Source organism: Roseibium sp. SCP14 (assembly GCF_040329475.1).
GTDB lineage: Bacteria > Pseudomonadota > Alphaproteobacteria > Rhizobiales > Stappiaceae > Roseibium.
Genome location: NZ_JBDZYH010000006.1, coordinates 1 through 224,790 on the forward strand (window position 1 = coordinate 1; position 224,790 = coordinate 224,790).

The 224,790-nt window shown below is 57.0% G+C and carries 222 protein-coding genes, 2 tRNA genes and 1 pseudogene (1 of these 225 only partly in view); 114 read left to right on the top strand and 111 right to left on the bottom strand.

What is annotated here, in order from left to right:
* The first annotated feature begins 676 nt into the window (after positions 1-676).
* Positions 677-2,653, top strand: coding sequence for a M23 family metallopeptidase (locus ABLQ08_RS22845; RefSeq protein WP_352946881.1), 1,977 nt, complete (start codon positions 677-679; stop codon positions 2,651-2,653).
* Positions 2,654-2,739: 86 nt separating this feature from the next.
* On the opposite strand, the gene clpB is transcribed toward ABLQ08_RS22845, so the two are convergent.
* The 6 genes from clpB to ABLQ08_RS22875 form a co-directional block, all read right to left on the bottom strand.
* Positions 2,740-5,337, bottom strand: coding sequence for an ATP-dependent chaperone ClpB (gene clpB / locus ABLQ08_RS22850; protein ID WP_352946883.1), 2,598 nt, complete (start codon positions 5,335-5,337; stop codon positions 2,740-2,742).
* Positions 5,338-5,555: 218 nt separating this feature from the next.
* Positions 5,556-6,320, bottom strand: coding sequence for a DUF4167 domain-containing protein (locus tag ABLQ08_RS22855; RefSeq protein WP_352946886.1), 765 nt, complete (start codon positions 6,318-6,320; stop codon positions 5,556-5,558).
* Positions 6,321-6,682: 362 nt separating this feature from the next.
* The gene (gene prmC, locus ABLQ08_RS22860) at positions 6,683-7,549 is read right to left on the bottom strand and encodes a peptide chain release factor N(5)-glutamine methyltransferase (RefSeq protein WP_352946889.1); all 867 of its coding nucleotides are present in this window, start codon (positions 7,547-7,549) and stop codon (positions 6,683-6,685) included.
* 2 nt (positions 7,550-7,551) lie between these two features.
* Positions 7,552-8,625, bottom strand: a complete 1,074-nt coding sequence (prfA, locus tag ABLQ08_RS22865) for a peptide chain release factor 1 (protein WP_352946892.1) — start codon at positions 8,623-8,625, stop codon at positions 7,552-7,554.
* A gap of 50 nt (positions 8,626-8,675) precedes the next feature.
* Positions 8,676-10,943, bottom strand: coding sequence for a phosphoenolpyruvate--protein phosphotransferase (ptsP, locus tag ABLQ08_RS22870; protein ID WP_352946895.1), 2,268 nt, complete (start codon positions 10,941-10,943; stop codon positions 8,676-8,678).
* 72 nt (positions 10,944-11,015) lie between these two features.
* A complete protein-coding gene (locus tag ABLQ08_RS22875; protein WP_352946897.1) occupies positions 11,016-12,266 on the bottom strand; it encodes an aspartate kinase in 1,251 nt (416 codons plus the stop codon).
* A gap of 191 nt (positions 12,267-12,457) precedes the next feature.
* On the opposite strand from ABLQ08_RS22875, the gene ubiG reads away from it, so the two are divergent.
* The 3 genes from ubiG to ABLQ08_RS22890 all read left to right on the top strand — a co-directional run bounded on the left by ubiG (position 12,458) and on the right by ABLQ08_RS22890 (position 14,646).
* Positions 12,458-13,219, top strand: coding sequence for a bifunctional 2-polyprenyl-6-hydroxyphenol methylase/3-demethylubiquinol 3-O-methyltransferase UbiG (gene ubiG / locus ABLQ08_RS22880; protein ID WP_352946898.1), 762 nt, complete (start codon positions 12,458-12,460; stop codon positions 13,217-13,219).
* On the top strand, positions 13,219-13,914 hold the full coding sequence (locus ABLQ08_RS22885) for an alpha/beta fold hydrolase (RefSeq protein ID WP_352946900.1): 696 nt from the start codon (positions 13,219-13,221) through the stop codon (positions 13,912-13,914). Before ubiG ends, ABLQ08_RS22885 begins: the two co-directional genes overlap by 1 nt.
* Positions 13,915-14,139: 225 nt before the next feature.
* On the top strand, positions 14,140-14,646 hold the full coding sequence (locus tag ABLQ08_RS22890; RefSeq protein ID WP_352946903.1) for a hypothetical protein: 507 nt from the start codon (positions 14,140-14,142) through the stop codon (positions 14,644-14,646).
* Between the two features lie 80 nt (positions 14,647-14,726).
* Here the strand turns inward: ABLQ08_RS22890 and ABLQ08_RS22895 are convergent, their stop codons facing one another.
* The 4 genes from ABLQ08_RS22895 to ABLQ08_RS22910 form a co-directional block, all read right to left on the bottom strand.
* Complete coding sequence (locus tag ABLQ08_RS22895) at positions 14,727-15,254, bottom strand: DUF1178 family protein (RefSeq protein ID WP_352946904.1); 528 nt, start codon at positions 15,252-15,254, stop codon at positions 14,727-14,729.
* On the bottom strand, positions 15,251-16,105 hold the full coding sequence (locus ABLQ08_RS22900) for a carbon-nitrogen hydrolase family protein (RefSeq protein WP_352946906.1): 855 nt from the start codon (positions 16,103-16,105) through the stop codon (positions 15,251-15,253). Before ABLQ08_RS22900 ends, ABLQ08_RS22895 begins: the two co-directional genes overlap by 4 nt.
* A gap of 48 nt (positions 16,106-16,153) precedes the next feature.
* Positions 16,154-16,411 carry a glutaredoxin 3 gene (gene grxC, locus ABLQ08_RS22905; protein ID WP_352946908.1) on the bottom strand — a complete coding sequence of 86 codons (258 nt, stop codon included), beginning with the start codon at positions 16,409-16,411 and terminating at the stop codon, positions 16,154-16,156.
* Between the two features lie 110 nt (positions 16,412-16,521).
* Positions 16,522-17,289, bottom strand: a complete 768-nt coding sequence (locus tag ABLQ08_RS22910) for a ComF family protein (RefSeq protein ID WP_352946911.1) — start codon at positions 17,287-17,289, stop codon at positions 16,522-16,524.
* 184 nt (positions 17,290-17,473) lie between these two features.
* Between ABLQ08_RS22910 and ABLQ08_RS22915 the strand changes: the two genes are divergently transcribed.
* Entirely contained in the window at positions 17,474-18,361 is an 888-nt protein-coding gene (locus ABLQ08_RS22915) for a methyltransferase domain-containing protein (RefSeq protein WP_352946914.1), read from the top strand.
* 47 nt (positions 18,362-18,408) lie between these two features.
* Here ABLQ08_RS22915 and ABLQ08_RS22920 read toward each other — a convergent pair whose 3' ends face one another.
* The 3 genes from ABLQ08_RS22920 to argJ all read right to left on the bottom strand — a co-directional run bounded on the left by ABLQ08_RS22920 (position 18,409) and on the right by argJ (position 20,389).
* Positions 18,409-18,615, bottom strand: coding sequence for a Flp family type IVb pilin (locus ABLQ08_RS22920; protein ID WP_352946917.1), 207 nt, complete (start codon positions 18,613-18,615; stop codon positions 18,409-18,411).
* Between the two features lie 52 nt (positions 18,616-18,667).
* Positions 18,668-19,069 carry an 8-oxo-dGTP diphosphatase MutT gene (gene mutT / locus ABLQ08_RS22925; RefSeq protein ID WP_352946919.1) on the bottom strand — a complete coding sequence of 134 codons (402 nt, stop codon included), beginning with the start codon at positions 19,067-19,069 and terminating at the stop codon, positions 18,668-18,670.
* Between the two features lie 78 nt (positions 19,070-19,147).
* Positions 19,148-20,389, bottom strand: a complete 1,242-nt coding sequence (gene argJ / locus ABLQ08_RS22930) for a bifunctional glutamate N-acetyltransferase/amino-acid acetyltransferase ArgJ (RefSeq protein ID WP_352946922.1) — start codon at positions 20,387-20,389, stop codon at positions 19,148-19,150.
* 288 nt (positions 20,390-20,677) lie between these two features.
* Between argJ and ABLQ08_RS22935 the strand changes: the two are divergent.
* Positions 20,678-21,182, top strand: a pseudogene (locus ABLQ08_RS22935) (isochorismatase family protein).
* A 279-nt stretch (positions 21,183-21,461) separates the two neighbouring features.
* Here the strand turns inward: ABLQ08_RS22935 and ABLQ08_RS22940 are convergent.
* Positions 21,462-22,340: a peptidylprolyl isomerase gene (locus ABLQ08_RS22940; protein WP_352946923.1), complete on the bottom strand. Its 879-nt coding sequence runs from the start codon at positions 22,338-22,340 to the stop codon at positions 21,462-21,464.
* Between the two features lie 266 nt (positions 22,341-22,606).
* Here ABLQ08_RS22940 and secA point away from each other — a divergent pair, with 266 nt between their 5' ends.
* The 6 genes from secA to ABLQ08_RS22970 all read left to right on the top strand — a co-directional run bounded on the left by secA (position 22,607) and on the right by ABLQ08_RS22970 (position 30,614).
* On the top strand, positions 22,607-25,378 hold the full coding sequence (secA, locus tag ABLQ08_RS22945; protein ID WP_352946925.1) for a preprotein translocase subunit SecA: 2,772 nt from the start codon (positions 22,607-22,609) through the stop codon (positions 25,376-25,378).
* A gap of 107 nt (positions 25,379-25,485) precedes the next feature.
* Positions 25,486-26,520 carry a glycosyltransferase family 2 protein gene (locus ABLQ08_RS22950; protein ID WP_352946928.1) on the top strand — a complete coding sequence of 345 codons (1,035 nt, stop codon included), beginning with the start codon at positions 25,486-25,488 and terminating at the stop codon, positions 26,518-26,520.
* Positions 26,510-26,941, top strand: a complete 432-nt coding sequence (locus ABLQ08_RS22955; RefSeq protein WP_352946931.1) for a GtrA family protein — start codon at positions 26,510-26,512, stop codon at positions 26,939-26,941. The genes ABLQ08_RS22950 and ABLQ08_RS22955 overlap by 11 nt, the downstream gene beginning before the upstream one ends.
* Positions 26,942-26,988: 47 nt before the next feature.
* Positions 26,989-28,494, top strand: a complete 1,506-nt coding sequence (locus tag ABLQ08_RS22960) for a glycosyltransferase family 39 protein (RefSeq protein WP_352946932.1) — start codon at positions 26,989-26,991, stop codon at positions 28,492-28,494.
* Positions 28,495-28,560: 66 nt separating this feature from the next.
* A complete protein-coding gene (locus tag ABLQ08_RS22965; RefSeq protein WP_352946934.1) occupies positions 28,561-29,742 on the top strand; it encodes an adenylate/guanylate cyclase domain-containing protein in 1,182 nt (393 codons plus the stop codon).
* 74 nt (positions 29,743-29,816) lie between these two features.
* Positions 29,817-30,614: an alpha/beta fold hydrolase gene (locus ABLQ08_RS22970; protein ID WP_352946936.1), complete on the top strand. Its 798-nt coding sequence runs from the start codon at positions 29,817-29,819 to the stop codon at positions 30,612-30,614.
* A 71-nt stretch (positions 30,615-30,685) separates the two neighbouring features.
* On the opposite strand, the gene ABLQ08_RS22975 is transcribed toward ABLQ08_RS22970, so the two are convergent.
* Together ABLQ08_RS22975 and ABLQ08_RS22980 are read right to left on the bottom strand one after the other, a co-directional pair.
* Positions 30,686-31,870: an NAD(P)/FAD-dependent oxidoreductase gene (locus tag ABLQ08_RS22975; protein WP_352946938.1), complete on the bottom strand. Its 1,185-nt coding sequence runs from the start codon at positions 31,868-31,870 to the stop codon at positions 30,686-30,688.
* A gap of 128 nt (positions 31,871-31,998) precedes the next feature.
* Positions 31,999-33,930: a methyl-accepting chemotaxis protein gene (locus ABLQ08_RS22980; protein WP_352947644.1), complete on the bottom strand. Its 1,932-nt coding sequence runs from the start codon at positions 33,928-33,930 to the stop codon at positions 31,999-32,001.
* Positions 33,931-34,142: 212 nt separating this feature from the next.
* Here ABLQ08_RS22980 and ABLQ08_RS22985 point away from each other — a divergent pair, with 212 nt between their 5' ends.
* Positions 34,143-35,039, top strand: a complete 897-nt coding sequence (locus ABLQ08_RS22985; RefSeq protein WP_352946941.1) for a DMT family transporter — start codon at positions 34,143-34,145, stop codon at positions 35,037-35,039.
* Here ABLQ08_RS22985 and ABLQ08_RS22990 read toward each other — a convergent pair.
* Positions 35,030-35,920, bottom strand: a complete 891-nt coding sequence (locus ABLQ08_RS22990) for a YihY/virulence factor BrkB family protein (RefSeq protein ID WP_352946943.1) — start codon at positions 35,918-35,920, stop codon at positions 35,030-35,032. The two genes, ABLQ08_RS22985 and ABLQ08_RS22990, sit on opposite strands and share 10 nt — an antisense overlap.
* 163 nt (positions 35,921-36,083) lie before the next feature.
* Between ABLQ08_RS22990 and ABLQ08_RS22995 the strand changes: the two genes are divergently transcribed.
* Positions 36,084-37,772: an acyl-CoA dehydrogenase family protein gene (locus tag ABLQ08_RS22995; protein WP_352946945.1), complete on the top strand. Its 1,689-nt coding sequence runs from the start codon at positions 36,084-36,086 to the stop codon at positions 37,770-37,772.
* Between the two features lie 66 nt (positions 37,773-37,838).
* Here ABLQ08_RS22995 and ABLQ08_RS23000 read toward each other — a convergent pair whose 3' ends face one another.
* On the bottom strand, positions 37,839-38,267 hold the full coding sequence (locus ABLQ08_RS23000) for a DUF4399 domain-containing protein (protein WP_352946948.1): 429 nt from the start codon (positions 38,265-38,267) through the stop codon (positions 37,839-37,841).
* Positions 38,268-38,444: 177 nt separating this feature from the next.
* On the opposite strand from ABLQ08_RS23000, the gene ABLQ08_RS23005 reads away from it, so the two are divergent.
* A complete protein-coding gene (locus ABLQ08_RS23005) occupies positions 38,445-38,822 on the top strand; it encodes a YkvA family protein (protein WP_352946951.1) in 378 nt (125 codons plus the stop codon).
* Positions 38,823-38,837: 15 nt separating this feature from the next.
* On the opposite strand, the gene ABLQ08_RS23010 is transcribed toward ABLQ08_RS23005, so the two are convergent.
* Positions 38,838-39,287: a translation initiation factor IF-3 gene (locus ABLQ08_RS23010; protein WP_352946953.1), complete on the bottom strand. Its 450-nt coding sequence runs from the start codon at positions 39,285-39,287 to the stop codon at positions 38,838-38,840.
* Positions 39,288-39,603: 316 nt separating this feature from the next.
* On the opposite strand from ABLQ08_RS23010, the gene infC reads away from it, so the two are divergent.
* Positions 39,604-40,143, top strand: coding sequence for a translation initiation factor IF-3 (gene infC / locus ABLQ08_RS23015; RefSeq protein ID WP_352947647.1), 540 nt, complete (start codon positions 39,604-39,606; stop codon positions 40,141-40,143).
* Between the two features lie 124 nt (positions 40,144-40,267).
* Here infC and ABLQ08_RS23020 read toward each other — a convergent pair whose 3' ends face one another.
* Entirely contained in the window at positions 40,268-41,221 is a 954-nt protein-coding gene (locus ABLQ08_RS23020; RefSeq protein WP_352946955.1) for a dihydrodipicolinate synthase family protein, read from the bottom strand.
* Positions 41,222-41,387: 166 nt separating this feature from the next.
* Between ABLQ08_RS23020 and ABLQ08_RS23025 the strand changes: the two genes are divergently transcribed.
* Together ABLQ08_RS23025 and ABLQ08_RS23030 are read left to right on the top strand one after the other, a co-directional pair.
* Positions 41,388-42,182, top strand: a complete 795-nt coding sequence (locus ABLQ08_RS23025) for an aspartate dehydrogenase (protein WP_352946958.1) — start codon at positions 41,388-41,390, stop codon at positions 42,180-42,182.
* A 7-nt stretch (positions 42,183-42,189) separates the two neighbouring features.
* Positions 42,190-43,137, top strand: a complete 948-nt coding sequence (locus ABLQ08_RS23030; RefSeq protein WP_352946961.1) for a LysR substrate-binding domain-containing protein — start codon at positions 42,190-42,192, stop codon at positions 43,135-43,137.
* A gap of 4 nt (positions 43,138-43,141) precedes the next feature.
* On the opposite strand, the gene ABLQ08_RS23035 is transcribed toward ABLQ08_RS23030, so the two are convergent.
* From ABLQ08_RS23035 to ABLQ08_RS23060, 6 genes are all read right to left on the bottom strand, one after another.
* Positions 43,142-44,578, bottom strand: coding sequence for an NAD-dependent succinate-semialdehyde dehydrogenase (locus tag ABLQ08_RS23035; RefSeq protein WP_352946964.1), 1,437 nt, complete (start codon positions 44,576-44,578; stop codon positions 43,142-43,144).
* 215 nt (positions 44,579-44,793) lie between these two features.
* Complete coding sequence (locus tag ABLQ08_RS23040; protein ID WP_352946966.1) at positions 44,794-46,053, bottom strand: TRAP transporter large permease; 1,260 nt, start codon at positions 46,051-46,053, stop codon at positions 44,794-44,796.
* Positions 46,050-46,607 carry a TRAP transporter small permease gene (locus ABLQ08_RS23045; protein WP_352946969.1) on the bottom strand — a complete coding sequence of 186 codons (558 nt, stop codon included), beginning with the start codon at positions 46,605-46,607 and terminating at the stop codon, positions 46,050-46,052. The genes ABLQ08_RS23040 and ABLQ08_RS23045 overlap by 4 nt, the downstream gene beginning before the upstream one ends.
* 59 nt (positions 46,608-46,666) lie before the next feature.
* The gene (locus ABLQ08_RS23050) at positions 46,667-47,653 is read right to left on the bottom strand and encodes a TRAP transporter substrate-binding protein (protein ID WP_352946972.1); all 987 of its coding nucleotides are present in this window, start codon (positions 47,651-47,653) and stop codon (positions 46,667-46,669) included.
* A gap of 67 nt (positions 47,654-47,720) precedes the next feature.
* Complete coding sequence (locus ABLQ08_RS23055) at positions 47,721-48,263, bottom strand: 3-hydroxyanthranilate 3,4-dioxygenase (RefSeq protein ID WP_352946975.1); 543 nt, start codon at positions 48,261-48,263, stop codon at positions 47,721-47,723.
* Between the two features lie 200 nt (positions 48,264-48,463).
* The gene (locus ABLQ08_RS23060; RefSeq protein WP_352946977.1) at positions 48,464-48,751 is read right to left on the bottom strand and encodes a TetR/AcrR family transcriptional regulator C-terminal domain-containing protein; all 288 of its coding nucleotides are present in this window, start codon (positions 48,749-48,751) and stop codon (positions 48,464-48,466) included.
* Here ABLQ08_RS23060 and ABLQ08_RS23065 point away from each other — a divergent pair, their 5' ends adjacent.
* Together ABLQ08_RS23065 and ABLQ08_RS23070 are read left to right on the top strand one after the other, a co-directional pair.
* Positions 48,752-49,285, top strand: coding sequence for a DMT family transporter (locus ABLQ08_RS23065; RefSeq protein WP_352946980.1), 534 nt, complete (start codon positions 48,752-48,754; stop codon positions 49,283-49,285).
* An 11-nt stretch (positions 49,286-49,296) separates the two neighbouring features.
* Entirely contained in the window at positions 49,297-49,716 is a 420-nt protein-coding gene (locus ABLQ08_RS23070; RefSeq protein ID WP_352946983.1) for an SAM-dependent methyltransferase, read from the top strand.
* Between the two features lie 54 nt (positions 49,717-49,770).
* On the opposite strand, the gene ABLQ08_RS23075 is transcribed toward ABLQ08_RS23070, so the two are convergent.
* From ABLQ08_RS23075 to ABLQ08_RS23095, 5 genes are all read right to left on the bottom strand, one after another.
* Positions 49,771-50,709 carry an aminotransferase class IV gene (locus tag ABLQ08_RS23075; protein ID WP_352946986.1) on the bottom strand — a complete coding sequence of 313 codons (939 nt, stop codon included), beginning with the start codon at positions 50,707-50,709 and terminating at the stop codon, positions 49,771-49,773.
* A 48-nt stretch (positions 50,710-50,757) separates the two neighbouring features.
* Positions 50,758-51,504: an amino acid ABC transporter ATP-binding protein gene (locus ABLQ08_RS23080; RefSeq protein WP_352946989.1), complete on the bottom strand. Its 747-nt coding sequence runs from the start codon at positions 51,502-51,504 to the stop codon at positions 50,758-50,760.
* A 13-nt stretch (positions 51,505-51,517) separates the two neighbouring features.
* Complete coding sequence (locus ABLQ08_RS23085; RefSeq protein ID WP_352946992.1) at positions 51,518-52,588, bottom strand: amino acid ABC transporter permease; 1,071 nt, start codon at positions 52,586-52,588, stop codon at positions 51,518-51,520.
* Between the two features lie 10 nt (positions 52,589-52,598).
* Complete coding sequence (locus tag ABLQ08_RS23090; RefSeq protein WP_352946995.1) at positions 52,599-53,768, bottom strand: ABC transporter permease subunit; 1,170 nt, start codon at positions 53,766-53,768, stop codon at positions 52,599-52,601.
* Between the two features lie 91 nt (positions 53,769-53,859).
* Entirely contained in the window at positions 53,860-54,876 is a 1,017-nt protein-coding gene (locus ABLQ08_RS23095; RefSeq protein ID WP_352946998.1) for an amino acid ABC transporter substrate-binding protein, read from the bottom strand.
* A gap of 157 nt (positions 54,877-55,033) precedes the next feature.
* Here ABLQ08_RS23095 and ABLQ08_RS23100 point away from each other — a divergent pair, with 157 nt between their 5' ends.
* Entirely contained in the window at positions 55,034-55,774 is a 741-nt protein-coding gene (locus tag ABLQ08_RS23100; RefSeq protein WP_352947650.1) for a GntR family transcriptional regulator, read from the top strand.
* 52 nt (positions 55,775-55,826) lie between these two features.
* Here the strand turns inward: ABLQ08_RS23100 and ABLQ08_RS23105 are convergent, their stop codons facing one another.
* The gene (locus ABLQ08_RS23105) at positions 55,827-56,954 is read right to left on the bottom strand and encodes a phosphonoacetaldehyde reductase (protein WP_352947001.1); all 1,128 of its coding nucleotides are present in this window, start codon (positions 56,952-56,954) and stop codon (positions 55,827-55,829) included.
* Positions 56,955-57,062: 108 nt separating this feature from the next.
* Here ABLQ08_RS23105 and ABLQ08_RS23110 point away from each other — a divergent pair, with 108 nt between their 5' ends.
* Positions 57,063-57,929, top strand: coding sequence for a LysR substrate-binding domain-containing protein (locus ABLQ08_RS23110; protein WP_352947004.1), 867 nt, complete (start codon positions 57,063-57,065; stop codon positions 57,927-57,929).
* 39 nt (positions 57,930-57,968) lie between these two features.
* Positions 57,969-58,430 (top strand): GFA family protein, encoded by a 462-nt coding sequence (locus ABLQ08_RS23115; RefSeq protein ID WP_352947007.1) that lies wholly within the window; start codon positions 57,969-57,971, stop codon positions 58,428-58,430.
* A gap of 72 nt (positions 58,431-58,502) precedes the next feature.
* On the opposite strand, the gene ABLQ08_RS23120 is transcribed toward ABLQ08_RS23115, so the two are convergent.
* Together ABLQ08_RS23120 and ppk2 are read right to left on the bottom strand one after the other, a co-directional pair.
* Positions 58,503-59,510, bottom strand: a complete 1,008-nt coding sequence (locus ABLQ08_RS23120; RefSeq protein ID WP_352947009.1) for a Gfo/Idh/MocA family protein — start codon at positions 59,508-59,510, stop codon at positions 58,503-58,505.
* A gap of 103 nt (positions 59,511-59,613) precedes the next feature.
* Positions 59,614-60,522 carry a polyphosphate kinase 2 gene (gene ppk2, locus ABLQ08_RS23125; protein WP_352947012.1) on the bottom strand — a complete coding sequence of 303 codons (909 nt, stop codon included), beginning with the start codon at positions 60,520-60,522 and terminating at the stop codon, positions 59,614-59,616.
* 179 nt (positions 60,523-60,701) lie between these two features.
* Between ppk2 and ABLQ08_RS23130 the strand changes: the two genes are divergently transcribed.
* The 8 genes from ABLQ08_RS23130 to ABLQ08_RS23165 all read left to right on the top strand — a co-directional run bounded on the left by ABLQ08_RS23130 (position 60,702) and on the right by ABLQ08_RS23165 (position 69,534).
* Positions 60,702-61,331 carry a TetR/AcrR family transcriptional regulator gene (locus ABLQ08_RS23130; RefSeq protein WP_352947015.1) on the top strand — a complete coding sequence of 210 codons (630 nt, stop codon included), beginning with the start codon at positions 60,702-60,704 and terminating at the stop codon, positions 61,329-61,331.
* Position 61,332: 1 nt separating this feature from the next.
* The gene (locus ABLQ08_RS23135) at positions 61,333-62,940 is read left to right on the top strand and encodes a carboxyl transferase domain-containing protein (protein ID WP_352947018.1); all 1,608 of its coding nucleotides are present in this window, start codon (positions 61,333-61,335) and stop codon (positions 62,938-62,940) included.
* A gap of 4 nt (positions 62,941-62,944) precedes the next feature.
* Positions 62,945-63,373, top strand: a complete 429-nt coding sequence (locus ABLQ08_RS23140) for an ASCH domain-containing protein (protein WP_352947021.1) — start codon at positions 62,945-62,947, stop codon at positions 63,371-63,373.
* Between the two features lie 3 nt (positions 63,374-63,376).
* On the top strand, positions 63,377-63,892 hold the full coding sequence (locus ABLQ08_RS23145) for an O-acetyl-ADP-ribose deacetylase (protein ID WP_352947024.1): 516 nt from the start codon (positions 63,377-63,379) through the stop codon (positions 63,890-63,892).
* Entirely contained in the window at positions 63,892-65,883 is a 1,992-nt protein-coding gene (locus tag ABLQ08_RS23150) for an acetyl/propionyl/methylcrotonyl-CoA carboxylase subunit alpha (RefSeq protein WP_352947027.1), read from the top strand. The genes ABLQ08_RS23145 and ABLQ08_RS23150 overlap by 1 nt, the downstream gene beginning before the upstream one ends.
* Entirely contained in the window at positions 65,873-67,501 is a 1,629-nt protein-coding gene (locus ABLQ08_RS23155) for an acyl-CoA synthetase (protein ID WP_352947030.1), read from the top strand. Before ABLQ08_RS23150 ends, ABLQ08_RS23155 begins: the two co-directional genes overlap by 11 nt.
* A gap of 387 nt (positions 67,502-67,888) precedes the next feature.
* Entirely contained in the window at positions 67,889-68,749 is an 861-nt protein-coding gene (locus ABLQ08_RS23160) for a hydroxymethylglutaryl-CoA lyase (protein ID WP_352947033.1), read from the top strand.
* Positions 68,746-69,534, top strand: coding sequence for a crotonase/enoyl-CoA hydratase family protein (locus ABLQ08_RS23165; RefSeq protein ID WP_352947036.1), 789 nt, complete (start codon positions 68,746-68,748; stop codon positions 69,532-69,534). The genes ABLQ08_RS23160 and ABLQ08_RS23165 overlap by 4 nt, the downstream gene beginning before the upstream one ends.
* Before the next feature lie 21 nt (positions 69,535-69,555).
* Here ABLQ08_RS23165 and ABLQ08_RS23170 read toward each other — a convergent pair whose 3' ends face one another.
* The 4 genes from ABLQ08_RS23170 to ABLQ08_RS23185 all read right to left on the bottom strand — a co-directional run bounded on the left by ABLQ08_RS23170 (position 69,556) and on the right by ABLQ08_RS23185 (position 74,308).
* Positions 69,556-70,377: a hypothetical protein gene (locus ABLQ08_RS23170; protein WP_352947039.1), complete on the bottom strand. Its 822-nt coding sequence runs from the start codon at positions 70,375-70,377 to the stop codon at positions 69,556-69,558.
* Between the two features lie 300 nt (positions 70,378-70,677).
* Positions 70,678-70,753: transfer RNA gene (locus tag ABLQ08_RS23175), tRNA-Thr, on the bottom strand.
* Positions 70,754-70,951: 198 nt separating this feature from the next.
* Positions 70,952-72,874, bottom strand: a complete 1,923-nt coding sequence (locus ABLQ08_RS23180) for a heme biosynthesis protein HemY (protein WP_352947042.1) — start codon at positions 72,872-72,874, stop codon at positions 70,952-70,954.
* A 78-nt stretch (positions 72,875-72,952) separates the two neighbouring features.
* Positions 72,953-74,308: a COG4223 family protein gene (locus tag ABLQ08_RS23185; RefSeq protein WP_352947045.1), complete on the bottom strand. Its 1,356-nt coding sequence runs from the start codon at positions 74,306-74,308 to the stop codon at positions 72,953-72,955.
* A gap of 106 nt (positions 74,309-74,414) precedes the next feature.
* On the opposite strand from ABLQ08_RS23185, the gene ABLQ08_RS23190 reads away from it, so the two are divergent.
* The gene (locus tag ABLQ08_RS23190) at positions 74,415-74,897 is read left to right on the top strand and encodes a hypothetical protein (RefSeq protein WP_352947048.1); all 483 of its coding nucleotides are present in this window, start codon (positions 74,415-74,417) and stop codon (positions 74,895-74,897) included.
* A 99-nt stretch (positions 74,898-74,996) separates the two neighbouring features.
* On the opposite strand, the gene ABLQ08_RS23195 is transcribed toward ABLQ08_RS23190, so the two are convergent.
* Together ABLQ08_RS23195 and hemC are read right to left on the bottom strand one after the other, a co-directional pair.
* Positions 74,997-75,713, bottom strand: coding sequence for a uroporphyrinogen-III synthase (locus ABLQ08_RS23195; RefSeq protein WP_352947051.1), 717 nt, complete (start codon positions 75,711-75,713; stop codon positions 74,997-74,999).
* 3 nt (positions 75,714-75,716) lie between these two features.
* The gene (gene hemC, locus ABLQ08_RS23200; protein WP_352947053.1) at positions 75,717-76,643 is read right to left on the bottom strand and encodes a hydroxymethylbilane synthase; all 927 of its coding nucleotides are present in this window, start codon (positions 76,641-76,643) and stop codon (positions 75,717-75,719) included.
* A gap of 98 nt (positions 76,644-76,741) precedes the next feature.
* Between hemC and tsaD the strand changes: the two genes are divergently transcribed.
* From tsaD to ABLQ08_RS23265, 13 genes are all read left to right on the top strand, one after another.
* The gene (gene tsaD / locus ABLQ08_RS23205; RefSeq protein WP_352947056.1) at positions 76,742-77,848 is read left to right on the top strand and encodes a tRNA (adenosine(37)-N6)-threonylcarbamoyltransferase complex transferase subunit TsaD; all 1,107 of its coding nucleotides are present in this window, start codon (positions 76,742-76,744) and stop codon (positions 77,846-77,848) included.
* Between the two features lie 133 nt (positions 77,849-77,981).
* Positions 77,982-78,485: an NUDIX hydrolase gene (locus ABLQ08_RS23210; protein ID WP_352947059.1), complete on the top strand. Its 504-nt coding sequence runs from the start codon at positions 77,982-77,984 to the stop codon at positions 78,483-78,485.
* A 23-nt stretch (positions 78,486-78,508) separates the two neighbouring features.
* Positions 78,509-78,985, top strand: a complete 477-nt coding sequence (locus tag ABLQ08_RS23215) for an NUDIX hydrolase (protein WP_352947062.1) — start codon at positions 78,509-78,511, stop codon at positions 78,983-78,985.
* Positions 78,972-79,979, top strand: a complete 1,008-nt coding sequence (locus tag ABLQ08_RS23220) for an NAD(P)H-dependent glycerol-3-phosphate dehydrogenase (protein WP_352947065.1) — start codon at positions 78,972-78,974, stop codon at positions 79,977-79,979. Before ABLQ08_RS23215 ends, ABLQ08_RS23220 begins: the two co-directional genes overlap by 14 nt.
* A 78-nt stretch (positions 79,980-80,057) precedes the next feature.
* Positions 80,058-80,348, top strand: coding sequence for a YciI-like protein (locus tag ABLQ08_RS23225; protein ID WP_352947068.1), 291 nt, complete (start codon positions 80,058-80,060; stop codon positions 80,346-80,348).
* Positions 80,349-80,774, top strand: a complete 426-nt coding sequence (locus tag ABLQ08_RS23230; protein ID WP_352947071.1) for an EVE domain-containing protein — start codon at positions 80,349-80,351, stop codon at positions 80,772-80,774.
* Between the two features lie 40 nt (positions 80,775-80,814).
* Positions 80,815-81,474 carry a class I SAM-dependent methyltransferase gene (locus tag ABLQ08_RS23235; RefSeq protein ID WP_352947074.1) on the top strand — a complete coding sequence of 220 codons (660 nt, stop codon included), beginning with the start codon at positions 80,815-80,817 and terminating at the stop codon, positions 81,472-81,474.
* Between the two features lie 159 nt (positions 81,475-81,633).
* Positions 81,634-82,806 carry a M20 aminoacylase family protein gene (locus ABLQ08_RS23240; protein WP_352947077.1) on the top strand — a complete coding sequence of 391 codons (1,173 nt, stop codon included), beginning with the start codon at positions 81,634-81,636 and terminating at the stop codon, positions 82,804-82,806.
* Positions 82,807-82,864: 58 nt separating this feature from the next.
* Entirely contained in the window at positions 82,865-83,659 is a 795-nt protein-coding gene (locus tag ABLQ08_RS23245) for an AlbA family DNA-binding domain-containing protein (RefSeq protein WP_352947080.1), read from the top strand.
* Between the two features lie 3 nt (positions 83,660-83,662).
* Positions 83,663-84,433 (top strand): sulfite exporter TauE/SafE family protein, encoded by a 771-nt coding sequence (locus tag ABLQ08_RS23250; RefSeq protein ID WP_352947083.1) that lies wholly within the window; start codon positions 83,663-83,665, stop codon positions 84,431-84,433.
* Positions 84,434-84,568: 135 nt separating this feature from the next.
* Complete coding sequence (gene leuB / locus ABLQ08_RS23255) at positions 84,569-85,681, top strand: 3-isopropylmalate dehydrogenase (protein ID WP_352947086.1); 1,113 nt, start codon at positions 84,569-84,571, stop codon at positions 85,679-85,681.
* A 77-nt stretch (positions 85,682-85,758) separates the two neighbouring features.
* On the top strand, positions 85,759-86,178 hold the full coding sequence (locus ABLQ08_RS23260) for a hypothetical protein (protein WP_352947089.1): 420 nt from the start codon (positions 85,759-85,761) through the stop codon (positions 86,176-86,178).
* Positions 86,179-86,191: 13 nt separating this feature from the next.
* Complete coding sequence (locus tag ABLQ08_RS23265) at positions 86,192-86,581, top strand: VOC family protein (RefSeq protein WP_352947091.1); 390 nt, start codon at positions 86,192-86,194, stop codon at positions 86,579-86,581.
* Between the two features lie 30 nt (positions 86,582-86,611).
* On the opposite strand, the gene ABLQ08_RS23270 is transcribed toward ABLQ08_RS23265, so the two are convergent.
* Together ABLQ08_RS23270 and ABLQ08_RS23275 are read right to left on the bottom strand one after the other, a co-directional pair.
* Positions 86,612-87,502, bottom strand: coding sequence for a DMT family transporter (locus ABLQ08_RS23270; protein WP_352947094.1), 891 nt, complete (start codon positions 87,500-87,502; stop codon positions 86,612-86,614).
* Positions 87,503-87,555: 53 nt separating this feature from the next.
* Positions 87,556-87,996: a MarR family winged helix-turn-helix transcriptional regulator gene (locus ABLQ08_RS23275; RefSeq protein ID WP_352947097.1), complete on the bottom strand. Its 441-nt coding sequence runs from the start codon at positions 87,994-87,996 to the stop codon at positions 87,556-87,558.
* A gap of 73 nt (positions 87,997-88,069) precedes the next feature.
* Here ABLQ08_RS23275 and ABLQ08_RS23280 point away from each other — a divergent pair, with 73 nt between their 5' ends.
* Both ABLQ08_RS23280 and ABLQ08_RS23285 read left to right on the top strand, forming a co-directional pair.
* A complete protein-coding gene (locus ABLQ08_RS23280) occupies positions 88,070-88,468 on the top strand; it encodes an antibiotic biosynthesis monooxygenase family protein (RefSeq protein ID WP_352947100.1) in 399 nt (132 codons plus the stop codon).
* A 2-nt stretch (positions 88,469-88,470) separates the two neighbouring features.
* Complete coding sequence (locus ABLQ08_RS23285; protein ID WP_352947103.1) at positions 88,471-88,974, top strand: cytochrome b/b6 domain-containing protein; 504 nt, start codon at positions 88,471-88,473, stop codon at positions 88,972-88,974.
* Positions 88,975-89,049: 75 nt separating this feature from the next.
* On the opposite strand, the gene ABLQ08_RS23290 is transcribed toward ABLQ08_RS23285, so the two are convergent.
* Together ABLQ08_RS23290 and ABLQ08_RS23295 are read right to left on the bottom strand one after the other, a co-directional pair.
* Positions 89,050-90,945, bottom strand: coding sequence for a methyl-accepting chemotaxis protein (locus tag ABLQ08_RS23290; protein ID WP_352947106.1), 1,896 nt, complete (start codon positions 90,943-90,945; stop codon positions 89,050-89,052).
* A gap of 202 nt (positions 90,946-91,147) precedes the next feature.
* Positions 91,148-93,367: an esterase-like activity of phytase family protein gene (locus tag ABLQ08_RS23295; protein ID WP_352947109.1), complete on the bottom strand. Its 2,220-nt coding sequence runs from the start codon at positions 93,365-93,367 to the stop codon at positions 91,148-91,150.
* A gap of 225 nt (positions 93,368-93,592) precedes the next feature.
* On the opposite strand from ABLQ08_RS23295, the gene ABLQ08_RS23300 reads away from it, so the two are divergent.
* The 4 genes from ABLQ08_RS23300 (at position 93,593) to ABLQ08_RS23315 (ending at position 97,998) form a co-directional block, all read left to right on the top strand.
* On the top strand, positions 93,593-94,798 hold the full coding sequence (locus ABLQ08_RS23300) for a multidrug effflux MFS transporter (RefSeq protein WP_352947112.1): 1,206 nt from the start codon (positions 93,593-93,595) through the stop codon (positions 94,796-94,798).
* 358 nt (positions 94,799-95,156) lie between these two features.
* On the top strand, positions 95,157-96,305 hold the full coding sequence (locus tag ABLQ08_RS23305) for a M24 family metallopeptidase (protein WP_352947115.1): 1,149 nt from the start codon (positions 95,157-95,159) through the stop codon (positions 96,303-96,305).
* Positions 96,306-96,323: 18 nt separating this feature from the next.
* Positions 96,324-97,067 carry a maleate cis-trans isomerase family protein gene (locus ABLQ08_RS23310; RefSeq protein ID WP_352947118.1) on the top strand — a complete coding sequence of 248 codons (744 nt, stop codon included), beginning with the start codon at positions 96,324-96,326 and terminating at the stop codon, positions 97,065-97,067.
* A gap of 13 nt (positions 97,068-97,080) precedes the next feature.
* Entirely contained in the window at positions 97,081-97,998 is a 918-nt protein-coding gene (locus ABLQ08_RS23315) for a hypothetical protein (RefSeq protein WP_352947121.1), read from the top strand.
* Here the strand turns inward: ABLQ08_RS23315 and ABLQ08_RS23320 are convergent.
* Positions 97,966-98,475, bottom strand: a complete 510-nt coding sequence (locus ABLQ08_RS23320) for an arsenate reductase ArsC (protein WP_352947124.1) — start codon at positions 98,473-98,475, stop codon at positions 97,966-97,968. The genes ABLQ08_RS23315 and ABLQ08_RS23320 overlap by 33 nt on opposite strands.
* Positions 98,476-98,810: 335 nt before the next feature.
* Here ABLQ08_RS23320 and ABLQ08_RS23325 point away from each other — a divergent pair, with 335 nt between their 5' ends.
* From ABLQ08_RS23325 to ABLQ08_RS23340, 4 genes are all read left to right on the top strand, one after another.
* Positions 98,811-98,948, top strand: a complete 138-nt coding sequence (locus tag ABLQ08_RS23325; protein WP_352947127.1) for a hypothetical protein — start codon at positions 98,811-98,813, stop codon at positions 98,946-98,948.
* Between the two features lie 109 nt (positions 98,949-99,057).
* Entirely contained in the window at positions 99,058-100,092 is a 1,035-nt protein-coding gene (locus tag ABLQ08_RS23330; protein WP_352947130.1) for an aspartate-semialdehyde dehydrogenase, read from the top strand.
* 191 nt (positions 100,093-100,283) lie between these two features.
* Positions 100,284-101,177, top strand: a complete 894-nt coding sequence (locus ABLQ08_RS23335) for a DMT family transporter (RefSeq protein WP_352947133.1) — start codon at positions 100,284-100,286, stop codon at positions 101,175-101,177.
* Between the two features lie 214 nt (positions 101,178-101,391).
* Entirely contained in the window at positions 101,392-103,107 is a 1,716-nt protein-coding gene (locus tag ABLQ08_RS23340) for a methyl-accepting chemotaxis protein (RefSeq protein WP_352947136.1), read from the top strand.
* Positions 103,108-103,237: 130 nt separating this feature from the next.
* Here the strand turns inward: ABLQ08_RS23340 and ABLQ08_RS23345 are convergent, their stop codons facing one another.
* The 3 genes from ABLQ08_RS23345 to ABLQ08_RS23355 all read right to left on the bottom strand — a co-directional run bounded on the left by ABLQ08_RS23345 (position 103,238) and on the right by ABLQ08_RS23355 (position 107,246).
* A complete protein-coding gene (locus ABLQ08_RS23345; RefSeq protein ID WP_417714941.1) occupies positions 103,238-105,034 on the bottom strand; it encodes a TRAP transporter permease in 1,797 nt (598 codons plus the stop codon).
* Positions 105,035-105,171: 137 nt separating this feature from the next.
* A complete protein-coding gene (locus tag ABLQ08_RS23350) occupies positions 105,172-106,128 on the bottom strand; it encodes a TAXI family TRAP transporter solute-binding subunit (protein WP_352947139.1) in 957 nt (318 codons plus the stop codon).
* A 125-nt stretch (positions 106,129-106,253) separates the two neighbouring features.
* A complete protein-coding gene (locus ABLQ08_RS23355) occupies positions 106,254-107,246 on the bottom strand; it encodes an ROK family protein (RefSeq protein ID WP_352947142.1) in 993 nt (330 codons plus the stop codon).
* Positions 107,247-107,578: 332 nt separating this feature from the next.
* Here ABLQ08_RS23355 and ABLQ08_RS23360 point away from each other — a divergent pair, with 332 nt between their 5' ends.
* The 5 genes from ABLQ08_RS23360 to ABLQ08_RS23380 all read left to right on the top strand — a co-directional run bounded on the left by ABLQ08_RS23360 (position 107,579) and on the right by ABLQ08_RS23380 (position 112,403).
* On the top strand, positions 107,579-108,631 hold the full coding sequence (locus tag ABLQ08_RS23360; RefSeq protein ID WP_352947145.1) for an ABC transporter ATP-binding protein: 1,053 nt from the start codon (positions 107,579-107,581) through the stop codon (positions 108,629-108,631).
* On the top strand, positions 108,628-109,482 hold the full coding sequence (locus ABLQ08_RS23365; protein ID WP_352947148.1) for an ABC transporter permease: 855 nt from the start codon (positions 108,628-108,630) through the stop codon (positions 109,480-109,482). Before ABLQ08_RS23360 ends, ABLQ08_RS23365 begins: the two co-directional genes overlap by 4 nt.
* On the top strand, positions 109,479-110,306 hold the full coding sequence (locus tag ABLQ08_RS23370; RefSeq protein ID WP_352947151.1) for an ABC transporter permease: 828 nt from the start codon (positions 109,479-109,481) through the stop codon (positions 110,304-110,306). Before ABLQ08_RS23365 ends, ABLQ08_RS23370 begins: the two co-directional genes overlap by 4 nt.
* A gap of 34 nt (positions 110,307-110,340) precedes the next feature.
* Complete coding sequence (locus tag ABLQ08_RS23375) at positions 110,341-111,444, top strand: extracellular solute-binding protein (protein ID WP_352947154.1); 1,104 nt, start codon at positions 110,341-110,343, stop codon at positions 111,442-111,444.
* An 80-nt stretch (positions 111,445-111,524) separates the two neighbouring features.
* On the top strand, positions 111,525-112,403 hold the full coding sequence (locus ABLQ08_RS23380; RefSeq protein ID WP_352947157.1) for a glycerophosphodiester phosphodiesterase family protein: 879 nt from the start codon (positions 111,525-111,527) through the stop codon (positions 112,401-112,403).
* A gap of 125 nt (positions 112,404-112,528) precedes the next feature.
* Here ABLQ08_RS23380 and ABLQ08_RS23385 read toward each other — a convergent pair whose 3' ends face one another.
* Complete coding sequence (locus ABLQ08_RS23385) at positions 112,529-113,329, bottom strand: hydrolase (protein WP_352947160.1); 801 nt, start codon at positions 113,327-113,329, stop codon at positions 112,529-112,531.
* A 44-nt stretch (positions 113,330-113,373) separates the two neighbouring features.
* A complete protein-coding gene (locus ABLQ08_RS23390) occupies positions 113,374-113,811 on the bottom strand; it encodes a VOC family protein (protein WP_352947163.1) in 438 nt (145 codons plus the stop codon).
* Between the two features lie 47 nt (positions 113,812-113,858).
* On the opposite strand from ABLQ08_RS23390, the gene ABLQ08_RS23395 reads away from it, so the two are divergent.
* Positions 113,859-114,815 carry a LysR family transcriptional regulator gene (locus ABLQ08_RS23395; protein WP_352947166.1) on the top strand — a complete coding sequence of 319 codons (957 nt, stop codon included), beginning with the start codon at positions 113,859-113,861 and terminating at the stop codon, positions 114,813-114,815.
* Positions 114,816-114,890: 75 nt separating this feature from the next.
* Here ABLQ08_RS23395 and ABLQ08_RS23400 read toward each other — a convergent pair whose 3' ends face one another.
* The 4 genes from ABLQ08_RS23400 to ABLQ08_RS23415 all read right to left on the bottom strand — a co-directional run bounded on the left by ABLQ08_RS23400 (position 114,891) and on the right by ABLQ08_RS23415 (position 118,850).
* Complete coding sequence (locus ABLQ08_RS23400) at positions 114,891-115,409, bottom strand: DinB family protein (protein WP_352947169.1); 519 nt, start codon at positions 115,407-115,409, stop codon at positions 114,891-114,893.
* A 140-nt stretch (positions 115,410-115,549) separates the two neighbouring features.
* Positions 115,550-116,203 (bottom strand): carbonic anhydrase, encoded by a 654-nt coding sequence (locus ABLQ08_RS23405; RefSeq protein WP_352947172.1) that lies wholly within the window; start codon positions 116,201-116,203, stop codon positions 115,550-115,552.
* Positions 116,204-116,325: 122 nt separating this feature from the next.
* Positions 116,326-116,706, bottom strand: a complete 381-nt coding sequence (locus ABLQ08_RS23410) for a hypothetical protein (protein ID WP_352947175.1) — start codon at positions 116,704-116,706, stop codon at positions 116,326-116,328.
* Between the two features lie 146 nt (positions 116,707-116,852).
* A complete protein-coding gene (locus ABLQ08_RS23415) occupies positions 116,853-118,850 on the bottom strand; it encodes a protein meaA (protein WP_352947178.1) in 1,998 nt (665 codons plus the stop codon).
* Positions 118,851-119,133: 283 nt separating this feature from the next.
* On the opposite strand from ABLQ08_RS23415, the gene ccrA reads away from it, so the two are divergent.
* Both ccrA and ABLQ08_RS23425 read left to right on the top strand, forming a co-directional pair.
* Positions 119,134-120,429, top strand: a complete 1,296-nt coding sequence (gene ccrA / locus ABLQ08_RS23420; protein WP_352947181.1) for a crotonyl-CoA carboxylase/reductase — start codon at positions 119,134-119,136, stop codon at positions 120,427-120,429.
* 207 nt (positions 120,430-120,636) lie between these two features.
* Positions 120,637-121,173 carry a CAP domain-containing protein gene (locus tag ABLQ08_RS23425; RefSeq protein ID WP_352947184.1) on the top strand — a complete coding sequence of 179 codons (537 nt, stop codon included), beginning with the start codon at positions 120,637-120,639 and terminating at the stop codon, positions 121,171-121,173.
* Positions 121,174-121,180: 7 nt separating this feature from the next.
* Here the strand turns inward: ABLQ08_RS23425 and ABLQ08_RS23430 are convergent, their stop codons facing one another.
* Positions 121,181-121,585, bottom strand: coding sequence for an SH3 domain-containing protein (locus ABLQ08_RS23430; protein WP_352947187.1), 405 nt, complete (start codon positions 121,583-121,585; stop codon positions 121,181-121,183).
* A gap of 207 nt (positions 121,586-121,792) precedes the next feature.
* Between ABLQ08_RS23430 and ABLQ08_RS23435 the strand changes: the two genes are divergently transcribed.
* Complete coding sequence (locus ABLQ08_RS23435; RefSeq protein WP_352947190.1) at positions 121,793-122,284, top strand: hypothetical protein; 492 nt, start codon at positions 121,793-121,795, stop codon at positions 122,282-122,284.
* A 30-nt stretch (positions 122,285-122,314) separates the two neighbouring features.
* Here ABLQ08_RS23435 and ABLQ08_RS23440 read toward each other — a convergent pair whose 3' ends face one another.
* Positions 122,315-123,046 carry a glycoside hydrolase family 25 protein gene (locus ABLQ08_RS23440; RefSeq protein ID WP_352947193.1) on the bottom strand — a complete coding sequence of 244 codons (732 nt, stop codon included), beginning with the start codon at positions 123,044-123,046 and terminating at the stop codon, positions 122,315-122,317.
* Between the two features lie 300 nt (positions 123,047-123,346).
* Between ABLQ08_RS23440 and xth the strand changes: the two genes are divergently transcribed.
* The gene (gene xth / locus ABLQ08_RS23445) at positions 123,347-124,156 is read left to right on the top strand and encodes an exodeoxyribonuclease III (protein ID WP_352947196.1); all 810 of its coding nucleotides are present in this window, start codon (positions 123,347-123,349) and stop codon (positions 124,154-124,156) included.
* A gap of 15 nt (positions 124,157-124,171) precedes the next feature.
* On the opposite strand, the gene ABLQ08_RS23450 is transcribed toward xth, so the two are convergent.
* A complete protein-coding gene (locus ABLQ08_RS23450; RefSeq protein WP_352947199.1) occupies positions 124,172-125,113 on the bottom strand; it encodes an aminotransferase class IV in 942 nt (313 codons plus the stop codon).
* 45 nt (positions 125,114-125,158) lie between these two features.
* A complete protein-coding gene (locus ABLQ08_RS23455; protein ID WP_352947656.1) occupies positions 125,159-126,133 on the bottom strand; it encodes an NADPH:quinone oxidoreductase family protein in 975 nt (324 codons plus the stop codon).
* Positions 126,134-126,330: 197 nt separating this feature from the next.
* Here ABLQ08_RS23455 and ABLQ08_RS23460 point away from each other — a divergent pair, with 197 nt between their 5' ends.
* Positions 126,331-126,876, top strand: a complete 546-nt coding sequence (locus ABLQ08_RS23460) for an RNA methyltransferase (RefSeq protein WP_352947202.1) — start codon at positions 126,331-126,333, stop codon at positions 126,874-126,876.
* A 32-nt stretch (positions 126,877-126,908) separates the two neighbouring features.
* Here ABLQ08_RS23460 and ABLQ08_RS23465 read toward each other — a convergent pair whose 3' ends face one another.
* Positions 126,909-127,547, bottom strand: coding sequence for an MBL fold metallo-hydrolase (locus tag ABLQ08_RS23465; RefSeq protein ID WP_352947204.1), 639 nt, complete (start codon positions 127,545-127,547; stop codon positions 126,909-126,911).
* Complete coding sequence (locus ABLQ08_RS23470) at positions 127,544-128,974, bottom strand: MFS transporter (RefSeq protein ID WP_352947206.1); 1,431 nt, start codon at positions 128,972-128,974, stop codon at positions 127,544-127,546. Before ABLQ08_RS23470 ends, ABLQ08_RS23465 begins: the two co-directional genes overlap by 4 nt.
* Before the next feature lie 103 nt (positions 128,975-129,077).
* On the opposite strand from ABLQ08_RS23470, the gene soxR reads away from it, so the two are divergent.
* Together soxR and ABLQ08_RS23480 are read left to right on the top strand one after the other, a co-directional pair.
* Positions 129,078-129,542 (top strand): redox-sensitive transcriptional activator SoxR, encoded by a 465-nt coding sequence (gene soxR, locus ABLQ08_RS23475; RefSeq protein WP_352947209.1) that lies wholly within the window; start codon positions 129,078-129,080, stop codon positions 129,540-129,542.
* A 179-nt stretch (positions 129,543-129,721) separates the two neighbouring features.
* Positions 129,722-131,086 (top strand): NADase-type glycan-binding domain-containing protein, encoded by a 1,365-nt coding sequence (locus ABLQ08_RS23480; protein WP_352947212.1) that lies wholly within the window; start codon positions 129,722-129,724, stop codon positions 131,084-131,086.
* A gap of 33 nt (positions 131,087-131,119) precedes the next feature.
* Here ABLQ08_RS23480 and ABLQ08_RS23485 read toward each other — a convergent pair whose 3' ends face one another.
* Together ABLQ08_RS23485 and ABLQ08_RS23490 are read right to left on the bottom strand one after the other, a co-directional pair.
* A complete protein-coding gene (locus ABLQ08_RS23485) occupies positions 131,120-131,848 on the bottom strand; it encodes a M15 family metallopeptidase (protein ID WP_352947214.1) in 729 nt (242 codons plus the stop codon).
* Positions 131,838-132,404 carry a sigma-70 family RNA polymerase sigma factor gene (locus ABLQ08_RS23490; protein WP_352947217.1) on the bottom strand — a complete coding sequence of 189 codons (567 nt, stop codon included), beginning with the start codon at positions 132,402-132,404 and terminating at the stop codon, positions 131,838-131,840. Before ABLQ08_RS23490 ends, ABLQ08_RS23485 begins: the two co-directional genes overlap by 11 nt.
* A gap of 270 nt (positions 132,405-132,674) precedes the next feature.
* Here ABLQ08_RS23490 and ABLQ08_RS23495 point away from each other — a divergent pair, with 270 nt between their 5' ends.
* Both ABLQ08_RS23495 and rlmN read left to right on the top strand, forming a co-directional pair.
* Positions 132,675-133,184, top strand: a complete 510-nt coding sequence (locus ABLQ08_RS23495) for an invasion associated locus B family protein (RefSeq protein ID WP_352947219.1) — start codon at positions 132,675-132,677, stop codon at positions 133,182-133,184.
* Between the two features lie 251 nt (positions 133,185-133,435).
* Positions 133,436-134,659, top strand: coding sequence for a 23S rRNA (adenine(2503)-C(2))-methyltransferase RlmN (gene rlmN / locus ABLQ08_RS23500; RefSeq protein ID WP_352947659.1), 1,224 nt, complete (start codon positions 133,436-133,438; stop codon positions 134,657-134,659).
* Positions 134,660-134,765: 106 nt separating this feature from the next.
* On the opposite strand, the gene ABLQ08_RS23505 is transcribed toward rlmN, so the two are convergent.
* From ABLQ08_RS23505 to ABLQ08_RS23515, 3 genes are all read right to left on the bottom strand, one after another.
* A complete protein-coding gene (locus ABLQ08_RS23505) occupies positions 134,766-136,844 on the bottom strand; it encodes a methyl-accepting chemotaxis protein (RefSeq protein ID WP_352947221.1) in 2,079 nt (692 codons plus the stop codon).
* A gap of 510 nt (positions 136,845-137,354) precedes the next feature.
* A complete protein-coding gene (locus ABLQ08_RS23510; RefSeq protein WP_352947224.1) occupies positions 137,355-139,544 on the bottom strand; it encodes a xanthine dehydrogenase family protein molybdopterin-binding subunit in 2,190 nt (729 codons plus the stop codon).
* A 3-nt stretch (positions 139,545-139,547) separates the two neighbouring features.
* Positions 139,548-140,009 (bottom strand): (2Fe-2S)-binding protein, encoded by a 462-nt coding sequence (locus ABLQ08_RS23515; protein ID WP_352947227.1) that lies wholly within the window; start codon positions 140,007-140,009, stop codon positions 139,548-139,550.
* Between the two features lie 180 nt (positions 140,010-140,189).
* On the opposite strand from ABLQ08_RS23515, the gene ABLQ08_RS23520 reads away from it, so the two are divergent.
* The gene (locus tag ABLQ08_RS23520; protein WP_352947230.1) at positions 140,190-140,789 is read left to right on the top strand and encodes a TetR/AcrR family transcriptional regulator; all 600 of its coding nucleotides are present in this window, start codon (positions 140,190-140,192) and stop codon (positions 140,787-140,789) included.
* A gap of 62 nt (positions 140,790-140,851) precedes the next feature.
* Positions 140,852-141,505, top strand: a complete 654-nt coding sequence (locus ABLQ08_RS23525; protein ID WP_352947233.1) for a hypothetical protein — start codon at positions 140,852-140,854, stop codon at positions 141,503-141,505.
* Here the strand turns inward: ABLQ08_RS23525 and ABLQ08_RS23530 are convergent, their stop codons facing one another.
* The 3 genes from ABLQ08_RS23530 to ABLQ08_RS23540 are packed head-to-tail and all read right to left on the bottom strand — an operon-like array spanning position 141,506 to position 144,625.
* Entirely contained in the window at positions 141,506-143,059 is a 1,554-nt protein-coding gene (locus ABLQ08_RS23530) for an efflux transporter outer membrane subunit (RefSeq protein ID WP_352947236.1), read from the bottom strand.
* 16 nt (positions 143,060-143,075) lie between these two features.
* A complete protein-coding gene (locus ABLQ08_RS23535) occupies positions 143,076-144,227 on the bottom strand; it encodes an HlyD family secretion protein (protein WP_352947239.1) in 1,152 nt (383 codons plus the stop codon).
* Positions 144,227-144,625, bottom strand: coding sequence for a DUF3302 domain-containing protein (locus tag ABLQ08_RS23540; RefSeq protein ID WP_352947242.1), 399 nt, complete (start codon positions 144,623-144,625; stop codon positions 144,227-144,229). The genes ABLQ08_RS23535 and ABLQ08_RS23540 overlap by 1 nt, the downstream gene beginning before the upstream one ends.
* Before the next feature lie 249 nt (positions 144,626-144,874).
* On the opposite strand from ABLQ08_RS23540, the gene ABLQ08_RS23545 reads away from it, so the two are divergent.
* Positions 144,875-146,095 (top strand): argininosuccinate synthase, encoded by a 1,221-nt coding sequence (locus tag ABLQ08_RS23545; RefSeq protein WP_352947245.1) that lies wholly within the window; start codon positions 144,875-144,877, stop codon positions 146,093-146,095.
* Between the two features lie 11 nt (positions 146,096-146,106).
* Positions 146,107-146,790: a hypothetical protein gene (locus ABLQ08_RS23550; RefSeq protein ID WP_352947247.1), complete on the top strand. Its 684-nt coding sequence runs from the start codon at positions 146,107-146,109 to the stop codon at positions 146,788-146,790.
* Here the strand turns inward: ABLQ08_RS23550 and ABLQ08_RS23555 are convergent.
* From ABLQ08_RS23555 to ABLQ08_RS23575, 5 genes are all read right to left on the bottom strand, one after another.
* The gene (locus ABLQ08_RS23555; RefSeq protein WP_352947250.1) at positions 146,787-148,196 is read right to left on the bottom strand and encodes a sulfatase-like hydrolase/transferase; all 1,410 of its coding nucleotides are present in this window, start codon (positions 148,194-148,196) and stop codon (positions 146,787-146,789) included. The two genes, ABLQ08_RS23550 and ABLQ08_RS23555, sit on opposite strands and share 4 nt — an antisense overlap.
* 83 nt (positions 148,197-148,279) lie before the next feature.
* Positions 148,280-148,801: a 2-amino-4-hydroxy-6-hydroxymethyldihydropteridine diphosphokinase gene (gene folK / locus ABLQ08_RS23560; protein ID WP_352947253.1), complete on the bottom strand. Its 522-nt coding sequence runs from the start codon at positions 148,799-148,801 to the stop codon at positions 148,280-148,282.
* Between the two features lies 1 nt (position 148,802).
* A complete protein-coding gene (gene folP, locus ABLQ08_RS23565; RefSeq protein WP_352947255.1) occupies positions 148,803-149,621 on the bottom strand; it encodes a dihydropteroate synthase in 819 nt (272 codons plus the stop codon).
* A gap of 93 nt (positions 149,622-149,714) precedes the next feature.
* The gene (locus ABLQ08_RS23570; protein ID WP_352947258.1) at positions 149,715-150,926 is read right to left on the bottom strand and encodes a multidrug effflux MFS transporter; all 1,212 of its coding nucleotides are present in this window, start codon (positions 150,924-150,926) and stop codon (positions 149,715-149,717) included.
* Positions 150,923-151,384: a MarR family winged helix-turn-helix transcriptional regulator gene (locus ABLQ08_RS23575; protein ID WP_352947261.1), complete on the bottom strand. Its 462-nt coding sequence runs from the start codon at positions 151,382-151,384 to the stop codon at positions 150,923-150,925. The genes ABLQ08_RS23570 and ABLQ08_RS23575 overlap by 4 nt, the downstream gene beginning before the upstream one ends.
* Before the next feature lie 204 nt (positions 151,385-151,588).
* On the opposite strand from ABLQ08_RS23575, the gene typA reads away from it, so the two are divergent.
* Positions 151,589-153,412, top strand: coding sequence for a translational GTPase TypA (gene typA, locus ABLQ08_RS23580; protein ID WP_352947263.1), 1,824 nt, complete (start codon positions 151,589-151,591; stop codon positions 153,410-153,412).
* Positions 153,413-153,523: 111 nt separating this feature from the next.
* Here typA and ABLQ08_RS23585 read toward each other — a convergent pair whose 3' ends face one another.
* Positions 153,524-154,045 carry a DUF805 domain-containing protein gene (locus tag ABLQ08_RS23585; protein ID WP_352947266.1) on the bottom strand — a complete coding sequence of 174 codons (522 nt, stop codon included), beginning with the start codon at positions 154,043-154,045 and terminating at the stop codon, positions 153,524-153,526.
* Between the two features lie 198 nt (positions 154,046-154,243).
* On the opposite strand from ABLQ08_RS23585, the gene ABLQ08_RS23590 reads away from it, so the two are divergent.
* Together ABLQ08_RS23590 and ABLQ08_RS23595 are read left to right on the top strand one after the other, a co-directional pair.
* Positions 154,244-155,296, top strand: coding sequence for a MaoC family dehydratase (locus ABLQ08_RS23590; RefSeq protein ID WP_352947269.1), 1,053 nt, complete (start codon positions 154,244-154,246; stop codon positions 155,294-155,296).
* 90 nt (positions 155,297-155,386) lie between these two features.
* Positions 155,387-155,992: an HD domain-containing protein gene (locus tag ABLQ08_RS23595; protein WP_352947272.1), complete on the top strand. Its 606-nt coding sequence runs from the start codon at positions 155,387-155,389 to the stop codon at positions 155,990-155,992.
* Here the strand turns inward: ABLQ08_RS23595 and ABLQ08_RS23600 are convergent, their stop codons facing one another.
* From ABLQ08_RS23600 to ABLQ08_RS23610, 3 genes are all read right to left on the bottom strand, one after another.
* Positions 155,993-157,249, bottom strand: coding sequence for a murein L,D-transpeptidase family protein (locus ABLQ08_RS23600; protein WP_352947274.1), 1,257 nt, complete (start codon positions 157,247-157,249; stop codon positions 155,993-155,995). It lies immediately after the preceding gene.
* Between the two features lie 441 nt (positions 157,250-157,690).
* Positions 157,691-158,650, bottom strand: a complete 960-nt coding sequence (locus tag ABLQ08_RS23605; protein ID WP_352947662.1) for an acetyl-CoA carboxylase carboxyltransferase subunit alpha — start codon at positions 158,648-158,650, stop codon at positions 157,691-157,693.
* A gap of 223 nt (positions 158,651-158,873) precedes the next feature.
* Positions 158,874-159,704 carry a DUF3108 domain-containing protein gene (locus ABLQ08_RS23610; RefSeq protein WP_352947276.1) on the bottom strand — a complete coding sequence of 277 codons (831 nt, stop codon included), beginning with the start codon at positions 159,702-159,704 and terminating at the stop codon, positions 158,874-158,876.
* Between the two features lie 343 nt (positions 159,705-160,047).
* On the opposite strand from ABLQ08_RS23610, the gene rpmB reads away from it, so the two are divergent.
* Both rpmB and ABLQ08_RS23620 read left to right on the top strand, forming a co-directional pair.
* The gene (gene rpmB / locus ABLQ08_RS23615; protein WP_352947279.1) at positions 160,048-160,344 is read left to right on the top strand and encodes a 50S ribosomal protein L28; all 297 of its coding nucleotides are present in this window, start codon (positions 160,048-160,050) and stop codon (positions 160,342-160,344) included.
* Positions 160,345-160,361: 17 nt separating this feature from the next.
* Positions 160,362-161,048 (top strand): VUT family protein, encoded by a 687-nt coding sequence (locus ABLQ08_RS23620; protein ID WP_352947281.1) that lies wholly within the window; start codon positions 160,362-160,364, stop codon positions 161,046-161,048.
* Positions 161,049-161,105: 57 nt separating this feature from the next.
* Here ABLQ08_RS23620 and ABLQ08_RS23625 read toward each other — a convergent pair whose 3' ends face one another.
* The 4 genes from ABLQ08_RS23625 to ABLQ08_RS23640 form a co-directional block, all read right to left on the bottom strand.
* Entirely contained in the window at positions 161,106-162,140 is a 1,035-nt protein-coding gene (locus ABLQ08_RS23625; RefSeq protein WP_352947284.1) for an esterase-like activity of phytase family protein, read from the bottom strand.
* Between the two features lie 23 nt (positions 162,141-162,163).
* Positions 162,164-164,074: a cobaltochelatase subunit CobT gene (gene cobT / locus ABLQ08_RS23630; protein ID WP_352947286.1), complete on the bottom strand. Its 1,911-nt coding sequence runs from the start codon at positions 164,072-164,074 to the stop codon at positions 162,164-162,166.
* Positions 164,075-164,081: 7 nt separating this feature from the next.
* On the bottom strand, positions 164,082-165,068 hold the full coding sequence (cobS, locus tag ABLQ08_RS23635) for a cobaltochelatase subunit CobS (RefSeq protein ID WP_352947288.1): 987 nt from the start codon (positions 165,066-165,068) through the stop codon (positions 164,082-164,084).
* 66 nt (positions 165,069-165,134) lie between these two features.
* A complete protein-coding gene (locus ABLQ08_RS23640; RefSeq protein ID WP_352947291.1) occupies positions 165,135-165,725 on the bottom strand; it encodes a J domain-containing protein in 591 nt (196 codons plus the stop codon).
* A 178-nt stretch (positions 165,726-165,903) separates the two neighbouring features.
* Between ABLQ08_RS23640 and ABLQ08_RS23645 the strand changes: the two genes are divergently transcribed.
* The gene (locus ABLQ08_RS23645) at positions 165,904-166,200 is read left to right on the top strand and encodes a BolA family protein (protein ID WP_352947293.1); all 297 of its coding nucleotides are present in this window, start codon (positions 165,904-165,906) and stop codon (positions 166,198-166,200) included.
* A gap of 10 nt (positions 166,201-166,210) precedes the next feature.
* Here ABLQ08_RS23645 and ABLQ08_RS23650 read toward each other — a convergent pair whose 3' ends face one another.
* The 3 genes from ABLQ08_RS23650 to ABLQ08_RS23660 are packed head-to-tail and all read right to left on the bottom strand — an operon-like array spanning position 166,211 to position 169,345.
* Complete coding sequence (locus ABLQ08_RS23650; RefSeq protein ID WP_352947295.1) at positions 166,211-167,539, bottom strand: HlyC/CorC family transporter; 1,329 nt, start codon at positions 167,537-167,539, stop codon at positions 166,211-166,213.
* Positions 167,536-168,678 carry a 3-dehydroquinate synthase gene (gene aroB / locus ABLQ08_RS23655; RefSeq protein ID WP_352947665.1) on the bottom strand — a complete coding sequence of 381 codons (1,143 nt, stop codon included), beginning with the start codon at positions 168,676-168,678 and terminating at the stop codon, positions 167,536-167,538. The genes ABLQ08_RS23650 and aroB overlap by 4 nt, the downstream gene beginning before the upstream one ends.
* Positions 168,679-168,697: 19 nt before the next feature.
* A complete protein-coding gene (locus tag ABLQ08_RS23660; protein WP_352947297.1) occupies positions 168,698-169,345 on the bottom strand; it encodes a shikimate kinase in 648 nt (215 codons plus the stop codon).
* 130 nt (positions 169,346-169,475) lie between these two features.
* On the opposite strand from ABLQ08_RS23660, the gene ABLQ08_RS23665 reads away from it, so the two are divergent.
* The 3 genes from ABLQ08_RS23665 to ABLQ08_RS23675 all read left to right on the top strand — a co-directional run bounded on the left by ABLQ08_RS23665 (position 169,476) and on the right by ABLQ08_RS23675 (position 172,265).
* On the top strand, positions 169,476-169,619 hold the full coding sequence (locus ABLQ08_RS23665) for a hypothetical protein (protein ID WP_352947300.1): 144 nt from the start codon (positions 169,476-169,478) through the stop codon (positions 169,617-169,619).
* An 8-nt stretch (positions 169,620-169,627) separates the two neighbouring features.
* Positions 169,628-170,551, top strand: coding sequence for a site-specific tyrosine recombinase XerD (gene xerD, locus ABLQ08_RS23670; protein WP_352947303.1), 924 nt, complete (start codon positions 169,628-169,630; stop codon positions 170,549-170,551).
* Between the two features lie 76 nt (positions 170,552-170,627).
* Positions 170,628-172,265, top strand: a complete 1,638-nt coding sequence (locus ABLQ08_RS23675; protein ID WP_352947304.1) for an AMP-binding protein — start codon at positions 170,628-170,630, stop codon at positions 172,263-172,265.
* 19 nt (positions 172,266-172,284) lie between these two features.
* On the opposite strand, the gene ABLQ08_RS23680 is transcribed toward ABLQ08_RS23675, so the two are convergent.
* The 8 genes from ABLQ08_RS23680 to ABLQ08_RS23715 form a co-directional block, all read right to left on the bottom strand.
* The gene (locus tag ABLQ08_RS23680; protein ID WP_352947307.1) at positions 172,285-173,415 is read right to left on the bottom strand and encodes a GNAT family N-acetyltransferase; all 1,131 of its coding nucleotides are present in this window, start codon (positions 173,413-173,415) and stop codon (positions 172,285-172,287) included.
* Positions 173,405-174,799, bottom strand: coding sequence for a lipopolysaccharide biosynthesis protein (locus ABLQ08_RS23685; protein WP_352947309.1), 1,395 nt, complete (start codon positions 174,797-174,799; stop codon positions 173,405-173,407). The genes ABLQ08_RS23680 and ABLQ08_RS23685 overlap by 11 nt, the downstream gene beginning before the upstream one ends.
* 107 nt (positions 174,800-174,906) lie before the next feature.
* Positions 174,907-175,671 (bottom strand): ABC transporter ATP-binding protein, encoded by a 765-nt coding sequence (locus tag ABLQ08_RS23690; protein WP_352947311.1) that lies wholly within the window; start codon positions 175,669-175,671, stop codon positions 174,907-174,909.
* Positions 175,668-176,657, bottom strand: a complete 990-nt coding sequence (locus ABLQ08_RS23695; protein ID WP_352947313.1) for a FecCD family ABC transporter permease — start codon at positions 176,655-176,657, stop codon at positions 175,668-175,670. Before ABLQ08_RS23695 ends, ABLQ08_RS23690 begins: the two co-directional genes overlap by 4 nt.
* Positions 176,657-177,658 (bottom strand): FecCD family ABC transporter permease, encoded by a 1,002-nt coding sequence (locus ABLQ08_RS23700; protein WP_352947315.1) that lies wholly within the window; start codon positions 177,656-177,658, stop codon positions 176,657-176,659. Before ABLQ08_RS23700 ends, ABLQ08_RS23695 begins: the two co-directional genes overlap by 1 nt.
* Positions 177,655-178,587 (bottom strand): ABC transporter substrate-binding protein, encoded by a 933-nt coding sequence (locus tag ABLQ08_RS23705; protein WP_352947317.1) that lies wholly within the window; start codon positions 178,585-178,587, stop codon positions 177,655-177,657. The genes ABLQ08_RS23700 and ABLQ08_RS23705 overlap by 4 nt, the downstream gene beginning before the upstream one ends.
* 498 nt (positions 178,588-179,085) lie before the next feature.
* Complete coding sequence (locus ABLQ08_RS23710) at positions 179,086-179,235, bottom strand: hypothetical protein (protein WP_352947320.1); 150 nt, start codon at positions 179,233-179,235, stop codon at positions 179,086-179,088.
* 462 nt (positions 179,236-179,697) lie between these two features.
* Entirely contained in the window at positions 179,698-180,273 is a 576-nt protein-coding gene (locus ABLQ08_RS23715) for a TetR/AcrR family transcriptional regulator (RefSeq protein ID WP_352947323.1), read from the bottom strand.
* Between the two features lie 104 nt (positions 180,274-180,377).
* On the opposite strand from ABLQ08_RS23715, the gene ABLQ08_RS23720 reads away from it, so the two are divergent.
* Complete coding sequence (locus ABLQ08_RS23720) at positions 180,378-181,145, top strand: SDR family NAD(P)-dependent oxidoreductase (RefSeq protein WP_352947325.1); 768 nt, start codon at positions 180,378-180,380, stop codon at positions 181,143-181,145.
* A gap of 87 nt (positions 181,146-181,232) precedes the next feature.
* Here ABLQ08_RS23720 and ABLQ08_RS23725 read toward each other — a convergent pair whose 3' ends face one another.
* Positions 181,233-181,631: a YchJ family protein gene (locus ABLQ08_RS23725; protein WP_352947328.1), complete on the bottom strand. Its 399-nt coding sequence runs from the start codon at positions 181,629-181,631 to the stop codon at positions 181,233-181,235.
* A 96-nt stretch (positions 181,632-181,727) separates the two neighbouring features.
* Here ABLQ08_RS23725 and ABLQ08_RS23730 point away from each other — a divergent pair, with 96 nt between their 5' ends.
* Positions 181,728-182,699, top strand: coding sequence for an endonuclease/exonuclease/phosphatase family protein (locus ABLQ08_RS23730; RefSeq protein WP_352947330.1), 972 nt, complete (start codon positions 181,728-181,730; stop codon positions 182,697-182,699).
* Between the two features lie 20 nt (positions 182,700-182,719).
* On the opposite strand, the gene ABLQ08_RS23735 is transcribed toward ABLQ08_RS23730, so the two are convergent.
* The gene (locus tag ABLQ08_RS23735) at positions 182,720-183,085 is read right to left on the bottom strand and encodes a c-type cytochrome (protein WP_352947333.1); all 366 of its coding nucleotides are present in this window, start codon (positions 183,083-183,085) and stop codon (positions 182,720-182,722) included.
* Positions 183,086-183,264: 179 nt separating this feature from the next.
* Here ABLQ08_RS23735 and ggt point away from each other — a divergent pair, with 179 nt between their 5' ends.
* Entirely contained in the window at positions 183,265-185,010 is a 1,746-nt protein-coding gene (ggt, locus tag ABLQ08_RS23740) for a gamma-glutamyltransferase (RefSeq protein ID WP_352947336.1), read from the top strand.
* Here ggt and ABLQ08_RS23745 read toward each other — a convergent pair.
* The 3 genes from ABLQ08_RS23745 to ABLQ08_RS23755 all read right to left on the bottom strand — a co-directional run bounded on the left by ABLQ08_RS23745 (position 185,004) and on the right by ABLQ08_RS23755 (position 186,594).
* The gene (locus tag ABLQ08_RS23745; protein WP_352947338.1) at positions 185,004-185,513 is read right to left on the bottom strand and encodes a hypothetical protein; all 510 of its coding nucleotides are present in this window, start codon (positions 185,511-185,513) and stop codon (positions 185,004-185,006) included. The genes ggt and ABLQ08_RS23745 overlap by 7 nt on opposite strands.
* A 143-nt stretch (positions 185,514-185,656) precedes the next feature.
* Complete coding sequence (locus tag ABLQ08_RS23750; protein WP_352947341.1) at positions 185,657-186,226, bottom strand: TetR/AcrR family transcriptional regulator; 570 nt, start codon at positions 186,224-186,226, stop codon at positions 185,657-185,659.
* The gene (locus tag ABLQ08_RS23755; protein WP_352947344.1) at positions 186,223-186,594 is read right to left on the bottom strand and encodes a hypothetical protein; all 372 of its coding nucleotides are present in this window, start codon (positions 186,592-186,594) and stop codon (positions 186,223-186,225) included. Before ABLQ08_RS23755 ends, ABLQ08_RS23750 begins: the two co-directional genes overlap by 4 nt.
* Positions 186,595-186,814: 220 nt before the next feature.
* On the opposite strand from ABLQ08_RS23755, the gene ABLQ08_RS23760 reads away from it, so the two are divergent.
* Complete coding sequence (locus ABLQ08_RS23760) at positions 186,815-187,600, top strand: ThuA domain-containing protein (protein ID WP_352947347.1); 786 nt, start codon at positions 186,815-186,817, stop codon at positions 187,598-187,600.
* A 93-nt stretch (positions 187,601-187,693) separates the two neighbouring features.
* The gene (locus tag ABLQ08_RS23765; RefSeq protein WP_352947349.1) at positions 187,694-188,761 is read left to right on the top strand and encodes a Gfo/Idh/MocA family protein; all 1,068 of its coding nucleotides are present in this window, start codon (positions 187,694-187,696) and stop codon (positions 188,759-188,761) included.
* A gap of 319 nt (positions 188,762-189,080) precedes the next feature.
* Here ABLQ08_RS23765 and ABLQ08_RS23770 read toward each other — a convergent pair.
* Positions 189,081-189,155, bottom strand: a tRNA-Gly gene (locus ABLQ08_RS23770).
* A 16-nt stretch (positions 189,156-189,171) separates the two neighbouring features.
* Between ABLQ08_RS23770 and ABLQ08_RS23775 the strand changes: the two genes are divergently transcribed.
* The 5 genes from ABLQ08_RS23775 (at position 189,172) to ABLQ08_RS23795 (ending at position 192,076) form a co-directional block, all read left to right on the top strand.
* Complete coding sequence (locus ABLQ08_RS23775) at positions 189,172-189,363, top strand: hypothetical protein (protein WP_352947351.1); 192 nt, start codon at positions 189,172-189,174, stop codon at positions 189,361-189,363.
* 34 nt (positions 189,364-189,397) lie between these two features.
* Positions 189,398-189,919: a prolyl-tRNA synthetase associated domain-containing protein gene (locus tag ABLQ08_RS23780; protein WP_352947353.1), complete on the top strand. Its 522-nt coding sequence runs from the start codon at positions 189,398-189,400 to the stop codon at positions 189,917-189,919.
* Between the two features lie 162 nt (positions 189,920-190,081).
* Positions 190,082-191,089: a thioredoxin gene (trxA, locus tag ABLQ08_RS23785; RefSeq protein ID WP_352947356.1), complete on the top strand. Its 1,008-nt coding sequence runs from the start codon at positions 190,082-190,084 to the stop codon at positions 191,087-191,089.
* Between the two features lie 82 nt (positions 191,090-191,171).
* Positions 191,172-191,849 carry an LON peptidase substrate-binding domain-containing protein gene (locus ABLQ08_RS23790; RefSeq protein WP_352947359.1) on the top strand — a complete coding sequence of 226 codons (678 nt, stop codon included), beginning with the start codon at positions 191,172-191,174 and terminating at the stop codon, positions 191,847-191,849.
* A gap of 32 nt (positions 191,850-191,881) precedes the next feature.
* Complete coding sequence (locus tag ABLQ08_RS23795) at positions 191,882-192,076, top strand: Trm112 family protein (protein ID WP_352947361.1); 195 nt, start codon at positions 191,882-191,884, stop codon at positions 192,074-192,076.
* A gap of 81 nt (positions 192,077-192,157) precedes the next feature.
* On the opposite strand, the gene ABLQ08_RS23800 is transcribed toward ABLQ08_RS23795, so the two are convergent.
* Positions 192,158-192,454 carry a YggT family protein gene (locus ABLQ08_RS23800; RefSeq protein ID WP_352947362.1) on the bottom strand — a complete coding sequence of 99 codons (297 nt, stop codon included), beginning with the start codon at positions 192,452-192,454 and terminating at the stop codon, positions 192,158-192,160.
* Positions 192,455-192,697: 243 nt separating this feature from the next.
* On the opposite strand from ABLQ08_RS23800, the gene ABLQ08_RS23805 reads away from it, so the two are divergent.
* The gene (locus ABLQ08_RS23805; protein ID WP_352947364.1) at positions 192,698-193,501 is read left to right on the top strand and encodes a MipA/OmpV family protein; all 804 of its coding nucleotides are present in this window, start codon (positions 192,698-192,700) and stop codon (positions 193,499-193,501) included.
* A gap of 220 nt (positions 193,502-193,721) precedes the next feature.
* On the opposite strand, the gene ABLQ08_RS23810 is transcribed toward ABLQ08_RS23805, so the two are convergent.
* From ABLQ08_RS23810 to ABLQ08_RS23830, 5 genes are all read right to left on the bottom strand, one after another.
* Positions 193,722-194,552 (bottom strand): pentapeptide repeat-containing protein, encoded by an 831-nt coding sequence (locus tag ABLQ08_RS23810; RefSeq protein ID WP_352947365.1) that lies wholly within the window; start codon positions 194,550-194,552, stop codon positions 193,722-193,724.
* 478 nt (positions 194,553-195,030) lie between these two features.
* Positions 195,031-196,044, bottom strand: a complete 1,014-nt coding sequence (locus ABLQ08_RS23815) for a patatin-like phospholipase family protein (RefSeq protein ID WP_352947368.1) — start codon at positions 196,042-196,044, stop codon at positions 195,031-195,033.
* A gap of 40 nt (positions 196,045-196,084) precedes the next feature.
* A complete protein-coding gene (locus ABLQ08_RS23820; protein WP_352947370.1) occupies positions 196,085-196,867 on the bottom strand; it encodes a 3-hydroxybutyrate dehydrogenase in 783 nt (260 codons plus the stop codon).
* 119 nt (positions 196,868-196,986) lie between these two features.
* The gene (locus ABLQ08_RS23825) at positions 196,987-197,874 is read right to left on the bottom strand and encodes a 4-hydroxy-3-methylbut-2-en-1-yl diphosphate synthase (RefSeq protein ID WP_352947372.1); all 888 of its coding nucleotides are present in this window, start codon (positions 197,872-197,874) and stop codon (positions 196,987-196,989) included.
* 42 nt (positions 197,875-197,916) lie between these two features.
* Entirely contained in the window at positions 197,917-198,687 is a 771-nt protein-coding gene (locus tag ABLQ08_RS23830) for a hypothetical protein (protein ID WP_352947374.1), read from the bottom strand.
* Positions 198,688-198,910: 223 nt separating this feature from the next.
* Between ABLQ08_RS23830 and ispG the strand changes: the two genes are divergently transcribed.
* The 6 genes from ispG (at position 198,911) to ABLQ08_RS23860 (ending at position 203,571) form a co-directional block, all read left to right on the top strand.
* Complete coding sequence (gene ispG, locus ABLQ08_RS23835; RefSeq protein ID WP_352947376.1) at positions 198,911-200,173, top strand: flavodoxin-dependent (E)-4-hydroxy-3-methylbut-2-enyl-diphosphate synthase; 1,263 nt, start codon at positions 198,911-198,913, stop codon at positions 200,171-200,173.
* 21 nt (positions 200,174-200,194) lie between these two features.
* The gene (pdxY, locus tag ABLQ08_RS23840; protein WP_417714942.1) at positions 200,195-201,097 is read left to right on the top strand and encodes a pyridoxal kinase; all 903 of its coding nucleotides are present in this window, start codon (positions 200,195-200,197) and stop codon (positions 201,095-201,097) included.
* Positions 201,090-201,827 (top strand): DUF429 domain-containing protein, encoded by a 738-nt coding sequence (locus ABLQ08_RS23845; protein WP_352947379.1) that lies wholly within the window; start codon positions 201,090-201,092, stop codon positions 201,825-201,827. Before pdxY ends, ABLQ08_RS23845 begins: the two co-directional genes overlap by 8 nt.
* Positions 201,828-201,889: 62 nt before the next feature.
* On the top strand, positions 201,890-202,633 hold the full coding sequence (locus tag ABLQ08_RS23850) for a hypothetical protein (RefSeq protein ID WP_352947380.1): 744 nt from the start codon (positions 201,890-201,892) through the stop codon (positions 202,631-202,633).
* A gap of 198 nt (positions 202,634-202,831) precedes the next feature.
* The gene (locus ABLQ08_RS23855; RefSeq protein ID WP_352947382.1) at positions 202,832-203,131 is read left to right on the top strand and encodes a hypothetical protein; all 300 of its coding nucleotides are present in this window, start codon (positions 202,832-202,834) and stop codon (positions 203,129-203,131) included.
* A gap of 20 nt (positions 203,132-203,151) precedes the next feature.
* Positions 203,152-203,571, top strand: a complete 420-nt coding sequence (locus tag ABLQ08_RS23860; RefSeq protein ID WP_352947384.1) for a cysteine rich repeat-containing protein — start codon at positions 203,152-203,154, stop codon at positions 203,569-203,571.
* A gap of 672 nt (positions 203,572-204,243) precedes the next feature.
* Here ABLQ08_RS23860 and ABLQ08_RS23865 read toward each other — a convergent pair.
* From ABLQ08_RS23865 to ABLQ08_RS23875, 3 genes are all read right to left on the bottom strand, one after another.
* Complete coding sequence (locus ABLQ08_RS23865; RefSeq protein WP_352947670.1) at positions 204,244-204,561, bottom strand: transposase; 318 nt, start codon at positions 204,559-204,561, stop codon at positions 204,244-204,246.
* A complete protein-coding gene (locus ABLQ08_RS23870) occupies positions 204,519-204,755 on the bottom strand; it encodes a helix-turn-helix domain-containing protein (RefSeq protein ID WP_352947386.1) in 237 nt (78 codons plus the stop codon). The genes ABLQ08_RS23865 and ABLQ08_RS23870 overlap by 43 nt, the downstream gene beginning before the upstream one ends.
* Positions 204,756-204,884: 129 nt before the next feature.
* On the bottom strand, positions 204,885-205,067 hold the full coding sequence (locus ABLQ08_RS23875; RefSeq protein WP_352947389.1) for a hypothetical protein: 183 nt from the start codon (positions 205,065-205,067) through the stop codon (positions 204,885-204,887).
* 249 nt (positions 205,068-205,316) lie between these two features.
* Here ABLQ08_RS23875 and ABLQ08_RS23880 point away from each other — a divergent pair, with 249 nt between their 5' ends.
* The 6 genes from ABLQ08_RS23880 (at position 205,317) to queF (ending at position 209,171) form a co-directional block, all read left to right on the top strand.
* Positions 205,317-206,381 carry a class I SAM-dependent methyltransferase gene (locus ABLQ08_RS23880; protein WP_352947391.1) on the top strand — a complete coding sequence of 355 codons (1,065 nt, stop codon included), beginning with the start codon at positions 205,317-205,319 and terminating at the stop codon, positions 206,379-206,381.
* 183 nt (positions 206,382-206,564) lie between these two features.
* Positions 206,565-206,726, top strand: a complete 162-nt coding sequence (locus ABLQ08_RS23885) for a hypothetical protein (protein WP_352947394.1) — start codon at positions 206,565-206,567, stop codon at positions 206,724-206,726.
* Between the two features lie 179 nt (positions 206,727-206,905).
* Positions 206,906-207,595: a 7-cyano-7-deazaguanine synthase QueC gene (gene queC / locus ABLQ08_RS23890; protein WP_352947396.1), complete on the top strand. Its 690-nt coding sequence runs from the start codon at positions 206,906-206,908 to the stop codon at positions 207,593-207,595.
* Positions 207,588-207,974 carry a 6-pyruvoyl trahydropterin synthase family protein gene (locus ABLQ08_RS23895; RefSeq protein ID WP_352947398.1) on the top strand — a complete coding sequence of 129 codons (387 nt, stop codon included), beginning with the start codon at positions 207,588-207,590 and terminating at the stop codon, positions 207,972-207,974. The genes queC and ABLQ08_RS23895 overlap by 8 nt, the downstream gene beginning before the upstream one ends.
* Positions 207,971-208,699, top strand: coding sequence for a 7-carboxy-7-deazaguanine synthase QueE (queE, locus tag ABLQ08_RS23900; RefSeq protein WP_352947399.1), 729 nt, complete (start codon positions 207,971-207,973; stop codon positions 208,697-208,699). The genes ABLQ08_RS23895 and queE overlap by 4 nt, the downstream gene beginning before the upstream one ends.
* Positions 208,700-208,703: 4 nt before the next feature.
* Positions 208,704-209,171, top strand: coding sequence for a preQ(1) synthase (queF, locus tag ABLQ08_RS23905; RefSeq protein WP_352947401.1), 468 nt, complete (start codon positions 208,704-208,706; stop codon positions 209,169-209,171).
* Positions 209,172-209,273: 102 nt separating this feature from the next.
* Here queF and ABLQ08_RS23910 read toward each other — a convergent pair whose 3' ends face one another.
* Positions 209,274-210,275 (bottom strand): AraC family transcriptional regulator, encoded by a 1,002-nt coding sequence (locus tag ABLQ08_RS23910; protein ID WP_352947404.1) that lies wholly within the window; start codon positions 210,273-210,275, stop codon positions 209,274-209,276.
* A 96-nt stretch (positions 210,276-210,371) separates the two neighbouring features.
* On the opposite strand from ABLQ08_RS23910, the gene ABLQ08_RS23915 reads away from it, so the two are divergent.
* Together ABLQ08_RS23915 and ABLQ08_RS23920 are read left to right on the top strand one after the other, a co-directional pair.
* On the top strand, positions 210,372-211,895 hold the full coding sequence (locus ABLQ08_RS23915) for an amidohydrolase family protein (protein WP_352947407.1): 1,524 nt from the start codon (positions 210,372-210,374) through the stop codon (positions 211,893-211,895).
* Positions 211,896-212,214: 319 nt separating this feature from the next.
* On the top strand, positions 212,215-213,333 hold the full coding sequence (locus ABLQ08_RS23920; RefSeq protein WP_352947409.1) for a sirohydrochlorin chelatase: 1,119 nt from the start codon (positions 212,215-212,217) through the stop codon (positions 213,331-213,333).
* Positions 213,334-213,680: 347 nt separating this feature from the next.
* Here ABLQ08_RS23920 and ABLQ08_RS23925 read toward each other — a convergent pair whose 3' ends face one another.
* From ABLQ08_RS23925 to acnA, 3 genes are all read right to left on the bottom strand, one after another.
* Positions 213,681-214,070, bottom strand: coding sequence for a bleomycin resistance protein (locus tag ABLQ08_RS23925; RefSeq protein ID WP_352947412.1), 390 nt, complete (start codon positions 214,068-214,070; stop codon positions 213,681-213,683).
* Positions 214,071-214,514: 444 nt separating this feature from the next.
* Entirely contained in the window at positions 214,515-215,564 is a 1,050-nt protein-coding gene (locus ABLQ08_RS23930) for a peptidoglycan-binding domain-containing protein (RefSeq protein WP_352947415.1), read from the bottom strand.
* 122 nt (positions 215,565-215,686) lie between these two features.
* Entirely contained in the window at positions 215,687-218,362 is a 2,676-nt protein-coding gene (gene acnA, locus ABLQ08_RS23935; protein ID WP_352947417.1) for an aconitate hydratase AcnA, read from the bottom strand.
* A gap of 517 nt (positions 218,363-218,879) precedes the next feature.
* On the opposite strand from acnA, the gene ABLQ08_RS23940 reads away from it, so the two are divergent.
* The 6 genes in view from ABLQ08_RS23940 to ABLQ08_RS23965 are tightly spaced (at most 17 nt apart) and all read left to right on the top strand, a layout consistent with a single transcriptional unit that may run on beyond the window.
* A complete protein-coding gene (locus tag ABLQ08_RS23940; protein WP_352947420.1) occupies positions 218,880-219,575 on the top strand; it encodes a DUF4129 domain-containing protein in 696 nt (231 codons plus the stop codon).
* Entirely contained in the window at positions 219,572-220,894 is a 1,323-nt protein-coding gene (locus ABLQ08_RS23945; protein ID WP_352947422.1) for a hypothetical protein, read from the top strand. Before ABLQ08_RS23940 ends, ABLQ08_RS23945 begins: the two co-directional genes overlap by 4 nt.
* A complete protein-coding gene (locus tag ABLQ08_RS23950) occupies positions 220,884-221,840 on the top strand; it encodes an AAA family ATPase (RefSeq protein WP_352947425.1) in 957 nt (318 codons plus the stop codon). Before ABLQ08_RS23945 ends, ABLQ08_RS23950 begins: the two co-directional genes overlap by 11 nt.
* A 17-nt stretch (positions 221,841-221,857) precedes the next feature.
* A complete protein-coding gene (locus ABLQ08_RS23955) occupies positions 221,858-223,135 on the top strand; it encodes a DUF58 domain-containing protein (protein WP_352947427.1) in 1,278 nt (425 codons plus the stop codon).
* Positions 223,136-224,218, top strand: coding sequence for a stage II sporulation protein M (locus ABLQ08_RS23960; RefSeq protein ID WP_352947429.1), 1,083 nt, complete (start codon positions 223,136-223,138; stop codon positions 224,216-224,218).
* Positions 224,215-224,790: the 5' portion of an RDD family protein gene (locus tag ABLQ08_RS23965; RefSeq protein WP_352947432.1), read on the top strand. It continues 360 nt past the right edge of the window; 576 of the gene's 936 nt are visible here — the first part of the coding sequence; the start codon lies at positions 224,215-224,217; the stop codon falls past the right edge of the window. The genes ABLQ08_RS23960 and ABLQ08_RS23965 overlap by 4 nt, the downstream gene beginning before the upstream one ends.

Genomic DNA, 224,790 nt, shown 5'->3' on the forward strand with positions numbered 1-224,790 from the left:
GAAAGATCAGCGTACCTGCGTAACTCCTTAAAACCCTCAACTCACGCCGAGGATCGCAAGGCCAACGCCGCCTACGCTTCCCTTCCTTCATAACCAAATTGTCAAAGAACATGAGGAATTTACCTCATTTGGCTTAAAAGCCCTCACCCAAAGACGTCAAGTCGAGAACCCGTTACCAGGCCTTTATGACTGCGATGTCTGGAGCGACCAACAGCGAGAAGCGCCGTGTTGGCGGCGCCGCCGTCGATGGAGGCGGTTATACGCATGGCCTGAATGGGAGTCAACACAGTTTGTCAAAAAAGATTCACAGAACGTGCTTTTTTTGAAAAACTCGTGTGTTTTCAATGGTTTATTTTATGGATTTTCATTCAGGCCAGCCTTTTCACCTGAAAAAGCCCCTCTTTCCCCTCTCCATATATATGCGCCATAAAACAACAGTTCGAAAGTTGCCCTTGGGGCACGCAGAATGAAACCACAGAACCGTCAAAATGTGATATTAGGCAATGCGTCACATTCGCCGGAAGCAGGGCTGGCGGGTTGGAAACAATTGACCTTTTTATTCAAACGCTGCATGAAGCATGATCCATTTTGTTTGGCGCTGCCGAACTGAAAGCCCCGGCTTTGTGCAAACGGGTTGATCTGCTGAAGAGCTGTATGAAGGACCGGACGGGTATTTATGCATTTTGGGCCATTCCATAATACGCAGTCCAATCGCATCGAACTCGGCGAAGAACCGCCATTGCGTGCATATGAAGGCCGCAGTGGCATGGCCGACCGCAGGCAGGTCTCCCTGCGCTGGCTGGCCGGCACGGTTCTGACCGGCGTTACATCTCTTGTGCTGATGGGCGGCGCCCTGATGGCCGCGCTTGACGGTCAGTACAGTGTCGAAGCTGCTCCGTCCTCCGGTACCTTGCTGGATGGGCTCTCGGTTTCCAATGGTGGCGGCACCAAGGGCGACCGGGTGCTTCGAACGGCAACTGAATATTCAAGCAAGCATGTGATTGACGTCAATGTCGTCTCCCGTGTCGGTGACAGGGACAATATCAGGGTTCAGCCACACGTCTTCGTCAGCGCAACCCTAGCAACACGCAACGACCCGGAACTTTCTTCCCGGATTCCTGCATTCAATCCACTCAACATGTTTGCGGAAAATCTCGAAGACGATATTTCCGGCGCAGCGGCGGAAGCTGCGACATCTCTCCTCGCCGATTCCCTTTACGGCGCCAAACTCGAGAACGAAGTCAGCATCAGCCTGACCCCGTTCCCGTCTTCAAGCTCTGAAATTGACCTGGGCGAGACCCCGACCGAGGCCGAAGTCGAATTAAGTGTCCGTGAAACGGCACGGACCATGTCCATCGATGCTGTCGAGATGGCTGCGAAAACACTGGTCGATCCGGGCCGGTTCGATTTCAACCTTGCCCTGCAACCTGATTTGGAACGCTACGCAGTCCGGATCACACCCGAAAACGTCTCCTTCGTTTCCAAGCGCGATGAGGAGATCCGATTTGCAGGTATGGATGAAAGCATTGTCCCCGTTACAGCAGGACAGTCATTCGCAGATCTTCTCCTGAATTATGAGGCGTCGGAAACGGAAGCGACCTCGATCACGTCCGCTTTTGCAAATCTCTTCGGCATTTCCGAACTGGAGGAAGGCCAGAGGCTTCGCATTGCATACGCGCCGTCGCCCGATGATCTGGAACGGATGCGACCGGAACGTGTCAGTCTTTACACAGACACTGATCACGAGGCCACTGTGGCCCGTTCGGACAGCGGCGATTACATCAAGGCGGAAGAGCCAAGCACGTTCCTCGCGGATGCATTTGCCGAAGCGGACCGCGTTTCTTATGGCGGACCGACTCCGGCAATTTACGACAGTCTCTATCAAACGGCGCTTGAACAGGAGATGCCCGAGGAGATCATCAACGATCTCGTGCGCATGTTCTCCTTTGATGTCGACTTCAACGCCCGTGTCCAGCCCGGTGATGCACTGGAACTGTTTTATACCGAGGGCGACGACAATTCAGGACCCAAGATCCTTTACGCCGCATTGAACACCGGTGACACGACCCGGGAGTTTTATCGCTATCGAACCCCTGACGACGGCGTCACCGACTTCTATGATGCCTCGGGCCAGAGCGCCAAGAAGTTCCTGATCAGAAAACCTCTCAACGGCGGAAAGTTCCGCTCCGGTTTCGGCATGCGCCGCCACCCGATACACAAATACACCAAAATGCACCGCGGTGTTGACTGGTCCGCGCCGCGCGGGACCCCGATCATGGCAGCCGGAGACGGCGTCGTTATCAAGGCGGGGTGGAGCTCCGGGTACGGACGGCGCATCGAACTGCGCCACACCAACGGCTACACCACGACCTACAATCACCAGACCGGCTTCGCCAAGGGCGTCAAGGAAGGTGCTCGCGTCACCCAGGGTCAGATTATCGGCTATGTCGGTTCCACCGGCCTGTCGACCGGCCCTCACCTCCATTACGAAGTTCTGGTGAACGGCCGCTATATGGACCCGATGCGGATCAAGCTTCCCAAGGGCCGAACCCTGGAAGGCGAAATGCGCGCGACCTTCGAAACCGAGCGCCACCGGCTCGACACGCTGCTCGACCGTGCCCGCAAACCATCCCGGATCGCGGCACTGAACTAGGTCATACCTCTCTCGGACAGTTTAAATACAAGACGCCCGCGGAACGCAAATTCCGCGGGCGTCTTGTCTTACTGGTTGCTGTTTCTTCAGGCAGCAGCGCTGCTTGAACCTTCGACCTGAAACACCAATCTGTCGGCACCGGCTGAAACGTCAACCGTCTGGCCGTCCAGAACGTCGCCTGCCAGCAGTTTCTCTGCCAGGGGATCCTGAACGTCCTTCTGGATCACCCGCTTCAGCGGACGGGCACCATAGGCCGGGTCATATCCCTTCTGGGCAAGCCAGCCGAGAGCGCTATCGTCCAGGTTCAAGGTGATCTTGCGATCAGACAGCAGGTCCCTCAGGCGCTCAAGCTGGATACTGACAATGCCCGCCATCTGCGAACGCTGCAGACGGTGGAACAAGACGATCTCATCAAGCCTGTTCAGGAACTCCGGACGGAAATGCCCGCGCACGGCTGTCATGACTTCGTCGCGAACCGCATCACTATCCTGTCCTTCCGGCTGATTGACCAGATACTCTGCGCCCAGGTTCGATGTCATGATGATCAACGTGTTACGGAAGTCCACGGTCCGGCCCTGACCATCGGTCAATCGGCCATCATCGAGAACCTGAAGCAAGACGTTGAAGACATCGCTGTGAGCCTTTTCGATCTCGTCGAACAGGACAACCTGGTAAGGACGCCGGCGGACAGCTTCCGTGAGGGCTCCACCTTCTTCGTACCCGACATAGCCGGGAGGAGCACCGATCAGCCGGGCGACAGAGTGTTTCTCCATATATTCCGACATATCGATGCGCACCATTGCACTGTCATCATCGAACAGAAAGCTGGCGAGAGCCTTGGTCAGCTCCGTCTTGCCGACACCGGTCGGGCCGAGGAACATGAACGAACCAATCGGTCTGTTCGGATCCTGCAATCCGGCACGCGCCCGGCGCACAGCTGTCGAAACAGCGTGGATAGCCTCAGCCTGACCGATAACCCGGCCCGCCAGAACATCTTCCATGCGCAAGAGCTTCTCACGTTCGCCTTCCAGCATCTTGTCGACCGGAATTCCGGTCCACTTGGAGACGACATGAGCGATGTGGGACGGCGTAACCGCTTCATCCACCATGGCATCGGTATCTTCAGAAGCTTCCGCGTCTGCCAATTGGCGCTCCAGATCAGGCACAACGCCGTAGGCAAGTTCGCCTGCCTTGGCGAGATCGCCGCGACGCTGCGCAATCTCCAGATCGATGCGGGCCTGTTCTAACTGCTCCTTGATTTTCTGTTCAAGGTTCAGCTTTTCCTTTTCGCCAAGCCAGCGGTTGGTCAGGGCCTGCGACTGCTCTTCCAGATCGGTCAGTTCCTTTTCCAGCTTGGCCAGACGATCCTTGGATGCCTGATCGCTTTCAGCCTTGAGCGCCTCACGCTCGATTTTCAGCTGAATGATCCGCCGGTCCAGCTCGTCCAATTCTTCCGGTTTGGAATCAACCTGCATCCTCAGCCGGCTCGCGGCTTCGTCCACCAGATCGATGGCCTTGTCCGGAAGGAAGCGGTCCGTGATATAGCGGTTCGACAGCGAGGCAGCCGAGACAATGGCGGAATCGGTGATGCGGACCCCGTGATGGAGCTCGTATTTTTCCTTGACCCCGCGCAGGATCGACACCGTGTCCTCAACGGTTGGCTCCGTTACGAACACGGGCTGGAAGCGCCTCGCAAGGGCAGCATCCTTTTCCACGTGCTTGCGGTATTCATCCAGCGTGGTTGCACCAACACAGTGCAACTCTCCTCTTGCAAGGGCCGGTTTCAGCAGGTTGGACGCATCCATGGCGCCATCGGCCTTGCCGGCACCGACAAGCGTGTGCATTTCATCGATGAACAGGATGATCTTGCCGGCAGCCGCCTCGACTTCCGAAAGAACCGCCTTCAAGCGTTCCTCAAATTCGCCCCGGTATTTGGCCCCGGCAATCAGCGCACCCATGTCGAGCGCCAGCAATTGCTTGTCCTTAAGTGATTCAGGAACGTCGCCATTGACGATTCTCAGTGCCAGACCTTCGGCAATTGCAGTCTTACCGACGCCGGGCTCACCGATTAGAACCGGATTGTTCTTGGTCCGGCGCGACAGAACCTGGATCGTCCGGCGAATTTCCTCATCTCGTCCGATGACAGGATCAAGCTTGCCGTCCCGTGCGACCTGTGTCAGGTCTCGGGCATATTTTTTCAAGGCGTCATACTGATTTTCGGCCGTGGCGCTGTCCGCAGTCCGGCCTTGGCGCAGCTGGTTGATGGCTTCATTCAGCGCATTCGGCGTGATGCCGTGCCGCTTCATCAGCTTTCCGGCTTCGCTCTCGCTGTCCATGGCCAGAGCAAGCAACAACCGCTCAACAGTGACATAACTGTCACCAGCCTTTTCGGCAATTTTTTCAGCCTGTTCGAAGAGGCGCGCCGTTGCCTGCGCCATATAAAGCTGTCCGGCCCCACCGGAAACCTTAGGCATCTTGTCCAAGACACCTTCCAGATCTCCCTTGAGAGCCTTTGCCTGACCACCGGCTCGTTCAATGAGGCCGCTGGCCATGCCTTCGGAATCATCCAGAAGTACTTTCAGGATATGTTCCGGAGAAAACTGCTGATGCCCCCGACCAAGCGCAAAAGTCTGAGCCGACTGGACAAATCCGCGGGCGCGCTCAGTGTATTTTTCAAAGTTCATTCGTTACCTCCTACCCGTCCTCGCCACCCGAAGCGTGGGGAACGTCGTTGGATACAGACCCCGATCCCGGGCATCCGTGCAGCCTCTTTGAGCGCTACTCCTCCTATATAGTGTTGCATTTTCATCACAAAAGGCCCTGCGACGGAAAAGCTCAACTCAAACAAAAAACGGCGCCCTTCCGGACGCCGTCTTATCGTTTTCAGCTTGATTGAAACTGACTATTCACTGACTACCGCCGCTTCTGCAGGAGCCTCTTCCGCTGCCTTGGCGCGGCGCGGGCGGGTCGTTCTGCGGCGTGGTTTCGGCTTTTCTTCATCCGACGCCTCGCTTGCAGATTCTGCACTTTCCGCAGCCGCTTCAGGAGCATCTTCGCTCGCAGCTTCCACCGATGTCCTGCGCGGGGTTCTCGCCCTTGGTGTCCGTGTGCGACGGCGCGGCTTTTCTTCAGCAGCCGCCTCTTCGGCATCTGCCTTCTGACCCGCCCCGTTCACCTGACCTTCCTGGTCGATAACCGGCATGTCTTCGATAAAAGGTTGCGGGCTGTCGGCATCAACTACCTCGCCTTCAGCAGAAGCAGCGCGCTCCTGAGGCGCCCGTTCCTGAGGTGCTCTTTCCGGAGCCCCCCTGTCCTGAGACGGACGCTCTGAACCGTTCACCGGAGCTGCACCATTTGCAGAGGCTGCGTCCTGGCCTTCCTCGGTTTCATTGCGAACCGCAGGCTGTGCAGCGGGTTGCTGTTGCGGTTGCGCTGCAGCGACAATACGGAGGTAGTGCTCCGCATGCTGATTGTAGTTTTCGAACATCACACGGTCGCCGGATGCCTGAGCATCACGGGCCAGCTGCTGATATTTTTCCGCAATATGCATCGCTGTGCCGCGGATTTTCACATCAGGACCGTTAGATTCATAAGTCCGGGTTAACGGATTAGGTCCCTTGCGGCCCCGTCCGCGCATACGCTTATTGCTTTGATTTCCTGGTCTCATCCTGCCGTTTTCTCTTACGGAACGGCGGTCAGCTATTCACTGACCCAACATCGGAATTGCCTAAAACCGACACGAAGTACATACCGAAACCAACAATGCTGGTTAGCGGCTGTCATTGAAAACCCACGCAGCGCGTCAAAGGCCACTGGCCAACGCGCTTGTCTTTTTCTTCGACAGTCCGAAACACCGGATAGCCCGATTTGCGAAGGATTCAACAACGCTTAAACTGCGCCTGTCCTCACATCGCCGGATGCGTATGCCCCGCTCAACGCTGATCACATTTCCGGTCTCGGCAAGGTGAACCTAACCGTTTCCGCCGCGATTTCCAAGTGCTTTTTCACCTTTGGGTCAAAACAATGAAATTACATCTTTCGAGCGACGACGACGCGATCGTTCTCCGCGAGATCCTTAATGATTTCAATTGCTCCAAAGCCATGATGACGCAGCTGTTTTTTCACATCCCCGGCCTGATCGTAACCAATTTCAAAAGCAATTTGCCCACCTGGCCGCAAAAGAGACTCGGCATCTGTAACAATACGGATATAAGCCTCAAGACCACTCTCACCTCCATCGAGAGCCAATTTCGGGTCGTGTTGAATCACTTCCCGGGAAAGGTCTTGCAGAATCGCGGTGCGAATATAAGGCGGGTTGCTGATGATCCAGTCCAGACCGCTCGCCGGCGACACATTCCGAGATTGGCACAAAGCCGACAGGTAATCCGCGCACAAGGGAAAGAAACGATCCCCCACGCCGTGGACAATCGCATTCTTCGCAGCACAATCAAGGGCCTCTTCAGACAAATCAACCGCGATCATTTCGGATCGCGGCAGTTCAGCCAGCATTGTAACTGCGATTGCACCAGTCCCTGTCCCGATATCGCACATCAGATTAGAACAGTCCGGATCGGTTCGCTGCAAGACCGCATCAACCAGGATCTCGGTATCCGGCCGAGGTTCCAACGTAGCGGCATTCATCTGGAAACGGCGGCCATAAAACTCGCGTTCTCCGAGTATCCGGCCAACCGGCATTCCGCCAAGGCGCTTTTCCGCAAACGCCCACACCAGGGCAACACGTTTAGAGCTGACTTCATCTGCCTCGTTCAGAACGAGATCAGAGATTGAAATATCCAGCGCCGAACTGACCAGCAGTTTCGCGTCCAGGTCAGGCGTCGGCAGACCGGCCCGCCTGAACTGATCCCGAACCTGGCGGTAGAGCTGACCGACCAGCATGATCAGACTTCTTCAGAGGCCAGCAGGTTGGCCTGATGATCCATAATCAGGGCATCGATAACTTCCCCGAGCCCTTCGCCGGCAATGATCTGCTCCAGCTTGTAGAGCGTCAGCCCGATGCGATGGTCCGTCACACGCCCCTGAGGGAAATTATAGGTTCTGATTCGCTCCGACCTGTCTCCGGAACCAACCTGAAGGCGGCGGGCTTCCGTGCGTTCGCTGGCAGCTCGCTCCCGCTCTTCATCGTAAATGCGGGCTCGCAGCAGCTGCATGGCCCGCGCCTTGTTCTTGTGCTGAGATCGTTCGTCCTGAACCGCAACCACGATCCCGGTAGGCAGGTGGGTGATGCGAACCGCGGAATCCGTCGTATTGACGTGCTGACCACCTGCGCCCGATGCCCGGAACGTATCAATGCGCAGATCGCTTTCCTGAACATCGATATCGACGTCTTCAGCCTGCGGCAGAACCGCAACCGTCGCTGCAGAAGTGTGAATACGTCCACCGGACTCGGTCGCCGGAACACGTTGCACCCGATGCACGCCGGACTCGAATTTCAGACGCGCGAACACATTGTCACCGGACACTGACGCAATCACTTCCTTGAAGCCGCCGACCTCCCCTTCGCTGGCGGAAAGAATTTCAACTTTCCAGCCCTGAAGCTCTGCATAGCGCTGATACATGCGGAACAAATCGCCTGCAAACAGAGCCGCTTCGTCTCCGCCGGTACCGGCGCGCACTTCGAGAATGGCGTCGTTGGCGTCCGCAACATCCTTAGGCAACAACCCGATGCGAACATCCTGGGTCAACTGCTCGACGCTGCCGGAAAGCTCATCGCGTTCCATCTCGGCAAGTTCACGCATTTCGGCGTCAGTGTCCGAATCGGAGATCAGCGATTCCGCTCCGGCAAGATCTTCCTCCGCCTTGATCAAGGCACGGATCTTCTGCACCAGGGGTTCCAGCCCGGCATACTCGCGGGACAGTTTCACATAGGCGGCAGGATCGGGGTTGGCCGACATCATGTGTTCAAGTTCGGCAAACCGGTCCAGTAGATTATCGAGTTTATGACGCGCCAGCATACGCGCAGGTTCTCCTAGAACTTTTATTGGATGAGTTACGAACGTCGCCGCTAGAGCGCAACATCCGTCTCGCCAGCAAACCGCTTCAGCACTTCGCGTATGTTGCTGTCATCATGCCCCGGATCGAGCCGTGGCAGCAGACGTGCGGACAAACGCCCTGCATCAAGAGTACGCAGCATGGCCTTTACCGGACCAAGCGCTGCAGGTGACATCGACAGATCCCTGTAACCCAGGCCGACCAGAGCCATGGCCTCAAGGGGGCGTCCGGCCAGCTCGCCACACAAGGTCACCGGAACATGCGCCTTATTTGCTGCATCGACTATGGATTTCAAGGCCCGAAGGAACGGGATGCTCAAAGTGTCGAAGCGATCAGCCACGCGGGTGTTTCCACGATCTACGGCACAGAAGAACTGGAAAAGGTCGTTTGAGCCGACAGAGACGAAGTCGACATACCCCATCAGTTCATCCAGCTGGAACAGAAGCGACGGCACTTCGACCATGACCCCGAGGCGAACATTTTCCGGTGTTGCATGTCCGTGTTGCCTGAGGTGTTTGATTTCCTTGTCGACCAGGGCCTTTGCCTGCAGGAACTCATCAACCTCAGCCACCATCGGGAACATGAGCTTCAGTTCGCGGCCCGCGGCGGCATGCAGCAGGGCCCGGATCTGCGTTCGCAGCAAACCCGGCCGGTCGAGACCCAGCCGCAGCGCGCGCCAGCCCATTGCCGGATTTTCTTCCTGTATCGAACGCAGATACGGCAGAACCTTGTCACCACCGATATCCAGTGAGCGGAAAGTCACCGGCTTGCCTTCGGAAGCATCCAGAATCTGGCTGTATTGGGCCTGCTGCTCCCGCATTCTCGGGAATGAGGACGCGACCATGAACTGCAATTCGGTACGGAAAAGCCCAACTCCAGCCGCACCCGATTCTGCCAGATGCGGCAAATCGATCAGCAACCCCGCATTCATCTGCAGCGAAAATTCGACACCGTCCTTCGTGACCGACGGTTTGCTGCGCAAGCGCCGGTATTGAGCCTGGCGCCTTGCGCGGAAGCGGACCTTCTCCGCGTAGGCGTTTTCCAGATCGGTCGCAGGGCGCAGGTGCACCTCACCGGTATCGCCATCGACAATGATTGCATCACCGCCATCGGCCATTCCCACGATGTCTTCGACCAGGCCGACAGTCGGAATTCCAAGGGCACGCGCGACGATGGTCACGTGACTGGTCGGTCCGCCCTCTTCTAGAACCAATCCACGGATGCGGTCTCGGCCATAGTCCAGAAGCTCCGCGGCACCCATGTTCCGGCCAACAATGATGGCGTCCTGTGGCAGCTCATCCACGCTCGGGCCGTGTTCCCGGCCCATCAGCTCGCGGATCAGGCGGTGTGCGAGATCGTCAAGATCGTGAAGGCGCTCGCGCAGGTAAGGATCTGTCTGGCGCAGCATGCGCGCGCGGGTATCGCTCTGCACCTTTTCAACCGCGGCTTCAGCTGTCAGCCCGTTCTTGATCGCCTCTTCGATCTTTCGGATCCAGCCACGGTCATAGGCAAACATCCGGTAGGCTTCCAACACTTCGCGATGTTCACCGGACGCTGCAATTTCGCCGCTGGCCAAGAGGTCATCAATGGAAAGCCGAAGCCGGTTGATCGCGCCTTCCAGGCGATTCTTTTCCCGGTCAGTGTCTTCCGCGATAAGATTGGTAACGACGACGCGCGGTTCGTGCAGAACCACATGCCCAAGGCCGACGCCTTCCGCCAGCCCGACACCCGTCGCCGTGATCGGACGGGACAGATCCAGTCCTGTTGCCTCCTGGGCAATCGCCTCCAGTTCCCCTGCTGCCACCATTTCGGCGATCACCATTGCTGTCGTCTGCAGTGCCTCGACTTCGTCTTCCAGATAGGTGCGGTGCGACTGATTTTGAACCACGAGCACGCCGAGCGTGCGGCCGGCCCGCAGAATCGGCACGCCCAGAAACGAATTGTAGGCTTCTTCACCCGTCTCGGGCAAATAGGTAAATCCGGGATGTGCACTTGCATTGGGCAAGTTGAGGGGACGCGCCTCGGCGGCAATCAACCCGACCAGACCTTGCCCAACGCGCAATGAGGCGTTGTGAACCGCCTCCCGGTTCAACCCTTCCGTGGCATAAAGCTCAAGAACGCCGTCGGCACGCAGAATATAAACCGAGCACACTTCGGCGACGACGTTGGATGCGATCAGCACCACAATCTTGTCGAGTCGCTCTTGCGCCGTGATCGGCTCCGCCATGACTTCGCGGAGCCTGCGGAGCAATAGGCGCGGTCCGGCTAGGTTGCTGCGCATTGCGCCCCCGTTTTATCCCGCTTTGGACAAGCTCCGACTCAGGTTAACATCAGAGCCGGCTTGCCGGATAGACTATCCGTCCAACCCGTATAGCGAATGGAGAGTCCGCACTGCAAGTTCCGCATACGCAGAATCAATCAGGACGGAGATCTTGATTTCCGAGGTTGTGATCGCCCGGATGTTGATCCCCTTGGAAGCCAGGCCACGGAAGCACTGGGCTGCGATACCTGCGTGAGACCGCATTCCGATACCGATGACGGATACCTTAACAACGTCCGTCGCACCCTCAAGGTTCTGGAAACCGATCTCTTCCCGGTTGTCCACCAGCACCTTTTTGGCCCGTTCGAAGTCTCCCTCGGGAACGGTAAAGGTAATGTCCGTGGTTTTTCCGTCCGGCGAAATGTTCTGGACGATCATGTCCACGTTGATGTGGGCATCCGCCAGTGGTCCAAATACGGATTCCGCAACACCCGGCTTGTCAGCCACGTCACGGATTGAGATCTGAGCTTCGTCCTTGGCATATGCAATGCCGGTGACAACTTGCTGTTCCACGAGTTCATCCTCGTCGCAAATTAGAGTACCAATCGGGAGGCCGTCTTCGCCGACCTGCGGTGCATCCGGATCGTCAAAACTGGAGCGCACGAATGTCCTCACACCATGCACCATCGCCATTTCGACAGAACGCACCTGAAGAACTTTCGCGCCAAGTGACGCCATTTCGAGCATTTCCTCGAAGGAAACGCGTTCAAGGCGCTGCGCTTTGGGCACAATGCGCGGGTCGGTCGTGTAAACACCGTCAACATCGGTATAGATATCACAACGATCCGCCTTGATCGCCGCCGCGATGGCAACGGCACTCGTATCGGAACCGCCACGGCCCAGCGTCGCAATGCGATTGTCTGGTGACATGCCCTGGAAACCGGCGAGCACGGCAACCTGCCCCTGCTCAAGCCGCTCCGTCAGGAAATCGCCCTCGATCTCTCTAATGCGCGCCGCGCCGTGATTCTCGTCGGTCTTGATCGGCACCTGCCAACCCTGCCATGACCGGGCATTGACACCCATGTCCTGAAGCACAATCGCCAGCAGGCCGGATGTCACCTGCTCACCGGAGGCAACCACCGCATCATATTCCCGCGCATCATGCAGAGGCGCGGCCTCGCGGCAGAATTGCACCAGTTTGTTGGTCTGTCCGGCCATGGCCGATACGACGACCGCAACCTGATGACCGGCATCCACTTCCCGTTTCACATGGCGCGCGACATTGCGGATGCGATCCAGATCGGCAACCGAAGTCCCACCAAATTTTAAAACCAGTCGGGCCATACCACTCGTAATCTTTTTATCGTGTCATGAAGCGCCAGACGCTCCGGATGGATCGGCGCACATGCATACAGGCTGCGTTCCTTTGCTGCAACCGGAACTCTTGACAAATGAACTCAGACCTTGGATCGACTGCAAGTAACAGACAAAGCGGCACAGCATCACGCCGTTCGACTGAACGAAAGGTTCGTCCGATGACAGACAAGGCTCAACAATCAACCGGCACGATCGACAGCGAAGAAGTCGCACGCTTTTCGGCTATGGCCGAACAGTGGTGGGATCCAACCGGGGATTTCAAGCCTTTGCACAAGTTCAACCCTGTCCGGCTCGCCTACATCAAGCAGGAAGTCTGCCGCCATTTCGGGCGGGACCCGAAGGCGGCTGATGCATTCAAGGGACTGCGCTTTCTGGATATCGGGTGCGGAGGCGGCCTGCTGAGCGAGCCCATGGCCCGACTGGGAGCCGAAGTGGTGGGCGCCGATCCCTCCGAAACCAACATCAAGATCGCGAAGCTCCACATGGAGAGTTCCGGTCTGGAGATCGATTACAGGGCCGAAACAGCGGAAAGCCTGGCCGCGGCCGGTGAAACTTTCGATGTCGTCCTGAACATGGAAGTCGTGGAGCACGTTGCCGACGTGCCGCTGTTCATGGAGGCGACCAGCCAGATGGTCCGCCCGGGCGGCTTGATGTTTATTGCGACCATCAATCGCACTTTGAAAGCCTATGCACTTGCCATAGTCGGTGCGGAATATGTTCTGCGGTGGCTGCCAAAGGGAACCCACTCTTACGAAAAGCTGGTGAAACCCGCCGAACTCGAAGAACCGGTCAAGGCTGCAGGCCTCAAGATCATTGACCGGTCCGGTGTCAGCTACAACCCCCTGACCGACACCTGGGGCCAGTCGCGCGACATGGATGTCAACTACATGCTGCTCGCTGAACGGGTGACCTCGTCCTGATGGGTGATCCGATCGTCCTGGTTCCGGGTCTCTTATGTACCGAGGCCCTCTTTGCGCCGCAAATCGCAGCCTTTGCGGACCGGCCGATCATGGTTGCCAATCACCGCGACCACGACAGCATTACCGACATCGCGGCGCATCTGCTGGAACAGGCACCCGAACGCTTTTCCCTGATCGGCCTGTCCATGGGCGGTTACGTCGCCATGGAAATCATGAGAGAGGCACCGGAACGGGTCTCGAAGCTCGCGTTGCTGAACACAAATCCGCGAGCCGATACTGCCGAGCAGACCAAAAGACGGAAATTTCTGATCGAGCTCACCCGGAAAAAGGGGTTCGGCAAAGTGCCGCACCTTCTCTATCCAGGCTTTGTTCACGAAAGGAACGAAGAAAACGAAACCCTGAAATCAGCCGTTGTCGACATGGCGCGGGAAACCGGGGCAGAGGCATTCATACGCCAGCAGACGGCGGTGTTCGGCCGTCGGGACTCCCGGCCGCGACTTGGCGAGATTTCCTGTCCGTCCCTGGTAATGGTCGGCGATGGAGATCGGCTGACCCCTGTAGACGTGGCACGGGAAATCCATCGGCACATCCCCGGGAGTGAGCTGTCCGTGATTGCAGATTGCGGCCATTTGTCGACCCTGGAAGCTCCCGAAGAAGTTACCTATGTGCTGACGGACTTTTTGAACGCAAAGTAATCCGGACGACATTTTCCGCGATTCTCGAAGAGATCTTTTCACTTCTTTGATCCCTGTCAAAGATCCGCCTTGCGGGCAGGCTACAGTTACGTCAACTTAGGCGCGGTCCGTTCACCGGAACTGGACCCCACGCCGACTTCTCGCAGGTGTACTGAGCGACACGCCGACATGAATCATTAGTTCAGGCCGGCCACAGCATGACAGACGGATAGCGGAGGATTTCTCATGCCTACAAAGCGCAATTCAGGTGCATTCGATATCAGCGCGATGATGACTGATTGGCCGATGCCGGCTTTTTCAAACTGGACCCATGCGGAACGTGAGGATCGGATGGAAGCCAGAACAATCGCCAGTTTTCAGAAAATGGGAGAAACAATGTGGTCCCAGGCAGAAAAAGCCTTTGACGACCACATGGAATTCGTCAGTCACCGGATTCATGAAGATTTTGAATGCGCAAAATCCCTGAGCCAGTGTGTCGCCCCTGAAGAAACCGTGGCGACGTTGCAGAACTTCTACTCAAGGATGGCAACGGAATATCAGCAGCACTTCGAAAAACAGGCAACCCTGTTCAGGGACAGCTTCACTGAAAACGCCGCTGTCGTCGAAGAGTTCAACGAAACGGCGATGGAAAATGTCACGGAGTTCAGCAAGGCGGCTGAAGAGACATTGCAGGAAACACAAACCGCAAAACCAAAGCCGCGCCGGAAGGCGGCAGCCGGCACCAAGCGCTGACGCTTGAAAGATTTGCGTTTCTTGGAAAAACTACAAAAATCGCATCACGCCACAGCGCGTGATGCATACTTCAGGGTCGCTCAGTTCTTGTCGTCTGGAAGCTCTGGCAAGGGCAGTACGGATATGCCCTCCTCAAGGAGTTCTTCCGCATCCTGGAGCGTCGTTTCTCCGTAGATGCTCCGCTCTTCGGCATCGCCGTAGTGTATTTTTCGGGCTTCAGAAGCAAAATTCGACCCGACATTTTCCGAATTCTCAACGATACGCGCGCGTACCAGCCGCAACGCCTCGACAATTTCCTTCTGACGAAGATTTTCCGGTAACAACGCGGAAGGCTGCATCGGCGTTGCGCTTGCCGGAGCTGGCGCTTCATTTTTCGTTTCAGAATCTTCGGCAGGTGCTTCAGCCTCGGCCTTTGCCACTGGAGACAACGCCTCGCGCTTTCTGGATGTCGAAACGGCGGGAGCCATGAGCCCCTTCCTGACATCGGTCGCACCGCACATCGGGCAGACGACGAGCTTGCGGTCAACCTGAGCCTCGAAGTCGCCGGAATTGCGGAACCAGCCTTCAAAGCTGTGAGCAGCTTCACAAACAAGCGTGTATTTGATCACGCAGGCATCTCCTTCAGCGCCTCGATACGCAAGAGCTTGAAATCCCGCTCGTTGGCAATAGCAGGTATCCGCGCACGCGCCTTGGCCACGTTTTCGATATCGATTTCAGCCAGAACGTAACCGGGTTCGTCATTCGCCAGTTCTGCAATCACCACGCCCCATGGATCGACGACAAGGCTGTGCCCATAGGTTTCCCGTCCGTCTTCGTGGGTGCCGCCCTGCGCGGCCGAAATCACATAGGCACCATTTTCAATGGCGCGGGCGCGCTGTAGCACATGCCAATGGGCTTTGCCAGTCTGCCGCGTGAACGCAGCCGGACCCGTCAGCACCTGCGCCCCGGCACGGGACTGCATGCGGAAGATCGCAGGAAAACGGATATCGTAACAGATCGCCATTCCTAGTCTGGCAATGGACAGATCCGCGACCACGGATTGAGTTCCTGGTTCGTAGGTTGCAGATTCCCGCCAACTTTCGCCATTCGGCAAGTCCACGTCGAACATATGGATCTTGTCGTAGCTGGCGGCTATCTTTCCGTCCGGCGCTATCAGAAATGCCCGATTGGCGACTTTACCGTTCTCCCGCAAAATCGCCAGCGAACCGAGATGGAGATAGATCCCCAGTTCGGCTGCCAACGATTTCGCCCTGGTCAAAAAGAGATCTTCCTGACCCGGCGGGATCCGCTCAAACAGCTCCTCCCGGCTGCGAACCAACAGGTTCGACATTTCCGGGGTCTGAACGTAATCGGCTCCCTCTCCGGCGGCGGCCCGTATCAGGGCTTCGGCGTTTTCAGCGTTTTCCAAAATGGTCCTGCCGCTTCGAAGCTGAACGCATGCTGCCGTAAACGAGGGCATTCTCTGGCCTTATGTCTGATTGGTCATTCGAGATTTCAGGACACTAAATCAGGATGCAAGCAAACCGTCCAGTTTTCCGGACCGCTCCAGGTCATGCAGTTCGTCGCACCCGCCGACATGTGTTTTCCCGACAAAGATCTGCGGAAACGTCGACCGTCCATTGGCCTTCTGCAACATTTCCTTGCGCAAGCCATTGTCAAAAGTCGCGTCGAACTCGGTATAGGAAACGCCCTTTTTGTCCAGAAGGCGCTTGGCAGCTGTACAGAACCCACAGAGCTGACGCGTATAAATTTCCACCTTGGCCATTCAAATCGATCCCTTCATTCAACTGGCTCAGCCGGACACCTCACGGCCATTCCGGCAAAATCCCGGCGTTATATGCGTGCGCCATGCCGAAACTCAAGGGATAAGAAGCATCATGGTTCGTCAGGCGAGGCCGAGCCGGATCTATTTGAAGTATCTGCAAACGCAAATGTGAGCACATCAACAGATGCGGCGCCCGCGGACAGCAAGGTTTTGCTGCAGACGGCAATCGTAGACCCGGTTGTAATCACATCATCGATCAAAACGACGTGACGTCCTTGAATCTGACCTATGCGTTCCGGGTCGATACAGAACGCGGACCGAACGTTTTTCTGCCGCGCCTTTGCCGACAGGCCAACCTGCCGGCGGGTTTTCTTGCGCCTCTTGAGCAGGCCGGGTTCAAATTGGCCTCCACATTCACGCGCAATCACACGGGCAAGATCGGCAGACTGGTTGAACCGCCGAGACAAAAGACGCATCCAGTGCAGCGGCACCGGGACAATGAGGCTGTCCTCCCGCAGGATTTCACTGCCTGTCCGGCACATCCAGAGCCCCATGGGCCTTGCAAGCTCCCTCCGGCGGAAGAACTTGAGTGCCACCACCAGATCCCGTGCCGGCCCATCATAAAAGGCAACGGATCGCAATCTGTCGAATATCGGTGGTGAGGCAATTGCCTGCGGACTCCAGGCTCCCTCCCCAACATCATAGGAAAATGGGGTTCCAAGGCGCTCGCACCAGGGTTTTTCCATAAAACTCATTTTCTGCCAGCAATCCGGGCACAAGCTGTCCGGCGTACCGACGGTGGAAGTGCAGCTAACGCATCTTAGCGGCAGCAGAAAGTCCAGGGTCAGGCGTGCAAATGCCCGTGGAATTGCTGTCATGTTTCTGGCAGTGACCCGCAAACCAACCTCAATTATTCTCCGCGAAGCAAGATAGCGCATTTTCAAGATGCGGTACCACCACATGCGGAACAAACAAGAGCCATCAGTCCCGCCAACGCTCTTTGACCTTCGGCTTCAGATACCATATGTGAACGTCAAGTTTTCGCGCAAATCCGAGTGCAAAGTGTCCGTCCAACCCGACCTGTTCGACCGTTCATTATTCCGCATCCGCCGTCATCGCGCCTTGAAGGCGGCAAAGCCCGGAGCTGACTTTCTGCTCAGGGCCGTTGCTGTCGATCTGGAAGAGCGCCTGCTGCTGATCAATCGAACTTTCGGGACTGCCGTCGATCTCGGTGGACATACTGGTCTGGTCACGCAAGCGATTGTGAATGCAGGTAAGGCCGGACGAGTGCTCCGGGCAGATCTGCAGGTTGCAGACCCCAATCTGCCACTTCCTGATCTTGTTTGCGACGATGCCTTGCTGCCGCTCGGTGATCAGTCCGTTGATCTCATCGTTTCGGCGCTGACGCTCCAGTTTGTCAATGATTTGCCTGGCACTTTGATCCAGATCCGCCGCGCACTTGCTCCCGACGGGTTCTTCCTGGCGACGCTGCCGGGGGCTGGTACGCTTACCGAATTGCGCGACAGTCTCACCAGGGCCGAACTGGAGATCAGGGGCGGTGCGGCTGCCCGGGTGCTGCCATTTGCCGATACACGCGATCTTGGCAGCCTGTTGCAGCGCGCCGGTTTTGCGCTTCCAGTAACAGACCTGGATACGATTACCGTGAGATACGACACCATGTTCGCGCTTCTGAACGATTTGCGTGCCATGGGGGCAACCTCGATCTTGAAAGACCGAAGCAGAACGCCGATTTCGCGACGGGTGCTGTTTCGCGCGGCTGAGCTATATGCAGAAAATCATTCCGACCCGGATGGCCGGATCAGAGCGACATTCGCTCTCGTGACGTTGTCAGGTTGGGCACCGCATGAAAGTCAGCAAAAACCGCTCCGCCCCGGCTCGGCAAAGGCCAGCCTCGCGGAAGCTCTTGGTGCAAAAGAACAGAAGCTTTGATCTGTTTGATCAGCCCGAACGTGACAGAACAGAATGACGGATTCGGCCTAAGCAGACTCATCCACGGATTGCAGGATACTGACGATACGACCAAAAATATCGTCGCGCATCGTCTCACCGATCGACCCGAGTCCCGCTATCAAAACGGTACCAAGGATCGCCACGATAAGGGAAAGTTCTATGGTCGTGGCGCCCCGCTCGTCCTTGATGAGCAAGGTGAGAGTGCGCTTGATTGATTTGTAGCTTTTCGACACCGTCACCAACTCAATCACTCCCCGATCGCCGGCACCTCGAATTCCGAGCGAATCAAACTGCCTCCATGAGATGTGGAATGAGAGGCTCGTCAGCCGCTGGCATCGGGTAATCCCTCAACCTGACGGCCCTGACCCATTTCAGAGCCTGGTTTTCCTGACCCGTCGGCACACCATTCCATCTACGGCAGATGAAAAGTGGCATGAGCAGATGAAAATCTTCATAAGAGTGACTGGCAAATGTTAAAGGCGCCAGACACGCTTCGTTAACCTCGATTCCGAGTTCTTCCTGCAATTCGCGGATCAAGGTTTCTTCCGGTCGTTCACCGATTTCGACCTTTCCTCCCGGAAACTCCCACAGTCCTGCCATCGATTTTCCTTCCGGTCGCTGTGCCAAAAGGATACGCCCGTCGGCATCGACAAGTGCGCATGCCGCAACGAGAACAATCTTGGTCATGTATGTGTCCAATTCAAAGACGCCTGCAGACAGTTCATTAAGCAAACAGGATCGAATTCCGTCCGAAATTCACTGACGCTAGCTACGGTAGTCACCGTTGATGGCAACATATTCCTTGGTGAGATCGCACGTCCAAACCGTTGCAGTGCCGTTCCCCAGACCAAGATCGACACGAAGAACGATATCTTCCTGCTGCATGACCGCGGAGGCAGCCTCTTCACTGTAATCAGGGTCCCGTTCACCTTCGACGGCGACCCGGATATCTCCAAACCAGATGGCCAGCCGATCGCGATCCGCAGGCTCCCCAGCCTTGCCGACAGCCATCACCACCCGGCCCCAGTTGGCGTCTTCTCCTGCCACCGCGGTTTTCACAAGCGGTGAGTTGGCGATCGAAAGCGCGATCTTCTTGGCGGATGGATCGCTTTCGGCACCTTCAACTCGCACTTCAACGAATTTCCGCGCGCCTTCACCGTCACGGACGATCTGATGTGCCAGATCGAGCATGACGTCTCCAAGCGCAGCCCGCAGAACGGATACGCGCGGATCGTCAAGCGTCGCCACCGGCGCAACACCTTTTTGCGCCGCGGTTCCGGTCGCGAAGAGAAGCACCGTATCCGATGTTGAGGTATCGCTATCAACGGTCACGGCATTGAAACTGCCGCCTGTTTCTCCACTCAGCAGATCCTGAAGGACATCCGGTGCGATGGCGGCATCGGTGAAGACAAAGGAAAGCATGGTCGCCATATCAGGAGCGATCATCCCTGCCCCTTTGGCGATACCGTTAATCGTTACTGTTTCGCCGTCGAGCTCGATCGTGCTTGTCGCCACTTTCGGATAGGTGTCGGTTGTCATGATCGCCTTGGCTGCATCCAGCCAGTTAGCACCGTCTTGCCTGGTTTTCAGCTCTTCAATGACATTGGCGAAGTTTTCCGCCGGCAGCGGTTCGCCGATCACGCCGGTGGAAGCAAGATAAATTTCATCTTTCGGGCATTCCAGCGAATTGGCAACGATATCGGCGGACAGCTCTACCGCGGCCCTGCCCTTCTTGCCGGTAAAGGCATTTGCATTTCCGGAGTTCACGAGGAGCGCGCGCGCCTTGCCACCCGACAGAATGTCCTTGCACCAGTCTACCGGTGCCGAGGAACATTTTGATTGCGTGAAGACACCCGCAGCGGATGTGCCTTCGCAAACAGTTACCAACAGCACATCGGTTCGGCCTGCGTACTTGATACCGGCCTCTGCAGTGGCGAACTGAACGCCTTCGATTTCCGGCATATCCGGATAGGATTTTGGCGCAAGGGGGGAAACGGTCGTCGACATCGGTACTGGTCCGGAGTTTTATTGAAACAGGTGTCCCTAGCCCCAAGGACACAATAAGCGCAAGCTTTTTCAAGTGGGGAATTCTGGCCGGGACAGAGCCCGGCTATCATGTTTTATACCATGGGGCTTCATCTTCAACGTTCACAGCAGCCTTCACGGAAGCAATCGGAAGTTCAGATGACACATACCTCTTCCGAACTGGAGATTTACAAGCGCCAGGGATATGGCGGCAAAAGCGGCTTCGGCCGCAAGTCCGCGGTGATTGTTGTCGACTTTGTCAACGGCTTTATGGATCCGGAACAATTCGGCGGTGGCAATATCGGCGAGGCAGTCGAGAACACCGCCAGATTGCTGCCCGCAGCCCGCAGAGCGAATGTTCCGCTTGCCTATAGCCGGGTCGTCTATGCGGACGACGGAGCGGACAAAGGCGTGTTCTGTCTGAAGTCACCCCATCTGGCCAGGCTCACAGAAAACGCACATGCAAGCCAGATCGTGGATGCGCTTTCGCCCGAACCTGGCGATTATGTGGTTCGCAAAACCCAGCCTTCGGCGTTTTTTGGAACCAATCATTGGTCGCGGCGTCGATACCGTGATCGTTACAGGTTGCACCACATCGGGCTGCGTAAGGGCGACAGTCGTTGATTCAATGAGCTACAATTTCAAAACCATCGTCGCCACAGACTGTGTTGGCGACCGGGCGATGGAACCACACCGGGCCAATTTGTTCGACATGGAACAGAAATATGCCGATCTCCTGCCCCTCGCTGAGATCATCCCTTTGCTCGCCAGGTGATCTTTTTCGCAAGCGTTTTGCAATCGACCGTGCTTCAGGTCGTCTGTCTTGCGATCACCAGACGGTGCGACCAGCAATATGGCCCTGGCCCCGTATCATCGGCAGGGCCCGTCAACGTTGACGCCGAAGACCGAAAACGCCGTCTTGCTACTGGAATTGCCAACCTCCTACTCTGGACTGTGGGCGCTTTCGTCTGCGATCAGGATCCAGCGACCGGTTTATACGAAAAACCCGACAGCTTGCGGCTGCCGGGTCAATCGATTTCAGGAGCAAGAAATCCTATTCGGTCTTCTCGCCCTCTGCCGTCTCCCCGTCTGCTGGAGCGGCCGCCAGAGCTTCATCGAGAATCTCGACCGCGATGGCATCCTTGAGTTCAGCCATTTTGGCTTCATAGCGATCCCGGATCAGCTGCTGACGCAAATTGCCTGCAACGGCTTCCAGTGCCGGCTTTTCCTGAGTTCGCTTGTCTTCAAGCTTGATGATATGCCAGCCGAACTGCGTTTCAACCGGCTCCTTAGTGTAGGACCCGGGTTCAAGTGCGAACACGGCTTCCTCGAACGGCTTCACCATCTGGCCCTTGCCGAAGTAACCGAGATTGCCACCGTTCGGGCCGGATGGACCCGTTGATTTTTCCCTCGCCAGCTCGGCGAAATCCGCACCTTCATCGAGCTCCTTGATCAAGGCTTCGGCTTCTGCCTTGTCCTTCACCAGAATGTGACGGGCACTGATTTCTTCCGGGCCTTCAAAATCGGCAAATTGCTTGTCATAGGCCGCCTGAAGGTCTTCCTCGGAGATCGCACCATCGATCTTCTGGGCGAGATAGGCATTTCTCAGCGCCTGAAGCTCCAGGAATTCCAACTGCTTTTTGAAATCCGGGTCCTGGTCAATGCCTTCATCACGTGCCGCCTGAGCCAGAAGCTCCATGTCGACAACCACATCAAGCAAGATCTGGCGCCATTGTGCCGGCGGGAAACGCTGCAATTCCTGTCCGAGGTCATTGGCGGCAAAAGCAATATCGGCTTCCGTGATCTCCGCATTGCCGACCTTGGCAACCACATCTCCGGGTTCGGCAGCTGTAAGCGAAGCAGATCCGAGCGTCATGGCCAGGAAAGAAACGGCAAGCGCCTGGGCCGGCCTGCGCATCGAAATTCGGAACATGAGAAGTCCTTTACGTATAGGAACAGTAATTTATTTGCCCCCATTTACGAGGGCGGGGCTACTTTGCCTATTCCAGCGACGTTGACAAGCATTCAGCCCCCTCTTATCTGTCGGGCGTCCCTGCTTGTGGGCTGGGATGACATCTTTTCGGCCGCATTACCGGCCAGCGCGTTGCGCTTGGCGGCAACGTGGACAGCAATTGAGACGATTTCATGGGCGGGCGCCAGATTGCCAGTTGGCGCTGCCTGGTAGGGAAGGACCGCCACATGGCTGGCCTTGGCGCATTAGCACGTAAGATATTCGGGTCGGCGAACGACCGGAAGGTAAAGGCATTTCGGGCAAAGGTTGACGAGATCAACGCCCTGGAAGCAGAAACGCAGGCGCTGTCTGATGAGGCATTGCGCGGCCGGACGGATGAATTCCGCGAAAAACTCAAGAATGGCGCAAGCGTCGACGACATCCTCGCCCCCGCATTTGCGACGGTCCGCGAGGCAGCCCGCCGCGCCCTGGGGCAGCGGCACTACGATGTTCAGCTTATTGGCGGAATGGTCCTGCATTCCGGCCAGATCGCCGAGATGCGTACGGGTGAAGGTAAGACGCTGGTGGCAACTGCCCCGGTTTACCTGAACGCTCTTGCCGGCAACGGCGTCCACGTGGTCACGGTGAACGACTATCTTGCCCAACGCGACAGCGAGTGGATGGGCCAGGTCTACAAGTTTCTGGGCCTGACCGTCGGCTGCATCACGCATGGTCTTTCCGACGAGGAACGCCGTGAAGCCTATGCAGCCGATGTGACCTACGGCACCAACAACGAGTTCGGTTTCGACTACCTGCGCGACAACATGAAGCATGACCGTGAGTCGATGGTTCAGCGCAGTCATTCCTTCGCAATCGTGGATGAGGTCGATTCGATCCTGATCGATGAGGCAAGAACGCCCCTGATCATTTCCGGCCCGCTTGAAGACCGCTCCGAGTTCTACAACACGGTTGACGCCTTCATTCCACAACTGACTGAAGAAGACTACGAGCTTGACGAGAAAGCCCGTTCGGCCACATTCACCGAAGCAGGCAACGAACGGCTTGAAGGGCTCTTGAGTGAAGCGGAACTCCTGAAGGGCGACTCACTCTACGATGTGGAGAACGTCTCCATCGTTCACCATCTCCAGCAGGCGCTGAAAGCACACAAACTGTTCCAGCGCGACAAGGACTACATCGTCCGCAACGACGAAGTGGTGATCATCGACGAATTCACCGGGCGCATGATGCCGGGCCGGCGCTTCTCCGAAGGGCTGCACCAGGCACTTGAGGCGCGCGAAAAGGTCCGTATTCAGCCTGAAAACCAGACGCTCGCGTCGATCACGTTCCAGAACTACTTCCGCATGTACGGCAAGCTCGCCGGAATGACCGGCACCGCTTCCACGGAAGCAGATGAATTTGCCGACATCTACAAGCTCGAAGTCGTCGAAATTCCGACCAACCTGCCTGTCAGCCGTCTCGACGACGATGACGAGGTTTACAGAACGGTTCAGGAAAAGTTCAACGCAATCGTCAAACTGATCGATGACTGCAAGGAGCGCGGCCAGCCAATTCTGGTCGGCACCACGTCTATCGAGAAGTCCGAACTCCTGGCCGAACTTCTGAAGAAACAGCACGGCTACAAGCAGATCGATCTCAGCAATCCGGCAGCTTTCGCCGCCGCGCAGAAAAAAGACGACGGCAAGTCCAAGGTATTCGCGGTTCTGAACGCCCGTTACCACGAGCAGGAAGCCTTCATCGTTGCCCAGGCGGGCCTGCCTGGCGCCGTGACCATCGCAACCAACATGGCCGGCCGCGGTACGGACATTCAGCTTGGCGGCAACGCCGACATGCAGATCGCCATGGAACTCGGAGAATTGCCGGAAGGTGAAGAGCGGTCCGCGCGTGAGACCCAGATCCGCTCCGAAGTTGAAGAGTTGAAGAAGAAGGCTCTTGAAGCCGGCGGTCTTTACGTGATTGGCACTGAACGCCACGAAAGCCGGCGCATCGACAACCAGCTGCGCGGCCGTTCCGGCCGTCAGGGTGACCCGGGTCATTCCAAGTTCTTCCTGTCCCTGCAGGACGACCTGATGCGCATCTTCGGCTCCGAGCGCATGGATTCCATGCTGCAGAAACTCGGCCTTGAAGAAGGCGAAGCCATCATTCATCCCTGGATCAACAAGGCACTGGAAAAGGCGCAGCAGAAAGTCGAGGCCCGTAACTTCGACATTCGTAAGAACCTGCTCAAGTTCGATAACGTGATGAACGACCAGCGGAAGGTCGTCTTCGAGCAGCGCATCGAGCTCATGGACAGCGATGCCATCCAGGATGCTGTCACCGACATGCGCCACGATGTGGTTGATGACCTGGTCGCAAATCACATTCCCGAACGGGCCTATCCCGAACAATGGGATACGGAAGGTTTGCAGGAAGAGGTTCGCAAGTACCTGAACCTTGATTTGCCGGTCAAGGAATGGGCGGACGAGGAAGGCATCGCAGAAGAGGAAGTCAAGGACCGCTTGCGCCGTTCCGCAGATGAAGCCATGGCGCAGAAAGTCGCCAAATATTCACCGGACATCATGCGTCAGGTGGAAAAGGCCGTCCTGCTTCAGACCCTGGACAATCTGTGGCGCGAACACCTGTCGAACCTGGATCACTTGCGGTCTGTCGTTGCCTTCCGCGGCTATGCCCAGCGCGACCCGTTGCAGGAATACAAGACTGAAGCCTTCACCCTGTTCGAATCCATGCTGGCTCAGCTGCGTCAGATGACGACGGCACAGCTTCTGCGCGTCGAGCTCGTCACCGAGCAGCCGCCGCAGATGCCGGAAGAGCCGGAAATGCACGCCCATCACATCAACCCTCTGACGGGTGAAGACGAGATGGCGCTTGCAGATGCCCAGCAAACCGCAGCGGTTGAACGGGACCCGGAAAATCCGGAAACCTGGGGCAAGGTCGGCCGCAACGAAGCTTGCCCATGCGGATCCGGCAAGAAATTCAAGCACTGCCACGGGGCACTCGTCTAAACAAGACGAGACAAAATCGAGAGAAAACAGGCCGGCCCGAAGCATGGGCTGGCCTTTTTCGTGAAATTCCGGCAGTTTGCGCCAGCTTCAATCTTCAAGAGCACTCCATGCCAACAAGCGCCGCTTCGAAAATTTACGTCTCCAGACGGGAAAGCACCCGTCCGGAAGCTCCAATGCTCAGCGTCATTGTGCCGGTCTTCAACGAAGAAGACGTTATTCTCCACTTCCTGGAAGCGACCCGGCCTGTTCTGGATCAGACAGGCCTGTACTACGAGTACGTTTTTATCGACGACGGCAGCCGGGACAAGACCGCTGATATTCTGTCCCGGCAGTTGCAGGACGGCCTGCCCGGAAGATTGCTGGCGCTTTCACGGAATTTCGGCAAGGAGGCTGCGCTATCCGCAGGACTGGAAGCGGCAAAGGGCGACATCGCGGTCATTATCGATGCAGACCTGCAGGATCCCCCGGAGCTCATTCTGCAGATGCTGGATGGCTGGCGCGCCGGATACGATGTGGTTTACGGACTAAGGGTCGACCGGTCTTCCGATACGCTGATGAAGCGTTCGACGGCGGGCATGTTCTATCGCCTGTTCAACCGGCTCGCCAATATCGACATGCCGGCCAACGCAGGCGACTTCCGCCTGATTGACCGCGTCGTTATCGATGCGCTGTTGCGTCTGCCGGAGAGAAACCGGTTCATGAAGGGGCTGTTCGCCTGGGTCGGTTTTCCCGCCATGGCGCTTCCCTATGAGCGCCCTCCGCGCAAGGCAGGCACCGGCAAGTTCAATTACTGGAAGCTCTGGAACTTTGCCCTCGACGGTCTGACAGGCTTCACGACATTGCCGCTTCGTGTCTGGTTCTATGGCGGAGTACTGGTCTCCCTCGGAGCATTTGCCTATGCGCTCTACCTGATCTTGCGCGTCTTCGTGTCCGGCATCGATGTACCCGGTTATGCCTCTCTGATGGTCGCGCTGCTGTTCTTTTCCGGTGTTCAGCTGCTATCGATCGGTATGGTCGGCGAATACATTGCCCGCCTGTTCAACGAGGCAAAACAGCGACCCGTCTACATTCTTCAAGATGTCATCGAAGGCAGCCCGGCCGAAAACTGCACCCGGGCTGACAAGGCCTCAAATGGCAGCTGAGGCAACGCGGCAAAAGCTGAAGACGGAAACCGCGGCGGCCGGCAAGTTCGCAATTATCGGTGTGATTGCAACCCTGACTCACGCCGGTGTTGCCTCCTTCCTTCTGGAATCAGGGGCGCTAACAGCCTTTCCGGCAAATATCTGCGGGTTTCTGGTTGCCTTCAGCGTGTCCTTCAGTGGCCACTACTATTGGAGTTTTTCACACCTGCGCCGCAGCGGAACAGCTTTGAAGAGCATGAAGCGCTTTCTCGTCATTGCTGTGTCCGGTTTCCTGCTCAATTCGTCGGTGCTTGCCTTGTGGCTGCAATTCCTCCCCTGGCCTGACCTGTTCGGGCTCTGGTTCTCCATCGCAATCGTTCCTGCTTTTACATTCCTGGGATCCCGGCTCTGGGCCTTCTCCCACCGTCATGCAGAAACCTGAAGACCATGCTGCGGACAGGAAGAAAAACTGAAATGAGTCTCCGTGACATGACAGCATCCCGCGCCGCGCTAACCTATGCAGGGCTCCTTTGCCTGCTTTATGCGCTGATCCCAACGCTGACCTTCCCCAATCCGCCATTGGACGTGGTCGAGGGATTTGCCTGGGGACGAGAACTTCAACTCGGCTATACCAAACACCCGCCCATGCAGGCTTGGCTCCTTGAGGCGGCCTATCAGCTGACGGGCGGTCGCACTTTCGGGGCTTACTGGCTGAGTGCGCTTTGTGCCGCGCTCGGATATCTGTTCATCTGGAAAATCGCCCGGCGTCTGGGGCTCGGAGACTGGCAGGCGTTCTGGGCCATCGTGCTGACCAGCGTTACATTCTATTTCACGCTGCCCATGCCGGAGTTCAATCCGAACATCCTCCAGATCCCTGTCTGGGCGGGCATGATACTGCTGTTCCACAAGGCCCTCGACAAAGGGCGCTGGCTGGACTGGCTTCTGCTCGGCGCTTTGGCAGCCTTTGGACTTTACACCAAGTATTTCGTTCTGCTGCTGATCGGCACCATTGGCCTATACGCACTGGTCTTTGCCGATGCGCGCAGACACGTACTGACCATTGGACCATGGCTTTGCACCCTGATTTGTGTCGTACTTCTGCTGCCGCATTTCCAGTGGCTCCTGGAAACGGAATTCCTGACACTGCAATATGCCGCCAGCCGCAGCAAACCGGCGACTTCGTTCATCGCCCACATCTTCAATCCGGTGAATTTCCTGGCGGCGCAAATCGGCAATCACGCGGGACTGTTTCTTGTCGTCCTTGCCGGGCTCGGTTGGACGGGTTTGAAGTCCTTCAAGGACAGGAAGCGTCAATCCGATCTGCATCCTGAACCGTCAAGCGATCGCTTTCTGCTCTGGTTTGCCTTTGTTCCGTTGACCGTCGTTCTCCTGGCTTCTGCTGTGACCGGCAACGAGTTCGAACACATGTGGGGCACCCCGATGTTCGTCCTTTCGGGCGTTCTCGCCGTCCGTTTCCTCGCCCTTCCCGGTCTCTGGCGGTTCCCGCGCCGGGCTCTTGCCGCGGCTCTCACCATTCAGACCATTTTCCTGGCGATCATTTTCGGCCAGGCCGTTCTGGAGCCTTACTGGAAAAACAAGCAAACGCGCATCCACTATCCCGGTCCCGCTGTAGCGCAGGACCTGGCAAGTCACTGGAAAGACAGGATGGGAACTGAGCTCGCTTATGTCGCAGGTGACATGTGGTCCGCCGCCAATGTCACGCTTCACGCCCCCTCGCGACCATCGATGTTCTATCTTCACGATCAGCTCCTGAGCCCGTGGATCGACCTTGAAGACGTCCAGACAAAAGGCTTGATGATCGTCTGGCGAGGCGAGCGGGATGCACCGTTACCCGAGATTTTGCAGCACTATCCGGATGCGGTTCGTGAAGGATCCAAATCATTCCCGTACCAGACTTGGGGCGACATGCCGGATGCCACCGTCAATTGGCTTATCATTCCACCCGGTAAAATATCCGAAGGACCTGAAAAATAGGGACCGCTTGTGCACAGCTGTCTGGAAACCGCAGCAAAAGCTCACTAACTTGACGCCATGATCAGCATGGCGGAAATCGACGACATTGAGGATTGGCTCATCGGCCAGGCACTGGGTTCACCGAACCTTGCATCAATGTTCGCTGAGATGTGTGAACGGCTGCGCCTGTGCAGCGTTCCCGTCGACCGGGCCATGTTGACCTGGTCCACACTGCATCCGTTGATTGAAGCCGAATACGCTTACTGGGAGAACGGCAGTACGGTTCACCACGAACGCATTGCGCATGCTCAGGAAGAATCCGAGGAATGGCTGAACAGTCCGGTCCGGGCAGTCCTGCTCAATCGCGAACCCATGCTGCGCAGGCGCCTGACCAACGCAAATGCACCCTACGATTATCCGTTGCTGTCAGAGCTGTCGGAGAACGGATACACGGACTACATGGTGCTGCCCACCGAGTTTGAACTCCCGGCAATCAAGGGGGAATATCCCAATACCGGGATCATCGTAAGTTGGGCAACCCGGGAAGAAAACGGTTTTTCCGATGATGCCCTGACCGCAATCCGCTACATACAGAAGCGATTGGCGCTGGCCGCACGGGCCACAATCGAAGGTCAGATAACCAGAACGATCGCCGAGACGTATCTGGGAAAGATTGCCGGCGGCAAGGTCCTGAACGGGCAGATCCGCCACGGTGACGGCGAGACGATTGATGCGGTGATCTATTTCAGCGACATGCGTCATTCCACTGCCATTGCGGAGGCTCTTGGACCAGACGATTACCTGACATGGCTGAACGCTTATTTTGAGGCCACTGCAGGCGCCGTCCTGGCAAATGGCGGAGAAGTCCTGGATTTTATCGGCGACGCTGTCCTGGGTGTCTTTCCGACCGCTCAGCAAGACCTTGCAAGCGCGGTCACCAAGGCGATTGCCGCCACGGATGACACGCGAATGCGGCTTCAGACGATCAACGCGGGCTCGTCGCACAAGCATCCATTGAAGGCAGGCATAGCCCTGTCCATCGGCTCGGTCATGTTCGGCAATATCGGCGTGTCCGATCGGCTGACATTTTCGGTCATAGGACAAAGTGTCCACGCCGCAGCCCGGATCGAAAGTTTGACCAAGACAGCCGGTTCGGATGTGCTTATGACAGATGACGTTGCAAAGCTTGCCGGTAACAGATCCCGCCCTGTCGGCGAATATGAACTGGGAGGCTTTACCGGCAGAAAATCCCTGTTTGCCTTGGAGTAACACCGCAATAGCCGGAACCCCGCCCCTTCAGACCCGTTCTTCTCATTCTCGAACTACAACCCCACTGGAAAAGCATGAACGACCTTCGCCCGATCACCCGCCCGCACCTGCCCTATCGGGAACAGGAAGCCAAAACCCCGGACGAAGGAGCCCCGATCATACTTCTGCACGGTTTCGGAGGAGACCGCCAAACCTGGCTGAACATCCAGACAGCTCTGGCACCTTCAAAACGCTCCCTGGCATTCGATCTGCCCGGTCATGGAGAGGCCCTCGACTGGCCGAGGATCGGAAACGCCGGTGTCGCGGCCAAAGCGGTTTCTCAATCGCTTGAAGCCCTGGAACTGACCAAATTCCATCTTGTCGGACACTCGATGGGAGGGGCCGTCGCATCCCTGGTAGCCCTACGAAACCCGGATGCAGTGAAAAGTCTCACGTTGCTGTCGCCAGGCGGCTTCGGTCCTGAAATCAATCATCGCCTGCTGCGCCGCTATGCGACTGCCACAGATGCCAGAGAAATGGAAATCCTGCTGGAGCAGTTTTTCGGCTGGGAGTTCAGATTGCCGAAATTCCTGGCAAAGACCGCCGCAGAAAGCCGTTCGCGTCCGGGGGCAGCGGCAACGCTGGAAGCAATCGCGGAAGAAATAATCGACGGATCGGTACAAAAGACACTTCCGCGCAATGAGCTGGCCGACCTGCCGATGCCCATCAAAGTGATCTGGGGTACGCAGGATCGCGTCTTGCCGACGCGGCAGGCACACAAACTGCCGGGTGTCGTCGCGACGCATATTTTCGAGCGCGTCGGCCACATGCCGCATCTGGAAATTCCGAAGGAAGTCACGAGACTGATCTTGCAGAACACCAAAACGGCCTGACATTCCTGCGATTTTAAACGATTCGGCGATCACAATGACTTTCGTGATCGCCGACAAGATCGTCTTTACTCCTAAGCGTCAGGCAGCAAACCTTCGCGCCAAGTCTCGCCGATCACCCGGCGGGCCATCATGTGCGAGCGTGGAGAATTGATGCTGTCGACCGCGATCAACCGGCCCGCATTCAGGTAAGCGACATAAAACTTGTTGTCGTCAGGCGCCCCGACAATCACGGTGTCGTCATACCCTTCCGACAGACCTGCGATCTGAAGCTTGATGTCATACTGATCCGACCAGAACCAGGGAAGCGGATCATAATCGACATCCTGTCCAAGGATAGCCTGCGCGGCAGCCTTGGCCTGGTCGATCGCGTTCTGAACACTTTCCATGCGCACGGAGCGCTGGTAGCGATTGGAATAAAAGCGCGTGCAATCGCCAACCGCATAGATATCCGGATCGCTTGTCTGACCTGAACCGTCGACAAGAATTCCGTTATCGACCTCAAGGCCCGCTTCTTCGGCAAGATGATCGTTCGGCTCCGCGCCAACGGCAACCAGAACCAGCTCCGCCGGAACGATTTCGCCGTTGTTCAGCTTGACGCCGCTAACCGTTTCATCTCCAACAATGGCGTCAATGCCGGTATTGAGCCGCAAATCGATGCCCTGATCGCGGTGCAGCTTTGTGAAATAATCCGAAACGGCCTCGCTCACCACCCGCTTCATCGGGCGGTCCTGAGCCTCGATTACGCTGACCGACTTGCCCAGAGCCTTCGCAACGGCGGCAACTTCAAGACCGATGTAACCTGCTCCGATAATGGCAACCCGCTGGCTTGACTTCATCCGCTCGCGGATATCGTCGACATCCGCAATCGAACGCAGGGTCACAACGCCCTTCTTGTCCGCTCCGTCGAGTTTCAGCCGGCGGGCGTCAGTCCCTGTTGCCAGCACCAACTTGCCATAGGACAGTGTATCTCCGTTTTCCAGTTGCAATCGCTTGGCGCCGCGATCTATCGCGACAACCCGAGCACCCGGGATGTGGTCGATGTTGTTCGTCTCGAAAAACGCCGGAGGCCGAAGCCAGAGCCCTTCTGCATCGACCTCGCCCGCAAGGAATTTCTTGGAAAGCGGCGGCCGCTGATAAGGGGGATGCGGCTCATCACCAATCAAACGCAGCGGGCCTTCAAATCCCCCCTGCCGCAGAGATTGCGCGACCTGTGCACCGGCCTGTCCGGCACCGACGATGACGACTTCTTCCTGCATTCCGTTTCGCCTTCTTCACGCTCGGTCCTGAAACTTTGTGCCTTGGCGTAGCACGAAGATTGACCGCCCGCCAGACGGACGAAACGCCGCGAAGAAAACTTCACGGCGTTTGAAACAGAATTCATGTATCAGGCGCTGCGAACACCTTGAAGGAAGTCGGCGACTTCCTGACGGATCAGTGACCCTTGCTCGCCAAGCGACTCTGCAAGTTGCTCCACTTCGGCACCACTTGTCCGCGCCAGTTCCGCAGCTGAACCGACTGCCGACATGCTGGAGACACCTTCTTCCGAGCGTTGGGACGCATTGGAGACGTTTTCAGAAATGGCCTGAACCGCCTCATCCTGCTGTTGAACCGCGGCTGCAACAGCCGACGCCAGACCTTCCATGTCGGAAATGATTTTGTTGACGTCCTCGATTGCCTGAACCGCCTGTCCGGAAGATCCCTGGATCGCTTCGATCTGAACGGCAATGTCCTCGGTAGCCTTGGACGTCTGATCGGCCAGTTGCTTGACCTCGGCGGCAACAACGGCGAACCCCTTGCCGGCTTCGCCGGCGCGGGCTGCCTCGATGGTCGCGTTCAATGCAAGCAGATTGGTCTGATTGGCAATGTCCCGGATCAATCCCATGACCTCACCGATGCGGTCGGCCGCGCTCGAAAGCTCCTGCATGGTCGCGACCGTGGACGAAGCGCTTTGAACCGCTTGCTGAGCAACTTCGGTTGACTTGTTGGCCTGGCTTGCAATCTCGGAAATAGAGGCGGCAAGTTCTTCGGCCGAATGAGCCGCAGAGGTCACGTTTTCCGCCGCGTTACGGACTGCGCCGGCAGCTTCATCGGACTGACCTGCAACATCGTCAGCAGCCTTTTCCATGGATTGTGACGTCTGTTTCAGCTCATCATTCGCCCGATCCAGGCTGTTGAGCGCCGACGAAACGGTTCCTTCGAAGCGACCAATCAGATTGTCCAGCCGCGCGACACGCTCTTCCCGCTGGCGATTTTCGTCATTTTGCGCGGCAGCGAGTTCTGCACGTTCGACAGCGTTGTCGCGGAAGACCTGGACCGTGCGGCTCATCGAAGCAAGCTCTGTGTTGCCGGAAACGTCAGGAAGGTCGAGATCGGTTTGCCCGCTGGCAAGCGTCTCCATGGCCGTCTGCAAATGACCCAACGGACGCGCGATAGACTGACCGATCAGCCAGGCAATGGCCGGCAGCAGGACCAGCAGACCAATGATGGTTCCGCCGATGGCGAAAGCCGCAATGGACCTGGCCATTCCCAATTGGGCCGCAGCTTCTTTCTGGATATTCGCGGCGGCTGCGCTCAGCGACGCAATATGCGGAGGTACAAGCTCAAACAGGGATTCAAGCAAAGCGACATTGTCGACCTTCTCCGACGAAGCAACGACATATTCATCAAACGTCGTCTTGTAGACCGCCATGTTGTCGGCAAGTTCTTTCTTGATCGCGTCGGAGATATAGACCTTCTTCAGCAGCTTTTCGAACGCTGCAAATTGGGTTTCGAACGCTTCCACGGCGTCCGGCGTGTTGTTCATCGTGAATTCTTTTTCCGCCAGCTGAACAGCGAGAATGGCGCGGGCAAGTTTCTCGAAATCCGGACCACCGCCGAACTTCATCTCTTCCTGCAGCCGGTGTTTCACGGCACCGGTCTTTTCGTTGAGAACCGCAAGATATCCCTGAGTGGCATCGTAACCGATCTTCTGCTGGACGCTGTCGAGCATCTCGAACGCGCCCTGCGTCCCTTCCAGCGTGTCCTTCACGTCGGCAATTTCGGCTTGATAGGCCGCCGCCGAGGAGTTGGCAGCGATTGTTGCGAGAATTTCGTTCGCTTCCCCGAGATTTTCGCCAAAGGTGTTGAAGCTCTCTGAAGAAGGCGCGCTCAGGTAACGCTTCTCAACGGCTCGCAATGTTGCGGCAGTCTCGGACAGGCTTGCGACTTTCTCCGCAAGCATCGAACTGTCTCCCATCCGGGCGAAAGCGGAGTTCAACTCGCTCTGGCTCCAGAAGAAGACCCCACCGATTGCCAGCAAGCCGACAATCGTGAACATGCTCAACGCGAGAACTCTTACCTTGACTGACAATTTCGACAAGATCTGAAAAGGTGATTGCGATCCGAAGGCCACCGGCGTATGTCCCCTATAGCTCCAACACCGGATTCAGAGTTGGCCAAAAATGCCAATTTACGGTTAACGAGCGTATAAAATGCCAAACCAAGCTGTCTGCAGTCCTGCAGAAGCATGCTTTCCCATTGAGGCCGCAGTTGAATTTTCTCACCAAAGCCGCGCCGATTATTTTCGTCTTGTTGTGGTCAACCGGCTTTGTCGGTTCCAAACTGGGGGCGCCATACATCGAGCCCTGGGCATTTTTGACAATACGATTCATCGCGGTTTTGCCGATCCTGTTCGTGCTGGCTTTGCTGCTGACCAAAAAGTGGCCGACGTCACCCGGTGCGATCCTGCACTGTGTCGTGATCGGCATGCTGGTGCACGGCGTTTACCTCGGTGGTGTCTTCTGGGCGATCAAGCAAGGCATGCCGGCGGGTGCATCGTCCATCATCGTCGGACTGCAACCGGTCCTCACGGCCTTCATGGCCGTTCTGCTGCTGAAGGAATCGGTATCCGGCAAGCATTGGCTCAGTATGGCCATCGGAGCAACCGGGCTCGTTCTGGTGCTTGGACCGAAATTCGACCTGAGCGGAACAGGCATCACACCCGCAACGATCGCGGCAGCTTTCGTTGCAGTCGTCGGCATCAGCTTCGGCACCGTCTACCAGAAACGATTTGCGCAGAACATCGATCTCCTGGCGGCAACCACCTGGCAATATGTCGGAGCGCTGCTGGTGACGGTTCCCTTCAGCCTGTTCGAAACCTGGCAGATCACGTGGTCGGGTGAACTGATCTTCGCAATGGTCTGGCTGGTCTTTGGGCTTTCGGTCGGAGCGATCCTGCTCTTGATGCTTCTGATCCGCGAGGGCGCGGTTTCCCAGGTGGCGAGCCTGTTTTACCTGGTGCCGGTGGCAACGGCTGTCGAGAGCTATTTCCTCTTTGAAGAAACACTCTCGTACGTCCAGATTGGCGGAATGGTTCTGGTCATCAGCGCTGTCCTGACAATCCGCGGATCCACCGGCAAGCCCCGTAGCCGACGCCTTCAGGCCTGAATGGCGGGCGATGGGTCGCGCTTGTTCTTCTGACGCTCCCAATAGCGGCGCTGACGGGATATCGCGGCATTCAGCTCGCCTCCAAGGATGAACACCAGGGCGCAGATATAGAGAAAGATCAGGGCGGTCATGATCCCTGCCAGACCGCCATAGGTGGACACGTAGTTGGCGAAACTTGCCAGATAGGCACCAAATGCACTGCCCGCAATGATCCACATGATCAGCGTTGCAAGCACACCCGGCCACAGATCCTGAAACGACCGCCGGCCGGCCGGTAGCAGCCAATGGGTGATGAACAGCCCGATCACCAGCAGCGAACCGGCAAGTGTGTACCGCGCAACGTTGATGGAAAGCAGAAAAGGTTCGACCTTCGGCACGTAGGACTTCAGGGTTTCTATCGCCAGAGGCGCAAGGACCACCAGAAACGTATATGTCAGCAGGATGGCCGCCCCGAGCAGGACCAGCCCGAGCGACTGCATGCGAAGAAAGATGATCGACCGGGGTTCCTGCTGCCGGTAGGCGCGGTTGAGCGCGGTGCGAAGGGCCTCCACGCCATTTGAGGAAAACCACAGCGCGGCAACGGCACCGAATGTCAGAAGGTCCCCACGGCGCACCGTCAGCACGTTGTGAATTTCGCGCACCACCGGAGCGGCAACGCTTTCCGGCCAGGCATCGAAAAGCAGATCGGATGCCGTATCGGCCGCATCGTTAAATCCGAAAAACCCGGCAAGCGACGCGATGAAGATCAGCAGCGGGAAAATTGCCAGCAACCCGGACAGCGCCACATGGCTGGCCATTGCAAATCCGTCATCCCGGGTGAAGTGTCCGATGGCGTCTTTCAGGACGGCATATGTGACCACAAATGTCTGGCGCAAGCTCATAGACAGATGTGGCCTTTGCAGCTTGTTCCCGTCAAGTGGTGACTTCTGAAAACTGCCTCCTCCAAAAGGTGAAGAAATTCCCGCTCGACAAATGGCGGTGTGCGACGCAACATAGCTTCAACAACAAGCGCGTTTGCGCAACAAATGAATACGGAGATCGCCTATGTCCACTGCAGCTATGACGGCAGCAAATAAGCCGGATAGCCTTACCGATCGAACGGAAGGAGCCGTTGCAACGCTTGACCGCCTGCTTGATCTTGCAGCGCAGCGAGTGCGCGCGCTCGTGACGGACGACGGCCGGATCTCCTCCCGCCGCATGGAAGAAGAGCAACGGGCAACTCATGGCCTTGCCTGGCTGGCAACCTACGTCGAATCACTTCGACAGCTCGATGCCTATGCCCGCCGGCTTGCCGGTGAAGGACGCTATGGGCCCCTGGAAGACAAGATTGTCCAGCTTGGATTCGCAGAGTATCTCGCGCAGATTTTCGGCGGCATTCCCATGAACCAGGGCGAAATTGTCCGTCTGTCCGATCTCGGCATTTCCGGTGAAGAAGCCGGTTCGTTTCGCACCGCGGAGATCGAAGCTCTGATTGAAAGCGGCAATTCCGCCGACATCCGCAGCGAAATCACCCGCCTCATCCGTGATCAGGCCGGACATTCCACTTTCGGCGATCCGGGTCTCGATGAGACGATGGAGCAAATCCGCAATGAGATGCGCCGTTTCGCAGAAGACACCGTCGTGCCCAACGCCCACGAATGGCATCTCAAGAACGAGTACATTCCGCTTGATGTCATCAACCAGATGTCCGAGCTCGGCGTCTTCGGTCTCACCATCCCTGAAGACTATGGCGGTCTCGGCCTCGGCAAGGAGGCCATGTGTGTGGTGTCGGAGGAACTGTCACGCGCCTATATCGGCGTCGGCTCCCTTGGCACGCGTTCCGAGATCGCAGCCGAGCTGATCCTGTGCGGCGGCACGGACGAGCAAAAAGAACATTGGCTGCCGAAGATTGCTTCCGGCGAAATCCTGCCGACCGCGGTCTTCACGGAGCCCAACACCGGTTCCGACCTGGCGTCGCTGAGAACACGTGCGGTCAAGGACGGTGACACCTGGAAAGTCTCAGGCAGCAAAACCTGGATCACCCATCCGGTACGCGCAGATATCATGACCCTGCTCGCCCGAACCAATCCGGACGAGCCAGGTTACAAGGGCCTTTCCATGTTCATCGCCGAAAAGCCGCGCGGCACGGACGAGGATCCTTTCCCGGCTGAAGGCATGAGTGGCGGCGAGATCGAGGTGATCGGTTATCGCGGCATGAAGGAATATGAAATCGCCTTTGATGGGTTTGAGGTAAAGGCCGACAATCTTCTGGGCCAGGTTGAGGGCGAAGGCTTCAAGCAGCTGATGCAAACCTTTGAAGGTGCCCGCATCCAGACAGCCGCCCGCGCACTTGGTGTCGCTCAATCGGCTCTGGATCTCGGCTTGCGCTACGCGGAGGAACGCATCCAGTTCGGCAAGTCGCTGGTCAATTTCCCGCGCGTTTCCGACAAGTTGGCCATGATGACCGCCGAGCTGATGATCGCCCGGCAGCTCACCTACTTCTCTTCCTGGCAGAAGGATTCCGGCAAACGCTGCGATCTCGAAGCCGGAATGGCGAAGCTGCTCGGCGCACGTGTCGCCTGGGCCGCTGCCGATAACGCCCTACAGATCCATGGCGGCAACGGCTTTGCGCAGGAATACGCAATCTCACGGGTTCTGTGCGACGCCCGCATCCTCAACATCTTTGAAGGTGCGGCCGAGATCCAGGCACAGGTTATTGCCCGCCGCCTTCTGGAAACACGCGGAAACGCCTGAGGCTCAGAGGGCGGCATTGCCGCCCTCCTTTTAATAGAACTCGAAAGTTGATCAGACTCTTCCGGATCACTCGACCGTAATCGTGATCTTATCGGACATGACCGGCGGATTGTGCGGAATATGGGTCCAGTCTCCCAGCACAAGCTGTAATTCATGTGTTCCGGGCGGCAGGTCGATCGTGGTTTCCGTCTGGCCGCCACCAAAATGGATGTGCTGGTCATCTGCGGGGATCGGTTCGTTCAATTCCTCGCCCTCTATCGCCTCATTGATGATGAGATGATGATGGCCGGTGTTTTCCTGTTCAGTCCCCGAAGGGGCGACACCCATGCCCTTGAGACCAAATTGAATGGTGACCGGGCTGCTGACCGTGTCCCCGTCCTTTATGTTGATAAAATAGAGTTCTGCCCCCTCAGGCGCCGGTGTTTCCCCTGCAATGGCAACAGACGCGAAGCCAGTCAGTGCAAGCGCGCACATTGTAATCTTGCCGAATTTCATGATTTTCTCCCTGACAATGACATGTCGCAACACTTCCAAAATCGTAACTTTAAAGAAACTAGAGCCGAAAGCAGGAAGACAAGTCTTGAGAGCACTCGTGGCCCAAAATTCCGGCAAAGTTGAAGACTTGTGAGGCAAAGCCTATCTTTAAGGGATGCAGCAGGTGGGAAGGCTTTCATGAACACGACTTTCGAAGATCTCGGATTTGATCCTGAAATCCTCGGCCCGGAGGAAGAGCAAAAGCAGTCGATCAGGCAGAAACTGCTTGCGACAGCGCGCAAGGCAGCCAGGCAAATTCCGTTCATGGAAGATGTTGTCGCCGGTTACTTCTGCGCGCTTGATCCGGCAACGCCGACCAAGGTACGTGCAACCCTGTTTGCCGCGCTTGCCTATTTCGTCCTGCCACTCGACACCATTCCCGATTTTCTGATTGGCGTTGGCTTCGGTGACGATGCCACGGTTCTCATGGCTGCGATTGCCATGATCCGCAGCCATATGCGGGAAGATCATTATCAGGCTGCGCGGGATGCTCTCAAGGACGGTAACCTCGACTGACGCCGCTTCTCCGGATCAGTCAGCTCCGGAAAGATCCGGCTTCGAGTTGCCCAGCCACGCCCCCGAGGTGCGGCCGGCAACCAGCCAATAGACGAAGCCGGCGAGAAATCCTGCTGCGAGCGCGACGGAACTGCCGGGCCGAATGCCCTCCACTTCAGCTGCCGATCCCAAGGTCCAGAGCAGGAATGCGACCCCGCCGCCTGCTGCAACATGAAAAATCACCCCGCGCAGCCGCGCGAGTTCCGCGACCGTGATCAGAACGGCAGCGGGAACAAGGGCTGCGCCCCCGACCACGCTTGCGCCGACAAGTCCCGTTCCGACCATTGTGGCGAAAGCGACCGGATCTTCGCCGGGATGTGCTGCCTGGAAAAAGCCCCAGGCAAGAAACAGGCCGGATGCTATGAGCGCGAAAATGAACCCGCAAACGATCTTCAGGAGCTGAACCAGAAACTTTCCACCGTCCAATTTCCATCCTTCCCTGAAAAAGACACACCTGATCCCTACTTGACTCTTTGCCCGTCAAAATACAACAGGCACATTTGCAAGCTGTGCATCGGATGGAAGGTTCAACAAGCCGCCGGCGTCACAGACAAGCAAAAACACAACCGGATCACGCCAGAAGCGCTGTTTTCGGTTGACTTTTGGCCGAATTCGCAGGAGCTTAAGGCATGGCGTTAGGACACGCACAAGCAAACACCTCGGCACAGATGTTCCGAGGGTTTTCGTGCATGGACCGAGCCAAACCTAGCGCCTAGTAGAAACGATAGAGGAGATTGCGACCATTCGCCGTCCGTTCCGCGCCCCGCCTCCTACGAAGGAAGGCCCGCGCACCAACCAAGAAATTCGCGTTCGCGAAGTCCAGTTGATTGATCACGAAGGCGCCAACCGAGGCGTCGTGCCGACCGAAGAAGCGATGGGTATCGCATTGGATGCAGGTCTGGATCTTGTAGAAATCCAGCCGAACGCCAATCCGCCAGTCTGCAAGATCCTGGACTATGGCCGGTATAAGTATCAGGCCCAGAAGAAAGCTGCAGAAGCTCGCAAGAAACAGAAGACCGTCGAGATCAAGGAGATCAAGATGCGTCCGAACATCGACACCCATGATTATGAGGTGAAGATGCGAAACATGCTGCGTTTCTTCAATGACGGTGACAAGGTGAAGGTCACGCTCCGCTTCCGCGGCCGTGAAATGGCACACCAGGATCTCGGCATGAAACTCCTGAACAAAGTTCGTGAGGAAACTGCTGAAATCGCCAAGGTCGAATCCGCTCCGAAGCTGGAAGGCCGCCAGATGGTGATGGTCCTGGCACCGCTGAAATAAGCGTTTCCACCTCAGGACTTATGAAATTCGAAACCCCGCTTCGGCGGGGTTTCTTTTTGCTTGGTGCCGATATCGAATTCAGGTGACGGCAACCAACCCACTCCGGTGCTTCGTCTAAACTTGCTCAGACCTTCAGTCCGCAGTTTTCAAATGCATTGCGAACGGCAAGTTTTTCAGTATCGGTCAGTTCAAGCATCGGCGCGCGAACCCGGCCACCAACCTGACCCAGCAGTTCCAGCCAGAATTTTCCGAAGGCCTGCGGCTTATCGGCAGGACGCGCGGCTTTCATGGCCTCTCGGACGGGATTCAGGCTGTCTCGTACCTTGCGCGCTTCGTCAAAACGTCCGGCAAAGGCAAGCCTTGTATATTCATCCATGCGTTTGTCGTTGCGCGTCTGAAGCTGATACGGAGGCGAGGAACACAGGTAGAGTTTCCAACCCAGTTCCTCGATATTGTCCAACCACTCTTCTTCCGACGCGGTTGAGACATGGATCTTGTCTCCGACCATGTGGGTAAGACGGACATACATGTCGCGCGGCACCGAATACTTTATCGCGACAATGTTCGGCAACTCGGCAATCCGGGCGCATTCTTCCGGCTTCATCAGATAACCGGAATCGGGATGGCTCCACATCGCGATGCCGATATCGACCTTGTCGCAGATCGCCTTGTAATACTGGTAAAGCACCTCGCCGCGATCCTGCACGAAACTCAGAACCGGCGCGTGAACGACCACGTAGTCGGCACCGCAATCCTGCGCATGCTGCGCCAGTTCCAGAACGGTGTTCAGGTTCTGGTCGGAGACGGACATGATCGTTCCGGCCTTGCCATCGCACTCGTCAACGGCAATTTCGAAGTTGCGCTTGCGCTCTTCCAGGGACATGGAAAAGAATTCGCCCTGCTTGCCTGCGATGAACAGTCCCTGGATATCCAGGTCATCAATCCAGTGGCGAATGTTCGACCTCAGACCCGCTTCGTCCAACGACAGGTCCTGGTTGAACGGATTCAGAGCCGCGGCCCATATTCCGCGCATGTTTGCTCTGGCATAGTCTTTTGCATCTAGTCTTGAATATTTCATCGGCCGAAGTCCCAAGTCCGCAACACCCAAATACGGGCAAGTCTTTGCCGGATAGGACCAAAAAGGTGTTTCAAAACCAAATTCAAAGAACGCAAGCCGGTATAACAAGAATGGATATCAAGTGGACGTTTTTTGCAGTTAGATTTTGCCCAAAATCGAGGTCCTGATGAAATTCGCCCTGATCGGCAACGGCGCCATCGCTCAATATGTCAAATCCAATCTGCTCGCCCGGGGACACACGGTAGAAGCCCTGCTTCTGCGTGCAGACAGCGCAGCATCGGAGCATCGACCAGGTGCCGAGAAACCGAGTGTCCTTTATCACGTTGCCGATCTGCCGGACAACGTGGAGCACGTGATCGACTGTGCCGGACATGCGGGGCTGCGCGACTACGGCCCGGACATTCTCGTTACCGGGCGAAGTCTGACAACTGTCTCTATCGGCGCCCTCGCAGACGATGATCTGTATTCTGCGCTGACGAATGCCGCCACGAAGGGCGAGAGCAAGCTCCATCTTGCCAGTGGCGCCATTGGCGCTTTGGATTGCCTGCGGGCGGCGCGAGTCGGTCAACTGACCTCGGTCCGTTATACCGGCCGCAAGCCGCCGGCGGGATGGCTTGGCTCGCCGGCCGTAACGAAACTCGATCTTCAAGCCTTGAAGGGTGCACCACAAACTCACTTCCAGGGCTCCGCCCGTCAGGCCGCGATCGAATATCCGAAAAACGCCAATGTTGCGGCAGCTGTCGCACTTGCCGGGATCGGCTTCGACAAAACCGCCGTGGAACTGATTGCAGATCCTGGCATCACGTCGAACATTCACGACATTCAGGCCGAAGGAGAGTTTGGAACCTTTGAATTCAGGATTTCGGGCAAGGCACTGGCCGACAATCCAAGAAGCTCGGCTCTTGCCGCAATGAGCGTAATCAGCTCTATAGAACAACAGACAGGTACAATCGTTTTTTAGGAACCTCATGGCGGCGCGGCATACCCGGATCGTTGAACGCGTACTCACACGGCTCAAGTTGAAGCAGTTGCGGCTCCTGGTTGCTGTTGGCAAGCACAACAATATTCAGAACGCGGCACGGGAGTTGAATGTCTCTCAGCCTGCGGCCACCAAAATGATCAAGGATCTTGAACTCGATTTCGAGGTTCAGTTGTTCGACCGCACCAACCGCGGCGTCGTTCCGACCGCTTTCGGCGAAGCGCTCATCCGCCATGGCAAACTGATCTTTGCGCAGGTTTCCAATGCCGCTCAGGAACTCGACGACCTCAATGAAGGCAGCAGCGGGCGGGTCGTGATCGGTACGCTTCTGGCAGCCTCGCCGCAATTGCTTCCAATGGCGATTGAAACCGTGATGTGTGAACGTCCGAACGTTGCCATCAAGGTGGTGGAGGGCACCAATGAAATTCTCATGCCCGCCCTGCGCTCCGGAGAGATCGATCTGGTCGTCGGCCGGTTGCCGACCCACAGGCATCGCAGCGAGATCATTCAGGAAAAACTCTACGACGAGAAGATTGTCGCCGTCACCGGTCCGAACCACCCTCTGGCGGACAGGAACGACATTTCCTTCGAAGAGCTAAAACCGTTCGGCTGGATCATGCCGCTGATCGAGACAAGCCTGCGCCGGCAGCTGGATCAGTTCTTCATCGAGCAGGGGCTTTACGTTCCACCGATGATATTCGAATCCGTTTCTTATCTGACCAATCGCACCTTGATGCAGTCTCAGGACCTGATCGGCCTGATGCCGGCGCACGTTCCCGCCCAGGACATTGCTCTGGGTTGCCTCAAGACAATCGACTGGAAGGTCCCCTTCGGCTCGGGCCCGGTCGGCGTGTCCTACCGGCAACACGGCCACCCCTCACCTGTCTGTCAGGCTTTCCTGGAAGCCCTTCATGTCGCGGCAGCAACTATGCACTGACCGTTCAGTCAATCGCGATCTTGTGCGAGACGTTCTTGACGACCGTGTAGTGGTGAAGCCCTTCTTCGCCGCCTTCACGGCCGTAGCCGCTTGACTTGACGCCGCCAAATGGCGTTTCGGGCAGTGAGGCTTCAAGCGTGTTGATCGACAGGTTGCCCGTCTCCACGCCCTCTACCAGTTTTTCGACATTGGCTGCGGAATGCGTGAAACCGTAAGCCGCGAGGCCGAATGGCAGCTTGTTCGCATGGTGGATGCCATCTTCGACGGTGTCTACCGGATTGATGATGGCAATCGGCCCGAACGGCTCTTCCGACATGATCCGCGCCGTGTCAGGCACATTGGCCAGAACGGTCGGTTCAAAGAAGTATCCTTTGCTGCCGATCCTTCGGCCACCGGCGCGAAGCTCCGCCCCGCAGGAAACGGCGTCTTCCACCAGCTCCGACATGGCCGCCAGTCTCCGATCATTGGCAACCGGCCCCATCTCTGTTTCGTGTTCCAGTCCGTCACCAACGACAATACTTTCAGCGCTCCTGACGAAACTATTCGTGAAGGCGTCGAACTGCGTCCGGCCGACATAGAAACGGGTCGGCGAGGTACAGACCTGGCCCGCGTTGCGATATTTGCGGCTGGCACAGATCGGCCCAACCTGTACCGGGTCGACATCGTCGCAAACGACAACAGGGGCATGTCCCCCGAGCTCCATCAGGACGGACGTCATGTGGTCGGACGCCAGTCCCGTCAGGTGACGGCCGACCACGGTGGATCCGGTAAATGCGACAAGACGGATCTGATCCTGTGGGATCAAGTAGGACGAAATCTCGGCCGGAACACCGAAAACCAGATTAAGAACTCCGGCAGGCAGGCCCGCATCGTGAAAAGCCTGCGCAATATGCAACGCTCCGGCAGGTGTCTCTTCCGCCGCCTTCAGGATGACCGAACAGCCGGAGGCCAAGGCTCCGGCGACCTTGCGAGCAGGCTGGCTCATCGGAAAGTTCCAGGGAGCAAAGGCGGCAACGGTTCCTATCGGCTGGCGCAGCACAGTATGGCGGATGCCCTGTGCGCCCGGGATCGCACGCCCATAGAGCCTTTGGCATTCGCCCGCGTCCCATTCGAAGAACTCACTGCCGCGAATAACCTCCAGTTGCCCCTGCCGGTAGGGCTTGCCATGCTCCAGGGTAATGGAAAAGGCAATATCATCGATCCGTTCCCGCATCAGACGGGCGGCCTTCATGATGATATCGCTGCGCTCCCGAGGGGCTGTTCTGCTCCAGATCCTGAAGCCACGCTCAGCTGCCTGCAGCGCATCATCCAGATCGGTTTGGCGGGCTATGGGAAGCGCACCAATCACCTCTTCATTCGCCGGATTCAAAACCGGCAACGTCTCCGCGGTCTTCCGGAACCGACCGTCGATATACAGGTGGAGATCGGGATAGCTATGCATGGTCTGCCTTGTTCGTTTCGGCCACTTTCCAAACCACTAACAAGTCAGACGGCGCTCCATCAATTAATATGAAATGATCCTGTTATCGCATAATTGAATATCAGAAACTGAGACGCCTGAAGCTCATAAGCGGTTGATATTAATTGACAAAAAAATGAGCGTCGCCCGGTTTCATCCGATGCGGGGTGATGACTGGAACAAATCGGATACCGGTGTCAGATCAGGACCGTCGTCAAAGCCGGCAGCCAGCTGAGCAGAACCAGGATCAGCGCCACGGCCGCCAGGAACGGGTAAAGCTGGCGAACGATCGCCATTGGCTTGGAACCGGTCATGGCGGACGTGATATAGAGCCCGGCACCAACCGGCGGTGTCAGCAAACCAAGCACCAGGTTGAGGCAGATTATGACCCCGAACTGAAACGGATCGATGTTGTAGTTCGTTTGCGCGATCGGCAGCAGGATCGGAGCAATCAGGATCAGGGCGGCAATGCCATCCAGAACCATGCCGATGAAGAACAGGGCGCAATTGACAATCAGCAGGAAAACAAATGGATCCGAGGTAATGGTCGTGATCTGAGCTGCAAGTTTCTGCGGGATCGCTTCATAAATGATCACCCAGCCGAATACGTTCGCGGTCGCGATCAGAAAGATCACCAGGCTCGAATTCTTTGCCGTCCGCACGAAAAGCTGTCCAAGCCGCGACAGTTTCAGGTCCTTGTAGACCACCGTTCCGATCACGAAGGCAACGAGCGAAGCAACCGCTGCCGACTCGGTCGGAGTCGCCACCCCAAACAAGATACCGCCGACGATTGCCAACGGAATAAGCGCCGCAGGGAGACAATCCCGCAGGGCTGCCAGCGCGTCCGACCTGCCCATCCAGGCACTCTTTGGAAAATCCTGTGTCAGGCCGACCAGCATCACGATCAGGAAGAACGCGGCTGACAGGAGCAGTCCCGGAATGATGCCCGCCAGGAACATGTCGCCAATGGGGATCTGCGCCAGAACGCCGTAGATGACGAACAGCATCGACGGTGGAATGATCGGGGATAGCAGACCGCCTGCCGCCGTGGTCGCCGCCGCGAAGTCACGGCTGTAGCCTTCCTTTTCCATGGCCGGGACCATCGCCCGTGACATCACGGCAATCTGCGAGGCAGCCGACCCGATGATTGCCGCCATGAACATGTTTGCAAGCAAATTGATGTAGGCCAGACCGCCTCTGAAACCACCGACGAAGACCCTGGCGGCCTGGACAAGCCTTCCGGTCATGCCGCCTTCGTTCATCAACTCTCCCGTCAGCATGAACAAGGGGATCGCGAGCAATCCGTAATTCTCGATCCCGGAAAACATCTGTTGGGCGAAGGACTCATAAAGAACGGTATTACCGCTCTCATGGATGTACCAAACAGCAGAAAGAGCGAGCACCAGACTGATCGGGACCGCGCCAAACAACAACACAAGAAAGACAACACCGGTCATGACAGTCCGTTTCCTGCATCGCGGGAGAAAAACAGGCCGCTTGAGGAATGCGCGACGTTGCTGATCGCGTGAAGACAGAAGCCAAGTGCGAAAATCGGCATGATCAACCAGACCCAGGCCTTGCCGATCCCAAGCGTGTTGGTTGGTTCTGCATAGATGAAATTGAAGGTTTCTCCCTGAAAAACCTCGACGTCGAACCCGCTTGCCCACAGGCCGGTGGGGTTGAACCAAATCCAGCAGAACCAGATATTCATCGCTGCGAAAGCCAGAACGACAAGATCGACAAGGAAGTGCGCGATTGAAAGACCGTTGCGGGGCAACAGGTCGACCAGAATGCTGACACTGACGCTGGACTTGTGGTGAACGGCGGCCGACGCTGCCAGGAAAGTCATCCAGATCATAGTGTAGATCGCGGCTTCATCGATCCAGAAGATCGCGCTGTTTGCCGCCCGCGTAACCACATTCACAAGAATTAGCAGGGTGACGAGCATTGCGCAGAATGCGGCAAGAGCCACCTCACACCGCGCCCACCATGCGGAGAACCGATAAAGCATTCAGTAGTCCTTAAAAAACCGGCCCCGCGATGAGGGCCAGTTTTCGATAGCATGCCGGGTTATTTCGTGTCTTCGGCAACTTTTCTGAGATCGGTCAGAGCCGGAGCTTTCTCGGACCAGGTATTCTCCCAGTCGCCAATCGCACTTTCAAAGAATGTTGCATCCACTTCCCGGACGGTCTTACCGGTTCCTTCGACATCCTTCAGCCAACCGGCTTCCTTTTCCACATAGGTGTCGATCACACCGTCGAGATGCTTGGCCATGATGGTCGAAATCATTTCGCGGTCTTCCTTCGACAGGCCCTTCCAGACCTTTGCCGACACAAGCCCGACCATGGGGAACATCATGTGGTTGGAAACAAGGATCGTGTCCGCGTGATCATAGTATTTCAACTTCCAGATCAATTCCGCGTCCATATCGATGGCGTCGACCTGACCATTTGCAAGCGCGTCATAGACCGCAGGCAACGGCATCGGCGTCGGAGCTGCGCCAACGGAATTGTAGAAGTCCTTGATCGGCTCAAAGGGCGTGATGCGGAGCTTCTTGCCTGACAGGTCGCCAGCGGTTTCGATCGGATCACGGCTGACGATCTGGCGAAGACCGGCCATCCCGTACCCCAATCCGACAACCCCTGCCTTTTGCGGCAGGCTGTTCAGGAGATCCTTTGCAGTATCGGATCTCAGGATACGGCCCGCGTGACCAATATCGTTCGCCATGTAAGGCGCATAAAGCGCACCGAAATCGGGAACTCTGTTAGAGACTTCAGCGATGGTCAGAAACGCCATGTCCAGAGCTCCGGTCTGGAGCTGTTGCATCATCTGCGCTTCATTGCCGAGCTGCCGGGACGGGAAGACTGTCACCGTGTGCTCACCGCCGGAAGCGGAACTCAGTTCTTCGCCGAAGTCGCCGGCAGCCTTCGTCCAGATATGCGGCGGCGGTGTGATCAGGCCAAGGCGGAATTCCTTGGCGAAAGCCGATCCGACCGTCAGCACCAGAGCAGATAGCGCGACGGGCGCAACGCGGCTGAAAAGTTTCGCAAATCCCATGTGTAATCCTCCCGCTCCACGCCGCTTGCCTTCCTGCAGGCGGCTGGCTTCTTTTTCATATGGTTTTCTAAAGCGTGACCCAGCCTTCCGGCGGCTCCTTGCCGGGATGCACCGAGCCGCAATTCGGGCAGGTACGGTCCTCTTCGGAGGCGTAGAAGGCCTGATAGACTGGCGGAAGATCGTCGACGATCGACTCAAGATCGAGTTCGGCGCGATGAACCAGATGCTGGCACTCGAAACAATACCATTCGATCGCATCCAGCGCACCTTCCGGCCGGGCCGGTTCGATCACCAGACCGATGGACCCTTCCTGCGGACGCTGGGGTGAATGACGCACATGAGGTGGCAACAGGAAGATCTCCCCCTCCCGGATCGGAACATCGTAAAATTCCTTGCCGTCATAGATCTTCAGGACCATGTCGCCCTTCAGCTGATAGAAAAATTCCTCCACCGGATCGTCATGATAGTCGGTCCGCTTGTTGGGTCCGCCAACGACCGTGACCATCAGGTCAGCATCTTTCCAGACCTGCTGGTTTCCGACCGGCGGCTTGAGCAGATGTTTGTGTTCGTCAATCCATTTCTGGAAATTAAACGCAGCTAGTCTGGACACTTTATTCCTCCACTGGCGGCCGGTTCCTGCCGCAGAAATCCCTGAAAACCCGTTTTAGATCAGGTTTCTCCATGAATTCAGAAGAGGAGATTTTGGTATTTCAATCAAATACTAATATTGAAATTGGATATAAAGAATCAAAATACCTAAGCGTGATCCAGGACGGTGTTCCGGGGACACGCCGGCATTACTGACTGCGATCAGCCTTCAAACGAAATCGCCGCCAGCAGGAAGTCTGTTGCAATGCGGGCATGCTCTTCAATTTCCCGGGCCGTTGGCTGTGCCCGCCCGAGCAGAACGCCATCGCGCAATGCAAGCAACATGGCCGTCCATAGTCTGACCGGTTGGTCTGGCTCTGAAAGTTTCAGCCTTTCGGCAAAGAAACGGAACAGTCTGGCGCCCGTATCCTCAGGTCCAACCGAGAAGAAGGCTTTTGTGATCTCCGGCGCTTTGCCGCTCTCGGCGACAAGCAACCGGAAGGTTTCCAATTGCTCTTCAGTCGGATCTTCCTGGGAGAAGTCACAAGACGCGCCACGTGGCTCGCCATCGGCTCGGTCATGATCGGCATTGCGATCGTGGTGTCGGGGTCTATTGGCTCCGTCAACCTGGCGGGTGACGCCCTGGCGTTTTTCGCGGTCACCTGCCTGTCTCTCAATCAGACCCTTTTGCGGAAGTTTCAGGGTGTCAGCCGTATGGCGAGCGTCGGCATGGGAGGATTGTTCCTGGCGATCGTCATGTCCTATTTCGCAACGCCTTCCTCATACAGCGCAAACACCTGGATCATCATGGGATTTATGGGTCTGTTCACCGCGCCCTTCGGCCGGGTGTTGTCCCAGGTTGCCACCCGCTACATCACCGCGCCCGAGGTCGGCATCATCCTGATGGTTGAAGCCGTTTTTGCCCCACTCTTTGCTTTCGGCTTTTTCGGGGAAATTCCGCCAGTTCAGAACTTTGCCGGTGGTGCAATCATCCTGGTGACGGTCCTCGCCTACGCAATGAACTCAACAAGACAATCCCGATGAGGAAGAAGCACGTGACCGCAACACTCAATTTCATCGGCAAGATCAGAACACCTTATGAAAGGCTGGAGGACTGTCCCAACAACATTCAGCTCAACGGCCCGGAGTGCCGGATCGTTCTGAAACCGGAATATCGCAACGGTTTGACAGGACTGGAATCCGACCAATCCGTATTGCTGCTTTACTGGTTTGAAGGCGTCGAGAGATCCTTGATGCTGCAAAGAGGACCGAGATGTGCAGGCAGCGAACCAACGGGAACCTTCTCGCTTCGGTCCCCTCACCGCCCGAACCCGATCGCAGCAGCTGTACTCACGGTTGGCGATGTGAGGGAAGATGGTTTGATCGTTCGGGGGCTGGATTACCTGGATGGAACCGGACTGCTGGATATCAAGCCGGCAACCCGACAGGAGATTGCAAGCCACATGAGCGTCTAGTTCCCGGAACCCCACTCCCAAGGGGTTCTTTCCCGTTCTCCTTTGGGCAGAACCTCAGATCTGACCTCCTTGCTCACGGATATTTTCCTGAATGAGCTCCTTGTAGAGCGCACGGATCCGGCGAGTAACGGAGTTTTCTCCCGAACCGATCGCCTTGCCGTCAATCGAAGCAACCGGCGTCTGGGCACCGAAGGTACCGGTCAGGAACGCTTCATCGGCTCCATAAGCCTCGTAGAGCGTGTAGTTTTTCTCAAAGACCGGAATGTCGTTCTTACGGCAAAGATCGATGACCTTCTGCCGGGTTACTCCGTTCATGCAATAGTCACCGGACGACGTCCACACCTCCCCACGCCGTACGATGAAGAAGTTGCAGGCATTGGTCGTGTTGACGAACCCATGCGGATCGAGCATCAACGCCTCATCGGCCCCGGCCTGCTCCGCCTGAAGACAGGCGATGACGCAATTGAGCTTTGAATGGCTGTTGTATTTGGCGTCCTGGCTCATCGGCAATCCACGAACCTGTGGAACCGTTGCCAGGCGAATGCCATTGGATTGAAGCGTTTCGACCGGCTTCGAATGCTCCATTATGATGACCAAAGTCGGTCCGGACCGGCTGAGACCTGGATGCTGGAAAGGCTTGGCCTTGACGCCGCGTGTCAACATCAGACGGCAATGAACGTCATGCGTCATGCCATTGGCCTCTGCTGTCGCGGCAAGTGCTTCCTGGATGCCTTCCTTATCCAGCCCCACATCAAGCGAGACCGCTTTGCAGGAATTGAAAAACCGATCCATGTGTTCTTCAAAGAACGCCCACTTGCCATGATAAAGGCGCATCCCCTCCCACATGCCGTCGCCGAGCATGAAGCCGCTGTCATAGACTGAGACCTTGGCTTCGTCCCGATGCAACAGATCGCCGTTCAGATAAATCTTGATGTCGCGATTGCGTATATCTTCCTGGGCATCATGGGTGGAGTGGCTTGTAAGTACATTCATGACAGTGAGCTTCTTTGAAAATCGGTCTTTGGTTCTTCAGGTAACGGATCAGTGCCCGAGGATCTGATTCAGGAATGCACGCGTGCGGTCATGCCGGGGACTGTCGAAAAACTCCGACGGTGGAGCCTCCTCGACCACCTGACCATCCGCCATGAAAACCACGCGATCGGCGACCTGACGGGCAAACCCCATTTCATGGGTGACGCACACCATCGTCATGCCTTCATTGGCGAGCGCGATCATGACCTCGAGCACCTCTGAGATCATCTCCGGATCGAGTGCGGATGTCGGTTCATCGAAGAGCATGATTTCCGGCTTCATGCACAGCGCACGGGCAATCGCAACGCGCTGCTGCTGACCGCCGGACAACTGGCCGGGAAACTTTTCCGCCTGATCGGGTATCTTCACCTTGGTGAGATAGGCCATTGCAATCTCTTCAGCTTCCGCCTGGGATTGCTTGCGCACCAGACGCGGTGCAAGGGTGCAATTTTCCAGAATGGTCATGTGCGGAAAGAGGTTGAAGTGCTGGAAAACCATTCCGGTCTCCCGCCGTATCTCGTCAATGTTGTCCAGATTGTCATCCAGTTCCGTTCCCAGAACATTGATTGAGCCGGCCTGATGGTTTTCCAGCTTGTTGATGCAGCGGATGAGCGTGGACTTTCCAGAACCGGACGGACCGCAGATGACCACCCGCTCGCCTTTTCCGATTTCCAGGTTGATGTCCTTGAGCGCGTGAAACGCGCCATAGAACTTTTCCATTCTTCTTATGCGAACCGCGTGGGACAGGTCAGACATGTATGTGCCTCCCTTATCGCGATGCCACAGCCAGGCGCCGTTCCAGGTAGGCGCCATAGCGGGACAGGGCGAAGACAAAGACGAAGAAGATCATGCCGACGAAGGCATAGACCTCGACATGGGCAAAGTTCCATTCCGAGGTGCCGTAGGCGGCGTTTCCGGATGCAAGAATCTCAAAGAAACCGATGATCGCGACCAGCGTCGTTTCCTTGAAGGTGATGACAAACTGATTGATGGTCGGCGGCAGTGCATTTCGAAACGCCTGAGGCAGGACGATGTAACCGATGCGGTACCAGTACCCCATGCCGAGCGCCTTGGCCGCCTCTTCCTGCCCGGCGGGCAGAGATTGCATGCCGCCGCGAATGATCTCTGCCTGGTAGCAAGCAAAGAAAATCGCGTAGCCGACAATCACCCTGTAGAGCTTGTCACCGATCAGGAAGTCAGGAAGTACGAACGGCACCACGATCGCGAAGGTGAACAGGATCGTCAGCAGCGGCAGGGACCGGATCGTGTCGATCACCAGTCCCATGGTCCTGGAAATCCACGGAAGTTCTGACCGGCGCAACAGGGCAAAGGCGATCGCCAGCGGCATTCCGAGCAAGGAAACGGACGCAAAGATGAAGATTGTCAGGGAGAGACCGCCCCAGCGCTGCTCGAACACAGGCGTCAAACCAAATACACCGCCCCGCATCAAAACGTAGAAAATCGCAAATCCACTCAGCCAGAGGCCGGCAAGCCGGCGCGCGGACCAGAAGAACGGTGCGCAGGAAAGACCGGCGACCAGAACCATGACCGCGCAGGCGATTGCAGAGCGCCATTGTTCCTCGAAGGGATACAGACCGAACAGGATTAATCGCCATCTCGCGTCGATCACCGCCCAGCAGGCACCGCCACTGCCATGAGCACACAGATCCCGGTTCTCGGCAGAAAACACGGCGTTCAGGACACCCCAGTCGAACAGGTTCCAGACAATCCAGATCACCAGTGCCGCAAAGGCCAGAGTGAAAACGCTGTCCCAAAGATTCGAGAAATACCTGGTCTTGAGAGACTGAACGAATGTGGGTTCCCGGTAGACAGTTTCCATCGTCGCCACCTCACATCCTCAGCTGATTGCCCTTGAGCTTGATCGCGTCGTTCACGCGGTTCAAAACCCAGGCGAGGGAATAATTGACGAGCAGAAAGCCGCCCATGAGGATTGCAATCAGTTCAAGCGTCTGACCACTCTGGTTGATCGACGTCGAGACAATCATGAAGAAATCGGCAAATCCGACGGCAATGCCAATCGTGGTGGACTTGAAAAGCCAGACATATTTATTGGTGAGGGTCGGCAGAACCGCCCTGATTGCCAGCGGCAACCGGATGCGGGTGAAGATCTGCCAGGTCGTCAGACCGAGTGCGAGCCCTGCTTCCGTCTGTCCCTTGCCAATGGCGTTGAACCCGGCCCGGATGATCTCACCGATATAAGCGGCACCGTAGATGGAGATACCGACAATACAGGCAAGCAGCTCCGGGGGAACACGGATGCCGTCCCGATAGTTCAACCCCTTCAGATAAGGCAGGTTCAAAAGCGGCGTATCAGGGATCCGGCCGATCCAGAAAAGAACAATGGCAAGAAGCAACCAGCCTGCCAGCAGACCGCGGGTTAAACGTTTCTTGTCCCTGGCGGATCTACGGGCAAATCTGCGCGAGGACTTAAGCCACAGCACGCCGGCCAATGCCGCCATCAGGGCTACGACCGCGAGAAAGACCACTTCTCCTGTAACATTCAAGCCCGGCAGATAGGTTCCGCGCCCGCTCAGGAAAATAACGCCTAGAACATCAATCCCGGATCGCGGTGGCGGAAGCGCGGTCAGCAACGCGTACCAGAAAAACACCTGAAGCAGCAGCGGGACATTGCGGAAGATTTCGACGAAGCTCGCGCCGACGAGTTCTACCATGGCATTGCCGGAGACCCGCATTATGCCGACGATCAATCCCAGCACAGTCGCAAGACAGAGCGAAACCGCCCCCAGAAACGCAGTGTTCAGGAAGCCGACCCAGAGCGCTTTCCAATAAGGATCGCTGGTGCTGTATTCAATCAGGGAAAAGCTGATGGACCATCCGGTCGACCGTTCAAGAAACCCAAAGCCGGAAGTGATTCCCTGAGCTTCCAGATTCTCTCGTCCGACCATTGTGAAGGTCAACACCGTGAGCGCGATCGCACCGACAAACAAGACCTGATTGGTCGCGTCCCGATAGGCTTTTTGCTTCAGTATGGAAACCATCTTGCCAGATACCCGGTCGTCACTTCCGAAAAAAATGTAATTTCAAAAGTGCGATGAGCCGAGGGCGGCTCATCGCCAAGTTTGGGGAGGATCAGTCGATGATCATCGGATAGAACACGCCGCCATTCGTATAGAGGTGGTTCATGGCACGCGGCAACTTGTATGGCTCACCGATATTGCGGTCGAAGATTTCACCGTAATTGCCGACTTCCTTGATCATGTTGAATGCCCAGTCATCAGGCAGTCCCAGGCTCTCGCCAAAACCGGGCGTAACGCCCAGAAACTTGCCGACTTCCGCAGAGGCAGGATCCGCGCGAACCTCGTCTACATTAGCCTGCGTGATGCCGTTAAGCTCCGCATACCATAGTGCGCTCAACATCCAGTTCTGAACGTCCAGCCAGGCGGCGTCGCCTTCACGGACAATGATGCCTTCCGGCTCAAGCGCCAGCACATCCGGCAAAATGACATGGTCATCCGGATTGTCCGCCTGTGCCCGAGCTGCTGCCAGCGGAGGGCCGAACAGGATCATGCCGTCGCAGCGCTTGTTGAAATAAGCTGCACGCACCTCATCACCCTTTTCAAAGACGATGACCTCGGCCTCAATGCCGTTTTTCTCTAGATAGGCAGCCAGAATCCGCTCGGTCGAAGTACCGGCGGGAACACAGATGGAGCCCCCGTCCAGATCGGCCACCTTTTCTGCCCCAAGTTCGGCATGAGACATGATGTGAAACCCACCGACAAAGTATGGCCGGGAATAGGCCAGATTGAGCTCAGTGTCCCGACTGAAGGTCCAGCCGGACAGCTTGATGACGACATCGATGTCACCGGACTGCAGCGCAGGCCAACGCTGTGCCCAACTGATCGGCACGATTTCCAGATGGCCCTCGGCTTTTCCGAACAGGCTCGCGGCCAGCGCCCGGCAAAGGTCGATATCCAACCCCTTCCATTCGCCCTTGTCGTCAACTTCCGCAAATCCGAGGTAACTGCCGTTGTGTCCGCTGCACAGCAATGACCCTCTTTCCTTCACTGTATCGAGGCGGCTTTCCGCCTGAACGCTTCCCGCGGCCAGCATGCCAAGTGCCGCCAGCCAAACTGCTGCTCGTTTCATTCCTTGCCTCCAACTGAAAGGTCCATGCCCGCTATCTTGTCGACATGTTGTCGCCAAATATCTTGTCGACATTTTGTCGTCACGTCAATAGAATGATGTGAAAGACGATCTTTCGGCTTGCTCCCAAGCCCCGGAAACGAGAATGAAGACAGAAAAAATGGACGCGGAAACAACAGGTAAGCCAACACGCGGCGGCGGCGCCAAACTGGTTTACGAAACTTTGCGCAAAGAGATTCTGGAGCTTCATCTGCCCCCGGGCATGCCCCTCGACGAGACGAACCTGTCGGAACGTTTTGGCATGTCGCGCTCTCCCATCCGCGAAGCTCTGGTACGTCTTTCCGCCGATGGCCTTGTTCAAATGCTCTCAAATCGATCGACACTGGTGACGCCGATCGATCTGACAGAATTGCCCCGCTACGTCGAAGCACTCGACTTCATTCAGCGTACAATCACCCGGCTGGCGGCCAGGTACCGGACCGAGGAAGACCTGGAGGAATTGACCAGGCTGGCAGAAGCTTATGACGCTACCTGTCTGGAAGGGCGACCAAGGCTGATGTCACGGGCAAACAAGGACTTTCACATGGCCATCGCCGAGGCGGGCCGGAACCGGTATCTGTCGGAGAGTTACGAGAAGCTGCTCGATGAAGGCAGGCGCATCCTGCACATGCATTACGCCCAGCAAACCACCAAACAGGACAAATATCCGTTGGGGCGGGAACATTTCGACATGATCGATGCCATCCGCAGACAGGACGAACGCGCGGCCGACCAACTCGCTCACGCACATACCCGGCTGTTTCACGACCGCCTGATTGAATTCATGCGCGTCAACTACATCGAGAACTTCGACGCGGAAGGCGACGGTCCGGTGCCAATGAAGACCCCGAACCTCGTATAATTAGCTGAAACGACTGACCTCTGAAGCCGGCTGACTGATCAGACGTTGTAACTCAGGTCGCGGTGTCGCCCAATACGCCCATTTGCTCCGCCGCCGCGAGGAATCTTTCCTTGGTGCCGAAGAAGTTCCTGCCACGCTCGCCAGCAAAAGCCAGATCGATGATCTCCCGGCACTTGCCCTCTGGCACATCATGATCGGCAAAGCGTGTTCCGACACCAAGCTCGGTCAGGAACCGCGCCAACTGTTCGGCACCCGTATTCAGATCTTCGCCGAATATCTCCTTTAATGCCTCTTCCCGAAATCCGCCGATACCGGTCACGGAACGAAGCACGACAGGCAACGTGAAGGAACAGGCGATTCCGTGCTGAACACCCCACCCAAGGGTGACCGGATAGGAAAGATTGTGCGCAATGGCTGTTTTGGTATTTGAAAAGGCGAGTCCGGCAAGCAGAGCCGCCTCGGCCATCCGGCTGCGCAAGTCGAGATTGCTCAAGTCGTTCAACAGCGCGGGAAGCACATTCAAAACGATATTCGATGCTGCCACCGCATGTCGGACAGAGACCGGATTTGCGTTGATGTTCCAGATGCTCTCCAGTGAATGTGACAACGCATCGAGCCCCGTTGCCAGCGTCAATCCATGAGACTTGCCCAACATCAGTTCTGGATCGACCAGCGCGATTTCCGGATAAAGGCGCGGATGCGCAAGCGAGTATTTCCTGCCTGTCCTTTCGTTCCAGACCGTTGCCCAGCACGTGACTTCACTTCCGGTTCCAGCCGTGGTCGGGACGGCAATGACAGGCAAAAAGGAAAATGCTTCCTCTCCTGCCCGGGTCTCGAGAAATCTGGAAACCTTGCTGAAATCCCCCCCGGCAGCCGCGAACACCTTTGCCGAGTCAATGACCGACCCGCCGCCAAGAGCCACGATCACTTCGACTTCCCGGTTCGCTCCCGAAAAGCGGGAAGATTGATTTTCAAGCAGCTCGTAGTCCGGATTGGGCGCAACATCGCTGACAACAAATGCCGGCGGCCCTGCCCGTGCCGCAAGCGTATCGGCCAGATCCGCAAAAGGTGGATCGGGATACGTAATCAGAGCGTACCTGCGCCTGCCGATCTGGTTCGCCAGGTCGGCAAACCGGCCAGCTCCGAAAATGATCTTCACGGGATTGCTGTAGGTCCACATTTGTCTCTCTCGATGAATTGCCCTGTTGCAAGGTTGACCCAGGCAGAATGAGAAGAGACGAACTATTTATCAAATTGATTGTTTGGATCCGACCCATATACTGAAGCTATGCTGAAATCCGAACTTCGATCTTTTCACGCAGTCGCCAAACATCAGGGTTTTTCGCGAGCCGCGAAGTCGCTGAACATAAGCCAGCCGACCTTGTCGACGCAGGTAAAACTGCTTGAGCAGCGTTACGGCGTGGAATTGTTCAACCGCCTGGGCCGAGAGATCCGTCTGACCGGACAGGGAGAAGAGCTTTTCAAGATCACCTGCCGCCTGCATCAGGCGGAACAGGACGCGGAAAGCCTGCTGGAATCCTTCAGGGGATGCGATGCGGGCACCCTCACGATCGCAGCTGTCGGTCCGTTTCATGCGACCGACATGATCATTGCGTTCAAGCAGAAGTTTCCGCTCATCAATGTGGACGTTGTCTTCGGCAACTCCACCAGATGTTTCGAACAGGTCCTGTCCTTTGATGCGGATGTCGGCATCATTGCCGAAGTGCCTTCGGATCCAAGGGTCAGAACCCTGCCCTACAGCACACACGATGTGGTGGTCTTCGTAAATGCCGATCACCCGTTTTTCACATGTGAAGAGATCCGTATGAGCGATCTGCAGGGACAGGATGTCATCAGGCGCGAGGCCGGATCGACGACGCGCGTTGCCGTTGAAAAAGCGTTCGCCGAACACGGAGTTTCGGTTCAAACGGTGCTGGAGCTCGGCAGTCGCGAAGCCATCTGGAAAGCGGTGGAACAGGGACTGGGCATTGGGTTCGTGGCAGATTTCGAATTTGTGCCTCACCCCAACCTGCGCGCCGTCCCCGTTTCCGATGCAAACATCCAGACCAACTATTATCTCGCGTTTCTGGCCGAACGTGCGCAATCTCGCCTGATCGCATCATTCTGTGATGTTGCCATTGCCCAGGCAGGGTGAATTTACCCATATGTTTTGATCATTTCACGGAGGAAGAAAATGACAGGCCGCGCAGTAGAATATCAGGGAAGTTGTTATTGCGGCTCCGTCAAAGTCACCGTGACGGGCTCCCCGAGATCTTCCGCAATTTGCCATTGCCATTCCTGCCGGAAGTGGCACGCGGCGCCGATCAATGCCTGGAGCATCTGGAAGAGCAACGACGTCAGCATCACTGGCGGACCGGTCATCACATCCAGTCAGAACGAAGCAAGCGGACGTGTAACGTGCGAAAAATGTGGCGGTTGCGTCGCCAACCACAAACCGAAGGTCAACATGACGGTCGTCTATCCGATGACCCTCGCGGGGTCCGGCCTCAAATATGAACCTGCCTGTCACATCTTCTACAGCGAAAGGGTCATGGATTTCGCCGACGGCCTGCCCAAGTTCGTAGACATGCCGGAGAAAATGGGCGGCAGCGGCAAACGGATTGAAGAACCGGAAACAACAGGCTGGTGCGAATGAACAAGGCCCCGGAAGTTCGCTCCCGAGGCCTTTGGACATATTCCGGACTTTCTTGAAGACCTCGAAGCAGGCTTACTTGATCTCGATCCAGCCACCCTTGTCCGCAGACGCGAACACGGCATCCAGGATTTTCATGTTCTGGATCGCGTCTTCAACACCATAGGGCAGCGGCGCCTCGCCTGAGATCGCACGGCCGAACACATCGACAAGTTCCGCATATTGGTCGCACGGCGGGATCGTCAGTGTTTCGGCGGATCCATCCCCCAGGATTGATCCATCGTCCAGCCGCAATGGTACAGCTTCACCTTGCGGAGCATTTACCGGAATGACTATTTCCAGGCGTTTCTGTGTGCCGACCAGTTGAAAGCGCTGGAAGGGCGTCAGCTGGGTCGAGACAGTGAAATTCAGGTGCCGGCCACCACCGAAATCCATCATCGCGCTGGTTATCCGATCAACCCCGAATTCAGGATCCCGGTCGATCAGGGAAACAACGCGCTGCGGTTCGGCGTCAAAGAAATACCGCCCGGCCAGCATGGTGTAACACCCGATATCCAGAAGCGCGCCCCCACCTAGTCCCGGCAAGTTGCGGATGTTTTCAGGATCGGTGTTGAAGAAACTGAAAAATGCCTGAATCGCTTTCAGTTCCCCCAGTTCTCCCGAACGCACGATCTCGCGTGCCTTGATCCACTGCGGATGCGCGCGAACCATGAAGCCTTCCGCCACCAGCCTGTCTTTCGGCAGTGCACGCAGCTGCTCCGCTTCCTTTGCATTGAGGGCAATCGGCTTTTCGCAAAGAACATGCTTTCCGGCCTCAACCGCCTGAAGGGTGACTGGCACGTGCAGGTGGTTCGGCAGCGGATTGTAGATCGCATCAATGTCCGGATCGGAAAGCAGCTCCTCATAGGAACCGTAAGCTTTCTCGATACCGAGTTCACTTGCAGCATCTCTCGCGACCACAGGACTGCGGGAGGCTATGGCTGCAGCAATTCCGGTCCGGGAGCGCTGAATTCCCGGAATGACCTTTTCACGGCCGATCTTTGCGGTCGAAACGATGCCCCACCGGATTTTTCCGTTTTCCATTCTGATCAACTCCCTGTGCCGAGGTACGCGCCTCAAATGACATGAAAGAAACCCGGCCTGCAAGGCCGGGCTCTCACTTCATGCAAGTGTGTGAGCGATTAACTCAATATTTTTCCGGCACATAGAGATGCTCCGGCAACACCTTGCGCTCATAATCGGGATTGAAACGTCGTTCCGGCAAGGTAATCGGATCATGCGGAATATCTTCATACGGCATGAGTGACAGAAGATGGTCGATACAGTTGAGGCGGGCCTGTTTCTTGTCGTTGCCTTCCACAATGAACCACGGCGCTTCGGGAATGTTTGTGCGCTCGAACGTGTCTTCCTTGGCCTTGGTGTAATCCTCCCAGCGAATGCGGGATTCCAGGTCCATTGGCGACAGCTTCCACTGCTTGAGCGGATCGTGAATACGCATCAGGAAGCGTAGCTGCTGCTCTTCATCCGTGATCGAGAACCAGTATTTGACGAGACGGACACCGGAGCGGACGACCATGCGCTCGAACTCCGGAACATCGTTGAAAAACTGCTCAACCTCATCTTCCGAGGCAAATCCCATCACGCGCTCGACACCGGAGCGATTGTACCAGGAACGGTCGAAGAGAACGATTTCGCCAGCTGCAGGCAAATGCGGAACATAGCGCTGGAAATACCACTGGCTCTTTTCCCGCTCGGTCGGAGCCGGCAGGGCGACAACCCGGCAGACACGGGGATTGAGTCGCTGTGTGATCCGCTTGATAACCCCACCCTTTCCGGCAGCATCGCGACCTTCGAAGATGACGACAATCTTTTCGCCGGTATTCTGCACCCAGTCCTGAAGCTTGACCAGTTCGGCCTGCAAGCGCAGAAGTTCGTGAAAATAGGTTTTCCGGCAGAGCGGGGACTTGTGTCTTTTGTCGGAGATGAACTGAAGGTCCTTGGCAACCAGCAGGTCGTCAATCTCCATTTCCAGCTCTTCGTCCAGGCTGTCTGCCCATTCGGCTTCGACCCAGGTCTTTGCGCTGTCGTCCCTCATCAATCGATCCTCTTGAAAATTGCCGCGAAACACTCCGAAACTCTGAACAGCTTAACCATGTAAGTTTTTTGACAGTTCACCCAGTTCACAACTCAAAATTATCTTCGACATTGATTTCGCGCAAAACAAGGCTTGTAAATGAATGAGCGTTCATTTATGAACGTCTCAAGGAGGGCATCATGGCTACCAGTGTCACCAAACCTCAGAGCCGCGCGAAGGGCCTGGAGACCGCTGGCCGCGTTCGCAAAGCAGCTCTCAAGCGTTTTGCCGGTGCGGGCTACGCGGCTGTGTCGATGCGCGAAATCGCAGCAGATGTCGGCGTTCGTCCCGGCGCCCTCTACAATCACTTTCCGACCAAGCAGGACATCCTCAAGGATCTGATGCTGTCACATATGACAGACCTTCTGAGGGCATGGGATGCTGCCGTATTTGCGCAAGACACGGATCCGCTGGAGAGTTTTGTCCGCTTCCATATCCGTTACCATCTGGAACGGGCCGACGAGGTCTTCATTTCCTATATGGAGCTGCGCAATCTCGAGCCGGAAAACTTCGCCGTGATCGAAGCGGAGCGCCGTCGCTATGAAGCCATCCTCACCGACATTCTGGAAAAAGGGGCAGCAAGCGGGCGCTATGCAGTTGAAGACGCACGCGTAACCACACGCGCCATCATTGCCATGCTGACCGGCATTCCGACCTGGTACCGCGAAGGCGGACACCTTTCAGAACAGCAGATCGAAGACCTTTACCTGAACATGGTGCGCAAGGCAGTCGCACCGCTTGCCATCAATTCCCAAAGGGAGACCGGGTGACATGAGCATCCTGAAATCGAACCTCTCGCCGAAGAGCGATCAGTTCGCGGCCAACAAGGCTGCCCATGAAGCTGCCATGGACGCCGTCAAGCAGGCTGCACAGACCGCCCTTGACGGTGGTGGCGAAAACGCGCGCCAGCGGCATCTTTCCCGCGGCAAGATCCTGCCGCGCGAGCGGGTTTCGCGCCTGCTTGACCCCGGCTCACCTTTTCTGGAAGTCGGCATGCTGGCCGCTCATGAGATGTATGACGGAGCGGCTCCCGCCGCCGGAATGATTGCGGGCATCGGGCGTGTGGAAGGTCAGGAAGTGATGATCCTCACCAACGACGCGACCGTCAAAGGCGGCACCTACTATCCGATGTCCGTCAAGAAGCATCTGCGCGCCCAGGAGATCGCCGAGCAGAACAATCTGCCATGCGTCTATCTGGTCGACAGCGGCGGCGCCAACCTTCCCAATCAGGACGAGGTCTTTCCGGACCGGGACCACTTCGGCCGGATATTCTTCAATCAGGCCAACATGTCCTCCAAGGGCATTGCGCAGATTGCGGTTGTCATGGGTTCGTGCACAGCCGGCGGCGCATACGTCCCGGCAATGTCCGACGAAACGATCATCGTCAAGAACCAGGGCACGATCTTTCTGGCGGGCCCTCCATTGGTGAAAGCGGCGACTGGCGAGGAGGTCACGGCGGAAGACCTTGGCGGTGGCGATGTCCACACCCGCCTCTCCGGTGTTGCCGACCATCTGGCTCGAGATGATGCTCATGCGTTGGCACTGGCCAGACGCTCGATCGCCAGCCTGAACCGGACAAAGTCGGTCAGCCTTGCGCTTCAGACACCTGAAGACCCGCTCTACGATCCGGATGAAATTCTCGGAGTGGTTCCGGCCGACCTGAAGACCCCCTACGACATTCGCGAAGTGATTGCCCGCGTTGTCGACGGCTCCCGGTTCGACGAGTTCAAGGCCCGTTACGGCACAACGCTGGTCTGCGGTTTTGCCCATATCCACGGCATGCCGGTCGGCATCATCGCCAACAATGGCGTCCTTTTCTCCGAAAGCGCGGTCAAGGGCGCGCATTTCGTTGAACTCTGCTCGCAACGCAAGGTGCCTCTGGTCTTCCTGCAGAACATCACCGGTTTCATGGTTGGCCAGAAATATGAAAGCGGCGGCATTGCCAAGGACGGCGCCAAACTTGTGACCGCGGTGGCGACAACGTCGGTGCCAAAGATCACGATGCTGGTAGGGGGATCCTTCGGCGCCGGCAATTACGGCATGTGCGGCAGAGCCTATTCGCCGCGCTTCCTGTGGACCTGGCCCAATTCCCGCATCTCGGTCATGGGCGGCGAACAGGCTGCCGGAGTGCTGGCAACGGTCCGCCGCGACGGCATCGAGCGCAAGGGCGGCAGCTGGTCGGCGGAAGAAGAACAGAACTTCAAACAGCCGATCATCGACCAGTTCGAGGCCCAGGGACACCCGCTTTATGCCACCGCGCGCCTTTGGGATGATGGTATCATCGACCCGCGCAAGACCCGTGACATTCTGGGCTTGTCTCTGTCAGCAGCCCTGAATGCTCCGATCGAAGACACACGCTTCGGTATTTTCAGGATGTGATCCGATGACACTGGAAGAACTGAAACAAAAGTATCCCGGTGCGGAGACTTTCAAGTTCGGCGACAGTCAGGAGCTGAGCGACGATCTGATCGGGCTCATCCGCTGCGGAAAGAAAACGGCGACCTGCGGCGCACTTCGGGATTTCGAGGATGGCGGTGAAGCCATGCCGGTACCAGGACGCAGGGACATCGCCCTGAACTGGGACGGGTCGCCTGCGCTCATCCTTGAAACAGTGGACGTGTTCATCACGCGTTATTGCGATGTCGATGAGGACTTTGCGCTCGCGGAAGGTGAAAACGAAGACCTCACCGGTTGGCAGCAGGGTCACAGCCGATTTTTCGAACGCAATGGTGGCTTCGATCCGGAGATGAAGTTGGTCTGCGAGCGTTTCAAACTCATCGAAGATCTTCAGAGCGAGCAAAGCGGGAGGTAGGTCATGGATCGGATCAAGACCCTTGTCGGCGACATCACCAGGGTGGAAGTCGACGCAATCGTGAATGCGGCAAACTCCTCCCTGTTGGGCGGTGGCGGCGTTGATGGCGCCATCCATCGTGCTGCAGGTCCGGAGCTTCTCGAAGAATGCCGAGCCCTGAACGGTTGCGAACCCGGTCATGCGAAGATCACCAAAGGCTACGGGCTACCTGCGGGAAACGTCATTCACACCGTTGGTCCGGTCTGGAACGGCGGATTGGAAGGCGAACCCGACCTCCTCGCTCAATGCTATGAAAACAGCCTTCGCGTCGGGTTGGATAATGGTTGCCGGACCTTTGCCTTTCCGGCGATCTCCACCGGCGTCTACGGCTACCCCGCGGACCAGGCCGCCTTAATTGCCGTCGGCACGATTACCCGCGTGCTCAATGAACTGCCGGAAATCGAAAGCGTCACGCTGGTCGCCTTTGACGATGAAAGCCATGCCCACTTGATGACTGCGCTCGGGAGGGCGGAAGACTGATGTTCAAAAAAATTCTCATTGCCAACCGAGGCGAGATTGCGTGCCGGGTCATGGAGACGGCGAGAAAACTCGGCATCAAGACGGTTGCCGTTTATTCCGATGCCGACGCCAAGGCGAAACACGTCGCCATGGCGGATGAGGCTTATCGCATCGGCCCCGCTCCGGTGGCAGAAAGCTACTTGAAAACGGACAGGATCATCGAAGTCTGTCGCTTGAGTGGCGCTGAGGCAGTGCATCCGGGCTACGGCTTCCTGTCGGAGAACCCGGATTTCGTCGACGCGCTGGAGAAGGCGGGGATAACATTCATCGGCCCGAGCGCGAAATCGATTCGCGCGATGGGGCTGAAGGATGCCGCAAAGGCGTTGATGGAAGAAGCCGGTGTACCTGTGGTTCCCGGATATCACGGTGACAATCAGGATACCGCCTTCCTGAAGGAACGGGCTGAAGAGATCGGATATCCGGTCCTTATCAAGGCGCGTGCAGGCGGTGGCGGCAAGGGCATGCGCCGTGTCGATGATCCGAACGACTTTGCCGATGCCCTTCAGGGCGCACAACGCGAAGGCGAGGCTAGCTTCGGCGACGGCCGGGTTCTGATCGAGAAGTATCTGACCAAGCCGCGCCATATCGAAATTCAGGTATTCGGCGACAATCACGGCAACGCGGTCCATCTCTTCGAGCGCGACTGTTCCCTGCAGCGCCGCCATCAGAAGGTGATCGAGGAAGCCCCTGCCCCCGGCATGCCTGAAGAAATGCGCCGGGCGATGGGTGAAGCTGCGGTCAAGGCGGCCAGGGCCATCGACTATTCCGGCGCCGGTACCATCGAATTCATCGCGGATGTCTCCGACGGCCTGAGTGCGGACAGGTTCTATTTCATGGAAATGAACACGCGCCTGCAGGTAGAGCACCCCGTAACCGAGCTGATCACGGGACAGGATCTTGTCGAGTGGCAATTGCGCGTCGCCTCCGGTGAACCGCTACCGATGAGCCAGGACCGACTTTCCTTTGATGGCTGGGCATTTGAAGCACGGCTTTATGCCGAAGACGCCCCGAAGGGATTTTTGCCGGCAATCGGCACGCTCGAGCATCTTGCTTTGCCGGTGGAAGGCGCAAGGGTCGACAGCGGCGTTCGCTCTGGAGACGAAATCACCCCTTTCTACGACCCGATGATCGCCAAGGTCATCGTGCACGGCCCGACGCGCGAAGCAGCGCTTGGCAAATTGCTGTCCAGCCTGGAGGCGACAGAAGTGGCCGGCTGCGTCACCAATGCCGGTTTCCTGGCGGCTTTGTGCCGGCATGAGGGGTTTGCTTCCGGTGATGTCGATACCGGTCTGATTGACCGCGATCTTGACATTCTGATCGAAGAACCGGCCATGCCTGAAGACGCCGTCGCCCTGGCCGCATTGGCCGCGCTCGGTCTGACCAGACCTGCCAACGGCAGTGACCCGTTCGAAACACTGGCCGGGTGGCGTATCTGGAGCGCATCCCGACAATTCGCGCTTCTGGAAATTTCAGGCGAACGACGTGACATGGAGGTTCAGGCGCTCGGATCGCAGCGTTTTGCGGTTCATCTGGAAAATGGCGTCAGGGAATACACCTTGATCAAGGTGGAGAACGGCTCTTTCACCTACGAATGCGATGGCCATCGCGCCCACGCTGTTGTCGTGGAAGGCAGCAAGGGCCTCACCGTGTTCATGAATGGCCACGCATTCCCGGTGAACCTGCCGGACACCCTGAGCGCGGACGACGACGCAACCGGTGCAGGTGATCACCTCGTCGCCCCCATGCCGGGTCTTGTCAAGGTTCTGTCCGCGAAAGCAGGGGAGGTCGTTTCCAAGGATCAACCACTGGTCATCCTGGAAGCCATGAAAATGGAGCACACGCTCAAGGCTCCGCGCGACGGTGTCATCGGAGAAGTGCTTGTGTCGGAAGGTGAGCAGGTGACCGACGGCACGGTCCTGCTGGCCCTTGCGGAGGAAGCCGATGCTGCCTGACGCTTCGAACTATGACGAGCTCACCAGCAGGTTTGCCTGGGACATTCCGGACCGTTTCAACATGGGCGTCGCCGTCTGTGACCGATGGGCGGAACAGGAACCGGATCGGGAAGCGCTTGTGTATGTTGAAGAAGGCGGTGACACGGAACGGTATTCCTATGCCGACCTGAAGCGCCTGTCGAACCAGCTCGCCAACCTGCTCGTCAGCCGCGGTGTACAGCCTGGAGACCGCATTGGCGTTCTGTTGCCGCAGCGGCTCGAAACCGCTGTTGCACACATCGCCGCTCTCAAACTTGGTGCGATTACCATTCCACTTTTCACGCTGTTCGGCGAGGAGGCTCTGGAGTATCGCTTGCAGAACTCCGGCGCAAAAGTCGTCGTGACGGACGCCGGAGGCGCTGCGAAACTTGACCAGCTCAGAGACCGGCTTCCGGAACTGACAACCGTATTTTGCGTTGACGGCGAGACCGGAAGCGCGCTGGATCTGGCGAGCAGTATGGCTGGCCATCAGGACGAGTTCTCCGCCTTTGACACTAGCGCGGACGATCCCGCCATCATCATTTACACCTCCGGCACGACCGGTCAGCCGAAAGGTGCCCTGCACGGACACCGGGTCCTTCTCGGACATTTACCTGGCGTGGAGATGAGCCACGATTTCCTGGGACAACCCGGCGACCGGATCTGGACGCCGGCAGACTGGGCCTGGATCGGCGGTCTTCTGGACGTTCTCATGCCGGCCCTCTATCTCGGGGTTCCGGTTGTCGCCTGCCGTTTCGGAAAATTTACGGCTGAAGCCGCCTTCCAGCTGCTTCAGGATCAGAAGATCCGCAACACCTTCCTGCCGCCAACCGCACTGAAGATGATGCGTCAGGTTCCTGATCCGGAAGATCGCTGGCAGCTGAACCTGCGTTCCGTCGCATCAGGTGGTGAGACACTGGGCGCCGAACTGATCGACTGGGGGCGCAAGACCTTCGGCCTGACCATCAACGAGTTCTATGGCCAGACCGAATGCAACATGATCGTTTCCAGCTGTTCGCGCATCATGGAGGCGCACCCCGGCATCATGGGTCGCGCCGTTCCCGGTCACCAAGTCGCCATCGTCACGGATACCGGCGAGGAGTTGCCAATCGACACACTCGGCAACATTGCCGTCAAACGGCCAGACCCGGTGATGTTTCTGGGCTACTGGAACAATCCGGAAGCGACCCAAAAGAAGTTTGCCGGAGACTGGCTCCTGACCGGTGACACCGGCATGCGTGACAAGGACGGCTGGCTTCGCTTTGTCGGTCGGGATGACGACGTCATCACCTCGTCCGGATATCGGATCGGCCCGGGTGAAATCGAAGACTGTCTGATCAAGCACCCGGCTGTTGCCATGGCGGGCGTTGTCGGCAAACCCGATGAACACCGCACCGAGATCGTCAAGGCGTATGTTGTTCTGAAAGAAGATGTGGACGCGACGGATGAACTGGCCAAGGAGATCGCGAACTTCGTCAAGACACGGCTGGCGGCGCATGAGTATCCGCGCGAGGTCACCTTCGTTGACGCCCTGCCGTTGACCACAACCGGCAAGGTCATCCGCAGGGAACTTCGTGCCAGGGCCGAGCAGGAGAATTGAACGGCGTGTCTCACCTTTTCTTCCGGTCATCCCCGCCAGGCTCAGCGCTAGCCGGGATTCAGCACGCCGTTGTGAAAGCGATCTGGAGCAATGACCCGCGACTGCTGGGTCCCTGCCTTCGCAAGGATGACAATCTATGTTGGGGCAAGGTATCGCATGTCACTCGTGCCCGGCAATCCGGACAAGTGCAGCGTAAGCTGCGCGATGATCTGGAATCCAGACGTCGGCGTGAGCGAAACGAACACTCAATCGGAATAGAAAATTGTCTCGCCTCCGGCGCGGAGTTTGTCTGGATTCCGGATCAGCGTTCGGCTCTGCCTCTCTTGTCCGGAACGACGAAAACGACCGTAATTTCAAGCTCAAGCCATCAACCAATCGAGAAATCCCATGTCCGACTTCGTCACCATCTTTGAAATGGGCCCGCGCGACGGGCTGCAGAACGAAAAGCAGTTTGTTCCGACAGGTCAGAAGATCGAGCTGGTGGACCGGCTGTCGGACTGTGGTTTCCGGAAAATCGAGGTGACCAGTTTCGTCAGCCCCAAATGGGTGCCGCAAATGGCGGACGCGCTGGAAGTCATGGAAGGGATCTACCGCCACCCGGCTGTGGTCTATTCCGTACTGACGCCCAACGTGAAAGGCTACACCGCCGCGCGCAAGGCATCTGCGGACGAAGTGGCCATCTTCGGGTCCGCATCGGAGGGCTTTTCGAAAAAGAACATCAACTGTTCGGTCGCCGAAAGCATTGAACGTTTCAAACCTCTTCTGGAAAAGGCTCATCACGACGCAATGCCCGTGCGTGGATACGTTTCCTGCGTCACGGACTGCCCTTATGACGGCCCGACGCCCCCGGAAAAAGTCGCCGAAGTTGCACGTCAATTGTTTGAACTCGGCTGCTATGAAATCTCGCTGGGCGACACGATTGGTGCCGGGACTCCGGAATCCATCGGCGTCATGCTGGATGCCGTTCTGAGTGCCGTTCCCGCGGACAAGGTTGCTGGGCACTATCACGACACCAAAGGGCGCGCTCTTGAGAATATCGAAGTCAGTCTCGAAAAAGGCCTTCGCACGTTCGACAGCGCAATCGGCGGCCTTGGCGGATGTCCTTATGCTCCCGGCGCAAAGGGAAATGTTGCGACGGAAGCCGTCGTTTCACTCGTGGCGGACAAGGGTTACGAGACCGGCATCAAAACTGAAAAGCTTGCTGAAGTCGTTGAGTTTGCCCGCGGCCTGAGGAGTGTTGACGCATGAGTTTTCAGACGATTTCCCTTTCCACGGATGCACGCGGTGTCACCACGCTGACACTCGACAGGGAAGAAAAACATAATTCCCTGTCCGCTCAGATGATCGAGGATCTGACCGTCGCCGCCGCACAACTGGGTGCGGATGCCGCGGTGCGCGCAGTGGTGCTCACCGGCGCGGGCAAGAGCTTTTGTGCCGGCGGAGACCTTGGCTGGATGCGGGAACAGTTCCACGCTGATCGCAACACCCGCATGGCGGAAGCCCGTAAGCTGGCCATGATGCTGAAAAGTCTCAACGAGCTGCCGAAACCTTTGATTGGCCGCGTCCAGGGACAGGCCTTTGGCGGTGGCATTGGCATGATGAGTGTGTGCGACACGGTTGTCGCCGTCGACAGCGCAAAATTCGGCCTGACCGAAGTGCGCCTCGGGCTCATTCCCGCAACCATCAGCCCTTATGTCCTGGCCCGCATGGGCGAGGGCAAGGCGCGCCGGGTGTTCATGTCGGCCAGATTATTCAACGCCGAAGAAGCCAAAGAGTTGAACCTTGCGGCAAAGGTCGTCGCGGAAGCCGATCTGGACGAAGCAATTGAAAAGGAAATCAAACCCTATCTCGCCGCCGCCCCAGCCGCAGTGGCAGCCTCCAAGGCGCTGGCAAGATCTCTCGGGCCGGCAATAACCGACGAAATCATTGAAGACACGATCCGGCGCCTGGCCGACACCTGGGAAACACCGGAAGCTCAGGAAGGCATTTCGGCCTTTTTCGACAAAAGAAAGCCTGACTGGACGGTACGCTAGAATTTCCGCGCGCCAAAAAATTCAGCTGGTCTGCCGTCTTGCGTGCTCGATAAGGGCCGCAATGCGGGCGACTTGCACCTGCTCCGATTCCGGCTCCGGTTGCGGCGAACCACCATACATGCGCTCTCGGCGCTTGCGGATCTTGTTCCGCTGCCACTCGCTGATACCTTCCGGAAGCTCCGCACCAGCCCTGTCCATGCCGATCAGAATACGTTGAAGATCGGGAAGGAGTTCTGAAGAGATGGTGAAGGTTGCGCCATCCTTGCGTTTGAACACCAGCGTCTTTGTGCTCTGCTCACCATTGAGCAGCACCGCTGAACGGCGCCCGAGCGAGCCGATCGTAGCCTGAAACCAGGCCACCCAACCGGAGGCCTCCCAAAGTCTGACTTCAACCTTCTTGAGCTCTTCATACAGAACCCGAACGCGCAGACCGAACTGGGTGAACTCAAATCCATTGCCGAAGAAGCGCACCCAGGAGGTTTCCTGTCGAACAGCCACTGAAAAGAATACCAAAGATGCAAACGCCGGAAGCAGCGCCAGAAGTGCCGCCAGAGCAACCACTCCGGTCGCGACACTCATGCCGATGAAGGCAATCGAGAAGAAGGTGATGCCCAACCCGAAACCCAGAAGATCAAAGGCAAGCACGGGCGTTTTCGATACAGGCTTGACCGCACCTGAAGGCGCGCTTGGCCGAGGCAACGCGGCATAGATCCCTGCCGCGGCAACCAGACACAAAAGGCTGCTCAGCAGTGACATGAAAAAGTAACCGCCGACAATCCCGAGCACGCTCAGACTCAGGGGAACGAGACGGCGAATAAATTCAAGCTTGGCTGTCTTGCCCAACCCGCTCTCCATGAATTGAAAAAGTGCAACTGTTACAAACTGTGGAGACTTACTGATTCTTTCATTGAATCAATTGGGCCCGACGAAATCAACGCTCAGATAAAACTATCCAAAATCAATGTAACCGGCAGCCAAACCTGAACAGGTGCAATTTTATTCAAGTGGATTCGAATTGCCTGCGACCTGACGCAATCTCGCGATTTAAGCGCTTCCGGCAAATGGAGCCGAAGCCCGAGCGGCGTGAAATACAACAGCCAACAACTGGTCTTGAAAGGTCTTCAGGCTGGGCAATTTGAAAACTGGTGCCGCTGAAGGGACTCGAACCCCCGACCCCATCATTACGAATGACGTGCTCTACCATCTGAGCTACAGCGGCTTGTGCCTGGAAACCCCAAGCGGCGCATATCAGCGCCGGTCTCGAGCGCGTGCCCGAGTGGGCCGCTAATTACCGGAGCTTGGCGCTGGATGCAAGTCCCAAGAATGTCCTTCTTGAAGGAAGATCACATCTTCCTTCAAGAAGCGAAGCGATCGCAAAGCCAGACTGGAATATCCACCAGTCCAAAACGCGGACGGATCAGTTGAAGAATCGCGGCCTGGGGGTTTTGGATGACTTGTCTTCTTCCTCTTCCTCCGTGCCCGGATCATCAGGCATGCGCGAAAGCGGAAATTCGATCGGACGGTTCATATCGTCCTTGTCTTCAGCCATTTGTTCAGCTTCCGCATGACCGCCCTTCTCGTCGTCTTGCTTCAGCTCAGCCTCTTTTTCAACGGAACTGTCAGCGCCATTTCCGGCAACGGCAGCCGGTTTGTCATCTGACTTCGGCTTTTCGTCGGCTTCTGGGGAAGCGGATACGGTCGATGTCTCCTGCTCAGGCTTTTCGGCCTGCGCCTTTGCTTTCGAGGACATCGAGTCGTCCGGCAGGTCCTTCAGCGCGGGTGCGAACTTGACGTCATCCGTCGTTCCTTCATAGCCCTGTTTAACATTGGCTGAAGGTGCAACGGTCTCTTTGGGCTGCACCACCTCGGCTTCCGGTTTCTTTGCTTCGGCGGTCTCCGATTCCGCTTTTTTCGAAACCGGTTCAGCGGTCAGGTCAACGGTATTTGCGTCTTCCGGCGAAACGTCCTTCTCGACAACTGTTTCTTGAACCGGTGCGGCAGCCGGCAGAACCGGCGTCTCGAAGAGGCTGTCTTCCAGAAGTTCACCTTCATCTTCGGACATGCCGATCGGTGCGGCCCAGTGGAAAGCATCCAGCTTGCCCGTGACCGGCGAAACAGCCTGCCAATCCGCCGACACGATGCCATCAGCAATCCAGGCCTTGTCCTGCGGCGCCTTGATCGCACGCGCGAGCCAATCACGCATGCGCCCCTTGTCACCATGCTCGGCTTCTTCGAGCTCCGCCATCAGCAGGTAGGCATTGCGGGTCGGCTCGGACTGTAGAAGCTTTTTCAGTTGCGACCTTGCTTCATCAAATTCACGTGCTTCCATGGCGGCACGGGCAACGGCAAGAGCACCTTCGGGCGTGTTGGCCCGCTGCGCCGCAAGCGACTTGACCCGCTTCAGCCGATCAACGGCAGAATCTCCGGTGCGCACATGGGCATAGGTCTCCGCAAGTTCCGGATGCGGTGACAGGCGCCATGTGGCTTCCAGCACTTTGGATGCCTTGCGAATGTCGCCTTTGCGCGTCGCCAACCGCGAGGTCACAACGGCTGCGGGCACAAGATCCAATGCCAGTCCGTGAGCTTCCTTGGCAAGGGAGTAAGCGCGCTCAGGCTCCCCGTCTTCAAGCTTCAGAGCCAGCGCGGTCAGGATGACGGCCCGCTGCCGGCGATAGGTCTTCTTGTCCAGAAGCTTGGCGGCATAGTTGCGTTCAAGCGTCTTGAGGGCCTCGTCCCAATGATGGGCAACCGCCTGATAGCCAAGGACCGCCTTACCGGCCCATTCCAGTCCTGGAGCGGTCTTTGCCGCCTCTTCGGCATAATGACGGGCCGCGACCGGCTCCCTGTGGCGCTCGGCTTCGACGAAGAGACCATGAAGACCAAGAGCCTTTGTTTCCGGGTCTTCGAGCATTGCCTCAAAGCGCTGCCGGGCTTCATCATCCTTGCCGGCCAGCTGTGCCGTCTGCGCAAGCAGCAACTTTGCAGCCGGTTCTTCAGCTAGCAGTCGATCCGCATCCAGACCGTAACGCCGAGCAAGCTTTGCGTTTCCCGTCCCAAGCGCGATCAAGCCATGCGACAGGGCCGTATAACCCTTGTCCTTGCGCCTGCGCCGGAAGAACCGGGTGGCGATCTGCGGTGATTTCAGGATCACGCGGATCAGCCAGACCACTGCCAGGAACGCGACCAGCGCAACACCCGCCACGAGCGCGACGACGACCGGCGGCTGTTCCCAGACGTAACCATTCCAACTGATCGAAATCGTGCCGGGCAGGTCAGACATCCAGGCAAAGCCCGCTGCCAGGGCAAACAGCAAAAGGAAATAGAAGAGGACGCGGATCATTAAGCTCGCTCCCGAGGCCTGCCGGAATTCACCGGTCGAAAATCACTATGTACGGTCAGCCGGTTCATCGGTTGCCCATTAACTGTCTTTTGCGGCGAGCGCATTCAGCACTTCCTGCGAGGCCTTGTCCGTCAGCGCATCGACTGCGACACGGGCCTTGGCGCGCCCTGCCCAGTCTGCACCAGCGGTCTGGGCTGCTTCAGGCAGTTTGTCATAGGCTGCCAACGCTCCCTTCAAGTTGCCATTTGAGACAGCATTTTCCATTTGCCGCAATGCTGCTTCCGGACCAGACCCATCGGCATCTCCGGGCCCGCGAACCGAAACGATCGATTTTGCGCTCGCCAGAAGGCTGTCGAGCACATCGCCCGAATGGTCGGGCTCGGAGAATGTCTGGAACATGCTGCGGGCAACGGACGGGAATTGCGCAATCAGAACGGAGACCGGTTCCACACCGGTCTTGGCATTGGCTTCCAGCGCCTGCAGATCGATGTCGGACGGCAGCCCTGCCTTGACGGCTGCCAGCTCCGTCGCGTAGGGGCGCCCGGAATCGACGGCCGACTTCAGAGCCGATACGGACAGCGCCCGCGCTGCGGTCTCGCGCGCCGTCGCATCGCCCATCGTGGATTCGACCTGTGACAACCGCTTGGAAATCGCCGTCAACTCAGCTCGGATATCTTCAAGAGCGGCGGAGTTCGCATCTCCCACCGCCTTGATGTCCGCGGAAAGACTTGAAAGCGTTTCTGTTGCCCTTGCCTGGCTGTCGGCAAGGGTCTTCAGCGAAACATCCGACGTCGACACAGCTGTTTGTGCGGCCTTGGCCGTTGCTTCAGCGTTTTGCAGACGGTTTTGGACTTCGGCGAGAGAAGTTTTCAGCTCACCCAGCTGCGTTTCAAGACCAGTCACCGAGCCGGAAAGCTTGCCGGCTTCGGACGTATTGGCCGTTGCTTCGCTTTCCAGCTTTGAAAGGCGCGTCTCAAGAGGCTGGAGGTCGACCTGCGCCCCCGCGGACTGACCTTTCGCTGCGTCTTCCAGCGCTGCCAGACGGGTTTCCAGAGGTTTCAGATTGATCGGCGTTCCATCACCGGTTCCGCCAACACTGTTCTCAATCTCGCTGCGCAGATTTTCAACGTCGCTTTTCAAGGCATCAAATGCAGGTGTCAGATCTGTGGCCGCTGAAGAAGCAGCTGTTTCAATCTTGCTTTCCAGCGAAGACACCTTTGTCTCGAGCGCCGACAAGCCATCGCCGACATTCTGACTGCTAATGGTGGAACTGACCTCACCGAGCTTGCTTTCAAGATCGGCAATCTTGCGTTCAGCACTGCTCAGCGCGCTTGTCAGTTGCTGGTTCGCTTCGGCGGGCAGCTTCACGATACCGGCCTGATAAAGACCGTACCCGCCGCCCAGCACGACTGCACCACCGATAACGGCTGCCATCAGGACACCAAATGCGCCGACGCCATGCTTTTCTTCAGCTGCAGGTGGACTGGAAAACGTTGTCGAGCCGGATGGATTTGTTCCGCCTGCCGTCGTCGAAGAGGAGGTGGAAGCCTTTGTTGAACCGGCAGAACCCGATCCTGCACCGGTCGAAGTCGCCGGTTTGCTGGAAGCAGCCGAACCGCCGGACTTGGAAGTGCTTGAGGAGGACGCGCCCGAAGTCGTTCCGGCAGCAGAAGGTTTGCTGCCCGGGGTCGTGGAAGTCGCGGACGAAGAAGGTGAAGAAGGTTTGCTTGTGCCCGAAGTTGCCTGCGGTTTGGATGCACCCGGCTTGCTGTCGGTCGAAGTGGTGCCGCCCGACTTTGGAACACTTGTTCTGGAAGAGGAAGTGGTATCTCCGCTTCCCGTCTTTGCGTCAACCTTCTCGGCTTTCAGATCGATCGTGACCGGCCGCTTGGACGTTCCTGTGGAAGAAGGCGTGCTCTTGCTATCCGGCTTGTCGGACGAACCGGATCCCTTGCCTCCCGAAGAGGATGCCCCGCCAGAAGATTTCTTGTCCGTCGCCATCTGCTCTCCTCCTGAACCCTAACCGGTTCCAACACCTTCACTATACACACCTGATTGCGAAGCGGTACCACTGCAACAGGGACAATTGCGCGCTGCAAAACAACGACTCCTCCGGTTCTGGTTAACACTCTGCTAACACCAGATCCAAGAGCGACTTTTCGCAAGGCGCATCTGCAACATGCACCCTCATATAGTCAGATAGGGGCTCCGCCGCTTGTCGCGAGATGCAGTAAATCGTCAAACTGGAAAAAATGTGATCAAGCTCATGAGACTTTAACAGCTGGAAAAATGTCGCAGCCGTTCGCTTGGAAAAAACAAGCACGCCGTCGTACGAGTTCGAACGCAGAGCATCGATCACGCCGGAAGGCAGCTCTTCCGCCTGATCCATGCGGTAAACAACCGGAGCTCTACAGGAAACGCCACCTCGGCCGAGGTCCTTTTCAAGACTTCCCGTCCGGTCATGCGCGACAGGATAAAGAACGATTCCGCCATCCAGTTTGTCACGATGATCCAGAATCAGCTGCGCCAGCACGGAAACATCTCCCGAAGCCGACAAGACGTCGGAAAACCCGGCTTGCCTGCAAGCTGCTGCTGTCTTGTCACCAACAGTAAAAACCGGAAGCTTCCGAAAGTCCTGAAACTGGCTGTGTGCCGCAAGAACGTCCACCGACCGGCGGCTCGTCAGCGCCAGTGCCGAGACGTGCGACAAGTCGAATTTCTCGGGAGGGTCTGGCTGGAACAGCAGCACCGGGGCCTCGTCGGCGACATGACCCGCAGCCCGCAATTTGTCTGCGGTGCTCCTGCAGTCGGGCTGCGGCCGTGTCACCAGAAACCGCATGGTTTATTGCCCAGTCAGGAAACCGGGCCCCATTTTGCTTTTAAGCGTTTCGCCGACAGACTTGCCGATCTGTATGGCCTCGGCCACGGGTCCGCTTTGTTCGGCTTCGTGAGCTTCCGACCCATCCGGCTTCAGGACAATTCCCTTGAAATGCAGTGTTTCGCCTTCAAGTGTCGCCAGGCCACCGATCGGTGTCCGGCAGGAGCCATCGAGAACGGCAAGGAATGCGCGCTCGGCATCGAGACGGATTTGCGTTTCCTGATCGTGAATGGCAGCGAGCATTTTCAGCGTCGCGTCGTCATTCTCACGGCTTTCAATGCAAATCGCCCCCTGTCCGACGGCCGGCAGGAACTCCTCAATACTCAACAGACTGGTAATTTCCTTTTCAAGACCGAGCCGGTTCAGTCCGGCTGCAGCCAGAAGCGTCGCGTCCACCTCGCCTTCCGCCAGCTTGCGCAAACGAGTCTGCAGATTGCCGCGATACATCACCACTTCGATATCGGGACGCAGCTTCTTGATCATCGCCTGCCGGCGCAGGGAGCTCGACCCGACGACTGCGCCTTGTGGCAGATCGGTCAGTGTCCCGGCTTTCGGTGACAGAAAGGCATCACGCACGTCTTCGCGCGGCAGAAAGGCTGTCAGGGCCAAGCCATCGGGAAGAACCGTCGGCATATCCTTGGAAGAATGCACTGCCAGATCAATCCGCCCATCCAGAAGAGCTTCTTCGATCTCCTTGGTGAACAGCCCCTTGCCGCCAACTTCGGACAAGGGCCGGTCTTGAATCCTGTCGCCGGATGTCTTGATCACTTCGATTTCGAAGTCGCTTTCGGAAAGGCCGTGAGCGGCCATCAAACGATCGCGGGTTTCATGGGCCTGAGCCAGCGCAAGTGCGCTTCCCCGGGTTCCGATACGCAAAGGATTTGATTGCAAGGCTTACCGTCCAGATGTTACGCCCGGCTAACAAAGCATCGGGCACGCTGATTGTCTCTTGTTATTATGTCCTATCACAGGCCACAGCTCTAAGATCAATGACCTCAGTCAATTCAAAAGACAATGCGACCAATCTGACAGTGCTCGGAATCGAGACCAGCTGTGACGAAACGGCAGCTGCCGTCGTTCAGGGCCCAAATCAGAAAAAGATCCTCTCCAACACCATTCGCTCGCAAATCGATGAGCATACGGAATTCGGAGGTGTTGTGCCGGAAATCGCGGCCCGTGCCCATATCGACATCCTCGATCGGATTGTCGCCGAGGCCATGCACGAGGCCGGGTGCAGCTGGGACGATATCGACGCGGTCGCCGCTACAGCCGGCCCTGGACTGATCGGCGGCGTTATTGTCGGCTTCATGACCGCCAAGGCAATCGCGATGGCGGCCGGGAAACCTCTGATCGGGGTTAATCATCTGGAAGGCCATGCCCTGACGGCACGATTGACCGACGATCTAGAATTTCCGTTCCTGCTGCTGCTTGTCTCCGGCGGCCACAGCCAGTTTCTGCTCGTGCGCGGCGTCGGTGACTATGAGCGCCTCGGCACGACTATCGACGATGCCATCGGAGAGGCTTTCGACAAGACCGCCAAACTCCTCGGCCTGCCATATCCCGGCGGGCCTCATGTTGAAAAAATGGCGGCAAAGGGTGACGTGACACGGTTCAGACTTCCGCGTCCCTTGCTCGACCGCCCCGGTCTCGACATGTCCTTTGCGGGACTGAAAACCGCGCTGCGTACCCAGGCCAAGAAACTGGAACCGGTCGATGATCAGACGATCGCAGACCTGTGCGCCGCCTTCCAGCGGTCCGTGTCCGATGTTCTGGCTGCGCGCACGAAATCGGCGCTGAACCTATTTTGCGATCGTCATCCCGGCGCCAGTCCGGTGATCGTCGTTGCCGGCGGTGTTGCGGCCAATCAGGAATTCAGAAGCGCGCTGACTTCGGCTGCATGTGAAGCCGAAGCGCGGTTCGTCGCCCCGCCAATGGCGCTTTGCACCGACAATGCGGCCATGATCGCCTGGGCAGGCATCGAACGCCTGCGGATCGGCCCGGTCGACGACATGGCCCTCTCCCCCCGTCCACGCTGGCCACTCGATTCGGCCAATGCAGGTATCTTGGGCGCAGGCAAAAAGGGTGCAAAGGTCTAGCGACCGAATTGCTGCAAATCCCGGCTATTTCCCGAATGCAGCTAGAATTCGGACACCTTTCCCAAACTTGCCCTTTTGCGCGAGCGGGGAGCCTGTTAGGAAGCCTGTGCCTTTCCAAACCGGGAATCTATCAATGCGCGTCTATCACAAGGCCTACGTCTACCTGACCTGCGGAACAGACCTGCTTGTGTTTGACGAGCCCGACACACCTTATCTGGGCATGCAGGTCCCTGGAGGCACGGTTGACCCGGGAGAAAGCTTCCTCCATGGGGCCATGCGCGAGTTTCGGGAAGAAACAGGGCTCGATCTCGATGCGGCCTTCGACCAGTTTTCCGATCAGGACATTCCATTCGAAACAATTCCGCCTGTCGGGCAGTTCCGACCCGCACCGGACCGGCCGCTGCTCGGGCGCCACATCCGGCGCAACTACCATGTCCGCCTCGCCCGGCGCCCGAAGGAAGAGTGGGAGCATTACGAGATGTTTCCAAGCAGCGGCAACGGGCCCATTCGCTACCGCTTTTTCTGGATCGACCTTCTGGGACCAAAGGCTCAGGACAGTGAAAATTTCTTCGCCGCCTTCGGCGCGCCACTGGATACACTGCGCCGGCGATTGCCCCGATTGAAAGACGCAGCCTGACCCTTGCTCGCGGAAATCTTCCAATGAAAATCTACCACAAGGCATATGTCTATCTGACTTGCGGACCGGAACTTCTGGTGTTTTCCGAACCGGATCATCCTGATGTCGGCCTGCAGGTACCGGGCGGAACTCTGGACCCGGGAGAAAGCTACCTTCAGGGCGCGCTTCGCGAATTTGCAGAAGAAACCGGACTGAACCTGGACATTGCGCTCGAATTCCTTGCGGATCAGGACCATTTCTTTGAAAATGTCCCCGATTGTCTCGATGGATTGCACCGCAGGCGGCATTTTCACGGCCAAATTCGCGAGAAGCCTCTGCAGGAATGGGAACATTTCGAGATGTCGCCCAGCGCGGGCGGACCACCTATCCGGTTTCGCCTTCACTGGATTGATCTGTTCGCAGCGGATGCGCCCTCCGACACTCTGTTTTTTGAAGGTTTCGGAGCGCAACTTCAAACAGTAAAGTCACGCATGGAAAGGCTAAGCAATGGGCGCCATTAAGACAGTCGGCGTGGTCGGTGGTGGCGCCTGGGGAACGGCCCTGGCATTGACGGCGGCACGCGCCGGCCGCAATGTCCGGCTTTGGGCCCGGGATCCCGGCACGGTTTCGGACATCCGGGCCAAGCGCCAGAACCCTCGCTACCTTCCTGGAATAACCTTCGATGAGGATCTGAACGCCACCGGCACGCTGGCCGAAGTCGCGGACACGGATGCCATATTGCTGGTCACTCCGGCGCAAACCACGCGCGCCATGCTCGCCGCCCTCAAGGAAACCGGCAAGGTACGCGGTCCTGTTGTCCTGTGCGCCAAGGGTATCGAGCAGTCGTCAGGCAAGCTTCTCTCGCTGGTCATGGACGAAGAGCTCCCGGGGGCTGAGCCCGGTGTTTTGTCCGGCCCCAGTTTTGCCGATGACGTTGCCCGAGGCCTGCCCACAGCCGTGACGGTCGCCGCGAATGCGGCGAGCACCGCGCACAGTCTATGCGAAGCACTGCAATCTCCCTGTTTTCGCCCTTATGCCTCAACGGATGTGCCCGGAACACAAATCGGGGGTGCGTTGAAGAACGTTCTGGCGATTGCCTGCGGTGCAGTTGTCGGAAGAAAGCTCGGCGCCAGCGCCCAGGCGGCTTTGACGGCACGCGGATTTGCCGAGTTGACGCGGCTGGGAACGGCCATGGGAGCACAGGCCGAAACCCTTACCGGCCTTTCCGGACTGGGAGATCTTGTCCTGACCTGTTCGTCCACCCAGTCCCGGAACTTTTCCTTCGGCGTCCGCCTTGGAGAGGGTTTTCTGGCCTCCGAATTGATCGCGGTCGGAGGAAAACTTGCCGAAGGCGCCTATTCGGCAAGAGTTGCGGTCAAGCTGGCTGAAGAAAGCCACATTGAAGTACCGATCTGCGAAACGGTCGCCAGAATGATCGACGAGAATCTTTCCATCGACGATGCTCTCAACACTTTGATGGCACGACCATTGAAATCGGAAACGGAAAGCGCCTGATCTTCGATTTCCGGCATTGAGTTTGCGATCTTGCGGACCTAGGTTCGAGGAAGTTTCGACAACCAAGGGTCATCACTCATGCTTTACGCCTTGATCTGCACCGACAAACCTCATGCGCTTCAGGTTCGTCTCGACAATCGCGACGCTCATCTTGAATTCCTGAAGGGTCTTGGAAACGGCCTGAAGGCTGCCGGACCGTTCCTCGACGACGACGGCAACATGACCGGGTCACTGGTGGTGATTGAAGCGTCCAACCGGGACGAAGCTCTTGCGATTTCCGAAGAAGATCCCTACGCACGTGCCGGACTGTTCGAAAGTGTCGAAATCCGCCCATGGAACTGGGTGGTCAAGAACCCGGAGACAACATAAGTGCAATATTGGCTGATCAAATCCGAACCGGACAAATGGTCCTGGGAACAGCAAAAGGCCAAGGGCGATGCCGGTGAAGAATGGGACGGCATCCGGAACTACCAGGCGCGCAACAACATGCGCGCCATGGAAATCGGCGACAAGGCGTTCTTCTACCACTCCAATATCGGCAAGGAAGTGGTAGGCGTCGTTGAAGTCTGCAGTGAAATCCATCCGGACAGCACCACGGACGACCCTCGCTGGGAGTGTGTTGACTTCAAGGCGGTTCGCGACATGCCCAAGCCGGTCACACTCGCCCAGGTGAAAGCCGAGCCGCGTCTTGCCGCCATGTCTCTGGTCACATCCATGCGCCTCTCCGTTCAGCCGGTCACGGAAGAAGAGTGGCAAGTCGTTTGCGAGATGGGCGGCCTGAGCGTCCCGGCCTGATCCCGGCGTATCGATGTGAACGCAATTGCCCGGAGGGCACATGCCCCGCATAACGGATCCGGTAGACTTCATCCTCCGGGAAACCCTGGTCAAGCCGGTTCCGCACGCAGAGGAAATCCGCCTGCATGTCGCCGACGAAGCCATGGACCTGTGGCTGAAGACCGAAGAAGAACTGGGCGACCTTGGACTTGCACCGCCATTCTGGGCCTTCGCCTGGGCTGGCGGCCAAGGGCTCGCCCGCTACATCCTGGACACGCCCGAACTGGTCGCAGGAAAGCACGTGCTGGATTTTGCCTGCGGCTCGGGCCTCGTCGGCATTGCCGCCATGAAGGCGGGAGCGCTTTCCTGTCATGGCGTTGATATCGATCCCTTCGCGATTGCGGCGGCAAGACTCAACGCGGGCCTGAACGGCGTCTCGCTAAGTCTGGAAACTGCGGACATAACCGCTACAGCCTGTCCGGACGCCGACATCGTCTTTTGCGGAGATGTATTCTACGACAAGGCCATGGCGGGAAAGGTTCTGCCCTTTCTCGACCGAATGCTCGACAAGGGCGCAGATGTTTTCGTGGGAGATCCCGGACGGTCCTACCTTCCGACCTCCCGCCTGGCCGAACTCGCCGATTACTCGGTTCCTGTCGTCGGCGCGTTGGAAGACAACGAAATCAAACACACGCGGGTCTTCCGCGTGAAGAAAATTTAATCCTGCGCAGAACGATTTTCTGCATCAGTCTTGCGATTTCGGGCTAATGGCAAAAGTTTTCCCCTTTTGGCACTTTCCCTTTTTGCAGCTTGCGATAGGTTAACCGCACAAGCGTCAATCGCATATTCTTCCTATCATTGGTGTTCCCAGGAGTTCTTCATGCCCATCGTAAACCGCCTTGCTGATCTGGCTGACGAGATCACGGTCTGGCGCCGAGATATCCATGAAAATCCGGAAATTCTGTACGAAACGGTCCGCACGGCAGGCAAGGTGGCCGAACTTCTTGAAAGCTTCGGTGTGGACGAAGTCACCACCGGCATCGGCAAGACCGGCGTTGTGGGTGTCATCAAGGGCAGAAACGGTGGCAAGGGAAAAACCATTGGCCTGCGCGCCGACATGGACGCCTTGCCGATCGAAGAAGCGACTCACAAACCCTATGCTTCCAAGGTTCCGGGCAAAATGCATGCCTGCGGGCATGATGGGCACACGGCAATGTTGCTGGGTGCGGCCAAGTATCTGGCTGAAACCCGTAACTTCGACGGAACCGTTGTGGTGATTTTCCAGCCTGCCGAAGAAGGTGGCGCTGGTGCCAAGGCAATGATCGATGACGGCCTGATGACCCGTTGGCCGATCGACGAAGTTTACGGCATGCACAATTATCCGGGCATGCCTGTTGGCGAGTTCGCAATTCGCAAGGGCCCGATCATGGCGGCGACGGACGAGTTCCGCATCACCATCACCGGCAAGGGTGGTCACGCGGCCAAGCCGCACCAGACCATCGACCCGGTCGTCATTGGCTCGAAGATGGTATCCGTTCTGCAGACCATCGCCAGCCGCAATGCCAACCCGCTCGATTCGGTCGTCGTGTCGGTGACTGTTTTTGAAGCCGGCAACGCATTCAACGTCATTCCACAGGAAGCGACTTTGCGTGGCACTGTGCGCACCCTGAGCCCGGAAATGCGGGATCTTGCCGAACAGCGTATGACCAACATTGTCAAATCCATCGCCGAAGCGTTTGACGCTACCGCGGAGCTGCACTTCCGCCGCGGTTATCCGGTGACGGCAAACCACGACGACCAGACCGACTTTGCGGCAGAAATCGCCGAGGGCATTGCCGGGCAGGGCAAGGTCAATCGCAACATCGACCCGATGATGGGTGGTGAGGACTTCTCTTACATGCTGGAAGAGCGACCAGGCGCATTCATCTTTGCGGGCAACGGCGATACGGCCGGTCTCCATCACCCGGAATATGACTTCAACGATGAACTGATCCCCGTCGGATGTTCCTATTGGGTAAAACTCGTAGAGACAGCATTACCGGCAGCTGCCTGACAATTTCTATGATATGAAGACGCCGGTTTCGACCGGCGTTTTTGTTCAGGTTTTCATAATGGCTCTTTCTCCTTTCAAGCTTTCCTTTCTAGCGACCTATTTGCTTGTTGGCGCCGTTGTCGGCGTCCTGATCATCCACCCCTTGAATCTCGTCGTCATCTGGTGGGAACTGTCGCGATTCTCCGAAACCGCACCGAACCTGCTGGAATTCCTGTCGGCGCGGCTGTGGCTCATTCTCCTGCCACGACATCTGGATGTGGCCGTCGCCTACACCTTTGTCGGCGCCATTGTCGGCCTGACATTCGGTATTTTCAGCCGGAATTACATGCGCACGTCCGAAGCTTACCGGTCCCTGCGCGAAGAGCACACGGTTCTGATCCCGGATTTGATCCGGGGCGGCGAGACAGATCGCGTCGAATTCAAATCCTCCCTGCGCTGGGACATGAAGGAAAAACGCGTCAACCGCGGATTGGAGAAGGTGATCGCGAAGACAATTGCCGGTTTTTTCAATGCCGAGGGCGGAATTCTTCTGGTTGGTGTTGACGACGATGGCGGCGCGGTCGGACTGGAAAGAGATCTCTCGACTCTGAAGAACCCGGATCTGGATTCCTTCGAACGCACAATCAACGACATTGTCTCCAAGAACCTCGGCGGCGATCTTTGCCCCTACATTCACACGGTGTTTGCCAAGGTCGACTTGAAAGACGTGGCGATGATCATCATCCGCCCTGCGCCCAGAGCGGTTTATCTGGAAGAAGGCAAGTCCTCCATCTTCTACGTTCGCAGCGGCAACTCCACGCGCCAGCTGGATGTCCGCGAAGCCCTGAGCTACGCCAAGACGCGCTGGGCGTGACTTATGAGCCTGCTGCCAGAGATCCTGCCTAACCAGATCAGCACTCTTGCATCCATAACCCTGATCGTCATCAGCTTCTTCACATCGGCGCTCACTGCTGCGGTGGGGCTCGGTGGCGGCGTTTCACTGATTACAGCGATGGCTTTCCTGATGCCGGCGAGTGCGCTTGTGCCCGTCCATGGTGTCGTTCAGATCGGCTCCAATACGGGACGTGCACTTGTCCAGCTGAAACATGTCGACTGGCTTATCGTTGTCTGGTTCGCCTCCGGCGCGGTGTTCGGGGCAGCACTCGGCGGTTCCATTGCGGTGGAGCTGCCCCCGGAAGTCCTGAGGGCCGGGATTGGCCTTTTTGTGCTCTGGGTCGTTTGGGGCAAGACACCTAAATTCGGCAAGGCCCCCAAAAGAGCCATGGCCGTTGCCGGATTTGCATCCACCTTCCTGTCCATGTTCTTCGGCGCGGCCGGGCCGATCGGCGGCGCAGTCCTGTCGACACTCGGGCTCACCCGTCACGGCTTTGTTGCCAATCAGGCTGTTACCGCCACGGTCATGCATGTCTTCAAGATCATTGCCTTCGGCGCGCTTGGATTTGCGTTTGCTCCCTGGGCCGGCCTGATCGTTCTGATGATCGTCAGCGGTTTTCTAGGGACACTTGCCGGTAGCCAGCTGCTCGGCAAGATGAACGAAAAGAGTTTCAAGACGGGTTTCAAGTGGGTCATGACGGTGCTTGCGCTCAACCTTTTGTGGGAAGCCGGGGCGGATTTCTTCGGCTTCTGACCCTTCCCGTCGCTTTCTTGACCGTTCCGGCAGCGACTCTTGAGTTCTTTGCAACTGGCTTCACCTTGAAAGACACGTTGCGACGCGGTAACTGAGCGCGATCGGTTTTTTAAAATAATGCGGGATGGAGCGTCCATGGCCTCTCAAAATCTTCTGCTTCTGCCGGGTGACGGCATCGGCCCGGAAATCATGAAGGAAGTCAAAAAGGTTATCGCCTGGTTCAACGACAAGGGCGGCATGTCCTTCGAAACCAGCGAAGGCCTGGTTGGCGGATCTGCCTACGACGCGCACGGCCAGTCGATTTCCGAAGAAGACATGGCCAAGGCCATGGCAGCCGACGCTGTTATTTTCGGTGCAGTCGGCGGCCCCAAGTGGGACGATGTGCCTTACGAAGTTCGTCCGGAAGCAGGTCTTCTGCGTCTGCGCAAGGACATGCAGCTGTTCGCCAACCTGCGCCCGGCAATCTGCTACCCGGCGCTTGCCGATGCATCTTCCCTGAAGAAAGATGTTATCGAAGGTCTCGACATCCTGATCGTTCGCGAATTGACCGGTGGCGTCTATTTCGGTGAACCGAAGGAAATCACCGATCTCGGCAACGGCCAGAAGCGCGGCGTCGACACGCAGGTTTATGACACCTACGAAATCGAGCGCATTTCCAAGGTGGCTTTCGAGCTGGCGCGCACCCGGAACAACAAGGTTACGTCCATGGAAAAGCGGAACGTGATGAAGTCCGGCGTCCTGTGGAACGAAGTCGTCACCCAGACTCACAAGAACGGCTACGAAGACGTTCAGCTGGAGCACATGCTGGCTGACGCAGGTGGTATGCAGCTTGTTCGCTGGCCGAAGCAGTTCGACGTCATCGTGACCGACAACCTGTTCGGCGACATGCTGTCCGACGTTGCCGCCATGCTGACCGGTTCGCTCGGCATGCTGCCATCCGCATCCCTTGGTGCTCCGGACGAAACCACCGGCAAGCGCAAGGCACTCTACGAGCCGGTACACGGCTCGGCTCCCGACATTGCCGGTACGGGCGCCGCGAACCCGATCGCCATGATCGCCAGCTTCGGCATGGCACTGCGTTATTCCTTTGAGGAAGTTGCAGCAGCAGACAAGCTGGACAAGGCAATCGCCAATGCTTTGGACAAGGGTCTGAGAACCAAGGACATTGCCGCTGAGGGTGAAGCGACCATCACCACCGCTGAAATGGGCGATGCGATTGTTGCCGAACTGGACGCTCTGAGCGCATAAATTCAAAACACGTTTGCACATCAAGCCGCCAGCGAGTATCTCGTTGGCGGCTTTTTCTTTCCGGACACGCTGGTCACATGATCGAAGACAAAATCGCGCCGTTCCTCGGCAACTGGATACTCGACACCGAAGCAAGCGACTTCGAGCAAGGCGAACCGCCCAAAAGCGCGACGCTCAGGATCGAAGACAATTTCGGCATGGCGATTTTCACGATGAACCAGGTCTCCGCCGATGGAGAAGTGACCAACGACACGTTTGAGGCGGTTCCGGATGGGCCGGAGGTCAAGCTCGGCAAGAGCGGGCTGGTTGATGCCATGCGCCTGGTCTTTGACGGTGATCGCAATCTGGTTTCAGAAGCGCGCCGAGGCGGATTGACGATCATGAAAGCCGAACGTGAGCTATCCGATGACGGCCAGACGCTGACTGTGTCCCAGACGGTTCATCTCGTTGATGTCGCCAGCTTCACGAACATCTCCGTCTACCGCAAGGCGCAATAGGAAATCCCGGGCAATGAAACAGATTATCGGCGCCGTTACCCTCGTGGTTCCGGATTACGACGATGCGATAGCATTCTATGTCGAAAAAGTCGGCTTTGACCTGATTGAAGACACCCGGCTTTCCGAAGACAAACGCTGGGTTCTGATTGCTCCGAAGGGAAGTTCGGAAACCAGGCTCTTGCTCGCAAAGGCCGACGGTGCGGCACAGATCGCTGCCATTGGCAATCAGGCTGGTGGCCGGGTCTGCCTGTTCCTGAACACCGATGACTTTGACCGCGATTTTCAGGCGATGACGGAAAGTGGCGTCGCGTTTCTTGAAGAACCGAGAACCGAAGTCTACGGCAAGGTAGCGGTCTTTCAGGATCCCTTCGGAAACAAGTGGGATCTGATCCAGCACTTCTGATCACTCGTCAAAATGGCGCGCATCGCTGTGTCACGCCCGTGCCCTCACCACTTTGCCGTTGAACAACAACAGCGTCAGACCGAGCGTGACCACCGCGATACCCAGCCATTCCTGGACATCGGGAACTTCACCAAGCACGGGAATGGCCAACACTGCCGCTGAAGCAGGAACGGCTGCTGAAAATCCAGAAGTCGCTGTTGGTCCCAGGTGCGTGGCAGCCAGCGCGAACATGATTACTGCGGCAAAACCTGGTCCCAATCCCTGATAGAGCGCCTGAAATAGGATCGTGGAGCGGTTGGTCTCAGCGAGACCTGAGGGCAGGAACAGCAGCCAGATGGGCACGAACACCAATGCGTTAGGCACGTTGACCAGCGCCAGGGCCTGTCGTGGAGTGATCTTCCAGTATCGGACACCAAAAATATAAACTGCCAGAACGGCAGAGGCAGCCAGGAACAGAATAACGCCGAGGAGAATACTCTTCTGGCTGCCAATGAACCCTGCACTGCCGACGAGAGTGGCCCCGGCGACAATCACCATCAGGCCGGTGGCTTGAGAACTGCTGGGCAAACTTGCGGAAAAAACGGCGACCAGCAGAACCGTGAAGACCGGTAGAGATCCATTTGCAAACACCCCGGCATAGGCAGCCGATGTCTCGTTCAATCCCCAATACATCAGCAGGGAATAGATGATGCCGGGACCACACAGAGACATGAGAAGAACCGCCTTCCAGGGAAGATGGCGTGGCCACCACTTCCAAACAAAGGGAAGCGTAATTCCACCGGCAACCAGAAATCTGAGACCGGTCATGTCCATGGCAGTGAGGTTGGTTTTGACCCCGGCACGGGAAAACACTATGAAACCCGACCAGATGAACAGAACGCCAATTGCGCAGGCTAAACCAAGTCTTCGATTCTGTACCACCGGGCCCTGCTTCTCCAAACGAATACCCAATCTTCAAAAGGTCTGATAAAAATTCATGCCTGATCCTCAAGCTGCATGGCTGAGATAGCACGCCGCATGAAGTCCAGGAACTGGACTGCCTCTTCTTCTGAAAAACCCGCTAGAGCAACCTTGTTCTGCGAAATTGCGGCCTGCGTCGCCTCTCCCTGCAGCGCTTTTGCACGCTCCGTGAGATAGATAAGCTGCACGCGGCCATCTTCTTCTGACGGTTTACGGGCAATCAGACCGTCTCTTTCCATTCTCGCGAGCGTATTGGCAAGCGTTGCCTGCTCGATATCCAGCAACTGCACCAGCTCCTTTTGAGTACGCCCGTCTTTCGCCCAAAGCGCCAGAAGCGCCGGAAACTGCCCCGGCGCCAGCCCCAGAGGTTTGATGCGCCGGTGCAATCCCGCAGCGAACAGGCGAGCCATATGATTGGCGAGATATCCGGCGGACGAATCTTTTTCAAAGGTCATCCCTTGCATATACGATATATAGCACACTATATAAATAAACATAGCACGCTATATAAAAAGGAGAATGATGAAAATGATACTGACCCGCAGAACCCTTAGCCTGACCGCCACAGCAGCGTTCCTGGGCCTCGCCGCACCGCCCGCCATCGCGACTGAACCCGAAAAGGCTGAACTGGTCACGCTCATCAATGCATTTGAAGTGCCAGCCGACCAGGTCGAAGAAACCATCCTGTTTTGGGAAAAAGCCCGGGATTTTCTTCAGACACAGCCCGGCTACATATCCACACGCCTGCACCAATCCCTGTCCCCCGACGCGAAATTCCAACTGGTGAACATCGCTCTTTGGAAAAGCCCTGAAGCGTTTCAGTCCGCCATTCGCAAGATGCACGAAAGCGGACTAGGCGCGAGTGAGCGGAAAACGGTCTTCCACGCGGCGCTTTACAAAGTCGTGCGAACGGACAAGGGGGACTAGACATGCGCATTTCAGGATCTGGCGTAACCCGAACACTGCACTGGATTATTGCAGCATGCATCCTTGCCGTCCTCGGTTCGGGATATGCAGCGACCCGCTCACCAGTTTTCGCTCTACCCGTTCTTCAGATTCATTTGACCTTCGGGCTTTCCGCGGGCCTGCTTTCGCTGGTCAGAGTAATGATCTGGTTTACCAAGGGAGCACCGCAGCCGGTCTTTCCTGTCACTTCAAGGCTTCAATTTCTGGCCAGCAAGCTCGTCCACGGTCTTTTGCGTCTGCTGCCATTGATCCTCCTGGCCAGCGGACTTGGCATGATTTTGTTGTCCGATTCCCTGGACGCAATCACAGACGGCACCCTGACGGGCCTGACCGCATTTTCCGACGTTCCCCCTCGCAATCTTCATCACGCGGCGGCCTTGCTGCTGCTCCTCTTGACAGGGCTGCACATTGCCGCCGCGCTGTGGCACTCCTCCCGTAAAGCCGGTTATGGGACCGACCAGCTCTGATGGATACCCCCGAATACAAAGACCCGGAAGCAGATCGCGACCGGGTCTTCGGAACACTTGCAGGACATGTACGTCTTAGGCAGCCGCAACCTCTTCCAGGAAATCACGAACCTCTTCGCGTAACTCCTCGGTGCGTCGGACGACATCACCCGTCCGGCTTCCCATATCGGCTGCGGCATGGCTTGACTGTTCCGCGATCGCCTCGACCCCGGCCATGTCTTCCACAACGGATCTTGTCTGCTCGGCCGCCTGCAGGACATTGCCCTTGATGTCGTCCGTCGACTGCCGCCTTGTTTCCAGATCCGCAGCAATCTGTGTTGTGTGATCCGTCACTTCGCCAATGTCGGAGATGATCTTCTGGATCGCATCGACAACCCGCACTGTGCGCTCCTGAACAAGCGATACCTGCTCGGTAATCTGGTCCGTCGCCGAGGCGGTTTGACCGGCCAATGTCTTCACTTCACCGGCAACGACCTCAAATCCCTTTCCGGCCTCCCCTGCCCGGGCCGCTTCAATTGTCGCGTTCAGGGCAAGAAGGTTGGTCTGATCGGCAATTGCATTGATGATGGAAACGATATCGCCAATCGCGTTGGATATCTCCGAAAGGCTTTCGATTTCGGCATTTGCAGCGGTGGCATTCCGATTCGCGGCCTGAGCCATGTCCGTCGCGTCATGAGCACGTTGGCTGATCGCGGCAATATCATTCGCCAGCACTTCCGCCGCGCTTGCCACCGCGTCAACGTTTCCGGAAGCGCCGGAAGACGCGGCCGCTGTATCACGGGCTTTTTGATCCGCATTCTGCGCCACGTCCTTCAGGGCACCGGATGTGTTTTGCATGTCACCGAGGGCATCATCCACATCGGTCAGCAACTCGCCCATGCGCCCCTTGAACGCGGAAATCAGATCATCGATCTTCTGTTGGCGGTCAGCGGCCGCCTGCCCCTCTTGCCGTTGACGCTCCTTCGTGAGTTCCACGGTCCGATCGCGGTAATATCCAACCGCACGGGCAATATCGGAAATCTCGGTATGGCCGTAGGAAAACGGCAGGTCACCTTCGACTCCGTCCGAATCCGCCAGCTTTCTGATACCGCGGTTCAGGGACTCGATGCAGTAGAGGATGGATCTGCCAAAATACCAGGACGTCCCGAAAGCAATCAGGAAGACCGCTCCAAGCGCAACCGCAACGCCCCACATGCGCACACGAAGGTCGAAGACCATCGACTGCAACCGGGCCTCCAGCTCTGTCTGGGCGACCTTGTGCAGACCGTCTATCGCGTTCAGGAAAGCGGCATAGCGATCGCGCACCGGTTGAAGATCGAGAGTTGTCCCGTCCGCCCCCTGGCCCACTTTCGATGCGATCTTGGACAGCGCGCCCTGAAGGCTGCCATTTGCCTGCCGGTAGGTCTGCGCCGCTTTGCTGAAAGCGGTTTCCTGACCTTCTTCAACCGCGCCCGGCCCAGTCTTGGAAATGGAGCTGATCTGGTCCGCAAGAACCTTGAATTGTCCGGCGCCAACAAGGACCGACATGGAATCGAAATGACTGAGTTCGGTTTTCTTGGCCACGTTTTCGCTGTTGCGAATGACCGCATTGGTACGAACGATCAGGTCCGACAATTGTCCCGACACCAGCTCCGCAAGCAGATTGGTGGTTTGAGCGGTGTTTGCCGCAAGCCCCGCCTCACTGCCGATACAGGTGGTCACCCGGTGTGCCTGGGAAAGCGCCTTGGACGGCGATCCAGCCGCCTTTTCAGGTGCGCATCCCGGATATTGGGCAAAAACAGAGTTAGGAAGAACGGCGTCCTGCCGCATGATGCCAGCATTCCAAACTGTAGCCAGGGACGGCAGGCTTTCCAGTTTTGCCGTGTCCCGCGCAAGGTCCTTGTAGGCTGACAGGATAATCCAACCGGCACAAAGCACGATCGGCACTGTCAGAACGATGACAAGGACAAACAGTCGTTTTCGGATTGTCATGGAGAGTCTCGCGAATCACCTTGGAACTGATTGGCAAGAAAACTACGTTCAAATTACCAATAAATTCGAAACGCGCCTAAATGGCCGGATAAAGCCAATTTTCTTGACCTTTCGCAGTGATCATCTTCCCAATACGAAAGAAGGCCCGGCAGCCTGAAGCCGCCGGACCTTCGGTCAAGTCTTGGGAGACTTGAAGTCGCGTTTAGTTCAGGCGCGTTGCCGGTCCGAGATCTATCAGCTGGGTTTCGCCCGGAGCATCATCGACACCGTCATTGTCTGTCAGAAGGATCAACCGGCCATCGGCGGTGATGGTGAGACCTTCCGGCTTGTCGAGTATCCAGCCCTTGCCTTCAGCCATTACCGGCAGAACATCCATGGCAAAGCGCTTCTTCAGAACCGGCAGGTTGTCACCGTGAGCTGCCGGTGTCACGCCCTCCAGAGACACAACTGTGATCTGCTTGATCGCTGCGTCTTCACCGCCCTTGTTGTCGCGTTCCAGAACAGCGAATTTGCCGTCGCCCAGGGAGACGATTTCAGACAGGCCGACCCAGCCACCGGCTGCACTCTTTGGTGCATCAAGCGGGTAATGGACAAAACCCCAGGTCTTGTCTGCCGGATTGTAGATCGCGATCTTGGTGTGCCCCTTCGGATCGTCTTGCCACTCGCGCTGAACCGCGACGGCGACCAAAGACTGACCGTTCATCTCGAACTCGGCCACACCTTCGAAAGAGAACCGCTTTGACTGATCGATCAGGCTCTGCGGCAGAGTGATTTCTTCCTGAACAGCGCCTTTGTCATCGACTTTCAAAAGCAGATGTTGACGGTCCTTGTCCGGATGCCCTTCCGACGCCAGCCAGAAGCCACCTTCCCTGGAGACGGAGATGCCTTCCAGGTCGAGCAGTTCCTGACCTGAACCGGTGACATCGACATAAGATACGATCCTGGCCGGCGTTGCAGAGATGTCCAGAGTGTAGATCCGGCCGGTCTTGTAGAAACTGTCATTGACGGCATAGAGCTTGTTCGGATCTTTCGGATCGGCAGCCAGCGCAGAAAGGGCACCCCAGCCGATCGGCGCACCTTTTTCCGGATCGGTGACCGAAACCACCGAAGGATAGGCCGGAGCCTTGGCGCCGAATTTATAGAGCCCGATGTGAGAACGGACACCTTCTTCGGCATCGTCAACTTCGTTGGCGACGACGAAAAGATCACGGCTCGGGATGGCCAGAAGGCCTTCCGGACCGACATGGGTCGGCAGCAGCTGAACGAATTCAGGGTCAGCGCCGGTATCCTTGTAGACCGCAACGAAGTTGCCACGCTCGGAGTTCACGAAGATCAACGTCTCACCACCGAAGGAACCCACTGCGACACCTTCCGGCTCGGTGCCCTTCTTGTGGGCGCGCTTGGCCGGGTAGTGGCCATACGCCATACCAAGATGTTCCATCTGGTTACCGCTGTCGAAAAGCACTTCGCCCTTGGCATTCCAGATGGTGAAACCGCGGGAACCACCTTCATAGTCGCCTTCGTTTGCAGTTACGAAACGCTCGTCATCGATCCAGGCAACGGCATCGGGCTCGCGCACGACATTTTCCGCACTGCCGGATGCATCGCTCATGCGAACTTTCTTGACCGGAACATTTTCCGCAGTTGCCGCACCGGCAGAGAAATTCGCGGTGACTTCGCCGGACGCAAGATCAACGACCGCGATATGGTTGTTCTCCTGAAGGGTCACCACAGCCTGGTTCCTGGAATTGATGGAGACGAATTCCGGCTCAGGGTCGTTCGGAGCAACTTCCGCCAGACCGGTCAGGTCGACAATGCGCACCGCATCGCAATTGGTCGGCGCACCGTTTTCATCCAGATCGAAAATAGCAAGGTGCCCGGCCGGCATCTGCGGAATGACACCGTCATTCAGGTCTTCGTCGCGCTCGTTTTCGATCGCAATGGCAACAAATTTGCCGTCCGGAGAAATCGCAACGCTGTCCGGCTGGCCCTTGGCGTCACATTTTGCGGTGATTCCCAGACTGTCGAGCGCGATCACCGCGAGATGACCTGAAGCGTTGACATAGTCTTCGCTGGTGTTGACCCCAGCATAGGCAGACTTATCGCCAACAGCAACGGAAGTGGGTTCACCGCCGTGGTTTGTGCGTCCGAGCGGCTGCAGATTGAGCGGGTTTGCGGCATTGACGAAAACGATCGCATCTCCCGGGCTGTCGGTGAATGCCAGCGTGCGGCCATCCTTGGACGCATAAATGATCTCTGCAACGGTTTCCGTCGCCTTGTCGGCGCCTTTCGGCAGCGTTTTATACACCGGGTATGTGTTGATGCGTTCGAAGTAATCAGCCTGTGCTGCCGAAACAGCACCAAGACCGAACAGAACAGCGAGACTGACGCCTTTGAGGAAACGTCCGCGAAGATCTGCCATTGCACTAGCTCCCATGTTTTCGGGTTGTGGTGGCGGCAAGCTAGAGACGCTCATTGCAATAGCGGTGACAGTTGCGTGAAGGTTCCATGACACTTTCCCGCATAAAATATTCACGCAGACCCGGTTGCATTGCCTTAAAAAAGACTGGACAACACCCTAGATATCTCTAACTTCTGGTGTCTCCACACCTTCCTCGCGTATTACGCGAAAAAATCGGATAATCTTATGCAGATCGGTTTTGTCCGCTCCGCCATTGTGCTGGGGCTTCTTGCTGTTGTGGGTCCGTTTGCGATTGACCTTTATCTGCCTGCAACACCGCAGATCGTGCGTGACTTGCAGACTGATGATGCAGGCGCTCACCTGACCTTTACGGTCTATTTCATTGCGTTTGGCCTTGCGCAGCTGATCTATGGTCCGATTGCCGATTCGGTAGGCCGCAAGCCTCCGATTTTCGTGGGTCTGGCCGTGTTCATTGCCGGTTCCGCCATCTGTGCGATGGCCGACGACGTAACTGCACTGACGTGGGGCCGCTTCGTTCAGGCGCTTGGCGCGGCCGCGCCAATGGTGATCGTGCGCGCCGTCGTTCGTGACCTGCACACCGGAACAGCCGCCACGCGGCTGATGGCGCTGGTGATGCTGGTCATCAGCATTTCACCGCTGCTCGCTCCGCTTACCGGCAGTTTCATCATTTCGTTTGGCAGCTGGCGCTTGATTTTTGGCGCTCTCGGCCTGATCGCCCTGCTTGCCATGATCCTGACCGCCTTGCAGCTGCCGGAAACGCTGCCACGCGACATGCGCAGCCGGATCGATGCCACCGCTCTCATTCGAAGCGCGATTTTCCTGCTCCGGGACGGCAAGTTCATGGGCCTGACGCTCATTGGCGGCTTCTCGCTGGCAAGCTTCTTCGTGTTCATCGCGTCGGCACCCATGGTCTACATGACAACGTATGAGCTGACACCGACCGGTTTCAGCCTGGTCTTCGCGGCAAACGCAGTCGGTTTCTTCGCCGCCTCCCAGTTTGCGGCCGGGCTCGGTCAGAAATACGGCATGGGACGGGTCGCCTTCTGGGCCGTTTTCGGCTTTGCCGCGGCAACCTCGCTGCTGTTCACGATGGTGTGGCTCGGCTTCGATGATCTTCCGGTACTCATGGCGTTGTTCTTTGTCGGCAACACCTGTCTGGGATTGGTCATTGCGCCGACTATGGTCATGGCGCTGGAGGAGCACGGCGAACACGCCGGCATGGCATCTTCTTTGGGTGGCACGCTTCAGATGGTTGCCGGCGGACTGATGATCCTCATCTGCAGCCCGTTCTTCGACCGCACGCCGCTCCCCCTCGTCGGAGCGGTGGCCACCTGTGCTCTGACGGCATTCGTGATCGCCCTCCTGACCTTGCGGCCCGAGCCGCAAGGCAATGCAACAGCCCGGGGCTAGCAAAAAGCCTCAGGCGGAATTGCCGATGTCGTCCAGCTTTTCTTGTTGAGCGACGGCATCGGCAAATTCATGAAGATTGAAGTCCATCATCTGCGATCATGATGCGCAAAACCTTCGCAGCTTGGGGTCTGACGTTCAGCAAACAACCGTACCGTTGTTCAACAAACGAAGCATCGCTTGCCTTCATCCGTGCATCAGTCAGTGTTCAGATTCCGACACTGGCAAAACCGTACTTGTTTTCAATTGCCATAGCTGATGATCTGAGTGAACCTTGTCGCGAGCGTTGCCTTGCGAGAGCATTCAGAACTATTGCGGACCGGTTCCGGTCCCAAACGAATCGAAGACCCACGAGAAGGTCATGAGCATGGTTGAGCAGGATTTTCCCGAGAACGAATTTACCTCCCGAACAGAGCGTGCCCAACGCGCCATGAAAGAAGCTGAGCTCGACGCTCTTTTTCTCACGACAGAGGCCGAGGTCAGGTATTTCACCGGGTTCAGAACCCTGTTTTGGCAAAGCCCGACCCGCCCCTGGTTCGTGATCGTCCCGTCAAAGGGAAAGCCGATTGCAGTTATCCCGCAGATCGGTGCCCATCTCATGTCGGCGACCTGGATCGATGACATCCGGGCGTTTTCATCTCCTCACCCGACCGATGACGGCATCAGTCTCCTCGCGGAAACTCTGAGAAGAGCGGGAAGAATCGGCATGCTGATGGGCCGTGAAAGCTCTCTGCGCATGCCCCTTCGGGACTTTCAGGCACTGCAATCCCGCCTGCCGCTGGCAGAATTCATCGACGCCACCGATCTGGTGCAGCAGTTGCGCATGGTGAAATCCGAAAACGAAATCGCGCTCTTGCGGGACATCTGCGGCATCGGATCGGCAAGTTTTGCCAACGCACCCAAGCTCTTTCGCGAAGGTCAGGCGCTCAAGGATGTCTTCAGGTCTTTCAGGATAGATCTGCTGCAACAGGGCGCCGACGACGTCCCCTATCTGGTCGGCGGTGCCGGTCAAGGTGGCTATGGCGACGTCATTTCGCCGCCCTCGGACCAGAAACTTCTCAGCGGCGATATCCTGATGCTCGACACGGGCGCCACCAAGAACGGATATTTTTGCGATTTTGACCGCAATTTTGCAATCGGCCATGCGGACGAAGCTGCCAATGAAGCTCATCGCAAGCTGGTGGAAGCCGTGAAAGCGGCAGCGGCAGTTGCCCGCCCGGGTAAAACCTGTGCCGATCTTTTCAGAGCCATGGCGCAGACGCTCGGGCAATCGGACGGAGATGTCGGCAGGTTGGGCCATGGCCTTGGCATGCAGTTGACCGAGTCGCCGTCCATCACGGATTTCGACGAGACGGTTCTGCGTGAGCGCATGGTCATGACGCTTGAACCGAGCATCGATCTCGGGGGCGGAAAAATGATGGTTCACGAAGAAAACATCGTCATTAGGGATGGTGAACCTGAATTCCTTAGCACCCCTGCCGCGCCGGAAATTCCGGTTCTGACCAGCTGAAGGGAGATAGTCGGGACAATGAGACTGGACTTTGACTGTGATGAAGGACTGGGCGGAAAAGCTGCCCTCGGCCTGATCGTATTGCAAGCCGACGAAACCATCGAAACCGAATTCCGCCGCCTGTTCGACCTTGAAGACGTTGTCCTTTATCACACGAGAATCGAAAGTGCGCCTGAGGTTACACCGGAAACCCTGATGCAGATGAAGGCACAGCTCTCGAGTTCCGCTGCGCTTCTGCCGGGCAACCGCCCGCTTGACGTCATCGGTTATGCCTGCACGTCCGGCGCCACGGTCATCGGCTCGGATGCTGTCGCCACAGCCGTGCAAAAAGCGCACCCGGAAGTGGAGGTCACCAACCCGGCGCGGGCGGTTCTGGAAGCGCTGCGCCATCTCAATGTTTCAAGGATCGGTGTCGTCTCTCCCTATGTCGCCGAGGTTTCCGAGGCTGTTTGCACGCTCTTGCGCGAAAATGACATGACGCCGGTAACTGTTGGTTCCTTTGGTCAGGCCGAGGAAGCTGTCGTCGCCCGCATTACAAACGACTCCGTCGAAAAGGCGATTTGCGCTATCGGCGCTGACCCGGAGATTGATGCCGTTTTTGCCTCCTGCACCAATTTGCGCACATTGCCGGTGATCGAAGCCTGCGAACGCAAGCTCGGCAAACCGGTGATCAGTTCCAATCTTGCCCTCGCCTGGCACATGCTGACCCTGGCAGGCATTGCGACCAGGGGTGTTGGACCGGGAAAGTTGTTCAATTCTTGAATTTGGCCTTTGGATGAGCGACCCCAGAATTGCCGAAACAGACGAATATTTCATCTGGCACGATGAACGGGACAATCATCGATATCTGGTTCTGAAGGGGCCTTGGCAAAGTCGCTTCAAGCCGGTCATGGAGCAGTTCTGCGCAACCGGGCTTAGGTTGTCCCGTTCGTTGGGTTGGCAGAACGAACCGCTGACTTTTCTTGAAGAACTGCCGGAGCTGACCGGACTTGAGATCTACGACTGGGATGTCAAGGACCTGACTCCGCTGGCGTCGCTTCCCGGCTTACAAACACTCGGACTTCAGTGCCGGTTTGCCAGTGCGCCCGACTTCCTGTCCTTTTCGCGCTTGCAGAATGTCTACATAACCTGGCGCCCCAGGGCTGAGGCACTCCTGTTGCACGAAGGTCTGACCCGGCTAAGTGTCGAAAATTATCCAGGCGATGACCTGACACCACTGGCGCGGCTGAATAGGCTGAAGGAACTGCGGCTTACCTCCAGAAAGCTCAGCTCGCTCCTTGGTATCGGAAATCTGCCTGCGCTCAAGCGCCTGGATCTCTACTCCTGTCCCAAACTGAGTTCTGTCGAGCCGCTGACTGCCTGCAATCGTCTGAAGACGCTGGAGATAGAAACTTGCAAACAGATCGGATCGCTGAACGGCATCGAGGCACTAAGCAAATTGAAGACACTTCACCTGATCAATTGCGGAAAGCTGCCCACCCTGAGGCCGCTGGCCGGCTTGCGGGAACTGGAGCGATTTCACTTTCATGAAAACACAACGATCCTGGACGGTGACCTGTCGGTATTGCTTGAGCTTCCCAGCCTTGCGGCGGTCAGCTTTGCAGACAAAAGCTCCTACAGGCCTCGCCGTGACGAGGTTCTCAGCCATATCGGCTCAAAACTACTGCAAACGTCCGGACGTCATCTCGATTGAGTCGAGACTGTCACGCGACGACAGCTGATCCAATTTGTCGAACGGCATGTTCATGAACGCCGACAGGCGATTGTTCAATGTCCGGTATGTCTCCACATAGGCCAGTTCCTGTTCGGAGGAACTGCGTTTTGCCTGCTTGGGATCAGGGATCGGCCAAAGAGCGGTCGCCGGATGCCCCGGCCAGACCGGACAGGTTTTTTCGATCGACTGATCGCACAGCGTGAAGATGAAATCCATCGGAGGCATTTTTGCCCGGATCAGATCTTTCAGGCTCTTCGCGTGTGCCGCTTCCGCGTTGAAGTTAAGCCGCTTAAGCAAACCGATCACTTCGGGACGCACCTGCCGATCGGGTTCCGTACCGGCCGAGAACGCACGAAAGCGCCCATGTCCTTCCCTGTTGACAATGGCTTCAGCGATAATGGAGCGCGCCCGATTTCGCGTGCAAAGAAACAGTATGTTGTAGGTTTCGCCTGGCATGGTCCTTGCCCTCCCACTCAGGCATATTGCGACAGTTCATCAAGCTCGCATTATATCACAACGTCAATTGTAGGAGTTCACAGTCCGGCGACCGGACATTTTCCCGTGGCAACCGGCTTTTTTGACAAGGCCGTTGCAATCCTGGGCAGGGTCACCCCGGCACACCAACTGAAGGCCGCGGACCATCCATTTTCATGTTATGCGAACCGCCTTAAGTCGCTTTGAAGCAACAATGTGAAAGCCAAACCCGGCTTTGTGTTGCATTCCTTGTTGACTTCGCAGGATTTCCGGGCAAAAACACCGCCGTCTCAAGTTTTGACGATTGCGAGCTTCCCATGTTCCGGCTGAAAGCCGACATTCTGGATACGATGTCTAAGGCCCTTGCCTGCGCGACTTTCCTGCGCGGCGAGACCCGGACGGCTGCCGCAACCGCTTTCAAACGCACAACCAAGACAACCAAAACCACCGCTTGACGGTGCCGCTCATCCCGCCTCCCCGGGGATGGGAGGCGCCGGGAGCCGGCGACGCCCATCGAAACCGGGCAGCTGGTGAAGCGGGGAGACGGACAAGGACAAGTCAAAAATGGGTTTCAAGATCGCAGTTGCAGGCGCTACCGGGAATGTCGGCCGCGAGATGCTCGACATCCTCGCTGAGCGCGGTTTTCCGGCCGACGAAGTCGTCGCCCTAGCGTCCCGCAGGTCGCAAGGCACCGACATTTCCTTCGGCGACAAGACGCTGAAGGTTCAGGCCATGGAGAACTATGATTTCTCCGACACCGATATCTGCCTGATGTCTGCCGGCGGCACCATTTCCAAGGAATGGTCGCCGAAGATCGGTGCCAAGGGCTGTGTTGTCATCGACAATTCCTCTGCCTGGCGCTACGACGCGGACGTGCCGCTGATCGTGCCTGAAGTGAATGCGGATGACATCGTCGGTTTCACCAAAAAGAACATCATCGCCAATCCGAACTGCTCCACCGCACAGCTGGTTGTGGCACTGAAGCCGCTTCATGAGCGCGCCAAGATCAAACGCGTTGTCGTTGCCACCTATCAGTCGGTTTCCGGCGGCGGCAAGGAAGCAATGGAAGAGCTGTTCAACCAGACTCGCGCGGTTTTTGTGAACGACCCGATCGAACCGGAAAAGTTCACCAAACGGATTGCCTTCAATGTCATTCCGCACATCGACAGCTTCATGGAAGACGGCTACACCAAGGAAGAATGGAAGGTGCTGGCAGAAACCAAGAAGATGCTCGACCCGGCCATCAAGGTAACCTGCACCGCCGTTCGTGTTCCGGTATTCATCGGTCACTCCGAAGCCGTCAACATCGAGTTCGAAAACGAGATCACTGCAGAAGAAGCGCGCAACATCCTGCGCGAAGCGCCCGGCTGCCTCGTCATCGACAAGCAGGAAGACGGTGGTTACATCACGCCTTATGAATCTGCCGGCGAAGACGCGACCTATATTTCGCGGATCCGTGAAGATGCGACCGTGGAAAATGGCCTGAACATGTGGGTCGTCTCCGACAACCTGCGCAAGGGCGCGGCGCTCAACACAGTCCAGATTGCCGAAGTTCTGGTCAATCGCGGCCTGATCACTCCCAAGAAAGCTGCTGCCTGATCAATTCCTGGCGGGCGCCGGCCGGTGTCCGCCTGCTTCCTTTAAGATAGCCCCTCCAAATGCGTGCTCCTCGTCTTGAGACTTGCGACCGGTCCGGTTGCTGACAGACGAAATTTCAAACGTACCTTGAAACGGTCTGAACAGGCGTGACTTCTGACCTTCGGGGATCCTTTCAGCGGAATTAAGCCCTCATGTACCTATACGAAGCTGCAGCCCTCGGGGCGGCCACCTTATGGGCAATGACCGGTCTCATTGCAGCATCGCCAGCTCAGCATCTTGGTGCAATCGCCTTCAGTTGCGTGCGCATGGTAGTGGTCACCATGATGCTGTGCGCCTGGGTTTTCGTCACCACCGGCTGGGGCTCCGTTGGCGACGGTCACCTGATACCGCTCGCTCTGTCAGGGTTCATCGGCATTTTCATGGGCGACACCGCACTGTTCCTGACGATGAACCGTCTGGGGCCGCGCCGGACAGCCATGCTGTTTTCACTGAATGCCCCCATGTCCGTTATACTCGGCTGGCTCATCCTGAACGAAAAGCTCGAAGGTTTGCAGATCCTTGGTATCGTCCTGACGTTTCTGGGTGTCCTGCTTGCCATCCGCTTCGGCAAACGCAAATCACAGCTTCACAAGTGGGAGAACATCCGGGGACCGCTTTGGATCGGCGTTGCATATGGTCTCATTGCCGCGCTCTCCCAGTCCATCGGTTCCCTGATCGCAAGACCCGTGATGGAAACCGGGGTCGATCCGGTAGCGGCCTCAAGTATTCGGGTCGGGATTGCCGCAGCCGGCCTTCTGCTTCTAATGCAGCTTCCGTTTTCCTGGGCAAAGCCCGCGGGAAAACTCACACTGCCGATCTTTTCGATGGTGGCCCTGTCCGGTTTCCTTGCCATGGGCCTCGGCATGACCCTCATTCTTTTCGCCCTCTCCGGAGGGGAAGTCGGCATCGTGGCAACTCTTTCGGCGACAACACCTGCGATCATGCTTCCCATGATGTGGTGGCGCACAAAAGAGGTCCCGGCTGTTGGCGCATGGGCGGGGGCAGCGCTTGTGATCGGCGGAAGCGCGCTGCTGTTTGCAAGTTAAGCGCGCCACTCCTAACCTCCTGGAAGTGAGGTCTCACCCGGTCAACAACGACTTTGCCACGATGGGCCGCAAGCTACCGGACAGAGGTAAAAAGCACCCCGGAACACCCACCTCAGATAGAACCATCATCAAATTCAACTTTTGATTGATTTCATTTTCTTTAAATTTACCAATATTCGAAAAACTCCCCTGGGTTAGGTTTGAGGGGGTTGAAATGAAAAATCTTTACGCTCGTCTGAGCGTCACTTCCACACTGGCAATAATTTCAGCCGGTCTACTTACCATTTCAATGTTTGTTGTGGGCATAATTCTTTATCAGGTCGCCTTGGGGCAGGCTCAGACCACAGCACTCAAAAAACAGGACATCAACCTGCGTGTTGCGGCAACAATTCTGAAAGAACAGGTCGAAGAAACAAAGGTTTCCTGGAACTCCAAGGGTAACGTTACCAAGGTTGAACTTGCTGCGATCCCCGAATTCTCCAACCACGACATGATTGACTCGATCGGCCGCATGACCGGCGAGACCGCGACCGTGTTCGCCTGGGATCCTGAAACGAAAGACTTCTGGCGCAAGACCACGAATATCATCAAGGGAGACGGCAAACGTGCCGTCGGCACCCCCCTCGGTCAAAAAGGTGCTGTCTATCCCGTCGTGACTGCGGGCAAGACCTTTAACGGTCAGGCCACGATCCTGGGCAAGGACTATTTCACCGTCTACCAGCCGATCTTTTCAAAACACGGCGATATCATCGGCATTCTCTATGCCGGTGTCGAGAAAGCCGCCGTGCAGGCCAACGTCACCGAACTCATGACCCGTTACATGATGCTGGCCCTCCCGGTCGTAATCGTGTCCGTCCTGCTGCTTATCTTCTCGATCCGCAGCCAGTTGCGGCCGGTAACCCAGCTTGCCGACCTGACAAGCCAGATCGCGCAGGATCATCTGGACAATGAGATTCCCTACAAGGATCGCACCGACCAGATCGGTGTTCTGGCCAAAGCCGTAAATACGCTCAAGACCAGAGCCTCCGAACGCCTGGAGCTCGCCGAGCAGCAACGTGAAACCGAAGCTGCCGCGTCGAGCCGTCAGGACAATATCCAGGAACTGATCGCGTCGTTCCGGGGCAACGTCTCCAATGTGCTGAACTCGGTCAACGAAACGGTGCACGGCCTGGAAGGAACCGCCGGACACCTGTCGGATCTCTCCGGTCAAAGCGCTTCCAGCGCGACGGAAACCCTGAATTCCGCCGACGATGCGACGTCCAGTGTCCAGACCGTGGCAAGCGCTGCGGAAGAACTGTCCGCTTCGATCGGCGAAATCTCCCGTCAGGTGGCTCAGACGACAGAAGTAGTCAGCCGGGCGACTGAAGGCACACGGGTGACGAACGAAAAGGTCGAAGGGCTGGCAGCGTCGGCCTCTAAGATCGGCGAGGTCGTGACCCTCATTCAGGCCATTGCCGAACAGACCAACCTTCTGGCCCTCAACGCAACCATCGAGGCGGCCCGCGCCGGAGAAGCCGGCAAGGGCTTCGCGGTGGTTGCCGCCGAGGTGAAGGAACTCGCGACCCAGACGTCAAAGGCGACCGAAGAGATCAGCGGTCAGATCACCGCTATCCAGGACGCGACCAAGGAATCGGTCAGTGCCATTGCGGAAATCACCACCATCATGGAAGAGGTGAACTCCTACACCGGCACAATCGCTTCAGCGGTCAGCGAACAGGGATCGGCCACCAGTGAGATCTCGCAAAATGCACAGAAGGCCGCGGAAGGAACGACCTTCGTGTCGTCGCGCATGTCCGATCTCTCCGGCACCGTGAACGAGACATCCCAGTCTTCACAGACCGTGCTGGACGCCTCCAGCCAGCTTGCAGCGCGCACCGAGGAGCTCAAGCAGGAAGTCGAGACGTTCCTCAGCAGCGTCGCCGCGGCCTGATCACGGCGCAGAAAAACGAATTCGGCCCGTCGGGATCGTGAAACACGAAGGAGCGCGAAGTTGAGCTTCGCGCTCCTTTTTTGTTCAGCAAAGTACTGCCTACATTTTTTCGGAGTGTTTGCCTGACGGCTTAGTTGAGCACGCCTGCCGAAGCAAAGACGATCACGGCACCGGCTCCTATGGAAAGCAACTTGGCCAAAGGCCTTTTGAACCCGATCACACCATAGGAAATCAGGCCAAGGCCCAGGCCGATCTTCACCGTTGCCAAAAGCGCGGCAAGAGGCGCGTCGGACAGGTCGATAACCGCCGGATTGGCAATCATCGCCAATGGGATGATGTATAGACCGATGCCGAGCGCCATTGCCGTCATGGCGACTTTCAACCAGTTCTCACCGATCATTCCGGCCGCGATGAACACGGCACCGCACACTGGCGGCGTGATCGTCGAAATCAACGCGAACCAGAAAACGAACAGATGTGCCTGCAGCGGTTCAAGACCTTGCTGGATCAGCGCAGGCCCGGCAACGGACACGCAGATCACGTAGGCAGCTGTCGTCGGAACTTCCATTCCGAGAAAGAGACATGCAATGGCGGTCAGCAACAGGGACGGCCACAACATGCCGCCTGAACCGGACAGGATCAGCGACGTGATCTTCACCCCCAGCCCGGTGATCGCCAGAACCCCAATGATGATCGAAGCACAAACGATAATCGAGGCAATCACGGATACCTGGCGCGCGGCGGTCAGGAGCGCGCTTTCCAGCCGAAGCAGGATCTGCCTGAAGTTGAATGTTCCTTCAGCATTGAAGAAAAGCAGCACGAACCCTGCAATGATCGCCATACAGGCAGCATATTGCGGCGTGAACTGCGCAACGAACATGCCGTACAAAAGCACGAGGAACGGCACCATGAAGAATGCCGACGTGATCAGCACACGGCGCAGCTCCGGCCGCTGGTCTTTTCCAAGAGCGGCAAGATCATAGTTGCGGGCATAGGCATTGATGCCAACCCAGACAGCGAAAAAGTATAGCACCGCCGGCAGGAGCGCCGCCATCATGATCTGCGTATAGGGAACACGGGTGAGTTCCACCATGACAAAGGCGCCCGCCCCCATCAGCGGCGGCATGATCTGCCCTCCGGAAGACGCGACCGCCTCAACAGCTGCGGCAAGTCTTTTCGGGTATCCGAGCCGGGTCATGGCCGGCAGGGTTACGGCGCCGGTGGAAGCGACATTGGCGGAGGCGGAGCCGGATATGGATCCGAACAGCGCGGAAGAGAGCACCGACACCTTCGCCGCGCCTCCCTTCAGCTTTCCCGCAGCCGCTGCAGCAACATTCATGAAGCCCTGTCCGGCTTCACCCGCGTTCAACACTGCGCCGAAGATGACAAAGATGGCAACGACGTTGACTGAAACCCCTGTCAGGCTTCCCCAGATACCGCCTTCGGCAATGGTGAGCGTACCGAGAAAACTGGCAACCGGCGTTCCGGAGTGGCCGAATTCACCAGGGATATGCTGTCCCAGCAAACCATAAGCCAAGGCAAGCGACGCGACGATCGGTAACGGCCAGCCGATCGCCCTGCGCGCGCCTTCCAGAACGGTGACCAACAGAACAATCGCCACCAGAAGCTGGAATTCCCCTTCCAGAAAGCCGTACTGGTCGGAAAGTATTTCCTGATTGACGGCAACCCACAGGCAGGCCGACACACCAACCGCGCAGAGGATCGCACCACTTGCCTTCTTGAGGAATCCACCTTCCGCAAACACGAAGATCCAAGGCAAGGCCAGGGCCAGGTGAAGAGGCCGACTGACGAGGTTCGGGACAAGGCCGGAAAAGATAAGGCCAAGATGAAACGCGACCAGCACCGCTGCGAGCGCAAGCATTGCTGTACGCCCCAAGGGCGTTTTTGCAGGTTCGCTGTTGAGCATTAGAAGCTTCTGAAAAGACGGAAAACGACGAGCACCCGCAGGCGGCAGGCGACGTCGAGCATTGAAGTGAGAAAAACGAACCGGGATTTCCCCGGTGCGAAAGAGGCAACCGGCAAAATGCCGGCTGCCGAGATCGTTTACTGCTGAGCGTCGGTAAGCTCGATGCCCGCTTCCTTGTAGTAGCGGATTGCACCTGGATGGATCTTGCCGGTGATATTGGCCATCAAACCCTGATCGACACCATTCCACCACGGAGCTTCTTCACCCATTTTTGCCTTCTGCTCCCAGAAAGTCTTGGTCAGAGCATAGGCCGTGTCATCATCCATTGCGGTGGTCGTGTAGGCAGCAACCGGCAGGGAGGTGGTGACGATATCCTCGGCCTGACCGGAATAGGTGCCGGCCGGGATGACAAGCTTGGCGCGTTTGGATTGCTTGATCTGATCGTCATTCAGGGAAATGACATTCACGCCGGTAGACGCAGCGGCTTCGATGACATTTGGCGCCGGCCAGGAACCTGCGGTCACGAAACCATCGATCTGACCGTTTTTCAGGGCTGCGACGGCATTGGAAAGCTCGACTTCAGCAAGGTCGACCTTGCCTTCAAGTCCGAACAGTTTGAGATATTTTTCACCCTCACGCGCACCGAACGATCCCTTGCCGAGCAGAACGGTCTTGCCTTCCATACCGGCGAAGTCCGTGACACCGCTCTTTTCGGACATGACAAAGTGCATGGTCAGCGACGGAATCGGGAAAAGGGCACGGATTTCATCGAACTTCGGATCGCCCTTGCCCTCGAACATCGCCTTGCCGCCCTGGGCAAGCTTCACAAGCACAGGTGGCGTTGTGAAGACATAGTCAGCCCCGCGGGCGCGGGTTTCCATCACATTTTGGACAGACCCCTGGCTTTCCTCAACGGTCACGATCATGTCGCCGTTGCTGCCCGCCTTGACGGCTTCGGCAATCTGAACACCCATCTGATAATATGAAGAGCTGGACTTGGCGGACTTGTAAGTGATGCGGGTTTCGGCCTGGGCCTCCACCGCCGCAAAGGTCATGGACAGACCCAGGGCCAGCTTAAGCAGTTTGTTTTTCATGATTTTCTCCCAATATGTGCGGAAAAGTCGATGTGAAAGAAGCGACGAAGTGCAGTTGATGAATATTCAGCGTGACCCAAGCGATATCGCAAGGCCGAATTCAATAAAAACTGACCTCTTGTGATCTAGATCTGGTTCAGGACGCGTCTCCTGATCGCCTGAATGCCTGCCCCGACCGCACTGGGGTCTGCCGGGATCTGACTTTGCACCAGCGCCGGAGAAGGGACGGCCCGTCCATATCGATCCGGCAGGCGGGGAGATGCTGCATCAATCAGCATTTGTCTCAAGGCAGGCGGCGCTTCCCCGCCAAAGACAATGGCTGCCGGGTCAAGTATCGCTGTCAGAGAACGAACCATTTGATCAAGCGCCGGAGTGACCCGCCTCACCCATTCGGCAACCCCCGGCCAATCCGGGTCGAACCGGGATTTCAGGACATCAATGCTTGGCACATCAATGCCGTTGTCACAAAGCGCCCTGATCAGGAACTGAAGCGCCGGGCGGTTCACCTTTTCTTCAGCAAGATAGATATCGGTGATCTCACCCGCATTCCCGTTGAAGCCGTAAAACGGCTGACCATTCAGGACGATGCCGCCACCAAAACCGTAGTTGAAGGACAGGTAAGCGAAAGTCGGGTGGGTTTTGCCGGCGCCGCTCCACAATTCTGCAATGGCGCCGAGCGTACCGTTGTTTTCAGCATAGGCGGAATAGCCGAAGACCTGTGAAAACCGGTCTTCGATGGCAAAACCGGTCCAGTTGTCGAGCGGCTGTGGGGTGGTGAACCTGTTTTCGCGCGAAACACGAAAGCCTTGGGTCGATATCCCGCATCCCGCGACCCGCGCAGGATCCAGCCCCAGGGTCTCACGTTGTGAGGTCGAGGTTTCGTAGGCCGCCGAAATGACCGCTTCCGGATCGTTGGGGGAAACATCGATCCGCGTCTGAGTAAGGATATTGCCGACAAGGTCCACCCAGACGGTTTCCACGGTATTGGTGTCAACCGACACCCCGAAGCCATAAGCCCCTGCCGGATTGACGGCCAGTCTCGGACTGGGTTTGCCGCGCCCCTGAATGACCGGTTCGCGCCGCTCGAGAAATCCGTTTTCGAGCAGTTCCTCCGTCAATCGGTGGACAGACTGCTGAGATAGTCCGGTCGGAGCCGGCAAGTCTGCACGTGCAACCAGTTCGTTTACCCGAACAGCCTCCAAAATAGCGGCACTGCTTGGGCCGATCGGGAAAAGACCATTCGTTTCAGATATTTGCTGAATTTGACCTTGCACTACCACTGATTGCTTTTCCCGAAGTTCCAATCGAAATGCCACCCTACCCTATCCAGTTGGAAAGGTCCCGCCAATCCTTGTCATAAAATTATTACTTTCCATGAGTAATAAAACATATTAATACTCATGGTGAGTGATAAAAGTTTGACGGGTAAGGAAACGGGAGGTTCCGGCTCATGAGCGGTATCAGCGCACGCAACCTGAAAATGGAATTCGGGGACTTTGTCGCCGTGAGAGATGTCAGTTTCGAAGTCGGCTCAGGCGAGTTCGTGACGCTCCTGGGCCCTTCGGGATGCGGCAAGACCACTCTTTTGAAAATGATCTCCGGTTTTCTCACCCCGACAGGGGGCGAGATTCATCTGGCCGGACAAAACGTGACCCGAACACCGCCGGAAAAACGCGACACGGCGCTCTGCTTCCAGTCCTATGCGCTGTTTCCGCACCTGACGGTTCTTGAAAATCTGGAATTCGGGCTGCGGCAGAAAAAAGTTCCGCAAGCCGACCGCAAGGAACGCCTCGACGCAGTCATCGGCAATCTGGATCTGTCCCTGCACCTCTCAAAACTTCCGAACCAGTTGTCCGGCGGACAGCAACAGCGCGTCGCGCTCGGCCGTGCCCTGGTCATGCGCCCGAACGTCATTCTTTTCGACGAACCCTTGTCCAATCTCGACGCCAAACTGCGAGACCAGGTACGGATCGAGATCCGGCGCATCCAGCAGGATTTCGGTCTGACTGCCATCTACGTCACCCATGACCAGGCAGAAGCGCTTGCCATGTCGGACCGCGTTTTTGTCATGAACGGCGGTTGCATCGAGCAGGCCGACACTCCGGAAGAACTCTACAGCGCACCGAAAACCAGCTTCGTTGCCGATTTTATCGGCAGTGCCAACGTGCTGGACGCGGAAGTCACCTCGGCGAATGGCAATGGGGAAATCGAACTGTCCACCGCCCTCGGCCCGCTGGTGGCCCGGACAGACACCCCGCCCCAAAGCTCCAGGGTCAAGATCTGCTGGCGGCCCGAACATGCGGATCTCTCTGCAAACGGAAAAAACCGTCTGACAGCCCGCGTTTCCCATCGGGCGTTTCAGGGACACTTCACCGATCTGCATGTGGAAGCAAGCGGCGCGGAATACCGCGTTCAGACAAGCAAGCCCGCGATCCGCGAGGGCGACACCGTCACATTTTCGCTTCAGCCCGAGCAAATCGTCCTCCTGGAGGCGATGGCATGACCTTGAAGAAATGGCTTCTGGTCCTGGCCTTGCTGACGCCCGGCCTCGGCCTGATCATCGCCCTGATCGGCGTCGCCGTCTACATCGCGGTCGCCCAGTCTCTCGGCTTTTACAACCTGGCCGGTGAAAGCGGTTTCTCACTGGAATTCTGGGACAAGATGCTGGACCGAAAGGTGTATAACCGGGCGGTCGCCTACTCGATCTATGTCGGCATCATCAGCGCGTTTCTGTCGGTGATGTTCGCCTATCCGCTGGCAATCTGGCTGCGCAAACCTTTTCCCGGTTCGCTCACAATCGGCGCGATGCTGAAAGCACCGCTCTTGGTTCATGGCCTGGTGGCAGCCTTCCTGTACATCAACGTGATTGCCTATCACGGCATTTTCAACCAGTTCATGCAGGGACTGGGCATCTGGGACGAACCCCGACGCCTGCAGAACGACCGCAACGCCATCGGCGTGCTGCTCCTGCAGACCTGGAAAAACATGCCCTTTGCCCTGCTTCTGCTCACCGGGGCCGTTCAAAGCATTTCCGATGATGTGCTCAATGCGGCCCGGGACCTTGGCGCGGGTAGTTTCGCGCGGTTCCGCAAGGTGATCGCCCCCCTCACAGTGTCTGCCATGCAGGCTTCGCTCATCATCATCTTCATCGGGGCACTTGCCGATTTCAGCTTTCAGGTGGTCGCCGGACCAACCAACCGGCAATCGCTGTCCCAGCTGATGGTGTTCTTCAAATCCAGCGGCCGCTGGAATGACGCGGCGGTTGTCGGCGTCAGCCTGATGGCCATCGCCATTGTCGGCTCTGCCTTGCTGGCCATCATCACCCGGGTCACCTTGCGCGGGAGGGTCGCATGACAGCCGCCCGTTTCAACAAGATCCTGCTGGTCCTGCTTCTCAGCCTCACGGCGATCTGGCTGATCGTTCCCTTCACCATGGCCATCCTCTGGTCCCTGGTGGACCCGTCCCAGCCCTGGACCGCCGACAAGCTGGTGCCGCCCGTCTTGTCCTTCTACCGCTGGCAGGACATGTGGCTGAACTCCTCCCTGCAGACGGCGCTGGTCAATTCCTACGTGGTCGCGCCATCAGCCGCGATTGCCGCACTGGTATTGGCAACGCCGACGGCATTCGCCCTCGGCAGAATACGATTTCCCGGCCGCGAGGCCTGCAAGATCCTGGCTCTTCTGCCTTTGATCGTACCGCCTTTCGTGACCTCGATCTTCTTCACTTCGCTGCTTTACCAGCTGGGTCTGCACACCTGGCGGTTCGGGGCAATCCTGTTCGCTCATGCGATCGTCTTCATGCCCTACGCAATCCGCATCATGACGGTCAGCTTCGAACAGGTCCGCACCGATCATATCGATGCGGCCCGGGATCTGGGGGCAAGCACCTGGGCCCGATGGAAAGTGGCTTACATCCCGGCCCTGAAACCCGGTATTTTCGCCTCCCTTCTGATCGTCTTCATTCAGTCGATCGAGGAATTCGCGATCGCCTTCATAGTTGGATCGCCAAACTTCACCACCATTCCGACACTGCTCTACGGATCGCTTGGACAGGATTATGTCAGGCCCAATGCTGCGGTGTTGTCCCTCATTCTCGTCATCCCCAACGTCATCCTGATGCTCATCCTGGAAAGGTTGCTGAGATCAGCCAATCCGGCGTTGAGTTCAGGCAAGGGCTGACTTGAATACCCTGACCAAACGGAGACCAACCGACATGTTGAAGACCCTGATTCTATCCACGACAGCTCTTGCACTGGGTGTCAATGTTGCAGCCGCCGCAGATCTATCAGACATGAGCTGGGACGACATCGTTACCCAGGCCAAGTCCGAAGGTGAACTCACCTGGTATGTCTGGTACCTGGAGGATGACCTGCGCCGCTTCGTCAAGGCCTTTGAGGACGAATACGGCATCAAGGTTACCATTCCCGAAGGAACAGGCGACAGCAATGCCGAAAAGCTGATTGCCGAGCGCAGCCGCGAGACCGGCGACATCGACGTTTTCTCCTGGGGCTACAACAACTTTGAAACCGTCGACCTTGCCGCTACTTTCGAACCGCTTGAAATGCTTCCGGAAGACAATGACCGGGTCTCCAAACTCGTCGGCATCGACGGTCAGGGCTACCTGCTTGCCTTCTGGGGCAACCAGACCGGCATCGCCTACGACCCGGCGAAAGTTGCCGAAGCCGACCTTCCGCAAACTCCTGAGGAGCTGGCAGCCTTCTGGGCCGCCAACCCGGGCAAGTTCGGCTTCAACTATGAGAAAGGCGGCTCCGGCCCGTCATTCTACCTGAACACCTTGCGCAACCTGACCGACGTCGACTTTACCGACGGCGAAGTCACCGACGAGAAAATGGCCCAGGTTGTTGAAGGCTTTAAGTTTTTTAACGACAACGCGGAAAACTACGTGATCACAGCCTCCAACGCCGACAGCATCATTCGCGTCAGCGACGGTGAGCTGTGGATGGTTCCGGGCTGGGAAGACCATCTCGCAGGCCTGCAAAAGCGTGGTGAAGTCCGCCCTGAGCTCAAGTTCTACATTCCCGAAATGGGCATGAGCGGTGGCGGCAATGGCGTTGCCATTCCGCAGAACGCGCCACATCCGGCCGCGGCGGCCGTCTTCATCAACTGGCTGACTTCCGCCGAAACCCAGTCCAAGTTCAATGTCGATTTCGGCACAGCACCAATGCACGCCAAGGCCGATGACAGCCACGCACTGATTTCGAACGATCAGCGCCAGTTCCGCCAGCCCTGGGCCGTTGAGCCGTTCCGCAAGGCAGTGGAAGAAAGCTTCATCGAAAACGTGATCCTGGAACGTTAACAGGTCCTCCCGCAAGAACCAGCCTCGCGTACGCGCGGGGTTGGCCTTGAATCGCACACACCATCAACAAGAAGATCAACATGACCAATCAATCCGTGACCGACGGCCGTCCTCCGCTGAAGGATTTTCTGGCGGACCCGTCCTGGCAGTTCGCTGTCGTCGCCCATCGCGGAGCCTGGCACGGTGCACCGGAAAACTCGATCGAAGCTGTCGAACTTGCGATCAGCAACGGATACGAATTCGTTGAAATCGACGTTCAGGCAACGGCAGATGGAGAACTCGTCTGCCTGCATGACGATACGCTGGACCGCATGACCGGCCAGAGCGGCATCGTATCGCAATCGAAAGTCGACGACATTACATGCCTCTTTCTCAAAGAGGGCGCCGGCGGAGAAGCTGCTCCGTTCAGCTTATCGCGGCCACCTCTGCTAAGAGATCTTCTGGCGGTCACGGGTGACAGGATCTACGTCGATGTGGATGTGAAGCATTTCCGGGATCTGGAAAAGGTCGCGGCGTTCGTCAAGCATCATCCGAGCCGGCATCACATCAACCTCAAGACCGTTGTCGAGAGCGAAGCCGACATGCGCTTCGTGGACGAACTGGAGCAAAGAACCGGCGTGCTGGTCAAGCCGATCGTTCAGGTTACCGCCGAAACGCTTGGGATTTATCTCGGCTTTCTGCAACAGCGGTCGACACCTCTGGTCGAGGGGCTGTTCGACAGCTGGTCGAGTTTTGAACTCTACGCGAAGGCGGCACAGAGTTCGGGAACGAACCTGTTCCTGAACTCCCTCGATGAAGTTCCTTCCGCAGAAGTGACCGACACGCAGTCTCTTGCAGATCCGGACCTCGGCTGGGGCCGTCTGGTGGAACAGGGCGTACGCCTCATTCAGACCGACAGGCCCAACGCCCTGAAGGAGTATTCCCTTAAGCGATCCGCCGACGCCTTGACGGAACATTGAAGCTCCCGGAATCAGACCTGACTTAAGAAGCAAAGGCGCTTGCCGGGAATATCCGGCAGGCGCCTTTCTCGTTGTTCAAGGTGCCTCTATCGAACGGCTCTCCGGCAGGGTCGGGGTACGTCGGGTCACCACTTGCTGTCCGGATCGACCTTGAACAGATGCTCCATGAAGACACGGGTGACTTCAGCGAGTTTCTCCGGACGAGCATGATCACGTTGCAACTCTGCCGGAACGACATTCCAGGTAATCGGCTCCACACCGGCGGCGATCATGCGGGCCATGCCGTTTTCGTGGCTCATTTGCGTAATGCTGCCGACGGCATCTTCCGGGACATAAACGTCATAGCCTTCCCGCTCCGCCTCGATTGCGGGATAGGCAAGGCAGACATCGGTCCATAATCCTCCCATGATCAGCTTCTTTCGACCTGTTGCTTCGACGGCTGCGACGAATTCCGGCTCTTCCCAGGCATTGACGCTGGTCCGGTCGACGAAAACCGCATTCGGGGCAAGTGCCTTAAGCTCTTCAATCATCGGCGCATAGTCGTTGAATCCGACGGCAACGTGCGAAAAGATGATCGGGATGTCGTAGATCACCGCCGTCTTGATCAGGCCGGTTACGTTGTTGATCAGCTCCTCGTGCTCGATGTTGCGCACGCCCTGCAGGATCGGCGGCTGATAGTCGATCAGGATCAAGGCGGCATTGTCCGGTGACAGGAACGGATCTTCCTCCGCGGCACGGGCGGGCGTCCCCCTGTAGCCGTCTGGATAACTGGCAACGCCGTCAACTGTAGTGATCGTTGGTTGATTGGCGAAACGTTCGACCCGGAGTTTCCGGACCTCTTCCGGAGATGTCTCCGCCGCAATCACAGGCGCGGCAACGCTGGCACCGAGCAGCAAGGCTGCAGCGGTCTTCAGAAAATTCTTCATGATGGTTTCCCTTGTTGAAAGAACACTCGACGGCGCTGGTGAGGTCAGGCTTCGCCGTGTACGTGGTTCGCAATCAGTTCGGCGACCGAAGGGCCGGGACCGACAAGCTCCAGGACATTGCGGTCCGGATCACGAATGAAGATGGTTTTGGTGCCGCGGAATTCCCTGCGTCCGGTGATGGCAATGCCCTGCTCCTTCACAAAGGCTTCGGTCGTCTCCGCGTCCTTCACCTTCAGTGCCAGATGCGTAATGCCCGGAGACTTGGAAGTCTCGTCCATCAGCACGTTGTGTCCCCGGTTGGCAGTTGCCGGGCCAAGCAGATTGATGTTGATCCCGGACGGATGAAGCATGACAAGGGGATGGCCATTGTCATACCCGCCGTCTGCGACCTGCTTGAAGCCAAGTGCCTCATAAAAGGCGACGGAGATCTCCCGGTCGCTTATGCGAATACCGATATGATCGAAATTTGCGATGTCGAGCATGGTTTCAGACCTTCTCAATTGCGATGCATATGAGATAGACTTGAACCATGAGCGTCACTAGTGAGAAAAAAATCGCACCGCCTGTCCATTTGGATCACAATCTCAATTCTGACCGCATGCGTGAGTTCCTGGCTGTCGTCAGAGCGGAAAGCATTTCTGCGGCCGCAAGAACACTCAACCTTCCCAGGGCAACCCTGAGCCGCCGGATCTCCACGCTTGAGGCAGACCTCGGCGTCCGCCTCATTCATCGCCGGACCAACCGCTTGACCCTGACCGAGGCAGGCGAGGAACTTCGCCTGCGGGCGCAGAGGATCGTCGAGGATGTGACGGAAACCTGGAACGCGGTTCGCCGGTTGGACGATACGCCCCGGGGCCTTTTGCGCGTATCCGTCACCGGTCCATATTTCACCAAGCTGTTTACCGGTTTCCTCTGCGACTTTCCGGAAGTTCGCCTGGAGGTTCAATCAACGACCCGGCATGTCGACCTTCTGTCGGAAGGAGTGGATGTGGCCATCCGCATTGGTCCGGTCAAGGATCAGAACCTGATCGCCCGCCGCCTACACACAGACAGGCTGGTTGCCGTTGCCAGCCCCCAATATTTGAAACAACACGCAGCACCTTCAGCACCAGAGGAGCTTAACGAGCACAATTGCATTGTCGGCTTTGCCGGTGAATGGACGCCAAGCAAGTCATGGCCGCTTCTGGACGGCGGCAGCATCCCGGTCGGCGGCAGGCTTTCAGCCAATGAAATCGAACTTGTCATGCACGCGGTTCTTGAAGGCGTCGGCATTGCCCTGTTGCCGTCAGCCGTAGCCGCCCCTCACCTTGAAAGCGGTGCTCTCGTTCCTCTTCTGACGGACACAGTCGGCACGGAAATTCCAATCAGTCTGGTTTATGTGGACCGGGAATTCATCGACCCCAAGGTCAGGATCTTCGTCGACAAGGCCGTAGACGTGATCTCAAGCGAAATGCCGAAACCGCACAGATTCGAAAGCACATCCTGAACCAGGCATGTGCCTCGAATACCGAAGCCGGCAAAGACAAATGCAGTTGATCCTCGTTCCGGTGGAGCGTCGGAGTCAGCCCGCAAACTCTTCAATCAGGTCCGGCATGAACGGCAGGTCGGTGACACCGATGTCAATTCCGGCCTGCGTGAACAGGGTCGAGAGCTGACCGCGATGATGGGTCTGATGGTTGAACATGTGCACGACCAGCAACCAGCGAGGACGTTTGCGAGACGTTCCATCGGCGATGCTCTTCCATTCCATTGCCTCGGAAAGCCACTCCGGAGAAAGCCCATCGGCAAAGGTGACGATGTCTAGGCTCATCTCGAGATGGGCAGCTTTCAGTTCCGAAAAATCTTCAAAGATATCCACGCCCATACCGTTGGTATCATAGGTCTTTTCCGAAAACCGGCTCATCCACGCCCGGTCCCCAAACAGAATATGATTGAGCGTGGAATGTACGGATTTGAAAAACGCTCCCCGATCCTGCTTGCGCTCCTCATCACTCATTTGGTCCGCTGCCTGATAGGCCTTTTCGGTCATCCAGGCATTGTAGGCGGCCATGCGCCGGAAAAGCGCGATATCAACTTGCATTCACGATCTCCGTTCCAGGTTCTCTCAACGGCCTGCTTGTTTCCTTGAGGCGGGACAACGCCCTTCCCTCTCCCGTGGGAGAGGGGCTTATTGATCCATGTTCGGCTGAACCGAATCAGAATGTCGAGGACCGGCAGAAATCAAGCTTCGAAAATATCCGGTTCAGCTTTCTCGAAACGCTGCGTCTCCGGATCCATCAGACGCAATTCACCTGAACCGATATCGAACCAGGAACCGTGCAGATGCAGGTGGTCGTCCTGTACGGCTTTTTCGATGAAGGGAAAGGTCAGCAGGTTTTTCAGCGATTGCCGGATGCCTGCATATTCCATTGCGAGCTGCGGATCATCTGCCTTGTCAATCGGCATGCAAGCCATGGCAATTGCGGCCGGCTCCAGCAACTTGATCCAGCGACCGATAAACTGGCCCGTTGCCATCGGTGCATTGGCGTTTTCACGGAATGCCTTCACACCACCGCACTGGCCATGCCCCATGACGACAATATGCTTTACTTTCAAACCGTTGACCGCAAACTCGATCGCGGCGCTCGTTCCATGCTGGCCTTCGGTGTCTTCATAGGGCGGCACAAGGTTGGCGACATTCCGAACCACGAAAAGCTCGCCCGGTCCCACGTTGAAAATCCCTTCCGGGGTAACGCGGCTGTCGCAACAGGAAATCACCAGAACATCCGGCTTTTGACCATAGACCGCCAGACGCTCATGCGTTTCTTTGTAGCGGACGAAGCCCTTGTTCAGATACCGGCCATAACCTTCCAAAAGATGCGCAGGAAAACTCAACGACTTGCCTCCTTATAAGCAGCGGGCGCCCGCACGCCCGTCATTTGCTGGCTTCATATCACCTGCCTGCTTGAAAGGAAATTGGCTAACCCGCTTACCCGGCCTGGCAAAAATGGCAAGGATCAAGTTGCCACGTTTACCGCATGCAAGTCCTGGTCGTCGTCATGATCCTCATAGGCATGTCGAATCTCTTGCGGTGGAAACCAGTCAACCGGACCGGGAAGCGGATGCACCGGACCGTGATCAATACCCGGCTCAAGCGCCTGCATGGCAGCTGTACGATAGGCGGTCACGCCATCAAGAGCATGGTCCACGCTGTGTTCCGTATCAATGAGAACTGCCGGCTCGTCACCGGAAGGATTGGTATCTGGGTCCTGGCGCTCTGCGGTGTCACGCTTTTTTCTGCGGTCATAGCCGGTACCGTTACCGTCCCTGTCCGCTGGATACTCTGTCGCATGCGCCACGACCTGGGCCGTATGCGGCCTTTCAATCGTCGTCGCCATTTCGGCCTCCTGGCCAATCAGAGAATGCCGCCTTCTGGCGGAACCCACTGAATCTCTCAACGAATCGTTAACAAATCTTTACGTAAAGTTAACCCGTTGTTTCATTTGAGACAATGGCACCGCGTCAGCATGCATTCCAAACTCGTCTAAGCTGCCTGCTCTGCAGAACTTCCGACGATCTTGACCACATCCGCCATGATATCGGTCAGCTGGAAGTCCTTTGGCGTATAGACCGCAGCAACACCCATCGCCTTCAGTTGTCCGGCGTCTTCATCGGGGATGATGCCGCCGACAACAACCGGAATATCATCCGCTCCGCTGGCCCGAAGCCGTTCCATGACATCCCTGACGAGAGCAAGATGTGATCCCGACAGGATGGACAGTCCAATCACATGGACATCTTCCTCGATCGCGGCATTGACGATCTGGGCGGGCGTCAGGCGAATACCCTCGTAGACCACTTCCATTCCGCAGTCGCGCGCCCGGACCGCAATTTGTTCGGCACCGTTCGAGTGGCCGTCCAGGCCCGGCTTGCCGACCAGGAACTTCAACCGACGGCCAAGCTTTTTTGAAACTGTCTCGACGCCCTCACGGACCAGTTCAAGCTCTCCCGCGTCGTCGCGCGCGGACTGGCCGACACCCGTCGGCGCCCGGTACTCGCCGAACACTTCGCGCAAGATGCGGCCCCATTCGCCGGTTGTAACCCCGACCTTGGCCGCGGCAATCGACGGCTCCATGATGTTACGGCCTTCCTGGGCAGCAGACTTCAGATCCGTCAGGGCAGCTTCCACGGCGGCGGCATCTCGCGCGTCACGCCAGGCCTTGACCTTTTCGACGGCCTCTTCCTCAACATGCTCCGGAACGGTGAGAATTGCGCCGTCTTCGCCGGACGCCAGCGGGGATGGTTCGCTTTCAATCCATTTGTTGACGCCGACAACCACCTGGTCGCCCACCTCGATGGCTGCGAGCCGCGCCGAATTGGCCTCCACAAGCTGTCGCTTCATGTAGCTGGAATCGACCGCGGCCACCGCGCCGCCCATGGCATCGATCCGCGCAAGCTCTTCCCGGGCCTGCTCCTTCAATGCTTCGACCTTTTTCGTGATTTCGGAAGACCCCTCGAAGATATCCGCGTATTCGAGAAGGTCGGTCTCGTAGGCCACGATCTGCTGCATCCTGAGCGACCATTGCTGGTCGAACGGCCGAGGCAGGCCAAGCGCTTCGTTCCAGGCAGGCAGCTGAACGGCACGGGCACGTGCATTCTTGGAAAGGACGACAGCCAGCATCTCGATCAGGATGCGGTAGACATTGTTTTCCGGTTGCTGTTCGGTAAGTCCAAGAGAATTGACCTGAACTCCGTAGCGGAACCGCCGGTAACGCTCTTCTTCAACGTCGTAGCGTTCGCGGCAAATCTCGTCCCACAGCTCTGTGAACGCCCGCATCTTGCACATTTCCGTGACGAAACGCATGCCCGCATTGACGAAGAACGATATCCGCCCGACCGCCTTCGGGAAATCCTCTTCCGGAATGGCTCCGCTTGCCTTCATGGAATCCAGAATGGCGACCGCAGTTGCCAGGGCAAAGGACAATTCCTGAACCGGCGTCGCTCCCGCTTCCTGCAGGTGGTAGGAGCAGACATTCATCGGGTTCCACTTGGGCATGTTGGAATATGTCCAGGCGATCACATCCGTGGTCAGCTTCAGCGACGGCGCAGGTGGAAAGACGTATGTGCCGCGCGACAGGTATTCCTTGATGATGTCGTTCTGGGTCGTTCCGGCAAGAAGGCTGCGATCTGCGCCCTGTTCGTCCGCAGCGGCGACATAAAGCGACAACAGCCAGGGCGCAGTCGCGTTGATTGTCATGGAAGTGTTCATGCGCTCCAACGGTATTTCGTTGAAGAGCGTGTGCATGTCACCCAGATGCGCCACAGGCACGCCAACCTTGCCGACTTCTCCCTTCGCCAGAAGGTCATCCGGATCATAACCGGTCTGCGTCGGCAGATCGAAAGCGACCGACAATCCCGTCTGACCCTTGGCAAGATTGCCACGGTAGAGCTTGTTTGATTCGGCTGCTGTTGAATGACCTGCATAGGTCCGGAAGATCCAGGGACGGTCCCGTCCTTCGCCCTTTGCATCCGCTACGCTCATACCGCTTCTCCTCCTAAGGCGTTCTGCCGCCAGACATATTTTTCTCTCGCAGCACGCTTTCCGCCAAAGTCTCCCGCCTGGCGAAAGTGTGCCGGAGTTTACGCGCCTGCGAAACCCCTCTGTGCGATGCAAAAAATAATTGGCATTAAAACGCAAGTTAAGCAATAGTCGTATAGATCGACGCAATTTTTTGAACAATAGTTGCGCAAAATCGGGTTTTGACCCAAAAACGCCTTGTGCAAATGCGAAATTCTACAGGGACATGAAGTCCCGGGAGGGGAGAATGACAGCAACAGCCGAAGCCAACGACAACGAGACGCGGGGAGATGCTCCGGTGAAAGATCTTTATGAAATCGGAGAGATCCCGCCGCTCGGTCATGTTCCGAAAAACATGTATGCCTGGGCGATCCGCCGGGAGCGTCACGGTGCACCCGAAGATGCCATGAAGCTGGAAGTCGTTCCGACATGGGAACTCGACAGCCACGAAGTGCTGGTTCTCGTGATGGCGGCAGGCGTCAACTACAACGGCATCTGGGCTGGCCTCGGCGAGCCGATCAGCCCGTTCGACGGACACGGGGGCCCATACCACATCGCCGGCTCGGATGCTTCAGGCATCGTCTGGGCCGTGGGTGACAAGGTCAAACGTTGGAAAGTCGGCGACGAAGTCGTTATCCATTGCAACCAGGACAATGGCGACGATGAGGAATGCAACGGCGGCGACCCGATGTTCTCCACCTCCCAGCGGATCTGGGGATATGAGACACCGGACGGGTCCTTCTCACAGTTCACGCGCGTCCAGGCACAGCAGCTGATGCCGCGCCCGAAGCATCTGACCTGGGAAGAAAGCGCCTGCTACACACTGACCCTGGCAACGGCCTACCGCATGCTGTTCGGTCATCATCCGCATGAGTTGAAGCCTGGCCAGAACGTTCTGGTCTGGGGAGCTTCCGGCGGTCTCGGTTCTTACGCGATCCAGTTGATCACCGCCGCCGGGGCCAACGCGATCGGGGTGATCTCCGACGAGGACAAGCGTCAGTTTGTGATGGACCTGGGTGCCAAGGGTGTGCTCAACCGCAAGGACTTCGATTGCTGGGGCCAGCTGCCCAAGGTGGGTTCGCCCGAATATGCCGAATGGTTCAAGGAAGTGCGCAAATTCGGCAAGGCCATTTGGGATATCACCGGCAAGGGCAACAACGTCGACATCGTCTTCGAGCATCCCGGCGAGGCAACTTTCCCGGTCTCCACCTTCGTCTGCAAGAAGGGCGGTATGGTCGTCATCTGTGCCGGTACGTCCGGGTTCAACTGCACCTTCGACGTCCGCTACATGTGGATGCACCAGAAGCGCCTTCAGGGATCACACTTTGCTCACTTGAAACAGGCTTCGGCTGCCAACAAGCTGATGATCGAGCGGCGCATCGACCCTTACATGTCGGAAGTTTTCCCGTGGGATCAGATCCCGCAGGCACATACCAAGATGTGGAAGAACCAGCATGCACCGGGCAATATGTCCGTTCTCGTGAGCGCGCCGACAACCGGTCTCCGCACTCTCGAAGACGTGCTGGAAGCCGGCAAACGCTAGGAATTCAAGTCTCCCCCAGAAGGCTAGGGCCTCGCCCGTACTAGCCTGATGCAGCCTGACCAGCCCGTGCCTCACGGGCTGGTTTTTTACTTTGCGCCGGTTGACCACAGGTTCTGTCTCGCCTTGCCGCAATTCTGCTTGGTTGTCGCCTCATCACCTGTCAGACAAAGACGAATCGTTTCGATACCAATCCGGAAGGCACCTCTCTTGATTTTTCCAATTTCCGGCAACCGTTCGACAAAACTGGCTCTCGCCGCCGCTTTGGTACTCACCACCGCCGCCTGCCAGAGCGAACGCTTTCAGACCCCGCCTTTCTACAAGGATCTCGCCCGCACGGACGGCCAGGTCGACGCGACGACCGCGGCGCAGATGATTTCCCAGTATCGGATCAACAACGGATTGTCGCCGGTCACGCCCGATGCCCAACTGACCGGGATTGCAAAGTCCCAGGCCGAGGCAATGGCTGCGGCAGGAACTGTCCAGGCTTCGCTCCGCCCGGATCAGCAGCTGGCGGCAAGAATGGCCTCGATCGGCGAACCCAAAACGGCTGCGGCTGAAAACGTCAGCGCCGGCTACCGTACATTCGCCGAAGCCTTCTCCGGTTGGCGTGAATCCCCCAACCACAATGATGTGCTGTTGACAAAGGACGCCACCCGGCTTGGCATTGCGACGGCCTATTCTTCAAAGGCCAAGCACAAAGTGTTCTGGTCGCTGGTCCTGGCAGCGCCAAGACCAGGGCAATAGGCCAGGATCAATAATAGCGCCGGGGATAGCGGGGCAGCGGCTGAACGGCAACCGGTGGCCTCGGGTAGATGCGATAGTTTCTGTAGTAGCGCGGTACACCTACATAAACGCCCGCACTCGGGATCGGCTGGCCATAATAACCGCCCTGAACACCATAGCTCAGATACTTGCCCGACACCCAGCCCTTCACATTGGCAAAGGCCGCGTCGCACCATCTGTAGTCAGCCGTACAGCCGAACACGGTCACGCCGCCTCCGCGCGGAACGGTGGTGATGACCGGATAATTGGTGCCGGGCCCGGTCCGCATGTTGAGATTGGCAGTCGTATAGGCAATTGCCGGGCGGGATTGCGCCAGCGCCGGCAGGGACATCATGGCCACTGCGAACAACGCCAATGGCAAGCGGATCAACATTATCAACACTCCGAAATTTCAGATCATATTCCAGCTGGGAGAATCGATCTAAGCCCTGACACAGCGCAGATGTGGGAACACAAGATGGCAAAAATATAGCACGGCAATCCAGGCGCGATGACATCCGGGTGACTGAACACAATTACCCCTTGCTTCCTCTCCGTTCCATCGGCTTCATAGGAACAGGGAACTGGGGGGATTGTTCAAATGACGAAATTCCAAAGAACCGCGACGTATCTTGCGGCAGTACTTGTGGTGCTTCCGGGATTGCTTCTTCCGGCCAACGCACTCGACAGGCACGCCGGATATTACTATCCGCAACCGCAGACGACGGAGGCCTACATTTCCGAGGTTCCGGTATCGCCCGAAGCCGACAAACGCTCCCGGGCCGCATTTGTCATCGGGCTGGCTGCGCAACAGGCCAAGCAGAACTACACGCCTGGCTATCACATGTTCGCCAAGGGCGGAGATCTTGAAAAGCTGATCATCGTCGCAACCGGCGACGGGCAATACGACACGCTCTACCGCATGCGGGCCCTTCTGGCCGCGCTGACTTCCATGGCCCGCTCAACCGAGCTTTTCGCCCGCACGAACCGGCCGCAGGAGCTGAATTTTCTCGACTTCTGCAAACTGATCGGCTTCACACAGGTGACCGTCAGCAATGGCAAGGACATTGCTCATCAGATCAAGATCCGGTGAGCGGCCACCTATTTTGGGGGCTCGGCGGCTCTAACGTTCCAGTTCGCCGTTCAGCCAATCGAGATATTGGGACCTGGTACCGAAAAAGGCATTCCGATCGACGTCGCCCTTGATCCCCGGAATGCGCCCCTCGGCGGTGTATTGCCAGAACACCCAGTCGTCCCGCTGCTCGTAGATGTTTTTCGGATGCGTTGCCACTGAACGGAGCCAGAAATGCTCACCCTGGAGAGCTCCGACCAGTCTGTCGCGATGGAAATCAACGGAAGAATAGATAACCGGGCGCTTGCCGTAGTGCTGTTCCATTTCATCAAGGAAAATCTTCATGTCCCGCAGAATCTGCGCGCGTCCCGGCCGCTCGCGGCATGTTTTTGAATGAGCGTTCCACTCCATATCCAGAACGATCGGCAATGCCTGCGGGTCCTGGGGAATGATTTCCTTGACCCAGGAGATCTGTTCTTCCACCGGGCGGCAGAAATAGTAGAAATGATAGGCACCCCTGGGAACGCCCGCTTTGCGCGCAGCGATCCAGTTGTCGACAAAGCGCGGGTCGACATGGTCACCGCCTTCGGTTGCCTTGATCCAGGCAAACGCGACACCTGACCGTTTTACTTCATGCCAGTCGATATCTCCCTGCCAGCGAGAGATATCAATGCCGTGGATCGCATAGTCCTCCGGAGTAGGATCGGGAAAATCGTAAGCTGAACAGGAGCTTAGGAAAACTATTCCAATGATCGCGCAAATAGACTTGATAGGGGCCAGCACAGCGTCCTCGGCAGGGTTAAGAAAGACTTTCCGTTACCGCCCAAAATGCGCGGGATTTCCTAACGGTTCGTAGACAAATTCGCGAAATCTGCGCAAAAACGCGTATTCATTCTCGCCTGACTAGGGCGGCATTACGGCAGCACGAAGACGGAATAGTGACTCAGGGTCATTTCCACATCAGACCACAACGCCTCCCACCACGGATGTCAGGAGGCTTTTCGTACCTGGTGAAAATCCATTGCACTGTCTGCTCGAATCCTTATGACTCTTCGAACTGCAATCTGCCTTGGCTAGGACCTCATGACCAAACGGCTCAAACTCGTTACCTGGAACATCAATTCCGTGCGCCTACGCATGCCGATTGTCGAACAGCTGATCGAGGAAACAGCACCGGATGTGATCTGCCTGCAGGAAACCAAGTGCCCGGATGCGAACTTTCCTGAAAATGCGTTCCGCAAGGCAGGCTATGAGCACATGGCCATCAACGGTCAGAAGGGCTATCACGGCGTTGCCACGATATCCAAATTTCCGCTAAGCAACGTCGAAAAGCGGGATTTCTGCAATGTCGGCGACAGCCGGCATGTTGCGGTCGACGTTCCGTTCAACGGCTCGAGCCTGCGTGTGCATAATTTCTACGTGCCTGCTGGCGGTGACGAACCGAACCGCGAGGTCAACCCGAAATTCGGCCACAAGCTTGATTTCATGGCGGAAATGCAGGATTGGCTGCAAGGTGACGAAACGGCCCGCCCGGCTGTTCTCGTCGGTGACCTCAACGTCGCTCCCTATGAGCAGGATGTCTGGTCCCACAAACAGCTTCTGAAGGTCGTATCGCACACGCCTGTCGAAACCGAACTTTTCGAAAAAGTGCGTGAAACCGGCGGCTGGCTGGACGCCATGCGCCAGTTCACACCAATGGAAGAGAAGCTCTATACCTGGTGGAGTTACAGGGCCAAAGACTGGTCAAAGGCCGACAAGGGCCGCCGACTGGATCATGTCTGGGTATCCGAACCGCTCGCCCCGCACGTAAAGGGCACCAGCGTGCTTCGTGATGCGCGCGGTTGGGAAAAGCCGTCAGACCACGCACCGGTCATTGCGACCTTCGAAGCCTGACGTCCCTGACGTCGATCACAACTCGTAATTGACTTCGGTTCGGTTTTCCGGCCGCACTGCCCAGTCGAAATACGCTTTCCGGATTGCCAGGGTGACTTCGCCCGGAGCCCCATTGGAAAAGATGTGATCATCGACTTTGGTGATCGGGGCAACCCCGCCACCGGAGGTGGTGATGAACACTTCGTCGCTCTGCAGCAGCTCTGCGAGCGGCAGTGTCCTGATCTCGGCGGTCATGCCCATTTCGCCGGCAATTTCGAGAACGGTCTGACGGCTGATGCCTTCAAGAACACCGTCCTTCGCTGTTACAAGTCGTCTGTCCATGACGGCAAAGACGTTGAAACCAGGTCCTTCTGTAACATTGCCTTCTTCATCCAGAAGAACGGTTGTCTCCGCTCCTGCGCCTTTCGCTTCGAAGAGCCCTTTCGTAAAGTCTCCCCAATGGTAGTTCTTGACCCGGGGGTCGACACTTTGCGGAGAAATCCGTCTCACGGACTTGGCGATGTGAACTTGAGCCCCGCCTTCCGCAATGTCGGGACGGATCACGTGGATATAAGGTACGCACCAGGCAAAAAAGTGGTTACGGCAATCGCGTGGATCACGGGACCCCGGCACCATGTTGACGCCTCTGGACGTGACCATGGCAACATAGGCCTTCCGCAATCCCGTCGCTGAAACCAGCTTTTGCAGCGTTGCCGTGATCTCCTCGGCACTCAACCCGGGATCGAGGTTCAAGATCTCCATCGAACGGAAGAACCTCTTCAGGTAGTGACCGAGGCGAAAGAATGCCCCGTCCCAGACCGGAACGACATCATATGTGATGTCTGAATGAATGAGCCCCCAGTCGGTTACCGGGATACTGGCCTGAGAGATCGGCATGATCTCGCTATTCATCCACGCTCCACCCGCCGACAAATCCGGGAAAGCAGCGGAGCCGGGGCTGTCTGATTGCGCTGTCATGAAGCGGCATGTCCTTCAGCTTTGAGATAGAACTTTGTTGCCTGGCTAAGGGGTCAGCATCACCTTGCCGCGCACGCGCCGAGCGGCAATTTCGTCCAGAGCGACTGCAATTTCTTCAAGCGGATAAACCGCATGAACGTGTGGCTTGAGTTTGCCTTCCTGAACCCACTTGAGGAGTTCCGCCATGTTCCGCTTGTGCCCTGCCGGATCGCGGACGAGCGCCTCACCCCAAAAAACGCCCTGTAGGTCACAGCCTTTCAGCATCACGATATTCAGAGGAATTTTGGGAATGTCCCCTGCGGCGAAACCGATCACCAGGAACCTGCCTTCCCATCCGGTGGCCCTGAGCGCCTGTTCCGACAGCTCGCCTCCGACCGGATCATAGACGACATCCACCCCCTTGCCGCCGGTGAGTTCCTTCAGGGTTTCCTTCAGTGGTTGCTTTGAATAATCAATGGTCAACTCGGCGCCGAGGGATCTGGCGAAGTTGAGTTTTTCTTCCGATGATGCGCAGGCGATCACCCGGGCGCCCATGATCGCGGCGATTTCAACCGCCGCCTGGCCGACACCACCGGATGCGCCCAGCACCGCAACTGTCTCGCCCGGTTGCAGATCGGCCCTGTCACGATAGGCGTGCAGCGTCGTGCCATAGGTTACGGTCAGCCCGGCCGCAATTTCAAAGGAAACCCCATCCGGAATTGCAATGAGATCCTGTTCGCTGACGGCAACCAGCTCGCGCGCCGCCCCCCAACGCATGTAACCCATCACCCGATCGCCGACGGAATACTCCGACACATCTTCACCGACCGTTTCAACAACGCCTGCAAACTCCGCACTCGGGGAGAACGGCATATCCGGCTTGAACTGATATTTGCCCTGAATGATCAGCGTGTCGAAGAAGTTCAAGGCACAGGCTTTCACCCGGACAATTACGTCTTTCGGACCGGCAACCGGTTCAGCTACCTGTTCAACCACAAGAGTGGAAGGTGGACCGTAGGAATTGCAAAGACAGGCTCTCAAGGCGACCTCGTTCGGATAGAAACTCTGCAGGCTTGCGTGAAACACCAATCGTTTGATGGCAGCGGACCAGCACGTTATCAAGTCAATCCTGCTTCAGAAATTGGCTTTCCGGATAAGCCTGGTTCAAAGCCAGCTCTCTTTCGGCTATGAGAACCATCACCGCCAATCCTCCAGAATCAAGAAGAAACGGACATTTCATGCGCGGATACTTTGCTGTCGGGGCAGAAGGCCTTTCCAAACGAATGAATCTGGGCACGCTCATGCGGTCCGCTCACGCCTTTGGCGCCAACTTCTTCTTCACCGTGGATGCGGACCAGAAGCTGCGCAAGGCGCCGCCTTCCGACACTTCAAAGAGCCCCGGCCACCTACCTGTCTTCAACTGGGACAGCGTCGAAACGATGGACCTGCCCAAAGGGTGTCAGCTGGTCGGAATCGAACTGACAGACGACTCCATCGACCTGCCGAGCTTCGGCCACCCTTTGCAGGCAGCGTATGTCCTCGGTCCGGAACGTGGATCCTTATCGCCGCAAATGCTGGAACGATGCGACCATGTCGTGAAAATCCCGACAAAGTTCTGCATCAATGTCGCCATGGCAGGCGCGATCGTCATGTATGACCGTCACCGGGCACTTGGCCGTTACGCGGAAAGATCCCTGACCGCAGGCGCTCCAAAGATCGAGCGCACGAAACACATCAGCGGCGGCCCGGTCATGCGCAAGGGCAGAAAAGTACCCGGCACCTGACCGGCAAAGTTCTCGTTGCGGCCGTGACCGGGTTAAGTCAGCTCGTCCGCCAGCTTGCGAGTGATTGCCCTCCATTCGGAATGCGTGACTTCAACGATACACATGTCACCAACGGCAACACTCGTGATCAGCACGTCGACCGGCATTTCGCCAAGCCGCTGCAAGGTGTCGCGCAAGGTTGAACGGTCGCCGCCGTCACTCGTCATCACGAGTGTGCGCCACTCGCCCTGGTCCAGGTAAATCGTGTCTCCGGTAAACAGATAGGTTTTGCCATGAGGCGAAGCGTAACTGTAGCAGACATTGTTGTCGGTATGACCAGGTGTAAAAACGACCTCCAGTCCACCGGCATGCCGTACTGTGTCTTCGGTCTGAAAAGCAATATCCAGACCTTTCCTGGCTCCGAAATAAGGCTGCATTCTTTCGTGCCCGCACAGCCGGGCACCCAATCGGGTACTGGTCGCGTGAAGATTCGGAACGATCTCGTGATTGTGGCTCAGATACTGGTGCGCAACACCGCCCATCCTGCCGATCTCAGCAAGATCGCCCTCCTGCTCACTGTGATAGATCAGGGCGTTCCCGTCCGAATGCTCCAGAAAATAGGCATGCGTGCGCAAGGTTCCAAAACGCATCTCGACGGATGTCTGCCAAAGGTCCGGATACAGCTGTCTCATTGGACACGCACCTTCTGTGTGGCGATCAACGACCGGCTGGCGACCGCAGACAGGACCGCGACACCCGCAAAGGTCACAAACAGCCAGATGGATGAGTTCGCCGTCGCACCGAGGTCGTTCTTGTTGTTAAAGCCCGACAGGTTGGCCACAAGGCCCGCAACTGCGGTTCCGAAGGAAACGGCGAACATCTGGATCGTGGATAGGGCAGAGGCTGCATTTTCCTTTTCCGCATCGTCGGTGAACTGAAGCGCAAACGTGTTCAGATGCGGCCAGCTGACCCCGATCCCAACCCCGACAAGAACCAGGGCGAGTGCCAGGACAGTGGTCAGTCCTGCGCCGGCTGCCGCATGCATCGGGGTTGCCAGAGCCAGCGCAAGCGTGCCTGCCAGCATCACGACCGGCCCGGCAAGCACTGTGCGATGCATGGTATTGCCGGTGAATTTCGCTGAATAAACTTCCGAAGAGGCCCAGCCGATGGAAACCAGCGCGGCAATGTAGCCGGCCACAAGCGGTGACAGTCCGTGCAGGCGTTGCAGGAAGAAGGGCATGAAAAACTCGGCATTCACGCAGAAGATCAGCAGCGACATCACAGCGAATGCCAGAAAGAGAGGCGATCCGGGCAGCATTGCTCCTCTCGGGAACAAGCGCACCACCGCCGTTTTCTCGCGGCGCATCAGCAAGAGCACCATCGCGACGGACAATACGACACCGAAGACCGCACCGACCAATGATGTGGAAAGAGATGCCGTCGATATTGCCAACACCGAGCCTGCCAGCAAGGCAAGCTGTCCGAAAGCAATCGGGGCTGCCGGCGACAATTCGCTCCTGATGCTCGGCAACATCCTCCAGGCCAGGAGTATATAGAGACCCGTGACCGGTAGAAGCGATGCAAATCCTCCGCGCCACGCATCATATTCCGCAAACATGCCTCCAACCGCGGGACCGAACAGCATTGCAATGCCCCAGGTCCCCGACAGAAGGGCAACGGCTCGCGACCAGAGACGCTCCGGATAGGCGAAGACGATCATCGAATAGCAGAGCGTGAACATCATACCGCCGCCGATACCCTGTATCGATCGCCCGACGAGCATGATGGGCATGTTGGGAGCCCCCGCCGTGATCGCGCTACCGAGCGCGAAGATCACACCGGAAAGGGCAAAGGCGGACTTGGCGCCCAGTCTCTGGAAGACCTTGCCCGTGACGGCAGCACTCAAAATCGCCGCGAGCGTGAACAGTGTCGCGTTCCATGCGTACAGCGCCTGACCGCCGATTTCCGAGACGATGGACGGCAGCATGGTAGCCGAAATGTTGATGTTCACTGCGTGCAGAATGATACCTCCCGCCAACACAGCCGACACAGGCGCATGGGTGCCCCATAAAACATCGCTCCAACGCGCTTCGTCAGACTGTTCAACGCTTGCGGACATGGCCGGTTCTCTCCTTAAGGACTGGTTCTGAAATCGATCTTGTCCTTGCCTAGGTAGGTCCTGAACCTTAGTTGAGGTCAAGAGGAAATTTCAGGAGAAAATCATGGACAGAAAAGGCGGATTGACAGTCGGTGAAGTCGCGCAGCGCAGTGGCATCGCGGTCTCTGCCATTCACTTTTACGAGCGCAAAGGCCTCATTTCCTCATCCCGAAACAGCGCCAATCACCGCAGATACTCAGCTACGGTCCTGAGAAAAATCGCCATCATTCAGGTCGCACAGCGCGCTGGAGTGCCCTTGCGCGAGATCGCCGACGCCATGTCGTTTCTTCCGCCGGAGGAAAAGGTCACGGTCGCCGATTGGGAGCAGCTTTCGAGCAATTGGGCGGCAGACCTGGATGATCGGATCGCGCGGCTGCAACGATTGCGCAAATTGATGGATGGGTGCATCGGCTGCGGTTGCCTGTCGCTGAACACGTGCAAACTGCTCAATCCTGACGATGCGATCGGTGAGAACGGGCCGGGCCCCCGTTTTCTTGAAGAAGACGCACCGGCATCGCTCGATTTCTGAAGCAGGTTCCGATGCCATATGTCTCGTTGGGGAACAAACCGGAAATTGCGTACCACACGCCTCGCGAAACCGGAATACACCCACTTGCACTATCAGGCGTTTTGTCTACCCTCTTATGAAGTTTCCTCTTGCGGCCGGCTACAGATGAGAGTTGGCAAAGGCAAGCCGGGAGGTTGCACATGACCGGACTACGAAGAACAGTTGCGGGCCTGTGGGTTCTATGTCTGATCTGTCTGCTGCCAGGCTCTGCGAAGGCCGCAGCGAGAGTCGCACTGGTCATCGGCAACGGCGCCTATCAAGCCATGTCCTCGCTCGCAAATCCGGTGAACGATGCCAACCTTATGGCCGGCAAACTGTCGGGGCTGGGATTTGATGTCATCAGGGTGATCGACGGTGACCGGCGAGGATTTTACGACGCCCTCACACAATTCGGACGCAAGGCGCAGGGTGCTGAAGTTGCGCTCGTCTTTTATGCAGGCCACGGCGTTCAGGTGAACGGCAGAAACTGGTTGCTGCCGGTGGATGCACAAATTCAGGCCAGCACCGACCTTCCGGGACAGGCCGTCAAGGCGGACGACCTTCTTGAGATCATGGAAGCGTCGGGAGCAAGATTGAAGCTGGTCTTCCTGGACGCCTGCCGCAACAACCCCCTGCCACGCTCTCTCTCCCGAGGCACATCAAACGGTCTTGCCCGGCTGGAGGCAAGCGCTGCCGGAATGATGATCGCCTTTGCCACCTCGCCGGGAGACATTGCCCTGGACGGAACCGGCAGCAACAGCCCGTTTACCGAAGCGCTTGCCACCTGGATCGATACGCCCGATCTGGAGGTCCGCCATTTGATGGGGCGGGTTCGCGAGAGCGTCTATCGTGCGACAGGTGAAGCTCAACTGCCGTGGCTCAACGAAGCCTTGATCGGTGAATTTTATTTCGGCGGCCGCTCCAACGATACCGACGCCAATTCATCGCATTCATCAGCAAACTCATCTTCAGTGGCCCCGCCCCCCCAGAGCAACGAGACTGTGAGCACCGGCCCAACACTGAGCCTCCAGCAATCCCGCCATCAGCCCGCCCCTCGTTATGCCGGCAGTCTTTGCAATATCACCACGTCCTGGCACGGCAACTGGCAAGTCTGTGCCAGTTCTGTTCTCGACCCTCAATATGGCAACCGCTACGGCGCCTTGAACCTACTGGATGGCAACGCGTCAACCGCGTGGGTCGAAGGCGTCGGCGGCAATGGTGCAGGGGAGAGCATTCTGATTGCCTTTGACCGCCCCCGGCTTTTGTCGGGTTTCGATATTGTCAACGGCTACGCCAAAAATCGGGATATCTACTCCAAGAATGCCCGCCTCCAGACCGCACGCATCACTTTGTCGGACGGCAGCACCCAAACGATTTCGCTGCCGGACTCCATGCGCTCAAACCGGTTTGCCTTTGGCGCACCGGTAGAAGCAAGCTGGATCGAGATTGAAATCGGCTCCGTCTATCCTGGTGCCAAGTACACCGACACAGCGCTTTCGGAGTTCACGCCTGTTTTTGCCGACTAGACTGATTTCGCGCTGATGGACCTTGCTGAGGCACTAGCGACTTTTGATTGGAAAATCGAAAGACTTTTTCGGGAAGGGTTCATCAATCAGCGTGAAATGCCACCATTCACCCGGATAATTGCGAAACCCGCCCTTGCGCATGAGATCGACAAGCGTCTTTCGCAGTTGCCGGGCAGAAGCCGCAACATCCACTGAATCAGTACGGCTATCTGGATCGAAACAGTCAAAAGGCGTCCCGAAGTCCGCTGTCTCGCGATCGGTTCGCGCGCAGACGCTCGCGGAGTTTCGCCCGGCTGCGACCTCGCCGGACAAAGGCTCCAGAGCAACATCAACCGTTGATCCGCGGGCATGACTGCTCTTGGCGCCAATATAGCCTTGGCGGACGAGGCCAGACCTGGACACTCTTGGAAAATATGCCTGATCGGTTCCACTTCCGTCGGCCACCCAGGCGACCATGGCATTGACGGCACGTTGGGGCCGATAGCAGTCAAAGGTCACCAGGGAAAAGCCAGCTCGAACCGCTGCATTCTGAACCTTGCCGAGCGCCTTGGCGGCAGCCTCGGTCAGGACGCATTCTGCCGACTGATATCCGGGCAAACGTTGGCGCATGAAATTATTTCGTCCCGCATAACGTATGTCCTGACGGATATCGGGAACGATTTCCTTGAGAAAAACAAATCCTTCCGGCAAGGCGGTCGCACTTGACGCAGGTCCGGAAGCCAAAAACAGGAAAAGAATCGCGAGTGAAGACCTAATCGACATCGACGGCCTCATCGGCCTCGATCAGTTGGCGCAACCTTCCAAAAGCAAGGCGTATCCGCGATTTGACGGTTCCCAGAGGCAACCCCGTATCGTCAGAAATCTCGCTGTGGGACCGCCCGAGGAAAAAGGCAAGCTGTACGACTTCCCTTTGTTCATCCGGCAACTTCGCCAGCGCCGCCCGGACACGCTGTTCGCGCAATCTCGCATCCATCTCGTCGGCTACATCCGGCAAGGGTGTCGGCTGCAGCGAAGGTTCTTCGGGATCGAGCTCCGAAGTCTTCTTGCGCCGTAGTCTGTCGATGCGGCGATTACGGGCAACACGGAACAGCCATGTACTGGCGGAAGATTTTTCTGGATCGAACAGCTCGGCCTTGCGCCAAAGCGTCACCATGACGTCCTGCGCTATTTCCTCTGCGACAGCCTCATCCGCGCCTTGTTTCATCAAGTAACCCTTTAAACGCGGGGCAAAATGATCAAACAATTCAACAAATGCAGCTTTGTCTCGTTCAGCCGCGACTTTGACAATGAGTTCGGAAAAGTACTGCGATTGCGCCAAAGATCACTAAACTCCCTGTCGATCCTTAAATCTTTAGCAGGTTTGCAGGATTTCGAAAGGCAGTTCCGCCGCTCTGCCACACTGTTGCCTCGATTTATCGCAAATGGCTTGAGGCAAAGCCTTTGTCCACCGGGCCTGAAAAACAGACTGATCTGGGACAGGGCTTCAACCCTTTCGTAACCCGCTTTAAGTTATCATTAAAGCTAGGTTTATATGTCAGTGACCAATTGAATTGAATTTGACAGAAACTCATAGCCAAACGGTGTGGAGATGATGAAAGCAAAATCGCTGGTTCTGGCCCTCGCAGGTCTTGCCGTTTCGAGTGCAGCGGCTTTCGCACAAACCCCTACGCTGCTGAAGCAGCATAAGGACTGGGCGGCATATGCGCTGACCAGCGGCAGCGGTAAGGTGTGCTACGCTTTGACAAAGCCAACCACCCTGCTTCCGGGCGATCGCAATCATGGGGACGTGTTCTTTTTCGTGACCTCCCGACCGGCCGAAGGTGTCAATTCCGAGCCGAGCCTGCTGGTTGGATATCCGTTCAAGGACAAGTCCTCCGTCAATGTCGACGTTGATGGCAAAGGCTTCACTCTGTTCACCAACAATGATGGTGCCTGGGTGGAAAACGCGGCAACGGAAGCACAGCTGGTATCCGCTATGAAAGCCGGTCGCGAAATGACGGTAAACGGCGAATCCAGCCGCGGCACGCGGACAACCTACAAGTTCTCGCTCTCGGGCGTGACCGCGGCCATCGACACCGCTGCCCAAGCCTGCCGATAATTCGCCAGCTTTCTTCTCCTTTTTTGCTTATCCCCGGTCGGCTTCATACGCATCCGGCCGGGCATTTGCGTTTGGCGAAGAGCGCTCTTTTACGGCTGCATGGCACCAATGCGGCTCGGAAAGCTTGATTTTCAGCGCAGTTTGTGGTTTTGGATCGCCAGAGTTTTCACCTGCAAGAACAGGTGGCCCGGCAGCCGCGTTCCCTGGATGGCAACGCCTTGACGAGCGCCGGAGAAACAACGGATCACGACATGGCGACTACGCTCGACATCGCGCGGGACAATCCGAACGCGCAGACAGTTTCAGCCGCAGCTTCCGCAACGCTGCCTGGTGACGACAAGCCTACGCTGATAGGTCTGTCGCGCGAGGAGCTGGGCGAAGCCATGGGGACGATCGGCGTGCCGCAGAAACAGTGGCGCATGCGTGCGTCGCAGCTCTGGCACTGGCTGTATGTGCGCGGTGTTTCCGATTTTTCGCAAATGACGAACATCGCCAAGGACCTTCGTCAAAAGCTGGATGAGAATTTCACCATTGCACGACCGGAAATCGTATCCGAACAGATCTCGGTAGACGGCACACGCAAGTGGCTGTTTCGCTTTCCGCCGCGAGGTGCAGGCCGGCCGGTGGAAGTCGAAACCGTCTATATTCCGGAAGAAGGCCGCGGCACACTCTGCGTTTCCTCACAGGTCGGCTGCACGCTCACCTGCACCTTCTGCCACACCGGCACTCAGAAACTCGTGCGAAACCTGACGTCCGAAGAGATCCTTTCGCAGATTCTGATGGCCCGTGACCGGCTGGGAGACTTCCCGGACGCCGACACTCCCCAGGGCGCCATCGTGCCTTCCGAAGGCCGGTTGGTGTCCAACATCGTCATGATGGGCATGGGCGAACCACTGTATAACTTCGACAATGTGAAAAAGGCATTGTTGATCGCCTCGGATGGTGACGGACTGTCGCTCTCCAAGCGTCGGATCACGCTTTCGACCTCCGGTGTCGTGCCCGAGATCTTCCGAACCGGTGACGAAGTCGGCTGCATGCTCGCAATCTCGCTGCATGCCGTTCGCGATGATTTGCGCGATGTTCTCGTTCCGATCAACAAGAAATGGAACATCAAGGACCTTCTCGACGCCTGTCGCCAATATCCGGGCTTGTCGAACGCCAAACGGATCACCTTCGAATATGTGATGCTGAAGGACGTGAACGACAGCAATCAGGATGCCTTGGACCTGGTGCGCCTTCTCAAAGGCATTCCAGCCAAGATCAATCTGATTCCGTTCAACCCGTGGCCCGGTTCTGAATATGAATGCTCCGACTGGGAACGGATCGAGGAGTTCGCAGACATCGTCAACCGTGCCGGCTACGCCTCACCGATCAGGACACCGCGCGGCCGGGACATTTTTGCAGCCTGCGGACAGCTGAAGTCTGCCTCCGAGCGCATGCGCAAGAAGGACCGGGAAGCGCTGCAGGCTTCTTGAGTGGCCCGGCTGATTCTACAAAGCCGGTCGAATTTCACGAAGTATGTAAAAGAAAAAACGGCGGAAATGTTCCGCCGTTTTGTTTTTTGATGCTTTGCTCACACTCCTATGCGGCAGCGACCTCGCGCAGGAATTCGTTTACCGCCGCATTCAGGCTGCTTAGCTTTTCAGTCGCGTTTTGTGTTGCCTCTTCTACTGCCTGGGCCGACATGGAGGTGGACCCGACGGACGCGCTGACATTCGACATGTTGTCGCTGGCAGCGGACGTCCCGGCTGATGCTTCCGAAGCACTTCTGCTAATTTCGCCCGTCGCTGCATCCTGTTCCTGGACGGCTGCGGCAATTGACGTTGTGTTCTCATTGGCCTTCACCATGATTTCCGCGACACCCTGGATTGCGGTAACGGCCTGTTCCGTTGCCGCCTGAATGTCCGCGATCTGGTTTGAGATGTCTTCGGTTGCCTTGGAAGTTTGCGTGGCAAGCTCTTTCACCTCTGCGGCGACAACCGCGAAACCCTTGCCTGCCTCACCGGCGCGGGCCGCTTCGATCGTCGCATTCAGAGCAAGCAGGTTGGTCTGCTCGGCGATTGCCTGAATGAGTCCGATAACCTCACCAATGCGGGCGGACCCAGAGGAGAGCTGCTCCATCATCTGCGTGCTGGTCTGGGTCTGGTTGGTCGCGTTGGCGATAACCCGGTTCGTTTCCTCGATCCGCTGACCGATTTCGGAAATCGAAGACGAAAGTTCCTCAGTAGCCGCAGCAACGAGCTGAACGTTACCCGAGGCTTGAGTGGTGGCCGAGGCTGCGCTGTTCACTTCTTCCGAAGCGCTGGTGGCACTCGACATCATGGAGGAAGCGTTCGATTGCATTTCTCCCATGGATGCCTCCACAACTCCGAGCAGATCGGAAGACTCGGTTCTGAAAGTATCGATCAGTGAATCGATCCGCTGCTGGCGCTCCGTGCGTTGCCGCTCTTCCTCCTTTCGGGCTTCAGCCAGGCGGGCCTGTTCGGCAACTCCGTCACGGAAGCCGGCGATCGCCGAGGCGATTTCTCCAACTTCGTCCTGGCGCTTCGCTTCAGCAAACTCGACACTGACATCGCCACCGGCGAGTTGAACCGCGCTCTGAACGAGGTTCTTGATCGGATGAACCACTGACCGCGCAGCCAGCCAGCCAACGAATGTCATGACGGCCAGAATGCCAAGACTGATGATTGCAATCTGATTGCGCAGAGCCGTCACCGGCAGCAGGATTTCTTCCTCGGCCTCAACCGCGACAACAGCAAGGTTCACGCCCTGGAACTGAAGCGGGGCAGACGCGGCAATAAAGGTCTGACCCCGGAAATCTTCCAGGTGCCCGATTGCGGACTGGCCGGCCAGTGCGGTATCGGCAACCTCACTTTGCAGACTGTCTTGCAGAATGTCGTTCCGGTCGGGCGTCTTTGCTGAATCGTTTCGGAACAGTTTGTCGGCGCCGATCAGAATCGCTTCACCCGTCTCGCCCAGCCCTGGGACGTCGGCCATGATCGCGTTGATATTGTCGATGGGCATCTGAAAAACCAGAACGCCCAGACGCTTGCCGTCATCATAGACAGGTGTCGAGATGAAACTGGCAGGTGCATCGGCACTCGGAGCGTAGGGTTTAAAATCATAAAAGTGGACACTTCCCTCGCCACCCTTCAAGGCCGCGCGGAACGCATTGCCGAGATCGGTTTCCCTGTATTTGCCCGACAAGAGATTTGTCGCGTAATCCAGTTCCTTGAAAACGGTGTAGATGAGTGACCCGTCGTCGGAAAACAGGAAGATGTCGTAGTAGCCGCGAGTCTTGAGCATGGTGCGGAACCACGGATGATATTGCGCGTGGGCAAGGTCATAAGGCGTTTCGCCCGCACTCATAAGGGCGTCTTTTTCCCCGGTCGGGTGCGGATTGTCGTGAATATAGGCACTTTGCAGATTGTCTTGCGGGCTGCCCTCCTGACCGGTCCAGGCAGCCTCGAAGTCAACCAGAGCTGATTTCACGAATGGGCTTTCTGCCGTTACGGACAGATCCTGAACGATTGAGTCCAGATAGCGCGAGAGATCGTCGCTTCGCACCTTTGCCAAGGCCGACAGTCTCTCTTCCGCCTGTTCTTCGATGTTGGATGAGCTGACCCAGTAGGCCAGTGCACCGACGAGGACAGCTGCCACGACCGAACAACCGGATATGATTGCTGGCAAACGAAAGCTGAGTTTAGAGAACCGGGCCCCCACAGCACCCTCCTAAAGTTGAATACGCTTGTCGTAGGGTCATGTGCTTCAGCTTACTCTTCAGTTAATTATATTATTTTTACTTCCTAAATTTTTAGAAATTAAGTTGAACAAAATATATTTTAAAACCATCAATAGAAATGACCTGTAACAAGTAACTAGTATGGTAATTTCTACGTTGTTTTTAATTTTTGAATTACTAGTTTTAAGACATGAAACACGCCTCCACCACTTAAGGAAGCACATCAAGTGAATCGGCGAAGTGCGACTCAGTTCATATGACATCCCCTTCAAGATATTATCTAAACCGGTTCGACGGCTAACGTATCTCATTCCGAAAAACGCCATCCAGGAAGATTTCGACCGCCATGTTGATCGTCATTTCGAAGAGGTTGCCAAACAAACGAAAGGCCGCCAATGGCGGCCTTTCTCTTTTCTGATTTCGACGGTTCAGACGAGCCCGGACTTGGTCAGCGGCAATGTGGTCACCCACTCGCCTTTGGCAGCCGCAATCGCGTTTGCGACAGCCGGCCCGATCGGGGGTGTCCCCGGTTCACCGATACCGGACGGCGCTTCGTTTGAAGCAACGATATGTACCTCGATTTCCGGCATGTCGGAAATCCGCAAGGGTTCATAGGTGTCGAAGTTGGTCTCCTCGACAACCCCGTCGACCAACGTCACCTGGTTGCGCAGGACAGCCCCCAGACCGTAACCGATACCACCCTCGACCTGGGCCCGGATGTTGTCGGGATTGATCGGTGTTCCACAATCAACGGCAGCCGTAACCTTCTCGACCTTGACTGTACCGTCTTCGCGGAAGGAGATTTCCGCAACTTCGGCGACGTAAGACCCGAAGGACTTGTGAACCGCGACACCGCGGTGACGGCCTTCGGCAGCCGGCTTGTCCCAGCCGGCCTTTTCAGCCGCAAGCTTCAGGACATTCACCTTCCTCGGATCGTCCTTGATCATTTCAAGACGATAGGCAACTGGATCCTTGCCTGCTTCCCTTGCAAGCCGGTCGACCATGGTCTCCATGACATAGGCCGTATGGGTATGACCAACGGACCGCCACCAGAGAACCGGAACCTTCGTTTCCTGGAAGGACTGGTCCATGTTCATGAGCGGGAAGGCGTACGTTGTGTCATGCGCCCCTTCAGTCATGTTGTGGTCGACTCCATCCTTCATCAGCATGGCTTCGAACGGGGTTCCCTTGATGATCGACTTGGCGGCAATGTTGTATTTGAACGCGGTCACATTGTTGTTCTCATCGAGACCAACCCTGATCTTGTGCGCCGACATCGGCCGGTAGTAACCACCCGCCATATCGTCTTCGCGCGTCCATACGATCTTAATCGGTGCCGGCTGCATGCCGGCCGTCTGCATGGCCTTGGCCAGGGTCGTGATTTCCACCACCGGGTGAGCATCAGCCTGCGCCCGGCGCCCAAATGACCCGCCGGCCCAGAGCGTATTGATCTTCACGTTCTGAAACGGAATACCCAACACGGTAGCTGCGACGTTGTGGTCGATGGTCTGGATCTGGGAACCGAACCAGAACTCCGCGGTTTCGCCGTCGAACATCATTGCAATGTCGATCGGCTCCATCGCGCCGTGCGCGAGGTAAGGAAACTCGAAATCTTCTTCGATGACGCGTGCTGAAGCGTCGAGGGCCGCATCCACGTCACCGTCTTCACGGACTTTGACACCCGGCTTCGACGTCATCTCCTTCAGCTCTGTGAACATCGCATCGCTGGATCGGGTTTCGGCTTCGCTGTCATCCCATTCGATTTGAAGAAGGTCACGCCCCTTGATTGCCGGCCAGGTGGACTTGGCGATCACGGCAACACCATTCGGGATCTGCAGCACATTGACCACCCCAGGCACCTTCCTGGCCTCAGCAGCGTCGAACGACTTCACTTTGCCACCAAAACGCGGTGACCGGGCCACGACGGCAACCAGAAGATCATCACGCTGGAAATCCATGGTGTAGGTTTTTGGCGCTCCGACTGTCTTGTTCTTCACATCCAGACGCGGGAAGGACTTGCCGATATAGATCCATTGATCCGGCGACTTCAGAGCCGGCTCCGCCGGGACATCCTGCTCCGCTGCAAGACTGGCCAGCTCGCCAAGCGTTGCGGATTTGCCGGACGGATGAGACACGACCCCGGCAGACACAGTGACTTCACCTACCGGCACGCCCCATTCCTTTGCTGCCGCTGCCACGATCATCGCCTTTGCCGCGGCACCTGCCTGACGGTACTGCATAAAGGAGTTGGCCATGGCCGTAGATCCGCCGGTGCCCTGCACGCCGAACAGCAGATTGGCATATAGCTGTGGATTCGACGGAGCGAATTCGACCAAGACCTGTTCACGTGCTGCGTCCAGTTCATCTGCAACAAGCGTGGACAAGCCGGTGGCCGCGCCCTGCCCCTTGTCCAGATGCTTGGACAGAACAACCACGGTGTTGTCTGGCCGGATATGAACAAACGGTTGGGCAAACTCACCTGCGCCGGCAGCAGCTTCGGCAGAACGAGGCAGATTCATCGCGATCACAAGACCACCGACCGCGCCGGCCGACATTTTCAGGAAGGTGCGCCGGGAGGGTTTTTGTGCCTCAAGCGGCTTTTGCAAAAGATGCAACATGGCTTATCCCTCCATCTTGTCTGCGGCAACGTGGATCGCCTTGCGGATACGGGCATACGTGGCACAACGGCAGACATTGCCGTCCATGGCCGCATCGATGTCTTCATCGCTCGGCTTCGGCGTTTCGCTCAATAGCGCTGCGGCGGCCATGATCTGACCCGACTGGCAGTAACCGCATTGCGGCACATCCAGCTCGTTCCAGGCAGCCTGAACCGCTTCCGCGGCCCTGCCGTTTACGCCTTCGATGGTGGTGATTTCCGCCCCTTCCAGATCTCCGACCATGGTCTGACAGGAACGTATGGGCGTGCCGTCCCAATGGACGGTACAAGCACCGCAGGAAGCGATGCCGCAACCGAACTTGGTTCCGGTCATTCCAAGTTCATCGCGCAGCGCCCACAGCAACGGGCTTTCGGGGTCGGCATTCAGCGTGCGCGTTTCCCCGTTGATTTTGAGAGTGACTGACATGAAGGACGTCTCCCTTGGCTGGCCTTAACTGGCTTAAGGGTGTAAACTACACCGTGCAGTGTAATCTCAGTTCTCACATATGTAAACGCCCTAGTTTACATAAGGCTTATTTTTTGGGATGAAAGGGCTGGGGGACTGTCGTATGACAGAAATGCAGAAAGGGGCGCGCTTGAGGCGAGAATGTCCGTATCAGATCAGAAAAAAAAGCAGATCATAGAAGCCGCGATCGCAGAGTTTCAGGAAAAGGGCTACGCTGGTGCCAGCATGGACCGCATTTCAGAACGCGCGCAGGTTTCCAAGCGGACGGTCTATAATCACTTCGAAAGCAAGGATGTCCTGTTCAAGGCCATCAACCAGTGCCTCGCCGACCAGATCAATTCCGCTCTGGAGCTTCCCTATGACCCCGACCTGCCGATCCGGGACGCCCTGATCCGGCTTGGCTGGGCTGAAGGCGAACTGATGATCAACCCCTGCTTCATGAGCCTTGCCCGGATGATCATGAGCGAGACAATCCGCGATCCGGAACTGGCGGCGGACATGAATTCCCGCATGACCAAGCTGGTTATCTTCGCCGAGTTCATCGAACGCGCAACGCGGGAAGGCAAACTCGCCGCAGAAGATCCAGGTGTTGCCGCCGAACAGTTCCTCGGCCTGATCAAATCACGTGCATTCTTTCCGAACATTTATGCGGCACGCGTCCCGGAACGCGACGAAATACGAAACATCATCGAGGAAAGCGTCGACTTGTTTCTGGCGAAATATGGAAATTCCGAAGGATAATTACAGCGTCCGCATTGCCATCCTGCAATTTCGTGACCGTGCAAAGCCGTGGCTGACGATAGATGACCTCAGAAAAACTTCCCCTGAAACCTGACGCAATGAAGGCTCGTTTGGTGAATGCGGGCATTTCCGCATTGATTGGCCTCGCTTCGGGCCTGATCGTCGTTGCGGTCCTGCCAAACCATATCGCCTCAGTGACAACTGCCTGCATTGTGGCAATCGCATCCGCCGCGACACTCTTCCTGGCCTGGGGCAAACCACAACTTCAGACATGGATAGAGCTTGACCGGAACGGCCTCAAGCTCGTGGACGGTCAACAGGTCTCCCACCATGACTGGAAGACTTTGTCTCGTTTTACGTTGCTGGAACGCGTATCTGAGCGGAGCAACAACATAAAGTCCAGCTCACACCATCTGGTGGCTCGCCTCGTTGATCCTCAAAACGGCAATCAGGACACGGACGCCGAAACCGATAGTGTCGATGCTGATGTCTGCATTCCGCTGGACAACTACATTTCCTATCACCGATATTCGGAGCGCAGCGAAGATCAACAGGCCGCCTGCCGCTCTCCTCTCGATTTCGCAAATACGGTGAATGCGTGGCGGGACTTTGCCTTGAACATCGAAATCGGATCGATACCGACGCCACAGATCGTATCTGAAAACGACGGTCCATCCGAATTGGAACTGAAGATCTACACGAAACTGGTCAGGTGATCAGCCTGCATTGTCGACCGGGCTTTCAAGCAATCTGCCCCAGCGGGTCCGCTCTACCATTTGCTGACGGGTTTCTTCCGAGATCAGCCCATCGACGTTCTCCGGCACCCAGCCGCCACCAAGGCCCTTGTAGACCGCAATGAGGTTGGTCAACACGCTGGCTTCTGCCGCAATGAGCCTTTCTTCGGCGCGAAGCAAACTCTTTTGGGCATCGACCACGCGGTTGTAGGACGCGGTCCCGTCCTCATATTGTGCCTGCACTTCCCCGACAGAACTGCGCGCTGCCGTCAGGCTGCGACGCAGGTAGACTGCCTCCTGCTTGGCGCGCAGAAACGCGGTGAGCGCATTTTCAACCTCGGCATAGGCAGACAACACCGTGTTTTCATAGTTGAGCAGCGTTTCCTGAAACTTCGCATCCTGAACCCTGACATTGTTCTGGATCCGGCCATAATTCAGAAAATTCCAGGAAAAGGCCGGGTTGATGAACCCGGTCGTCGTCCCGTTTTTGAAAAGATTGGAGAAATCGTCGGCGCTGACCCCAATCGCGCCGGAAATGGTGAATGCCGGAAACAGGTCTGCCTTGGCCACGCCTATCTGCGCTGATTGTGCCGCGGCAACATACTCAGCATAGCGAATGTCGGGCCGCCGGCGCAGCATGTCGGCAGGCACACCCACGGCAACTTCGGCCGGAACCCGCGGGAAGCGGGATTTCTTGCCCAATCGCGCCTTCATTTTCCCGGGTGCCTCACTCAAAAGCAGGCTCAGCGCATTATAGGCCTGTGCCAGATCAGCCTCGTAACCGGGAATACTTGCCAGGGTATTGTTGTAAAGAACCGTTGCTTCATCGACATCCAGCTTGGTCGCGGCGCCGTTTTCCAGGCGCAATCTTGTGAGATCGAAAGATTTTTTCTGAAGCGCCGCATTCTTGCGCGCCGCCGCAATCAGCTGCTGGAGTTCCCGGGCGGTAACGTAGGTCGCGGCAATATCTCCGGTGAGCGTTACCAGCACATCGTCATACGAGGCGATGTTGGCTTTCAGATTGGCATCTGCCGACTGAACGTCCCTGCGAATCTTTCCCCACACGTCAATTTCCCAGGCCGCATCAAACCCGGTCGAAACTCGTGTGATATGGTCGTTGACAAGACCGGCTCGCTCCAGATCGCGAATGAAGGGGTCCTGTGAACTAAATCGAATGCTTTTGGACCCGCCCTTGATTTCCTGCACCTGCGGGAACAGCTCTCCCCTTGCGATCCCAAGCTGAGCACGAGCCTGATAGACACGCACACCTGCCGCCTGCAGCTCGACATTCTGCCTGTAAGCTTCGGCGATCAGGCTGTTCAAAGCCGGGTCCTTGAAGACATGCCACCAGGGCACGGAGTTCGCGCTGCGGCTGGTAAAGCCGGTCCGGCTGTCGACCGGCAGGTTTGCACCGCTGCTCCAGCTGTCGAGCAAAGGCGCATCCGGCCGCTCGAAATCCGGCCCAACCATGCAGCCGCTCACCACGAGAACGCTGCCTAGCGCCAGCCATCGACCTGTCCGCTGCACCCAAGCCATATCCGTTCCACCCACCTTAAACATCAAACGGAACAATGAAATTGATCCAGGCATAGAGCCGCATGTTGATCCGCCTGAGGACCGCAACCCAGCTACCGCCGCCACCGGTGTAGATCGCTGCCGCCCCATGTGCGCCCCCGGGGTAGCGTTTCAGCGCCGGATCGTCATCGAGAACGATTTCAACTGCAAACCGGCCCTGCGGACTCATGAAGAGGAAATCGGGCACGCGACCGCTCGGCTTGATCTGCCCCTGTCCCGTACCTTCCCAGATCGACTTGACCTTGCCGGTAAAGATCTGGCCCGGATAGAAGTCGAGCGCCACCTCCACCGGCTGACCCGGTTCCACGAATTTCAGGTGCTCCTGGTAGAATGTCGCCAGAAAGTAAGGATTGGCATCGGCGACGAAGGCGGCGATGGCGCCGACCCTGAAACCGCCGACCACGAGCCCGGGCCGCGCCTGCTGGCTGACGATCATGCCGTCTTCCGGCGCATGGATCGTCGTCTGATCGAGATAATACTGCGCCTGATCCACCTGTGCCTGCGCGGCCGCAACCTGGGCATTCACGCCATCCAGCTTCGCATCCGCTGCCAGTTGAGCCTTTTTCAGGTTGGCTTCGCCTTCCGCCACCTGAGCCTCGGAAGCCGCCAGTTGCGCGTTCCATTTGTCCAGGGTTTCCTGTTTCGCTCCGCCACGCGGCACCAGGTTCGAATACCGGTTGACCTGCTCATTGGCAAATTGCTCATTGGCACGCGCTTCATCGAGGGCATCCTGCGCCAGGACAATATCTTCCTGAAGGATCAGCGCGTTCTGTTGCGCAATTGCCAGGTTCGCCTGCGCTTCCTGCAACTGAGCGGCATATAGGGTCTGGTCGAACTGATAAAGCTGATCGCCCTTTTTCACCTTCTGATTCTGTGCCACGAACACTTCTTCCAGCAACGTCGGGTGCGGCAATCGGGGCGCGATCTGGATGGTCTGACGGATCACGTGACCATCAATCGTGTAAGGCGTGTAGAATCTCAGGAAAACGATCAACAGAAACAGAACGTGGAAGCCCACCCAGAATGTGACGACACCCCAGGCGATGTTGAACTTCAAGAGCTGGTACTTGTAGAACACCAGCCACATTGCAATCGCATAGAAGAACAGAATGAGCAGAGCGACCGTCATCAGGAAGCGCCCTCGTCGCCATTGGTGCCTTCAGGGTGACCCGGCTTCTCTTCCGGTGCAGAACGGGAAACAATTCCGGCGTCGAGTTTCTCATCAGCATCGACGGCGCTCCCGCCTTCAAGCTTCTTTCGCATGTCCTTCGGCAGCTTCCGGACATCGATCGTCAATGAATCGTGGTAGGCCCAGATCAGCGCATGGATCCAGGGGAAAATGGTGAAGAGCCCGATCCACCCGCCGAGCTTTACCGATTCCGCGTGTGGGTGGTTGCGCTTTTCCGCCAGCTTGCCGGGCAGACCACCCAGGGTGATCATCGCGTAAAAGAAAGCGATCACGACCAGCAGGAGAATGAGAAACGTCAGGTAGTCATAGACATCGAGTTTGAAATCGATAAGGCCCATTCCACCTCCTTGCCCGGCCGAAAAGCCATCTGCAAATCTACACCTTGGTAACACCCTCGGCTGAGGGGAAGTCAATTGCAAGTTTCAAGTGATCACGATCTCACCGGCACCGAGTTCCGCGCGCCATTGACGGCGGCGACCATTTGGCCGTTTGAAGGGGCTTGCACAGCCCATAGAACCGGCTAAATTGCCGCAAATTTCCAACGATGCGGTCAATCCGCTCAGATCAACGAACTGGACCTTCCTTCAATGGCGCATGGTGACATCAAAAAAGTCGTGCTGGCCTATTCCGGCGGCCTCGATACTTCCATCATTCTGAAATGGCTGCAGACCGAACTCGGCTGCGAAGTGGTGACCTTCACTGCGGACCTCGGACAAGGCGAAGAGCTGGAACCGGCACGCAAGAAGGCCGAGATGATGGGCATCAAGGAAATCTACATTGATGACCTGCGCGAAGAATTCATCCGTGATTTCGTTTTCCCGATGTTCCGCGCGAATGCGGTCTATGAAGGCGTTTACCTGCTGGGTACGTCCATCGCCCGCCCGTTGATTTCCAAACGCCTCATCGAGATCGCCGAGGAAACCGGCGCCGACGCCATCGCGCATGGTGCAACCGGCAAGGGCAACGACCAGGTTCGCTTCGAGCTGTCTGCTTACGCCTTGAACCCGGACATAAAGGTGATCGCACCATGGCGTGACTGGAGCTTCAAATCCCGGACCGATCTGCTCGATTTTGCCGAAAAGCACCAGATCCCGGTACCGAAGGACAAGCGCGGCGAAGCCCCGTTCTCCGTCGATGCCAACATGCTGCATTCTTCGTCCGAGGGTAAGGTTCTGGAAGACCCGGCTGAAGAAGCGCCGAATTATGTTTTCCAGCGCACCGTTGATCCGACCGAAGCTCCGGACGTCGTCACCGAAATCGAAATCGGCTTCGAAAGGGGCGATGCGGTTTCACTGAACGGCGAGAAGATGTCTCCGGCCACCCTGTTCGCCAAGCTCAACGACTATGGCCGCGACAACGGCATCGGCCGTCTCGACATGGTCGAGAACCGTTTTGTCGGCATGAAGAGCCGCGGCATCTATGAAACCCCGGGTGGCACCATTCTTCTGACCGCGCACCGGGCAATGGAATCCATCACTCTCGACCGCGGTGCATCGCACCTGAAGGATGAGCTGATGCCGCGTTACTCGGAGCTGATCTATAACGGCTTCTGGTTCTCGCCGGAGCGGGAAATGCTGCAGGCGCTGATCGACAAGAGCCAGGAACATGTAACCGGTTCGGTCAAGCTGAAGCTCTATAAGGGCAACGTCATCCTTGTCGGCCGGTCCTCGCCCTATTCGCTCTATTCTGAAGAGCTGGTCACTTTCGAAGACGACCAGGGTGCCTATGACCAGAAAGATGCAGCCGGCTTCATCAAGCTGAACGCACTGCGCCTGCGCACGCTCGCCAAACGCGACCGGATCGGCTGAGAATTGAAGAGATGAAACAACCGGCGGAAGCGTTGCTGACAGAAGGCCTCGCTGCCGTCGGTTTTTTGCATCTCGGCACGTTTGAACCAAAGCCGCAGGACGAAGTGCCGGACTTGGCCAATGGCCAAACCACCAAAACATTTCTCTTGATTGGAAGCACAGGCCCCTCTCTTTGGCCTTCCCTGACCGCCAGTCCTGAACGCTGCGACGGCGAACCGGATCCCCTTGACCGTTACACCAGGCGTGTCCTGGGCGAAGTGGCAGTCCGGAACGGATTTGACGTCCTGTTTCCCTTTGACGGCCCGCCCTATCATCCGTTTCAAAGATGGGCCTTGAGATGCGGCGGTTTCTCACAAAGCCCGCTCGGTGTATTGGCTCATACGGATTACGGCCCGTGGACCGGTTTTCGAGCAGCGTTTCTCTCACCTGTTTCAATGGTTGAAGTTGCCGTGGAGAAAGAATCGAGTCCATGCGAAACCTGCAGAGACAAACCCTGCCTCAGCATCTGCCCGGTAAATGCGATCACTCTGAGGAACGGCTACAACGTTCCCTATTGCCGTGATCATCTGAGAACAGACAACAGCACCAGGTGCTGGTCCGGATGCCTCGCCCGCCGTGCCTGCCCGTTTGGCATGGAACACCAGCAAGATGCGGCAACAGCCCGCCTTCACATGAAAAGCTTTGTCGAGCTCTAATTCCCTAACCTCGGAGAAGCAGCCGTCATCATTTGCTTCCTGGCACCTGCTTTCGGCTCCAAGTGCAGCCAGGCAATTTTTCCAGCATCAAATTGCTTTCGCCCCTGCCTGGTCCAAACGGGGGGATGGTGATCACCGACCACAAGGATCCGAGTACCTTGAAGGCTGGGGTTCAAGGCAATCTCTTTGACACGATGCAAAACATCCATCCACATCTCGGTCATTGTGCAAACGGTCCAATCATCGAAAGGCCCGCCGGTTTCACAACCCAGTCGGGGTGTCGCAGCTCCCGCCTCCAAGGGTAAATGTGTGTTCAGTGTCAGCCAGTAGGCAAATTTTGGTTTGTCGTCATGCTGAACAAGATAGGCTTCCACCGCGTCTGCAACGTCAAGGTCGCAAAGTCCCTTGAAAGTCAAACCGCAGGTTTTTCCTTCAGGAACGTTCAGATCATTCTTGAGCTGTTCCTGAAAATTGAGCTTCTCAAACCCGATCCGGGGAAACCAATCCGTTCTATCAAAAAAAGCCCCCCAAAATGCATGAAACGCGGCGGTCTCGTACCCGGCTTGTTTGTACCTTGCCGGCAAACAGTCATATGCGGGGTCCGTGAGATAGTCGGTGTAATCCCCCCACTTGCCACACAATTCCCGGGACTCGGCCGAAGTGGTGGAGCCGATATACGGGCTGGTTCCAGTTGACACGGTGAATGCCGATCCGATCGCGGGCGTCTCGAAAATTTCCCAAAGAACTTTCTGATTTGCAGGATCTGCAAAAGCCCCCATTCCCTCCATCATCACAATAAGAACGTCCTGCTCGTTATCGAGGGGCGCTGGAACGTCGAGTGCAGCCTGCTTTATCGCAGACGAAAACTCGGTGTTTTCCTGCAAACTTGACGCGAACAGAACCTGAGGAGACAAATTGAAATAGGCGTCCAGTCCGACAATCACAAAACAACTCAAAATGGCCGGATAAAGACTTACCCGCTTGAACGTTTGCCGATTTTTGACAAGCAGATGCACGTACAAAGCAACAGAGAGCGCGACAGCACCAGCAAAACCTGCATAACCAAGAAATGAAAAGAGATCCAGACTTGCCGAATATTTAACCGAATCGAGAATTAGAACCGGAGATAAGTTGAATATTCCCGAAACAACAAGAACCACATCTACAAAAGCTACAACAACAGCCAAAAACGACAGCACAAATACGTTTAGATAAAGCCCTACAACAGCGAGGAGAAAATACAGTAAAATCGGCAGGATCCTTACCGGACAGACGAATACCGAAAGAGCAAAATAGGGAATGCTTGGCAAAATATTCGCAACAAGTGCGAAGTAAAGAGCATTACGAGAAAAAATCCCGCCACTCGGCCTGGGAGCAGAGCCTGAGGGAAACGTCGCGTCGGTCATCGGATACTCTATCTCTGCACTGAATTCCGGTTACAGAGAGTATAGAGCGGCAGATTTAAGATCTGGTTTCCTTGGTCCCTTGGTCAATCTCTTGATGACAGCCTGATCACTCCCTCCTGATCCGGGCAGGTCTCCAGCGCTTCAGCCGCGGTTCTGCCGTCTCCAAGCGGAGCGTCCGGCCAGATTTCCGCAAGAGGGATCAGAACAAAGGCCCGGTCCCCCATGCGCGGATGCGGCAGTTCGAGATCGTCGTCTTTGATCCGTTCCATGCCGTAGATCAGGACATCCATATCGATGATTCTTGGTCCCCAGCGAATATCTCTGACACGCCCGAGCTCTGCCTCGATCTCAAGACAACGACGAAGAAGTTCGTGCGGAGAAAGGGTCGTGTCGACGACCAGGCAAATGTTCAGATAATCGTCCTGTGGCACCGGTCCCCAGGGTGGTGTCTGGTAATTCGACGACCGGGCAACCAGCGTGACACCTTCCGTCTTCTCCAGTCTTCGGACCGCTTCGTCCAGATTGGCCTTTCGGTCACCCAGGTTCGACCCAAACCCTAGCGCACTCCTCGTTGGAGCGTCGTCTTTGTGTTTTTCCGATGTCATGTCAGGCAGGGTTCCGTTCCAGGATTGTTGCTTCCAGCATACGCACGCAATCCGCATGCGGACTGACATCATGAGCACGCACGATCTTGGCTCCCTTCAAAAGGGCGGTCATATGCACGGCAATTGAACCGTTCAGGCGCTCATCAGTCTCCACACCCAGAACAGCGCCGATCATGCGCTTGCGGGATGCACCGGCAAGAATCGGAAGACCATGTTTCTTCAATGTTTCGAAGCGATTCAGGATCACAAAATTCTGGTCGATGGTTTTGCCAAAACCAAAACCGGGATCAAGGATCTGCTTTTCCTTCGCGATTCCGGCCTTGTCGGCAAGCTGCAGTGATTTCTCGAAGAAACGGTCTATATCGCTGAGAATATCGAGGCTGCCGTCGGCTTTCGTCCGATTGTGCATCATCACCACATGAACACCGGCCTCGGCCACGGCATCGGCCATGCCCGGATCCTTCTGAAGACCCCAGACATCGTTGACGATGACCGCTCCCGCCCGACATGCGCGTTTTGCAATTTCTGCCTTGTACGTGTCGATGGAAACCGGAACGCCCAACTCCGAAACCGGCTCCAAAACCGGTTCGAGGCGGGCCCACTCGTCTTCCAGGCTGACCGGCACAGATCCCGGTCGCGTGCTTTCTGCACCGATATCGAGAATATCGGCGCCTTCCGCGATCATCCTCCCGGCATGGGCAAGGGCTGCATCCGCAGCGCTATGCCGTCCGCCGTCGGAAAAGGAGTCGGGAGTGACGTTCAAAATGCCCATCACATGGGGCCGGCTTGTCGGGAGTTTGTAGGCTGCGGCTCTCGCCATCTGGGATCCCTCATTACTTTAGTCAGACAGATGCCTGCTCGCTCCAACGCGGTCAAGTAACGAGTGTGCGTTCAGCACGTTTCCTTGCTGGGGTCAGTCGGCAACCACTGGCTGCCGCGTCTGGTTCTTCAGGAGCAGATAGCTGACAATGCCGATGATCGGCACGAAAGGAAGCACGACTCCAAAGCCCAGCAGCTGATCGCCCAGCAAGGCGATCAATATGCTGGCAACGATCGCAACACCGCATTGCAGGAACCCGACCATCGACGAAGCAGCTCCTGCCATCCGCGGGAAGGGCGCCAGGGATTCCGTGAAGCTGGCAGGCAGGACAAGCGCGAGTGCAAACACGAACAGCGCAACAGGCCCCATCACTGTGGCAATTGTCGGTTCCCGCGTCAGTGTGAGGAAACTCATCAAGGCCGCGGCAATGACCCAGAGACCCAGACCGAAGGGCACGAGCTTTCGAGCCTCTACAAACTTCAACAATCGCCCTGTCAGAATCGTGCCCATGATGAAGGATCCGGATTGCAGGATCATGGTCATGCCGAACTCGGAGGGTGACAGTCCCACTTCATGGATCAGTACGAAGGGCAGGATGGTGGCAAACGTATAGAGATTGCCCAGACCACAACCGATCAACAGGGCGGGTGCCATAAACCGAGGGTCAGACAACAAGGTCAGGTAGGTTGAGGCAAGGCGCCCGGGATCCAAATGATATCTGCCCGGATTGGGGTTGGTTTCCACTTGGAAAACGCTAACCGCGATCATGAGCCCCACCCCGTAAACGACCATGCACCAGAAAATCTCGCGCCACCCGGAGAATTCAAGAACGAAGCCGCCGATAGTCGGCGAGATAGCCGGCCCGAGCGCGAGCATCATGGCAATGGTGTTCATGATCTTTGCAGATGCTTCGCCGGTGAATTGGTCCCGCACGATCGCACGGGATACGGCAATACCCACGGCGGCTCCGACGCCCTGGAGCGCCCGGGCCACCAGCATGAATTCCACGGTCGGTGCAAACGCCGCCAGAACGCTCGAGATCAGATAGAGCAACAGGAACATCAACGCGACCGGCTTTCGCCCGAAGGCATCCGCCAAGGGACCACAGACCAGTTGTGTCAGGGCGAAACCGGCAAAATACGAGGTCAACGTCATTTTGACGGCAGCCTCGCTTGTCCCGTAAGCCTCCACCAGCGCCGGCATCGCCGGAGTATAAAGCGCCATCGAAATGGGGCCGATGGCAACGAGCCCGGCCCCAAGCAACGACGTGCGCCTTGCGCTCATGATTGAACCGCTCACGGTCATTTCTGCTTTCCTCTGGCAGCCTCCTGAAGCAAGCTGTCCTTCATGGTCTGCAACAGGGTTTCCAGCATTTCCCGGCTGTCTTCGGGGATTTCTTCCAGCGCCTTCGCCCGAACGGTGTGAAGCGCCTCGCCTATTCTTTCCAGCAGCGGATCGGCTGCCGGTGTCAGTTCGATCAATTTAGCCCGCTTGTCTGTCGGGTCCGGGCAGCGTTTGACAAGCCCCGCCTTTTCCAGCGAGTCCAGATAACCGACCAGCGTCATCGGCTCGACAAACATGATGTCGGCCAGCATCGCCTGACGCAGCCCCGGATTACGCCACACGTAAAACAGGGTTCGCGCCTCTCCCGCGGTCAGGCCGGTATCCACCTCCGTCAAGGCCGCTTCGAAACGCCGCCTGAGCAACCGGGCCAGATCCACGACCAGCATGGTGACGCTGACATTCGGATAAGGAAGACTCATCGCCGCCCCATTTAGTAAGGTTACCTTACGAAATAAGCCCGTTCCGCACGCCTGTCAATGATCTCTTGAGGTCCCGCATTGCACAAATACGGTATGCCACGTATAAAGGCGCCAAATCCGGCACGAATGCCGGCCAGCGAAATCTTGAAATCCAGACAAGATACGGGTCCGCATGGGGCCCGTTCTGTCTTTTGGAGCCCGCTCATGAACCTGCGTAATATTGCCATTATCGCTCACGTTGACCATGGCAAAACCACTCTTATCGACGTTCTCCTGAAGCAATCCGGCGCGTTCCGCGACAACCAGCGCACCGAAGAGCGGATGATGGACTCAAACGACATCGAACGCGAACGCGGGATCACGATCCTGGCGAAAGTGACGTCGCTGGTCCACAAGGACACCCGCATCAACATCGTGGATACACCCGGCCACGCCGACTTCGGTGGCGAAGTCGAGCGTATTCTGCACATGGTCGACGGCGTGATCCTGCTGGTCGACGCCGCAGAAGGCCCGATGCCGCAAACCAAATTCGTTCTTGGCAAAGCCCTGAAGCTCGGCCTGAAGCCAATTGTCGCCATCAACAAGATCGACAAGCCTGAGCAACGCGCTGAAGAAGTTCTCGATGAGGTCTTCGACCTGTTTGCCGCGCTGGATGCCAACGAAGACCAGCTGGACTTCCCGGTCCTCTACGGCTCCGCCAAGCAGGAATGGATGGCTCTGGAACCGGAAGGACCGCAAGACAGCATGGAACCGCTGTTCGACATGGTTCTGGACAGGGTGTCTGCACCTGAAGCAGAGCCGGGTGAATTCCGCATGCTGGCCACCACGATTGAATCCGATCCGTTCCTCGGTCGTATTCTCACCGGTCGTGTGGTGTCCGGTACCGCCGTGCCGAACATGCCGATCAAGGCCCTCGCGCGCGACGGCAGCCTGGTCGAAAACGGTCGCGTGTCCAAGATCCTGGCCTTCCGCGGCCTGGAGCGCCAGCCGATCGAACAGGGTGAAGCAGGCGATATTGTTGCGATCGCCGGAATGACCAAGGCAACGGTCGCCGACAGTCTCTGCGCGCCCGGCGTCGACGAGCCGCTTCAGGCACAGCCGATCGATCCTCCGACCCTGTCCATGACCTTCCGTGTCAACGACAGCCCATTGGCCGGCACCGAAGGTTCCAAGGTCCAGTCGCGCGTTATCCGTGAGCGCCTGATGAAAGAGGCCGAAGGCAACGTCGCGCTCAAGGTCGAGGACACCGACGAACCGGATGCATTCATTGTGTCGGGCCGCGGCGAACTGCTGCTGGCGATCCTGATCGAGAACATGCGCCGGGAAGGTTTCGAGCTCGGTGTCGGTCGTCCACGCGTTGTGTATCAGTATGACGATGCAAACAACCGTCTGGAGCCGATCGAGGAAGTCATCATCGACGTCGATGAAGAACATTCCGGCGTGGTCGTCCAGAAGCTTCAGGAGCGCAAGGCCGACCTTCTCGAAATGAAACCGTCTGGCGGTGGTCGCACCCGTCTGGTGTTCAACGCACCGACCCGTGGCCTCATCGGCTACCAGGCGGAACTGATGTCCGACACCCGCGGCACGGCAATCTTCAACCGCCTGTTCCACGGCTATCAGCCCTACAAGGGTCCGATCCAGGGCCGCCACACGGGCGTACTGCTGTCCAACGGCACCGGTGAAGCGGTTGCATACGCTCTCTTCAACCTTGAAGATCGCGGCCCGATGATGATCGACCCGGGTACAAAGGTCTATCCGGGCATGATCGTCGGTGAACATACGCGCGGCAACGACCTGGAAGTCAACGTGCTGAAAGGCAAGCAGCTGACCAACATCCGCTCAGCCGGCAAGGACGATGCGGTCAAGCTGACCACGCCGATGAAGCTGACCCTGGAAGCCGCGCTTTCCTATATTGCCGACGACGAGCTGGTGGAAGTGACCCCGGAAACCATCCGCCTGCGCAAGGCGGAACTCGACCCGCATGCACGCAAGCGCGCCGAACGGGCGGCCAACAAGGCATCGGCGTAAGCCGGTTTTATTCTGTTGACTGAAAGCCCGGGTTCCGTCCCGGGCTTTTCTTTGTGCTCGGCCTTTTTTGGTCAAGCGCAAGCTGCTTCAGGCCAAGACCTATGCCCACTATTAAGAATAGTGGACAGGCGGTCCATATTTGTTGGACCCCTCGCTTGACTTTACACTCAACAAGCCCGCGCAGATAACAACTATCGCGATGGGTGGTAACACGACAATTGTCATCACAACCGCAAATGACTTTGCCTCCAAGAAAATTCCGAGAACAAAGATCGCAAGCGGTGACAAGCTCACAAACAAGAGTTTCCCGGACTGACCCCAATCGTGCATCCGCCTGATGGCAACTGCTCCCCAAGGGTAAATCGTTCCAATACTGAACAGCATACCAAGGAAAAGCCAAAGAATTGGAACCGGTAATTCTTTACTGACAATTCCAAGACTTCTGATGAAAGGATCTACAAACAGTGTAAATGAATAAAGAAATGAACCAAAAATCATTTGCCCTATCATGAAAGACCAAAACTCTTTTCGGCCAGCGCGGCCTTGAATGTCAGAGTATTTATCGGTCAAGCAAATCCAATAGAGTCTAAGTGGAGTGATTTTGCTGGCAATCCCTCGAAAATGTTTGGTCAATGAAATACTCATAGTGATCAAAATCGAACTCAGTCAAAGGCTTAGTATCAGAAGATTTTCGAATTCGGAAGGTATCCAAACCCACTCTGAAAACATGCTTAGACTACCCAAATCCCATCAGCACAACGTCGGACTTGCTTGTGTGCACTGCAATAGGCTCTAATCCCTTCCAGCAGATCAGATTTGGGAGGGGAACCGTTGAGCAAGACCAATCGAGGCAATTTTTTCGAGGACTTTGAAGTCGGTCAGGTGATCCGGCACGCCACACCGCGCACAATCACCAGCGGTGACCAGGCGCTTTATACCGCGCTGTATGGCTCACGCTTCGCCGTGCAATCCTCGGATGCGTTCGCAAAATCGCTTGGCTATTCTCACGCCCCGGTCGACGACCTGCTGACGTTCCACGTCGTCTTCGGCAAGACCGTACCGGACATCTCCCTCAACGCGGTCGCCAACCTCGGGTATGCAGGCGGCAGGTTCCTGGCGCCTGTCTTTGCGGGCGACACGATCTCAACCGTTTCGGAAGTTATCGGCAAGAAGGAAAACTCCAACGGCAAGACCGGTGTCGTTTATGTCCGCTCCACCGGTTACACATCCAACGGAACGGAAGTCCTGGATTATGTCCGCTGGGTCATGGTCAGGAAACGGGATGAAGCAAGCCCTGCACCGGAACCTGTTGTCCCGGATCTTCCGGCCGTGATCGACCCCCAGGCGCTTGGAACAGCGGTCCCCTTGCTCGATTCAGCCAATTGGGACAATGATCTTTCCGGATCCTCCTTCCGCTTTGACGACTACGAGATCGGCGAAAAAATCGACCACGTTGACGGCATGACCGTTGAAGAGGCGGAGCACCAGCTGGCCACCCGGCTCTATCAGAACACCGCCAAAGTGCATTTCAACCAGCACTCCGAAGGCCAGGGCCGGTTCGGCAAACGCCTGATCTATGGCGGTCATGTGATCTCACTGGCGCGCGCGCTTTCCTTCAACGGGCTGGGCAACGCCTTCCATATCGCCGGCATCAATGGTGGACGGCATGTCGCTCCGCTTTTCTCCGGCGATACGGTCTACGCCTGGTCGGAAGTGATCGACAAGGCCGAGATCGAAGGCCGCATGGATGCCGGCGCGCTTCGCCTTCGACTGGTTGCCACCAAGAACCGCACCTGCGGCGACTTTCCGCTGAAGGATGCCGACGGCAAGTATCTGGACGACGTAATCCTGGACTTCGACTATTGGGTGCTGATGCCGAGATAGGATGCGGGCAGTTAGCGGCGTCAAATTGCCAACTGGACAAGGTCCGGACGTTCCGCTCACACTCCTCTCAAATGGGGAGGAGTGTGAGCCATGAAAACTGTTTCTTTCACCCAGATGAAGGACGGCACCAAGGAAGACTACGAGCTTCTTGAGCAGGCCGAAAAACCCTATCACGCCATGACGGCGGACCGTATTCTTGCCGAACTGCGACGCCAGGGCGAGGATACATTGTCCGGATATCAGATCACCCGCATGGCCCATGGACTGCAGGCCGGAACGCGGGCGCGCCGCGAGGGTGCGGATATCGACTGGATTGTCGGCGCACTCCTCCACGATATCGGAGACGGACTGGCGCCCCAGAACCATGACCGTTTCTCAGCGGAAGTCATCAGACCCTTCGTGCGTGAGGAGGTTGCCTGGGTCGTGGAACATCACGGCATCTTCCAGATGGTCTATTACGCGCACCACTATGGCTGGGACCAGGATGCCCGGGAACGATTCAAGGACCACATCCACTACAAGGCCTGTGCAGATTTCTGCGAACGCTGGGACCAGAGTTCGTTCGACCCGGATTATCCGACAGACACGCTGGAAAGCTTCGAGCCTCTCGTGCGCGAAGTCTTCGCCCGCAAGGCATACGATCCTGACGTCATCCGGGAAGGGGTTTCAACAGGCCTGCCGGCACTCGAACGCTGATCAGGGCTTTGCCGAAGGCACGACATCGGTTGCCGCCGGCGCAGCGCTCGGAGCCTCTTCCGTTGCCTTCGGCCCAAACGGGACCCAACGTTTGAAGAAGCCGCCAACGGAGCTGCCACCGGATTGCTCCTGTGGGGCGAACGCCGTTTCCACCGCCTGGTCGGGCTGTTGCTGTGGCACTGGCGCGTTTTCGGCCGCTTTGTCCGCGGTCTGGGCAGGTTGTTTGACAACAGCCGGCGCATCGGCCGTCACGGCAGCCGCCTGAGTTTCGTCCTCTCCACCACCAAGAGCTTCGGCAAAACGGTTGGAGCGTTCTTCCCAACGCTTCTGACGTTCGTCGCGCGCGTCGAAACGGGCTGCCAGCTGCTGGAACTTTTCGTTGTCCTTGCGCTGTTTTGAAGCAACCGCAGTCGCGATCCGGGGACTGACCTGATAATCCGGGCATTTCGCGCTCGCCCGGAAAGGCACACCTTCCACAAGCGTGGTCGCGTCAAAGACATACTTCTTTTCGCAGACCGAAACCTTGGGCGGCGTTTTGCTGACTTCGAAATGATCGTAACCGGTCTTCAGCATCTTCCAGTACTCAAGATGCTCATTGTCCCGGTGACGAGCCATGTTTTCCGGTGTCATCCGGAAAGGATACGCCTGAACCTGGAAGGATCTCTGGCCACCTTTGAAACTGTCTCGGGCAAGCGCATAGATATCCTGAACCTGCTCATCGGTCATCGCGTAGCAACCGCGAGACGAGCATGCACCGTGAACCATCAGGTGAGAACCGGTCCGTCCATGGGATCGGTCATACTTGTTCGGATAGCCGAGGTTGAACGCCAGGTGATAGCTTGAATTCGGGTTCATCAACGCCGGTGTGATTTCATAGAACCCTTCGGGAGCCTGCCGGTCGCCTTCTTTGAACTTCGGTCCCAGTTTGCCGGACCATTTGCAGATCTCGAACTCGTCCAGAAGCTTGAACTTGCCGGATCTGGTCTGTTTCCAGACCTCAAGCTCGGATTCCTCCTTGAAGATCCGGATCATGATCGGCGAAGTCGAGCTCATGTTCATGTCGGTCATCTTCCGCTTGAGGGAAGAGCTGACGGGACGCAGGTGTTTGGGGCCTGTTCCAAATTCATCCGCTTGGCACGAAGCAAGAAAACCGGCCGCAAGAAGCGCAGCACCAACCTTAGTTGCCTTGCGGCCGGACTGACCTTTAAAGCCCTGCCGAAGGCTGGCTGGCGTATCAAATAGGCGCCGAAAGACCATTGTACTATCCCAAAATGATCGGAAATCTAAACAAACCGGAAGCTGACCAGCGTACGGCTCGTTCGCATTTCCTGCGTCTCGCCCCCTAGACAAAGGCTAGGGAATGATGGTTGACGATAAGTTACTGAAACTGGTTAACCCCTACGAACCGAAACTGGGCGTTAGGAACAAAAAAGTGTAGTTGTCCCGAGGTTCACCCGACCTGACTTAAACCACAACCTCGCCTGAATGACGGCAGAATCTGGCCACACAAAGGCAAAGGAGGCCACAATTGCTGCGGCCTCCTGCAAATTTCATCTGACAATTCCGTGAATTATGGCATTTCGTGAAAAGCTTGAAGCAAAGAACGTTACCTATCGCGTTGAAATCTTTGATTTCAGGCTGCGATAGCCAGTTCAGTCTTTTCACGAAATGCTTAAGACGCAGTCCCGCGTCGCGCGCTTAGCTCAGCGTTCTGCCGATAGAGATGAATTTCTCACGGCGCTGTTTGCGCAGCTCGTCCGGGCTCAGGCCCTCTAATTCCTTGAGCGCAGCCTCGATGGACTTGCCCGCGGTGTCAATAACGATTTCCCGGGCGCGATGCGCACCGCCGACCGGCTCATCGACGATGCCGTCGATCACACCCAGCTGCTTCAGATCCTGCGCGGTGATCTTCAGCGCCGTTGCGGCATCCTGTGCCTTGGCACTGTCGCGCCACAGAATGGACGCCGCCCCTTCCGGAGAAATCACCGAATAGATGGCATGTTCAAGCATGAGCACCTTGTTGGCCGTCGCAATCGCAATCGCTCCGCCGGAACCGCCTTCACCGATCACAACAGCAACCGAGGGAGTTCCAAGTCCGAGACCGACATCGGTAGACCGAGCGATGGCCTCTGACTGGCCGCGCTCTTCCGCACCACGCCCCGGGTAGGCACCGGACGTATCGACAAAACTGATCAGGGGCAGACCGAACCTTTCAGCCATTTCCATGACCCGAACAGCCTTGCGGTAACCTTCCGGACGAACCATGCCGAAATTGTGCTTGAGACGGCTTTCGGTATTGTGCCCCTTTTCCTGGGCGAGCACCGCAACGGATTGCCCCCGGAAGCGGCCGATACCAGCGATCAAGGCATGATCTTCGGCAAATTTCCGGTCGCCTGCGAGCGGCGTGAAGTCTTCAATCAACCCGGCAACATAGTCGACGGCATGCGGACGGTCCGGATGACGGGCGACAAGCGTCTTCTGCCAGGGCGTCAGTTTGGCGTAGAGATCTTCGAGCGTTTGCGCGGATTTCGTTTTCAGCCGGTCGATTTCGCTGTCGACATTGACCTCTTCCCCATCCTCTGCGGCAAGCGCCTTGAGTTCCTGGATCTTGCCTTCAATGTCCGCGACGGGCTTTTCGAATTCCAAATAGCTGTGCATGTACTCGGTTACCTGAAACGACCCGGCACCGCCAGCCAACTAGCGGCCGTTCCGGAAAAACAGTTTGAAAAGGCACGGAACGTGCCCGAATGGCATACGTGGTGGGCTGTATCAAGAGACGCAAGAGGGCGCAAGTCTCGGCAGCCTCCGACAGAACGAATTCACGCTATAGCTTTAGATACCTGGAGGCAATTTGCGTCTGTAAAGGCTCTCTGCTCAGACCTCAGCGGGCAGCCTGATCGTTGCCGGCGCCGTCAATGTTGAGTTTTGTGGCTTCCACCAGCAAGCGGCCGTTCTTGGTATCGACCGCGATCCGGTAAGGCAGCAACACATTGTCGCGGCCCATCGGAGCCATCCAGACCTCCATGTCGGCCTTGGCCATGTACTTGACCGACTCCTTGGACGGTCTATGCCCGGCAACAGGTACCCAGCGAGCCTTGCACACGACAACGGGACCATCATAACCGCGTCCGGAAACTTCCTTGGTTCCCTCGTAACTCAGCTTGATGTCAAACCGGGTCCAGCCATCGAATATCGGCAGTTTGCGGGAACACGCTTTGGGACCAAGACTGTCCTTGGCGCGGCGGACCGGCATCAAAGCCGCGCTCAGCGGATCGATTGCATTGCGCTTGTGGCGGTTGGTGACCTTGATCCGCTCAGGATTGGGCTTGAATTTCGGTGCCACCTCCATGGACCGAATGTTGCGCGAGCCCTGATTGAGATTGACATAAAAATCCAGATTGGAAGCCCGGGATGCCATTCGGTACTTCGACGGCACCACCTTTGACCCGACCAGCCAGCCGGAAGCTTCTGCTCCGCCCTTACCGGTGGTGAACAGCGTTCCGATGCCGGCAGGTTCCACGCTGACTTTTGCCGAATAGGCATTTCCCTGCACGACCAGAGAAAGCGTTCCCCTGCCAATTTTGAAACCGGCCACTGAAATCGAATAAAGTCCGCCAACACTGCTTTTTTTGGCTTCTGCTGGTGAAATCAGCAGCGCGCCGGCAATCATCGGCAGGGCGACAATCCGCCCGAGAGACGTCAAACCAAACACTTCAAACCTCCACACTGTCAAATAGACAGCGATTTGCGCCCCCGCACCAGTAAGTGTTCCGCGGCGGTAACAGTACCATGAAAATTGTCCGTTGAACGCCTTCAATATTTCTAAATTATGGTAACCCAGTGGTTAACGGACGGCCGCACGGCAAATAAAAGCACTGAATCTCGCCAAAGCGCCGGAGATGTCTTGACGTTGGCGCGCGCTGCCATTATAGCGGGGCAACTTTTTCCGAGAAATGCCGGAGACGATGTCGCCGGACCTCAGGTCCGCGCCGGTTCCGGTTTGGACATGCTGGGTTCCATGTAACGGCCCAGCCACGAAAACAAAAGGTGATATCATGGCACGCCGTTGCGAACTTTCCGGCAAAGATGTGATGACGGGCAACAACGTCTCTCACGCAAACAACAAATCCCGCCGCCGGTTTCTGCCGAACCTGTGCAACGTGTCTCTGATGAGCGACACGCTGGGTGAAACCTTCAAGCTGAAGGTCAGCGCGCACGCACTTCGCTCCGTTGAGCACCGCGGTGGTCTGGACGCATACCTTCTGAAGGCTTCCGACGCTCAGCTTTCCGACGCTGCCCGCAAGATCAAGGTCAGCATCAAGCGTAAGCAGGCTGAAGCTGTTGCTGCCTAACCCTCAAGGGTAATATGATGACAGAGACCCGGAGTTTCTCCACGGGCCATCACGCCATCGCGATTCTCGCGATGGCGCTTGTCGTTGTGGCCTCAAATTACCTGGTCCAGTTTCCGGTGGAGCATTTCATCGGCAACGTGAACCTGGCGGACACCCTGACATGGGGTGCATTTACCTATCCGATCGCGTTTCTCGTAACCGATCTGACCAACCGCCGGTTCGGCCCGAAGGCCGCGCGCAAGGTGGTCATATCCGGTTTTGCCCTGGCGATCGTCGTGCCCATGCTTTTCTGGACACTTGACGAGGCTTTCACCACGCCGCGCATCCTGGTTGCTTCCGGTACCGCGTTTCTGGTGGCTCAGTTGCTTGACGTCACGATATTCGATCGCATGCGCCGGATGAGCTGGTGGAAAGCGCCGATCACCTCCTCCCTGATCGGGTCGGTTATCGATACGGCCCTGTTCTTCGGCATCGCGTTCTCGGCAAGCTTCGCCTTCGTTGATACGTTCTTCGGCATGGAAGACGGTTCACTGGCATTCCCGGTCCCCTTCCTCGGAATCGGCGGAGACGTTGAAACGCTGTTGTGGTTCTCGTTGGCTGTCGGTGATTTTCTGGTGAAGATGCTCGTGGCCGTGGCGCTTCTGGCGCCGTATCGAATCATTCTGAGTATCTTCCAGCCCGTGCCCAACGGTTCGGCGGCCTGAGGCATTGGCTCTGATGAAGACAGAAAAGGCGTCCTGAGGGCGCCTTTTTCTTTGACCTCAGTCTTCCAGTCGAAACCTGAGAAAAATAGTTCTCTGCAGGATTGAACGATTGTTGTCCGACACCAACGTCAGAATCGTCTCGCCGTCTTCGTTCTGGTGAACGGCCAAAGCTTCCATATTGTCGATCTGGTAATCGAAATCCGCTTCCAGAAGTACCTCACCGTCAAGAACGGCTCCCGGTTCGAGTGCATCGGACGAAAAGCGGCGCAACCTCAATCCGATCAGATCACGCAGGTTGAACCTGCGTTCCATCAACAAAAGATCGCCGTTCGGGAGAAAGGCCGCATCGGTCGCATCGAACCTGTCGTGGCGTCTGATCGCAAAACGTTCAGTTCCCTCCGGCCCGATGATGAACGCCGCAAGATCGTGCGCATCACTTGGAGCCGATTCTGCAATGGCAACCAGCTGACCGGCCAATCGATGGTCGTCAGGGGCCGCGGCCAGGGATTCCAGTCCCGTATTGCGCGGCAGGGAAAGAATATCGTCAGGCAACGCGACTTTGCCGATCATGCGCTCACTGCCGGTCTCCATCGGCCATGGGTAGCGATAAATGGCATTATACGTTTCGGCGGTCACGTATGCGCCCGATGAAGCGACGGTCAATGCTTCCGTGTCATGGCCCCATCGAACCCGCAAAGTCTTTCCGTCGGCTCCCAGAAGCGGTGCAGACCGGACATCGGAAATGTCGAGCGGTTTGCCGGCCTCCGATTGCTCGATCTGTCCGGCGACCCAATGCCCATTGTCGGTGACTGCAAGAAAGGCGTTTCCCTTGTCGAGACTGACGAGGCCAGAAAGACCGCCCGTCTTCCTGTCGGAAGCTAGCAGCTCCAGCCCGCCAAGAAAGGTCAGCTTGCCGAACTGCTTATCGTCATGACCGATCCGGAAGCTTTCAATCGTTTTGGTGCGGCTCTTGACCGGTTGCCCCTTCCTCAACAGGTCCTGGGCAACGGAAGGAAATGCAACGGCGCAGGAAGCTGCTGCCATTGCGAACAGGGCGAGAGTTGTCCCAATTTTCCTTCGAAACAAGCTCATCGCCCCACCATGAAGCTTACCTTTTACCGCTGGCCTGCGCGACGCCGCCTGCCTCGTGGCTGGAAGGACAGATCGACCTCATCATCGAAAAGATTGGCAAGCTGATCGGTCATGGCACCCGCCAGTTCCTCGGCGTCAACAATGGTCACCGCACGACGATAGTAACGGGTGACATCGTGACCGATCCCGATGGCGATCAGCTCGACCGGCGACCTCGTCTCGATTTCCTCGATCACGTAACGCAGATGGCGTTCGAGATAATTGCCCGGATTGACGGAAAGCGTCGTGTCGTCGACCGGTGCACCGTCGGAAATCATCATGAGGATCCGGCGCTGCTCCGGACGGGCAAGCAGTCGATCGTGTGCCCACAGAAGCGCTTCGCCGTCGATGTTCTCCTTCAAAAGGCCTTCACGCATCATCAGACCGAGATTGCGACGTGCCCGGCGCCAGGGCGCATCGGCGGACTTGTAGATGATGTGGCGCAAGTCGTTCAAACGCCCGGGTGTCGGCGGCTTTCCGGCCCCGATCCAGCTTTCGCGCGACTGGCCGCCTTTCCAGGCTTTTGTCGTGAAGCCCAGAATCTCCACCTTCACGCCGCACCGTTCCAACGTTCTGGCAAGAATATCTGCACAGGTCGCTGCAACCGTGATCGGACGTCCGCGCATGGAACCGGAATTGTCCAGAAGCAGTGTCACCACCGTATCGCGGAAATTCGTGTCGCGCTCCTGCTTGAAGGCAAGTGGCGACATCGGGTCCGTGACGGCGCGGGTCAGCCGGGCAGTATCGAGAAGCCCTTCTTCGAGATCGAAATCCCAGGCCCGGTTCTGCTGCGCCATCAGCTTGCGCTGCAGCCGGTTGGCAAGTCTGGCGACCGCCCCCTGAAGATGAGTAAGCTGCTTGTCGAGGAACCCCCGCAAGCGATCCAGCTCGGCCGTGTCACAAAGCTCTTCGGCCGTTATGGTTTCATCGAATTGATGCGTGAACACGCGATAATCGGTTTCCGGCCGGTTGGTGAACGGCAGGTCCTGACGGTCGCTCTCGCCTGGTTCCTCGGAATCTTCCGCCAGATCCTGGTCGGCGAAATCCTCCATATCGGCCTCGGCAGCTTCCGTTTCCCCGCTGTCCTGCTCTTCGCCGGAAAGTTCCATCTCCTGCGGAGCAGCTTCCTGCTCACCGCTGTCTTCCTGATTGTCGTCGCCCGATTCGGCTTCGTCGTTGTTGCCCTGGTCCTCGTTTTGATCTGGATCGGTGTCTTCGTCCTGATCCCCGAGTTCGTCGCCCATATCAAGCGATTTCAGGACGTCACGCAGACGCGCCGCAAACGAATTCTGGTCCTCGACTTCCGCTTCAAGCCTGTCGAGGTCACTCCCGGCCTTTTCCTCGATCCAGCCACGCCACATGTCGACAAGGTTTTTCGCGCTTTCCGGCGGCTCTGCCCCCGTAAGGCGTTCGCGCACCATCAGGGACAAGGCGTCCTGCAGCGGAGCTTCATCGCGGCTGGAAATATCCGGCGCCCCGGATTTCCGGAACCGGTCGTCCAGCATGATGGCCAGGTTGTCCGCAACGCCCTGCATGCGCCGGGCGCCGACCGCCTCGCAGCGCGCCTGTTCGACGGCCTCGAAAATTGTCCTGGCATCCGAGCCCTGCGGCATATTCTTGGCGTGGACCGCCTTGTCGTGGCAGGCAATGCGCAGTGCCATGGAGTCCGACAGACCGCGCGTGACCGCGATCTCGTGCGCATTGACCTTTCGCGTGGGCTCGGGCAAGCGTGCTGACAGGCCCGACAGGCCTGGCCGATCACCGGAGAACACGACCTCCAGCTCCGCTTCCCCGGAGATTGCCCGCATGGTTCCGCTCACCGATTGCTTGAACGGCTCGGTGGTCGGGGCGGGCTTGTTGCCCGGAAGAGAATTGCTACCTGGCCTCGGAGCCATGTGCACCTCAGCTCATTACGACGTTGACGGACGACTCCGGCAGATCTTCGCCAAAGCAACGCTGATAGAACTCGGCCACAAGCGACTGTTCCATGTCGTCACACTTGTTCAGGAAAGTGAGACGGAACGCAAAGCCGACATCGCCGAAGATTTCCGCGTTCTCCGCCCAGGTGATGACTGTTCTCGGGCTCATGACGGTCGACAGATCGCCGTTGATGAACGCGTTGCGGGTCATGTCCGCCAGGCGCACCATCTTGGAGACGATGTTGCGTCCCTCGTCGGTCTGGAAATGCTTGGCCTTGGACAGAACGATATCAACTTCATTGTCATGCGGCAGATAGTTCAGTGTCGTGACAATCGACCAGCGGTCCATCTGAGCCTGGTTGATCTGCTGGGTTCCGTGATAAAGACCGGACGTGTCGCCAAGACCAACGGTGTTGGCAGTCGCGAACAGGCGGAATGCGGCATGCGGACGAATCACCCGGCTCTGATCGAGCAGGGTCAGGCGGCCGGATGATTCGAGGATACGCTGGATCACGAACATCACGTCCGGCCGGCCGGCATCATATTCATCAAACACCAGTGCGACATTGTGCTGATAGGCCCAGGGCAGAATTCCGTCCCGGAACTCAGTCACCTGCTGACCGTCCTTGAGAACGATCGCGTCCTTGCCGACAAGGTCGATACGCGAGATATGACTGTCCAGGTTCACACGGATACAGGGCCAGTTGAGCCGGGAAGCGACCTGCTCGATATGGGTGGACTTACCGGTACCGTGGTAACCGGTCACCATCACGCGGCGGTTATGCGCAAAGCCCGCAAGGATCGCAAGGGTTGTTGCACGGTCGAAGAGATAGTCCTCGTCCCTCTCGGGCACATGCTCTGATGCGGTGGAAAACGCCGGAACCTTAAGGCTTGATTTGAAGCCGAACACTTCTTCTACGGAAATCTCGGTATCCGGCATGGCCATTGCCGCAGTCGTCGTCTCAGTCATCAGTCCTCCGCAGTCCCGGATGTTCGGGAAAGGTAATTTGAGAAAAGCCTGCAAGGCCATGCAAGCTTAAAGGAAACCGGCTTTCTTCAGAACGTTATAGGCCTGAATGATTTCCCGCAGGCGGTCTTCGGAAGACCGGTCTCCGCCATTGGCATCCGGATGGTTCAGTTTTACAAGCTCTTTATACCGCGCTTTGATTTCATCGCCACGGGCATTGTATGGGAGATTGAGCACATCCAGCGACCGTTTTTCAAGCGTTAGTAGCTTTCTTTGTCGCGGGCGTCTTACCTGTTCAGCCCTGCGCTGCGCATTTCCACGCATGCTGGCGCGGGCATCGAACCCATCCGGACCGTCTGCCGCCTGTCGATTTACACCCATTTTCCAGGTGGGCCGGTGCCCCGTCAGACTGTCTTTCTGATAGGTGCGCACGTCGTCGTCACCCATCCCGACGAAATAGTTGTAGGACTTGTTGTATTCGCGTACGTGGTCGACACAGAAATTGAAGTACTGGCCTTCCCGCTCCCGCCCTTTTGGCGCGCGGTGCATTCCAGGTCGTTGACATCCCGGATGGTCACAGACCGGATGACGGTCCTGCGCTACCCGTTCCTTGTCCGGCTTGACCCGGATACTGTCGAAGAGTTTTGAATCCAGTTTCATGCGGTCGAATATCGAACTCTGTCAGGTTGCGGACAAGCCGCAGGGCGTTGCATTTATCCGGTGTCCAGAGCTAATTTGCGAACCCTGCCCCCGGAACTCGAACAGCCAGCAACTGTATCAGTCACGGTCGGGCCAGCAAAGACTTGAACTTTGAAAACACCGGTTCCACGTTAAAAAAATGAACACGAAACAGATCATCACCGACAAGCTGACGGCAGCTTTCTCACCCGTTTTCCTGAACGTCATTGACGAGTCGGAAAAACACAGAGGCCATGGCGGCTGGCGCGAGGGCGGCGAAACCCATTTCCGGGTGCAAATTGCCGCAGCTGCCTTCGAAGGCATGAACCGGGTGGCAAGGCACAGGGCCATCAACGACTTGCTTGCAGACGAAATCGCCGGCGGCATACATGCGCTTGCGCTGGAAATCCGTTCCGACAGCGAACCGGATCCCCGCGCGGCCCGCATCGCTGACTGATCGCACTTTGCTATGCCGGTGAGTTCTGCGCGGTGACGCGCGGAGGCTCCCCGGCTGAAAGTGCGCGCGTCTGCCCCAAGGGCATGATGCGCAAGCGTGTAATGCGGTTCTTTTCCCGCCGCAGGACTGTGAACCGGAAGCCATGGAAGGTGAAGATCTGCCGTTCTTCCGGGATCATTCGCGCTTCGTGTATGACAAGACCGGCAATCGTCGTTGCCTCGTCATCCGGCAGGCTCCAGTCCGCTGCACGGTTCAGGTCCCGGATCGGCACCGAACCGTCGACAATTACAGATCCGTCCGCCTGTGGACGCAGACCTTCCAGCTCCAGATCGTGCTCATCGGCAATTTCGCCGACGATCTCTTCCAGAATATCCTCCAGCGTGACAAGCCCCATCACTTCACCATACTCGTCGACAACGAGCGCAAAGTGGGACTTGTGCCGCAAGAACGCATTCAGCTGATCTTGCAGGCTGGTCGTGTCGGGCACAAACCATGCTGGTGCGGCGATATCCAGGATATTGATCTTGTCCTGATCCCCGCCGACCGCGTGCAGTGCCCGCAGCAGATCCTTGGCGTGCAACACGCCGACGAAATTATCGCTCTCACCGCGCCAGAGCGGCAGGCGCGTATAAGGCGAGGCCAGCGCGGCATTGACCAGCTTTGCGGGGTCCTCGTCGGCATTGAGCGCGAGCATGTTGGTCCGGTGCACCATGACGTCGGACACTTCCAGCTCGGCAAGGTCGAGCAGACCGCCCAGGCGGTCGCGTTCGCCCTTTTCAAGTCCGCCCTCAATATGCTGCAGATCCACCGCGCCGCGCAATTCGTCGTGCGCAGACAGGATCGAGGCATCATCGCCAATCTTGACGCCAACCAGCCGCAGGATGTGCCGGACGATCCATTCCACACCAACGACAACCGGGCCAAAAACGGCCACCACAAAGCGGACGATCGGCGAAACCGCAAGCGCGAAACGTTCCGGATTGGTGATTGCCCATGTTTTCGGCAGAACTTCGGCAAAAATCAGCACCAGAGCGGTCATGACCAGCGTGGCGAGCGCAACCCCCGCCTCGCCGAAGAGCGACAAAAACACGCTCGTTGCCAGGGCCGAGGCGAGAATGTTGACCAGGTTATTGCCCAGAAGAAGCGCACCGATCAGCCGTTCGCGCGAAGCTATCAACCGGCTGGCAACACGCGCCCTCCAGTCTCCGGTCTTTTCCAGCTGGTGCATGCGCGCCCGCGATGCTGCGGTCAGCGCCGTTTCCGAACCGGAAAAGAAACCTGAGAGGAACAAAAGCACAAATATGGCTGCAACCGCCAGCCAGAGAGCCGTTTCCGTCATGCTTGGAGTTTCTCCTTGAGGAAGTCCGAAACCTGCGCGGGGTCAACGCCCTTTTCAACGAAGGCTTCGCCGATGCCCCGGGTCAGAATGAAGGTCAAGGCACCGCGGCTGACCTTCTTGTCCTGAGCAATGATGTCCATGAAAGTCTCGGCTGTTGGCAACTGGCCCGGTATCTCCTGGATCCGGACCGGCAGACCGACATCGGTCAGATGCTTGTGCACCCTGGAAACCGTGTCCTCACCGATAAGACCGAGTCTCTCTGAAAACTCGTGAGCCAGCATCATGCCGATCGACACGCCTTCACCGTGAACAAGACGCTGGGTTTCATAAGAAACAGCAGCTTCCAATGCGTGTCCAAACGTGTGACCGAGATTGAGCAGCGCCCTGCGGCCGGCTTCAAACTCATCGGCTGCAACAATGTCTGCCTTTGCCTGACACGACCTTGCCACAGCCTCGTCCCGTTCCGGACCGCCGGCGAACACGGCTTTCCAGTTCGCTTCAAGCCAGGAGAAAAACTCCACATCGCCCAGCAGTCCATACTTGGCGACCTCGGCGTAACCGGCCCGGAAATCGCGAAGGGGAAGCGTGTCGAGAACAGCCGTGTCGGCCAGAACCAGAGCAGGTTGGTAGAATGCGCCGATCAGGTTCTTGCCGTGGCGGGAATTAATCCCGGTCTTGCCACCAACGGAACTGTCGACCTGCGCAAGCAGGGTGGTCGGCACTTGAACGAATGCCATGCCTCTGCGGACCGCGGATGCCACAAAACCGGTCAGGTCTCCAACGACCCCGCCACCCAGCGCAACAACCGCATCGCCGCGCTCAAGACGCGCATCCAGAACTTCGTCGCACAGGCGTTCGAATTCGCTGAAACACTTGGTGCTTTCGCCAGCGGGAACCGTGAGAACCGTATGATCGATACCAGCAACCGCCAGGCTGCTGGTAAAAGCATCGAGATGAAGACCCGCAACGGTCCGGTCGGAAACCACGGCAACACGTGCGCCGGGGAGAACGGATGCTATCTCTGCTCCGGCATTTGCTATCACTCCCCGGCCGATCTTGATGTCATAGCTGCGCGCACCGAGTTCGACCCGGACTTTTTGCTCTTCTGCGGCGGTTTCTGCAACGATCGTATCTGCCATGTTGTCACGCTTCTTGAAATCAGGAATTCTGGGTTTGCGAGGCATGGATGCCTTCGTCGTGGAAGAGAAAATCAGCGAGAGTGACGACAATCTGGTCGACCACCGACTCGTGCGGCACGTCCTTTGACGTGACCGTCAGAGCAGCCTTGGCATAAACAGGCTCGCGCTCGGCCATCAGCTTTTTCATCGTCCCTTCCGGATCGGGGTTCTGCAGCAATGGTCTCGTCGACCGTCGGCGCACACGCGCCATGACGGTATCGAAATCCACCTTGAGCCAGAGGGAAATTCCGTGCTCGCCAATCTCGTTGCGGGTCGCCTCGCTCATGAAGGCGCCGCCGCCGGTCGCCAAGACCTGAGGCCCCTCGCCCAACAACCTGGCAATGACGCGCTCTTCACCGCTGCGGAAATAGGGCTCTCCGTGCTCGGCGAAAATTTCTGACACAGTCATGTTGGCTGCACGCTCAATTTCGGAATCGGCATCGATAAATTCAAGCCCAAGCCGTTGCGCGAGCCTCTTGCCGACTGTCGACTTGCCGCATCCCATGATCCCGACCAGGACAATCGACCGTGACCCGAGGGCATTAACCACACCGGCAAGATCGACGGTTTTGGCCCTTGCGGCAAGAGCGTCCACTTCGTGGTTCTGCGTTTTGTCGTTTTCTGTCATGGCGGCGTTGTAGCATATTCGCCGGAAAAGACACGGGGAGAACGAGCGACGACAACAAGATCCTTTGTCTTGCACCCTCCTCAGCTTGTTGAAACAATCCGAGTTCCGATTCACCGTCTGGAGACATTGCGTGCCAACCCTGACCCGCCTGATACTCGTGCTGCTGCTGCTGGGTGCACTCGGCTATGGCGCGATCTATTCACTGGCGAATTTTGTCGAACCGCGCGAACGGGAAATCACCGTGCGGGTAAAGAAAGACGGCTTCGGCCGCTAGAGCGTTTCATGGCAACCGGCTTTGACCTGGAAAATTTTCTGGAGATGCTTGCCGCCGAGCGTGGTGCTGCTGAAAACACCCTGGCAAGCTATCGCAGGGATCTGGAGGATTTCTCCGACTTCCTCGGCAGGAAGAAGCTTTCTGCCGCCGGCTCGGAGGACATATCGGCTTATCTGAGCGATCTGACCCGACGCGGATTTGCCGAAACCTCACAAGCCAGACGGCTGTCGGCCCTCAAACAGTTTTACAAGTTTCTCTATTCGGAAGGCAGCCGCGAGGACGATCCGACCCGCACCCTGTCCGCCCCCAAAAAACGGGCCAGCCTGCCCAAGGTTCTCTCGGTTGATGATGTCGACACTCTGATAGAAACAGCTAGAGCACAAACGCTGAAGGCCCAGAAAAGTGCGGCAACCCGCCTTCGAGTCCAGCGGATGTACACACTGATCGAAGTGCTTTACGCGACCGGCTTGCGGGTTTCCGAACTTGTTGCCCTGCCGGTCACCGCGGCTCTGCGAGATGCCAGGCTCATCGAAATCAAGGGGAAGGGCGGAAAGGAACGCCTAGTTCCGCTCTCCCATGCGGCCCAGGTCGCAATGAAGGACTATGTCGGCTTGCGCTCAGCTGAAGGTGCCTATGAAAACAGCCCCTGGCTCTTTCCCTCACACGGAGACAGTGGACACCTGACCAGGCAGCATTTCGCGCGGGAGCTGAAGGACCTCGCGCGGGCTGCGGGTCTCGATGCCGCAAAGGTATCGCCTCATGTGCTGCGCCACGCCTTTGCCTCGCACCTTCTCCAGAACGGGGCCGATCTGCGCGTGGTGCAGCAGCTTCTGGGCCATGCGGATATTTCGACAACGCAAATTTACACCCATGTCCTGGATGAGCGCCTGCGTGAACTGGTAGAAAGCGCACATCCTCTGGCCAACAAGTAAAACCTCCACTCTATTGCGCTGCAGCAATCAGCCTCCTAAACTCCGCAGCCTTGAAAATCTGCACCGGAATTCATCAATGCTGCCGTCCGCCAGCGATTACGACACGCTAACTGCCAATTTCAGTTGGTCCCTGCCTGCTGCCTTCAACATGGCCGAAGCAGTCAGCGACCGGTGGGTGAGGCAGGACCCGGATCGCCTGGCAATTCGCCATGTGCTGACCGATGGCACGCACGAGGACTGGAGCCATCGGCGGCTGAACCGGGCCGCCAACCGGTTTGCCAACGCGCTTGCGGCTGCCGGGGTTCAGCGTGGTGACAGGATCGCCCTTCTCCTGCCGCAGATACCACAGACCGCAATAGCCCATATTGCCGCGTACAAGCTGGGCGCGATCGCTGTTCCCTTGGCTGCACTTTTCGGCCTGGAAGCGCTGCGATACCGGCTGATGGACTCCGGGGCAAAGGTGCTTGTAACGGACGATGCAGGTCTGGCTAAGCTCGACGAAATCCGGGATGACCTGGACGAGTTGCAACTCGTCGTCTCAATCGAGAACCGGTCAGGAGATGCCTTGTCCTTTGAAGAGCTCGTCATCCGTGCGTCTGACGAGTTTCGAACCCTCAAGTCAACGCCCGATGATCCGGCTCTGATGATCTATACATCCGGAACGACGGGACAGCCGAAAGGCGTTTTGCATGGACATCGAGTGCTGCTCGGGCATATGCCGGGCATTGAGCTTTCGCAGAACTTTCTTGGCCGCGATGGCGACCTTCTATGGACGCCCGCGGACTGGGCCTGGGCCGGCGGACTTCTGAACGCGCTCTTTCCCTCCCTGTCGCTCGGCGTCCCCGTGCTTTCCTACGCCTCGAAAAAATTCGATCCGGAATTTGCCTTTCACCTGATTGAGAAACAGGCAGTCCGCAATGCCTTCATTCCACCGACGGCACTGAAAATGCTGCGCACGGTCGAGCGTCCCGGCAGCCGCTACAATCTGACCTGGCGCAGTGTCGGATCGGCCGGAGAATCGCTTGGGCGGGAAACCTATGACTGGTTTGCCGAAGAATTCGGGTTCGCGGTCAACGAGTTCTACGGCCAGACGGAGTGCAATGCGGTGCTTGGATCCTCCGCTGAAATCGGCGTGACCCGATCCGGTGCAATCGGCAAGGCAACGCCCGGACACCAGGTGGCCATTCTTGACGAAACCGGCACTCCGCTACCACCGGAAACACTCGGGCAGATTGCCATCAAGCGACCGGATCCGGTCATGTTCCTGCGCTACTGGAACAAACCGGAAGCAACCCGGGACAAGTTCATCGGCGATTGGATGATCACCGGCGACCAGGGGCTCATGGACGAAGACGGTTATGTACATTTTGTCGGTCGTGACGATGACATCATCACTTCGGCAAGCTACCGCATCGGTCCAGGTGAAATCGAAGACTGCCTCATCAAGCATCCGGCCATCGCCCTTGCCGCTGCGGTCGGCAAACCCGATCCCTTGCGTACGGAAATTGTCAAGGCCTATGTGGTTCTGAAGGAAGACCAGCAGGCAGACAAGGCGCTTGAAGACAGCATCCGAAGCTTCGTTCGCGAACGGCTGTCGGCGCACGAATACCCTCGCGAAATCGAGTTTGTCGACGCACTTCCGATGACCACTACAGGCAAGGTCATTCGCCGCAAACTCCGCGAGCAGGCGAAAATTGACCATGGCGTTTCGTGAATTGCTTTAGTGGGTCTGCTCAGGCAGACAGGCGCTTCTTGATCAACCGTGCCCGGCGGCGAAGGTCTTCCTTTGCAGCAATATCCGCACTGCACAGCCTTTGCAGCGTTCTGCCAAGCGTTCCATCCGCGATCAGCAAGGTTCCGGTTTCAAGGCGCCCCTTCCACAGTGGCTCGATCATCGAATGTCCCGGAATGGCGAGGGAATCGGCAAATCTGAAACCGGGCGTATCGAGATTTTGCCGAAATGCCTGCATGGCGATCTGAACACCGGGAGAATAGCGGGAGAAGGCCTCGTCATAGGCGATTTTCCAGGAGAACGAGTTGCCCCGCTGCTCGATCATGACGATGGACGCAACCAGCCTGTCTCCCGACCAGAGCTGGTCCAATCGCACATTGTTTGACGCCGCCAGACCGGCAATTGCCTTGCGGGCAAACGCGGCAGTGGTGTCCTGATTTACAAGGGCAGTGCCGACACGTCCCTTCCAACCCGCCGCCTCCAGCTGCAGAAACGCCTCGAAGCCTTCAATTGCATCACCGCCCGACAGATGTTCAAACCTCACCCGGCCAACATCGCCAAGTCTGCGTAGCAGCCTGCGGAGCTCCTTCCGCCGCTTGCCCTTGAAAGCAGAGTCCAATTGCGCCGCTCCATCGGCGCCGCCCAAATGACATGCACGCTCCGTCTTCGCCGTCACTTCATAATGAAGTCCAGCGACGGACTGAATCCGTCGAGCGGTCTCCGAGGACAGCGGCAGAAAAGGCAAGGCCAGCAATTTCCGCCAACCTGCGGCTTCCTGGAAAAAGGCACTGATGACATCCTCATTCGCTTCGGGGTGGAGCAAAGGCGTTCCCAAGGGAGCATAGTCGGTTGCCAGGCTTGAACTGACCGGGAGCAAAAACCCTGGACGATGGTGGCGTATCGGTGCGGCCATCAACCAGTCATCTGTTGCCGGGTTTTTCACCACAATCAGTCGCCCAGCATATCCAGGCACATGTTGCAGAAACGCGCGCAGAAAGGCAGGACCGTAAAACGGGTTCGTATCCAAAGCGGCCTCACCCAACCTCTGCCAGGCACCGACCGATACCTGATCACTTAGCGGATCCAGAGAGTGGACCTCAAGCGTCGGAGCGGTCTTGGTTTCAATGGTCAACCTGAGGATCCCTGGGTAAGAAAAGCAATGACAAAACAAATGTTGTGACATTGAGCTTCCGTTTGGCGGCAAGAGCAAGCGCTGTCGCTTCAAAAATAATTGCGATGCTGGTCGCAATCGCTGCTCCCATGAGCCCCAAAGCCGGAATCAACAACAGGTTCAGCAGAACGTTGATTGCAAAAGTCGTCGCATAAATGCCGGCACAGGTCTTCTGATGCCCTGTCATGCTCAAAAGCGCATCCGCTGGACCGACGGAGGCCCGTGCGAGAACGCCGATCATCAAGACGGCTATCAGTTGATAGCCACTTTCGAAGTCCGATCCGAAGAGCCGCAGAAGTAGGGGAGCAACCACAAGAAGGCCTGCTCCGGCTGCCAATGACGGCCAGAATGTCCAGTGAGTTGCCTGCTTCGTATAGGCAGACAGACCCTTTGCGTCGTTGTTATGCGTGAAACTTGAGAAACGATGTGCGGAGGCCGCGCGAACGGCAAAATAGACAAAGTGAACCAGGGCAAGTGTGCGCGATGCCGCAAAATAGATCGCGACCTCGTCCGGGCTCTGAAAGAAACTGATCATGATCACGTCCGCACTCGTGATCAGCTGAATAAACCCGTCCACCATCAACAACGGGAGAGAGACAGCCAGCCAGGTTTTCAGTTCGAACCTGGCTGGTCCGGAAGGCACCTTTTTCGCCAGTCGTTTCCCGAGATGCAGGTACTGATAGAGCACGGTTGAAACCGTCGCCAGAACCGCAACGATGACCGTTACCTGTGCGGTCGCCGGATAGCCGGCCACGACCAGAAAGACAAGCAGCACAAGAATTGCCAGCGGCCGCCAGATGAAATTCGGCAGCATTGCAATGAAGGGCCAGTCGTAGCTGCGGGCGATACCGTCCTGAACCAGGCCGACAGCAAAGACGGGAAGAACCAGCAGGACGATCATCAGCGGCTGAACATAATACTGTTCAATGATAGGCCGCAGCAGATATATCAACCCCATTCCAAGCGCGGCAATCACGGCTCCGAAAAGAAAAGCTGCCTGTCGGCTTGTCCGCAGGAACCCCCGCAAGCCATCAAAATTTCCCGTTTCCCGGTATTGCGGCAGAAACCGCCCGGCCGATGTCGAAAATCCGCCGCAGGCGATCACACCAAGAACGATGACTACCGTCCAGGCAACGGAATAAATGCCGTAGTCATGCGCTCCCATCAGGCGCGCCAGAATGACCTGTGAAAAATAAGCAAGGCCGGCTCCGGCAACCCGAACCGCAAAACTCGATACGGCCATTCGACCGGCCGCCTTCCCATCCGCGCTTGATCCCTTCAAACGCTTTGCCAGTATGTCGGCGCCTGGAAAGCGCCTCATCCAGGAAGTGGCGGTAAAACGCACGTCAGAGTCCCTTGCAGTTGCCATAAGACACTTGTGCCATGAGGGACTTAATATTCTATGCCAGGCTCCTTCCCATCGGATTGGTGAAGGAGGATCGGATCAAAGGGCTATGACAAAGTCATCACCGGCGTTCCGCTGACTGGATCGGGATAGACATGTGCGTCAATTCCGTAGACCTGGTTCAACAGAACCGGGGAAATCACCTGCGATGGGGCTCCTTCTTCGACAATTACCCCGTCTTTCATGACCACCAGCACGTCAGCGTAGCGCGCGGCCTGCGCGATGTCGTGCAGGACGACAACACAGGTGCGACCCGGCTGCGTCAGAGATTTCAGGAGTTCCAGAATGTCAAACTGATAGCGCACGTCGAGGAAGGATGTTGGCTCGTCCAGCAAAATGTAAGGCGTGTCCTGAGCCAGCCCCATGGCGATGAAGGCCCGCTGGCGCTGACCTCCGGAAAGATCTGAAAGATGCCGCTCGCGCAGGTCGAAGATGTCGGCAGTGCGCATCGCCTCGGCAACAATCGCCTTGTCCTTTGAACTGCGCATGCCCAGCAAGTTCTGGTGCGGCGCACGGCCATAGTGAACCAGCTGCTCAACGGAAATGGACGGCGGCACGACTGGATTTTGCGGCAAGACGGTTATTTCCCGCGCCAGTTTGCGTCGGCGGGTAGCGATAAGGTCATGGCCCGCAATACTTACGCTGCCGCCCTTCAGCGGCAGAACGCCCGCAACAAGACCCAGCAGCGTGGACTTGCCGCATCCGTTTGGTCCGATCAATGCAGTCAACTTGCCTTTGCCCAGGGTCAGGTTCACCGGGCCCAACTTGAAAGCGCCCTGACCGCCGGTCAGGTTCTTCACTTCAATGCTCATACGCGCGCGGCCCTTCCCGCCCTGATCATGACATAGACGAAAAACGGCGCCCCGAGCATCGCTGTCAGCACTCCCGCCGAGACCTCCACCGGTGGCGCAATGGCCCGTCCGGCGGCATCGGCCAGCACAACAAGCCACATGCCCACAAGCATGGCGCACGGCATCATCACCTTGTGGGACCCCCCCACGAGGGTTCGCGCGATATGAGGAGCCATCAGTCCAACGAAGCCCAGCACCCCGACAACACTGACCGAAAGCGCGGCAAGCAGTACTGCGATGCTCAGAAGAATCAGGCGCGCAACGCGCACACGGAGCCCCAATCCCGTTGCTGCCGTCTCTCCCAGGCGTATCAGATCGAGCCAGTAGCTGAGCAACATTGCGAGAACGGCCAGCGCCGCCAGCCAGGGCCAGACAAGATTGAGATGTGTCCAGCCTCTTGCCCAAAGAGACCCGGTCAGCCAGATCAGCGGAGCGGAAAACTGCGCATCGGAAGAGGTCACCAGAATGAAATCGACCCCTGCATCGAACACAAAACCGACCGCGATTCCGACCAGGGCAAGACGCACCGGAGACGCGCCGCGCAGGTCCGCGCCCAAGTAGATCACCAGAGCAGCAACGATCCCGCCGACAACGGCAGCAACAGGAAGCCAGGCAAGCGAGATACCCGGCAGAATCAGAACCATGAGACACACGCCAAGTGCGGCACCGGAGTTGATCCCGATGATCTTCGGGCTTGCGAGAGGGTTGCGCAAAAGGGCCTGGACGATCGCGCCCGAAAGCGCCAGCGAGCCACCCGTCAGCATCGCCAGAAATGTGCGCGGCAAGCGCGATTTCAGGACGATGAACTCCTGTTTCGGCCCTTCCAGGTCAAACAGGGTGTTCGCAATGACCTGCCAGGAGATCGGAACCGCACCTGCCGAAAGAGACCAGATGGCGGAGAAGGTCAACCCCACGACAAGAAAAGCAAAGAGAACAGGCTGGCGCATTAGTCCAGCCCCCTGGCAAACAGCGTCTGATAAAGGAAATACGGAGCCCCGATCAGCGCCACGACCACGCCGACCGGCGTTTCGATCGGGGCTGTCAGCCACTTGGAGGCAGCGTCCGCCGTCATCATCAGTGCGGCTCCCGCCAAAGCCGTTGCCGGGACCAGAAGCCGATGATCCGACCCAAGAAGCAAACGGCAGATATGCGGCACGACAAGCCCGGTAAACGCAATCGGCCCCGCGACGGCGACGGCGGTTCCTGTCAGGCAGGCCGCAACAATTGCACCGGCAAGCAGCGTAAAACGCGGATCAGCACCCAGTCCTGTGGCCTGAGCTTCGCCCAGCGCCATGAGATTGAGCCTGTGTGCAAGAAGAGCGGTTGCAATCAATCCACCGGCGCTCCAGCCCGCGATGGACCGGACTTCATTCATGCGCACATCGGTGATGTTGCCGACCGTCCAGCGCAATACCTGCCGGGCCACATCATCTTCCAATGTGAAGGTGAAACGAACCAGAGCGTAGGCAAAAGCACCAACGGCGACCCCGCCCAGGACAAGGCGCAAACTGTCAAGACGCCCGCCGAAACCACCGGCAATCCCGAAACTGATCAAGCCGGCAAGAAAGGCACCGGCGATCGACAGCGCCTTCAGATCAAGGACTGCCCCGAGTGCCGGGAAAACAAGGCCCAGCGCAAGCCCCAGGGCCGCCCCTTGATTGATGCCGAGTATAGCGGGGGACGCCAGTGCGTTTCGGGTAATAGCTTGCAAGATCAGTCCCGCCAGCCCCAGATTCACGCCGAGACACAGAGCAACAAGGGTACGTGGCGCACGGATGTCCTGCATTACGGCAGCACCTGTGCCTCCATCTTCAAAAAGACCCCAGATGCCGACATCAGACCGCCCGCCCGTCGAGAGCGACGCGTAGGCACTGACACAGCAGGCCAGAAAGAGAAGCGGTAAAAAGATGCCGCCTCCCGAATTGCGCGCCAGACCTTCGCTCGTCATTTCTTGGCAGACGTCTCGGAAATGATTTCAAGCAGGTCCTGCGCAGTCAGTTCCGCCGCCAGAAGCCCCCGCAAACGCGACCAATTATGCGCTGTGACATAGAAGACGTTGTTGTTCTTGACCGCTGTCAGACCCTCATAAAGGGTTTCTCCAGCCCAACCGTCCGTAAAGGCCGGGTCAACGTATTTGCCCAGGATGAGGATATCCGGATTGACAACCGACAGCTGTTCAAGGGTGGTCGGAACATAAGTCGTTTCGTAGACCTCACCCTCTGAAGGCGTCATGTTGGAAGAAAAACCGAACATCTTCAGCAAAGAGCCGTTGTAGGAAACCGGGCTGTGAAGCCACAGGCCTTTGGCATTGGCAACGCCGAACTGTGCGCTGACGCCCTTGCTCGCCTTGTTTATCTCCCGGTCGTACCCAGCCATTTTTTCCTTGTGCTCGGCAACCCGCTGCGCTGCCTTGGCCGGTTGTCCCAGAGCCGCACCGATCACCGACATCTGGTCGACTGCGTCATGATAGTCACCACCCAGACTGTCGAGTACAATTGTCGGCGCGATTTGCGAAAGCGTATCGTAAGCAGCTTCATGTCTGGTCTTGTCAGCGATGATCAGATCCGGCTGAAGCGATGCAATGACTTCGAGGCTCGGCGTCTTTCGGGTTCCAACCGACTGCCAGCTTTCTCCGAAAACGGCTGCGTACTCCGGAATGATGTTTTCACGCTTGTTGTCATCGGCAATGCCGACCGGAACCACGGCGAGCGCTGCGAGCGCGTCGACAAAACTGAACTCCAGCACGACCACTCTTTGTGGTGCGTCCGGCACCTTGGTCGTTCCCAGCTCATGCTTGATGTCGGCAGCCAGTGCCGGCAATGGGCTCAGTGCAAGCAAGGAAGCCGCAAGAGAAAGAAAAAAACGTCTGCAAATCATCAAAGCCACCCGTTTCCCGATAGGCCCGGACCTTCAAAATCGATCATTTTCGATGAAATAGTCAGGGCAAGACCCCGAACGTCTTCAGCAGAACCTATGTTGCTGAATCGTCCTCGAAACTGGCTTTTCGGCTCCGCGAGTGGCCTGCGGGAAGCAGGTATCGTCAGTGAGCTGAATGGCTGTGCGCAGCGGTATTATTTATGAGCGAGAGTGTCAAGTTTTGGAAATCGGCGCAAAGTGGCGTGGTCCCGACTGAAAAGCTGGCGTTCCTGGCAAGAAACAAAGAACTGATCTGGAGAAAGGCAGCCTGAACCAAGTTCTTTTCCGACTGCGCTCTTTTCACCGTCTCCAGGCTGCTGTGACCTTTTGCGGCATTCATAGGCGCGGCGTTTCACAAAAACAGAGGCCGGCAGCGCAAGTGCTGACCGCGACCTCTGTCCGACATCCTTCATTTTGGGACATGCCCGGTAGTCAGGACCAGACCAGGAACTTTACGCGTTACAGGAACTGACGCCAGAAACGGTAGGAATTCTCAAGTTTCCGCAACCTGTCCTTTTCCCTGTCCGTCAACTTCTCCCAACGGGTGGAAAGTGTCGTGATTTCCCTATGAAGCTCTTCCATGTGCCGGTCTGCATACTTCCGCAACATGTCCTCCTCCTATTCGATAGAAGCACTATTTGAAGTATAAAATGCCACCACAACCAGAAAGACTGCAAATTAACTATTTTTCATGTTACAAATATTAGTAAAATATTGAGTTTATTCGATATCTAAATTTATTGATTTGGAACAAAGGCCTCCCAAACTCAATAAACTGTTTGCTCTACCAATTTTGACTTCGAGACAACACCCAAACTCTTGGCAGGCCGCAAACAAAACTCAAATCTATCTCAAGACCGCCCAAAGCTTGACACCTCTGTAGAATTCTGGAACAAAACAAGAACAGATGAATTTGATTCTCGATTTCCGGCCACTTCGCATTCGTATCTGGTCACGGGACTGGACTGACAGTTTGAAATTCGCCTCGCGGGCGCTGAGGGCTGCCTCCCCTTCTGTCCGCCAATTGATCCGGTCCCTGCCTCCGCCGCCTTGCGCAGGGACCGGATATTTTTACCCCCCCGGGATTTGGGGCTTCATCAGGTCAAAGAGTTCCGGACGTCCCTGGACACGAGCAATCAGCAGACCGCCTTCCAACTGCGCCAGCACTGCCAGGCTCTGTCGTTCAATCTCCTTTGCCGGACGCCCTTCACCCCAGTCTGTTTGGGACAAGCTGGTGCGAAGCCAGTTCTCTGCCCGATCGAAGAAACCTTTCGCTTCCTCTGCAACGGAAGCCGGCAAACCTGTAGCCTCTGCCGCCAGAACGCCGCACAGGCACATCTGCCCGTCCTGTCCCAGTGCCTTTGCAAAGGCATCGTGAAGCCTGGTCAGCAAATCCTGTGCTAGGGAAGGACTGTCTTCCGGGTCTCCGAGGGCCTCAAGAAATCGATCAGCATATCGGCGAGCAACCTTCGCTCCAAGATCGGCCTTGGTGGGAAAGTAGTAGTGAACACTGGAGCTTTTCACCCCCACACCTGAGGCGATCTCACGGAAACTGAAACCGTTGTAGCCGTTTTGACGGATCAACCGCTCGGCCAGATCCAGAATTTTCGTTTCCGTTTCTGCGTTTGATTGGGGCAATTCGGTCATCCTTGTCTATCAACTGATAGATAGGGGTTGACATCAATTTTCTCAACACCAATATCTCGCAAGTTAAATCTACCTATCAGTAGATAGATAAATGGAGACCGCAAATGACCAATTCGATTGCAATCATTCAAGGTGGAACTTCAGGGATGGGTCTGGCAACTGCACACAGGCTCGCCAGACGGGGAACCCCGCTCATCCTGATCGGGCGGAACGCGGATAAGCTGGCGTCAGCTCAAAAGGAACTGGAAACCGCTTACGGGGCTGCCGTCGAAGTGTGGCAGGCCGACGTCACAGACAAAGAAAGTGTTGAGATCCTCGTAGAGCGGATAGAAAATCTGGACCGACCGATCGGTTATCTGGTCAATGCTGCGGGCTACTTCAGCCCGAAACCGTTTCTGGATCACACCGGTTATGACTTCGATCTCTATCATGCGTTCAATCGGGGAACCTTCCAGATCACGCAGGCCGTTGTGCGAAACATGAGCAACACCGGCAAAGGTTCAATCGTCAATCTCGGATCCATGTGGGCGCATCAGGCAGTCAAGGCGACGCCCTCTTCAGCGTATTCAATGGCCAAGGCAGGCCTTCATGCCCTGACGCAGCACCTGGCCATGGAACTCGGCGAAAAGGGCATCCGCGTCAATGCGGTGGCACCTGCGGTCGTCGAAACGCCGATCTACGGCGCCTTCATTCCGGAAGACCAAATCTCGAAAACTCTCCATGAAGGCTTTGACGCATTCCATCCGGTAGGCAGGATCGGAAGACCGGACGATGTGGCAGCCACGATCGATTTTCTCCTGTCCGAAGAGGCCGATTGGGTCACAGGGGCGATCTGGGATGTCGATGGCGGCGTTATGGCCGGCAGGAATTAGGCCCACCGAAGCAGACAGCTTCAAACAAATACGCGGGGCCGTGTGTATTTCTGCGGCCCCATCGCATTCTGGTGTTGCGGAAAAAGACTATTCCGACAGTGCTTCCACGTAATACCAGCGGCCGGCTTTCTTGCGAAAGCGACTGAGCTCGCGATGCGTATTGAGTTTTCCGCCGGACAGATACTTTGCTTCAAAAAGGACTGTGCCATCCCGGTCGCCCTCAGCGCCTTTTTCCGCTTTGAGGACAGTCAGTCCGGCCCAATGGTTCTCGGCTGCCCATCTGGCGGTTGCGGCGATGTCGAAACCGTCCTGATATTTCGGCCAAAGCGTGTCCTTCAGGTAGGAGATGTTTTCGCGCACATAGGCACTGTAGCGCGATCGCATCAGGGCTTCGGCTGTTTTCGGCAAACTGTCTCCCTGGAGGTAAGGTTGGCAACAAACGCCGTACGCCGCACCACTGCCGCACGGGCAGGTTTCATCGGACATTTGCTCCTCCTGCGATCAAGTCTTGCGCGCTCTCTACCACTTGGCCTCTCCCAACGCTATGGTTCTCTTTAACAATTGGCTTAAGCGGGCGGTGGCATGAAACTGGCGACATTCAACATGGAATCCTTCGGCTCTGATCGCTTCGACATGGCGGCCTTGAGACCGCGCCTTGCCGCCCTGCGCCCGAAGATCCTGGAACTGGAAGCCGACATTCTGTGTCTGCAGGAAGTCAACGCGCAAAAACTCAGGGGTGCTTCACAACGCCAGTTTCAAGCGCTGGATCTGTTGCTGCACGACACACCGTACCAGGACTATTACTGCGCTGCGAGTGAACGCGAACCGGGCAAAGGCCCGGGCCAGAGGCACAATCTCGTGGTGCTGTCCCGGTATCCGATCAAGAACCACGACAGCCTGTTCCAGCACCATGCCAACGCACCGAAATGGCAACCGAAAACTGCGGAACCGGCCTATGACGAACCTCAGGGAATTGAATACGAACGCCCCATCCTGAAGACAGAAATCGACTTGGGCGGAGAAAGACCCCTTCATCTGTTCGTGGTTCACTTGCGGGCACCGATCGCCGCGATGATACGCGGAGGCAAAAACGAGGACCGCTACTGGAAGAGCCTGTCAGCCTGGGCGGAAGGCTATCAGCTTTCGGTTCTCAAACAGATTTCCCAGGCCCTGGAACTGCGCATCGCTGTCGAAGCCCTGTTCGACGAGGACGAAAATGCACAGATTGTGGTGACGGGAGACTTCAACGCGACGGGTGAAACCGGCACGCTCAGGCTGTTGCGCGCCGACCCTGATGACACCGGCTCACCGGATATGGCAAACCGACGCCTGTTTCAGCTGGATGCCTCCTTGCCGCCAGATCGGCGCAAGACAGTCATTCACAGGGGCAAGGGACAAGCACTGGATCATATCCTTGCGAGCGCCGAAGTCACGGACAAGACCTTGAGCGTGAAAGTGTTCAACTACGAACTGCCCGATGAAGTTTTCGACGCCGGCAGCAGCGATTACGCAGGATCATATCACGCCGCAATGCGCGCTGAATTCGACCTGTAGCCAGTTTGTAGTGGTCGACCTCAAGGCTTCAGAGAGCTGATGTATCCAGCAAGATTGGCGATCTCGATATTGCCGAGCGACATGTCCGGCATCACCGGATGCGGGTTGGCCAGAAAAGTTGCCAGTTTCGCCTCCGACCAATCGGGATCCTTCGCAATATCGTAAAAGCTCGGCAAGGTAACGCTTGACGCCGCCGACTGGTCTTCAGCAACAAGATGACAGGAAGAACACCATTGGAGGGCAAGCGCCTTTCCGGCATAAGCATCAGCCGCCTGCGCCGTTGTCTGACCTGCAGAAACAACCGAAGCAGCTGCAAACAGGGCCAAAAAAACTGTTGGCGCCATTCCGGAAACTCTCACCGGAAATGGAATTGGAATGCGGATCATCTACGCCTCCTCGCATCACGGAATTCATGAAGCTGGGACTTCAGACTGAATGACTTTCAAAGCCCTGACCTTGCGTTGAATCAATCGCAAGGAGAATGCGCGATCCTCACGCGCTTTTCTATTGCCTCTGCATGAGGGCTCCGACAAACTCCGGGCTCAGCAAATTGCAGGAGGTGCGAGTGAGACGTCATCTGAATTCCATTTTGCGCGCAACATCTGTTGCCATCACGCTACTGGCATTTTCAGGCCAGGCAGTTCTCGCACAGGATGCCCCAATCTATTCACTAAAAGACCGCTTCAATCCAGTGGTTGCGCAACATGGGATGGTCGCCAGTCAGGAAGCCGTCGCAACGAATGTCGGCGTCGACATTCTCAAAAAGGGCGGCAACGCTGTGGATGCTGCAATCGCAACCGGCTTTGCACTCGCCGTCACCCTGCCGCGAGCCGGAAATCTCGGCGGTGGCGGCTTCATGTTGATCCACATGTCCGGCAGCGATGCGACCGAAGCGCTGGACTATCGGGAAAAAGCCCCCGCCGCGGCCTACAAGGACATGTTTCTGGGGCCGGACGGGGAACCGGACAAACAGAAATCACGCTATTCCGGGCTTGCCATCGGCGTGCCCGGAACCGTTGCGGGTTTCGCGGCCGCGTATAAGAAACACGGAAGCGGAAATCTGACCTGGACGGACTTGATAGCTCCTGCAATTGAGCTCGCCGACAAGGGCATCACCGTTACGCCAAGCCTCTCGGCAGCCCTGATTGCTCGTCTGGATCGACTTACCAAGGACCCGGCGACGGCAGAGATTTTCTACAAACAAGGCACAGTTCCGTACCTGCCGGGAGAGACACTCGTTCAAAAGGACCTCGCAGACACCTTGCGCCTGATAGCCGACAAAGGTGTCGATGGCTTCTACAAGGGCGAGGTTGCACAAAACATCGCTGCCAAGGTGCAGGCCGCAGGCGGAGGAATGACGGTAGAGGACCTTGCCGCCTATGAACCGGTCTGGCGCGCGCCTGTCACCGGGTCTTACCGGGACTATGAAATTGCCTCCATGCCTCCGCCGTCTTCCGGGGGTGTCCATATCGTTGAAATCCTGAATATTCTTGAAGGATTTCCGATCAGGGAGTTCGGCTCCAATTCAGCTGACACGATCCACGTGATGGCGGAAGCCATGAGACGGGCCTATGCCGACCGCTCCAAATATCTCGGCGATCCGGATTATGTCACCGTGCCGGTCAAGGGACTGACTTCGCCGGCCTATGCGGACATGCTGAGAGAGACAATCCGGATGGATGCGGCAACCCCATCAGAAGAAGTAAAGCCTGCCGACCCGTATCCTTATGAAAGCAACGAGACCACCCATTTCTCGGTTGTCGACAAGGACGGCAACGCCGTCTCAAACACATATACGCTCAACTTTTCCTACGGCGCTGGCCTGACAGCCGACGGAACCGGCGTGCTGCTCAACAACGAACTGGACGATTTTTCCGCAAAGCCCGGCGTGCCCAATGCCTATGGCCTGATCGGCGGCACTGCCAATGCTGTCGAAGGCGGCAAGCGTCCACTGTCATCCATGAGCCCGACACTCGTCTTCAAAGACGGCGACCTTTACCTGGCAACCGGTTCTCCGGGAGGCAGCCGGATCATCACGACCACGTTGCAGATCATTCTCAATGTCATCGATCATCAGATGAACATCGCGGAGGCAACGGCGGTGCCTCGCATACACAACCAGTGGCTCCCGGATGAAATCCGGATCGAGGAAGGCTTGTCGCCCGATACCATCAGGCTTCTGGAAGCCCGGGGACACGAGGTCAATCTCAAGAACGCCATGGGGTCGACCCAGTCGATCATGATCGTCGACGGCATCCTCGCTGGAGCGTCCGATCCGCGTCGTGCCGGCGCCCTGACGGCTGGTTACTGAGCCTCAGGCGGATAGCGCCTGTTCAATGTGCTTGGACTGTCGAGGTCTCTGAGATGCTGAAAGAAACTCTCAGCGGCCACGGCCAGGAAAGACACGAGCAGCACACCGATGTAGGTGGAATGCTCGAGAAGTTCTGCCCGGTCGCCGACAATCACGTCAAAGATAGTGAAGCCGAGAAAGACGGCGATGGACACGGTGATCGCCAGGTCAGTCCGGTAAGCCACCCCGGGCTGTCCCTGAAACAGGCGAATTGCTGCGGCAACGAAAAGTCCGGCGGCCGCGAATTCAACGATACCGGCAAAGATCAGAGTTGCCTGCACATAGGCCGGGTCCAATGCCAGCTTGTTGAAATACATGGAAAACTTTTCGACACGGTGATTGCCCCACCAGTGCACGAAGCCGACATCCTGCCGGGCGAAAAACTTGTCCAGGCCATTGAGCAGCCAGAAGAAAAACCAGAACGCGATTACAACGGCAGTAATAGGTTGACGAAAAACAGCCATGATCGTCCGCAACTTAATTCAATTGTTTGATGCTGAACCTGTTCTAGCAACAAGGAATTGAATTTTGGTTACGCTTCACAATCGCGTGAGCGCACTTCCCGAACGACACTGATCCGCCAGCAAACTGAAACGCAAGCAGCCGCTCAACTGTCTTCTGCGGCGCGAGTGAGACCAAATGTCTTTCGCACCATGGACGCAAACCGCCTGTCGAGATTGAAACGCTGCTCCGAGGTCATTTCCGGCCAGACAATCTGAGATCCGACAAAGGCGGCATATTCCAGCTGAGCAATGTCTCTGGCCTCTTCTTTGGTCAGCCCTTCTTCAACATAAAGCTCAATGACGAAATCGGTCCGGATCCGGTCGACATCCTGCACCGTTTCACGCGCAATATTGTTGGCTTGTGCGAACTGGCGCACGGCCCGCTCCAGATCCTGGTCCAGATGATTGGCAAGATCCGAGAGCATTTGCGCGCGGTCCTGCAGCCGATGACCCAGTATCTGGTCGGCAACATCAATCGTGTTCTGCTGCTTCCATGCCGCCAGCAGAGCCTCCAGGAAGCGATCATGATCCTCGAAGTGATGGTAGAATGATCCTCGGGTCCGCCCGGCGGATTTGCACAGCGCCTCCACGGTCAGACCGGCTGCCCCCTCCTTTGCCAATTGCGTGAGACCAAGCTGCAGCCAGTCGTCTTTGTTAAACCGCTTTCGCGTCATTGAGCTCCACCAAGAACACCAATCAGGAATATGGGCAGAAACAGCCAGCCCTGCGGCATGTTCTTGTACTTTTGTCCCTTCAGAGGCGGAACGGCAAGGCCAAGAAAGCAAAAGGACGCGGTCAGAGCCGTCGCCGCCCAGGCAAGTTCCAGGCTTTCGGCCCTCACACTTGCAATTGCAAACATGACGGCAATCGCGGCCAGGACAATCGTCACGATGTGCCAGCAGTAATAGGTGACGTATTTGGGAACCGGATGCAGGTCCGAAGCTTTCAGGAGCGGGACAGCGATGCTTCGCCCTCCCAAGAACGTATGAAGCAAACAGACGAACACTGACAACCCAGCCGCAACAAGCAAGTACGAATTCATAATCGCCTCCACAACATACCATACTGTATGGTTTGTTATAATTCGAACTGCTTCCTCGTTGCAATGCGGCCTCGTGCCACGTCTCGTTCGCTGTGCGCCCAAACAGAATTTTCAACCGAATTGACAGTTCCAAAGGCTGGTGATAGCGCTATTCAAAGCGCTTTGGAAAACTTATCGAAGCACATTTCCTAAATAGACTTTCTGAACCGGGAGGGCTCGAATGCCTATCAGAACCGTCGTCTGGGGCGAAAACGTCCATGAGCAGCAAAACAAGATTGTTGCAGGCCTTTATCCCAATGGAATGCATGATTGCATCGCCGACGCGCTGAATGCCGACCCGGAAATTGAGGCGACAACGGCAACCCTCCAGGATCCGGAGCACGGCCTGAGCGAGGAGCGGCTCGCCAACACGGACGTGCTGGTCTGGTGGGGACACGCAGCCCACGGCGACGTCGCTGACGAAATCGTCGAAAGGGTTTGCGATGCCGTCTGGTCCGGCATGGGGATGATGTTCCTGCATTCGGCGCATTTCGCCAAGCCGTTCAAACGGTTGATGGGAGCGCCCTGCAACCTCACTTGGCGCGAGGCCGGTGAACGTGAGCGGCTTTGGGTCACCAGCCGGAACCATCCGATCACCAATGGTCTGCCGGACAGTTTCGAACTGGAAATGGAAGAAATGTACGGTGAACCCTTCGGAGTTCCCGAACCTCTGGAAACCGTCTTTATCAGCTGGTTCCAGGGTGGTGAGGTGTTCCGGTCCGGCCTGACCTACAAGCGCGGTGCAGGCAACATATTCTACTTCCGCCCAGGCCACGAGACCTATCCGACCTATCACAATGCCAACGTTCAAACCGTTTTGAAAAACGGCGTCAAGTGGGCCTTCAATCCCATGACCCGCATTTCCGACCCGAATGCAGCGCCGAACGTACCCGTTGATGCGGCACCGGAAAAAATCGAGGAACGTGGACCGAAACTTCACGAAGAGGGCGAAGATGGATACCGGTAATAATACATTGCCGGTCACCTTTCACGTTTCAGGAGCCGGGCGCGGCGCCCGGCGGTCTCTCAATCAGGTGAACTTCACCGACGGAGCTATTTCATGACGTCGACAGCACCCCCTGTCCGGTTACTTATCCTGGGCACCGGCAACATGGCTCGCACCCACGCATCGGCCTTTCAGGCCATTCCAGGTGTAAAAATGGTTGCCGGGGTCGACAGACGCCCCGAATTCCTTGCAAGTTTCTGCGAAGACTTCGGGATCGGAAACCGTTTCGGAACTCTGGAGGAAGCAATCGCCTGGGGAGACTTTGACGCGGTGGCAAATGTCACCCCGGACGCTGCCCACCACCCGACAACCATGCAGTTGCTGGAAGCCGGCAAGCATGTTCTTTGCGAAAAGCCACTGGCAACCAACGCCAGGGATGCGCGCGAGATGACCGATCTTGCCAGGGCAAGAAACCTGGTCGGCATGGTCAATCTCAGCTATCGTGATGTCGCTGTCCTGCAAAAAGCGGCAGAGCTTGTCTCAAACGGCACCATCGGAACGATGCGTCATTTCGAGGCTTCCTATCTGCAGAGCTGGCTGACCCAGCCTGCCTGGGGTGAATGGCGGACGGAAAGCCAATGGCTCTGGCGGCTGTCAACCGAGCACGGCTCCAAGGGCGTTCTGGGTGATGTCGGCATTCACATTCTGGACTTTGCGACATTTGCCGCGGGAAGTCCGGTTGCCGAGCTTTCCTGCCGCTTGAAAACCTTCGACAAGGCGGAAGACAACCGGATCGGTGAATACAGGCTCGACGCCAATGACAGTTTCACGTTGCAAGCCGAGCTGGCAAACGGGGCACTGGGCACCATTTCCGCAACCCGGTTCGCCTCGGGCCACCTGAACGATCTCCGTCTGCGCCTTTATGGAGACAAAGGCGGCCTGGAAGTTTCCTTTGAAAACAAGGTCGAAGGACTAAGGATCTGCCGGGGACCGGATCTGCGGGAAGCTAACTGGACCGACATTGCCGTGGAACCCGTTCCGACTGTCTATGAACAATTTGTGGAAGCCGCGCGCACAGGCGTTTGCGGCGAGCCGGATTTTGAACACGGTGCGCGCTTGCAATCGGCTCTGGATGCCGCTGAACGCTCCCATGCCGAAAACGGCAGGTTTTTAAAGCTCTAGAAGGCGCTGATTTCGACCGGATCTGCAGCGGAGCGGGACGGCTCCGCTGCAGGATAGGTACTTGAGGCAAAATTGCACCGCAGCAAGGCCGCCGTTGGCCAACCACCTCTCCGCTTGATGCAACTCGACATTATCTCCCGCCTGCTGAAACTTCGTTCATTCGCCTCGTCGGGTTTTTGTCAATTTTTAGATTAAACGCATTTTATCGCTATTAAACGGCAGAAACGTCCTGTTTCAGGGCTCCAAAAAAATTCGGAAATCGAAAAACAAAAAACCAGCGTTCTTTCGAACGCTGGCTCTTGAGCCTTTCGGCTAAAACTGGAGCGGGCGATGGGATTCGAACCCACGACCCCAACCTTGGCAAGGTTGTGCTCTACCCCTGAGCTACACCCGCATAGTGTCCCGAGCGCTTGGCGGTGGCCGCCTCGTCGTCGGTGGCGCAGTATATGAACTATGCTGAGACGGATTGCAACACCGAATTTGCAGAAAAATTTTTAGCCGCCTTTCTGTGGATTTCTTATTCACTCAATTTCGGAAAAGCGCAGTTTTCCGCCGCTTTTGACGATGCTTTTCTCTTGCTGGAAGCTTATGAAACGCGTTAGACAGCGCCAAAGTCAAAATTTTCTAGGAAAAAAGATGCCAGCGACCCGCGACGATCTGATGGGCTTCTTCAAGGATCTCGATATCGAAGTCACAACCGTTGACCATGCCCCCGTATTCACGGTCGCTGAATCCGGCGACCTGCATGACAGAATTCCCGGTGGTCACACCAAGAACCTTTTCATCAAGGACAAGAAAGGCCGCCTTTTCCTGATCGTGGCGCTGCATGACGCTGAAATCGACCTGAAGAAAGTGCACCAGATCGTTGGTGGTCAGGGACGGGTGTCATTCGGCAATGCCGAACTCCTGATGGAAGTGCTGGGCGTTGAGCCTGGCTCGGTGACGCCATTTTCGCTGATAAATGACAGGGAAGCACTACGCGTGACGCCCGTATTCGACGCCGCAATGATGCAGCACGAGATCCTGAACTATCATCCGCTGAAAAACGACGCGACAACCGCGATTACCGGCGGTGACCTCATCAAGTTTGCAAAGGCCTGCGGCCACGAACCACAGGTTCTGGCCGTCAGCGAGGAAGCCAAGGCGGCTGGCCTCTAGACTGGGCGCCCGCAATCGCGGACCTAGATATAAGATTCTCTTCAATCAAGCGTTTGTAATTCAGACGCAGTGGCTCCATGTTATGGGCCAGTTCAACCAGGTGACGGTTATTTATTGGGCCGGGATGCGGAAGGCACCGGCCGCAAAGCACGAGGCGGGCATATGAGCAACGGCAACTACAGCATGGGCGGTCAGGTTGGTGGCGGTTTTGGCGCCAGCATGGGCGGCGGCTATGGCGGCCAGGGAGGCGGCGGCTTCGGTGGCGACGGCGGAAATGGTGGCGGCGGCGCTCCGGCAGGCGGTGACCTGATTTATGATGTCACAACGCAGACTTTTATGGCTGACGTGATGGAAGCGTCCCGCCAACAGCCTGTTCTTGTTGACTTCTGGGCTCCCTGGTGCGGTCCATGCAAGCAGCTGACGCCAATTATCGAAGAGGCCGTCAAAGCGGCCGGCGGTACAGTAAAGCTCGCAAAGATGAATATTGACGATCATCCGGAAATTGCGGGTCAGATGGGCATCCAGTCCATTCCGGCAGTGGTTGCGTTCAAGGACGGTCAGCCGGTTGACGGTTTCATGGGCGCGCAACAGGAAAGTCAGGTGAAAGCCTTCATCGAAAAGGTTGGCGGACCCGCTCCGGCCAATCAGGCAGACGTTTACCTGGAACAGGCGGAAGAATTGCTCGGCGCGAACGATTTCGGCCAGGCAGCGCAGCTCTTCGGAGCGGTGATGCAGATGGAGCCGGACAACGTGAAGGCAATAGCCGGGCTGACCCAATGTTATCTGGGTGCGGACGACGTTGAACGTGCCAAGCAGACCCTCGATCTTGTGCCAGAGGAAAAACGTTCAGAAGAAGCTTACACGGCCGCCAAGGCTGCACTGGAATTGGCCGAGCAGGCAGCTTCGCTTGGCGATCTGGCCGACCTTCACGACAGGATCTCGAAAGACCCGCTTGATCATCAGGCCCGCTTTGACCTGGCCCTAGGGCTTAACGGCAAAGGCGACAAGGAAGGGGCCGTGGATCAGCTCATTGAAATTGTCCGCCACGACCGGGAATGGAACGAAGATGGCGGCCGCAAGCAGTTGCTGCAGTTTTTCGAAGCTTGGGGCTTCAAGGATCCTGCCAGCGCGTATGGAAGGCGCAAGCTCTCCGCAGTTCTGTTTTCTTGACGATTGCCGCCCCTGACACATTTAGACAGGGCAATAGCACGCTGACGGCATTGTAAAAAACGAGAACAAAGAAGGCGCGGAGATGCAGGCGGGAAATGCCATTTATGAAACGATAGCGGACCTACCGCCTGTATTGCCTGTATTCCCATTGTCCGGAGCCCTTCTTCTGCCCCGAACCCAACTGCCTCTGAACATCTTCGAGCAGCGTTACATCGACATGGTCGACGAAGCGCTCTCGGGCAACCGGCTGATCGGCATGGTGCAACCCTCCCCCGACAGGATCTCCGCCGACCCTGATGAACCGGTGCTTGCGAGCGTCGGCTGCGTCGGCCGGCTTACCAGTTTTCAGGAGACCGGCGACGGCCGATACCTTGTTACCCTGCAGGGCATTACCCGTTTCGCGTTGGGTGAGGAGATCAGCTCAATCGCGAACTACCGCCAGGTCGAATGCGATTTCGCGGCCTTCTCCCACGACCTGAAATGCGGCGAAGGCGAAGAGGATGTTGACCGCAACGGTCTCCTGAAGACCTTGCGCAACTATCTTGACGCCAACAACCTGGAAGCGGATTGGCAGAGCGTGTCGGAAGCCGAAACGGAAGTTCTCGTCAATGCGCTGTGCATGATGTGCCCGTATGGCCCGCAGGAAAAGCAGGCCTTGCTGGAGGCTCGCGATCTCAGAACCCGTGCGGAAACGCTAATCGCCATAACAGAAATGGATCTTGCCAAATCGCAGAATGACGGCGGCTCGACGCTGCAGTGATCCTGCGCCCTTTGACCTGAAAGACCGACTGAATGACCGAAACCACGACCGAACGCCCGGTAGACAGAAAACTGCTAGAGCTTCTCGTCTGCCCCGTGACCAAGACAACGCTCGAATATGATGCCGAGGCCAAGGAACTGATCTCCAGATCCGCGAAACTGGCCTACCCGATCCGCAACGGCATTCCAATCATGCTGCCCGACGAGGCAAGGCAGCTGGAAGACTGATCGGCAGTCAGCAACGAAATGAACACGAAAAAGCCCGGTCCGAATGGCCCGGGCTTTGTTGTTTGTGCAGTTTTCAGAAAATCAGAAACCGCGGAACAATGGCATCAGATTGATGATGATGATCTGACGAAGGAAAATGATGGCCAGCAGCAAGATCACCGGAGAAATGTCCACGCCGCCGAGATCCGGCATGAAACGCCGTATCGGCCGCAAGGCAGGTTCGGTGAGATTGTAAAGCACCCGGCCGATCGAGTTGATGAACTGATTACTCGAGTTGACGATGTTGAAAGCGTAAAGCCAGGAAAAGATCGCACTGGCAATAATTACATAGGTATAGAGTTCCAGCGCGATGAGGATGACGTTGAAAAGGGCTGTCATGATCCGGTCCGTTGCCTTTCGAAAGCTTTCTTTGTCCTCATGTAGCTTCAACACAGGCCAGCTGCAAGACGCGGCGACTTTCAACACGAATTTGTTTGTAACCAGACTTAACAGCACCGCCACCAGAAAGCGCAGCGATGCTTAAATGCAACAGTCTCGCAAAACCCGGATTCCTTAGGGTTTGAGTAAGGCTGCTTCGTGCTATCTTCCTCTCCAACGAGATTCCGTCTGGATACGACTTATATGAAAAAGCTGTTGTCGCGCATCGCGCTCGCCCTTTCGCTGAGCGCAGCCACCACCGCCGCCCTGGCGCAAAGCGGTGAAATTACCGGCCAGGATGCGAACCGCCAGTTCGTGATCGATCTTGGTATCGGGGCAATCGCAAAGCCGCGCTACGAAGCTGCTGATTCCTACCTGATCTATCCACTGCCGATCATCTCAGTCGGCCGCTTTTATCTGCCAGGTCTGGGCCAGGTGGTCGATGGGCGTCGCAGGAGCGGCGTTTTCTTCTATCCGGCATTCAATTACCTCGGTGAGCGCAAGGCCAGCGACAGCGCTGACCTGACTGGCACCAGAACCGTTGACTGGGCCCTGGAACTGGGTCTGGGCGGCGGTCTTCGCGGTGAGCACTGGCGCGCATTTGCCGAACTGCGGCAGGGTTTCAACGGTCACCATGGCCAGGTTGGCCAGCTTGGCCTCGACGGCATTGTCTATCCGACTGAAAAATGGGAAGTCAGCTTCGGCCCGCGCGCGGATTTCGCGTCGGAAGACTATATGGATACTTATTTCGGTGTGACTTCTTCGGAAGCAGCAAACAGCGGTGGCCGCCTGACGGCATATAATGCCGGCGCCGGCTTCAAGAGCGTCGGTGTAGCCGCACGCGCCAGCTATGACTGGAACGAAGACGTCCGCCTGCATATTCAGGGTGGATATGACAGGCTGATCGGCGATGCTGCCGACAGCCCAATCGCCAGAGGTGGCAGCAAGGACCAGTTCAGCCTGGGCCTTGGTGTCAGCTACCGTTTCGCGTTTGACATCTTCAAGTAAGCGCAAGCGAAAACGGATAATCAGTTAAGTGGGCTGGCCTACCTAAAGGCCGGGGCAAAAGGGGGCTGGGGGGCTCCCTTTTTTCTTTTGTCTCCGGCGAAGATGATTCAGGAAACGCAGACTGGCGGCGCATTCAAGCAGAACTGAAGGTTGGGATGGATTTCCCGGACGGCCTTGCAAGACGGGTCACCAAAAATCCGCTCAAACGGTGGAAGGCCGCCTAATACGAACACTTGATAAGTTCGATCCCGCGCGGCAGCTTGGTGTTTTCGTCACCGCAAGCACCCAGAATACGGCTCGGATCGAGGTTCTGGGCACCCGTCAGGTCCGCACCCACGAGACGCGTCCGGCGCAGAAGCGCGCCATCAAAATCAACATTGGTCAGATTGGCATTCGACAGATCGGAACTCACAAGCCGGACACCAGTGAAATCGGCACCGGAAAAGTTCGCGCCATGCGCCTTGAGCCGATCCAGCTTGCCCTGGCGAATGCGCGCGTTTTCGAAATTCGCACCGGACACATCGACGCGTTCCAGATTGACTTCGTCCATCTTCGCGCCCTTGAAGGATGCACCTTCCATGACAGACCGGATCAGCGTGACGTTCCGCAGGTCCGCGCCATCAAAAACCGCACCACCGGCGATGCTGGCGTTGAGGTCGGCATCCCTGAGATCTGCCCCCGTTAAATTGGCATTGGTCAGATTGGCCTTTTCCAGGTCCACGGATCGCATGCTTGCATCGGTAAAATTACTGCCCGAAAAATCGGCTCGCTCGGCTTCCGACCGCCTGAGGTCGGCATCCTGGAAGTTGGCATCGGGAAGTACGGCTTCCTTCAGATCCGTCTCGCGCAGGTTTGCACGCTGGAAATCGGCATTTTCCACCGTAAGAAACCTGAGTTCGGCCAGCCGCAGGTCACAACTTGGGCACCCGCCCGCCTTCTTGATCTCAGACATCCGTTCGGCGTCACTTCCTGCAAGCGCGCCGGTTGAAACAGCCCAGAGGGTCATCGCGCTCAAGCAACCTGCCGCCAATCGGATCATCCTATCGCTCATCGCTATTCCCTTTTTCCTACATCTATTCAAAATAGGTATTCAGACAGGCAGTTTAAGAACCGTTGCCTTCAACAAAATCGAATTTGTATGAAAAAGATATTAGAACCTCGCAAGAATTGCAGCCTATGGTGCAATTTCCGGAGAAAGGTCACTTTTGCGAGCTGTTTTTCACTGAAAACTGTGGGAGGGAAGAAGCAGGCGGGGTCGCAGTTGCCCACTTCTTCCATCCACTTAAGCGCTGACGACGCACAACCTGACAATCAGCGTGCCAATTCAATCGCAAAAGCCTTGCCAATTTGTTTTCAGTGAGAAATTTCCATATCTGGACAGCGAAACAGCACAAAGCACAAGATACTGATCTCGTTTAGAAAAACTTCACCATTGCTGCATTGCATTCTGCAAGGCCACCTGCAAACGTGACTAAGAAAGAGTTAACAATCCTGGCCGGCACAGGACAGGATGCAGCCGGTGCGGAGCGTCAGGAAAATTCCTGTCGTAAATCGATCGTCGACCGCTTGCCGATATCATCAAAATGGCGGTCCAGCCATTCTCTGGCAGTTTCACGGCCCAGGTCCCTGAGTTCGGTCAGGAACGCCCATTCCGCATTTAGTTTCGAGGAGGCCTGAAGCGGTTTCAGCTCCGTGGCGAAAATCCGGTGAATGTGAACCTTCATGTACTCCTCAGCGGACAATTTTCCTTCCTCGATCAGCCTTGTGACAAAGTCGATTGCGCGCAATTCCCTGAGCAGGGTTGAATTGAAGGTGATTTCATTCAGCCGGTTGACGATTTCACGCGCGGTTCGCGGCACTTCTCGGCGCTCCAGGGGATTAATCTGGATCAGGACCACATCCGGTGTCGCCGTCTTGTAAAACAGCGGATAGAGCGGCGGATTGCCCATGTAACCACCGTCCCAATAGGGCTCGCCGTCGATCTCAACCGCCTGATAAAGCTGGGGCAGACAGGCAGAGGCCATCACCGCATCAAGCGTCACTTCCTTCTCGCTGAACACCCGGATCTTGCCCGTGAAGACATTGGTTGCCGCAATGAACAGCTTCAGACCGGAGCAACAGTGCACCCGGTCGAAATCAACCATCTTCTCCACCACATCCCGCAAGGGATTGATGTTGAGCGGATTAAATTCGTAGGGAGAAGCGAACCGGGACAGAACATCGAAATAAAGGTAGCTCGGCGAGTGGTCGAGGCTCCAGTTGCCGAGCAGCACATCCAGCGGCGAACGCTGGATCGGGCTGTACTTGGCCTGATCGCTGACTTCGTGCCAAAAGGCTTCGAGACTTTCCCGGGCCCCTTCTTCGCCGCCCGCCTCCATTCCACTTGCCAGAACGACCGCATTCATGGCTCCGGCGGATGTGCCGGTAATCGCATCGATGGAAAAACGGCTGTCTTCCAGAAACCAGTCCAGGACACCCCAGGTAAAAGCGCCATGCGCGCCCCCACCCTGGAGAGCCAAGTTGATCTTCTTCGGTTTCGCCACGGCTTCTGCCTTCTGATCGGGACTGGTGTTTCTAATACGCTTACTGCGCGGTCCAGCCGCCATCGATCGGCAGGATGGAACCCGTGATCGCAGACGCCGTATCGGAGCACAGGAATGCCGCATATCCGGCAACCTGCTCGATCGTGACGAACTGCTTGGTCGGCTGCGCCTTCAGCATGACGTCCTTCTTGACTTCTTCTTCGGTCATGTTGCGCGCCTTCATCGTGTCGGGGATCTGTGCTTCCACCAGAGGTGTCCAGACATAACCCGGGCAAATTGCGTTGACCGTGATGCCCTGCTCGGCCACTTCCAGCGCGACGGTCTTGGTGAGACCTGCAATCCCGTGTTTTGCAGCGACATAGGCGGACTTGTAGGGAGATGCGACGAGAGCATGTGCGGAAGCGGTGTTGATGATCCGGCCCCAGCCTCTTTGCTTCATGCCAGGCAGCGCGGCACGGATTGCATGGAAGGCGGAAGAAAGGTTGATCGCGATGATCGCGTCCCACTTGTCGACGGGAAACTCGTCAACCGGCGAAACGTGCTGAATGCCGGCATTGTTGACCAGAACATCAACCGACCCGAACTCCTTTTCCGCATCGGCGATCATGCCGGCGATCTCGTCGCCCTTGAGCATGTTGGCCGGAGAATAAGTGCAGCGCACACCGAAATCGGCCTCGATAGCCGCACGTGTCCGTTCGATCTCCTCCGCGTCGCCCAGACCGTTGATGACGACATTGGCACCCTTTTCGGCAAATGCGCGGGCACAACCAAGTCCGATCCCGGAGGTGGAACCGGTGACGACAGCGGTTTTGTTGGCAAGCATTCAGGATCTCCCAAGAACTGATAAATTCCGGCACAACATTTGACCAGTTCTCGCCGCACTGCAACAACGGAATGACGAAAAGTGATTAGTTCGTCATGTTTGATTGTCGCAGCGGCATTTCAGCGCCGTTTCATGCGCTGCGCACCGGCAAGCGCCTTGCGCGCACGATCTCGGGCAACTGCCCTGTGTTCTTCTGCTTGCGAATAGTCATCCGCCGTCAATCCGAGCTTTTCGGCAAACCGCTCACGGACAAGGCCGTAGAATGTCGCATGCAGGCTGGCAAACACCCACACGAGGATCAGCATCGTACCCATCGGGAAAACAGCGGAACGAACCTGCTGCCAGATCTCGCTCGCAGGCAGAAGACCGTCGGAGACGCTAAGCAGAAATCCCCAGACGAAAACCAGTAGACCGGCCAGCAGGCTCATCACCAGCGCGGAAAAGGCCATCGGCCAGCCGAGGCCGGACGTTGCTCTCCAGCTCTCTTTCAACGTCAGGGGATCATCGACAGCAGCTGCCGGCAAGACAACGGAGAACTTCTGAACCACCATGAGAGCGATGAACGGAGCAAGGAACAACAACAACAGGCCGGCACCGGCCGTAATCGCTGCCAGCAGCAGTGATACGATGATCAGCGGCACCAGCGAGAGTGCACCGATCAGACTGAGCACTATCTGGTTGACGATCACCCGGACAGTGCGCCTGCCGAAAAAAACGGGAAAGTCACGGGCGTCGATCAGGATCCGGCGCACGTAGGCAATCGCAATCCCAAATCCGACAACCAGGTTGGCAATTCCAGCCAGAGCCCTGAGCGCGCCTTCATCAGGCGCTGCAACAGGTTCGGTCATGTAAGACACTGTCCTGAAGCCGCTCTCCGGCATCAACGCAGAACCGATCGCGAAATTAAGGGCAACCAGCATCAGAATATACGCCCAGCCGGTCCGAAACAGCGTTCCGACATGGTACTGCGCCAGTGTTAGCGACCGTTCCAGAACGGTGATAAACATTGCCTGCTCCCGAAATTCGGCTCTGCACGCAAAGTAGGGACTTTATTGAAAAACGCTAGGGTCCGGACTGCTGTGCGCTTCCATCGCCATCCGGTATCCGGCTGTCAGCACCGAAATGCCGAGCACGGTCACGATGATCTGCAACAGCACGTTCAGCAGCATCAGTTTGAACTGCAGCAGAATGATCGGCAGGCTACCGGCCATTCCCTGGAGCAGATACTGAAACAGGATACCGGCCAGAACAAATGGAAGCGACAGGATCAGTGAGGCAAAGAACATGCGCCAGCCAAGCCCCTCGCTGATCGCGTAAGCTTCTCCGAGGCTGATCGGCTTTTCCACGGCGGTGGCCGGAAGAATGAGCGACAGTCTGAGAAACGTGGGTATCGCGAATATGAGAAGCAATACAGCGAACACACCTGTTACCACGGGAACGCCGATCGCGACCTGAACAAATCCAACAAGCAGCCAGACGCAAACAAATATCAAAGCCAGAAGCAGCGACTTGAGGATGAACTTTAATTCAACGCCTCCCACTCTCAGATGAATGAGGCCTGGCGTTTCTCCCAGCAACCCGAATCGATGCCAGGCAACACCGATGCTTGCAGAAGAAGCCAGGGCGAACATCAGCATGACAAGCGAAAGCAACACCATTGCACCCGGGTCAGCCGATTGCGAGTCGGCGCCACCGGTCGCCAGCCTGATCAGCATCATCAGAGCGAATTGCAGTATGAACCAGCTTCCGCAAACCTTGAAAACGGTCTCCAGGTTTCCAAACACAAGTGAGACCGAGTCGCCCAGCAATCGCTTCAACATGCATGTGCCCCAAAATCTTCATGAAGCCTCGACGATTGCGGCTCCTTGTCATTGCGTTTAATTGCTAAAATCTGCAAATGCAACGACACCACCTGCAGTCAGAACACTCCCTGTTCTGTCCAGGAATTGCCGTTTTTCGACGCAGAACCAAATCATTCGCTGGAAGTTTGGGCCAATATCCCTCATATGGTGGGCAAAAGCGTGTAACCGGTTGGTTCCTGTCATGATTGATGATTTCGCAAAAGCCCTGCCCCGCCGCAAATCCGTTGGAGTTCCGGTCGGCAATGTCATGGTTGGCGGCGATGCTCCGATTGTCGTCCAGTCGATGACCAACACCGATACTGCCGACGCGGACGCAACCGTTGCGCAGGTCGCAGCCCTGGCACGCGCCGGCTCCGAGATCGTGCGCATTACCGTGGACCGCGCGGAAGCGGCGGCTCAGGTGGCCCACATCAAGGAACGGCTGGACCGCATCGGCATCCATGTGCCGCTGGTTGGTGACTTCCACTATATCGGCCATAAGCTCCTGACCGACTATCCGGACTGCGCCGCAGCACTCGACAAATACCGGATCAATCCGGGCAATGTCGGTTTCAAGGCAAAACGCGACACGCAGTTCTCGCAGATCATCGATATCGCGCTCAAACACGACAAGCCGGTGCGGATCGGCGTTAACTGGGGCTCGCTTGACCAGGAACTGCTGACCAAGCTGATGGACGAAAACGCGGAGAGCGACAAACCTGTCTCTGCCGCTGCCGTGATGCGGGAAGCGATCATCCAGTCCGGCCTTCTTTCCGCAGAACGGGCCGAAGGTCTCGGCATGGGCCGGAACAAGATCATCCTGTCTGCCAAGGTCAGTCAGGTGCAGGACCTGATTGCCGTCTACGCCGACCTAGCGCGCCGCTGCGACTACGCCCTGCATCTTGGCCTGACGGAAGCCGGCATGGGCACCAAGGGCATCGTTTCGTCTTCTGCCTCCATGGGCATCCTGCTGCAGCAGGGGATTGGCGACACGGTTCGCGTCTCGCTGACGCCGGAACCGGGTGGTGACCGCACACGTGAAGTTCAGGTAGCCCAGGAACTGCTCCAGGTCATGGGTTTCCGCGCTTTCGTGCCGGTTGTCGCGGCATGCCCCGGATGCGGCCGGACCACGTCCACAGTCTTCCAGGAACTTGCCAGCGAGATCCAGGACCATATTCGCGAGTCGATGCCGCTCTGGCGCGAGCAGTATCCGGGCGTGGAGAGTCTCAACGTCGCCGTGATGGGCTGCATCGTCAACGGTCCGGGCGAATCCAAGCATGCCGACATCGGCATTTCCCTGCCTGGCACCGGTGAAACACCGTCTGCACCTGTTTTCGTTGACGGCGAAAAAGTAACCACACTCCGCGGCCCCGGCATTGCCGACGAATTCAAGCAAATGGTCTTGGATTACATAGAAAAGCGCTATGGAACCGGATCCGGTTCCTCTTCTTCCGACGCCGCCTGAACCAGCTGAGGGGCTTTCAAAATGATGCAGCAGCCGGGTGCACCCGAGCCACAGAAGAAGCCGATCCTGGTGATCACGTCACAGGTGGTACGGGGTGGCATCAGCGGTCGCGGTCTCACCTTTGCGCTTGAGCGGATTGGTCATGACGTCTGGTTTTTACCCACGATCCTGCTCCCCTGGCACCCGGGCCACGGACAAGGCACTCGGATTGTCGCCTCTTCTGGGGATTTCGCGGCGATTGCGGACGATCTTGCATCGTCACCGAAGCTGAGTGAGATTGGCGGTATCATCTCCGGCTATCTCGGGAATGCGGAGCAGGCGCACGCCATTGCCAAACTGGTAAAAGCCGTCAAAACGGCAAACCCCGAGGCACCCTACCTCTGCGATCCCGTCATGGGAGATCATGTCAGCGCGTCTGGTGGTGGGCTTTACGTGCCGAAGGCAACGGCTGAGGCGATACGGGACGAACTGGTACCGCTGGCCGATATCGTGACCCCCAATGCCTTCGAACTCGGCTGGCTGACACAGCGCGACGTTGAAAGCGAACTTCAGGCTCTCTCCGCTGCCCGCGCCCTTGGCAACGAGCGAGTGCTGATCACCTCTTCACCGGCGCTTCGCCGTAATGCCATTGCAAATCTTCTGGCCGGCCCACGCGGGGCTGTTGCCGCCGAACACGCTGCGATCCCCAATCCGCCACACGGAACCGGTGACCTGATCGCAGGTCTTTTCCTGTCAAATCACCTTGAGGGTTTCGATGACGAAGAAGCCCTGAAACGGGCGTCCGCATCGGTATTTGAGCTTGTTGCCCGCAGCGTCAAGAAGGAGGCGGACGAGCTGCTTTTTGCCGAGGAGCAGCAATCAGTGGTCAAGGCGATGGCACTGGTAACGTCCCGCCGGGTTCTGGAAACCAAGGTTCGTGCCTGAAGACATTGACACCTGGGTCGCCGGGGTCGACGGCTGCAAGGCCGGCTGGGTGGCCGTCCTTCGAAACCTGGTCAAGCCGGACGAGGCAAAGCTCGAGATCTTTCCGCAATTTGCAGACCTGATCAATTTTGCCCCGCATCTTTCCATCATCGCAATCGACATGCCGATCGGATTGCCCGATCGGATTTCCCCGGGAGGCCGAGGTCCGGAAAAGGCGGCCCGCAAACACCTGGGCATGCGCCAGTCATCTGTCTTTTCCGTGCCGTCCCGTGCCGCTGTCTACGAAGACGACTACAGGCAGGCTTGCGCCACCGCGCTTCGCACTTCCGAACCGCCGAGAAAAGTTTCCAAGCAGTGCTTCCATCTTTTCCCGAAGATCCGCGAAATCGATGCGCTGATGACCCCAGAATTGGAAACCCGTGTTTTTGAAGTTCACCCGGAGCTCGCCTTCTGGCGCCTGAACGGTGAAAGGGAAATGAGCCTGCCGAAAAAGGTCAAGAGCCGTGCCAACCCGGAAGGCCTTGATCAACGCAGGGATCTGCTGGTGTCAAAGGGTTTGCCGCAGGACTTCCTCGACCTGCGTCCGCCCAAAGAATGCGGCCGCGACGACCTGCTGGATGCCGCCGCCAACAACCTCATTGCCGAGCGTATTCTCAGTGGCAGGGCTGATCCCTTTCCAATGAACTATCAAAGAGACGGCAAGGGCTTGAGAATGGCAATCTGGGCGTGAGTGAAAGCTTCAACCGGGATGCGAACCGAAGACCGACAAGCGGAAACGCAGCTGGAAAGTCGATGAAGATAGTTTTTCACGGGCTGGTGGTTCTGGTCCTTACGTTTCTGAGCCAGCTTGGCGGGATCGCCTGGATCTTCGCACTTTTCTTCAAACGAAGACTGACCGTGTTTTTCATCTCATACGCATTTCTGAGTTTGTCAGCAGTCTGGATTGCCCCGGTAACAAGCGGCAGAGTTGCCCTGTCCTGTTTCGAGCGCGGCGCTCTGGAAATGCAGTCCTGGGTCTACTGCGCACTGAACCGAAATTACGTCTCTCCGGAAGTCAGGACTGTGCTGGAAGACCTTGCGGCTGCAACGGTTAGTGCGTTCCCGGGAACCAGGATCCTTGTTCTGGACGGAAATTTTCCGTTCATTGATGGCTTTCCGTTGATACCGCATCTGTCTCACAACGATGGAAACAAGGTGGATCTCGCACTCTTTTACAGGCAGGAAAACGAGTACCTGCCGGGCGCAACACGCTCCCCAATAGGCTATTTCGCATTTGAAGAAGGAGCCTCCGAATGCCCAAGGAACTCAATGACGCTCCGTTGGGATCTCGACTTTTTACAACCCGTTTGGCGGAATCTTGAACTGGACCGGGACCGAACGCGTTATGTTGTCAACTGGCTCGCCTCCGATCGCCGGGTGGGTAAAGTGTTTTTGGAGCCCCATTTGAAAAGGCTCTTGAGCATTTCAGGATCGAAAGTTCGCTTTCAGGGGTGCCGGGCTGCGCGCCACGACGATCACATCCACTTTCAGCTCTGAATTCGAGCCGCGGCGGGAACTGGCCTGCCAGTGAGCGTTGGCAAGTACCTTGCTGAACCCAAATCTACCGGCGGTGATCCCCAGCAACTCTCATTTCCACACAGGACTCGCAAAACTTCCCTTACGTAAGTTATGGTGAACATGTACCCTATTGGTCACAAGACCAATTCGCAGGTCTCCTTGCAAAGGATCAAAGTCATGCGATTGAAATTTGTTTTTGCATTCATGATCGGCTTCGGCCTCACCTATTCAGGACCGATTGATTTCACCACCCTGTCGGCAGGCACTTCGGTATTTCTGGGTGTCGGATCAGCCAAGGCTCAAAACCCGCAGCGCAATACCGCAAGACGCACGGCCCGTAGAACAACCCGGCGGGTCAATTACCGTCAATCGGTCGCAGGCTGCACACCTTACAATGCCTACTACAATTGCGGCGGTGTTTATTACCAGGCCGTCGTTCAGGACGGCGCCACCGTCTACATCGTTGTAAATCCTTGATTTTTGCAATGGAGTTTCCAATGACGATTGCCCGCTTGTTTGCATTTGCCCTCGGCTTCGCATTTCTTGGCTCCCTTGCCCATGCGCAAGGCCCGGTGAAAGGCGTTCTGGAAGCCTGCGAAACGGAAATCACCACCTATTGCGATCAGGTCACACCAGGTGAAGGCCGCATTCTTTCCTGCATGTACGCCCACGAAGACAAGATCAGCGACACGTGTGCAGCTTCGATCGTCGACCTCGCCGATGCGCTCGACTTCATGTTCGCCAATGTCGCCAACGCGGTTGCACTGTGTGCTGCCGATATCGAAGCCAATTGCTCTTCGGTCGACTTTGGCGGTGGACGTGTCTTGTCCTGTCTGAAAGCGAATGCGGACAAGGTTTCGCCTGAATGCCAACCGGTCGTCAGTGCGTTCAGCGAGAAATTCGGCCTCCAGGACTGATTTGGGCGACTGATCAGGAAGATCCTTTTTCAGACTGAAGACATCGATCGGTGTCGCGATCGATTCGATTGAGACGTCAACACCGTGCCACCGCCTTTGCCGGGCGAATGGCAGTAGAAATCGGTCCGCCCCCTGGACCGGACGCCGCAGCATGCCCGTTCCTTGTCATCAGAACCTGCAAATACGTGCTTCGCTCACTGGAAGGCAGCGACCGGCCGCAGCCTGCCCGGTGCAAGCGAAAACAAGGGATGACTTCGTTGAAAGCACTCGTCACCTGAGTGGCTTCCCTCACCCTTTCGCATGATTGCGCGGGACCAAAAACTCAACAGATCAAGATCAGCGATTCAAAGTCAGATCGCCCATGACCAATGGAGCCGTCAAATGCCTAAAAGCACGGATTGAGAAGAGATCTTCCCCTTGAAACCCGCCTCGTTGATCTTCACCGGCGATTGTGCGCTGTCACACGTTAGGCTTTAAGTTCGGATACCGAATTCATGGCTGAAGACTAACTCGAGTTGATACGTTTATTTGTTGGATAGGAAAGTAACGAACAAAGTCTCATTGAGCCGCAGGCAAGAAATCAAAAATCGAAACATGCACTTAAATCTCACACGGAAATTGCCGCGCTGCGCTGCGCTGCGCTACGAAACAGATCTGGAACAATCTTGCCGGTCATGTGCCCACGGCCCGGTCCATCATCAGGAGCGCATGGGCCCTGGGAGCGATCTGGGCCGCGATTTCATCGAGATGCAGCTGCATCATGGCCGTGTTGCAGCGGAGGACGACAAGACCGGCCCCCACGCCCCTTTGCGGACAGATGGCGCCGAAGATCCAGGCAGACTTGGTCCGCTGATCCTTCTGCGCCACCGGCCGGGTTCCTTTGCGCGCCCACCGCCTTGTGATCTTGGTTTTCTGACCAACCCGGGCCTCGTCCTGCCACCAGATTTCTATCGGTGTTTGCGGACCCAGACGGGTTCTGAGGGCCTCCAGTTCCGTGGGGAAGCTTTTTTAAAAGCCTCCGGCGCATGTTCGTTCTGGCCGTGATGGCGCGGGCGGGTGGTCAGCTTGACAAAGCCCATGTCCTTCAAGGCCCCGCTCACCGTCGTTTCGCAAACGTTCACGTCGAATTCCTCATGGAGCCAGGCAACAAGGTCCTTGATCCGCCAGCGGACCACCCCATGCACAGCAGGGATCGGGCCTTCCTCAACAACCCGCGCCTAGGCCGCGCGGTGGTCTGCGGTTAGTTTGGGCACGGCGTCGGGAGGCTTGCGATCAACCAGCCCCTCCGGCCCTTCGGCGTTGAAGCGCAACACTCAATCCCGGATCACCTGAAGTTTGACCCCGCCGCACCGGGCCGCCTCAAGGCGCTTGCACCCGTCGTAGATCGACGCAAGTGGCAGCAAACGCCGCGTTTGATTGGCATCGCTTGACTGTTTTGCCAGACCGCGAAGCGTCCCAGCATCAAAATCCTCGCGAAGTGAAATGCGACCACCCATGACAAACTCCCTGTTTGCCATCGTGAATCATGATTTACCCAAAACAGCAAAGCTCAAATATGAGCCACTCATAAATACGTTTGGTATTAAGTTTCAGTCGATACCGAGATTAATTCTGACATTATTCAGATGGCTGAAGCCTGAAAACAGGCTGCACCTACGTATTGGAAAATTGTGTTGCCTAACCAGTAGCGTATATGTAGGTCTATCGTGAAAATGTTTCTAAAAATTCGATCACAGAGGCACAGCATGGTTCAAGGCCAAGATGATATTCATGTATTTTCTGACGGAATAAAGATTAACAATTCCATTCCTAGAACCATGACGGTAGAGGGCTTGCATTATCTGGGAAAACTGGCTCAGTCAGTTCCAGAAAACGGAACTATTGTTGAGGTAGGACCTTTATACGGCAGCTCAACATGGGTGTTGGCAAAAAACAGCGCCCCTTCGGTGAAAATTTACTCGATTGACACCTGGGATCCTCAGCCATGGATCAAGAAACGCTTGCCGGACGCATTGGAATTTGGCCTTGATTCATTTCGTCATTACGTGCGCGATTGTGAAAACGTAACGCCGATCCAAGGATGGAGTCCGCAGGTTGTTGAAGACACGTGGGACAGACCGATCGATCTGTTTTTCGATGACGCAACTCACGGAGATCCCGGCTTCTCCGCAAACATGAACTTCTTTTTGCCATTTGTAAAAGATGACGGCATTCTCTGCGGCGACGACTACGCCTCTGGATGGCCCGACATCATCCGGGTTGTAAACAAACTTGCAAAAAGCTGGAACGTTACGCCCGAAGTCAACGGTCGATGCTGGGCCGTTTTGAAAAACGGCGGTCGCGGCACACCCCACAATTCGATTGCAGACAAAATCGGGCCATGGTGTGAAGCAGATCTCACTCTTACAACAAGAAGCAAGTCCGGCTATCAGCACAAAAGTCAACCAAGGACGTGGACGGGCAGGATTCTGGAAAACGATCCGCTCACAGGTGTTGGAATTTTCACGAATGGCGTGAAAAAGGTTTCGGGTAAATTCGACCTATATTTCGAGGATGGCAACGTATCCAAAGGCCTTGCATTTGATGCCATGCATCAATTCGAAAAAAACATTACCAATATTTCCGTATGCTTGGACAAGGATTACGAAAAGGAATTTACCGTCAAGGTGCAAGGGTGTGAGATCATAAGAGCAACGCCAAACTGCAAAACGATGAACACATCGTCAAGCGGGCCAGGAAAATTGCTTAAGAAAGACGACGAAACCCCATTGAGCGCGCTACGGTTGCAAATCGAAAACAGAGTTGGCTAGGGTGTCGGTTCAAGACACCACAAGGCCCTGGAAAAATTCCCGAAAGCGAAAGATCTGTCCGATGCTGCGTCCCGCTCAAGGCTCGGATTACGCTTTGCCTCATAGTGTGGACCTCAGCAGCTGATAGGAATTCAGCAATTTGGTTCAAGAGCACGCCAGCAAAATTGGCGGGAGCTACAACTGGTGGAACCGGGCAGCGATGGGCGCTCAGCGCGGATCGGGGCCCGGATCTTTCTGAACCGCGAGCTCTACCGAGAGGCACCGGATCTCAATCAGAAAACCGACCCGAACGTTGTCGGACCATGGTCGGGCCTTCGAGCGTGGCGCGCTCCGGAGCGGGCTTGACCTGATAGGCTACCTTGCCGAAGACCGCCGAAACAAACCTGGCGGCAAAATGCGTTCTACAAGTGCGCCCGAACAGAAGCCTTCCCTTTTCGACAGAACCTGCTAAAACGCGCCGCGCTCCCTCAGGGGGCCACCGGTCGCAGCCTACCCGGTGCTAGCGAAAACAAGGGACCACATCGTTGAAAGCACTTGTCATCTGTTCTGGCGGAATGGATTCCGTCACCCTTGCGCACAAGATCGCGCAGGATCATGAGCTCACCGGTCTGATCTCTTTTGATTATGGCCAGCGGCACAAAAAGGAATTGGACTACGCCAAGGCCTGTGCCGAAGAGCTGAAAACCGAGCATATCCTGATGGACATCTCCAGCATCGGCCGCCAGCTGACCGGTTCGGCGCTGACCGATGACGTTGATGTTCCCGACGGACACTATGCCGAAGACACCATGAAGATCACCGTTGTGCCAAACCGCAACGCGATCATGCTCACCATCGCCTATGGAATTGCCGCCTCACGCGGTGCGGATGCCGTTGCAACAGCAGTTCACGGCGGTGACCACTTCATCTATCCGGATTGCCGCCCAAGCTTCACAGAAAGCTTCGAGGCGATGCAACGTCACGCGCTCGAAGGTGTCGCGGACATCCGGCTCTACACGCCTTACGTCCACATCAGCAAGGCCGACATCGCGGCCGAAGGCCTGAAACTCGGTGTCGATTATCGAAAAACCTGGTCCTGCTACAAGGGAGGCGATGTCCATTGCGGGCGTTGCGGCACCTGCGTCGAGCGGCGCGAGGCTTTTCACCTGGCCGGCGGAACCGATCCGACCGAATACGCCGACCCGGACTTCTGGAAGGCCGCCTGCAATGTTTAGGATCACCAAGGAATTTCACTTTTCCGCCTCGCACCAGCTGATAGGGCTTGGCGACGACCACCCCTGCTCGCGCTTTCACGGCCACAATTACGTTGTCGTTGTTGAACTGGCGTCCAACGAGCTGAATGCCACCGGGTTCGTGCGCGATTACAACGAACTCAAGACGCTGAAAATCTATATCGATGACACGCTGGACCATCGCCACCTGAATGATGTCCTGGGCGACGACTGCGTCACCGCCGAACGTCTTGCAAAGCATCTTTACGACTGGTGCAAGGCGGCATGGCCGGAAACCATGGCTGTCAGCGTCAAGGAAACCCCGAAAACCTGCGCAGAGTACCGGCCACTTCTGTATGTTCCGGTGGAGGCACAGACATGACCCTGGAAACCATTCGTGTAAACGAGATATTCGGACCCACCATTCAGGGCGAAGGCGCACTTATCGGCCAGCCGACCGTTTTCGTACGTACTGGCGGCTGCGACTATCGCTGCAGCTGGTGCGACACGCTCCACGCCGTTGACAGTGCTTATCGGGACGAATGGCATCCGATGACGCCGCAGGCGATCATGATGCAGGTTGAAATCCTTTCCGGAGGCAAATCGCTGACGATCTCGTTGTCCGGCGGCAATCCGGCGATCCAGCCGCTCGGTGGACTGATCGAGCTCGGCCGCAGAGAAGGATACCGGTTTGCCCTGGAAACTCAGGGCAGTCTCGCCAGGGACTGGTTCAAAAAGCTGGACGTGCTGACGCTCAGCCCGAAACCGCCCTCGAGCGGCATGGAAACCGACTGGCAGAAGCTCGCAGAGTGTGTTGAAGCTGCAGGGCCCGAAACCAGGACAGTCATGAAGGTGGTGATCTTCGACGATGCGGACTACACCTACGCCAGGGACGTTGCCGCGCGTTATCCGGAACTGCGGCTTTATCTGCAACCGGGCAACCACACACCGTCGCACCCCCAAGAAGCCGACAGCGCCATCGACATGGCGGGTATCATGGAGCGCATGCGCTGGCTGGTCGAGAAGGTCACGACCGACAAGCTCTACACCGCCACAGTTCTTCCTCAATTGCACACCCTGATCTGGGGCAACCTGAGAGGCGTTTGAGACCATGTCCGACAAAAGTATCTACGAGAACCTGACTCAACTCGGCTCTTCGACTGAACTTCCGCACGATCCGGAAAAAGCAGTTCTGGAGAAGGTGCCGAACCCGCAAGCCGGCACCGGATACATGGTTCGCTTCGTGGCCCCGGAATTCACGTCGCTTTGCCCGATCACCGGCGCACCGGATTTCGCACATCTGGTCATTGACTACGTGCCGCGCGACTTTCTGGTGGAAAGCAAGAGCCTGAAGCTGTTTCTCGGCTCGTTCCGCAATCATGGCGCGTTTCACGAAGACTGCACGGTGTCCATAGGAAAGCGACTGGTTGACCTGCTGGATCCCGAGTGGTTACGCATCGGCGGCTACTGGTATCCGCGTGGCGGCATTCCGATCGATGTCTTCTACCAGACCGGCCCGGCCCCGGAAGGCGTCTGGATACCCGAACAGGGCGTCGCACCCTATAGAGGCCGGGGGTAATTCCCCCCGGCGGCAAGCTTCACGCGACCGCAACAAAACCGAGCGGTCATTCCGGACTCAGATCACGCAATGCGCTTGTCAGTCCGAAATGGCGAACCTGAATCATGCAATTTGTGCACGCCAGGCACTGGGCGACAGGCCGGTTTCGGCCTTGAAGGCTGCATTGAAAGTCGACTTGGTCTGAAATCCGGCATCCAGAAAGACATCCGTTACGTTCCGGCTGTTGTCTTCCCTCATGAGCCGCTGGGCCTCTTCGATACGGAAACTATTGACCCAACTGCGGAAATTTCTGCCACGCGCCTCGTTGATTTCGTCCGAGACGACGCGCTGCGGCAACTGCATCTGCCGGGCAAATCTTTGTAGCGAAAGATTGGGATCCAGATAGGCCCGCGAATTGCGGATACCCACCTCCAGACGATCAATCAGATCATCCGGTCGAGCGGTCCGTTGCGGCTTGCGCTCCAGCAACCAGCCGAGAACATCTGCGCGGTGAAGGCTCGCAAAAAGGACAGCCCCAACGCTCGTGATCACCAGAAATCCTGCCACCAGGAAACCCTTCGAGATGTCACCGCCCCGCGCTTCACTCTCTATCATAGCCAACGACAAGTCCGTTATCGCCACACCTGCCAGCCAAGCGCAGACGAGCCGGGACCAGAGCCGAACCGAAGGTTTGGTTTCCACCTCTTCACCTCGACGGCCCGTGAACACCTCCCGGAACGCCAGCAGAGCATAAAGCCCCCAGATGCCGAACAGCACCGCATCCGGCGACAGATAACCTTGTGCCAGATCAAGTCGCGGCAACACAACAGCTGCAAGCGGAGCACCGAAGTGAACGATTTCCGAGGCCCTGAGTGGCATCTGCGGCCGAAGAAGATGTCGAACATGCAGAAAAAGCAGGGCGGGCAGACAGGCCGCAAACCCGATCTTCAGAAAACTGATGACAAGCGGCGTATCTGCGCCGAAAGCTGCGGTCACGCCGTTCAGGACAGCCAGAACAGCCAGTGACGCCGCAAAGAACAGATGGGCGGCGCGCCGTTGCTTCAGTGTCAGGACGAAACCTGCCAGCAGTAATGCAAGAACGGCAGAGATATAAAACAAGGTCATCGACTGACGGTGTCCAAAAAGGTCCGGAAACCTGTTTCCGGTCGCGCGATATTTGAGATTGCCCCAGGTTCCCCTCCAATATCGGAGGTCTCCCCAATGCTTCAAGCACCAATCAGGCATCAGTTCACCGCAACAGTACTGATCGCACTTTGCATGCTGCCGATGTCCGCATCACAAGGCGGCGCAGCCACGACACTCATCCACTCCATCACTGTTGTTTCACCAGAACGATCAGCGCCGCTTGAAAACGCCTGGGTGCTGCTGGAAGACGAGACCATTGCGGATGTCGGATCAGGCGCACCACCGGAACATGCAGACACCGTTATCGACGGCGCGAACAGATACCTTGTTCCGGGTCTGATCGACAGTCACGTCCACCTCTATCACGCAACCGGTCTCAAGCGCCGTTATACCGGGAAATTTGAGGAATTGCGGGCTGAGTTCTTCGCCCAGCAACCGCGCAGTTTTCTCTATCACGGCTTCACCACAGTGATTGAACTCAATGCCGACTTCAGATCCAATGCACGCTTCACAAAGACAGATCCCCATCCGCGATTGTTCCATTGCGGACAAGGCGCCGTGCTTTCAGGTGGCTTCATGTCGCTGGAGGTTGAAGACGGCAATCTGGGAAAAGCATATCCGGGTTACTTCATCGACCACCACGCCCGCGATGATGAAAAGACCTCCAGGGTACCCGGTCATTCACCGGAAGACGCCGTAAGACACATCGCCGAAAGAGGCGGCATCTGTGTCAAAGCCTATTACGAAGAGGCGCTTTGGTGGCCACGAAAGCCAAAACCGGATTTCGCGCTTCCCACAGACAAGATCATGCGCGAACTGGTTGAGGCAGCCCATACGCGGGAGATGCCGGTGATCCTGCATGCGACAACCCCGCGCGGGCACCGGTTCGCACTCGACACCGGCGTTGATGTTCTTGCTCACGGCATGTGGGAATGGCCAGGCCAGCGCTTTGACGCTCCCATGCCCAAGCCTGACTATGAGAAGATCGCAACGGAAGTTGCCCAAAGCAGTCTTCACCTGCAACCGACATTTTCAACCATTCGCAACACCAGATCCCTGTTTCAGCCTGAAGTGCTGGCGGACGACGCCTGGCAGAACGTTGTCCCGTCGACCTTCCGCGCGTACCTCACCACGGCCGCGGAGGCACAGAAACAGGACTTTGAAAACCTGTTCGGTCCACTGCTTGAAAAAAACGCTCCGGGACAGTTCTTTCGAAACCTGCAACGCGACTTCAATCTGAGATATGAAAGGTTGATCGGTCGTATGGCGAACCAGGGTGCAAACCTCTTGTTCGGAACTGACACTGCCGTCGGCGGCTTCGGCTTTGCCGCGCCTCCTGGCCTTGCAGGATATTGGGAGATGCAGGCCTGGGTCCGCGCAGGCATCCCGCTTCAGACTTTGTTCAATTCGCTCACTCTGGCAAATGCCCGTGCATTCAACCTTGATGACCGGCTTGGAACCGTCGAACCCGGCAAAACCGCCGATCTCTTGATCTTGCGGCAGAACCCGTTGAAAAACGTGTCTGCCTATGATGCGATCGAAATGATCATTTTGAATGGTGAATTCATCAATCGCGAGACACTGGCGGCCAACCGCTGAAGCGGTCCAGTTGCAACAAAGTCTCGCATGCCGGTCAGGGCGTTCTTGAATCTGACGGTCCATTTCGGGACCTCTTGGTCGAGAATTGCGACCATTGGCCCGAAAAAGAGGAAGATTCCCCCTTCCAAAAGGGCCCCGGGACAGGATATCTAGGGCGCCATCCGGCTGACTGGAATCGTATTCACGACAGATGAGCCGGGTTGGATCACAGCAGAACGCCATGCCGAACGACAGACTTCCGCCGCATTGAACCTGTGAGGTTTCGAGCGCCGGAACACTGCAGCCGGATATGGTCAAAGTGCATCGGGAAAGGGTTGTCATGTCCAAGACGGGCATCATGATTTGCGGCCATGGCAGCCGTGCCAAGTCTGCCGAGGAAGAATTCGCCCTTTTGGCGAAGGGTGTTCGGGAACGTTATCCGGACACGCCGGTGGAATATGGCTTTCTGGAATACTCGGCGCCCAACATCCACATGGGTCTAAATGCCCTGCGGGATGCCGGAGTGACCAACATCATCGCCGTCCCGGGCATGCTGTTTGCCGCAACCCACGCCAAGAACGACATTCCGTCCGTGCTGACGACCTATCAGGACAAGAACCAGGGCCTGACAGTTCAATATGGCCGCGAGCTCGGCCTGCATCCGAAGATGGTTGCCGCTTTCGAAGCCCGTATCCTGGAAGCGCTTGGCGTCGATCATGTACATGACGGCGATCTTTACGACACGATGCTGGTGGTCGTTGGCCGCGGGACATCGGACACGCTCGCCAACGCGGAAGCTGCACGGTTGACCCGCATCGTCACGGAAAACCTCGGCTTCGGCTGGTCCGAAACCGTCTATTCCGGCGTCACCTACCCCTCCGTCGGCCGCGGCCTGGAGATGGCCCTGAAGCTTGGCTACAAGAAGATTGTCGTTGCACCCTACTTCCTGTTTTCCGGCAAACTGATCGACCGGATCTACAACTATGTCGACCGGGTTGCCGAAACCGCCCCTGATGTGACCTTCTACAAGGCGCATTACCTTGCCGATCAGGACCACGTCATCGACACGTTCGTTGAACGGATCGAAGAGGCCGGCTCCGGCACCATCGTCGAAACTCAGGACCTGATGGCGTCTTTCAAGGACAGGCTGGCCAGGGGCGAGGTTGAGGTCCACCACCACCACGCCGAATTCCGTGATCCTCAGGATGATGAAAACCCTGACGATCATGACCATGGCCATCATCACCACCATCATGGCCACGATCACACGCACGACCACCATCATCACGGGCATGACCATCACCATGGTCACAGCCACGGTATCTACCGCCATATCGGCCACCCGAACGGCCCGCGCACCATGATCGACCAGGGCGTCTGCTGCTGCTTCATGAGCCAGTTCCCGCAGGAAGTGATCGATGAGGAACGCGCATTGAGGAAACAGGCAAAATCGGCTTAATACGCCTGAGCCAAACCTGAATCCAGTCAGCCCTCCACGATGTCTGAAGTCATCCCGGACTGGATCCGGGATCCATCTCATTTCCCAATCCAAGGTGAGTGCCGCGCAAGCACTTCGCAGCCAAACCAGAGAGTTGATCGCAGCACTCAGCTGAAAACCCGACGTCCTTCCGGATAAACGCGCTCACGAGGGCGCGCTGATCCGGTATCCGGAATTCAGTCGCGCTTCAGCGCATCATCTCTCTCTCGATAAAACACGTGCTCGTTTCACCTGCGCCCTAACGATGGATTCCGGATCGGCGCGCCGCTTCACGGCGCTTGTCCGGAATGACGGAGGTTGACGCTGAATTAGTCTCCGCCTCGATCCAGATGCTCCCCGAACAGCAGCACATTGCCGTCCAGATCAACGGTCTCGAACTCCCGCATCTGCCAGGGCTGGTCGGCGATGTCCTCGGTGATGTTTGCACCGGCCTTCTTCACCAGCGCGTGGTAGCCGTCGATGCCGTCGACAAAACAATATGCCGTTGCCTGACGCACTTGATCGCTTTGTGTCAGGTGCAATCCCGCGTTCTCGCGTCCAAGAACGGCATAGCGCACCGGCTCACCCTCCCTGTCCGCCCATTCGAACCGCACCTCGAACAGAAGCTTGTCGCGGTAATAGGCAATCGACGCGGCAATATCGGTCACCGGAAAAACCGGTGCCATGTGAGAGAGTTGGGAAGACTGCGTATCTGACATGTCCGGACATCCCCTGGGTCTGAGTGAAAGGACCAAACCTCACCTACAGGTAGGGCAGCCCCCCGGTTTGTCATCCCTCCGATAGTCCGAAGGCGAGCTCAGCAGATCCAGCCACTGGCCAAGCCAGCTCCGCATTTACAGGACGTGCTCTAAGTCCCACCCCGAGGAAACAAACCGACCGTCATCACGGCCAAGCGAAGCGCGAGCCGGGACTCAGGACTCCTCGAAAGGAGATTTGATGATCGGCCCTGATTTCCCGGACCATGAAGTTTCCTGGATCCCCACTTTCGTGGGGATGACAAGACAGGGTATTCCACCGGCAAAAACGGGCCCCGCAGGGCCCGCTCAATTCTCACGTCGCTAAAAGTTAGAAACTCTAGCTCGTCACTAGACTGCGCATCACCCAGTGCAACAATCCTTCGAAGTAGTAGCTATTCCTGAAATCTAATTCTCACCAAATTCTTCATAAAACTCTTCAACTGTTAATCCAAATGATGCACTAAAAGCCTCTTCCCAACCGACGTAAGGCGTCTTCTGCCAGAATTCTATTATCTTTTTGCTTGAACTCTTGGAGACCAACAAGAAGCCAGCATAAGAGCTGTAATCCTTGAAGTCTTTTTCAGAAGAAGAGGTCTGGTAATACAATTCCCGAAGCCTCTCCGGTTTATAAGTTCTACGACTTTGCAATCTGGAAAGTTGATACTCAGCGTCAAAGTTTGGAAACAAAAATTTGTTTTCCAGAGCAAGCGCCAGGGCCTCAGTCAACCATTTCGGCCCCCTTGCTTGAACCCTGCGCTCTTCTCCACGTGCACGAAAGTTGCCGACATATTGAGCTTGTATCTCATGCGCCAGCTCATGTGAGAGCAATCTGCGAACGTCCGAAATCGGAAATCCGGCCGATTCTGAAAAGCTTACCGCAATGACGCCACCATATGACTTACCACAATAGGAATAACCTCGGCACCAATTCGTAAATTCATTTACAATATTATTATGCGCGCGCTGAATACGCAGTTCATCACTCAAAATCTTTGCAACTTCATCTACATCTGCAGAAGCTACCACAGTAATTCCCCCCGGAATATCCACCCCCATCTGCTTTTGATAGAATTCCATTACTTCTTCTAAAATCGATTTTATTTTACGCACCCCCTCGGCGCTGATTTCATTCCCCAGAACCAGCTTGATAAGATTCCGGTCTTCTGCCCACCCAACTTTGCTCGCTCGCGCCATCCCAATTGCGCGGCAATAAACCGAGGCATTTGCAGCAGAGATTCTCGGAAGGCTTTGGATCTCTGGATATTCTTTTTTCAAATTTTCAAGTTGACTGGTGGTTTTCCGCCCCAACAAACCATCAATTGGCCCTGGGTCATATCCAGCGTCTGCCAGTTGCTCTTGCACACATGAAACGAAACGCCCTGCGTTCGCTGGACCACAAATCATGAAAGTACTTAAAAAAATAGCCCACGCGATAACCACGCCTAATTCTCGCATATCTCTTGCCCCAACGTATCGACCCAACAGCCAACTTGATCACATAATAGAAACCAATTTCACCTTACAACAAAACGGACCCCGAAGGGCCCGTTCCAGGATATCAAGACTGTCAGCAGGTCTTAGCTGCTCACAAGGTTCCTGAGCACATATTGCAGGATGCCGCCGGCCTTGATGTATTCCAGCTCGTCCTCGGTATCGACCCGGCACAGGCACTCGATGATCTTCGTCGTGCCGTCCTCGTAGGTGACTTCCACGTTCATCATCTGGCGCGGCTTGATATCCGCGATGCCCTTGATGGTCACACGTTCCTTGCCGGTGATGCCATGGGACTGCCAGCTCTCACCTTCCTTGAAGGTGAGCGGAATGACGCCCATGCCGACGAGGTTGGAGCGGTGAATACGCTCAAAAGACTGGGCGATGACGGCGCGCACGCCGAGCAGGTTGGTGCCCTTCGCGGCCCAATCACGGGACGACCCGGTGCCGTATTCCTTGCCTGCGAAGACAACCAGCGGCGTGCCGGCGGCCTTGTATTCCATGCAGGCGTCGTAGATCCACTCCTTCTTGCCATCCTTCATGGTGACGCCGCCTTCGACACCGGGAACCATCTGGTTCTTGATACGGATGTTGGCGAAGGTGCCGCGCATCATGACTTCGTGGTTGCCACGACGCGAGCCGTAGGAATTGAAGTCTTTCTGGGCGACCTGATGCTCGCTGAGATACTTGCCCGCCGGGCTGTCCAGCTTGATGGCACCGGCCGGTGAAATGTGGTCGGTGGTGATCGAATCCAGGAACAGCCCCATGACCGCGGCATCGTTGATGTCCTGAAGCGGCTTCGGCTCCATGGTCATGCCTTCGAAATAGGGCGGGTTCCGAACATAGGTGGACGAGACCGGCCATCCATAGGTCAGGCCGCCCTCAACCTTGATCGACTGCCAGTGAGCGTCGCCCTTGAAGACGTCGCCGTAGCGCTCGCGGAACATTTCCTCGGTGATCGAGGAACGGATGAGGTCGGTGATCTCTTCCGTGGTTGGCCAGATATCCTTGAGATAAACCGGGTTGCCATCCTGGTCTTCACCAAGCGGGTCCTTGGTGATGTCGACATTCAGATTGCCGGCGATGGCATAGGCGACAACCAGTGGCGGCGATGCCAGGTAGTTGGCGCGTACATCCGGGTTGACGCGGCCCTCGAAGTTCCGGTTGCCGGACAGAACAGAGCAGGCAATCAGGTCATTGTCGTTGATCGCCGCAGAATAGGCCGGGTCCAGCGGACCTGAGTTGCCGATACAGGTGGTGCAGCCGTAACCGGCCAGCGTGAAGCCAAGAGCATCGAGATCTTCCTGAACGCCCGCCTTGTCCAGATAGTCGGTCACCACCTGGGAACCAGGGGCAAGCGAGGTTTTCACCCACGGCTTGACCTTCAGACCTTTATTAAGAGCGTTGCGGGCAACAAGACCGGCACCGATCAGAACGGACGGGTTGGACGTGTTGGTACAGGAAGTGATCGCGGCAATCACGACATCGCCGTTGCCAAGATCGTGATCCTTGCCTTCAACGGCAACACGCTTGTGCAGCTCGTCTGCCTTTTTGAACTCATCCGCCATGGTCTTTGCAAAACCGGTCGCGGCATCAGAAAGGTTGATGCGGTCCTGCGGACGCTTGGGTCCGGAGATTGCCGGGACGACGGTGGAAATGTCGAGTTCAAGTGTGTCGGTAAATTCCGGCTCCTCGCCGCCGGTACGGAACATGCCCTGAGCCCTGGCATATTCTTCGACCAGCGCCACGCGGTCCTTGTCGCGACCGGTCGCTTCCAGATATTTCAGCGTATCGCTGTCGACCGGGAAGAAACCGCAAGTCGCGCCATATTCGGGAGCCATGTTGGCAATGGTCGCTTCGTCTTCCAGCGACAGGCTGTCGAGGCCGGGGCCGTAGAATTCGACGAATTTGCCGACAACGCCTTTCTGGCGCAGCATTTCAACAACACGCAGCACCAGGTCGGTGGCGGTGATGCCATCATTCAGTTCGCCAGTCAGTTTGAAACCGACGACTTCCGGGATCAGCATGGAAATCGGCTGGCCGAGCATCGCCGCTTCCGCTTCGATACCACCCACACCCCAGCCGAGAACGGCAAGGCCGTTGACCATGGTTGTATGACTGTCGGTACCGACAAGCGTGTCCGGGTAGGCGATGGTCTCGCCGTTTTCTTCCCTGGTCCAGACGGTCTGGGCCAGATACTCCAGGTTCACCTGGTGGCAGATGCCGGTGCCTGGGGGAACGGCGCGGAAATTGTCAAACGCCGACTGTCCCCAGCGCAGGAACTCGTACCGCTCCTTGTTGCGCTCATATTCCAGTTCCACGTTCTTCTTGAACGCGTCCTTGGTGCCGAAAAAGTCGATCATGACCGAGTGGTCGATGACCAGGTCGACCGGAACCTGCGGATTGACCTTCTTCGGGTCTCCCCCGAGTTTTACGGCCGCATCGCGCATCGCCGCCAGATCGACCACGGCCGGAACACCGGTGAAGTCCTGCATCAGAACACGGGCCGGGCGATAGGAAATCTCATGGGAAGACTTGCGGGTCTTCAGCCATTCGGCACAAGCGGCGATATCGTCTTTGGTGACCGTGCGCCCGTCTTCAAAGCGCAGCAGGTTTTCCAGAACGACTTTCAATGAAAAAGGAAGCCTGGAAACACCTTCCAGACCGTTTTTTTCCGCTTCTGGAATGGAGAAATAGGTATAGGTCTTGTCGCCGACCTGAAGGGTCTTTTTGGCTTTGAAACTGTCGAGGGACTGGGTCACGACGCGCGATCTCCTTAAAGGTCCGTGGCAGCCGGGCCGCATCTGACAGGCTGCCGGTCAAAGTATCTCTGGTTGGTTCCTGCGGGGAACCGAATACGCCCTTTTCGGGCCGTTTGTGTTTACGCTGCTTCTTCTTGTGGCCGGGCTTGGGCCCGACCTTTTGTTGGCACCGTCTGGTCGCTCCTATACAAAATTTTGGCTGCGATCACCAGCAATGAGACACATGGGATTTCTTTCGAGGAAAGCAAACATGCATCGCAATTCCATGATCACAACGAGGATCTTAGAGCGCTCTGCGTATTTTATATACAATTGTATACAATATGAAAAGCCCTCCGTTTGAAGGTTTCTGGATTCGACCGGAAAGGCGGCATGGAACCGCATGCGTTTCATATTTCCAGGCACCGGGAAACGCCCAAAATTGCAACTACTGATCCGGCCACCCGGCGAGTGCAGCTCATTATTGCGCACACTGAAGCTTCCCGCTATTAAAACGATCATGCACCGGATTTTTTTGATGTTCGTTTTCATAGGTTTCCTGGCGTCGCTCTCCTCATCGCACGCACAGGAACCGGTGCAGGAACCATTCGAGGTCGGTGAATCGGGCGAAGAATATCTTCGTTCACTGCCCTGGCGCGGAATAGAGACGGACGTTGTCTATTTCGACCCATCCTCACCGCCTCCGGATCTGGATACGAAACAAAGACCCGAGCCGGCTCCGTCCGGCGGATCTGGCCAGGGCCAGGACCTGAACGCCCGCCTGACCACAGGACTGATCGCCGGCGCGATACTCGCCTTGATCATCTACCTGTTCTTGCGATTCGGCGGAGGCATTGCCGTTTCGCTGAAACGCGATGCTGTCAATCCCGGCAGCAACCGTGCCGCAAGGCAGCCCGCTGCCCCGCCCTGGGCGGAAAAACTCAGTACGTTTGACGAAATACTGCGAACCTCAGACCGGCGACGCGCTCTTGTCCTGCTGACGCAAAAGGTTCTGGCAACGGCCATCACCGCCAATGGAATATTGATGCAGCGCAGCTGGACCGCCCGCGAGGCGCTTCAGCACCTCCCGCAGGACCAGCGAAAGCTCGATGCTCTTCGCTCCTTGGTTCTTGCAAGTGAGCGGGTGCAGTTCGGCGGGCGTGATATCACGGAAGACGAATTCCGGAACCATCTTGCACATGGCCGGCAGATCGTCGGACCGGGTGTTTCATGAGCCGCACGACAAGCCATCCCACGCTGAATGCACCACGCCTCGAGACCGTGGTCATTGCCGTGATCTGCATTGTTGTTCTTGCCGCCGGCGCATACCTGCTCTCGCAACGGCAGCAAGCCTTGCGCAGCTCGCCCGCCGGTCATGACGGCTTGCAGGTCTGGCTGGCATCCAACGGACTGAGTGCCCAGAACTTTACCGGCGGCTGGCCCATGGACCAGAATGCGGTCGGTCTTATGATCGTGCCGGTTTACGACACCGGACTTGATGTGGATCGCGTTGCGCCTTCGTCAAAGGAAGAGCTTCTGCAGCAGCAGGACGAGTACGACCTGGAACTCGATCCCATTTCGGAGAAGGCCCAAAAGGTACAAACGCTCGTCATCCTCCCGAAATGGCGAACCGGAATGCGCCTGACCGGCCGCGCGCATCCCGTCCTGAGAGTCGAGCCGAATAGGCTGACCGAGACACTCGGCAAGCTGATAGACGATAACAGGCCGGAACTGATCTTCCCCGAAATACCATTCACGGATATCGGCTATCGTTCGACAAGCGGGGACAGGCTCCTGGCACAAGTCTATGCCGCGCAGCTGTTCAAGGCGCGAGGCTGCAGACCGATCATCGGCACTGAAGAAGCGATACTGCTGGGCGATTGCCTGCTTGGCGAAACTGCGGCAGAGGGCAACAACCGGGTTCTCGTTTTGTCGGATCCCGACCTCCTGAACAATCACGGCCTCCGCCTCGGCGACAACGCGAAGATCGCCGTGGATCTACTCGGTGCGAAAGCGGGCGACCGCAACATCGTGATCGATTACAGCCGGGCGTCCTGGCTGCGAGACCCCGCACGGGAACCGGAACGGGAGCGGACCTGGGCCGACCTGTTGCGCTTTTTCGAGCAGCCGTTTCTGACGCTCTGGATCGGATCTGCTGCCCTGTTCCTGCTGTTTCTGTGGCGAGCTGCCATGAGATACGGCCCGATCAGACAAGAGGCCGCTGCACCCGGCGCCAGCAAGTCGCTCGCGATTCGCGCAAGAGCGCGCCTCATGCGTTTGTCCGGTCAGGACGGTGCCTTGACGGCCGAGTATGCAGCGGCGCGAATTGCGGCCACGGCAGAGAGCATTTTTGGTGCTGCCCATGCCCGTCATTTCACGAGCGAAGACGACTTCCTCAAATATGTGGACCGGCGGCATGCAGCATATGCACCTCGCCTCCGGGCTGTATTGTCTGAAATTCGGAAGCTTCCTGCGCATTTGCCCGCTCACGAGGCAATCCACCATATCGATGAACTGGAACAGGTTTTGGAGCAAATCACTCATGACGCTTGAGGCCCTTCGCGAACGGACGGACGCCCTGAGGACGGAGATTGGCCGAACCGTTCTCGGCCAGAACGACACGGTTGACCTTCTGCTCACCGCCCTTTTCGCCCGAGGGCATATTCTGCTCGAAGGACCACCGGGAACAGCCAAGACCTTGCTGGCCCGCAGTTTCGCCGCCGCCCTGGCGCTGGACTTCGGCCGCATCCAGTTCACACCGGACCTCATGCCGGGAGACGTTCTGGGCACGTCGATTTTCGACTTCCGCACCAATGCGTTCGTATTGACCAAGGGGCCCGTCTTTTCGCAGGTTCTGCTGGCCGACGAAATCAATCGCGCGCCACCCAAAACCCAGGCAGCCCTTCTTCAGGCGATGAACGAGCGAACGGTCAGCATTGACGGAACCGATCATTCTCTCGGCAGCGAATTCATCGTCGTGGCCACTCAGAACCCGATCGAACAGCAGGGAACCTACCCACTGCCCGAGGCTCAGCTGGACAGATTCCTGTTCAAGCTGGTGATTGATTTTCCGCCTGAAGACATCGAGATGGCCATTCTTCGCCAGCATGCCGCCGAGCCCATCGAGGCAGGGCTGGAGACCAACACGCTCGCCAAGGTTCTGGATTCCGCGGCCCTGGCGGAGACCCGGTCCCTTGTCGACAGTATCATCCTGAAGGACGACATCCTCGCCTACATTCTGCGTCTGGTGCGGGCGACACGGGAAAGCTCGGAAATTGCATATGGCGCCTCGACGCGTGCAGCCGACGCACTCGCCAGTGCCGCCCGGGCAACAGCCGCGCTTAACGGGCGCGACTTTGCCATCCCCGACGATGTCAAACGGCTCTTTGTTCCTGCGCTGCGTCACCGGATCGTTTTGGGACCTGCGGCGGAGATCGAGGGCCGCAGCCCTGAACAGGTTCTGAAAAACATTCTCAACCAGATCGAGGCCCCACGCTGATACGGCCATCCAAAAGATTGCTGACGCTCGGCTCTGCCGCTCTGTGCCTTTCGGTCATCGCGATTGTGGTCGACAGTGCCTGGCGCGAGCTCGTGCTGCTGCCATGGATCCTGCTTGCAATCGTGACCCTGCTGGATTTTGCGGTTTCCTTCAAAAGGCCAAAGGCACTGGCATTTGAAGCACCACCGGAAATCTTTGTCGGCGAGACGGTATCGTTGAAACTCCACCTGGATCGGGCACCAAAAATGCTTACAGCAAGGCTCGACTGGCCCGATGGTCTGAAAAGTGGCAGGGAAATCGCATTTCAGACCGGCTTGAACAACTCCGCACATGCGGACGTGGCCTGCCGGGCCGTCCGCCGGGGCCTGTGGCACCTCGATCATCTCTGGCTGCTCTGGACCTCGCGCCTGAAGCTGCTGGAATTCGTCCCGCGCCTCGACATCGGCGCGGAAGTCCGCGTTGTTCCGAATATTCGTCTCGTCCAGTCCGGGCAGATCACCACCACCGTCCTGTCCACTCTCTATGGCGTGAAAGAAAACCGCGCCATTGGAGAGGGCTCGGAATTTCACCAGTTGCGCGATTTTGTGCCGGGCATGGACATCAGGTCCATCGACTGGAAGCGCTCGGCCCGGCGCCGGTCGCTTGTTGCAAAGGAACTGCGCGCGGAACGGAACCACCATGTCATCGTCGCGCTCGACAATGGCTATCTGATGCGCGAGGAAATCGGCGGCTTGCCAAAGATCGACCACGCGGTCACAGCTGCACTTGCGACGGCCTGGGCCGCGGCAATCGGGGGCGATCTGGTGGGCTATTATTCCTACGATGTGCGCCCCCGCACATTCGCCGCTCCGGCTCCCGGGCGCACCGCTTTCGCTCGCTTGCGCAACTGGACGGCAGGTCTATCTTATGTCAGCCGCGAGACGAACCATACGCTCGCCCTGACAGAGTTGAATGCCCGCACGCCCAAGCGAAGCCTTATCATCATCTTCACGGACTTCATCGACACAACTTCGGCGGAGTTGCTGATCGAAAACATCGGCATTCTTGCCAAGCGTCACCTTCTCATTTTCGTTGCCATAAGGGACCCGGACCTTGAAGCACTGGTCGAAAGCGCTCCCGGCGACCTGGACGGCGCAGCCACTCTTGTTGCGGCAAACCAGTCCATCAACGAGCGCCGCCTGGTTCTTGAGCGTCTTTCTCGAAAGGGTGTCACAATTGTTGACGCCAAGCCCGATGCAATCACCGCCCGGCTTATTTCCGCCTATCTGGAAATCAAGGCACGGGAGCAAATCTAGATGTCCTCCGACGGTCTTCGTTCATCCAGCTCAATTCAACCTTCTCCGGACAGTCGCGTGCGCTCAGCAGCCGACCGGCAGACGGGAGACAACAGCGAGCTCATGCGTTCGGCAAGGTTCCGCAAGGAACGGGAGGCGGACTGGCAGCGGCTTGAAACTCTGGTTCTGCGGGCGGAGCGCAATGGCCTTCAAAGAATGAGTTTCGCTGAAACTCGAGACCTCGCTTCCCTTTACCGCCAGGCCACGACGTCGCTCGCCATCGCGCGCGAAATCTCTCTGGACAAGGCTCTCCTGGGTTACCTGGAGGCCCTGACGGCGCGCGCCTATCTTTGCGTCTACGCTCCCCAACAACGATTGGGCGGCTTGTTTCAGCGGTTCATGACCGAAGGCGCACCACAAGCCATGCGGCGATCCTGGCTCTATATACTGCTGGGATTTCTGTTCTTGGGGCTCGGGGCACTTGCAGGCTATCTGCTCTACTTCGAAAACACCGACTGGTATTTCGTTTTCATGCCGGCCGAGTTGGCTGACGGCCGGGGACCGGATGCCACGACAGGCGACCTGAGGTCGGTCATCTATGGACACGAAACCGGCACGACGGGGCTGGGCGCCTTCGCGACCTACCTCTTTTCCCACAACACCCGGATCGCGATCTTCGTTTTCGGACTGGGTGTCTTCGCCTGCGCCCCGGCCATAGTCCTGACTTTCTACAACGGGCTCATTCTGGGTGCCTTTTTTGCGCTTCATGCCGATCGCGGCCTGGGACTGGATCTCGCCGGCTGGCTGTCGGTGCACGGAGTGACCGAGCTTTCAGCAATCTGCATCGCCTGCGGCGGTGGCTTGAAACTGGGTGCCGCAGTCCTCTTTCCCGGTGACAGATCGCGTGTGGCGGCTTTGCGGCATGCCGGGCATGACGCGGTGAAACTGGCCCTCGTTGCAGCGCTCATGCTTGTAGTTGCAGCTCTACTCGAAGGATTTGCCCGCCAGCTGGTTCAGGATCTGTCCTCGCGAATTGTCATCGGTTGGGGAATTGGGGCGATCTGGCTTGCCTGGTTTACCCTTGGCGGCAGGAGGCGCAATTGATCCTGCAACGCTGGAAGAAGCACAGAAAACAGCGCCCCTCGCCAGACCGGATTATGCCTCCCGAGGGTGTCGCCCTGAACCTCCCGATAGCCGGGGTCGGCATTCGCCTTGCAGCGCAGATCACCGATCTGCTCCTGACCACGATTGGCGCTATATGCCTGATGATCCTGCTGTTCGCCATTGATTTGACCGAGCCTCAGACGATGATCGCGATCGGAGCCATGGTCTTTTTTCTGATCCGCATTCCCTACTATGTCCTGAGCGAAATTGGCTGGAACGGCCAGACCCTCGGCAAACGCCTCATGAAGATCAAGGTGGTGTCCCATGACGGCGGTTCGCTGACCGCGCACGCACTTGTTCTGCGCAACCTCATGAAAGAAGCGGAAGTCTTCCTGCCGGCAACCCTTCTCCTGACGCTGGACACGGCCTCGCCGCTGGCGTCGCTCGCCTCTCTTTGCTGGGTCTCGATCTGCCTGATCATACCGGCATTCGACCGCTACCGACGCCGGCTTGGCGACATGATGGCCGGAACGCACGTGATCCACCTTCCTGTGCCCGTACTTCTCAAGGAT

What these genes read in the sequence shown, in the direction of transcription:
- ABLQ08_RS22845 (WP_352946881.1), top strand. Translation starts at nt 677, where the DNA reads ATGCATTTTGGGCCATTCCATAATACGCAGTCCAATCGCATCGAACTC.
- clpB (WP_352946883.1), bottom strand. Translation starts at nt 5,337, where the DNA reads ATGAACTTTGAAAAATACACTGAGCGCGCCCGCGGATTTGTCCAGTCG.
- ABLQ08_RS22855 (WP_352946886.1), bottom strand. Translation starts at nt 6,320, where the DNA reads ATGAGACCAGGAAATCAAAGCAATAAGCGTATGCGCGGACGGGGCCGC.
- prmC (WP_352946889.1), bottom strand. Translation starts at nt 7,549, where the DNA reads ATGCTGGTCGGTCAGCTCTACCGCCAGGTTCGGGATCAGTTCAGGCGG.
- prfA (WP_352946892.1), bottom strand. Translation starts at nt 8,625, where the DNA reads ATGCTGGCGCGTCATAAACTCGATAATCTACTGGACCGGTTTGCCGAA.
- ptsP (WP_352946895.1), bottom strand. Translation starts at nt 10,943, where the DNA reads ATGCGCAGCAACCTAGCCGGACCGCGCCTATTGCTCCGCAGGCTCCGC.
- ABLQ08_RS22875 (WP_352946897.1), bottom strand. Translation starts at nt 12,266, where the DNA reads ATGGCCCGACTGGTTTTAAAATTTGGTGGGACTTCGGTTGCCGATCTG.
- ubiG (WP_352946898.1), top strand. Translation starts at nt 12,458, where the DNA reads ATGACAGACAAGGCTCAACAATCAACCGGCACGATCGACAGCGAAGAA.
- ABLQ08_RS22885 (WP_352946900.1), top strand. Translation starts at nt 13,219, where the DNA reads ATGGGTGATCCGATCGTCCTGGTTCCGGGTCTCTTATGTACCGAGGCC.
- ABLQ08_RS22890 (WP_352946903.1), top strand. Translation starts at nt 14,140, where the DNA reads ATGCCTACAAAGCGCAATTCAGGTGCATTCGATATCAGCGCGATGATG.
- ABLQ08_RS22900 (WP_352946906.1), bottom strand. Translation starts at nt 16,105, where the DNA reads ATGCCCTCGTTTACGGCAGCATGCGTTCAGCTTCGAAGCGGCAGGACC.
- grxC (WP_352946908.1), bottom strand. Translation starts at nt 16,411, where the DNA reads ATGGCCAAGGTGGAAATTTATACGCGTCAGCTCTGTGGGTTCTGTACA.
- ABLQ08_RS22910 (WP_352946911.1), bottom strand. Translation starts at nt 17,289, where the DNA reads ATGACAGCAATTCCACGGGCATTTGCACGCCTGACCCTGGACTTTCTG.
- mutT (WP_352946919.1), bottom strand. Translation starts at nt 19,069, where the DNA reads ATGACCAAGATTGTTCTCGTTGCGGCATGCGCACTTGTCGATGCCGAC.
- argJ (WP_352946922.1), bottom strand. Translation starts at nt 20,389, where the DNA reads ATGTCGACGACCGTTTCCCCCCTTGCGCCAAAATCCTATCCGGATATG.
- ABLQ08_RS22940 (WP_352946923.1), bottom strand. Translation starts at nt 22,340, where the DNA reads ATGTTCCGAATTTCGATGCGCAGGCCGGCCCAGGCGCTTGCCGTTTCT.
- secA (WP_352946925.1), top strand. Translation starts at nt 22,607, where the DNA reads ATGGCTGGCCTTGGCGCATTAGCACGTAAGATATTCGGGTCGGCGAAC.
- ABLQ08_RS22950 (WP_352946928.1), top strand. Translation starts at nt 25,486, where the DNA reads ATGCCAACAAGCGCCGCTTCGAAAATTTACGTCTCCAGACGGGAAAGC.
- ABLQ08_RS22955 (WP_352946931.1), top strand. Translation starts at nt 26,510, where the DNA reads ATGGCAGCTGAGGCAACGCGGCAAAAGCTGAAGACGGAAACCGCGGCG.
- ABLQ08_RS22960 (WP_352946932.1), top strand. Translation starts at nt 26,989, where the DNA reads ATGACAGCATCCCGCGCCGCGCTAACCTATGCAGGGCTCCTTTGCCTG.
- ABLQ08_RS22965 (WP_352946934.1), top strand. Translation starts at nt 28,561, where the DNA reads ATGGCGGAAATCGACGACATTGAGGATTGGCTCATCGGCCAGGCACTG.
- ABLQ08_RS22970 (WP_352946936.1), top strand. Translation starts at nt 29,817, where the DNA reads ATGAACGACCTTCGCCCGATCACCCGCCCGCACCTGCCCTATCGGGAA.
- ABLQ08_RS22975 (WP_352946938.1), bottom strand. Translation starts at nt 31,870, where the DNA reads ATGCAGGAAGAAGTCGTCATCGTCGGTGCCGGACAGGCCGGTGCACAG.
- ABLQ08_RS22980 (WP_352947644.1), bottom strand. Translation starts at nt 33,930, where the DNA reads ATGTTCACGATTGTCGGCTTGCTGGCAATCGGTGGGGTCTTCTTCTGG.
- ABLQ08_RS22990 (WP_352946943.1), bottom strand. Translation starts at nt 35,920, where the DNA reads ATGAGCTTGCGCCAGACATTTGTGGTCACATATGCCGTCCTGAAAGAC.
- ABLQ08_RS22995 (WP_352946945.1), top strand. Translation starts at nt 36,084, where the DNA reads ATGTCCACTGCAGCTATGACGGCAGCAAATAAGCCGGATAGCCTTACC.
- ABLQ08_RS23000 (WP_352946948.1), bottom strand. Translation starts at nt 38,267, where the DNA reads ATGAAATTCGGCAAGATTACAATGTGCGCGCTTGCACTGACTGGCTTC.
- ABLQ08_RS23005 (WP_352946951.1), top strand. Translation starts at nt 38,445, where the DNA reads ATGAACACGACTTTCGAAGATCTCGGATTTGATCCTGAAATCCTCGGC.
- ABLQ08_RS23020 (WP_352946955.1), bottom strand. Translation starts at nt 41,221, where the DNA reads ATGAAATATTCAAGACTAGATGCAAAAGACTATGCCAGAGCAAACATG.
- ABLQ08_RS23025 (WP_352946958.1), top strand. Translation starts at nt 41,388, where the DNA reads ATGAAATTCGCCCTGATCGGCAACGGCGCCATCGCTCAATATGTCAAA.
- ABLQ08_RS23030 (WP_352946961.1), top strand. Translation starts at nt 42,190, where the DNA reads ATGGCGGCGCGGCATACCCGGATCGTTGAACGCGTACTCACACGGCTC.
- ABLQ08_RS23035 (WP_352946964.1), bottom strand. Translation starts at nt 44,578, where the DNA reads ATGCATAGCTATCCCGATCTCCACCTGTATATCGACGGTCGGTTCCGG.
- ABLQ08_RS23040 (WP_352946966.1), bottom strand. Translation starts at nt 46,053, where the DNA reads ATGACCGGTGTTGTCTTTCTTGTGTTGTTGTTTGGCGCGGTCCCGATC.
- ABLQ08_RS23045 (WP_352946969.1), bottom strand. Translation starts at nt 46,607, where the DNA reads ATGCTTTATCGGTTCTCCGCATGGTGGGCGCGGTGTGAGGTGGCTCTT.
- ABLQ08_RS23050 (WP_352946972.1), bottom strand. Translation starts at nt 47,653, where the DNA reads ATGGGATTTGCGAAACTTTTCAGCCGCGTTGCGCCCGTCGCGCTATCT.
- ABLQ08_RS23075 (WP_352946986.1), bottom strand. Translation starts at nt 50,709, where the DNA reads ATGAATGTACTTACAAGCCACTCCACCCATGATGCCCAGGAAGATATA.
- ABLQ08_RS23080 (WP_352946989.1), bottom strand. Translation starts at nt 51,504, where the DNA reads ATGTCTGACCTGTCCCACGCGGTTCGCATAAGAAGAATGGAAAAGTTC.
- ABLQ08_RS23085 (WP_352946992.1), bottom strand. Translation starts at nt 52,588, where the DNA reads ATGGAAACTGTCTACCGGGAACCCACATTCGTTCAGTCTCTCAAGACC.
- ABLQ08_RS23090 (WP_352946995.1), bottom strand. Translation starts at nt 53,768, where the DNA reads ATGGTTTCCATACTGAAGCAAAAAGCCTATCGGGACGCGACCAATCAG.
- ABLQ08_RS23095 (WP_352946998.1), bottom strand. Translation starts at nt 54,876, where the DNA reads ATGAAACGAGCAGCAGTTTGGCTGGCGGCACTTGGCATGCTGGCCGCG.
- ABLQ08_RS23100 (WP_352947650.1), top strand. Translation starts at nt 55,034, where the DNA reads ATGGACGCGGAAACAACAGGTAAGCCAACACGCGGCGGCGGCGCCAAA.
- ABLQ08_RS23105 (WP_352947001.1), bottom strand. Translation starts at nt 56,954, where the DNA reads ATGTGGACCTACAGCAATCCCGTGAAGATCATTTTCGGAGCTGGCCGG.
- ABLQ08_RS23110 (WP_352947004.1), top strand. Translation starts at nt 57,063, where the DNA reads ATGCTGAAATCCGAACTTCGATCTTTTCACGCAGTCGCCAAACATCAG.
- ABLQ08_RS23115 (WP_352947007.1), top strand. Translation starts at nt 57,969, where the DNA reads ATGACAGGCCGCGCAGTAGAATATCAGGGAAGTTGTTATTGCGGCTCC.
- ABLQ08_RS23120 (WP_352947009.1), bottom strand. Translation starts at nt 59,510, where the DNA reads ATGGAAAACGGAAAAATCCGGTGGGGCATCGTTTCGACCGCAAAGATC.
- ppk2 (WP_352947012.1), bottom strand. Translation starts at nt 60,522, where the DNA reads ATGAGGGACGACAGCGCAAAGACCTGGGTCGAAGCCGAATGGGCAGAC.
- ABLQ08_RS23130 (WP_352947015.1), top strand. Translation starts at nt 60,702, where the DNA reads ATGGCTACCAGTGTCACCAAACCTCAGAGCCGCGCGAAGGGCCTGGAG.
- ABLQ08_RS23135 (WP_352947018.1), top strand. Translation starts at nt 61,333, where the DNA reads ATGAGCATCCTGAAATCGAACCTCTCGCCGAAGAGCGATCAGTTCGCG.
- ABLQ08_RS23140 (WP_352947021.1), top strand. Translation starts at nt 62,945, where the DNA reads ATGACACTGGAAGAACTGAAACAAAAGTATCCCGGTGCGGAGACTTTC.
- ABLQ08_RS23145 (WP_352947024.1), top strand. Translation starts at nt 63,377, where the DNA reads ATGGATCGGATCAAGACCCTTGTCGGCGACATCACCAGGGTGGAAGTC.
- ABLQ08_RS23150 (WP_352947027.1), top strand. Translation starts at nt 63,892, where the DNA reads ATGTTCAAAAAAATTCTCATTGCCAACCGAGGCGAGATTGCGTGCCGG.
- ABLQ08_RS23155 (WP_352947030.1), top strand. Translation starts at nt 65,873, where the DNA reads ATGCTGCCTGACGCTTCGAACTATGACGAGCTCACCAGCAGGTTTGCC.
- ABLQ08_RS23160 (WP_352947033.1), top strand. Translation starts at nt 67,889, where the DNA reads ATGTCCGACTTCGTCACCATCTTTGAAATGGGCCCGCGCGACGGGCTG.
- ABLQ08_RS23165 (WP_352947036.1), top strand. Translation starts at nt 68,746, where the DNA reads ATGAGTTTTCAGACGATTTCCCTTTCCACGGATGCACGCGGTGTCACC.
- ABLQ08_RS23180 (WP_352947042.1), bottom strand. Translation starts at nt 72,874, where the DNA reads ATGATCCGCGTCCTCTTCTATTTCCTTTTGCTGTTTGCCCTGGCAGCG.
- ABLQ08_RS23185 (WP_352947045.1), bottom strand. Translation starts at nt 74,308, where the DNA reads ATGGCAGCCGTTATCGGTGGTGCAGTCGTGCTGGGCGGCGGGTACGGT.
- ABLQ08_RS23195 (WP_352947051.1), bottom strand. Translation starts at nt 75,713, where the DNA reads ATGCGGTTTCTGGTGACACGGCCGCAGCCCGACTGCAGGAGCACCGCA.
- tsaD (WP_352947056.1), top strand. Translation starts at nt 76,742, where the DNA reads ATGACCTCAGTCAATTCAAAAGACAATGCGACCAATCTGACAGTGCTC.
- ABLQ08_RS23210 (WP_352947059.1), top strand. Translation starts at nt 77,982, where the DNA reads ATGCGCGTCTATCACAAGGCCTACGTCTACCTGACCTGCGGAACAGAC.
- ABLQ08_RS23215 (WP_352947062.1), top strand. Translation starts at nt 78,509, where the DNA reads ATGAAAATCTACCACAAGGCATATGTCTATCTGACTTGCGGACCGGAA.
- ABLQ08_RS23220 (WP_352947065.1), top strand. Translation starts at nt 78,972, where the DNA reads ATGGGCGCCATTAAGACAGTCGGCGTGGTCGGTGGTGGCGCCTGGGGA.
- ABLQ08_RS23225 (WP_352947068.1), top strand. Translation starts at nt 80,058, where the DNA reads ATGCTTTACGCCTTGATCTGCACCGACAAACCTCATGCGCTTCAGGTT.
- ABLQ08_RS23235 (WP_352947074.1), top strand. Translation starts at nt 80,815, where the DNA reads ATGCCCCGCATAACGGATCCGGTAGACTTCATCCTCCGGGAAACCCTG.
- ABLQ08_RS23240 (WP_352947077.1), top strand. Translation starts at nt 81,634, where the DNA reads ATGCCCATCGTAAACCGCCTTGCTGATCTGGCTGACGAGATCACGGTC.
- ABLQ08_RS23245 (WP_352947080.1), top strand. Translation starts at nt 82,865, where the DNA reads ATGGCTCTTTCTCCTTTCAAGCTTTCCTTTCTAGCGACCTATTTGCTT.
- ABLQ08_RS23250 (WP_352947083.1), top strand. Translation starts at nt 83,663, where the DNA reads ATGAGCCTGCTGCCAGAGATCCTGCCTAACCAGATCAGCACTCTTGCA.
- leuB (WP_352947086.1), top strand. Translation starts at nt 84,569, where the DNA reads ATGGCCTCTCAAAATCTTCTGCTTCTGCCGGGTGACGGCATCGGCCCG.
- ABLQ08_RS23260 (WP_352947089.1), top strand. Translation starts at nt 85,759, where the DNA reads ATGATCGAAGACAAAATCGCGCCGTTCCTCGGCAACTGGATACTCGAC.
- ABLQ08_RS23265 (WP_352947091.1), top strand. Translation starts at nt 86,192, where the DNA reads ATGAAACAGATTATCGGCGCCGTTACCCTCGTGGTTCCGGATTACGAC.
- ABLQ08_RS23275 (WP_352947097.1), bottom strand. Translation starts at nt 87,996, where the DNA reads ATGACCTTTGAAAAAGATTCGTCCGCCGGATATCTCGCCAATCATATG.
- ABLQ08_RS23280 (WP_352947100.1), top strand. Translation starts at nt 88,070, where the DNA reads ATGATACTGACCCGCAGAACCCTTAGCCTGACCGCCACAGCAGCGTTC.
- ABLQ08_RS23285 (WP_352947103.1), top strand. Translation starts at nt 88,471, where the DNA reads ATGCGCATTTCAGGATCTGGCGTAACCCGAACACTGCACTGGATTATT.
- ABLQ08_RS23290 (WP_352947106.1), bottom strand. Translation starts at nt 90,945, where the DNA reads ATGACAATCCGAAAACGACTGTTTGTCCTTGTCATCGTTCTGACAGTG.
- ABLQ08_RS23295 (WP_352947109.1), bottom strand. Translation starts at nt 93,367, where the DNA reads ATGGCAGATCTTCGCGGACGTTTCCTCAAAGGCGTCAGTCTCGCTGTT.
- ABLQ08_RS23300 (WP_352947112.1), top strand. Translation starts at nt 93,593, where the DNA reads ATGCAGATCGGTTTTGTCCGCTCCGCCATTGTGCTGGGGCTTCTTGCT.
- ABLQ08_RS23305 (WP_352947115.1), top strand. Translation starts at nt 95,157, where the DNA reads ATGAGCATGGTTGAGCAGGATTTTCCCGAGAACGAATTTACCTCCCGA.
- ABLQ08_RS23310 (WP_352947118.1), top strand. Translation starts at nt 96,324, where the DNA reads ATGAGACTGGACTTTGACTGTGATGAAGGACTGGGCGGAAAAGCTGCC.
- ABLQ08_RS23315 (WP_352947121.1), top strand. Translation starts at nt 97,081, where the DNA reads ATGAGCGACCCCAGAATTGCCGAAACAGACGAATATTTCATCTGGCAC.
- ABLQ08_RS23320 (WP_352947124.1), bottom strand. Translation starts at nt 98,475, where the DNA reads ATGCCAGGCGAAACCTACAACATACTGTTTCTTTGCACGCGAAATCGG.
- ABLQ08_RS23325 (WP_352947127.1), top strand. Translation starts at nt 98,811, where the DNA reads ATGTTCCGGCTGAAAGCCGACATTCTGGATACGATGTCTAAGGCCCTT.
- ABLQ08_RS23330 (WP_352947130.1), top strand. Translation starts at nt 99,058, where the DNA reads ATGGGTTTCAAGATCGCAGTTGCAGGCGCTACCGGGAATGTCGGCCGC.
- ABLQ08_RS23335 (WP_352947133.1), top strand. Translation starts at nt 100,284, where the DNA reads ATGTACCTATACGAAGCTGCAGCCCTCGGGGCGGCCACCTTATGGGCA.
- ABLQ08_RS23340 (WP_352947136.1), top strand. Translation starts at nt 101,392, where the DNA reads ATGAAAAATCTTTACGCTCGTCTGAGCGTCACTTCCACACTGGCAATA.
- ABLQ08_RS23345 (WP_417714941.1), bottom strand. Translation starts at nt 105,034, where the DNA reads ATGCTCAACAGCGAACCTGCAAAAACGCCCTTGGGGCGTACAGCAATG.
- ABLQ08_RS23350 (WP_352947139.1), bottom strand. Translation starts at nt 106,128, where the DNA reads ATGAAAAACAAACTGCTTAAGCTGGCCCTGGGTCTGTCCATGACCTTT.
- ABLQ08_RS23360 (WP_352947145.1), top strand. Translation starts at nt 107,579, where the DNA reads ATGAGCGGTATCAGCGCACGCAACCTGAAAATGGAATTCGGGGACTTT.
- ABLQ08_RS23365 (WP_352947148.1), top strand. Translation starts at nt 108,628, where the DNA reads ATGACCTTGAAGAAATGGCTTCTGGTCCTGGCCTTGCTGACGCCCGGC.
- ABLQ08_RS23370 (WP_352947151.1), top strand. Translation starts at nt 109,479, where the DNA reads ATGACAGCCGCCCGTTTCAACAAGATCCTGCTGGTCCTGCTTCTCAGC.
- ABLQ08_RS23375 (WP_352947154.1), top strand. Translation starts at nt 110,341, where the DNA reads ATGTTGAAGACCCTGATTCTATCCACGACAGCTCTTGCACTGGGTGTC.
- ABLQ08_RS23380 (WP_352947157.1), top strand. Translation starts at nt 111,525, where the DNA reads ATGACCAATCAATCCGTGACCGACGGCCGTCCTCCGCTGAAGGATTTT.
- ABLQ08_RS23385 (WP_352947160.1), bottom strand. Translation starts at nt 113,329, where the DNA reads ATGAAGAATTTTCTGAAGACCGCTGCAGCCTTGCTGCTCGGTGCCAGC.
- ABLQ08_RS23390 (WP_352947163.1), bottom strand. Translation starts at nt 113,811, where the DNA reads ATGCTCGACATCGCAAATTTCGATCATATCGGTATTCGCATAAGCGAC.
- ABLQ08_RS23395 (WP_352947166.1), top strand. Translation starts at nt 113,859, where the DNA reads ATGAGCGTCACTAGTGAGAAAAAAATCGCACCGCCTGTCCATTTGGAT.
- ABLQ08_RS23400 (WP_352947169.1), bottom strand. Translation starts at nt 115,409, where the DNA reads ATGCAAGTTGATATCGCGCTTTTCCGGCGCATGGCCGCCTACAATGCC.
- ABLQ08_RS23410 (WP_352947175.1), bottom strand. Translation starts at nt 116,706, where the DNA reads ATGGCGACGACGATTGAAAGGCCGCATACGGCCCAGGTCGTGGCGCAT.
- ABLQ08_RS23415 (WP_352947178.1), bottom strand. Translation starts at nt 118,850, where the DNA reads ATGAGCGTAGCGGATGCAAAGGGCGAAGGACGGGACCGTCCCTGGATC.
- ccrA (WP_352947181.1), top strand. Translation starts at nt 119,134, where the DNA reads ATGACAGCAACAGCCGAAGCCAACGACAACGAGACGCGGGGAGATGCT.
- ABLQ08_RS23430 (WP_352947187.1), bottom strand. Translation starts at nt 121,585, where the DNA reads ATGTTGATCCGCTTGCCATTGGCGTTGTTCGCAGTGGCCATGATGTCC.
- ABLQ08_RS23435 (WP_352947190.1), top strand. Translation starts at nt 121,793, where the DNA reads ATGACGAAATTCCAAAGAACCGCGACGTATCTTGCGGCAGTACTTGTG.
- xth (WP_352947196.1), top strand. Translation starts at nt 123,347, where the DNA reads ATGACCAAACGGCTCAAACTCGTTACCTGGAACATCAATTCCGTGCGC.
- ABLQ08_RS23450 (WP_352947199.1), bottom strand. Translation starts at nt 125,113, where the DNA reads ATGACAGCGCAATCAGACAGCCCCGGCTCCGCTGCTTTCCCGGATTTG.
- ABLQ08_RS23460 (WP_352947202.1), top strand. Translation starts at nt 126,331, where the DNA reads ATGCGCGGATACTTTGCTGTCGGGGCAGAAGGCCTTTCCAAACGAATG.
- ABLQ08_RS23465 (WP_352947204.1), bottom strand. Translation starts at nt 127,547, where the DNA reads ATGAGACAGCTGTATCCGGACCTTTGGCAGACATCCGTCGAGATGCGT.
- ABLQ08_RS23470 (WP_352947206.1), bottom strand. Translation starts at nt 128,974, where the DNA reads ATGTCCGCAAGCGTTGAACAGTCTGACGAAGCGCGTTGGAGCGATGTT.
- soxR (WP_352947209.1), top strand. Translation starts at nt 129,078, where the DNA reads ATGGACAGAAAAGGCGGATTGACAGTCGGTGAAGTCGCGCAGCGCAGT.
- ABLQ08_RS23480 (WP_352947212.1), top strand. Translation starts at nt 129,722, where the DNA reads ATGACCGGACTACGAAGAACAGTTGCGGGCCTGTGGGTTCTATGTCTG.
- ABLQ08_RS23485 (WP_352947214.1), bottom strand. Translation starts at nt 131,848, where the DNA reads ATGTCGATTAGGTCTTCACTCGCGATTCTTTTCCTGTTTTTGGCTTCC.
- ABLQ08_RS23495 (WP_352947219.1), top strand. Translation starts at nt 132,675, where the DNA reads ATGATGAAAGCAAAATCGCTGGTTCTGGCCCTCGCAGGTCTTGCCGTT.
- rlmN (WP_352947659.1), top strand. Translation starts at nt 133,436, where the DNA reads ATGGCGACTACGCTCGACATCGCGCGGGACAATCCGAACGCGCAGACA.
- ABLQ08_RS23510 (WP_352947224.1), bottom strand. Translation starts at nt 139,544, where the DNA reads ATGTTGCATCTTTTGCAAAAGCCGCTTGAGGCACAAAAACCCTCCCGG.
- ABLQ08_RS23515 (WP_352947227.1), bottom strand. Translation starts at nt 140,009, where the DNA reads ATGTCAGTCACTCTCAAAATCAACGGGGAAACGCGCACGCTGAATGCC.
- ABLQ08_RS23520 (WP_352947230.1), top strand. Translation starts at nt 140,190, where the DNA reads ATGTCCGTATCAGATCAGAAAAAAAAGCAGATCATAGAAGCCGCGATC.
- ABLQ08_RS23525 (WP_352947233.1), top strand. Translation starts at nt 140,852, where the DNA reads ATGACCTCAGAAAAACTTCCCCTGAAACCTGACGCAATGAAGGCTCGT.
- ABLQ08_RS23530 (WP_352947236.1), bottom strand. Translation starts at nt 143,059, where the DNA reads ATGGCTTGGGTGCAGCGGACAGGTCGATGGCTGGCGCTAGGCAGCGTT.
- ABLQ08_RS23535 (WP_352947239.1), bottom strand. Translation starts at nt 144,227, where the DNA reads ATGACGGTCGCTCTGCTCATTCTGTTCTTCTATGCGATTGCAATGTGG.
- ABLQ08_RS23540 (WP_352947242.1), bottom strand. Translation starts at nt 144,625, where the DNA reads ATGGGCCTTATCGATTTCAAACTCGATGTCTATGACTACCTGACGTTT.
- ABLQ08_RS23545 (WP_352947245.1), top strand. Translation starts at nt 144,875, where the DNA reads ATGGCGCATGGTGACATCAAAAAAGTCGTGCTGGCCTATTCCGGCGGC.
- ABLQ08_RS23550 (WP_352947247.1), top strand. Translation starts at nt 146,107, where the DNA reads ATGAAACAACCGGCGGAAGCGTTGCTGACAGAAGGCCTCGCTGCCGTC.
- ABLQ08_RS23555 (WP_352947250.1), bottom strand. Translation starts at nt 148,196, where the DNA reads ATGACCGACGCGACGTTTCCCTCAGGCTCTGCTCCCAGGCCGAGTGGC.
- folK (WP_352947253.1), bottom strand. Translation starts at nt 148,801, where the DNA reads ATGACATCGGAAAAACACAAAGACGACGCTCCAACGAGGAGTGCGCTA.
- folP (WP_352947255.1), bottom strand. Translation starts at nt 149,621, where the DNA reads ATGGCGAGAGCCGCAGCCTACAAACTCCCGACAAGCCGGCCCCATGTG.
- ABLQ08_RS23570 (WP_352947258.1), bottom strand. Translation starts at nt 150,926, where the DNA reads ATGACCGTGAGCGGTTCAATCATGAGCGCAAGGCGCACGTCGTTGCTT.
- ABLQ08_RS23575 (WP_352947261.1), bottom strand. Translation starts at nt 151,384, where the DNA reads ATGAGTCTTCCTTATCCGAATGTCAGCGTCACCATGCTGGTCGTGGAT.
- typA (WP_352947263.1), top strand. Translation starts at nt 151,589, where the DNA reads ATGAACCTGCGTAATATTGCCATTATCGCTCACGTTGACCATGGCAAA.
- ABLQ08_RS23595 (WP_352947272.1), top strand. Translation starts at nt 155,387, where the DNA reads ATGAAAACTGTTTCTTTCACCCAGATGAAGGACGGCACCAAGGAAGAC.
- ABLQ08_RS23600 (WP_352947274.1), bottom strand. Translation starts at nt 157,249, where the DNA reads ATGGTCTTTCGGCGCCTATTTGATACGCCAGCCAGCCTTCGGCAGGGC.
- ABLQ08_RS23605 (WP_352947662.1), bottom strand. Translation starts at nt 158,650, where the DNA reads ATGCACAGCTATTTGGAATTCGAAAAGCCCGTCGCGGACATTGAAGGC.
- rpmB (WP_352947279.1), top strand. Translation starts at nt 160,048, where the DNA reads ATGGCACGCCGTTGCGAACTTTCCGGCAAAGATGTGATGACGGGCAAC.
- ABLQ08_RS23620 (WP_352947281.1), top strand. Translation starts at nt 160,362, where the DNA reads ATGACAGAGACCCGGAGTTTCTCCACGGGCCATCACGCCATCGCGATT.
- ABLQ08_RS23625 (WP_352947284.1), bottom strand. Translation starts at nt 162,140, where the DNA reads ATGAGCTTGTTTCGAAGGAAAATTGGGACAACTCTCGCCCTGTTCGCA.
- cobT (WP_352947286.1), bottom strand. Translation starts at nt 164,074, where the DNA reads ATGGCTCCGAGGCCAGGTAGCAATTCTCTTCCGGGCAACAAGCCCGCC.
- cobS (WP_352947288.1), bottom strand. Translation starts at nt 165,068, where the DNA reads ATGACTGAGACGACGACTGCGGCAATGGCCATGCCGGATACCGAGATT.
- ABLQ08_RS23640 (WP_352947291.1), bottom strand. Translation starts at nt 165,725, where the DNA reads ATGAAACTGGATTCAAAACTCTTCGACAGTATCCGGGTCAAGCCGGAC.
- ABLQ08_RS23645 (WP_352947293.1), top strand. Translation starts at nt 165,904, where the DNA reads ATGAACACGAAACAGATCATCACCGACAAGCTGACGGCAGCTTTCTCA.
- ABLQ08_RS23650 (WP_352947295.1), bottom strand. Translation starts at nt 167,539, where the DNA reads ATGACGGAAACGGCTCTCTGGCTGGCGGTTGCAGCCATATTTGTGCTT.
- aroB (WP_352947665.1), bottom strand. Translation starts at nt 168,678, where the DNA reads ATGGCAGATACGATCGTTGCAGAAACCGCCGCAGAAGAGCAAAAAGTC.
- ABLQ08_RS23660 (WP_352947297.1), bottom strand. Translation starts at nt 169,345, where the DNA reads ATGACAGAAAACGACAAAACGCAGAACCACGAAGTGGACGCTCTTGCC.
- xerD (WP_352947303.1), top strand. Translation starts at nt 169,628, where the DNA reads ATGGCAACCGGCTTTGACCTGGAAAATTTTCTGGAGATGCTTGCCGCC.
- ABLQ08_RS23675 (WP_352947304.1), top strand. Translation starts at nt 170,628, where the DNA reads ATGCTGCCGTCCGCCAGCGATTACGACACGCTAACTGCCAATTTCAGT.
- ABLQ08_RS23690 (WP_352947311.1), bottom strand. Translation starts at nt 175,671, where the DNA reads ATGAGCATTGAAGTGAAGAACCTGACCGGCGGTCAGGGCGCTTTCAAG.
- ABLQ08_RS23695 (WP_352947313.1), bottom strand. Translation starts at nt 176,657, where the DNA reads ATGCGCCAGCCTGTTCTCTTTGCTTTTCTTGTCGTGGGGTTGACCTTC.
- ABLQ08_RS23700 (WP_352947315.1), bottom strand. Translation starts at nt 177,658, where the DNA reads ATGACGAGCGAAGGTCTGGCGCGCAATTCGGGAGGCGGCATCTTTTTA.
- ABLQ08_RS23705 (WP_352947317.1), bottom strand. Translation starts at nt 178,587, where the DNA reads ATGATTTGCAGACGTTTTTTTCTTTCTCTTGCGGCTTCCTTGCTTGCA.
- ABLQ08_RS23710 (WP_352947320.1), bottom strand. Translation starts at nt 179,235, where the DNA reads ATGTTGCGGAAGTATGCAGACCGGCACATGGAAGAGCTTCATAGGGAA.
- ABLQ08_RS23715 (WP_352947323.1), bottom strand. Translation starts at nt 180,273, where the DNA reads ATGACCGAATTGCCCCAATCAAACGCAGAAACGGAAACGAAAATTCTG.
- ABLQ08_RS23720 (WP_352947325.1), top strand. Translation starts at nt 180,378, where the DNA reads ATGACCAATTCGATTGCAATCATTCAAGGTGGAACTTCAGGGATGGGT.
- ABLQ08_RS23725 (WP_352947328.1), bottom strand. Translation starts at nt 181,631, where the DNA reads ATGTCCGATGAAACCTGCCCGTGCGGCAGTGGTGCGGCGTACGGCGTT.
- ABLQ08_RS23730 (WP_352947330.1), top strand. Translation starts at nt 181,728, where the DNA reads ATGAAACTGGCGACATTCAACATGGAATCCTTCGGCTCTGATCGCTTC.
- ABLQ08_RS23735 (WP_352947333.1), bottom strand. Translation starts at nt 183,085, where the DNA reads ATGATCCGCATTCCAATTCCATTTCCGGTGAGAGTTTCCGGAATGGCG.
- ABLQ08_RS23745 (WP_352947338.1), bottom strand. Translation starts at nt 185,513, where the DNA reads ATGGCTGTTTTTCGTCAACCTATTACTGCCGTTGTAATCGCGTTCTGG.
- ABLQ08_RS23750 (WP_352947341.1), bottom strand. Translation starts at nt 186,226, where the DNA reads ATGACGCGAAAGCGGTTTAACAAAGACGACTGGCTGCAGCTTGGTCTC.
- ABLQ08_RS23755 (WP_352947344.1), bottom strand. Translation starts at nt 186,594, where the DNA reads ATGAATTCGTACTTGCTTGTTGCGGCTGGGTTGTCAGTGTTCGTCTGT.
- ABLQ08_RS23760 (WP_352947347.1), top strand. Translation starts at nt 186,815, where the DNA reads ATGCCTATCAGAACCGTCGTCTGGGGCGAAAACGTCCATGAGCAGCAA.
- ABLQ08_RS23765 (WP_352947349.1), top strand. Translation starts at nt 187,694, where the DNA reads ATGACGTCGACAGCACCCCCTGTCCGGTTACTTATCCTGGGCACCGGC.
- ABLQ08_RS23780 (WP_352947353.1), top strand. Translation starts at nt 189,398, where the DNA reads ATGCCAGCGACCCGCGACGATCTGATGGGCTTCTTCAAGGATCTCGAT.
- trxA (WP_352947356.1), top strand. Translation starts at nt 190,082, where the DNA reads ATGAGCAACGGCAACTACAGCATGGGCGGTCAGGTTGGTGGCGGTTTT.
- ABLQ08_RS23790 (WP_352947359.1), top strand. Translation starts at nt 191,172, where the DNA reads ATGCAGGCGGGAAATGCCATTTATGAAACGATAGCGGACCTACCGCCT.
- ABLQ08_RS23795 (WP_352947361.1), top strand. Translation starts at nt 191,882, where the DNA reads ATGACCGAAACCACGACCGAACGCCCGGTAGACAGAAAACTGCTAGAG.
- ABLQ08_RS23800 (WP_352947362.1), bottom strand. Translation starts at nt 192,454, where the DNA reads ATGACAGCCCTTTTCAACGTCATCCTCATCGCGCTGGAACTCTATACC.
- ABLQ08_RS23805 (WP_352947364.1), top strand. Translation starts at nt 192,698, where the DNA reads ATGAAAAAGCTGTTGTCGCGCATCGCGCTCGCCCTTTCGCTGAGCGCA.
- ABLQ08_RS23810 (WP_352947365.1), bottom strand. Translation starts at nt 194,552, where the DNA reads ATGAGCGATAGGATGATCCGATTGGCGGCAGGTTGCTTGAGCGCGATG.
- ABLQ08_RS23820 (WP_352947370.1), bottom strand. Translation starts at nt 196,867, where the DNA reads ATGCTTGCCAACAAAACCGCTGTCGTCACCGGTTCCACCTCCGGGATC.
- ABLQ08_RS23825 (WP_352947372.1), bottom strand. Translation starts at nt 197,874, where the DNA reads ATGTTTATCACCGTTCTGGAACGGTCGCTAACACTGGCGCAGTACCAT.
- ABLQ08_RS23830 (WP_352947374.1), bottom strand. Translation starts at nt 198,687, where the DNA reads ATGTTGAAGCGATTGCTGGGCGACTCGGTCTCACTTGTGTTTGGAAAC.
- ispG (WP_352947376.1), top strand. Translation starts at nt 198,911, where the DNA reads ATGATTGATGATTTCGCAAAAGCCCTGCCCCGCCGCAAATCCGTTGGA.
- pdxY (WP_417714942.1), top strand. Translation starts at nt 200,195, where the DNA reads ATGATGCAGCAGCCGGGTGCACCCGAGCCACAGAAGAAGCCGATCCTG.
- ABLQ08_RS23850 (WP_352947380.1), top strand. Translation starts at nt 201,890, where the DNA reads ATGAAGATAGTTTTTCACGGGCTGGTGGTTCTGGTCCTTACGTTTCTG.
- ABLQ08_RS23855 (WP_352947382.1), top strand. Translation starts at nt 202,832, where the DNA reads ATGCGATTGAAATTTGTTTTTGCATTCATGATCGGCTTCGGCCTCACC.
- ABLQ08_RS23860 (WP_352947384.1), top strand. Translation starts at nt 203,152, where the DNA reads ATGACGATTGCCCGCTTGTTTGCATTTGCCCTCGGCTTCGCATTTCTT.
- ABLQ08_RS23875 (WP_352947389.1), bottom strand. Translation starts at nt 205,067, where the DNA reads ATGGGTGGTCGCATTTCACTTCGCGAGGATTTTGATGCTGGGACGCTT.
- ABLQ08_RS23880 (WP_352947391.1), top strand. Translation starts at nt 205,317, where the DNA reads ATGGTTCAAGGCCAAGATGATATTCATGTATTTTCTGACGGAATAAAG.
- ABLQ08_RS23895 (WP_352947398.1), top strand. Translation starts at nt 207,588, where the DNA reads ATGTTTAGGATCACCAAGGAATTTCACTTTTCCGCCTCGCACCAGCTG.
- queE (WP_352947399.1), top strand. Translation starts at nt 207,971, where the DNA reads ATGACCCTGGAAACCATTCGTGTAAACGAGATATTCGGACCCACCATT.
- queF (WP_352947401.1), top strand. Translation starts at nt 208,704, where the DNA reads ATGTCCGACAAAAGTATCTACGAGAACCTGACTCAACTCGGCTCTTCG.
- ABLQ08_RS23910 (WP_352947404.1), bottom strand. Translation starts at nt 210,275, where the DNA reads ATGACCTTGTTTTATATCTCTGCCGTTCTTGCATTACTGCTGGCAGGT.
- ABLQ08_RS23915 (WP_352947407.1), top strand. Translation starts at nt 210,372, where the DNA reads ATGCTTCAAGCACCAATCAGGCATCAGTTCACCGCAACAGTACTGATC.
- ABLQ08_RS23920 (WP_352947409.1), top strand. Translation starts at nt 212,215, where the DNA reads ATGTCCAAGACGGGCATCATGATTTGCGGCCATGGCAGCCGTGCCAAG.
- ABLQ08_RS23925 (WP_352947412.1), bottom strand. Translation starts at nt 214,070, where the DNA reads ATGTCAGATACGCAGTCTTCCCAACTCTCTCACATGGCACCGGTTTTT.
- ABLQ08_RS23930 (WP_352947415.1), bottom strand. Translation starts at nt 215,564, where the DNA reads ATGCGAGAATTAGGCGTGGTTATCGCGTGGGCTATTTTTTTAAGTACT.
- ABLQ08_RS23940 (WP_352947420.1), top strand. Translation starts at nt 218,880, where the DNA reads ATGTTCGTTTTCATAGGTTTCCTGGCGTCGCTCTCCTCATCGCACGCA.
- ABLQ08_RS23945 (WP_352947422.1), top strand. Translation starts at nt 219,572, where the DNA reads ATGAGCCGCACGACAAGCCATCCCACGCTGAATGCACCACGCCTCGAG.
- ABLQ08_RS23950 (WP_352947425.1), top strand. Translation starts at nt 220,884, where the DNA reads ATGACGCTTGAGGCCCTTCGCGAACGGACGGACGCCCTGAGGACGGAG.
- ABLQ08_RS23960 (WP_352947429.1), top strand. Translation starts at nt 223,136, where the DNA reads ATGTCCTCCGACGGTCTTCGTTCATCCAGCTCAATTCAACCTTCTCCG.